This is a genomic window from Mesorhizobium sp. USDA 4413 (genome assembly GCF_056280365.1).
On the sequence record NZ_JBVPRP010000001.1, the window covers coordinates 4823397 to 5052790 of the forward strand.

General features: G+C 64.2%; 202 protein-coding genes, 6 tRNA genes, 8 pseudogenes and 1 riboswitch (2 of these 217 cut by a window edge). Of the genes and pseudogenes, 110 read left to right on the top strand and 106 right to left on the bottom strand.

Annotated elements, in window-relative coordinates; all coding sequences use genetic code 11:
- Positions 1-1324: the 5' portion of a PleD family two-component system response regulator gene (locus tag ACVMIM_RS23755; protein WP_476114898.1), read on the bottom strand. It extends 50 nt beyond the left edge of the window; 1324 of the gene's 1374 nt are visible here — the first part of the coding sequence; it begins with the start codon at positions 1322-1324; its stop codon lies off the left edge, out of view.
- 31 nt (positions 1325-1355) lie between these two features.
- On the bottom strand, positions 1356-1727 hold the full coding sequence (locus tag ACVMIM_RS23760) for a response regulator (RefSeq protein ID WP_040995610.1): 372 nt from the start codon (positions 1725-1727) through the stop codon (positions 1356-1358).
- Positions 1728-1966: 239 nt separating this feature from the next.
- On the opposite strand from ACVMIM_RS23760, the gene ACVMIM_RS23765 reads away from it, so the two are divergent.
- Entirely contained in the window at positions 1967-2266 is a 300-nt protein-coding gene (locus tag ACVMIM_RS23765) for a DUF3572 domain-containing protein (protein ID WP_476114899.1), read from the top strand.
- The gene (locus tag ACVMIM_RS23770; protein WP_278048999.1) at positions 2263-2916 is read left to right on the top strand and encodes a hypothetical protein; all 654 of its coding nucleotides are present in this window, start codon (positions 2263-2265) and stop codon (positions 2914-2916) included. Before ACVMIM_RS23765 ends, ACVMIM_RS23770 begins: the two co-directional genes overlap by 4 nt.
- A 9-nt stretch (positions 2917-2925) precedes the next feature.
- On the opposite strand, the gene ACVMIM_RS23775 is transcribed toward ACVMIM_RS23770, so the two are convergent.
- Both ACVMIM_RS23775 and ACVMIM_RS23780 read right to left on the bottom strand, forming a co-directional pair.
- On the bottom strand, positions 2926-4500 hold the full coding sequence (locus ACVMIM_RS23775; protein ID WP_476114900.1) for a YdgA family protein: 1575 nt from the start codon (positions 4498-4500) through the stop codon (positions 2926-2928).
- 92 nt (positions 4501-4592) lie between these two features.
- Complete coding sequence (locus ACVMIM_RS23780; RefSeq protein ID WP_476114901.1) at positions 4593-5168, bottom strand: N-acetyltransferase family protein; 576 nt, start codon at positions 5166-5168, stop codon at positions 4593-4595.
- A 65-nt stretch (positions 5169-5233) separates the two neighbouring features.
- On the opposite strand from ACVMIM_RS23780, the gene ACVMIM_RS23785 reads away from it, so the two are divergent.
- Complete coding sequence (locus tag ACVMIM_RS23785) at positions 5234-6562, top strand: DNA polymerase IV (RefSeq protein WP_476114903.1); 1329 nt, start codon at positions 5234-5236, stop codon at positions 6560-6562.
- A 4-nt stretch (positions 6563-6566) separates the two neighbouring features.
- On the opposite strand, the gene ACVMIM_RS23790 is transcribed toward ACVMIM_RS23785, so the two are convergent.
- Positions 6567-7070: a hypothetical protein gene (locus ACVMIM_RS23790; protein ID WP_476114904.1), complete on the bottom strand. Its 504-nt coding sequence runs from the start codon at positions 7068-7070 to the stop codon at positions 6567-6569.
- Positions 7071-7168: 98 nt separating this feature from the next.
- Between ACVMIM_RS23790 and ACVMIM_RS23795 the strand changes: the two genes are divergently transcribed.
- The gene (locus tag ACVMIM_RS23795; RefSeq protein ID WP_476114905.1) at positions 7169-8056 is read left to right on the top strand and encodes a DMT family transporter; all 888 of its coding nucleotides are present in this window, start codon (positions 7169-7171) and stop codon (positions 8054-8056) included.
- Positions 8057-8158: 102 nt separating this feature from the next.
- Here the strand turns inward: ACVMIM_RS23795 and dnaE are convergent.
- Positions 8159-11687: pseudogene (gene dnaE / locus ACVMIM_RS23800) on the bottom strand (DNA polymerase III subunit alpha).
- 120 nt (positions 11688-11807) lie between these two features.
- The gene (locus ACVMIM_RS23805; protein ID WP_476114907.1) at positions 11808-13820 is read right to left on the bottom strand and encodes an acetyl-CoA carboxylase biotin carboxylase subunit; all 2013 of its coding nucleotides are present in this window, start codon (positions 13818-13820) and stop codon (positions 11808-11810) included.
- Positions 13821-14069: 249 nt separating this feature from the next.
- On the opposite strand from ACVMIM_RS23805, the gene ACVMIM_RS23810 reads away from it, so the two are divergent.
- The gene (locus ACVMIM_RS23810) at positions 14070-15197 is read left to right on the top strand and encodes an S-(hydroxymethyl)glutathione dehydrogenase/class III alcohol dehydrogenase (protein WP_476114908.1); all 1128 of its coding nucleotides are present in this window, start codon (positions 14070-14072) and stop codon (positions 15195-15197) included.
- On the opposite strand, the gene ACVMIM_RS23815 is transcribed toward ACVMIM_RS23810, so the two are convergent.
- On the bottom strand, positions 15194-15361 hold the full coding sequence (locus ACVMIM_RS23815) for a hypothetical protein (RefSeq protein ID WP_476114910.1): 168 nt from the start codon (positions 15359-15361) through the stop codon (positions 15194-15196). The two genes, ACVMIM_RS23810 and ACVMIM_RS23815, sit on opposite strands and share 4 nt — an antisense overlap.
- Before the next feature lie 119 nt (positions 15362-15480).
- Between ACVMIM_RS23815 and gfa the strand changes: the two genes are divergently transcribed.
- The 6 genes from gfa (at position 15481) to ACVMIM_RS23845 (ending at position 19469) form a co-directional block, all read left to right on the top strand.
- Positions 15481-16050, top strand: a complete 570-nt coding sequence (gfa, locus tag ACVMIM_RS23820; RefSeq protein WP_278047804.1) for an S-(hydroxymethyl)glutathione synthase — start codon at positions 15481-15483, stop codon at positions 16048-16050.
- Between the two features lie 66 nt (positions 16051-16116).
- The gene (locus tag ACVMIM_RS23825; RefSeq protein ID WP_476114912.1) at positions 16117-16584 is read left to right on the top strand and encodes a YaiI/YqxD family protein; all 468 of its coding nucleotides are present in this window, start codon (positions 16117-16119) and stop codon (positions 16582-16584) included.
- 26 nt (positions 16585-16610) lie between these two features.
- A complete protein-coding gene (locus ACVMIM_RS23830; RefSeq protein ID WP_476114913.1) occupies positions 16611-17282 on the top strand; it encodes a DUF1345 domain-containing protein in 672 nt (223 codons plus the stop codon).
- A 96-nt stretch (positions 17283-17378) separates the two neighbouring features.
- Entirely contained in the window at positions 17379-18251 is an 873-nt protein-coding gene (locus ACVMIM_RS23835) for a cytochrome b/b6 domain-containing protein (protein WP_476114914.1), read from the top strand.
- Position 18252: 1 nt separating this feature from the next.
- The gene (locus ACVMIM_RS23840; RefSeq protein WP_476114915.1) at positions 18253-19044 is read left to right on the top strand and encodes a molybdopterin-binding protein; all 792 of its coding nucleotides are present in this window, start codon (positions 18253-18255) and stop codon (positions 19042-19044) included.
- Positions 19044-19469 carry a GNAT family N-acetyltransferase gene (locus tag ACVMIM_RS23845; RefSeq protein ID WP_476114917.1) on the top strand — a complete coding sequence of 142 codons (426 nt, stop codon included), beginning with the start codon at positions 19044-19046 and terminating at the stop codon, positions 19467-19469. The genes ACVMIM_RS23840 and ACVMIM_RS23845 overlap by 1 nt, the downstream gene beginning before the upstream one ends.
- Here ACVMIM_RS23845 and ACVMIM_RS23850 read toward each other — a convergent pair.
- Positions 19466-19621, bottom strand: a complete 156-nt coding sequence (locus ACVMIM_RS23850; RefSeq protein WP_476114918.1) for a hypothetical protein — start codon at positions 19619-19621, stop codon at positions 19466-19468. The two genes, ACVMIM_RS23845 and ACVMIM_RS23850, sit on opposite strands and share 4 nt — an antisense overlap.
- Before the next feature lie 88 nt (positions 19622-19709).
- A riboswitch (glycine riboswitch) is annotated at positions 19710-19796 on the top strand.
- 149 nt (positions 19797-19945) lie between these two features.
- Here ACVMIM_RS23850 and gcvT point away from each other — a divergent pair.
- The 3 genes from gcvT to gcvP are packed head-to-tail and all read left to right on the top strand — an operon-like array spanning position 19946 to position 24247.
- Positions 19946-21046, top strand: a complete 1101-nt coding sequence (gene gcvT / locus ACVMIM_RS23855) for a glycine cleavage system aminomethyltransferase GcvT (RefSeq protein WP_476114919.1) — start codon at positions 19946-19948, stop codon at positions 21044-21046.
- A 7-nt stretch (positions 21047-21053) separates the two neighbouring features.
- Positions 21054-21422, top strand: coding sequence for a glycine cleavage system protein GcvH (gene gcvH, locus ACVMIM_RS23860; RefSeq protein ID WP_041004292.1), 369 nt, complete (start codon positions 21054-21056; stop codon positions 21420-21422).
- Positions 21423-21439: 17 nt separating this feature from the next.
- Positions 21440-24247: an aminomethyl-transferring glycine dehydrogenase gene (gcvP, locus tag ACVMIM_RS23865; RefSeq protein ID WP_476114921.1), complete on the top strand. Its 2808-nt coding sequence runs from the start codon at positions 21440-21442 to the stop codon at positions 24245-24247.
- Positions 24248-24254: 7 nt separating this feature from the next.
- Here the strand turns inward: gcvP and ACVMIM_RS23870 are convergent, their stop codons facing one another.
- The 9 genes from ACVMIM_RS23870 to cpaB form a co-directional block, all read right to left on the bottom strand.
- On the bottom strand, positions 24255-25427 hold the full coding sequence (locus ACVMIM_RS23870) for a GGDEF domain-containing protein (protein WP_476114922.1): 1173 nt from the start codon (positions 25425-25427) through the stop codon (positions 24255-24257).
- Between the two features lie 176 nt (positions 25428-25603).
- Positions 25604-26077, bottom strand: coding sequence for a tetratricopeptide repeat protein (locus ACVMIM_RS23875; protein ID WP_476114924.1), 474 nt, complete (start codon positions 26075-26077; stop codon positions 25604-25606).
- 266 nt (positions 26078-26343) lie between these two features.
- A complete protein-coding gene (locus tag ACVMIM_RS23880) occupies positions 26344-27309 on the bottom strand; it encodes a type II secretion system F family protein (protein ID WP_476114925.1) in 966 nt (321 codons plus the stop codon).
- A gap of 1 nt (position 27310) precedes the next feature.
- Complete coding sequence (locus ACVMIM_RS23885) at positions 27311-28276, bottom strand: type II secretion system F family protein (protein WP_476114926.1); 966 nt, start codon at positions 28274-28276, stop codon at positions 27311-27313.
- A gap of 4 nt (positions 28277-28280) precedes the next feature.
- Positions 28281-29702, bottom strand: coding sequence for a TadA family conjugal transfer-associated ATPase (locus tag ACVMIM_RS23890; protein ID WP_278047817.1), 1422 nt, complete (start codon positions 29700-29702; stop codon positions 28281-28283).
- On the bottom strand, positions 29699-30913 hold the full coding sequence (locus ACVMIM_RS23895) for a CpaE/TadZ family protein (RefSeq protein ID WP_476114927.1): 1215 nt from the start codon (positions 30911-30913) through the stop codon (positions 29699-29701). The genes ACVMIM_RS23890 and ACVMIM_RS23895 overlap by 4 nt, the downstream gene beginning before the upstream one ends.
- A 13-nt stretch (positions 30914-30926) precedes the next feature.
- On the bottom strand, positions 30927-31202 hold the full coding sequence (locus ACVMIM_RS23900) for a hypothetical protein (protein WP_041004276.1): 276 nt from the start codon (positions 31200-31202) through the stop codon (positions 30927-30929).
- Between the two features lie 4 nt (positions 31203-31206).
- Complete coding sequence (locus tag ACVMIM_RS23905) at positions 31207-32646, bottom strand: type II and III secretion system protein family protein (protein WP_476114928.1); 1440 nt, start codon at positions 32644-32646, stop codon at positions 31207-31209.
- 30 nt (positions 32647-32676) lie between these two features.
- The gene (gene cpaB / locus ACVMIM_RS23910; RefSeq protein ID WP_041004272.1) at positions 32677-33597 is read right to left on the bottom strand and encodes a Flp pilus assembly protein CpaB; all 921 of its coding nucleotides are present in this window, start codon (positions 33595-33597) and stop codon (positions 32677-32679) included.
- A 255-nt stretch (positions 33598-33852) separates the two neighbouring features.
- On the opposite strand from cpaB, the gene parE reads away from it, so the two are divergent.
- The 3 genes from parE to ACVMIM_RS23925 all read left to right on the top strand — a co-directional run bounded on the left by parE (position 33853) and on the right by ACVMIM_RS23925 (position 38569).
- Entirely contained in the window at positions 33853-35907 is a 2055-nt protein-coding gene (parE, locus tag ACVMIM_RS23915; protein WP_278047820.1) for a DNA topoisomerase IV subunit B, read from the top strand.
- A 43-nt stretch (positions 35908-35950) separates the two neighbouring features.
- Positions 35951-38044, top strand: coding sequence for an FUSC family protein (locus ACVMIM_RS23920; protein WP_476114929.1), 2094 nt, complete (start codon positions 35951-35953; stop codon positions 38042-38044).
- 87 nt (positions 38045-38131) lie between these two features.
- Complete coding sequence (locus tag ACVMIM_RS23925) at positions 38132-38569, top strand: VOC family protein (RefSeq protein WP_476114931.1); 438 nt, start codon at positions 38132-38134, stop codon at positions 38567-38569.
- A gap of 16 nt (positions 38570-38585) precedes the next feature.
- On the opposite strand, the gene ACVMIM_RS23930 is transcribed toward ACVMIM_RS23925, so the two are convergent.
- A complete protein-coding gene (locus ACVMIM_RS23930; RefSeq protein WP_278047823.1) occupies positions 38586-39707 on the bottom strand; it encodes a DUF2336 domain-containing protein in 1122 nt (373 codons plus the stop codon).
- A 152-nt stretch (positions 39708-39859) separates the two neighbouring features.
- Between ACVMIM_RS23930 and ACVMIM_RS23935 the strand changes: the two genes are divergently transcribed.
- Positions 39860-40312 carry a MaoC family dehydratase gene (locus ACVMIM_RS23935; protein WP_476114932.1) on the top strand — a complete coding sequence of 151 codons (453 nt, stop codon included), beginning with the start codon at positions 39860-39862 and terminating at the stop codon, positions 40310-40312.
- Positions 40312-41193, top strand: coding sequence for an HpcH/HpaI aldolase/citrate lyase family protein (locus ACVMIM_RS23940; RefSeq protein WP_476114933.1), 882 nt, complete (start codon positions 40312-40314; stop codon positions 41191-41193). The genes ACVMIM_RS23935 and ACVMIM_RS23940 overlap by 1 nt, the downstream gene beginning before the upstream one ends.
- Positions 41194-41298: 105 nt before the next feature.
- On the opposite strand, the gene ACVMIM_RS23945 is transcribed toward ACVMIM_RS23940, so the two are convergent.
- Complete coding sequence (locus ACVMIM_RS23945; protein WP_476114935.1) at positions 41299-41973, bottom strand: methyltransferase family protein; 675 nt, start codon at positions 41971-41973, stop codon at positions 41299-41301.
- A 139-nt stretch (positions 41974-42112) separates the two neighbouring features.
- Here ACVMIM_RS23945 and ACVMIM_RS23950 point away from each other — a divergent pair, with 139 nt between their 5' ends.
- The gene (locus tag ACVMIM_RS23950; RefSeq protein ID WP_476114936.1) at positions 42113-42853 is read left to right on the top strand and encodes a TetR/AcrR family transcriptional regulator; all 741 of its coding nucleotides are present in this window, start codon (positions 42113-42115) and stop codon (positions 42851-42853) included.
- On the opposite strand, the gene ACVMIM_RS23955 is transcribed toward ACVMIM_RS23950, so the two are convergent.
- A complete protein-coding gene (locus ACVMIM_RS23955) occupies positions 42850-43434 on the bottom strand; it encodes a nitroreductase family protein (protein ID WP_476114937.1) in 585 nt (194 codons plus the stop codon). The genes ACVMIM_RS23950 and ACVMIM_RS23955 overlap by 4 nt on opposite strands.
- A 163-nt stretch (positions 43435-43597) precedes the next feature.
- On the opposite strand from ACVMIM_RS23955, the gene ACVMIM_RS23960 reads away from it, so the two are divergent.
- Positions 43598-44563, top strand: a complete 966-nt coding sequence (locus ACVMIM_RS23960) for a hypothetical protein (protein WP_476114938.1) — start codon at positions 43598-43600, stop codon at positions 44561-44563.
- 10 nt (positions 44564-44573) lie between these two features.
- Here ACVMIM_RS23960 and ACVMIM_RS23965 read toward each other — a convergent pair whose 3' ends face one another.
- The 4 genes from ACVMIM_RS23965 to yidD form a co-directional block, all read right to left on the bottom strand.
- The gene (locus ACVMIM_RS23965; protein WP_476114939.1) at positions 44574-45515 is read right to left on the bottom strand and encodes a lysophospholipid acyltransferase family protein; all 942 of its coding nucleotides are present in this window, start codon (positions 45513-45515) and stop codon (positions 44574-44576) included.
- Positions 45516-45599: 84 nt separating this feature from the next.
- Positions 45600-47573, bottom strand: a complete 1974-nt coding sequence (gene thrS / locus ACVMIM_RS23970; RefSeq protein ID WP_476114940.1) for a threonine--tRNA ligase — start codon at positions 47571-47573, stop codon at positions 45600-45602.
- A gap of 149 nt (positions 47574-47722) precedes the next feature.
- On the bottom strand, positions 47723-48535 hold the full coding sequence (blaOXA, locus tag ACVMIM_RS23975; protein WP_476114941.1) for a class D beta-lactamase: 813 nt from the start codon (positions 48533-48535) through the stop codon (positions 47723-47725).
- Between the two features lie 144 nt (positions 48536-48679).
- Positions 48680-49054: a membrane protein insertion efficiency factor YidD gene (gene yidD, locus ACVMIM_RS23980; RefSeq protein WP_476114942.1), complete on the bottom strand. Its 375-nt coding sequence runs from the start codon at positions 49052-49054 to the stop codon at positions 48680-48682.
- Positions 49055-49375: 321 nt separating this feature from the next.
- On the opposite strand from yidD, the gene ACVMIM_RS23985 reads away from it, so the two are divergent.
- Positions 49376-50080 carry a LysR substrate-binding domain-containing protein gene (locus ACVMIM_RS23985; RefSeq protein WP_476114943.1) on the top strand — a complete coding sequence of 235 codons (705 nt, stop codon included), beginning with the start codon at positions 49376-49378 and terminating at the stop codon, positions 50078-50080.
- 8 nt (positions 50081-50088) lie between these two features.
- On the opposite strand, the gene ACVMIM_RS23990 is transcribed toward ACVMIM_RS23985, so the two are convergent.
- A complete protein-coding gene (locus ACVMIM_RS23990) occupies positions 50089-50535 on the bottom strand; it encodes an iron-sulfur cluster assembly scaffold protein (RefSeq protein WP_278047832.1) in 447 nt (148 codons plus the stop codon).
- A 236-nt stretch (positions 50536-50771) separates the two neighbouring features.
- Between ACVMIM_RS23990 and folE the strand changes: the two genes are divergently transcribed.
- The 3 genes from folE to ACVMIM_RS24005 all read left to right on the top strand — a co-directional run bounded on the left by folE (position 50772) and on the right by ACVMIM_RS24005 (position 52952).
- Positions 50772-51404, top strand: coding sequence for a GTP cyclohydrolase I FolE (gene folE, locus ACVMIM_RS23995; protein WP_476114944.1), 633 nt, complete (start codon positions 50772-50774; stop codon positions 51402-51404).
- A gap of 38 nt (positions 51405-51442) precedes the next feature.
- Positions 51443-51901, top strand: a complete 459-nt coding sequence (hisI, locus tag ACVMIM_RS24000) for a phosphoribosyl-AMP cyclohydrolase (RefSeq protein WP_476114945.1) — start codon at positions 51443-51445, stop codon at positions 51899-51901.
- Positions 51902-51986: 85 nt separating this feature from the next.
- Positions 51987-52952 carry a patatin family protein gene (locus ACVMIM_RS24005; RefSeq protein WP_476114947.1) on the top strand — a complete coding sequence of 322 codons (966 nt, stop codon included), beginning with the start codon at positions 51987-51989 and terminating at the stop codon, positions 52950-52952.
- A 162-nt stretch (positions 52953-53114) separates the two neighbouring features.
- On the opposite strand, the gene recJ is transcribed toward ACVMIM_RS24005, so the two are convergent.
- From recJ to ACVMIM_RS24030, 5 genes are all read right to left on the bottom strand, one after another.
- A complete protein-coding gene (recJ, locus tag ACVMIM_RS24010; RefSeq protein WP_476114948.1) occupies positions 53115-54899 on the bottom strand; it encodes a single-stranded-DNA-specific exonuclease RecJ in 1785 nt (594 codons plus the stop codon).
- A gap of 137 nt (positions 54900-55036) precedes the next feature.
- Positions 55037-56020 (bottom strand): class II fructose-bisphosphatase, encoded by a 984-nt coding sequence (gene glpX, locus ACVMIM_RS24015; protein ID WP_476114949.1) that lies wholly within the window; start codon positions 56018-56020, stop codon positions 55037-55039.
- A gap of 186 nt (positions 56021-56206) precedes the next feature.
- A complete protein-coding gene (locus tag ACVMIM_RS24020; RefSeq protein WP_476114951.1) occupies positions 56207-57520 on the bottom strand; it encodes a homoserine dehydrogenase in 1314 nt (437 codons plus the stop codon).
- Between the two features lie 40 nt (positions 57521-57560).
- On the bottom strand, positions 57561-58778 hold the full coding sequence (locus tag ACVMIM_RS24025; protein WP_041004237.1) for an LL-diaminopimelate aminotransferase: 1218 nt from the start codon (positions 58776-58778) through the stop codon (positions 57561-57563).
- 47 nt (positions 58779-58825) lie between these two features.
- Positions 58826-59233, bottom strand: a complete 408-nt coding sequence (locus ACVMIM_RS24030; RefSeq protein ID WP_278047835.1) for a hypothetical protein — start codon at positions 59231-59233, stop codon at positions 58826-58828.
- 97 nt (positions 59234-59330) lie between these two features.
- Between ACVMIM_RS24030 and phaC the strand changes: the two are divergent.
- From phaC to ACVMIM_RS24050, 4 genes and pseudogenes are all read left to right on the top strand, one after another.
- Positions 59331-61167 (top strand): annotated as a pseudogene (phaC, locus tag ACVMIM_RS24035) (class I poly(R)-hydroxyalkanoic acid synthase).
- A 326-nt stretch (positions 61168-61493) separates the two neighbouring features.
- Positions 61494-62660, top strand: coding sequence for a YcbK family protein (locus ACVMIM_RS24040; RefSeq protein WP_476117343.1), 1167 nt, complete (start codon positions 61494-61496; stop codon positions 62658-62660).
- Between the two features lie 150 nt (positions 62661-62810).
- A tRNA-Glu gene (locus ACVMIM_RS24045) sits at positions 62811-62885 on the top strand.
- 1095 nt (positions 62886-63980) lie between these two features.
- Positions 63981-64232 carry a hypothetical protein gene (locus ACVMIM_RS24050; RefSeq protein ID WP_476114952.1) on the top strand — a complete coding sequence of 84 codons (252 nt, stop codon included), beginning with the start codon at positions 63981-63983 and terminating at the stop codon, positions 64230-64232.
- A gap of 99 nt (positions 64233-64331) precedes the next feature.
- On the opposite strand, the gene ACVMIM_RS24055 is transcribed toward ACVMIM_RS24050, so the two are convergent.
- From ACVMIM_RS24055 to ACVMIM_RS24065, 3 genes are all read right to left on the bottom strand, one after another.
- Positions 64332-64625 carry a hypothetical protein gene (locus tag ACVMIM_RS24055; RefSeq protein ID WP_278047838.1) on the bottom strand — a complete coding sequence of 98 codons (294 nt, stop codon included), beginning with the start codon at positions 64623-64625 and terminating at the stop codon, positions 64332-64334.
- 155 nt (positions 64626-64780) lie between these two features.
- Complete coding sequence (locus ACVMIM_RS24060; RefSeq protein ID WP_476114954.1) at positions 64781-66025, bottom strand: ATP-binding protein; 1245 nt, start codon at positions 66023-66025, stop codon at positions 64781-64783.
- Complete coding sequence (locus ACVMIM_RS24065; RefSeq protein ID WP_476114955.1) at positions 66022-66747, bottom strand: response regulator; 726 nt, start codon at positions 66745-66747, stop codon at positions 66022-66024. The genes ACVMIM_RS24060 and ACVMIM_RS24065 overlap by 4 nt, the downstream gene beginning before the upstream one ends.
- A gap of 212 nt (positions 66748-66959) precedes the next feature.
- On the opposite strand from ACVMIM_RS24065, the gene ACVMIM_RS24070 reads away from it, so the two are divergent.
- The 8 genes and pseudogenes from ACVMIM_RS24070 to ACVMIM_RS24105 all read left to right on the top strand — a co-directional run bounded on the left by ACVMIM_RS24070 (position 66960) and on the right by ACVMIM_RS24105 (position 78949).
- Positions 66960-67640 carry a hypothetical protein gene (locus ACVMIM_RS24070; protein ID WP_476114956.1) on the top strand — a complete coding sequence of 227 codons (681 nt, stop codon included), beginning with the start codon at positions 66960-66962 and terminating at the stop codon, positions 67638-67640.
- A 115-nt stretch (positions 67641-67755) separates the two neighbouring features.
- Positions 67756-67950 carry a hypothetical protein gene (locus ACVMIM_RS24075; RefSeq protein WP_476114958.1) on the top strand — a complete coding sequence of 65 codons (195 nt, stop codon included), beginning with the start codon at positions 67756-67758 and terminating at the stop codon, positions 67948-67950.
- A complete protein-coding gene (locus ACVMIM_RS24080) occupies positions 67943-69082 on the top strand; it encodes an efflux RND transporter periplasmic adaptor subunit (protein WP_476114959.1) in 1140 nt (379 codons plus the stop codon). Before ACVMIM_RS24075 ends, ACVMIM_RS24080 begins: the two co-directional genes overlap by 8 nt.
- Positions 69079-72224: pseudogene (locus tag ACVMIM_RS24085) on the top strand (efflux RND transporter permease subunit). Before ACVMIM_RS24080 ends, ACVMIM_RS24085 begins: the two are co-directional and overlap by 4 nt.
- Positions 72208-73500, top strand: coding sequence for an efflux RND transporter periplasmic adaptor subunit (locus tag ACVMIM_RS24090; protein ID WP_476114960.1), 1293 nt, complete (start codon positions 72208-72210; stop codon positions 73498-73500). The pseudogene ACVMIM_RS24085 and the gene ACVMIM_RS24090 overlap by 17 nt, the downstream one beginning before the upstream one ends.
- A complete protein-coding gene (locus tag ACVMIM_RS24095) occupies positions 73451-76648 on the top strand; it encodes an efflux RND transporter permease subunit (protein ID WP_476114962.1) in 3198 nt (1065 codons plus the stop codon). Before ACVMIM_RS24090 ends, ACVMIM_RS24095 begins: the two co-directional genes overlap by 50 nt.
- A gap of 13 nt (positions 76649-76661) precedes the next feature.
- On the top strand, positions 76662-78155 hold the full coding sequence (locus ACVMIM_RS24100; protein WP_476114963.1) for an efflux transporter outer membrane subunit: 1494 nt from the start codon (positions 76662-76664) through the stop codon (positions 78153-78155).
- 107 nt (positions 78156-78262) lie between these two features.
- Entirely contained in the window at positions 78263-78949 is a 687-nt protein-coding gene (locus tag ACVMIM_RS24105; protein ID WP_476114964.1) for an aspartyl/asparaginyl beta-hydroxylase domain-containing protein, read from the top strand.
- A 15-nt stretch (positions 78950-78964) separates the two neighbouring features.
- On the opposite strand, the gene ACVMIM_RS24110 is transcribed toward ACVMIM_RS24105, so the two are convergent.
- Positions 78965-79267 carry a DUF982 domain-containing protein gene (locus ACVMIM_RS24110; protein WP_041004215.1) on the bottom strand — a complete coding sequence of 101 codons (303 nt, stop codon included), beginning with the start codon at positions 79265-79267 and terminating at the stop codon, positions 78965-78967.
- A 215-nt stretch (positions 79268-79482) separates the two neighbouring features.
- Between ACVMIM_RS24110 and ACVMIM_RS24115 the strand changes: the two genes are divergently transcribed.
- A complete protein-coding gene (locus ACVMIM_RS24115) occupies positions 79483-80526 on the top strand; it encodes an ABC transporter ATP-binding protein (RefSeq protein ID WP_476114966.1) in 1044 nt (347 codons plus the stop codon).
- Between the two features lie 100 nt (positions 80527-80626).
- Here ACVMIM_RS24115 and ACVMIM_RS24120 read toward each other — a convergent pair whose 3' ends face one another.
- From ACVMIM_RS24120 to ACVMIM_RS24135, 4 genes are all read right to left on the bottom strand, one after another.
- Positions 80627-82228, bottom strand: a complete 1602-nt coding sequence (locus ACVMIM_RS24120; protein ID WP_476117344.1) for an ABC transporter permease — start codon at positions 82226-82228, stop codon at positions 80627-80629.
- A 161-nt stretch (positions 82229-82389) separates the two neighbouring features.
- Entirely contained in the window at positions 82390-83361 is a 972-nt protein-coding gene (locus tag ACVMIM_RS24125; RefSeq protein WP_476114967.1) for an ABC transporter substrate-binding protein, read from the bottom strand.
- A gap of 145 nt (positions 83362-83506) precedes the next feature.
- Entirely contained in the window at positions 83507-83743 is a 237-nt protein-coding gene (locus ACVMIM_RS24130; RefSeq protein ID WP_041004209.1) for a hypothetical protein, read from the bottom strand.
- Between the two features lie 112 nt (positions 83744-83855).
- Positions 83856-84251, bottom strand: a complete 396-nt coding sequence (locus ACVMIM_RS24135; protein ID WP_476114969.1) for a hypothetical protein — start codon at positions 84249-84251, stop codon at positions 83856-83858.
- Positions 84252-84421: 170 nt separating this feature from the next.
- On the opposite strand from ACVMIM_RS24135, the gene map reads away from it, so the two are divergent.
- The 8 genes from map (at position 84422) to ACVMIM_RS24175 (ending at position 91318) form a co-directional block, all read left to right on the top strand.
- Positions 84422-85249, top strand: coding sequence for a type I methionyl aminopeptidase (gene map, locus ACVMIM_RS24140; protein WP_041004380.1), 828 nt, complete (start codon positions 84422-84424; stop codon positions 85247-85249).
- 34 nt (positions 85250-85283) lie between these two features.
- Complete coding sequence (gene radC, locus ACVMIM_RS24145; RefSeq protein ID WP_476114971.1) at positions 85284-86045, top strand: RadC family protein; 762 nt, start codon at positions 85284-85286, stop codon at positions 86043-86045.
- 147 nt (positions 86046-86192) lie between these two features.
- The gene (locus ACVMIM_RS24150) at positions 86193-87077 is read left to right on the top strand and encodes a cytochrome c oxidase subunit II (protein ID WP_476114972.1); all 885 of its coding nucleotides are present in this window, start codon (positions 86193-86195) and stop codon (positions 87075-87077) included.
- Positions 87078-87098: 21 nt separating this feature from the next.
- A complete protein-coding gene (gene ctaD, locus ACVMIM_RS24155) occupies positions 87099-88868 on the top strand; it encodes a cytochrome c oxidase subunit I (protein WP_476114973.1) in 1770 nt (589 codons plus the stop codon).
- Positions 88865-89569: a cytochrome c oxidase subunit 3 gene (locus tag ACVMIM_RS24160; RefSeq protein WP_476114975.1), complete on the top strand. Its 705-nt coding sequence runs from the start codon at positions 88865-88867 to the stop codon at positions 89567-89569. The genes ctaD and ACVMIM_RS24160 overlap by 4 nt, the downstream gene beginning before the upstream one ends.
- A gap of 10 nt (positions 89570-89579) precedes the next feature.
- Positions 89580-90299 (top strand): heme-copper oxidase subunit III family protein, encoded by a 720-nt coding sequence (locus ACVMIM_RS24165; RefSeq protein ID WP_476114976.1) that lies wholly within the window; start codon positions 89580-89582, stop codon positions 90297-90299.
- A gap of 27 nt (positions 90300-90326) precedes the next feature.
- Positions 90327-90716 carry a cytochrome C oxidase subunit IV family protein gene (locus ACVMIM_RS24170; RefSeq protein ID WP_476114977.1) on the top strand — a complete coding sequence of 130 codons (390 nt, stop codon included), beginning with the start codon at positions 90327-90329 and terminating at the stop codon, positions 90714-90716.
- Between the two features lie 128 nt (positions 90717-90844).
- On the top strand, positions 90845-91318 hold the full coding sequence (locus ACVMIM_RS24175) for an aminoacyl-tRNA deacylase (protein ID WP_476114978.1): 474 nt from the start codon (positions 90845-90847) through the stop codon (positions 91316-91318).
- Between the two features lie 40 nt (positions 91319-91358).
- Here the strand turns inward: ACVMIM_RS24175 and ACVMIM_RS24180 are convergent, their stop codons facing one another.
- The 4 genes from ACVMIM_RS24180 to tig all read right to left on the bottom strand — a co-directional run bounded on the left by ACVMIM_RS24180 (position 91359) and on the right by tig (position 95461).
- Complete coding sequence (locus ACVMIM_RS24180) at positions 91359-92177, bottom strand: DUF2189 domain-containing protein (RefSeq protein WP_476117346.1); 819 nt, start codon at positions 92175-92177, stop codon at positions 91359-91361.
- A 468-nt stretch (positions 92178-92645) separates the two neighbouring features.
- Positions 92646-93026, bottom strand: coding sequence for a c-type cytochrome (locus ACVMIM_RS24185; protein WP_476117348.1), 381 nt, complete (start codon positions 93024-93026; stop codon positions 92646-92648).
- A 231-nt stretch (positions 93027-93257) separates the two neighbouring features.
- Entirely contained in the window at positions 93258-93785 is a 528-nt protein-coding gene (locus ACVMIM_RS24190) for a hypothetical protein (protein ID WP_476114979.1), read from the bottom strand.
- Between the two features lie 176 nt (positions 93786-93961).
- Positions 93962-95461 carry a trigger factor gene (tig, locus tag ACVMIM_RS24195; RefSeq protein WP_476114980.1) on the bottom strand — a complete coding sequence of 500 codons (1500 nt, stop codon included), beginning with the start codon at positions 95459-95461 and terminating at the stop codon, positions 93962-93964.
- A 341-nt stretch (positions 95462-95802) separates the two neighbouring features.
- Between tig and ACVMIM_RS24200 the strand changes: the two genes are divergently transcribed.
- A tRNA-Leu gene (locus tag ACVMIM_RS24200) sits at positions 95803-95887 on the top strand.
- Positions 95888-96212: 325 nt separating this feature from the next.
- The gene (locus tag ACVMIM_RS24205) at positions 96213-97139 is read left to right on the top strand and encodes a COG3904 family protein (protein WP_476114981.1); all 927 of its coding nucleotides are present in this window, start codon (positions 96213-96215) and stop codon (positions 97137-97139) included.
- A 53-nt stretch (positions 97140-97192) separates the two neighbouring features.
- On the opposite strand, the gene ACVMIM_RS24210 is transcribed toward ACVMIM_RS24205, so the two are convergent.
- The gene (locus tag ACVMIM_RS24210; RefSeq protein ID WP_476114982.1) at positions 97193-97774 is read right to left on the bottom strand and encodes a GDYXXLXY domain-containing protein; all 582 of its coding nucleotides are present in this window, start codon (positions 97772-97774) and stop codon (positions 97193-97195) included.
- Complete coding sequence (locus ACVMIM_RS24215) at positions 97771-98889, bottom strand: DUF2157 domain-containing protein (RefSeq protein WP_476114983.1); 1119 nt, start codon at positions 98887-98889, stop codon at positions 97771-97773. Before ACVMIM_RS24215 ends, ACVMIM_RS24210 begins: the two co-directional genes overlap by 4 nt.
- Positions 98890-99124: 235 nt before the next feature.
- On the opposite strand from ACVMIM_RS24215, the gene ACVMIM_RS24220 reads away from it, so the two are divergent.
- The 5 genes from ACVMIM_RS24220 to ACVMIM_RS24240 all read left to right on the top strand — a co-directional run bounded on the left by ACVMIM_RS24220 (position 99125) and on the right by ACVMIM_RS24240 (position 102128).
- On the top strand, positions 99125-99265 hold the full coding sequence (locus tag ACVMIM_RS24220; RefSeq protein WP_071031999.1) for a DUF1127 domain-containing protein: 141 nt from the start codon (positions 99125-99127) through the stop codon (positions 99263-99265).
- Positions 99266-99315: 50 nt separating this feature from the next.
- Entirely contained in the window at positions 99316-99456 is a 141-nt protein-coding gene (locus tag ACVMIM_RS24225; RefSeq protein WP_071031998.1) for a DUF1127 domain-containing protein, read from the top strand.
- A 400-nt stretch (positions 99457-99856) separates the two neighbouring features.
- On the top strand, positions 99857-101266 hold the full coding sequence (trmFO, locus tag ACVMIM_RS24230) for a methylenetetrahydrofolate--tRNA-(uracil(54)-C(5))-methyltransferase (FADH(2)-oxidizing) TrmFO (RefSeq protein ID WP_476114984.1): 1410 nt from the start codon (positions 99857-99859) through the stop codon (positions 101264-101266).
- A 2-nt stretch (positions 101267-101268) separates the two neighbouring features.
- Positions 101269-101778: a hypothetical protein gene (locus ACVMIM_RS24235; protein ID WP_476114985.1), complete on the top strand. Its 510-nt coding sequence runs from the start codon at positions 101269-101271 to the stop codon at positions 101776-101778.
- A 65-nt stretch (positions 101779-101843) separates the two neighbouring features.
- Entirely contained in the window at positions 101844-102128 is a 285-nt protein-coding gene (locus tag ACVMIM_RS24240; RefSeq protein WP_476114986.1) for a type II toxin-antitoxin system ParD family antitoxin, read from the top strand.
- 33 nt (positions 102129-102161) lie between these two features.
- On the opposite strand, the pseudogene ACVMIM_RS24245 reads toward ACVMIM_RS24240, so the two are convergent.
- The 4 genes and pseudogenes from ACVMIM_RS24245 to ACVMIM_RS24260 all read right to left on the bottom strand — a co-directional run bounded on the left by ACVMIM_RS24245 (position 102162) and on the right by ACVMIM_RS24260 (position 104873).
- A pseudogene (locus tag ACVMIM_RS24245) lies at positions 102162-103113 on the bottom strand (sterol desaturase family protein).
- Entirely contained in the window at positions 103113-103538 is a 426-nt protein-coding gene (locus ACVMIM_RS24250) for a hypothetical protein (RefSeq protein WP_476114987.1), read from the bottom strand. Before ACVMIM_RS24250 ends, ACVMIM_RS24245 begins: the two are co-directional and overlap by 1 nt.
- Before the next feature lie 81 nt (positions 103539-103619).
- Positions 103620-104483: a phytoene/squalene synthase family protein gene (locus tag ACVMIM_RS24255; protein ID WP_476114988.1), complete on the bottom strand. Its 864-nt coding sequence runs from the start codon at positions 104481-104483 to the stop codon at positions 103620-103622.
- The gene (locus ACVMIM_RS24260; protein WP_041004173.1) at positions 104484-104873 is read right to left on the bottom strand and encodes an Mth938-like domain-containing protein; all 390 of its coding nucleotides are present in this window, start codon (positions 104871-104873) and stop codon (positions 104484-104486) included. It abuts the gene before it with no gap.
- Between the two features lie 10 nt (positions 104874-104883).
- Between ACVMIM_RS24260 and ACVMIM_RS24265 the strand changes: the two genes are divergently transcribed.
- Positions 104884-105036, top strand: coding sequence for a hypothetical protein (locus tag ACVMIM_RS24265; protein WP_476114990.1), 153 nt, complete (start codon positions 104884-104886; stop codon positions 105034-105036).
- A gap of 61 nt (positions 105037-105097) precedes the next feature.
- On the opposite strand, the gene secDF is transcribed toward ACVMIM_RS24265, so the two are convergent.
- On the bottom strand, positions 105098-107647 hold the full coding sequence (gene secDF / locus ACVMIM_RS24270) for a protein translocase subunit SecDF (RefSeq protein ID WP_476114991.1): 2550 nt from the start codon (positions 107645-107647) through the stop codon (positions 105098-105100).
- Positions 107648-107699: 52 nt separating this feature from the next.
- A complete protein-coding gene (gene yajC, locus ACVMIM_RS24275; RefSeq protein ID WP_041004168.1) occupies positions 107700-108038 on the bottom strand; it encodes a preprotein translocase subunit YajC in 339 nt (112 codons plus the stop codon).
- 267 nt (positions 108039-108305) lie between these two features.
- Between yajC and ACVMIM_RS24280 the strand changes: the two genes are divergently transcribed.
- Positions 108306-109178, top strand: a complete 873-nt coding sequence (locus tag ACVMIM_RS24280; protein ID WP_041004166.1) for an ATP-binding protein — start codon at positions 108306-108308, stop codon at positions 109176-109178.
- A 3-nt stretch (positions 109179-109181) separates the two neighbouring features.
- Here the strand turns inward: ACVMIM_RS24280 and ACVMIM_RS24285 are convergent, their stop codons facing one another.
- Positions 109182-110003, bottom strand: a complete 822-nt coding sequence (locus tag ACVMIM_RS24285) for a helix-turn-helix domain-containing protein (RefSeq protein WP_476114993.1) — start codon at positions 110001-110003, stop codon at positions 109182-109184.
- On the opposite strand from ACVMIM_RS24285, the gene ACVMIM_RS24290 reads away from it, so the two are divergent.
- Complete coding sequence (locus ACVMIM_RS24290) at positions 109887-111005, top strand: NAD-dependent epimerase/dehydratase family protein (protein WP_476114994.1); 1119 nt, start codon at positions 109887-109889, stop codon at positions 111003-111005. The two genes, ACVMIM_RS24285 and ACVMIM_RS24290, sit on opposite strands and share 117 nt — an antisense overlap.
- A gap of 107 nt (positions 111006-111112) precedes the next feature.
- Here ACVMIM_RS24290 and ACVMIM_RS24295 read toward each other — a convergent pair whose 3' ends face one another.
- The 13 genes from ACVMIM_RS24295 to ACVMIM_RS24355 form a co-directional block, all read right to left on the bottom strand.
- The gene (locus tag ACVMIM_RS24295) at positions 111113-112636 is read right to left on the bottom strand and encodes a peptidoglycan DD-metalloendopeptidase family protein (protein WP_476114996.1); all 1524 of its coding nucleotides are present in this window, start codon (positions 112634-112636) and stop codon (positions 111113-111115) included.
- A gap of 138 nt (positions 112637-112774) precedes the next feature.
- Positions 112775-113428 (bottom strand): protein-L-isoaspartate(D-aspartate) O-methyltransferase, encoded by a 654-nt coding sequence (locus tag ACVMIM_RS24300; RefSeq protein WP_278047869.1) that lies wholly within the window; start codon positions 113426-113428, stop codon positions 112775-112777.
- Positions 113429-113441: 13 nt separating this feature from the next.
- Positions 113442-114200: a 5'/3'-nucleotidase SurE gene (gene surE, locus ACVMIM_RS24305; protein ID WP_476114998.1), complete on the bottom strand. Its 759-nt coding sequence runs from the start codon at positions 114198-114200 to the stop codon at positions 113442-113444.
- Positions 114201-114204: 4 nt separating this feature from the next.
- On the bottom strand, positions 114205-115509 hold the full coding sequence (serS, locus tag ACVMIM_RS24310; protein WP_476115000.1) for a serine--tRNA ligase: 1305 nt from the start codon (positions 115507-115509) through the stop codon (positions 114205-114207).
- Between the two features lie 104 nt (positions 115510-115613).
- Positions 115614-116477 (bottom strand): twin-arginine translocase subunit TatC, encoded by an 864-nt coding sequence (tatC, locus tag ACVMIM_RS24315; RefSeq protein ID WP_476115001.1) that lies wholly within the window; start codon positions 116475-116477, stop codon positions 115614-115616.
- A complete protein-coding gene (gene tatB / locus ACVMIM_RS24320; RefSeq protein ID WP_476115003.1) occupies positions 116474-117187 on the bottom strand; it encodes a Sec-independent protein translocase protein TatB in 714 nt (237 codons plus the stop codon). The genes tatC and tatB overlap by 4 nt, the downstream gene beginning before the upstream one ends.
- An 84-nt stretch (positions 117188-117271) precedes the next feature.
- Positions 117272-117490 carry a twin-arginine translocase TatA/TatE family subunit gene (locus tag ACVMIM_RS24325; protein ID WP_041004153.1) on the bottom strand — a complete coding sequence of 73 codons (219 nt, stop codon included), beginning with the start codon at positions 117488-117490 and terminating at the stop codon, positions 117272-117274.
- Positions 117491-117670: 180 nt separating this feature from the next.
- Complete coding sequence (gene scpB, locus ACVMIM_RS24330) at positions 117671-118426, bottom strand: SMC-Scp complex subunit ScpB (protein WP_278047873.1); 756 nt, start codon at positions 118424-118426, stop codon at positions 117671-117673.
- Positions 118423-119223 carry a segregation and condensation protein A gene (locus tag ACVMIM_RS24335; protein ID WP_052459006.1) on the bottom strand — a complete coding sequence of 267 codons (801 nt, stop codon included), beginning with the start codon at positions 119221-119223 and terminating at the stop codon, positions 118423-118425. The genes scpB and ACVMIM_RS24335 overlap by 4 nt, the downstream gene beginning before the upstream one ends.
- 63 nt (positions 119224-119286) lie before the next feature.
- Positions 119287-120306 (bottom strand): beta-N-acetylhexosaminidase, encoded by a 1020-nt coding sequence (gene nagZ / locus ACVMIM_RS24340; RefSeq protein WP_476115004.1) that lies wholly within the window; start codon positions 120304-120306, stop codon positions 119287-119289.
- 188 nt (positions 120307-120494) lie between these two features.
- Entirely contained in the window at positions 120495-123953 is a 3459-nt protein-coding gene (locus ACVMIM_RS24345) for an SPOR domain-containing protein (protein ID WP_476115005.1), read from the bottom strand.
- A 103-nt stretch (positions 123954-124056) separates the two neighbouring features.
- Positions 124057-125814 (bottom strand): arginine--tRNA ligase, encoded by a 1758-nt coding sequence (gene argS, locus ACVMIM_RS24350; RefSeq protein WP_476115007.1) that lies wholly within the window; start codon positions 125812-125814, stop codon positions 124057-124059.
- A gap of 61 nt (positions 125815-125875) precedes the next feature.
- Complete coding sequence (locus tag ACVMIM_RS24355) at positions 125876-127105, bottom strand: deoxyguanosinetriphosphate triphosphohydrolase (protein WP_476115009.1); 1230 nt, start codon at positions 127103-127105, stop codon at positions 125876-125878.
- Positions 127106-127175: 70 nt separating this feature from the next.
- Here ACVMIM_RS24355 and erpA point away from each other — a divergent pair, with 70 nt between their 5' ends.
- From erpA to ACVMIM_RS24370, 3 genes are all read left to right on the top strand, one after another.
- Positions 127176-127523: an iron-sulfur cluster insertion protein ErpA gene (gene erpA / locus ACVMIM_RS24360; protein WP_041004139.1), complete on the top strand. Its 348-nt coding sequence runs from the start codon at positions 127176-127178 to the stop codon at positions 127521-127523.
- Between the two features lie 163 nt (positions 127524-127686).
- Positions 127687-128481, top strand: a complete 795-nt coding sequence (gene xth / locus ACVMIM_RS24365) for an exodeoxyribonuclease III (RefSeq protein ID WP_041004133.1) — start codon at positions 127687-127689, stop codon at positions 128479-128481.
- A 172-nt stretch (positions 128482-128653) separates the two neighbouring features.
- Positions 128654-128947: a hypothetical protein gene (locus ACVMIM_RS24370; protein WP_476115011.1), complete on the top strand. Its 294-nt coding sequence runs from the start codon at positions 128654-128656 to the stop codon at positions 128945-128947.
- A 268-nt stretch (positions 128948-129215) separates the two neighbouring features.
- Here ACVMIM_RS24370 and ACVMIM_RS24375 read toward each other — a convergent pair whose 3' ends face one another.
- The 9 genes and pseudogenes from ACVMIM_RS24375 to ACVMIM_RS24415 form a co-directional block, all read right to left on the bottom strand.
- Entirely contained in the window at positions 129216-130043 is an 828-nt protein-coding gene (locus tag ACVMIM_RS24375) for a tetratricopeptide repeat protein (RefSeq protein WP_041004130.1), read from the bottom strand.
- Positions 130030-131754 carry a dihydroxy-acid dehydratase gene (gene ilvD / locus ACVMIM_RS24380; RefSeq protein WP_476115012.1) on the bottom strand — a complete coding sequence of 575 codons (1725 nt, stop codon included), beginning with the start codon at positions 131752-131754 and terminating at the stop codon, positions 130030-130032. Before ilvD ends, ACVMIM_RS24375 begins: the two co-directional genes overlap by 14 nt.
- A gap of 289 nt (positions 131755-132043) precedes the next feature.
- On the bottom strand, positions 132044-133273 hold the full coding sequence (locus ACVMIM_RS24385; RefSeq protein ID WP_476115014.1) for an OmpP1/FadL family transporter: 1230 nt from the start codon (positions 133271-133273) through the stop codon (positions 132044-132046).
- Between the two features lie 359 nt (positions 133274-133632).
- Positions 133633-136416 (bottom strand): valine--tRNA ligase, encoded by a 2784-nt coding sequence (locus ACVMIM_RS24390; RefSeq protein WP_476115015.1) that lies wholly within the window; start codon positions 136414-136416, stop codon positions 133633-133635.
- A gap of 214 nt (positions 136417-136630) precedes the next feature.
- Positions 136631-137459 (bottom strand): annotated as a pseudogene (locus ACVMIM_RS24395) (DUF2497 domain-containing protein).
- Positions 137460-137686: 227 nt separating this feature from the next.
- The gene (locus tag ACVMIM_RS24400; RefSeq protein ID WP_278047886.1) at positions 137687-139066 is read right to left on the bottom strand and encodes a TolC family outer membrane protein; all 1380 of its coding nucleotides are present in this window, start codon (positions 139064-139066) and stop codon (positions 137687-137689) included.
- Positions 139067-139253: 187 nt separating this feature from the next.
- Positions 139254-139928 carry a protein-L-isoaspartate O-methyltransferase family protein gene (locus ACVMIM_RS24405; protein WP_278047887.1) on the bottom strand — a complete coding sequence of 225 codons (675 nt, stop codon included), beginning with the start codon at positions 139926-139928 and terminating at the stop codon, positions 139254-139256.
- Between the two features lie 85 nt (positions 139929-140013).
- Positions 140014-140087: transfer RNA gene (locus ACVMIM_RS24410), tRNA-Cys, on the bottom strand.
- Between the two features lie 164 nt (positions 140088-140251).
- On the bottom strand, positions 140252-140512 hold the full coding sequence (locus ACVMIM_RS24415; protein WP_041004115.1) for a hypothetical protein: 261 nt from the start codon (positions 140510-140512) through the stop codon (positions 140252-140254).
- 208 nt (positions 140513-140720) lie between these two features.
- Between ACVMIM_RS24415 and ACVMIM_RS24420 the strand changes: the two genes are divergently transcribed.
- From ACVMIM_RS24420 to ACVMIM_RS24430, 3 genes are all read left to right on the top strand, one after another.
- Positions 140721-140795: transfer RNA gene (locus ACVMIM_RS24420), tRNA-Asn, on the top strand.
- Positions 140796-142123: 1328 nt separating this feature from the next.
- Entirely contained in the window at positions 142124-143200 is a 1077-nt protein-coding gene (locus tag ACVMIM_RS24425) for a pyridoxal phosphate-dependent aminotransferase (protein WP_476115017.1), read from the top strand.
- A 22-nt stretch (positions 143201-143222) separates the two neighbouring features.
- Positions 143223-144140: an allantoinase PuuE gene (locus ACVMIM_RS24430; protein WP_476115019.1), complete on the top strand. Its 918-nt coding sequence runs from the start codon at positions 143223-143225 to the stop codon at positions 144138-144140.
- A 39-nt stretch (positions 144141-144179) separates the two neighbouring features.
- On the opposite strand, the pseudogene ACVMIM_RS24435 reads toward ACVMIM_RS24430, so the two are convergent.
- From ACVMIM_RS24435 to ACVMIM_RS24445, 3 genes and pseudogenes are all read right to left on the bottom strand, one after another.
- Positions 144180-146598, bottom strand: a pseudogene (locus ACVMIM_RS24435) (GcvT family protein).
- A 147-nt stretch (positions 146599-146745) separates the two neighbouring features.
- Positions 146746-148401, bottom strand: a complete 1656-nt coding sequence (locus ACVMIM_RS24440; RefSeq protein ID WP_476115020.1) for an ABC transporter substrate-binding protein — start codon at positions 148399-148401, stop codon at positions 146746-146748.
- 177 nt (positions 148402-148578) lie between these two features.
- Complete coding sequence (locus ACVMIM_RS24445; RefSeq protein WP_278047895.1) at positions 148579-149472, bottom strand: LysR substrate-binding domain-containing protein; 894 nt, start codon at positions 149470-149472, stop codon at positions 148579-148581.
- A 171-nt stretch (positions 149473-149643) separates the two neighbouring features.
- Between ACVMIM_RS24445 and ACVMIM_RS24450 the strand changes: the two genes are divergently transcribed.
- The 9 genes from ACVMIM_RS24450 to ACVMIM_RS24490 all read left to right on the top strand — a co-directional run bounded on the left by ACVMIM_RS24450 (position 149644) and on the right by ACVMIM_RS24490 (position 161055).
- Positions 149644-151041, top strand: coding sequence for an MmgE/PrpD family protein (locus ACVMIM_RS24450; RefSeq protein ID WP_476115021.1), 1398 nt, complete (start codon positions 149644-149646; stop codon positions 151039-151041).
- A gap of 7 nt (positions 151042-151048) precedes the next feature.
- Positions 151049-152290, top strand: a complete 1242-nt coding sequence (locus ACVMIM_RS24455) for an FAD-dependent oxidoreductase (RefSeq protein ID WP_476115023.1) — start codon at positions 151049-151051, stop codon at positions 152288-152290.
- Between the two features lie 2 nt (positions 152291-152292).
- Positions 152293-152559: a sarcosine oxidase subunit delta gene (locus tag ACVMIM_RS24460; RefSeq protein ID WP_476115025.1), complete on the top strand. Its 267-nt coding sequence runs from the start codon at positions 152293-152295 to the stop codon at positions 152557-152559.
- Positions 152556-155411: a 2Fe-2S iron-sulfur cluster-binding protein gene (locus ACVMIM_RS24465; RefSeq protein WP_476115027.1), complete on the top strand. Its 2856-nt coding sequence runs from the start codon at positions 152556-152558 to the stop codon at positions 155409-155411. The genes ACVMIM_RS24460 and ACVMIM_RS24465 overlap by 4 nt, the downstream gene beginning before the upstream one ends.
- Positions 155412-155993 carry a hypothetical protein gene (locus ACVMIM_RS24470; protein WP_476115028.1) on the top strand — a complete coding sequence of 194 codons (582 nt, stop codon included), beginning with the start codon at positions 155412-155414 and terminating at the stop codon, positions 155991-155993. It abuts the gene before it with no gap.
- On the top strand, positions 155990-156898 hold the full coding sequence (locus tag ACVMIM_RS24475) for a dihydrodipicolinate synthase family protein (protein ID WP_476115029.1): 909 nt from the start codon (positions 155990-155992) through the stop codon (positions 156896-156898). Before ACVMIM_RS24470 ends, ACVMIM_RS24475 begins: the two co-directional genes overlap by 4 nt.
- A 7-nt stretch (positions 156899-156905) precedes the next feature.
- Positions 156906-157874, top strand: coding sequence for a D-2-hydroxyacid dehydrogenase (locus tag ACVMIM_RS24480; RefSeq protein ID WP_476115030.1), 969 nt, complete (start codon positions 156906-156908; stop codon positions 157872-157874).
- 74 nt (positions 157875-157948) lie between these two features.
- Entirely contained in the window at positions 157949-159490 is a 1542-nt protein-coding gene (locus ACVMIM_RS24485; RefSeq protein WP_476115031.1) for a trimethylamine methyltransferase family protein, read from the top strand.
- 74 nt (positions 159491-159564) lie between these two features.
- Positions 159565-161055 (top strand): N-acyl-D-amino-acid deacylase family protein, encoded by a 1491-nt coding sequence (locus ACVMIM_RS24490; RefSeq protein ID WP_476115033.1) that lies wholly within the window; start codon positions 159565-159567, stop codon positions 161053-161055.
- Here ACVMIM_RS24490 and ACVMIM_RS24495 read toward each other — a convergent pair.
- Genes ACVMIM_RS24495 through ACVMIM_RS24525 form a run of 7 tightly spaced genes read right to left on the bottom strand, consistent with a single transcriptional unit; the run spans position 161040 to position 168187 of the window.
- Entirely contained in the window at positions 161040-161705 is a 666-nt protein-coding gene (locus ACVMIM_RS24495) for a cysteine hydrolase family protein (protein WP_476115034.1), read from the bottom strand. The genes ACVMIM_RS24490 and ACVMIM_RS24495 overlap by 16 nt on opposite strands.
- A complete protein-coding gene (locus ACVMIM_RS24500; RefSeq protein WP_476115035.1) occupies positions 161702-162982 on the bottom strand; it encodes a Zn-dependent hydrolase in 1281 nt (426 codons plus the stop codon). Before ACVMIM_RS24500 ends, ACVMIM_RS24495 begins: the two co-directional genes overlap by 4 nt.
- Positions 162979-164139, bottom strand: coding sequence for an NAD(P)/FAD-dependent oxidoreductase (locus ACVMIM_RS24505; protein WP_476115036.1), 1161 nt, complete (start codon positions 164137-164139; stop codon positions 162979-162981). The genes ACVMIM_RS24500 and ACVMIM_RS24505 overlap by 4 nt, the downstream gene beginning before the upstream one ends.
- On the bottom strand, positions 164136-165425 hold the full coding sequence (locus ACVMIM_RS24510; RefSeq protein ID WP_476115038.1) for a Coenzyme F420 hydrogenase/dehydrogenase, beta subunit C-terminal domain: 1290 nt from the start codon (positions 165423-165425) through the stop codon (positions 164136-164138). Before ACVMIM_RS24510 ends, ACVMIM_RS24505 begins: the two co-directional genes overlap by 4 nt.
- A 43-nt stretch (positions 165426-165468) precedes the next feature.
- The gene (locus tag ACVMIM_RS24515; RefSeq protein ID WP_476115040.1) at positions 165469-166383 is read right to left on the bottom strand and encodes a nitrilase-related carbon-nitrogen hydrolase; all 915 of its coding nucleotides are present in this window, start codon (positions 166381-166383) and stop codon (positions 165469-165471) included.
- Entirely contained in the window at positions 166368-167798 is a 1431-nt protein-coding gene (gene hydA, locus ACVMIM_RS24520; RefSeq protein ID WP_476115042.1) for a dihydropyrimidinase, read from the bottom strand. Before hydA ends, ACVMIM_RS24515 begins: the two co-directional genes overlap by 16 nt.
- Positions 167799-167836: 38 nt before the next feature.
- On the bottom strand, positions 167837-168187 hold the full coding sequence (locus ACVMIM_RS24525) for a RidA family protein (protein WP_476115043.1): 351 nt from the start codon (positions 168185-168187) through the stop codon (positions 167837-167839).
- A gap of 233 nt (positions 168188-168420) precedes the next feature.
- Here ACVMIM_RS24525 and ACVMIM_RS24530 point away from each other — a divergent pair, with 233 nt between their 5' ends.
- From ACVMIM_RS24530 to ACVMIM_RS24570, 9 genes are all read left to right on the top strand, one after another.
- Positions 168421-169668 carry an MFS transporter gene (locus tag ACVMIM_RS24530; RefSeq protein WP_476115045.1) on the top strand — a complete coding sequence of 416 codons (1248 nt, stop codon included), beginning with the start codon at positions 168421-168423 and terminating at the stop codon, positions 169666-169668.
- Positions 169668-170432: an SDR family NAD(P)-dependent oxidoreductase gene (locus tag ACVMIM_RS24535; RefSeq protein ID WP_476115046.1), complete on the top strand. Its 765-nt coding sequence runs from the start codon at positions 169668-169670 to the stop codon at positions 170430-170432. Before ACVMIM_RS24530 ends, ACVMIM_RS24535 begins: the two co-directional genes overlap by 1 nt.
- Before the next feature lie 27 nt (positions 170433-170459).
- The gene (locus ACVMIM_RS24540; RefSeq protein ID WP_476115048.1) at positions 170460-171482 is read left to right on the top strand and encodes an NAD-dependent epimerase/dehydratase family protein; all 1023 of its coding nucleotides are present in this window, start codon (positions 170460-170462) and stop codon (positions 171480-171482) included.
- A gap of 27 nt (positions 171483-171509) precedes the next feature.
- Positions 171510-172442, top strand: a complete 933-nt coding sequence (locus tag ACVMIM_RS24545; RefSeq protein ID WP_476115049.1) for a polysaccharide deacetylase family protein — start codon at positions 171510-171512, stop codon at positions 172440-172442.
- 3 nt (positions 172443-172445) lie between these two features.
- Entirely contained in the window at positions 172446-173780 is a 1335-nt protein-coding gene (locus ACVMIM_RS24550; RefSeq protein ID WP_476115051.1) for a dihydroorotase, read from the top strand.
- A gap of 5 nt (positions 173781-173785) precedes the next feature.
- Positions 173786-174559 carry an SDR family NAD(P)-dependent oxidoreductase gene (locus ACVMIM_RS24555; RefSeq protein WP_476115052.1) on the top strand — a complete coding sequence of 258 codons (774 nt, stop codon included), beginning with the start codon at positions 173786-173788 and terminating at the stop codon, positions 174557-174559.
- A 214-nt stretch (positions 174560-174773) separates the two neighbouring features.
- Positions 174774-175871, top strand: a complete 1098-nt coding sequence (locus ACVMIM_RS24560) for an HlyD family secretion protein (RefSeq protein WP_476115054.1) — start codon at positions 174774-174776, stop codon at positions 175869-175871.
- Positions 175868-177466 carry a DHA2 family efflux MFS transporter permease subunit gene (locus tag ACVMIM_RS24565; RefSeq protein ID WP_476115055.1) on the top strand — a complete coding sequence of 533 codons (1599 nt, stop codon included), beginning with the start codon at positions 175868-175870 and terminating at the stop codon, positions 177464-177466. The genes ACVMIM_RS24560 and ACVMIM_RS24565 overlap by 4 nt, the downstream gene beginning before the upstream one ends.
- A 69-nt stretch (positions 177467-177535) precedes the next feature.
- The gene (locus ACVMIM_RS24570; RefSeq protein WP_476115057.1) at positions 177536-177967 is read left to right on the top strand and encodes a cupin domain-containing protein; all 432 of its coding nucleotides are present in this window, start codon (positions 177536-177538) and stop codon (positions 177965-177967) included.
- 33 nt (positions 177968-178000) lie between these two features.
- Here the strand turns inward: ACVMIM_RS24570 and ACVMIM_RS24575 are convergent, their stop codons facing one another.
- Positions 178001-178456, bottom strand: coding sequence for a carboxymuconolactone decarboxylase family protein (locus ACVMIM_RS24575; protein WP_476115059.1), 456 nt, complete (start codon positions 178454-178456; stop codon positions 178001-178003).
- A 176-nt stretch (positions 178457-178632) separates the two neighbouring features.
- Here ACVMIM_RS24575 and ACVMIM_RS24580 point away from each other — a divergent pair, with 176 nt between their 5' ends.
- The 3 genes from ACVMIM_RS24580 (at position 178633) to ACVMIM_RS24590 (ending at position 180449) form a co-directional block, all read left to right on the top strand.
- Positions 178633-179388 carry a copper homeostasis protein CutC gene (locus ACVMIM_RS24580; protein WP_476115060.1) on the top strand — a complete coding sequence of 252 codons (756 nt, stop codon included), beginning with the start codon at positions 178633-178635 and terminating at the stop codon, positions 179386-179388.
- Positions 179389-179399: 11 nt separating this feature from the next.
- Entirely contained in the window at positions 179400-179897 is a 498-nt protein-coding gene (locus tag ACVMIM_RS24585; protein ID WP_476115062.1) for a GNAT family N-acetyltransferase, read from the top strand.
- Positions 179898-180041: 144 nt separating this feature from the next.
- Positions 180042-180449 (top strand): SRPBCC family protein, encoded by a 408-nt coding sequence (locus tag ACVMIM_RS24590; protein WP_476115063.1) that lies wholly within the window; start codon positions 180042-180044, stop codon positions 180447-180449.
- On the opposite strand, the gene ACVMIM_RS24595 is transcribed toward ACVMIM_RS24590, so the two are convergent.
- The 4 genes from ACVMIM_RS24595 to ACVMIM_RS24610 form a co-directional block, all read right to left on the bottom strand.
- The gene (locus ACVMIM_RS24595; RefSeq protein ID WP_476115065.1) at positions 180450-181472 is read right to left on the bottom strand and encodes an acyltransferase family protein; all 1023 of its coding nucleotides are present in this window, start codon (positions 181470-181472) and stop codon (positions 180450-180452) included. It abuts the gene before it with no gap.
- A gap of 204 nt (positions 181473-181676) precedes the next feature.
- Positions 181677-182474, bottom strand: coding sequence for an FAD binding domain-containing protein (locus tag ACVMIM_RS24600; protein ID WP_278047923.1), 798 nt, complete (start codon positions 182472-182474; stop codon positions 181677-181679).
- Positions 182475-182582: 108 nt separating this feature from the next.
- Positions 182583-184928 (bottom strand): xanthine dehydrogenase family protein molybdopterin-binding subunit, encoded by a 2346-nt coding sequence (locus ACVMIM_RS24605; RefSeq protein ID WP_476115066.1) that lies wholly within the window; start codon positions 184926-184928, stop codon positions 182583-182585.
- A 108-nt stretch (positions 184929-185036) separates the two neighbouring features.
- Entirely contained in the window at positions 185037-185537 is a 501-nt protein-coding gene (locus ACVMIM_RS24610; RefSeq protein WP_476115068.1) for a (2Fe-2S)-binding protein, read from the bottom strand.
- Positions 185538-185785: 248 nt separating this feature from the next.
- Between ACVMIM_RS24610 and ACVMIM_RS24615 the strand changes: the two genes are divergently transcribed.
- Complete coding sequence (locus tag ACVMIM_RS24615; RefSeq protein ID WP_476115069.1) at positions 185786-186970, top strand: FIST N-terminal domain-containing protein; 1185 nt, start codon at positions 185786-185788, stop codon at positions 186968-186970.
- Positions 186971-186975: 5 nt separating this feature from the next.
- Positions 186976-188310: an ATP-binding response regulator gene (locus tag ACVMIM_RS24620; RefSeq protein WP_476115071.1), complete on the top strand. Its 1335-nt coding sequence runs from the start codon at positions 186976-186978 to the stop codon at positions 188308-188310.
- 10 nt (positions 188311-188320) lie between these two features.
- Here ACVMIM_RS24620 and ACVMIM_RS24625 read toward each other — a convergent pair whose 3' ends face one another.
- Positions 188321-189004: a response regulator gene (locus ACVMIM_RS24625; protein ID WP_476115072.1), complete on the bottom strand. Its 684-nt coding sequence runs from the start codon at positions 189002-189004 to the stop codon at positions 188321-188323.
- 203 nt (positions 189005-189207) lie between these two features.
- Here ACVMIM_RS24625 and ACVMIM_RS24630 point away from each other — a divergent pair, with 203 nt between their 5' ends.
- The 5 genes from ACVMIM_RS24630 (at position 189208) to ACVMIM_RS24650 (ending at position 193285) form a co-directional block, all read left to right on the top strand.
- A complete protein-coding gene (locus ACVMIM_RS24630) occupies positions 189208-189906 on the top strand; it encodes a fumarylacetoacetate hydrolase family protein (protein ID WP_476115073.1) in 699 nt (232 codons plus the stop codon).
- Positions 189903-190553, top strand: coding sequence for a maleylacetoacetate isomerase (maiA, locus tag ACVMIM_RS24635; RefSeq protein ID WP_476115075.1), 651 nt, complete (start codon positions 189903-189905; stop codon positions 190551-190553). The genes ACVMIM_RS24630 and maiA overlap by 4 nt, the downstream gene beginning before the upstream one ends.
- Entirely contained in the window at positions 190543-191022 is a 480-nt protein-coding gene (locus ACVMIM_RS24640) for a DUF4262 domain-containing protein (RefSeq protein WP_476115076.1), read from the top strand. The genes maiA and ACVMIM_RS24640 overlap by 11 nt, the downstream gene beginning before the upstream one ends.
- Positions 191023-191065: 43 nt before the next feature.
- A complete protein-coding gene (locus tag ACVMIM_RS24645; protein ID WP_476115077.1) occupies positions 191066-192106 on the top strand; it encodes a zinc-dependent alcohol dehydrogenase family protein in 1041 nt (346 codons plus the stop codon).
- A 93-nt stretch (positions 192107-192199) separates the two neighbouring features.
- On the top strand, positions 192200-193285 hold the full coding sequence (locus ACVMIM_RS24650) for a hypothetical protein (protein ID WP_476115079.1): 1086 nt from the start codon (positions 192200-192202) through the stop codon (positions 193283-193285).
- 36 nt (positions 193286-193321) lie between these two features.
- Here ACVMIM_RS24650 and ACVMIM_RS24655 read toward each other — a convergent pair whose 3' ends face one another.
- A complete protein-coding gene (locus ACVMIM_RS24655) occupies positions 193322-194185 on the bottom strand; it encodes a DMT family transporter (RefSeq protein ID WP_278047933.1) in 864 nt (287 codons plus the stop codon).
- Between the two features lie 102 nt (positions 194186-194287).
- Between ACVMIM_RS24655 and ACVMIM_RS24660 the strand changes: the two genes are divergently transcribed.
- The gene (locus ACVMIM_RS24660) at positions 194288-195727 is read left to right on the top strand and encodes an aminotransferase-like domain-containing protein (RefSeq protein WP_476115080.1); all 1440 of its coding nucleotides are present in this window, start codon (positions 194288-194290) and stop codon (positions 195725-195727) included.
- Here the strand turns inward: ACVMIM_RS24660 and ACVMIM_RS24665 are convergent.
- From ACVMIM_RS24665 to ACVMIM_RS24675, 3 genes are all read right to left on the bottom strand, one after another.
- Positions 195724-196221: a MaoC family dehydratase gene (locus tag ACVMIM_RS24665; RefSeq protein WP_041004068.1), complete on the bottom strand. Its 498-nt coding sequence runs from the start codon at positions 196219-196221 to the stop codon at positions 195724-195726. The two genes, ACVMIM_RS24660 and ACVMIM_RS24665, sit on opposite strands and share 4 nt — an antisense overlap.
- A 175-nt stretch (positions 196222-196396) precedes the next feature.
- Positions 196397-196825 carry a phasin family protein gene (locus tag ACVMIM_RS24670; RefSeq protein ID WP_278047935.1) on the bottom strand — a complete coding sequence of 143 codons (429 nt, stop codon included), beginning with the start codon at positions 196823-196825 and terminating at the stop codon, positions 196397-196399.
- A 54-nt stretch (positions 196826-196879) separates the two neighbouring features.
- Positions 196880-198175: a DUF445 domain-containing protein gene (locus ACVMIM_RS24675; protein WP_476115081.1), complete on the bottom strand. Its 1296-nt coding sequence runs from the start codon at positions 198173-198175 to the stop codon at positions 196880-196882.
- 210 nt (positions 198176-198385) lie between these two features.
- Here ACVMIM_RS24675 and rirA point away from each other — a divergent pair, with 210 nt between their 5' ends.
- Positions 198386-198847 (top strand): iron-responsive transcriptional regulator RirA, encoded by a 462-nt coding sequence (gene rirA, locus ACVMIM_RS24680; RefSeq protein ID WP_041004061.1) that lies wholly within the window; start codon positions 198386-198388, stop codon positions 198845-198847.
- On the opposite strand, the gene ACVMIM_RS24685 is transcribed toward rirA, so the two are convergent.
- The 5 genes from ACVMIM_RS24685 to hemP are packed head-to-tail and all read right to left on the bottom strand — an operon-like array spanning position 198844 to position 202967.
- A complete protein-coding gene (locus tag ACVMIM_RS24685) occupies positions 198844-199632 on the bottom strand; it encodes a heme ABC transporter ATP-binding protein (protein ID WP_476115083.1) in 789 nt (262 codons plus the stop codon). The genes rirA and ACVMIM_RS24685 overlap by 4 nt on opposite strands.
- A 7-nt stretch (positions 199633-199639) precedes the next feature.
- Positions 199640-200740 (bottom strand): FecCD family ABC transporter permease, encoded by a 1101-nt coding sequence (locus ACVMIM_RS24690; RefSeq protein WP_476115084.1) that lies wholly within the window; start codon positions 200738-200740, stop codon positions 199640-199642.
- 6 nt (positions 200741-200746) lie between these two features.
- A complete protein-coding gene (locus tag ACVMIM_RS24695; protein ID WP_476115086.1) occupies positions 200747-201640 on the bottom strand; it encodes a heme/hemin ABC transporter substrate-binding protein in 894 nt (297 codons plus the stop codon).
- A gap of 11 nt (positions 201641-201651) precedes the next feature.
- Positions 201652-202713: a hemin-degrading factor gene (locus ACVMIM_RS24700; protein WP_476115087.1), complete on the bottom strand. Its 1062-nt coding sequence runs from the start codon at positions 202711-202713 to the stop codon at positions 201652-201654.
- 47 nt (positions 202714-202760) lie between these two features.
- Positions 202761-202967 (bottom strand): hemin uptake protein HemP, encoded by a 207-nt coding sequence (gene hemP, locus ACVMIM_RS24705; protein WP_040981784.1) that lies wholly within the window; start codon positions 202965-202967, stop codon positions 202761-202763.
- A 200-nt stretch (positions 202968-203167) separates the two neighbouring features.
- On the opposite strand from hemP, the gene ACVMIM_RS24710 reads away from it, so the two are divergent.
- The 4 genes and pseudogenes from ACVMIM_RS24710 to hmuQ all read left to right on the top strand — a co-directional run bounded on the left by ACVMIM_RS24710 (position 203168) and on the right by hmuQ (position 207284).
- Positions 203168-205387, top strand: a complete 2220-nt coding sequence (locus tag ACVMIM_RS24710) for a TonB-dependent hemoglobin/transferrin/lactoferrin family receptor (protein WP_476115089.1) — start codon at positions 203168-203170, stop codon at positions 205385-205387.
- A gap of 7 nt (positions 205388-205394) precedes the next feature.
- Positions 205395-205837, top strand: a pseudogene (locus ACVMIM_RS24715) (hypothetical protein).
- 139 nt (positions 205838-205976) lie between these two features.
- A complete protein-coding gene (locus ACVMIM_RS24720) occupies positions 205977-206918 on the top strand; it encodes an energy transducer TonB family protein (protein WP_476115090.1) in 942 nt (313 codons plus the stop codon).
- A 51-nt stretch (positions 206919-206969) separates the two neighbouring features.
- On the top strand, positions 206970-207284 hold the full coding sequence (gene hmuQ / locus ACVMIM_RS24725; protein WP_125001846.1) for a heme-degrading protein HmuQ: 315 nt from the start codon (positions 206970-206972) through the stop codon (positions 207282-207284).
- 35 nt (positions 207285-207319) lie between these two features.
- On the opposite strand, the gene putA is transcribed toward hmuQ, so the two are convergent.
- Positions 207320-210928, bottom strand: coding sequence for a bifunctional proline dehydrogenase/L-glutamate gamma-semialdehyde dehydrogenase PutA (putA, locus tag ACVMIM_RS24730; RefSeq protein WP_476115092.1), 3609 nt, complete (start codon positions 210926-210928; stop codon positions 207320-207322).
- 164 nt (positions 210929-211092) lie between these two features.
- On the opposite strand from putA, the gene ACVMIM_RS24735 reads away from it, so the two are divergent.
- Positions 211093-211545 carry an Lrp/AsnC family transcriptional regulator gene (locus ACVMIM_RS24735; RefSeq protein WP_041004043.1) on the top strand — a complete coding sequence of 151 codons (453 nt, stop codon included), beginning with the start codon at positions 211093-211095 and terminating at the stop codon, positions 211543-211545.
- Here ACVMIM_RS24735 and ACVMIM_RS24740 read toward each other — a convergent pair.
- Both ACVMIM_RS24740 and ACVMIM_RS24745 read right to left on the bottom strand, forming a co-directional pair.
- Positions 211542-212750 (bottom strand): cytochrome-c peroxidase, encoded by a 1209-nt coding sequence (locus tag ACVMIM_RS24740; RefSeq protein ID WP_476115094.1) that lies wholly within the window; start codon positions 212748-212750, stop codon positions 211542-211544. The genes ACVMIM_RS24735 and ACVMIM_RS24740 overlap by 4 nt on opposite strands.
- Before the next feature lie 7 nt (positions 212751-212757).
- A complete protein-coding gene (locus ACVMIM_RS24745; RefSeq protein ID WP_278047947.1) occupies positions 212758-213201 on the bottom strand; it encodes a FixH family protein in 444 nt (147 codons plus the stop codon).
- 157 nt (positions 213202-213358) lie between these two features.
- Here ACVMIM_RS24745 and ACVMIM_RS24750 point away from each other — a divergent pair, with 157 nt between their 5' ends.
- Entirely contained in the window at positions 213359-214276 is a 918-nt protein-coding gene (locus tag ACVMIM_RS24750) for a sugar kinase (RefSeq protein WP_476115095.1), read from the top strand.
- A 45-nt stretch (positions 214277-214321) separates the two neighbouring features.
- Here the strand turns inward: ACVMIM_RS24750 and ACVMIM_RS24755 are convergent, their stop codons facing one another.
- From ACVMIM_RS24755 to ACVMIM_RS24765, 3 genes and pseudogenes are all read right to left on the bottom strand, one after another.
- Entirely contained in the window at positions 214322-215347 is a 1026-nt protein-coding gene (locus ACVMIM_RS24755) for an aldose epimerase family protein (protein ID WP_476115097.1), read from the bottom strand.
- A 94-nt stretch (positions 215348-215441) separates the two neighbouring features.
- Positions 215442-216899, bottom strand: coding sequence for an NAD-dependent succinate-semialdehyde dehydrogenase (locus ACVMIM_RS24760; RefSeq protein WP_476115098.1), 1458 nt, complete (start codon positions 216897-216899; stop codon positions 215442-215444).
- Positions 216900-217069: 170 nt separating this feature from the next.
- Positions 217070-218019: pseudogene (locus ACVMIM_RS24765) on the bottom strand (AEC family transporter).
- Between the two features lie 153 nt (positions 218020-218172).
- Here ACVMIM_RS24765 and ACVMIM_RS24770 point away from each other — a divergent pair.
- From ACVMIM_RS24770 to ACVMIM_RS24810, 9 genes are all read left to right on the top strand, one after another.
- Positions 218173-218721: a histidine phosphatase family protein gene (locus ACVMIM_RS24770; RefSeq protein WP_041004347.1), complete on the top strand. Its 549-nt coding sequence runs from the start codon at positions 218173-218175 to the stop codon at positions 218719-218721.
- Between the two features lie 212 nt (positions 218722-218933).
- Positions 218934-219007, top strand: a tRNA-OTHER gene (locus ACVMIM_RS24775).
- Between the two features lie 2 nt (positions 219008-219009).
- A tRNA-Lys gene (locus ACVMIM_RS24780) sits at positions 219010-219078 on the top strand.
- 342 nt (positions 219079-219420) lie between these two features.
- Complete coding sequence (locus ACVMIM_RS24785) at positions 219421-220563, top strand: slipin family protein (RefSeq protein WP_476115100.1); 1143 nt, start codon at positions 219421-219423, stop codon at positions 220561-220563.
- A 182-nt stretch (positions 220564-220745) separates the two neighbouring features.
- Entirely contained in the window at positions 220746-221027 is a 282-nt protein-coding gene (locus ACVMIM_RS24790; protein ID WP_040981809.1) for an acyl carrier protein, read from the top strand.
- 33 nt (positions 221028-221060) lie between these two features.
- Positions 221061-222251, top strand: a complete 1191-nt coding sequence (locus ACVMIM_RS24795; protein WP_041004027.1) for a beta-ketoacyl-ACP synthase — start codon at positions 221061-221063, stop codon at positions 222249-222251.
- A gap of 74 nt (positions 222252-222325) precedes the next feature.
- Positions 222326-223597 carry a beta-ketoacyl-ACP synthase gene (locus ACVMIM_RS24800; RefSeq protein WP_476115103.1) on the top strand — a complete coding sequence of 424 codons (1272 nt, stop codon included), beginning with the start codon at positions 222326-222328 and terminating at the stop codon, positions 223595-223597.
- A gap of 37 nt (positions 223598-223634) precedes the next feature.
- Positions 223635-224663 (top strand): zinc-binding dehydrogenase, encoded by a 1029-nt coding sequence (locus ACVMIM_RS24805; protein ID WP_476115105.1) that lies wholly within the window; start codon positions 223635-223637, stop codon positions 224661-224663.
- 20 nt (positions 224664-224683) lie between these two features.
- Entirely contained in the window at positions 224684-225676 is a 993-nt protein-coding gene (locus tag ACVMIM_RS24810) for a lipid A biosynthesis lauroyl acyltransferase (protein WP_278047957.1), read from the top strand.
- Positions 225677-225700: 24 nt separating this feature from the next.
- Here ACVMIM_RS24810 and ACVMIM_RS24815 read toward each other — a convergent pair whose 3' ends face one another.
- Positions 225701-226132, bottom strand: coding sequence for a L,D-transpeptidase (locus tag ACVMIM_RS24815; protein WP_476115107.1), 432 nt, complete (start codon positions 226130-226132; stop codon positions 225701-225703).
- Between the two features lie 259 nt (positions 226133-226391).
- Between ACVMIM_RS24815 and ACVMIM_RS24820 the strand changes: the two genes are divergently transcribed.
- From ACVMIM_RS24820 to ACVMIM_RS24830, 3 genes are all read left to right on the top strand, one after another.
- Complete coding sequence (locus ACVMIM_RS24820; RefSeq protein ID WP_476115108.1) at positions 226392-227669, top strand: acetylornithine deacetylase/succinyl-diaminopimelate desuccinylase family protein; 1278 nt, start codon at positions 226392-226394, stop codon at positions 227667-227669.
- 115 nt (positions 227670-227784) lie between these two features.
- Positions 227785-229266, top strand: coding sequence for an ABC transporter substrate-binding protein (locus ACVMIM_RS24825; RefSeq protein ID WP_476115110.1), 1482 nt, complete (start codon positions 227785-227787; stop codon positions 229264-229266).
- A gap of 28 nt (positions 229267-229294) precedes the next feature.
- Positions 229295-229394, top strand: partial view of an ABC transporter permease gene (locus ACVMIM_RS24830; RefSeq protein WP_476115111.1) — the beginning only. The gene runs 848 nt beyond the window's last position; the window shows 100 of its 948 coding nt (coding positions 1-100); it begins with the start codon at positions 229295-229297; its stop codon lies beyond the right edge, outside the window.

Sequence of the window (229394 nt, forward strand, 5' to 3'; positions counted from 1 at the left end):
AGAGCGCAAGATCGGCGCGCTTCATCAGCGCCGCGACGCTGTCGGTCCCTTTCAGCAGCGAGGACACGCCTACGCTGACCGTGACCTCGATCGTCTTGCCGTCATTGCCGACCGCAAACGGCGCCTGCGCGATCTCGGCGCGGATGCGCTCGGCTACCTTCTCGGCGACCGCGCCATCGGTATCCGGCATCACCACGACGAACTCCTCGCCGCCGAACCGGCAGGCGAGATCGATGCCGCGCACATTCTTGCGCAACCGCCTGGCGAATTCGCGCAGCACATCGTCGCCGCCGTCATGGCCATGGGTGTCGTTGATCGACTTGAAGCGATCGAGATCGGTGATCATCACCGACAGCGGCCGCCGCCGCGCCACGGCGCGATCGAACAGCGTCTGCAGATGGCTGTCGAGGTAACGCCGGTTATGCAGCCCGGTCAGCCCGTCGATCACCGCCATCTCGATGGTCTGGGCGACACTGGCGCGCAACTGGTCGTTATAGCGTTTGCGCCGCACTTGCGTGCGCAGGCGCGCCGTCAGCTCGTGCTGATCGATCGGCCGGATCAGGTAATCGTTGATGCCGAGCTCCAGGCCGCGCAGGATGCGGCCCTCTTCGCCCTCGTCGGCGAGCAGCATGATCGGCAGGAAGCGGGTGCGGTCGAGCGAACGCAGCTGCGAACAGAGCCTCAGCGCATCGAAGTCGGAGAAGGCGGTCGAGATCAGCACGCATTCATACGGCGTCTCGGCCGCCTGGAAGAAGCCTGCATTCGGATCGGTTGCGACATCGAGTTCAGCGCTGTTGCGCAGCATCTTCTGGATGCGTTCGACGGAAGATTTGCGCTCGTCGATGAGGAGCACTCGAGGCTTGGCGTCTTCGGTCGCGAAATCGCGGCTCAGCAGTTCTTCGATACCAATATTGCGCGTGGTCGATGCACGCAGCCGGAGCTCGTCCGTCAACGATTTCAGCCTGACGAGGCTCTTCACGCGTGTCATCAGTTGCAGGTCGTTGACCGGCTTGGTGAGGAAATCGTCCGCGCCCGCCTCGAGGCCGCGCACCCGGTCCGAAACCTGGTCGAGCGCGGTGATCATGACGACGGGGATATGCGAGGTCGCCGGGTCGCTCTTCAGGCGTCTGCAGACCTCGAACCCGTCCATGTCGGGCATCATCACGTCGAGCAGCACGACGTCGACCTTGCCGTTCTCGCAGGTCTCGATCGCATCCGGACCATTATTGGCCGTCAGCACCTCGAAATACTCGGCAAGCAGCCGAACCTCCAGCAGCCGCACATTGGCGGGGATATCGTCGACGACGAGGATCCGCGCGGTCATTTAAAAACTCCGGTTCTGCTGGTCGCGGGCATCAGGCGTCGCCCAGATAGGATTTGATCGTCTCGATGAAGCGCGGTACCGAGATCGGCTTGGAGATATAGGCCTCGCAGCCGCCCTGGCGGATGCGCTCCTCATCGCCCTTCATGGCGAAGGCGGTGACGGCGATGACGGGTATCGAATGCAACTCGTCGTCTTCCTTCAGCCATTTCGTCACCTCCAGGCCGGAGACTTCGGGCAGTTGGATGTCCATGAGGATGAGATCCGGCCGGTGCTGGCGCGCCAGATCCAGCGCCTCCAGCCCATTGCGTGTGCGAACCGTGTCGTAACCGCTGGCTTCGATGAGGTCCCGAAAGAGCTTCATGTTGAGCTCGTTGTCCTCGACGATCATCACCTTCTTAGCCATCAGTTTCCCGTCCCGACCGCCCCCGAAGCCGAAGGCGGTCGCAATGCGTCCCCTTCGGACCGCACCCAACCCTTTCCACTCTAGCCCAATATGATTGACGAAACGGAAACCGGAGGTTGGAAAGCTGCACGGATTCCACCTTCGGACGTTGTACGTGGGAGAGCGGAGGCTTGCCGCAAGCGACGCTTGCCGTTACTGCGGAAGGAGACTCAAAAAATTCCACCAGTCCAAAGGTAATGATGGCGAACGCAGCGTCAATGCGCGAAGAAGCGGAAACCATTGCCGTCAAGGCGCTGGGCTTCATCGCCGCCGACCCGGAACTTCTGCCCCGCTTCCTGGCGATCACCGGCATCGAGGCGAACTCGATCCGCAGGGCCGCCGCGGAGCCCGGCTTCCTTGCCGGCGTCCTGCAATTCGTGCTTGCCCACGAGCCGACGCTGCTGCGCTTCGCCGAGGAGACCGGCACACCGCCGGCCGCCGTCGGCAAGGCGTTGCGCGCGCTCCCGCTCGGCAACGACGACCACGAGCGTTCGACATGAGCGACGATCCCGAGACGGCGCGGCAGATCGAAGAACTTGCCGCTGACGACCGGCCGCTGCTGGTGCTGGACGTCGACGATGTCGTGCTCGAATTCGTCCGGCCCTTCCCGCATTTCCTGAAAACGCGCGGCTTCGGCCTGACGCTGGCTTCCTTCCGCCTTACTGGCAACATCGCCGAAACCGCGACCGGACGGCTGATCGAACAGCCGGAAGTGACGGCGCTGCTCGGCGATTTCTTCGACACTCAGGCGGATTGGCAAAGCATCACCGAGGGCGCTGCGGACGCGCTGGCAATGCTTGGACAAGGCGCCGAGATCGTCATGCTGACCGCCATGCCGCACAAGCATCGTGCCGTGCGCCGCGCGCATCTCGATGCGCTGGGGCTCAACTACCCGCTGCTGACGACGGAGATGGCCAAGGGGCCGGCTATTGCCAAACTGCGCGGCCTGAAAGCTCGGCCGGTCGCCTTCGTCGACGACCAGCCTTCCAACCTGGTCTCGGCGCGCAACTCCGTGGCGGACGCCCACCTTTTCCATTTGATGGCTGACAACTCGCTGCGTGCCTTCCTGCCGCCCACGCCCGACGATATCATCTCGGTCGAGGACTGGCGCGAGGCGGCGCCCAAGATCGCGGCCGCGCTCGGGCTATAGCTCAAACGCTCAGGGTTGCAGCTTCGCCCCTGCCCCGCCATTGTCGCCGTCCGAACCATCGCCTCCGGTCGAATTGTCGGTTCCATTCGCGCCGTCATCACCCGAATTGCCATCCTGGCCTGAATTGTCGTCCTGGACTTCATCCGGCCCCTTCAGCATGGCGCCGTTGACCGTGACGGACCCATCGGCCTTGGTGTTGATCACCCATTCCAGCCGACCGTCCGCCAGTGTTTTGCCAAATCCTTTGACCGCCAACGCAAATGGGAAAGCCTGCGCCATTTGCTGATCGCTCTTGGCTCCTTCCTTCAGGGCATCGACGATCTTGTCATAGCCTGCGACATCGACAGTCAAGGTCGCATCCGGTTTCTCGCCGGGAAACGTCATCTCGCCTTCCATCGCGAGCTCGATATTGCCGTTCTTCACCGTGCTGTGCCCGATCACGACCTTCGGATTCTTGGCCTTGAAATCGGCGACCAGAGCCTTGCCGAATTCATCCGAGAGCGGTGGATTCTTATTGAGGTCAAAGGCTTCGATCGCTTTTTTCGCCATCGTATCGAGGTCGATATTGGCGCCGCCAAAGTTCAGGTCGATGTCGGTGGGCAGCAGCGGAACGGTCCAGTCGGGCAGGGTCTGCCGTGGGATTGTCAGACCGGTAGCCTTGATCGTGTAATCCACCTTGCCGTTCTGGGAGACGCCGTCCATGCCAAATGCGGTGCTGAATTGCGCGGCCCCGAACTTGCCGACTGGGCTGTCCACCTCGAAATCCTTGAAGCCGTAATTGCCGTCGAGCCTTTCCCAGATGGGCAGCGCAGCCAGCATCAGCGATTTGAGCTCGGCCTGGTTCGCCTTGAGCTTGGCTTCGTCTTCATTCGCCACGGCAAAGGCGAGCAGGTCCAACAGCGGTTTGGTGCGTACGCCTTTGCCGTTCGCGTCGACGCAAAGCTCCGGCGTTTTCAAAGTGAGCGGAAAATTCATCCCGTTGTCGGGATCGTTTACCTTGATCATCTCGACGAAGTTCGAGACTTTTTGCTTGGCCGAGAAGTCGACACCGCCATTGGCGGATTTGGTCGCGGTAACGGTGGCGGTGCCGGCGCCGGTCGAGACATCGGCCTGCTGCTTGGCTTCCCGCGACGTCATGGTCATCCCGGCCAGTGAGCTCGTCGCGTTGGTGAAGGCCGCAAGGGCCGGATCGTAGACGCTGGTCAATTTGCCGTCCTTGATCGTGAGCTCCATGCTCTGACGGCCTTCCGGCCCATCGAATTCGAAGGATGCGCCCTGCGAGAAATTCGACGAGACATCCCATGAACCGTCGCTGCGCGGCTTCACCATCAGTGCGTATGGCGCCATGTCGAATTTCAGGAGCTTCTGCTCCGGCAGCGCATTGACGAGCGCCTTGATGTCGAGTGCGATCTTGTAGGCGTCGCCCTCGACCGAAACCTTGAGCACACCCTTGTCGAAGGCCTGCTTGCCGAAATAGCGCGCCAGATTGTCGGACAGCTCCTTGGCGCCTTGATTGTCGACGGTCTGGGCAAAGGCGGGCGCGCAGAGCACCAGGGCAAAGGCAAGTGGCAAAATACGCTTCACGTTGGTTCTCCGTGGTCCCGGAAGAATGATTTGCGCTTCTGGTAGGCAAGAAGCGTTACAGCCGCAAGACTGTAGGCCAAAAGCGCATCCGGCTAAAGCACCAGCCGCATCAGCGGTCCGCCGGGCTTGCGCTCCACCAGCCTCTCGAAGCCGGCCTTTTCGAACACCCGCGACGAGCCGACGAAAAGCCCGATCGAACGCGAATCGCGCGACAGGTCGATCGGGCAGGCTTCGAGCAGCCTCGCGCCGTTCTCGCGGGCGAAGGCGATGCCGCCCTCGACCAGGCGATGCGTGATGCCGCGTCCCCTCGCCTTGACGCGAATAAAGAAGCAGGAGATCGCCCAGACATTCGGGTCGCCGGCATCGGCAGGATCGACCGGGGCCGAGCCCCTGCCCTGATTGTTCCACTCGGGCACGTCGGCGCGCGGGCCGACCTGCATCCAGCCGACAGCCTTGCCCTCCTCGAAGGCGAGAAGTCCCGGCGGCGGACCAGCCTCTATGCGCGCCTTGATGAGATCCTTGTTGCGCTCCTTGTCGCTGGCGCGGCGCTCCGCCGGCGTCAGCCGGAAATGCGTGCACCAGCAGCCGTAGCAGGCGCCCTGCTTGCCGAACAGGTCCTCGAAATCGGGCCAGCGCTCAGGGGTCAGCGGTGCTATGGTCGTGCTCATGCGTTCTCCCCAGGCCAAGCTTGTTGCCGGCCCTGCGCTATCGTACCATTGCGTTTGTTCTCTTTATGTTCGCAGCGATGGCGGCTCCTGTCAACAATCCCGAACACGGTTTTTGCCGTGACTGCCTGGCGCTCCAGCGCTCGGAGACGCGCCGCTGCGACCGCTGCGGCAGCCCGCGCCTTGTCCGCCATTCCGAACTCTACCGGCTCAAGATCGCCCATATCGATTGCGACGCCTTCTACGCGGCGATCGAAAAGCGCGACAACCCGGCGCTGAAGGACAGGCCGGTCATTGTCGGCGGCGGCCGGCGCGGCGTCGTCTCCACCGCCTGCTACATCGCCCGCATCCAGGGCGTTCGCTCGGCCATGCCGATGTTCAAGGCGCTGGAACTCTGCCCGGAGGCGGTGGTGATCCCGCCCGACATGGAAAAATATGTCGGCGTCGGGCGCCAGGTCCGCGCCTTGATGCAGGCGCTGACGCCGCAGGTCGAACCGCTGTCGATCGACGAGGCGTTTCTCGACCTCGCCGGCACCGAGCGGCTGCACGGCATGCCGCCTGCGCTGGTGCTGGCGCGCTTCGCGCAGACGGTGGAAAGGGAACTCGGCATCACCGTTTCGGCCGGCCTCTCCTACTGCAAGTTCCTGGCCAAGATCGCCTCGGATTTCCGCAAGCCGCGCGGCTTTTCGGTGATCGGAGAAGCCGAGGCGCCAAGCTTCCTCGCCGCGCAGCCGGTGACGATGATCTGGGGCGTGGGCAAGGCGCTGGCCGCAACGCTGGAACGTGACGGCATCCGCATGATCGCGCAATTGCAGCGCATGGAGCGGGGCGACCTGATGCGCCGCTATGGCGTGATGGGCGACCGGCTCTATCGCCTGTCGCGCGGCGAGGACGACCGCCCGGTCGATCCCGACGGCGATGCCAAGAGCGTGTCGGCCGAGACCACCTTCGACACCGACATCGCCGCTTTGGCGGATCTGGTGCCGGTGCTGCGCGGCCTGTCGGAAAAGGTCTCGGCGCGGCTGAAGAAATCCGGCATCGCCGGGCGCACCGTGGTGCTCAAGCTCAAGACGCAGGATTTCAGGATCCGCACCCGCAACCGTCAGCTCGGCGATCCGACCCGGCTGGCCGACCGCATCTTCCAGACCGGGCTCGACCTTTTGCGCCGCGAGGCAGACGGCACCAAATTCCGCCTGCTCGGCATCGGCGTCAGCGACCTCTCCGATGACGAAAAGGCCGATCCGCCGGATCTGGTCGACCTCCAATCGCGCAAGCGCGCGCTGGCGGAAGGCGCGATGGACACGTTGCGCGACAAGTTCGGCAGGAAGGCCGTCGAGACCGGCTACACGTTCGGCAAAGGCCGCGCCGCCAATCCGCCCGAGCCGCTTGAAGAGTAAAGCGTCAGCTGCGCTGCAGGTCGATCCGGCTCGTCACCACCATCTTGCCGGTCGCCGGATCCATGTCGGTCACCGTCATGCGCATATTGTCAGGCCCGACCTTCTCGACCGTCAGCTCCGCGTCGCGGTCGCCATTGACGATTTTCGCCCAGTGGATGTCGAGGTTTATCGCGTCGCCCTTGCGGCTTCCGCTGAGCCCGGCGGGTCCGCTGCGCGATCCGATATAGGTGCCGGTATAGCTCCCACCGCTGACCTTCAGGTCGGCGCGTATTTCGCGCGACATGATCAGCAAGGCGCGGCAGGTGCCGTCAAGAGACAGGGAGTTCGCCGTCGCGTCCGAGGTGAAGGTGCAGTTGATGTTCATCACCGGCGTATTCGTCCTGATCCTGACCGTCCCCTTGCCGGAGAACTTTCCCTGCAGCGAGCGCAGAAAAGCCGCCTCGTCGGCATGCGCGCCTGTCGAGCAGAAAAGGCAGGCGGCGGCCAGCAAGGCGGCAGTCGATTTCATCAAAGGCGTTCCCCTCTGGCATCCCTTTTGGCTGGCCCAGTGGAATGACGCCACTAACGGTTGCGGCCCAGGTCCAGACTTGCGACATAGGCGCCCAAATGGCGCCCGCTCCCTCGATCCCAAAGGCCGCATTCTGGATGGCTCTGTCAATCGCCTCGATGCTGGCGATGTCGGTTGCCGGCCGCGAGACGACGGCCGAGCTCAACGTCTTCCAGGTGCTGGAACTGCGCTCGGTGATCGGTTTCTTCATCCTTTTGCCGCTGGTGATGATGAATGGCGGTTTTGCCGCAATGCGCACCGGGCGCCCTTTCGCCCATATCGCCCGCAATGTCATCCACTACACCGGCCAGGCGGCATGGCTCTATGCGCTGACGCTCATTCCGCTCGCGGTGCTGATCTCGATTGAGTTCACGACGCCGATCTGGACGGCGATTCTTGCGGTCAGCTTTCTGGGGGAAAGACTGTCCCGGTCCAAACTGACGGCGATTGTGCTTGGCCTGATCGGCGTAGTCATCATCGTGCGCCCCAGCGCCGGCTCGATGGATCCCGGACACCTCGTCGTGCTCGGCGCCGCGGTCTGTTTCGGGATCTCGATGGTGCTGGTGAAGTCGATGACCAGGACTGAAAGCGTGGTGCGCATCATCTTCTGGATGCTGATCATTCAGTCTGTGGTTGGCTTGATCCCGGCTCTCCATAGCTGGCGCAACCCTTCGCCAGGACTCTGGCCATGGATCTTCGTCATCGCCTTCACCGGCATGTCGTCGCATTTTTGCCTGGCCCGCGCGCTGGTCCACGCCGATGCCACGATCATCTCGCCGATGGATTTCCTGCGCGTGCCGCTGACGGCGCTGGTCGGCTGGCTGCTTTATCACGAGCAGATCGATGTCTTCACCGCCGGCGGCGCAGCGCTGATTCTGGCCGGCAATTTGCTCAATTTGCAGAAGAAGACGCCGCGGGTAGCCGAAGCGGAAGCGGCAACCCCTTAGAGCGTCTCACCGTTTCACGGAAACGGCGAACCGCTCTATCTCTTTGTTTTAACGCAATTCCGGACGGAAAACCGCTCACACTTTTCCTGGAATTGCTCTGGGCTAAACCAGCTCGACCTCGACCACGCCAGGCACCGCGCGCATGGCCGAGGCGACTTGCGGGGAGATACGGTAGCGGTTGGGCAATTCGATCTCGACCTCGCCCTGTCCTGCGTCCTTGATCAGCACGAAGCTCACTTGCCCTTCGCCCTTGACCGAAAGCTGATTAGCCAGCGTGCCGAGCGGTGCGGCATCGCGAACGAAGATGCGCAGCGCCTTCTGGATGCGGCTCGCCTCATCCTCCAGCGACTGCACGGTCTGGATGCGCAGATTGACGCCCTCCGGCCGGTCTTCGGCCGAAACAGTGATCACCACCGAGCGGCCGGGTTCCAGCATGTCGCGATACTGCGCCAGCCACTTCGGAGAACAGCACCGCCTCATACTGGCCGGTCGTGTCGGAAAACTGCACCACGCCCATCTTGTTGCCGGTGCGGGTCTTGCGCTCCTGCTTGGTGGTGACGGTGCCGGCGAGCCGCCCGGCGGCGGCGCCGCGTTTCACCGCCGCCGAAAACTCCGCCCAGTTCTGCACCCGCATCTTCTGAAGGGCGGCCTTGTACTCATCCAGCGGATGTGCCGAGAGATAGAAGCCCACCACCTGGAACTCGCGGTGCAGCCGGTCCGCGGCAAGCCACGGATCGGTCGCCGGCAGGTTGAGTGCCTGCGATTGGCTGCCAAGCGAGGCGCCGAAAATGTCGGCCTGGCCGGAAATGGCGTTTTGCTGCGCCAGCGAGGCCAGGCCCATCATGCGCTCGACGCCGGCCATCATCTGGGCGCGGTCGTGACCGAAGCAATCCAGCGCGCCGGCCATGATCAGGCTTTCGAAGACCCGCTTTCCGACGATCTTCGGATCGACCCGCTCGCAGAAATCGGCGAGGCTCTTGAACGGCCCTTCGGCTCGCTTCTCGACGATATGCTCGACCGCCGCGTCGCCCACGCCCTTCAGCGCCGCCAGCGAATAGAAGATCTTGTTCTCGCCCACTTCGAACGGCCGGAAACTGGTCATCACCGACGGCGCCACCACCTCGATGCCGAGACGCATGGCGTCCTGCCGGAAATCGGCCAGTTTGTCGGTGTTGCTCATGTCGAGCGTCATAGACGCCGCCAGGAACTCGACCGGGTAATGCGCCTTGAGATAGGCGGTCTGATAGGAAACGACCGCATAAGCGGCGGCGTGCGACTTGTTGAAGCCGTAGTCGGCGAACTTGGCCAACAGATCGAAGATGAAGTCGGCCTGCGGCTTGGAGACGCCGCGCTCGACCGCGCCGGAGACGAAGCGCTCGCGCTGCTTGTCCATCTCGGCGCGGATCTTCTTGCCCATGGCGCGGCGCAGGAGATCGGCTTCGCCGAGCGAATAGCCGGCAAGCTCCTGCGCGATCTGCATCACCTGTTCCTGGTAGACGATGACGCCTTGCGTCTCCTTCACCAGATGGTCGATCTTGGGATGGATCGAAGCCAACTCCTCCTCGCCATGCTTTCTGGCGTTGTAGGTCGGGATGTTCTCCATCGGTCCGGGCCGGTAGAGCGCCACCAGCGCGATGATGTCCTCGATGCAGTCCGGCCGCATGCCAATCAGCGCCTTGCGCATGCCGGCACTTTCAACCTGGAACACGCCGACCACCTCGCCGCGCGACAGCATGGCGTAGGTGTCCTTGTCATCGAGCGGTATCCTCGCGAGATCGATGTCGACGCCGCGCCGGCGGATGAGCTTCACCGCCGTCTCCAGCACGGTCAGCGTCTTCAGGCCGAGGAAGTCGAACTTCACCAGTCCAGCCTGCTCGACATATTTCATGTTGAACTGTGTGACCGGCATGTCGGAGCGCGGATCGCGGTACATCGGCACCAGTTCCGACAGCGGCCGGTCGCCGATGACGATACCGGCGGCGTGCGTCGAGGCATGGCGATAGAGGCCTTCGAGCTTCTGCGCCGTGTCAAGCAGCGTCTGGACGATCGGCTCCTTCTCCGCCTCCTCGGCGAAGCGAGGCTCGTTGGCAATGGCGTCGGCCAGCTTGACCGGATTGGCAGGGTTCTGCGGCACCATCTTGGAAAGCTTGTCGACCTGGCCGTAGGGCATCTGCAGCACGCGGCCGACGTCGCGCAGCACGGCGCGGGCCTGCAGCGTTCCGAAGGTGATGATCTGGCCGACCTGGTCGCGCCCGTATTTCTGCTGGACGTAGCGGATGACCTCCTCGCGCCGGTCCTGGCAAAAGTCGATGTCGAAGTCGGGCATCGAAACGCGATCCGGGTTGAGGAAGCGCTCGAACAGCAGCGAGAAACGCAATGGGTCGATATCGGTGATGGTGGTCGAATAGGCGACCAGCGAGCCGGCGCCCGAACCGCGCCCGGGCCCGACGGGAATGCCTTGCGACTTGGCCCATTTGATGAAGTCGGCAACGATCAGGAAGTAGCCGGGGAACTTCATTCGCTCGATGATGCCGAGCTCGAATTCGAGCCGTTCGCGATATTGCTCGACCGTGTAGCCTGGCGTCGGCCCGTGCGCTGCAAGGCGCTTCTCCAGACCCTCCCGCGCCTGGCGGGCAAGCTCCGCGGCTTCCGCCTTCTCGGCCGCGTCCTTGTCGGCGGCGTCGGCGCCGGTGAAACGCGGCAGGATCGGGCTGCGGTTCTTCGGGTAATAGGAACAGCGCATGGCGATCTCGACCGTGTTGTCGATCGCTTCGGGCAGGTCGGAGAAGAGCCGCGCCATCTCGGCCTGGCTGCGCAGAAAATTATCCGGTGAAAGCCGCCGGCGATTGTCCGCAGCGACCACCGAGCCTTCGGCAATCGCAATCAGCGCGTCATGCGCCTCATAATCCTCGCGCTTGGAGAAGAACGCCTCGTTGGTGGCGACCAGCGGCAGGTCGTGCGTGTAGGCCAGGTCGACCGTCGATTTTTCGACCATACGGTCATAGCCCTGGACGCGCTCCAATTCGACATAAAGCCTGTCGCCGAACAGGCCCTTGAGGAGCAGCAGCCGCTGTTCGGCGAGGTCGCGCCGGTCCGCTTTGAGCGCGCTGCCGATCGGACCGCGCGGGCCTCCGGTCAGGCAGATCAGCCCGTCGCACCGGCCTTCCAGCGTAGCGCTGGTCAGGTGCACCGGCTCGCCAGGCGGCGTTTCCAGATAGACCTTGCTGATCAGCCGCACGAGATTGGCATAACCCGCCTCGCTGGCGGCGATCAGCAGGACCGGCGACATTTCCGGCCCGTGCCGGCGGCGATCGCGCTGGCCGTCGCTCGCCTCGCCGGAAACGACGAGATCGATCTGGCAGCCGATGATCGGCTGAATGCCGTCCTTGACTGCCTTTTGGGCGAATTCGAGCGCGCCGAACAGATTGTTGGTGTCGGTGACGGCTATCGCCGGCGCCTCGTCCTTGACCGCATGGCCGACGATCGCGCCGAGCTGAAGCGCGCCTTCGAGCAGCGAATAGGCCGAATGCACGCGCAGATGGATGAATGTCCGCGCCGGCGCATCCGGCCGCGCGGCCCTCACGGCTGCTTCGCGCTGCAACGGGTCGCGTGAAAGTCGTTCATCCGCCATGTTTTTTCGCGCTATCCCAAAGACTCAAAATCCATGCAGATATATTGTCCCGGACGGGGCCATGCCAGTCCAGCACAAATGACCCCAGGGCACAGGCTTGCGACCCGGTAGCGCCTCTTCTCAGGCGAACTCCATGATCACCGCGTCGACCGCGAGGCTGTCCCCCGGTTTGGCATTGAGTTTTGCCACGGTGAGGTCGCGTTCGGCGCGCAGCACGTTCTCCATCTTCATCGCCTCGACCACGGCCAGCGTCTCGCCGGCCTTGACTTCTTGGCCCTCGGCGACCGCGATCGAGACGACGAGACCTGGCATCGGGCAGAGCAGCATCTTCGAGGTGTCCGGCGGCAGCTTCTCCGGCATCAGCCTTTCAAGCTCGGCCGTCCGCGGCAGCATGGCGCGCGCGGTCACAGACATGCCTTTCCAGGCAATCCGCAGCCCGTTCAGCGCGGGGCGGATCTGGGCTGCGATGCTGTTGCCGCCGACCGTGCCTTGCCAGATCGCGTCGCCCGGCCGCCAGTCGGAGGCCACCGTCAGCGGCTTGCCGCCGTCGATCGACAGATCGACCTCCATCGGGATGGAGACCATGCCGTCAACGATCTCGACCGGAAGATAGTCGGCGCCGATCTTCACCACCCAGTCGCGCTTGAGATGGCCGGAATGCGGCGCCAGCCTGCCGCTCAGACGGTCGAGCCGGTCGCGGCGCAAAAGTTCGATCGCCGTTGCGACGGCGGCGAACACCGCCCTCTCCTCGCCATCCGGCGCGACCGGCGAAAAACCGTCCGGATATTCCTCGGCGATGAAGCCCGTCGACAGCCGCCCCTCGCGCCAGCGTGGATGCTGCATCAGCGCCGAAAGAAACGGGATGTTGTGCTCGATGCCGTCGACGACGAACATATCCAGGGCCTCAGACATGGCGTCGATCGCCGCCAGCCGCGTCGGCGCCCAGGTGCACAGCTTCGCCACCATCGGGTCATAGAACATCGAGATTTCCGAGCCCTCAGTGACGCCGGTGTCGTTGCGGACCACAATGTCGCCGAACCTGCCCTCTTCCGGCGGTCTGTAACGGGTCAGCCGGCCGATCGACGGCAGGAAATTGCGGAAAGGGTCCTCGGCATAGAGGCGGCTCTCCACCGCCCAGCCGTTGAGCTTCACGTCGCTCTGCTTGATGGCGAGCTTCTCGCCGGCTGCGACGCGGATCATCTGCTCGACCAGGTCGATGCCGGTCACCAGCTCGGTCACCGGATGCTCGACCTGCAATCGCGTATTCATTTCAAGGAAATAGAAGTTCTTGTCCTTGTCGACGATGAACTCGACAGTGCCGGCGCTCTGGTAGTCGACGGCCTTGGCCAAGGCCACCGCCTGCTCGCCCATCGCCTTTCTGGTCTTGGCATCGAGGAATGGCGACGGCGCCTCCTCGACCACCTTCTGGTTGCGGCGCTGGATCGAGCATTCCCGCTCGCCAAGATAAAGGGCGGTGCCATGTGCGTCGGCCAGTACCTGGATTTCGATGTGGCGGGGATCGACGACGAACTTCTCGATGAAGACGCGGTCGTCGCCGAAGGAGCTTTTCGCTTCCGAACGCGCCCGCTCGAAACCATCGCGCACCTCCGCCTTATTCCAGGCGATGCGCATGCCCTTGCCGCCGCCGCCAGCCGAGGCCTTGATCATGACCGGATAGCCGACCTCGCCGGCGATCCGTTCGGCATGGTCGGCATCTTCGATGACGCCTAGCCATCCGGGCACGGTCGAGACCTTGGCTTGGCTGGCGAATTTCTTCGATTCGATCTTGTCGCCCATCGCCTTGATGGCTTTGGGCTTCGGCCCGATGAAGACGATACCTTCCTTCTCCAGCGCCTCGCAGAAGGAGGCACGCTCAGACAGGAAGCCGTAGCCCGGATGCACGGCTTCCGCGCCGGTTTCCTTGCAGGTGGCGATGATCTTCTCCGGCAGCAGATAGCTCTGCGCCGCCGGCGAAGGCCCGATATGCACCGCTTCGTCGGCCATTTCGACATGCACGGCATCGCGGTCGGCATCCGAATAGACGGCGACGGTGGCAATTCCCATCTTGCGCGCCGTCTTGATCACGCGGCAGGCGATCTCGCCGCGATTGGCGATCAGGATCTTCTTGAACATTCGGATGTCGTTCCTCCGGCGAAGCGGTCCAGTTCTATGGACAATTCCAGCGCGCCTCAAGTGCTCGCGAGCTGGCTCCCACGGCCAGTGCCAATTACAGAAACAGCGCCGAAAAACGTCGCAAGAGACGTTGGCCGCCGGCGCGGAACCCGCTAAAGTTATGCGCAACACCGCAGGGATGGCAGGCTGGCATTCACCAGGGGTAGCTTGCCGTTAGCTAAAACTACAGATCGTTGGGAGGAGTGCCTCATGAAAACGCGTGCCGCCGTAGCCGTTGCCGCCGGAAAGCCGCTGGAGATCATGGAGGTCGACCTCGAAGGTCCCCGCGAGGGCGAGGTGCTGGTCGAGGTCAAGGCGACCGGCATCTGCCACACCGACGAGTTCACGCTCTCGGGCGCCGATCCGGAAGGCATCTTTCCGGCAATCCTCGGCCATGAGGGCGCCGGCATCGTCGTCGATATCGGCAAGGGCGTGACCTCGGTCAAGAAGGGCGACCATGTCATCCCGCTCTACACGCCCGAATGCCGGCAGTGCCCGTCATGCCTGTCGAGGAAGACCAATCTGTGCACCGCCATCCGCGCCACGCAGGGGCAAGGCCTGATGCCTGACGGCACCTCGCGCTTCTCGATCAATGGCGAGAAGCTCTTTCATTACATGGGCTGCTCGACCTTCTCCAACTTCACCGTGCTGCCCGAGATCGCGGTGGCCAAGGTCAATCCGGACGCCCCCTTCGACAAGATCTGCTACATCGGCTGCGGGGTGACCACCGGCATCGGTGCCGTCATCAACACCGCCAAGGTCGAGCAAGGAGCGACCGCTGTCGTCTTCGGCCTCGGCGGCATTGGCCTCAACGTCATCCAGGGTCTTCGCCTGGCCGGCGCCGACATGATCATCGGCGTCGATATCAACAACGACAAGAAGGCCTGGGGCGAGAATTTCGGCATGACGCATTTCGTCAATCCGAAGGAGATCGACGGCGACATCGTGCCTTACCTGGTCAACATGACCAAGCGCGGCGCCGACCAGATCGGTGGCGCCGACTACACCTTCGACTGCACCGGCAACACCAAGGTGATGCGCCAGGCGCTCGAAGCCTCGCATCGCGGCTGGGGCAAGTCGGTCATCATCGGCGTGGCCGGCGCCGGCCAGGAGATTGCGACGCGGCCCTTCCAGCTGGTCACCGGCCGCACCTGGATGGGCACCGCCTTCGGCGGCGCGCGCGGCCGCACCGATGTGCCGCGGATCGTCGACTGGTACATGGACAAAAAGATCGAGATCGACCCGATGATCACCCACACGCTGAAGCTGGAGGACATCAACAAGGGTTTCGACCTCATGCATGAGGGCAAATCGATCAGGAGTGTCGTGGTTTACTAGATGAGGAGGTCCCAATTCGCCTCATCGACCCCGAGAAGTCGGCGATCCATCGGATACGCAACTTCGGCGAGGATCTGTGGCGGCGTTTTCGGTACAACACGCGCGTCGAAATCGACCTGGAGGAGATCGACCGCGCGAAGGACGAAATCACCTATCTCGTGCATGGCAGGTTCTTGAGGAGGAGCTTGAGCGAAGTGCACCAATTGCTGAACGTGCACTTCATGGAAAGTGAGGAGGTCATCGACACTGGGTCGACCTGACCGAAAAACATGGGAGGAATGGAATGGCAGAAAAACTGCATCACTCGATCGACAACGGCTTGCCGAAGGAGAGCGCGAGCTTCTCCGGCGGCACGCTGGTTTGCCTGTGCACCAGCAATCCGGTGAAGGTGAAGGTCAAGGGCCAGATCGCCCACAACCATGCCTGCGGCTGCACCAAGTGCTGGAAACCGGAAGGCGCCATCTTCTCGGTCGTGGCCGTCGCCGGCACCGGCGACGTCACCGTCACCGAGAATGGCGACAAGCTCAAGGTGGTCGATCCCTCGGCGCTGATCCAGCGCCATGCCTGCACGAGCTGCGGCGTCCACATGTACGGCCCGGTCGAGCGCGACCATCCCTTCAAAGGCCTGTCCTTCATCCATCCCGAGCGTTTCGAGGAGGATGGCTGGTCGCCGCCGGGCTTTGCCGCCTTCGTCTCCTCGATCATCGAATCCGGCGTCGACCCGAGCCGCATGGACGGCATACGCGGCCAGCTGAAGTCGATCGGGCTTGAGCCCTATGACTGCCTCAGCCCCGGCCTGATGGACTATATCGCCACCTGGACCGCCAAGAAGTCGGGAGCGCTTCCGGCCTGACAAATCCCGCGATTTCTGCCATGGGGCTGGCTGACACGCCGGCCCCATATTCATTTGGAAGCAACGATGCCCGCACCCGTTATCTACGTCGACGCCGATGCCTGTCCGGTCAAGGCCGAGGTAGAGAAGGTCGCGGAACGCCACGGCGTCATGGTCACGTTTGTCTCCAATGGCGGACTGCGTCCGTCGCGCGATCCGATGATCCGCAACGTCGTCGTCTCCAAGGGCGCGGATGCAGCGGACGACTGGATCGTCGAGAACGCAAGATGCAACGACATCGTGGTGACGGCCGACATCCCGCTGGCGGCGCGCACGGTGGCGCTTGGCGCGCATGTGCTGGGACCCACAGGCCGTCCCTTCACGCCGGAGACCATCGGCATGGCGGTGGCGATGCGCGATTTGAAGCAGCATCTGCGCGAGACCGGCGAAAGCCGGGGCTTCAACGCCTCCTTCACGCAGAAGGACAGGTCGCAGTTTCTCGGCGAGCTCGACCGCATCTTGCGGCGTGCGCTCAAATCCGTCACACCGGACTGATCCAAAGTCTTCAGGGGCCTCGGGCCATGGGTGACGATCTCAAGACGCCGATGCGTCGGCACATGCAGTTCGCCCTCGCCGCGGCCATCGGCATCGTCGCGCTGCTCGCTGCCTTGCTGCTGCGCTGGCCTCTGCCCTATTCTATCGGCGCCAACGTGTTCTTCGCCAGCTACATCGCCCTGGTGCTGGCCCGGATGCCGAGCCTTACCGGCCGCTATCTCAGCAAGAATGCGCGCGCGACCGACCTGCCTGTCCTGGCGATCTTTGCCGTCACGCTCTTTGTCGTCGGTGCGGCCATCGTCTCGCTGTTTCTGCTCATCAACCGGAAGGATGCCGCGCATCCGATGCAGCTTGTCTTCGCGATGCTGTCGATCCCACTCGGCTGGTTCACCATCCACGCCATGGCGTCGCTTCACTATGCGCACGTCTATTGGCAAGATGGCGACGAGATCGACACGAAAACCCAGAAGAAGATGCCGATCGGCGGGCTCGATTTTCCCGGAGGCAAAAGGCCGGAAGGCTGGGACTTCCTCTATTTCGCGACGGTGGTTGGCATGACGGCCCAGACCGCCGACACCGCGATCACGACCTCCCACATGCGCATGGTCGTGCTCGTTCATTCGATCCTGACCTTTTTCTTCAACGCGGTGATCGTCGCGGCGGCGGTCAATCTCGCGGTCAGCCTGGGCTCTCCGTAATAAATCCGTGATCGCGTGAAACATTGGCTTGTGCGGCGACGTATTGAGGGGGAGACAATGACCTGAGGAGCCGCTCCCGATGCGGCCGGAGGCAAGATGGACACTGTTGCCAACCAGGAATCCGCCGCCGAGGCGGACGGCAAGGACACGACCCTCATCTATCGGCAATCGCGCTGGACGCGGTTGACGCACTGGATCTGGGCTTTCTCGCTGTTCTTCATGCTGCTTTCCGGCCTGCAGATCTTCAACGCACGGCCGCAGCTCTATATCGGCAAGCAATCCGGCTTCGAATTCAACAACACGATCCTCCAGATCGGCGCCGAAAACACCGCCAACGGTCGGCGCGGCTTCACTGAAATCTTCGGTCATCGCTTCGACACCACCGGCGTGCTCGGCTGGTCGGGTCCGCCGGGACGAGAAACGGCCCGCGCCTTTCCATCCTGGGCGACGATCCCGTCCTATTACGATCTCGGCACGGCCCGCGTCGTGCACTTCTTCTTCGCCTGGATCCTGACCACGACGCTGCTCGTCTGGCTGATCGCCGGCCTGGTCAACGGCCATATCCGCCGCGATCTCGCCCCTCGCGTGTCGGACTTGCGCAAGCTGCCGCGTGACATCGTCGACCACGCGAAGCTGAAATTCCATCACACGAGGGAATACAACACGCTGCAGAAAATGGCTTATGGCGGCGTGCTCTTCGTGCTGCTGCCGCTAATGATCATCACCGGCCTCGCAATGTCGCCGAGCATGAATTCGGTGCTGCCCTGGCTGAACGAAATCCTCGGCGGCAGGCAGACGGCGCGTACAATTCACTTCAGCGTCATGGTGCTGCTCGTTCTTTTCTTCATCGTCCACATCCTGATGATCCTTGCCGCCGGCCCGATCAACGAGCTGCGCTCGATCATCACCGGCTGGTACCGCACCGACCCGCCCGCAAGACACAACCAGCCGACCGAGAGGAGCGTCTGACATGGCAAAATTCCAGATCAGTCGGCGAAAATTCCTCACCTCCGCCAGCCTTGGCCTGTCAGGCATCATGTTGTCGGGCTGCGACGCCTTCGACAGCGGTCTGGGCGTCGGCGATGGGCTGCGCAGCTTTCTCGAAAATGCCAACGGCCTGACCTGGCGCGCGCAGCGCCTGCTCGCCGGCCGGGACGCGCTGGCGCCGGAGTTCACCGAGGTGGACATCCGCCAGCCGCAGCGGCCAAACGGTGTGACCGCGCCTGACGACGACACCTACAAGGGTCTTCTGGCGAACAATTTCGCCGACTGGCGCCTGGAGGTCACCGGCCTTGTTGAGAAGCCGCTGTCGCTGACCCGCGAGCAGCTCCAGAACATGCCGAGCCGCACGCAGATCACCCGCCACGACTGCGTCGAAGGTTGGAGCTGCATTGCGAAATGGACCGGCACGCCGCTGTCGCTGGTGCTCGACCAGGCGGTGGTGAAGCCTGAGGCCCGCTACGTCATGTTCCATTGCCTCGACACGATCGAGCAAAGCCTGTCGGGCGACATCAAATATTATGGCTCCATCGACCTGATCGATGCACGCCATCCCCAGACGATCCTGGCCTATGGCCTCAACGGCAAGCCGCTGCCAGTGGAGAACGGCGCGCCGCTGCGCGTCAGGGTCGAGCGCCAGCTTGGCTACAAGATGCCGAAATACCTCTACAAGATCGAGCTGGTCGACAGTTTCGCCAATGTCGGCGGCGGCCGCGGCGGCTATTGGGAAGACAATGGCTACGACTGGTATGGCGGGATTTGATGGCCCCTCGCCTGCAGGCAGAGCACGATTTGTCGTCAGCCGAGCTTGATGCCATCGAGGAGTGCCTCGACAACGACAACCGGCGTCTGACCGGCCGCGACGACGACCGTGCCCTCGTCGTTTCCCTGCGGGATGAGCAAGGGCACGCCGTCGGGATTGCCTCCGGTTATTCCTGGGCAGGCATTGCCGAGCTCACGCTGATGTGGGTCCACGAGGCCTATCGCGGCTTTGGCCACGGCAGAAAGCTGCTCGACGCCTTCGTCGCGGAGGCCACCGCGCGCGGCTCGCTGCGGATATGGGTTTCGACCCACGACTTCCAGGCGCCGGGCTTGTACGAAAAGGCCGGCTTCGAGCGTATGGCCGAGTTGACCGGATGGCCCGAAGGCCATTCCAACATCATTCTCTGCAGGACTGTCGCTGCCTAAGCAACCTTCTCCAGCAGAGGTTTCAGCGCCGGATGGATTTCCGGCGAAGCCTGCCTGATCAGCGTCAGCAGCGCGCGCTCGTTATCGCGCAACGACCGCAGCCCGCCGCCCACGCGCTCGGCCAGCCATTCGGTCTCGTTGTCGTCGATCAACTCCGCGCGCTTTAGATGTCGCTGGGAGGTGACAAGGTGTCGCCGACGGGCTATGGATGGCGCGTCGGGGGCTCAGGCGACTGAGTCCCACCTGTTTGCGGGAGAGAGCAGCGCACGCTGTCGCCGAAGGGGAAATCGCCCGAAATCTCTCAGGCAAAAGAACCGTGGACGGGAAAGACAACTCTGGAAAGTCGGGAATCTTCCCGCGCCGAAGGTGTAAGCGCTGCCGACAGAGCTACGGGGCGCGAGTCTCTCAGGCTTCAGACAGAGGGGCACGACTAGGCCGCCCGTGGCGGTCGATTGCCGTGCGTCTCTGGAGAAGACATGACAGGCGAAGACACCAAGCATCTACCCCTTGAGGATTTGCACCAGGCCGCCGGCGCGCGTTTCGGCGCCTTCGCCGGGTGGTCGATGCCGCTGACCTACCCGCCCGGCGTGATGAAGGAGCATCTTCACACGCGCGAGCACGCCGGCCTGTTCGACATCTCGCATATGAAGCTGTTCGAGGTCGCCGGTCCGGGAACCACCACATTGTTGAACCGCGCCTGCCCGCTGGATGCCGGCGCGCTGGACATCTCGCAGTCCAAATACACCTTCTTCCTGAACGAGGCGGCAGGCATCATCGACGACCTGATCGTGACGCGCCTCGGCGATGAGCGGTTCATGGTGGTGGCCAATGCCGGCAATGCGGTGGAGGACGAGAAGCATCTGCGCGCGCTCTCCGCCGATTTCGATGCCAAGGTCGAGCCGCTCGACCGCGTCTTCTTCGCGATCCAGGGACCGGACGCCTGGGCAGCTCTGGCGCGGGCCGGCATCGAGACCGGTTCGCTGCTCTTCATGCACGGCATCGAGCCGCGGCAAAATTGGTTCATGAGCCGCTCCGGCTACACCGGCGAGGACGGTTTCGAGATCGGCCTGCCGGAGAAGGACGCGCGTGATCTTGTTGCCAAACTCCTGGAAGACGAGCGCGTGCAGTGGATCGGCCTTGCCGCCCGCGACAGCCTGCGGCTTGAGGCCGGTCTTTGCCTGCACGGCCAGGACCTGACGCCGGAAATCGACCCGGCAAGCGCCGGATTGATGTGGGCGATTCCCAAGGAGGTTCGTGCCGCGGGCGGTTTCATCGGCGCCGATGCCCTGCGTTCGATCCTGGAGCGCGGCCCGTCGCAGAAACGCGTCGGCCTGAAGCCCGACGGCCGCCAGCCGGTTCGCGCCGGTGCGGCGCTGGTCGACGCCGACGGCAATCCGGCCGGCCATGTCACCTCCGGCGGCTTCGGCCCTTCGACGGGACACCCGGTCGCCATGGGTTACGTCAACGCCATGCTGGCCAAGGCCGGCACGAAACTCTTCGCCGATGTCCGCGGGACAAAAATCCCGATCGACATCACGCCCCTGCCCTTCACTCCACACCGCTACCGCAAAGGATGATTTTCAGATGGCAAAGACCTATTTCACTGAAGACCATGAATGGCTCCGCGTCGACGGCGGCGTCGCCACAGTCGGTATCACCGACTACGCGCAGGAACAGCTCGGCGACCTCGTTTTCGTCGAGCTGCCGGAGATCGGCCGCAAGCTCGCCAAGGGCGATACGGCTGTGGTCGTCGAATCCGTCAAGGCGGCGTCGGACGTCTACGCGCCGGTCGACGGCGAGATCACCGAGGCCAACGCTTCGCTGTCGGCAGACCCCTCGCTGGTCAATTCGGCCGCGACCGGTGACGGTTGGCTCTGGAAGATGAAGCTTTCCGACGAAAGCCAGCTCGACAGCCTCATGGATGAGGCCGCCTACAAAGCCCATATCGGCTGATATCAGGACATAAAGACATGACCGCAGCGCTTACTCCCTTCTCGGCCCGCCATATCGGCCCAGACGTCAACGATGTCAGAGCCATGCTCGCCGTGCTCGGCGTTCCGTCCGTCGAAACGCTGATCAGCCAGGCCGTGCCGAGATCGATCCGCCTCGACCAACCGCTCAACCTGCCCGCTCCGGCGAGCGAAGCGGAGGCGCTGGCCGAACTGTCTGCGATCATGGCGAACAATACGGTGCTGAAGAGCTTCATCGGCGCCGGCTATCACGGCGTCTTCGTGCCCCCGGTCATCCAACGCAACATGTTCGAGAACCCGGCCTGGTACACGGCCTACACGCCCTACCAGGCCGAGATCAGCCAGGGCCGGCTGGAAATGCTGTTCAACTTCCAGACCCTGGTCACCGAGCTCACCGGCCTGCCGGTGGCGTCCGCCTCGCTCCTCGATGAAGCCACAGCCGTCGCCGAAGCCGTCGGCATTGCGCTGCGCCACCATCGCGACAAGCGCACCAAGGTGGCGCTTGCGGGTGTGCCGCATCGGCAGACACTGGATGTCGTACGCACCCGCGCCGAGCCTCTTGGCACCGAGGTCGACGGCGAGACCATCGACGACAACACCGCCGCCCTGCTCGTCTCCTGGCCGGACACCTTCGGTGTCTATGGCGATCACAAGGCGGCGATCGAGAAGGCCCGCGCCGCCGGCGCGCTGGTCGTTTTCATCGCCGATCCGCTGGCGCTCACGCTGACGGACGCCCCGGCGAAGCTCGGCGCTGACATCGCCGTCGGTTCGATGCAGCGCTTCGGCGTGCCGATGGGCTTTGGCGGCCCGCATGCCGCCTATTGCGCCGTGTCCGACAGGCTGACCCGTCTCATGCCCGGCCGTCTCGTCGGCCAGTCGACCGACACCAAGGGCCGCCCCGGCTACCGGCTGGCGCTGCAGACGCGCGAGCAGCACATCCGCCGCGACAAGGCCACCTCCAACATCTGCACGGCGCAGGCGCTGCTCGCCAACATGGCGACGGCTTACGCGATCTGGCACGGTCCGACCGGCCTGCAGGCGATTGCCCGGCAGATCCATGGGTTGGCCGACCGCCTCGCCTCGGGTTTGAAGGCCGTCGACGTATCGGTGCTCGGCACGAGCCGCTTCGACACTGTGACGGCCGAAGTGAAGGGCAAGGCCGCGGCAATAGCCGCCGCCGCCGAGAAGACCGGCAGGCTCTTGCGCGTCATAGATGCCGACCGCGTCAGCATCGCCTTCGACGAGACCTCGACGGAAGCCGATCTCGCGGCGATCGCCGGCCTCTTCGGCGCCAAGCCCGGCGCGGAACGCGGCTCGATGCCCGGCAAGCCGCGCGGCAAGGAATTCCTCACTCAGCCGGTCTTCCACGACAACCATTCCGAAACCGAGATGATGCGCTTCCTGCGCCGGCTGGCCGACAAGGATCTGGCGCTCGACCGCGCCATGATCCCGCTCGGCTCCTGCACCATGAAGCTCAATGCCGCCGCCGAGATGATGCCGGTGAGCTGGCCGAGCGTCGCGAACCTGCATCCCTTCGCGCCGGCCGGCCATTCGGCGGGCTATCGCAAGATGGCCGCCGATCTGGAGGCCTGGCTGTCGGAGATCACAGGGTTCGACGCCGTCAGCCTGCAGCCCAACGCCGGCAGCCAGGGCGAATATGCCGGCCTGCTCGCCATCCGCGCCTATCACCGCGCGCGCGGCGAAGGTCACCGCACGGTCTGCCTGATCCCGTCTTCCGCGCACGGCACCAATCCGGCAAGCGCGGCGATGGCGGGAATGAGCGCCGTCGTCGTGCGCTGCACCGAGGACGGCAGCATCGACATGGACGACCTGCGCGCCAAGGCCAACGAGCATTCCAAGAACCTTGCGGCGCTGATGTTCACCTATCCTTCGACGCACGGCGTCTACGAGGAAGGCGCCAGGCATCTCTGCGCCCTGATCCACGAGCATGGCGGTCAGGTCTATTTCGACGGCGCCAACCTGAACGCCCTGGTCGGCCTCGCCCGCCCCGGCGACATCGGCGCCGACGTCTGCCATATGAACCTGCATAAGACCTTCTGCATTCCGCATGGCGGCGGCGGCCCGGGCGTCGGCCCGATCGGCGTCAGGGCGCATCTGAAACCCTATCTGCCGGGCCACGTCACCGAGGGTTCGGCGCATGCCGTGGCCGCCGCGCCTTTCGGCAGCGCTTCCATACTGCCGATCACCTGGATGTATATCCGCATGATGGGCGGCTCAGGCCTGAAGCAGGCGACCGAGACGGCGATCGTTTCGGCCAACTATGTGGCGACGCGGCTCGCACCGTATTACCCGCTGCTTTACAAGGGCCGGAGCGACCGCATCGCGCATGAGTGCATCCTCGACACCCGTGTGCTCAAGGAGAGCGCCGGCATCAGCGTCGACGATATCGCCAAGCGCCTGATCGACTACGGCTTCCATGCGCCGACCATGTCGTTCCCGGTCGCCGGCACGCTGATGGTCGAGCCGACCGAGTCCGAGCCCAAGCGTGAGCTCGACCGTTTTTGCGAGGCGATGATCGCTATCGCCGGCGAGGCGGCGAAAGTGGCGAAGGGCGAGTGGCCGTCCAACGACAACCCGTTGGTCAACGCCCCCCACACCGCGGCGGAAGCGCTTGCCGGAGAGTGGAAGCATCCCTATTCGCGGTTGGAGGCGGCCTATCCGGCGGGCGACGCCGATCTGGCCGCGAAATACTGGCCGCCGGTGTCGCGCATCGACAATGTCGCCGGCGACCGCAACCTGGTCTGCTCCTGCCCACCGCTGTCGGAATATCTCGGCGCCGCGGAGTAGCGTTTGCTCACGCAGTCTTCAGGGCCGGCCCTGCATCTGGCTGGTCAGCTGCGACCTGGGCAATGACGCGGTTGCGCCCGGCACGCTTGGCCGCGTAAAGCGCAGCGTCCGCTTGCGCCAGGACCTCGCCCAGGGGGAGACCCTCGGCGGCGCCGAAACCCATGCCTCCGCTGACACTGCTGCGCAGCGGGCCGCGATGGGTCGCAACGATTTCGGTGCCGAAAGCGACGCCGATCCGGCTTGCCATGTCATGCGCCTTTTCCGGTGTTACGCGCGACATGACGAGCGCGAATTCCTCGCCGCCCAGCCGGAAGGCGTCGACGCCGGTCCTGCCGTATTTCCTGATCACCGCCGCGAAACGGCACAGCACCTGGTCGCCCACGGGATGGCCGAAGACGTCGTTGGTCGTCTTGAAATGGTCGAGATCGAACATCGCGATCGCCATGAACGGACCGAAGCTGCGGTCGCCGTAAAGCGCGCCCAGCGCCCTGCGGTTCATCAGGCCGGTCAAGGGATCGGTCATCGTCTCGGCCTTGAGCTCGATCTGCGCCTGCAGATGGTGCAGCGAAAGCGTGAGGGCGCCGAGGCCGGTCATGCAGGCGACCGCGACGACGGAGTTCAGCCGCTCGGCCCAGTTGTCGGGCGCGGCGCCAAGGGCCCATTGCCCATGGGCGAGCAGTATCAGGCCGCACAGCGCGAAGGACAGGCCGCAGGCGCCGCTCAGGAACGAGACGACAAGCAGGATCCGCCGGTCGTGATCGCCCTTCACCCAGAACATCGCACCGATCGCGGCGAGCAGCGCCGTCACCACCGCGTAGGTGATCTGGAAGCCTACACCGTCGAAACCGAAATATGTGAAAGCGGCGCAGACGGCCATGGCCGCAAGTGTCGGCAGGACGGCGCGGCGGTAGGCGCGAAAGCCGAGATACTGCATGGCCGACAGGCAGATGAGGAGGAAGCCGAAGCTGAGCAGCGCAAGCACGATCTGGCAAAGCCAGGGGCTGGCGTCCTTGGTGTAGCGCCAGAAGAGGACGACATGCGCAACCAGCACGAGTATGCCGCAAGCGACCGTGGGCATGAAACGGGCCTTGGGCGCGGTGAACCAGATCGCAAACAGGGTGATGCTGAGGCATGCGCCCGACAGCGCCGCCGCGAGCAGGAGCGAGCTGAAATCCAACATCGATGAAGAACTGCCTCTCGAGGAGTCTCGTCGCTTCTCAATGTAGATTGCCGGCGGCCTGCGCAAACCGTTTTCGGCCGGCGCCCGCCGCTACCTCGGCACAGGGTTTACAAAGCGTCGACATGCCGGGCAAAATGGCGGCGCCGGCCCTTGGAGGCGGCAGGAGTGAAGACGGATCAGCTCCTGTCGAGCAGCGCAAGATTGGCATCGACCACGGTCTGGTCGGCCATGCCGGCCTTGGCTTCGAGCAGCAGCGCGCGCGCCTTTTTCTTGTTGCCGCGCAGAAGCTGCGAATAGCCCATATTGTTGACGATCTGCGGCTTGCGCCCGGCGACCTTCAAGAGCTGCGCGTAAGCGCGATCGGCGAAGTCGAAGCGGCCGAGCTCGTCATAGGATGCGGCGAGCCCCATCCATGCCTCGGCATTGTCGGATTTGAGTTCGACCGCCTTGCGGAAATGCTGTTCGGCAAGGCCGAAATTCGCCTCACGGAATTGCGCCTTGCCCTCGACAAGGTCGTTGGCGCTGACATCCTTGGCCACCGGCTGGATCGCCGTGGTCTTGGTCGCGTCGACATTGTTGTTCGTCGTGCAGCCGGTGATCATCAAGACGGCTGCCAACGCCGCCGCTGCCCTGGGAAGTCTCTGACGCATGCCCCTGCCCCATCGCCCGATTTGCCGGGTCGTTCTTCAGGAAAAAACCATAAAGGACAGCGATTAAGCTTCGGTGCCGAAATGCAGCTAAATTTCGGTTGCTCGCAAAGGATGCGTTAACCAGCGCCCAGCGACCATTGAGGTGGCTGAGGTGCGTTGAGATTCAGGTCAGGCCGAGCCGAGAATGGTGGGTTCCGAGAACCAGAGCGGAGCGCACTTGAAGTACGTGCCATTCGCAGGCCGGCCTCACCTGATCTCAACGCACCTCAGTGGTGGGCGGTCAGCTTTACGATAATCGGTATGATGGCGACCATCAGCACCACCGGCAGGATGCAGACCGTCACCGGAACCGACATCTTGGCCGGCAAGGCGTGCGCCTTCTCCTCGGCCATGGACATGCGCTTGTGCCGCATTTCGTCGGAAAAGACGCGCAGCGAACCCGAAAGACTGGTGCCGAGTTCCTTGGACTGCTGCAAGAGCGTGGCGAAGGAGCGCACCTCGTCGAGGCTGAGGCGGTCCGCAAGCGCCTTAAGCGCGTCGTCGAGGCTGCGCCCGGCCCGCAATTCCAGCGACACCAGAATCAGGTTCTGGCTGAGCGATGGATAGGTCCTGGCAAGCTCCTTGGAGACGCGCTCGATGCCGGCCTCCATGCTCATGCCGGCATCGGAGCAGACGATCATCAGGTCCATGAAATCGGGAAAGCCGTTGCGGTATTCGCGCATCTTCTCCCGAACCTTCTGCGTCAGCACCAGGCCCGGCAGGAAATAGCCGCCCGCTCCCGACAGGATGATGAAGGTCCAGCGGCTAGTCATGGTCGACTCGGCGCTCGCGGCCCAGTGATGGATCAGGAACGCGCCGAGCGCCGCCCCAACCAGGGTGGCGAACCGGACGAGGAAGAACGTGCCGACTGCGCGCGGCTCCATATAGCCGGCCTGGATCAGCTTCATGCGCAGCCGGGCGACATTTTCCGGATCGCTCTTGGCATAGAACTCCTGCGCCCGTTTCACCGCCTTCTCGCGTACGGCACTGGCGTTCTTCTTTGGCGCGGGCTCGGCCTGCTCGGCCGGCTGCGTTACCTCTACCTTCAGCCGACGCTTGACCTCGCCGCGGTCGCTCTTGGCAAGCACCAGCGGCCAGGCGACGGCGCCGCCGCCCAGCACAAGCAGAAGCACGGCGACCGGCACCAACGAGGTCGGCGCGAGCGAGGCGAGGAAGCGGATGACGTCTTCCATCTCAGAACCTGAAATTCGACATCTTGAACATGATGGCGTTGCCGAGCAGCAGCCAGATGATGGAGCCGCCCAGCATGTACCAGGTCTTCGACTCGCCCCAGACGTCCCGGTAGAACTGCGGCATCAGCGCCATGATGGCAGCGAACAGAAGCGCCGGAATCGCGGTCAGGATGTAAGCCGACATGCGCCCTTCCGTCGAAATGGCGCGCACCTTGCGGCGCAGCTTGCCGCGGTCGCGGATCGTCAATGAAAGGCCGTCGAGGATCTCGCGCAGATTGCCGCCCGAACTGCTCTGGATCGACACCGCCGTGACGAACAGCGGCAGATCCTCATGGCCCACCCGGTCGAAAAGATTGTTCAGCGCCGAGACCAGGTCGGATCCGTAGGTCACCTCGTCGGCGACGACGCCGAACTCGGTGCCGATCGGATCGGCCATTTCGCGTGCCACCATGGCAATCGCCACCGGCACCGGATGGCCGGCTTTCAGGCCGCGCGTGATGAGCTCCAGCGCCTCGGGCAATTGCATGCCGAACCGCTTGTGCCGTCGCTTGCGCATGAAGCGCATGGCCATCACCGGGAGCACCGGCGTCAGCACGACAAACAGGATGAGGCCGAACAAGGGCGGCAGGCCCTTCCAGATGCCTAAAAGTGCCAGCGCCAAGGCGATCCCCGATGTGATCATCAGGAACTTCGGCAGCGGCGTGGTCATGCCGGACTGCGTGCGCAGGGCATGGAAGCGGTCGAGGGAAAAGATGGAGCTGCCGCCATCGATCCCGCGCTCCTTGCGCAGTTGGATCAGCACCTGCTCCTGGCTGATCTTGTTCTCCGCGAGCTTCATGCGGCGGTTGATGGCCGTGCGTTTGTCGCTGCGCCCGGCATAAAGCAGATAAAGGCCCTCGGCGATCATGATGCCGGTGAGCGCCGCCGCGGCGTAAACGACGTAGACCGGACTGAATCCCTCGAACACCGGCCTAGTCCTGCGGCCGGCCGGGTTCGAAATACTTGCCCGGGAATTCGATGCCCATGTTGCGCAGGTCCTCGAGGAAGCGTGGGCGGATGCCGGTGGCTTCGAAGTGGCCGAGGATCTTTCCGTCCGCTTCCATGCCGGTGCGCACGAAGCGGAAAATCTCCTGCATCTGGATGACGTCGCCTTCCATGCCGGTCACTTCGGCGACGCTGGTCACCTTGCGCTTGCCGTCGGAAAGGCGCGTCAGCTGGACGATGATGTCGATGGCGCTGGCGATCTGGCTGCGGATCGACTGCACCGTCATCGGCATGCCGGTCATGCCGAGCATCTGTTCCAGGCGCGAGATGGCGTCGCGCGGTGTGTTGGCATGGATGGTGGCCATCGAGCCTTCATGGCCGGTGTTCATCGCCTGCAGCATGTCGAAGGCTTCCTCGCCGCGGCATTCGCCGAGGATGACGCGGTCGGGGCGCATGCGCAGCGCGTTCTTGACCAGGTCGCGCTGCTTCAATTCGCCGTGGCCCTCGATATTGGCGGGGCGCGTTTCCATGCGCGCGACATGCGGCTGCTGCAATTGCAGCTCGGCCGCGTCTTCGATGGTGATCAGGCGCTCGTCTTCCGGAATGAAGGCCGACAAGGCGTTGAGCATCGTCGTCTTGCCGGTGCCGGTGCCGCCGGAGATGATCGTGGTCTTGCGGGCATGCACCGCCGCCGCCAGCACCTCGGCCATGTTCTGGGTGATGGCGCCGAATTCGACCAGCTTGTGCAGGCCGAGCTTGTTCTTGGAAAACTTGCGGATCGACACCAGCGGTCCGTCGACGCCGACCGGGCGGATCGCCGCATTGAAGCGCGAACCGTCCAGCATGCGGGCGTCGACCATCGGCTGTGATTCATCGACGCGACGGCCAACCGCCGCGACGATTTTGTTAATGATTCGAAGCAGATGCGCCTCATCCTTGAACGGGATATGGACCTGCTGCAGCTTGCCGCGCCTTTCGACGAAGCAGTTCTGGTGGCCGTTGATCAGGATATCGTTGATCTCGGGATCCTTGAGCAGCGGCTCCAGCGGGCCGAGGCCGACCATTTCGTCGACGATGTCGTCGACAAGCGAGTCGAGCTCGGCGATGTTGATCGCCATCCGCTCCTCGCGCGTCTTTTCCGAGACGAATTCATGCACCTGCCGACGCATTTCATCCCGGGGCAGCCGCTCCAGCGCCACGAGGTTGATCTCTTCGAGCAGCATGCGATGGATGCGCACGCGTGCGTCCAGCACCTTGTTGGCGCTCTTTGCGGGTGCGGCTTCAGGCCTCGGCGGCGCCGGCTTGCGGGTCGTCGGGATGACGACCGCATTGTGCGTGACGGGCGCGGGTTCCGGCGCCCGCTGCGGACGGACGTCGCGGCTCTGCAGGTTGGAAAAGCGGCTGGTCATCCTGCCTTCCTCTTCAGCAAACCCTTGCCCAGGCCGAACAGAGACTTCGACTTGACCGAGGTCTGGATGGCCTCCTCCGGCAGGATGATCTTCTTCAGGTCGTTGACGACATTGGCGTTGGGGTCGATGGCGTGCAGCGGCACGCCGCGGTCGACCGCCTCGCGCACCAGCCGGTAATTGTTGGAGATGCCGCCGACGAAATGCTCGCCCAGTATCTCCTGAACGTCGGCCTGCTTGATGCCGCTGTCGAACATCTTCTGCTCGAAGCGGTTGACGATGACATTGGGTTTCACTTCCTTGCCGGCCGTCTCATAGACGGCCTGGATGAGACGCTGCGTATGGCGCAGGCACGGCACCGTCATCTCGGCGACGATATAAAGCTTGTTCGACCCGAGCAGCACCGTCTCGGTCCAGGGGAACCAGGTGCGCGGCATGTCGATGACAACATTGTCGAAATAAGCCGCCACGAGGTCGAGCATGCGCACCACGACATCGGTCTTGAACGAGCGCATGTCCGACGGGCGCGTGGGAGCGGCAAGCACGCATAGCCCGCTCGCATGTTTGGACAGCATCACGTCAAGCAGCTGCCGGTCGAGGCGCTCCGGCTGGTTCTCGATTTCCGTGATGTCGAAGCGCGGTTCGAGGTCGAGATATTCGGCGCAGGCGCCTTGCTGGAAATTGAGGTCGACGACGCATGTCGAGGCGCCGCGCGTCACCGAATGATGCAGCTGAAAGGCCGTCTGCAGGGCGAGCGTGGTGGTGCCGACGCCGCCGGCGGCAGGCATGAAAGTATAGACGTGCGATTCGGTGTTCTCTTCCCGCCCCGGCCCTTGCAGCGCGCGGATGACGGAACGCACGAGGTCCGCCGTGGTGATCGGCTTGACCAGGAAATCGGCGACCTTGAGCTGCACCAGGATGCGCACCGCTGCCGCGTTGAATTCCTGGGTGACGACGACCACCGGAACCCTGCCTTCCAGCCGCCGCATGACCCGCTGCAGCGACTCGATCTCCTCGAGCTTGGCCGCGTCCATATCGACGATGACCGTGCCGTAGTCCGCTTCGAGGATCTCGCCGCGCAGCTCGTTGACGCTCTTTTCCAGCGTCAGAAGCTCGATGATCTCGGAGGCCGCGAAAGCGGTCCGCGTGTCCTGCAAAAACGTCCTGTCCGTCGAGACGAGCAGGATCTTCTTTGTCTTGGTGCCAGATGCCATCGGCGTCAGCCCATCAATTCGATGTGGTCGATGATGATGTGGTCGATGACGACCCGGAGCCGGCTTTCGCGCCGACGGCGGCGCTCTCCGAACCCGGACGCTGGGCCGGCACCAGAAGCCTGGTGTTCTGAACGCCGTATTTCCATGGGTCGACCATCTGCATGGCGGTGTTGGACGCCTGCGCGTTGCCGACTCCCGGCGTTACGCCTTCGGTGCGCACATAGTCGTCGCTGGTGCAGCCGCTCACGAACCCGGCCAGAAACAGAGCAATCCAAAGGGCGCTGCGCATGGCCTTAGTCCTTCGGCAGATCGAGGAAGTGGCCGGACGTCGTGGCAGCCACCGGGCGGGCGGCGCTGCCGTCCGCCAGCGCCACCGGGCGCTTCGGCGCCGAGGCGTCCACTTCCTCGGTGTTGTTGAGGAAATAATCGGCGGGACTTGCCGGCTGGGTGCCGTCGGTCGGCTCGACCATCTTCCTCGACGGATCGACCGGCTTGACCAGGTAAGGCGTCACGATGATCACGAGATCGGTCTCGCGCCGCTGATAGGACTTCGACGAGAACAGCGGACCGAGCACCGGCAGCTTGCCGATCCCCGGCACCCGCGACGTCGTAATGTCGTTCTGCGACTGCAGGAGACCGGCGATCATGAAGCTCTGGCCGTTCTTGAGGTCCACGGATGTCCTGGCGCGGCGCACGATGAAGGCCGGAATGGAAATGCCGTTGCTGACCTGGATGGAAGCGGACGGGTCGATCGAGGACACTTCCGGCGCGATGTCGAGGCTCACCAGCCCGTCTTTCAGCACCGTCGGCGTGAAATCCAGGCCGACGCCGTACTTCTTGTAGGTGACGCTGATCTTGCCATTGTCTTCGGAAACCGGGATCGGGAACTCGCCACCGGCAAGGAAGCTCGCCGTTTGGCCCGAACGCGCAATCAGGTTCGGCTCCGCCAGCCGCCGCGCCAATCCGCGCTCCTCCAGCGCCTTGATGGCGATGTCGATCGAAACGCCGTTTGACAGCAGGCTGCCGATGATCTCGCCGGTTCCGGCCCCCGTCACCGTCCCCCCGTCCGGGTTCAGCACCACTTTGCGGTTGCCGAAGCCATAGGCGAAATTGGCGGCGTATTTGGCGCCGAGGTCCTGACCGGCCTGGCGATTTATCTCGACGAAGCGGACATTGAGCTGCACCTGCTGCGAGGACGAGATATTGACCGAGTTGATGACTTCCTCGTTGCCGGAAAAGCGCGACGCGATCTTGCTGGCCTTTTCGGCGGCGACCGCATCGTCGGCCTCGCCCGACAGCACGACACGGCCGTTCGCCGAACCGACCTTGATCTTGGCGTCGGGCACGCTGGCGCGGATGGTGCTGGCCAGTTGGTCGGTATCCAGCGTCACCTCGATGTCGATGGTGCCGACAAGCTGCTTGTTCTGGTCGAACAGGGCGATGCCCGTGGTCCCCAGATTGTTGCCGAGCACATAGAAGGACTTGTCGGTCAGCGGATTGACATTCGCGATCTCCGGATCGCCGATGACGATCTGGTAGAAGGCGGCGCTCGTCATGATCGTCTTCGGCTTGCCCTTGGCGACTTTGATCGAGGCGTTCCTGTTCGCCGAGACATAGACGACGTCATTGCCGGCCCTTGCCGGCGCGGCGGCGCCAAGCATTGCCGCCGCCAGCGCGATCGCGCCGAGAAGACGCCATCCCCCGATCGTCCGAAATGCATCAAACCCGAACATCTTGCCCCGTTCCCCGCCGGTCCCCACCGGCTATTGCTGCAGTTCCTGCGGCGGTTCCCGTGAAGGAACCTTATATTCCTCGACCTTCTCGCCCCGCGTCACGATCACCGTCTTGAATTTCGGCTCGTCGGATTCCTTCGTCACCGCGCTGACGAGCGAGGCGGCGCTTGCCTGCGCCTTTGCGGCTACCGAACCGCCGAAGGACGAGATGGTGGTAAGCCCGCCATTGCTGGCGCTGGCATCGGCCGCGGACCGCAACGACAGCGACAAGGTGCCGACGGTGCGGGCCAGCGCCACTTTCTGCGCCCCCTCATTGGTCACCTCGATGGTCACCGAATTGGCGACCTGCGGCTCGGTCTTGCGCTCGTCCGCGCCCTGCCCGACCGAAAGCACCTTGGCGTCCGCGACGACGACTTCGGACGTCACCGTCGAGCCGGCTGCGCCCTGCGCGTTTTTGGATACTTCCTGGATGTCTCCCGCGTCACGTGTCAGCACGACGTCGACGCGGTCTCCGGGCGTGATGAAACCGCCGACGCCGGCGATCTCGTCGGTGCGGATGGTCACGGCCCGCATCCCCGGCGACAGTATGTTGGAAAGGGTGGCGCGCCCGTTCGGTCCCGACAGCTTGGTGAGCAGCACCGGTTCGTTGACCTCGATCGGCGACAGCACGACCCGGCTGCCGTCGGCGAGCAGCTTGTCGATCGTCGGAAAAGCGCCTTGCGGCAGGGAATCCTGCGGCCACGGGATCTCGGCGAGCTGCGGCCGTGCCAGCTCCATGCCGTAGCGCAACGGCGCTTGAGCCACCACGATGGTCTTGAACTCGACCTTGGGCTGCTGCGGAGCTTCAACCGTGACGACCTTGACCTCGGACTGAGCCTTTGCCTGGCTCTTGACCCAGAAATCCGCTGCAAAGATCGAGATCGCGCCGAAAACGGCGGCGATGCCGATCATGGTTATGGCCCTGCCCCTCACAACGAAACCCCTGACGCCCGTGGTCTTTTGTTGGTTGGGCCTCACGCTAGGCGTTAATGTTAAAGAATCGGGAATCCCGCGACCCCCCGGCCGCCCTATTTCGGCCGGCTTGGTTATCGAATGGTTTTGGAATAAGAGACAGTTTGATCCCTGAACGGAACAGGAACCTCGTTCGCCCGCCAAAAGCGTGGCAGTATCGAGTAGTGATTCGCAGTACCGGACTTAATGGCTAGCATGGACGACACCAGCGATCTTTTTGGCAACCCGGAAAAGCAGCCGCAGCAAGTGCGCGCGCCCTCGCGCCCCGCCGATCCGCTGGTGCAGGCCGCGAAGCGTTCGACCGCCGCCCGCGATGGCAGCGAAAGCTACAGCGCCGCCGATATCGAGGTGCTGGAAGGGCTGGAGCCGGTTCGCCGCCGTCCGGGCATGTATATCGGCGGCACCGACGACAAGGCGATGCATCACCTGTTCGCCGAGGTCATCGACAATTCGATGGACGAAGCGGTTGCCGGCCACGCCACCTTCATCGACGTCGAGCTTTCCGCCGACGGCTTCGTGACCGTCACCGACAATGGCCGCGGCATTCCGGTCGACCCGCATCCGAAGTTCAAGAAGCCGGCGCTCGAAGTCATCATGACGACGCTGCATTCGGGCGGCAAGTTCGACTCCAAGGTCTACGAGACCTCGGGCGGCTTGCACGGTGTCGGCGTTTCGGTCGTCAACGCGCTGTCCGACCACCTCGAGGTCGAAGTCGCGCGCGGTCGCCAACTTTACCGGCAAAGATTCTCCCGCGGCGTTCCGGTCAGCGGTCTGGAGCATCTCGGCGAGGTCCACAACCGTCGCGGCACCAGGACCCGCTTCCATCCGGACGAGCAGATTTTCGGCAAGGGCGCCGCCTTCGAACCGGCGCGGCTTTACCGCATGACTCGCTCGAAGGCCTATCTGTTCGGCGGTGTCGAGATCCGCTGGACCTGCGATCCGTCGCTGATCAAGGACAAGGACCAGACCCCGGCCAAGGCCGAGTTCCATTTCCCCGGAGGCCTGAAAGACTATCTCAAGGCGACGCTCGGTGACGAATTCCAGGTCACGCGCGAGGTTTTCGCCGGCAAGAGCGACAAGCAGGGCGGCCACGGTTCGCTGGAATGGGCTGTCACCTGGTTCGGCGGCGACGGTTTCCTCAACTCCTACTGCAACACCATTCCGACCCCCGAGGGCGGCACGCATGAGGCCGGCTTCCGCAACGTACTGACGCGCGGACTGCGCGCCTACGCCGACCTTATCGGCAACAAGCGCGCCTCGATCATCACCACCGACGACGTGATGATCTCGGCCGCGGGCATGCTGTCGGTGTTCATCCGCGAGCCGGAATTCGTCGGCCAGACCAAGGACAGGCTGGCGACGATCGAGGCGATGCGCATCGTCGAAAACGCTATCCGCGACCCGTTCGACCATTGGCTGGCCGACAATCCGCAGGAAGCCTCGAAGCTTCTCGATTGGGTGATCGCGCGCGCCGACGAGCGCGTACGGCGCCGCCAGGAGAAGGAAGTCTCGCGCAAGAGCGCCGTGCGCAAGCTCCGCCTTCCGGGCAAGCTCGCCGATTGCACGCAGAATGCCGCCGCCGGCGCCGAGATCTTCATCGTCGAGGGCGACTCGGCCGGCGGCTCGGCCAAGCAGGCGCGCGACCGCGCCAGCCAGGCGGTACTGCCGCTGCGCGGCAAGATTCTCAATGTCGCCAGCGCCGGCAACGACAAACTTGCCGCCAACCAGCAGATTTCCGACCTGATCCAGGCGCTCGGCTGCGGCACGCGCTCGAAATACCGCGACGAGGATCTGCGCTACGACCGCGTGATCATCATGACCGACGCCGATGTCGACGGCGCGCATATCGCCTCGCTGCTGATCACCTTCTTTTACCAGGAAATGCCGAACCTGATCCGCGGCGGCCATCTCTACATGGCCGTGCCGCCGCTTTATTCGATCCGGCAGGGCGGCAAGGTCGCCTATGCCCGCGACGACGCGCACAAGGACGAGTTGCTGCGCACCGAATTCACCGGACGCGGCAAGGTCGAGATCGGCCGCTTCAAGGGCCTGGGCGAGATGATGGCCTCGCAGCTCAAGGAGACGACGATGGATCCGAAGAAGCGCACGCTTCTGAGGGTCGATGTGATCGATGCCGAGCAGGCCACCAAGGATGCCGTCGACGCGCTGATGGGCACCAAGCCCGAAGCGCGTTTCCGCTTCATCCAGGAGCGCGCCGAATTCGCCGAGACAGACGTGCTGGATATCTGAGCGCCGTCCGGTCCATAACAGGCTCCGATATGGAGACGGGCATGTGACCTGGACGCGGCTGAAGGAGCTTGCCGAGACGCCGTTCAGCGGCCTGACACAGCCGACCCGTTCGGATTGGATTTTCGCCCTGCGCACGGTTTCGGCGGGGCTGATCGCGCTCCTTGCCGCCTATGCGCTGAAGCTCGACCATCCGCAATGGGCGATGATGACGGTGTTCATCGTCGCGCAGCCGGTCGCCGGCATGGTGCTGGCGAAGGGCTTCTACCGGCTGCTCGGCACGCTGGCCGGCGGCCTGGCGGCCATCGGCATCACATCGCTGTTCGGCGCCAATCCCTGGCTCCTGGTCACCGTGCTGGCACTGTGGATCGGCGTCTGTACGCTCGTCTCGTCGCTGCTGCGCAACCCGGAAGCCTATGGCGCAGCCCTTGCCGGCTATACGGCCATGATCATCGGCCTGCCGGCGCTTGGACAGCCGCATGTCGTCGTTGACCTCGCCATCGCACGATGCGCCGAGATCGTGCTTGGCATCGTCTGCGCCGGCGTCACTAGCCGGCTGATCCTGCCGAAGCTCGCGGCCGACGCCATCATCTCCAGGCTGAAGCGCAGCATTCTCGACCTCGCGGAATATGCGTCCGGCGCCTTTTCCGACGGCGATCCGGCAAGCCTTGCCGCGCTCCAGCGCAAGCTGATCGCCGATGCCCAGACGCTCGCCGAAATGCGTACCTATGCGCGGCTGGAGGCGCCGAGCTTCGCCACCCGCGCCCACCCGGTCCGGCGCACGATCGGTCAGCTTCTATGGGCGCTTTCGGCGGCGCGTGCGCTGCACAGCCACCGCAGGCCGAAGAACGCCGCGCTCATTCCGATGCGCAGCGAACTGAAGACCTTCGTCGGCGAACTGGCGGCAACGCCCGGCGCGCTCGACGACACCGCCCCCTGGGTGGCGCGGCTCGAGGCGATAGCGGGCAAGGCCAGGGAGATGCCCGAACTTCCCAAATATACCGGCCCCAAAGATGACGGCCCCAAAGATGACGGCGACGACAAGGTCGGCACCATCACCCGCCTGACCATCGCCGGTGATTTCGCCGAGGCGCTGAAGCAGGTGATGCGCGGGCTGGAGGCGCTTCGCTCGCCCGTCTCCCGCAAATCGAATGAGCGAGGTCAGCCGGCGCTGGTCGTCCACCGCGATTACCGGGCTGCCTGGCGCAACGCTGCGCGCGCCGCGCTAGCGACCTTGCTCGTGGCGATCTTCTGGCTGACGACCAAATGGTCGGAAGCGGCCGGCACCGTCATCCTCGTCGCCGTCGTCTCCAGCCTGTTCGCATCGCGCCCCGATCCCGTGCAGTCCGCCTGGGGCTTCTTCACCGGAACGCTGATCGCGTTGCCTTTTGCCTTTCTAGTGGGCCAGGTCGCGCTGCCGGCGCTACCGGGCTTCGGCTGGTTCACGCTCTTCGTCGTGCCGATCCTGGTGCCCGCGGCGCTCGGCATGGCAAATCCCCGCCATGTCGGCGTCGCCACCGCTTTCGCCATCAACTTCCTCGCATTCCTCAGCCCGCATCAGCAGATGATCTACGATCCCGGGCAGTTCTTCGCCGGCTCGGCCTCGATCCTGGTCGGCATCCTGATTGCCATCGGCGTCTTCATCGTCGTGCTGCCGGCCGATCCCTGGGTGACCGTGGAGCGCATCTCGCAGGCGATGCGCGAGGACCTGGCGCGGCTTTGCCTGCATGAGCGCATTCCCCGGCGCTCGGCCTTCGAAAGCCTCGCCTATGACCGGATCAACCAGTTGATGCCGCAGGTGCAGCAGACGGGCCGCAAGGGCGACCCTATTCTTGGCGGCAGCATCGCCGCGGTCACTGTTGGGCTGGAGGTGTTACGGCTGCGTCAGGCCCAACTGAACTCCGCCGTCCCGCACGAAACAGTCGAGTCCATCGGCAATTTCCTGCGCGGCTTGGCGCGAGAATTGCTGTTTCGGCGGCCGGGCGAGCCGACCGCCACCGTCGCGGTGGCACGGCAATATGCGGCCAGCATCGCCCAACGCAGCGATCGGTTCGAAATGCTGCAGATCGCCGCCTCGCTGCGCATCATTGCCGCGGCAATGGAAGATTATCCGGACTTCTTTGCGAAGGGTCGTACTTGAATAATTCGGGGCCTGTCGCATTTCCCGGTCCGACAGTTTCAGGAATAGTTCCTTGCCGGACCGGTCGCTGCCTTCTAGGTTGGACGCATGGCGCTCAAAGGAATGGACAACGTCGGAATCGTCGTCGACGACCTCGACGCGACGGTCGATTTCTTTCGCGAGCTCGGCCTCGAGCTCGAAGGGCGTGCCACGATCGAAGGAGAATGGGCCGGGCGTGTCACCGGGCTGGGCGATCAGCATGTCGAGATTGCCATGATGCGCACGCCGGACGGCCACGGCCGGCTCGAGCTGTCCCGCTTCTTCAGGCCACGCGTCGTGGCGGATCACCGCAGTGCCCCGGTGAACGCCCTGGGCTATCTCCGCGTCATGTTCGCCGTGGACGACATCGACGAGACACTGGAGAGGCTCCGCAAGCGCGGCGCCGAGCTCGTCGGTGAAGTGATCCGGTATAAGGACGCGTATCGGCTCTGTTACATACGCGGGCCTGAGGGGCTTCTGATCGGCCTCGCCCAGGAACTCAGCTGAGACCTGATATGTGTCCCTAAGCCGCGGCGATGGCCAGTGCATGGCCCCGCGCGTTTTCGCGCAGCGCGTCGAGATGGATCGACTTCACCAGCCCGGCAAGATCGCCCTCGGCCGATTGGCCGCCCAGCTCCTTCAGCATCAGCCAGCTCACTTCCTGAACGCCGGCGACACGCCGGCCATTGGCCACCTCGCGCCAGATTTTGAGCGCGCGCAAGATGATGCCGTGCGTGGCCGGCGCAAGCCCGGCGCTGCGGAACAGCGCCTGCAGCGCCAGGTCATGGCCGCCGGCGAGAAGCGCGGTCACCCGCTGCTCGGATTGTCGGGCAAGCGCCACCAGCGTCGACCCGAAGAAATCCACCTTGCCATGCGCGACCGTGCGGATGATGAAGCTTGCGGTCAGGTCGCCGCGCAGCCGCAGATGCTCGATCAGCGCCGCATGTTCTTCCATGCGCGTTCGCTCGATCAGCGTCACCGAGGCCTTCACGCAGGCATCGCGCATGACGCGATCGGCACGCGCCGCCCCCATCATCGCCAGCACCAGCGGCGATCCTTTCAGGGTCTCGCCGAGCTTGACCAGCAGCATGTGCCGGCAGTCGGCCGGCAGGCGCCGATCGGCGATCAGCGCCTCGCGCACCAGCGGCAGGTGGCCGTGCCGCTCGGCCATGCGGCGGAAGCTGAGCGAAGCAATCTCGGCGCCGCTGTTGCCGATCAGCACGGCGCAGGCTTCCGGTTCGCCGATCTCGGCGATTGCCGCCGCGAGCGACATCGAGACGACCGGACGGTTAGCGATCAGCTTCTGCGTCGCCTTCTGACCGCTGGCGACGCGCTCGACCAGGTCGGCATCGGTAAGCAGCGGCGAACGCGCCAGCACCAGCGCCGCCACTTCCGGCTGGTCGGCGGCCAGAGCGCTGATCACCTGCGGCGGCGCGTGATGGCTCATCGACAGCGCCTCGGCGAGCGCCAGGCGCACCTTGGAGGAAGCGTCGTCCAGAAGCAGCGTGAGCGCCGCCTCGGCGGCGCAGCGATCCTCGAATGGCAGATCGGAATTGATATAGGCGCGCGCCAGCGCGCTCGCGGCGGCCGCGCGCTCGGAAACCCTTGCCGTATCAATCCATTTTAGAAAGTGCGAAACAACCATACCGACCAGCTGCGCCCCTGCCGGAAAGATCCCGGCCCTGTCGCGAACGGTAGGCTGGAAATGGTTTACGAACGGTTCACCATGTTTCTTAACCGGCTTGATGGAGGCCCAGCCAGCGCCTATCAAGCAAGGACATTGGAGGAGATCGAACCATGGCCGGGCTTTATCTGGAAGAGTTTGTCGTCGGCCATGTCTTCCGCCACACGCTGCGCAAGACCGTGACCGAGAGCGACAACATGCTGTTTTCGGTGATGACGCTCAACCCGCAGCCTCTGCACATCGATTTCGACTTCGCCGCCAAAACCGAATGGGGCAAGCCGCTGGTGAATTCGCTGTTCACTCTCGGCCTGATGATCGGCATTTCGGTGAACGACATCACCGTCGGCACTACGGTCGCCAATCTCGGCATGAAGGAAACGGTGTTTCCGCACCCCGTCTTTCACGGCGACACCATCCGGGTCGAGACGACGGTCATCTCCGTACGCGACTCCAAGTCGAAGCCCGATCGCGGCATCGTCGAGTTCGAGCACCGCGCCTACAATCAGAACGACGTTCTTGTCGCCAAATGCACCAGGCAGGCGATGATGCTGAGGAAAGCGGCCTGATGCGCTCGCTGCTGTTCGTGCCCGGCGATTCCGAGCGCAAGCTGGAAAAGGGTTTCGAGGCCGGCGCCGACGTGATCATCGTCGACCTTGAGGATTCCGTTGCCGCCGCCAACAAGGCGGCGGCGCGCGCGACCGCGGCCGGTTTCATCTCCAGCCAAAAGCACCGCACGGATTCGGCCATCTATGTGCGGGTCAACGACCTCTCTACCGGCCTGACGGACGAGGACCTTGCGGCTCTTGTCCCGGCGAAGCCCCACGGCATCATGCTGCCGAAGTCCAACAGCGGGCAGGACGTTCAGCAACTTGCGGCGAAGCTGCGCGTGCAGGAGGCCGAAAACGGACTGCCGGACGGCGCCATAAGAATCCTGCCGATCATCACCGAGACGGCGGCAGGCGTGCTGGCGGCGGCAAGCTATGCCGGCGCGAGCGCGCGGCTTGCCGGCCTGACCTGGGGCGCGGAGGACTTGTCCGCGGCGATCGGCGCGCGCTCGGCCCGCGACGAGAGCGGCCGTTACACCGACGTGTTTCGCCTGGCGCGCACCATGACCATTCTGGCGGCGGGCGCTGCCGAAGTCGCCGCTATCGACACCGTCTTTCCCGACTTCCGTGACATGGCCGCCTTCGAGGCTGAATGCCGAGAGGCCGAGCGCGACGGCTTCACCGGCAAGATGGCGATCCATCCGGCGCAGGTGCCGGCCATCAACGCCGCCTTCACGCCGTCGGCCGAAGCGGTCGCGCGATCGCGGGTGATCGTCGATGCCTTCGCGGCGGCGGGAAATCCCGGCGTCGTCGGCATCGACGGCAAGATGTACGACAGGCCGCATTTGCGCCTGGCCGAGCGTTTGCTGGCTCGCGCCAGAGCAACTCCAGGAAAAGTGTGAAGCGGTCTTCCGTCCGGAATTGCGTACAAACAAGAAGATGGAGCATTTCACCGTTTCCGTGGAACGGTGAAACGCTCGAGAGCGGCGAGCAGTCTTGCCTGAGGTTTACCAGACCATCGGGATCAGCTTGTAGCGGACGCGCGCGGCATAATCGTCATAGCCCTGCAGGCCGGCCCGCAACGTTTTTTCCTCGATGAAGGTGCGGATGGCGAGCAGGAGGATGAAGGCGAGGACCGCTGCCAGTCCCCACCAGGAGCCGAGCAGCAACGCCGTGCCCGCGAAATAGAGTATGGCGCCCGCATACATAGGGTGGCGGACATAGCTATACGGACCGGTGGTGATCACCTTCTGTCCACGCTCGTCCTGGATCTTCACGACAGGCGCCGCGAAACTGTTTTCCAGCATCGTGAGATAACAGATCCAGATGCCGGCGAGCAGGACCAGCACGCCGACCACTTGCACCCAGACGGGAGCTGCCGACCAGCCGAAACGGATATCGAGCCCCATCAGGACCAGCCAGGCGAAAATGCCGAGCAGCAATATTCTGAGCACTATCTTGTCGGCCGCGGTCTGGGTCTTCTGGATCGGCGGGCGGAGGCGCTCATTCATCAGGCCTGGATCGCGCCGGGCGAGCGCCACGCCCATGGTAAGGCTCAGTCCGACCATCACGACTATGTACAGCCAGGCTCCGGTCCAGTGCAGCGTACCTGCCGACAGAAACAGCAGCACGCCCATGATGCCGAACCATGCGAATGTCTGGACAACCAATCTCGAGACCATGAACAACCTTCCGTGACGCCGCTGCCACGGTTGTCGAATCAGACCGGTGGTCTATTATACCGACCGACGGTCTATTCTCAAGCGCAATCGGCGTCAGGCATCTGGACGGGAACGGCCGCCGCGTGCAGAAGGTTTCGTCATGCCTCGCATCATCAAGCACCCGGAACTCAGGCGCGAAGAGCTGCTGGACCATGCCCAGGCGCTGTTCCTGATGCATGGCTACGACAAAGCGAGCCTCAACGACGTCATCGCCGCCGCCGGCATCTCGAAGGGCGCCTTCTATCACTACTTCGCCTCCAAGGAGGCCCTGCTGGAGGCATTGGCGGAGCGTTTCGCCAGACAGGCGCTGGCCGGCGTCCAGGATGTACTCGCCGATCCGGCGCTCGATCCGCTTGGACGTCTCAACGCCCTGCTCGCGAAATCACGGCAGGCCAAGGTGGAAACCGCGGCGGAGGCCTGGGCGCTGTTCGAGACAATGTTCCGGCCGGAAAACCTGGTGCTGTTCCACCGCATCAACCTGGCGGCCAGCGCGGCCTTTTCGCCCTTGCTGGTCGAAATCATCAAGCAAGGCGTGGCGGACGGTACCTTCCGCACCTTCGATCCTGAAGGCGTCGCGGACATCGTCATGCAGTTCGGCATGGCCACCCATGACGTTGTCGCCAAAGCCATTGTCGATGGCAGCGATGCGGACATGGATGTGGCCATAGAAGCGCTGGAGAACCGCGTGAGGCTCTACGAGATCGCGCTCGACCGTATTCTCGGGCTCCCCGACGGCAGCATACGCATCGGCGAGCCGGGCTATGTGCGCGCCGTCATGACCGCCCGCCGCGCCGGCCCTGCCGCTTCCGCGGCCGTTTCGAAAATCCGCAAAAGGTCCTAACCGGCCCAGGGACCGGTGTAATCGGCATAGAGCTTCGCCGGGTCGGGCCGTGGCCGCTCCGGCGCCGGCCCTTGATAGGAACCAATATGGACGAAGCCGATGACGCGCTCCTGCGGCGAAAGGCCGAGGATCGCCCTGCCCTCCGGGACATCGGAGTACCAGTTGCTGATCATGTTGGTACCATAGCCCAGCGCGTTGGCCGCGATCATCAGGTTCATCGCCGCCATGCCGCCCGACAGGAACATCTCCCATTGCGGGATCTTCGGGTTCTCCTTAGGTACCGAGATGACGCCGATCACCAGCGGCGCGCGCGAGAAGCGCGCCAATTCCTGGTTGCGCCGGCCTTCCGGCAGCGGCCCCTCCCGCCGCTCGGCGAGTGCTGCCAGTTTCTTGCCGATCTCGATGCGCGCCTCGCCGCGATAAAGAATGAAGCGCCAGGGCTCGAGCCGACCGTGGTCGGGAACGCGGGAAGCCGCCGCGATCATCGTCGCGATCTCGGCATCGCTTGGCGCCGGCTCCTTCAGGTCCGGGATCGGCGCGGAATTGCGGGTGAGCAGGAAGTCGATGATCGGCGACGCCATGGGCGCAAGTCTCCTGAAGACATTCGATTTTGAGCTGAAGCACGCCATCGGGAGGTCGGGCGGCTTGGGCGGTGGCGTTTTGCGCCGGATAAGAAGCCGCTGAGGGAAGGCAGCGCACTCCTAGGCCTTGAAATTGCCACCGCCTTGGGCTTCAACGCAAGGCATGTTTGAGGGAACCCTGCGCCTTTTCGTGATCGTACTCGTCGCTGCGTTGTTCGCGGTGCCGGTTTCTTTCGCGCTGGCCCAGAACGCCAACGATGTCAGCGACATCAAGCTTCCAGGCATTTCGAGCTACGCGACACCGAAGACGGAGGGACCGCTGGCGCTCGGCAGCGGCGGCGCCATCACGCTGTCGGCGCAGTTGACCGACAAGGGCGCCGACATCACCCGCGGCATCGTCTGGCGGGTCTTCAAGCCGCAGCCCGCCAGCGACGGCAAGCTGCCGATGGTGGCATCCGCCCATGGCGGCACGGCCGTGTTCCAGCTCGACCCCGGCAGCTATCTTGTCCATGCCTCCTACGGACGCGCCGGCGCCACCAAGCGCATCACCGTCGGCAAGGAGGCCAGGCGCGAAAGCCTCGTGCTCGACGCCGGCGGCCTGAAGCTCGACGCCGTGACGTCGGGCGGCGCGCCCATCGCGCCGAAGAAACTGCGCTTCTCTATCTATGAAGGCCAGGCCGCGGCCAATGGCGACCGGCCGCTGATCGCTCCCGACGTCGCGCCGAACACCGTGGTGCGGCTGAACGCCGGCACCTACCATGTCGTCTCCACCTATGGCGCGGTCAACGCGGTGATCCGCTCCGACATCCGCGTCGAGGCCGGCAAGCTGACGGAGGCGACCGTGGAGCACCGCGCTGCCGAGATGACGATGAAGCTGGTGCGCGAGCCCGGCGGCGAAGCCATCGCCGACACGTCCTGGTCGCTGCTCAACGAGAGCGGCGATCCGATCAAGGAGGCGGTCGGCGCCTTCGCTTCGATGGTGCTGGCCGAGGGCCAGTACACCATCATCGCCAAGAACCGTGATCGCATCTATCAGAAGGATTTCACGGTGGTCGCTGGCCAGAACCAGGAAATCGAGGTGGTGGCCAACGAACAGTCCGCCATCGACCCCGAGGAAGGCGCGGACTAATCGCTTTTATTCAGGCGGCCTTACGCATCCGCTTCGCCAGGAACGGCACGCGGCCACGCTGCGCAGAAGGCGCCGCGAGGTCGAAGACAGCGCGATGGAGGCGATCGAGCAGCGCCTTGCGATCGCGCAGCGGCTCAAGGTCGCTCCATCTCAGCACATCGCCGATGCGCACCTCGATCGTCTTGCCCGACAGGCGGGCGAACTCGCGGATGAGCAAGGAGGTGCGCAATGTCAGCGATGCCTTGCCGATGAACTTCGCCACGCGATTGTCGCGCTCGGCCATGTTCATCGGACTGCTGACGAGATGGAACAGACGGCCGTTCTGGCCGGAGAAATGCATCGGGATGACCGACGCCTTGGCATCCTGAATGAGCTTGGCCGGGAACATCTTCCACGGCAGGTCGATGGCGCGGCCAAAACCCTTGGGCGCCGTCGCGACGCCGCCGGCGGGAAAGACGACGATGGTGACGCCTTCCTTCAACAGCCGCACCGCTTCGTGGCGCACCGCCATGTTGTTCTTCAGCGCTTCCTTGGTCTCGGAAAAATCGATCGGCAGCGAATAGGGCTCCATCTCGCGGATCCTGAGCAGGTCCTTGTGGATCATCACCCGGAACGGCCGGCCGAGCTGCTCGGCAAGCGACAGCACCGCGATGCCGTCGCCGATGCCGAAGGGATGGTTGGCGACGATGACCAGCGGCGTGTCCGGCAGCGCCGCCGGCGGCCATCGCACGGCGTTGCGGACCTTGACGTCGATCAATTCCAGCATGCGGCTGAACACGCGGTCGCCGGTCGGCACCACTTGGCGGCGCCAGAAATCATAAAGCACGGCGAAACGGTCGCGGCCGGACAGGCCCTCGACGGAATGGATGAACCAGCGCGTCAGCACCGGTTGATGCGCATTGGCATAGGAGAGCTCGGGAAAACGTCTTTCCCGCAGTTTCAATTTGAGCATGGCGGCTCGTTACAGGGCTGGCGTGACAGGCATATGAAAATGGCGGTGGACCGGCCACCGCCATTTCAGGGAGTGCTGGTATGCTCAGGCGGCGCGGCGTTTGCGGTCGGGCGAGACCGCCTCGTCGGCGAGAGCCTTCACCGCGTCCTCGAGCTTCAGCGATTCCTGGTCGCGGGAGCCCAGCCGGCGGACATTGACCGTCTCCTCTTCCGCTTCGCGCTTGCCGCAGACGAGGATGACCGGCACTTTGGCGAGCGAATGTTCGCGCACCTTGTAATTGATCTTCTCGTTGCGCAGGTCCGTTTCGGCAAGCAACCCGGCCGCCTTCAGCCGCTCGACCACCTTGATGGCGTATTCATCCGCATCCGAGGTGATCGTCGCCACCACCACCTGCAGCGGCGCGAACCACAGCGGGAAATGGCCGGAATAGTTCTCGATCAGGATGCCGAGGAACCGCTCCATCGAGCCGCAAACGGCGCGATGCACCATGACCGGCTGCTTCTTCTCCGAATCCGAGCCGATATAGAAGGCGCCGAAGCGTTCCGGCAGGTTGAAGTCGACCTGCGTAGTGCCGCATTGCCATTCGCGGCCGATGGCGTCCTTCAGCACATACTCGAATTTCGGCCCGTAGAAAGCGCCCTCGCCCGGATTGATCGAGGTCTTGATGCGGTTGCCGGAGCGCGTGCGGATCGTCTCCAGCACATTGCTCATGATCGCTTCGGCATGGTCCCAGGCCTCGTCGGTGCCGACGCGATTGTCCGGCCGGGTCGACAGCTTCACGCTGACCTCGTCGAAGCCGAAATCGGCATAGGTCGACAGGATCAGGTCGTTGATGCGCAGGCACTCGGCTGCCAGTTGCTCCTCGGTGCAGAAGATATGCGCGTCGTCCTGCGTGAAGCCGCGCACGCGCATCAGCCCGTGCAGCGCGCCCGAGGGCTCGTAGCGATGCACATTGCCGAACTCCGCAAGCTTGACGGGCAGTTCGCGGTAAGACTTCAGCCCATGCTTGAAGATCTGCACATGGCCGGGACAGTTCATCGGCTTCAGCGCGAAGACGCGGTCGTCGTCGGTGTCGTCGCCGGCGACGGTGACCTTGAACATCGCGTCGCGATACCAGCCCCAGTGTCCCGACGTCTCCCACAGGCTCTTGTCCAGCACCTGCGGCGCGTTGACTTCCTGATAGCCGTGCTCGTCGAGGCGGCGGCGCATATAGTTGATCAGGTTCTGCACCATCTTCCAGCCCTTGGCGTGCCAGAAGACGACGCCCGGCCCCTCTTCCTGGAAATGGAACAGGTCCATCTCGCGGCCGACCTTGCGGTGATCGCGCTTCTCGGCCTCCTCCAGCAGCCTCTGATAGGCATCGAGCTGCGCCTGGTCGGCCCAGGCGGTGCCGTAGATGCGCGTCAGCATCGGATTGTTCGAGTCACCGCGCCAATAGGCGCCGGCCACCTTCATCAGCTTGAAGGCATTGCCGATCTGCCCGGTCGAAGCCATGTGCGGACCTCGGCAGAGATCGAACCAGTCGCCCTGCGCGTAGATCTTGATGTCCTGATTCTCGGGGATGGCGTCGATCAGCTCGACCTTGTAGCGCTCGCCCTTCTCGGCGAACACCTTCTTCGCCTTCTCGCGCGACCAGACTTCCTTGGTGAACGGCTTGTTGCGCTGGATGATCTCGCGCATCTTCTTTTCGATCACCGGGAAATCGTCCGGCGTGAACGGCTCGTTGCGCGCAAAGTCGTAATAGAACCCGTTCTCGATCACCGGCCCGATGGTCACCTGCGTTCCCGGCCACAATTCCTGCACGGCCTCGGCCAGCACATGCGCCGTATCGTGGCGGATGAGCTCAAGCGCGCGCGGATCCTCGCGGGTGATGATCTCGACCTTGCCGGACGCGCCGAGCGGATCGGAAAGATCGCGCACGGTGCCGTCGAGGCTGTAGGCTACGGCCTTCTTCGCCAGCGACTTGGAGATCGATTCGGCAAGGGCAGCACCAGTCAGCGCCGCGTCGTACTCTCGGACGGAACCATCGGGAAATGTCAGGGAAACGGAATTCGGCATCAGGGTTCTCCTATCCAGTCCCGCAAACGAGCGCGGGTGGTGAAACGCAGCCGCAGGATGCGTTGCGGCTGCGGAGGGTTAGCCGGAGGCGTCCGGCAGCGGCGCGGTTTTAGAGGCAGATTCCGCCGCCGTAAAGTCGCGAGGCCTTTCTATTTGATGAAGCCAGGTAAGTCGTTCAGGAAAGCCGCCCGCGTCGCGAGGCCCTTCGGCTTGTCGGTACGCTTTGCATCGACGACCAACCTGGCAAAGACGATGCGGCGGCCACCCTTGTCCGCCCAGCCGATGAACCAGCCGAGCGAACGCTTGCCGTCCTGGCCGAGCCTGGTGCTGCCCGTTTTGCCTTGCACCGTCCAGTCTCCTGCCGTGAAGGTGGGCAGGATCGCCTGGGTCATCTCATGCGCCTTCGCCGACACTGGCATCTTGCCCGCGACCAGCTTTCGCAGGAAAGCCGTCTGCTCAACCGGCGATATTTCGAGCGAGGAATTGATCCAGGATTGCGTGAGCCCATTGTCCTTGCCGGCATCGCCCGAGACGTCCTTGTTGCCATAGCCGAATTTCGACACGTAGCCGGCGAACTTCTCAGCGCCGAGGCGCCGCGTGATCTCGCGCGAATACCAGACGATGGAATCGCGCTCCCAGATCGTCGGATCGACGGTCTTCTGATCGCGCTTCGCCGCCTTGAATTCCGGCTTGTAGTCCCAACTTGGCGTGTGCTGATCGCTCAGGATGCCGGCATCGTAGCCGATCAGCGCGAGCGGCACCTTGAACGTCGAAGCCGGGCTGACGCGCTGGTCGCAGACGCCGTCCTGGTGGAGCGTGACCCCGCTTTGCGCATCCTGGATCAGCGTGCAGTGGATGTCGCTGAGCGGCGCCGATTGCGCCCGCACCGGCAAGCCCAGCATCCAGGCCAGAAGGAAAAGGACGATGGCGAAAATGAAGGGATAGCGGTCCATCTGGCGCATGACCAAGTCACTCCGGTATGAGATTGCGGGAGCGGCTTAGCGGGGCGACTTGTCTCGATTTTGTCTCAAATTCGCAGTGTTTGTGCAGCTTCGCGTTAACCCTACCGGATCGTTAAAATCCGGGTCGCGCCAACGCCGAAGCAGTCAGATTTCGGGTTCGTTGCGCCTTTTGCCGATCCCCCAATAGCGCCAGGGCATGAACCAGACATAGCGGGCCGCAAGCGTCTCCGGCACGCGGTCGATGCCATGCGTTCCGAACGGTCCGCAGCGCAACACCCGGAACAGCCCCATCCAGCCGCCGGCCCAGAGGCCATGGCGGGCGATCGCCTCATGCGCATATTCGGAGCAGGTCGGCAGGTGTCGGCAGCTATTGCCGACGAAGCCTGAGAGCGTCAGCTGATAGAGGCGCACGACCGATGTGCCGAGCACGCGCCCGGGCGTCTTGCGCCAAGGCCCCGGCCAGTTGCGCCCGCGCTGCACCGGCCGGACGCCATGCATGTGACTGTGATGGTCGCCCATCGCTCCGCAGCCTGTTTCACTGCGCGATAGATGTGGGCTTCGGCGTTGAAACGCAATGCTTTTGCCCTCAAGGCCCGGAGCGCCGGACGGGATGGCTGCCGGTCCATGGGCGATGGTGATGGAAAAGATCGCGACAGTCATGGTGACGTCGCCTGCGCGCGACTTCGCCGTGCCATTGAAAGGTCGCTATCCGTATCATGTCGCTGAAAATGGCCAGGAACTCGATCATGGCAGGTCTCCTTTGAGACGGATTAGACCGCCGCTGGCCTCCCCTCTCAAACGAGTATAATTTCCGCTTCGAATAACTTGGGGTTATGCGACATGAAGCGTGGCCGGCTGCCGCTGACGGCGCTCAGGAGTTTCGAGACGGCCGGCCGGCATTTGAGCTCGCCGGCGCAAGCCGTGGTCCGCGTCAGCGTCGAGCCATCGCTTGCCGCCGTGTGGCTGGTGCCGCGGCTCAATCGCTTTCGCCAATTGCGGCCCGACATCGATGTGTCACTCGAAGTCGATCCGCGGCCGATCGAGTTCCGCAGCGATCAGCCCGAGCTCGCCTTGCGTTTCAGCGCGCACGCCACCTCCTGGCCGCGCAGCGAGGCCGAGCGCTTGGCCTCGACCGTCGATTCACCGGTTCTGTCGCCGGCGCTGCTCGCCTCCGGCCCTCCCCTGGAAAAGCCGGTCGACCTTCGCCATTACACGCTGCTGCATGAAGAAAACCGCCAGGGCTGGGCGCGCTGGTTCCAGGCAGCCGGCGTGCCCGCTGATGCGGTTCCCGCCCGTGGCCCGATGCTGGCCGATGTCTCCCTTTCGAAACAGGCTCCGCTGCTTGGACATGGCGTGGCGCTCGGCGACCTCCTGCAGGTCGGCGAAGAGCTCGCGTCGGGCACTTTGATCAAGCCGTTCGATATCGATGTCGCTTCGGGCGCCTACTGGCTGGTGGCCAGGAGCTTGTCAGATCTGCCGGAACCGGCCAAAGCATTCGCCGACTGGATCCGAAGCGAATTCGCCGTGACCAGGGGAGCGGCCTAAGCCCTATCTCAGGCTGCTTGATCGGCGCGCTTCTTCTCGATCTGGCCGATCGCATCGACCACCGCATCGAAGGTCAGCATCGTCGAGGCATGGCGAGCTTTATAGTCGCGCACCGGTTCCAGATATTTGAGGTCGGCGAAGCGGCCTTCAGGCGGCGCGCCGTTCTCCTTCAGCATCTTCAGCATGGTTTCGCGCACGGCGCGCAATTCGTCGGCGCTGGCGCCGACCACGTGCCGGGCCATGATCGAGGATGAGGCTTGGCCGAGCGCGCAGGCCTTCACGTCATGGGCGAAATCGGTCACCACATCGCCATCCATCTTGAGGTCGACGGTGACGGTCGAGCCGCACAATTTGGAATGCGCCCTGGCGGTCGCGTCGGGGTGATCAAGACGGCCGATACGTCCGATGTTTCCGGCGAAGCCGAGAATTTTCGCATTGTAGACGTCGTCGATCATATTTTTCCAATCCGTCGCCGCCCAGCGAACAGGCTTTGCCGCTCTCGCGTCTTCCTTTCGCTTTGCCGTAACCATATATAATGGTGGCAGTCGGGCATCGACAAGGCGATGAGAAGCCGTTGTCCTTGCTCATCTGTTCACGCCGCTTTCGGGATGGAAATGGGCGATTTTCACCCAAAAGGTCGTGGTCCGTTCAACTCGTCCCACCTTTGAGTGGGACTACGGGAGACGCCTTTATGGATGCCGTCATCAAGAAAATCATGCCCCCCTCCGAATATCTGGAGAAGCCCGTCACTGACCGCCCGAGCGAAGCCGAGGTCGAGGCCGCCGTGCGAACACTGTTGCGCTGGACCGGCGACAATCCGGACCGCGAAGGCCTGGTCGATACGCCTAAGCGTGTCACCAAGGCCTTCCGCGAAATGTTCAACGGCTACGACATGTGCCCGGCCGACGAGCTTGGCCGCACCTTCGAGGAAGTGGCCGGCTATGACGACCTCGTCATCGTCAAGGACATAAAGTTCCATTCGCATTGCGAGCACCATATGGTGCCGATCATCGGCAAGGCGCATGTCGGCTATCTGCCGGACGGCAAGGTCGTCGGCCTGTCGAAGATCGCCCGTGTCGTCGATATCTTCGCGCATCGCCTGCAGACGCAGGAAGCAATGACCGCGCAGATCGCCGGCGTCATCCAGGAAGTGCTCAACCCGCGCGGCGTCGCCGTCATGCTCGAGGCCGAGCATATGTGCATGGCCATGCGCGGCATCCGTAAGCAGGGCTCGAACACGCTGACCTCGACCTTCACCGGCGTCTTCAAGGACACGCCCGAGGAGCAGGTCCGTTTCGTCACCATGGTGCGCTCTGGCGGCTGATTTGCCGGCCCTCGCCGGTCAAACACATAAGGACGGCGATGTCGGCAGTCGGATTTCCAAAAGCTCCGTCAGACAAGAAAGCGTTGGAGGAAGGCTCGCTCCTTTCTCCGCGCTTCGATGCCGCGGGTCTCGTCACCGTCGTCGTGACGGACGCTGCCGACGGCATGCTGTTGATGGTCGCGCATATGAATGCCGAAGCGCTGGCGCTGACGCTGGAGACCGGCATCGCCCATTACTGGTCGCGCTCGCGCAACGCATTGTGGAAGAAGGGCGAAACCTCGGGCAACTTCCAGCAGGTCGTCGAGATGCGCACGGATTGTGACCAAGACGCGATATGGTTGCGCGTCAAAGTGTTGGGCCACGACGCAACCTGCCACACCGGACGGCGTTCTTGTTTTTATCGGACGGTGGGGCTGAACGACGGCAAGGCGACGCTTGCCGACGACGGCAGCAGGCCGCTGTTCGATGCGGATAAGACGTATCGGAAGCCGGTGTGAACCATTCAATATTCACAAACCACTCAGATTCACTATTCTCAAATATCCTTGCGGTAGAAGGGATATGGGACAAGGGGAGATCGTGATGCTCGAATGGGCGTCATTGCGCAGCAAACCTGACGTTCGGGAGGCCAACGGCCCCGCATCGTCCGGCGGCGTGCCCGATCCGAAGCAAGGCAGGAAAGCAGGCATCTCGCTGGCGCTTGGCGGCGGCTGCGCCCGCGGCTGGGCCCATATCGGCGTGCTGCGCGCGCTTGACGAGGCCGGCATCGAAGTATCGATGATCGCCGGCACCTCGGTTGGGGCCCTGGTGGGCGGCTGCTACCTGGCCGGCAAGCTGGATGAGTTGGAGGAATTCGCCAGGAGTCTGACCAAGCGGCGCATCTTCGGCCTTCTCGACCTCAATCTGCGCGGCAGCGGCCTGTTCGGCGGCATGAAGCTCGACCAGCGCCTGCGCGAGCACCTCGACGGCGCCCGCTTCGAGGACCTGTCGAAACCCTTCGTCGCCGTCGCGTCCGAAATCCGCACCGGCCATGAAATCTGGCTGTCGAGCGGCTTGCTCGTCACCGCCATGCGCGCCTCCTATGCGCTGCCGGGCGTCTTCGAGCCGGTGGCGTGCAACGGCCGCGTGCTGGTCGACGGCGCGCTGGTCAATCCGGTGCCGGTCTCCGTCTGCCGCGCCTATGAGCAGCCGCTCGTCGTGGCGGTCAACCTGCATTACGACCTGTTCGGGCGTGCGGCTGTCATCAAGCACAGCGCCGGCGAGCTGCTCGTCGAGAACGACGCGCCTCGCCCCGGCCAGGTCAATACCCAGTCACATCAGACACGCCTGGGCATCACCGGCGTCATGGTCGAGGCCTTCAACATCATTCAGGACCGGATCTCGCGCGCCAGGCTGGCCGGCGATCCGCCGGATATGTCGCTGCAGCCGAAGCTTAGCCATATCGGCCTGACGGAATTCCACCGCGCCGACGAGGCGATCAGCATCGGCTACCAGGCGACGAAGGCGCAGATCAGCGAACTGACCCGGCTGCAATCCGTCCTCGTGTGACCCCGGTACGGCACCGCTTTAAGGTGTGTTGAGATTCAGGTCAGGCCGAGTCGAAAATGGCGGGTTCCGAGAACCGGAGCGGAGCGTACTTTTCGTACGTGAGCACCGGAAGCGCAGGAAGCCGCCATTTGCAGGCCGGGCTCACCTGAATATCAACATACCTTAAGCGAGCGCCGCATCGCTGATGCGAAACTGCACCGTGCGGTTGCCGTTCCAGTAATTGCCCGACAGCGAACCGGCGACATGCACGGTTCTGCCCCTGTTTTTGAAAAGGAATTCGCCGAGCGTGGTATCGACGGCACGAAAAGCGATCGCTTGGATATTGCCGCCGCTTTGCGACTGCAGGTCCGCCCGAATGTGATTGGTGCCGATCGCGCGCGCATCGGTCAACCGGTGCCGCGGCAACACGAACACCGGCGCGATATGCCCGGCGCCGAACGGTCCGGCTTTCTCCAGCGCGTCGAGCAGCGCAATCGTGGCGCCTTCGGCGGCTAGAGCGCCGTCGATCGCCAGGCTCTCCTCGTTCTGCAGCCGGAATACGTCGGCCGCGGCGCGCTCCTCGAAGAAGGCGCGCAACTCGCCGAGCTTGGCGCGCTCGACGGTGACGCCGGCGGCCATCGCGTGGCCGCCGCCCTTGACGATCAGTCCCGCAGCCGCCGCCTCGCGCACCAGCCGGCCGAGATCGAAGCCAGTCACCGAACGGCCGGAGCCGGTGCCGATGCCGGTCGAATTGAAGGCGATGGCAAAGGCCGGCCGGCGGGCGTAATCCTTGAGCCGCGAAGCGATCAGCCCGACAATGCCCGGATGCCAGCTGTTGCTGGCCGTGACGATGATGGCGGGACCGTTGCCGCCGGCAAGCTCGGCATCGGCCTCGGCGCGCGCCTGCGCCAGCATCTCCTGCTCCATCTGCTGCCGTTCCTGGTTCAGCCGGTCCAGCGTCTCGGCGATGCTTGCCGCCTCGACGGGATCGTCGGTGGCCAAAAGCCGGCTCCCCAGCGCTGCATCGCCGATGCGGCCGCCGGCATTGATGCGCGGCCCGATCAGGAAGGAAAGATGGAAGGTGTTGATCGGCTCGCCGATGCGCGAGACACGTGCCAGCGCCGCCAGCCCCTCGTTCTTCTGCTGGCGCAGCACCTGCAGTCCCTTGACGACGAAGGCGCGGTTGACACCGGTGAGCGGGACCACGTCGCAGACCGTCGCCAGCGCGACGAGATCGAGCAGCGAAAGCAGGTCGACCGGCGCGGCATTCGGCAGCCGCTCACGCAGCACCTTGGCTGTCTGCACCAGGCACAGGAAGACGACGCCGGCGGCGCACAAATGTCCCTGCCCCGACAGGTCGTCCTCTCGATTGGGATTGACCACGGCCTCTGCCGGCGGCAGCGGGCCGCCGACCTGGTGATGGTCGAGCACCACGACGTCGGCGCCGGCTTCCCTGGCCGCCTGGATCGAGGTCGCGCTGTTGGTGCCGCAGTCGACGGTGACGATCAGCTTCGCGCCGCGCGAGATCAGCTCCCGCATCGCTTCCGGATTGGGCCCGTAGCCTTCGAAGATGCGGTCCGGGATATAGATTTCGGACGGTACGGAAAAATGCGTGAGAAAGCGTTTCAGGAGCGCCGACGAGGCGGCGCCGTCGACGTCATAGTCGCCGAAGATCGCGACTTTCTCACGCGCGACGATCGCCTCGGCCAGCCTCGCCGCCGCTTTCTCCATATCGGTCAGCGATGCCGGATTCGGCAGAAGCTCGCGGATGGTCGGATCGAGGAAGCGCCCGGTCTGCTCCACGCTGACGCCGCGCCCGGCAAGCACCCGCGCCACGATATCAGGCACGCCGTGGCCTTGCGCGATCGCGAGCGCGGCCATGTCCTGCCGCTCGGTCAGCCGGTGTTCCCAGGAAACACCCGTCGCCGACTGCCTGACATCGAGGAAGAACCGTTTCTCGCCCGTCATGCGACGCGCCGTCTGCACATCATCCTTGCGCAGATATCAACATGCGACGGCCGGAGCAATTGCGGGGCGGCGAGCAATCCGGGGAAAGGTGTGGAACGTTCTTCCTCGGATTGCGGCAAAGCGCCCGGGCAGGCGAATCAGAACTTGTCCAGATCCTGGTGACGGGCCTTGATCTCGCGCACCGTGCGCGAGGACGACCGCAGCACGATTGTGTGAGTGGTGACGAAGGTGCGGCCAAACTTCACGCCGTCGAGCAAATTGCCGTCGGTGACGCCGGTCGCCGCGAAGAGCACGTCGCCGCGCGCCATGTCCTGGGCGCGGTAGATCCGCTTCGGATCGGAAATGCCCATCTTCTCCGCCCGCGCTGCCTTCTCCGGCGTGTCGAGGATCAGCCGGCCCTGCATCTGCCCGCCGGTGCAGCGCAGCGCAGCCGCCGCCAGCACGCCCTCCGGCGCGCCGCCGGTGCCGAGATAGATGTCGATGCCGGTCTCGTCCGGATCGGTGGTGTGGATGACGCCGGCGACATCGCCGTCGCCGATCAGCCGGATCGCGGCGCCCGTGGCGCGCACGGCGTCGATCAGCTTGGCATGACGCGGCCGGTCGAGGATGCAGGCTGTGATGTCGGTAACCGCCGCGCCCTTGGCCTTGGCCAGATTGGCGAGGTTTTCCGCCGGCGAGGCGTCGATATCGATCAGGCCTTCCGGGTAGCCGGGACCGATGGCTATCTTGTCCATATAGACGTCGGGCGCGAACAGCAGGCTGCCCTTTTCCGCAATCGCGATGACGGCAAGCGCGTTGGGCAGATTCTTGGCGCAGATCGTCGTGCCCTCGAGCGGATCGAGCGCGATGTCGACGGCCGGACCTTTGCCGGTGCCGACCTCCTCGCCGATATAGAGCATCGGCGCCTCGTCGCGCTCGCCCTCGCCGATCACCACCGTGCCCTTGATGGCCAGCCGGTTGAGTTCCTGGCGCATGGCATCCACCGCCACCTGGTCGGCGGCCTTCTCATCGCCGCGCCCGCGCAGCCTTGCGGCTGCGACGGCGGCCCGTTCGGTCACGCGCACGACTTCCATCGTAAGGATCCGGTCGAGACCGGCGGCGATGTTCTGGGCGATGTTCATGGATGGGCGTTCCTCGTTGTCTGTTTGCGTCGAGCAATCCCAGAACGGTTGAGCACCGGAATTGCTCCGCCTCCCGCCAGAGGCGGGCTTCTTCTGGCAAAGCTCCATGACAACGGCAAGACTTGGCCCAGTCATTTTTCGAAATGACAGCGAAATCAATCGATTGAAGGCGGAATTGGACTGGACTTATTCCGCCCGCTCGATGCGGATCACCTGCGGCTTGTCGGTCAGATGACCGTCCTTGGTGATGCCTTCCACAGCCTTGCGCACCGCCGCTTCCGTCGTCTCGTGCGTGACGAGGATCACTGTCTTCTGTTCCTGGGTTTCCGCGCTGGTGGCTTGCTGAACGATCGATTCCAGCGAGATGTCGTTGTCGGCCATGCGCTTGGCGATGGCCGCGAACACGCCGGTCCGGTCATGCACCGTCAGCCGTATGAAATAGCCGCCGGCATGGCTGCGCATCCCCGCCTTCTTATAGGGTTTCAGTTCCTTCGCCGGCCAGCCGAACACCGGCGCGTGCTGGAAGCCGGGCCGGCTCTTGGCGATATCGGCAATGTCGCCGATCACCGCCGACGCGGTGGCGTTGCCGCCGGCGCCAGGGCCGGAAAGCAGGAGCTCGCCCAGAATATCGGTCTCGATCGCCACCGCATTGGTGACGCCATGCACCTGCGCGATGACCGATGCCGTCGGCACCATGGTCGGGTGCACGCGCTGCTCGATGCCGCTCTCGGTGCGCTGGGCGACGCCGAGCAGCTTGATGCGGTAGCCGAGATCGGCCGCCGCGCGGATGTCGGCCTGCGTGATGTTGGAGATGCCTTCCATATAAATGTCGTTGGCGGCGATCCTGGTGCCGAAGGCAAGGCTGGTCAGGATTGACAGTTTGTGCGCCGTGTCGTGGCCTTCGATGTCGAAGGTCGGATCGGCCTCGGCGTAACCCAGCCGCTGCGCGTCCTTCAGGCAGGCGTCGAAGGAAATGCCCTCGGCCTCCATGCGCGTCAGGATGTAGTTGCAGGTGCCGTTGAGAATGCCGAAGACACGGGTCACCGCGTTGCCGGCCATTGCCTCGCGCATCGTCTTGATGACAGGAATGCCGCCGGCCACCGCCGCCTCGTAATTGAGCAGCACGCCCTTCTTCTCGGCGATCTCGGCAAGCGCCACGCCATGCTTGGCAAGCAGCGCCTTGTTGGCGGTCACGACATGGCGGCCCGCCTCGAGCGCCGCCTTCACCGACTGTCGCGCCGGCCCCTCGTCGCCGCCGATCAGCTCGACGAAGACATCGATGTCCGCTTTTTCGGCGAGCTTGACCGGATCGTCGAACCATTTCGCGACGCTGAGATCGACGCCGCGGTCGCGCTTCGGGTCACGCGCCGAAACGGCCGTCACGACGATATCGCGGCCGCACTGGCGGGCGAGCTCGGCCGCCTTATCGCGCAGCACGCGCGCCACCGAGGCGCCGACCGTGCCGAGGCCGGCAATTCCAACACGCAACGCTTCAGCCATGTCCGGCGACGCCCCTCAAATTCAATAAATGTCCGGCTGTTCAGCGACGGGCGGCTAGCGGCACCACATTGTTGGGCTGCTTGGCGGTGGTCGCGAGGAATTTCTTGATGTTGCGCGCCGCCTGGCGAATCCGGTGCTCGTTCTCGACCAAGGCGACGCGCACATAGTCGTCGCCATGCTCGCCGAAGCCGATGCCCGGCGCCACCGCGACATCGGCATGCTCGATGAGCAGCTTGGAGAATTCGAGCGAGCCGAGGTGGCGGAACTGCTCGGGGATCGGCGCCCAGGCGAACATGGAGGCGGCGGGCGCCGGAATGACCCAGCCGGCGCGGCTGAAGGAATCGACCATTACGTCGCGCCGCTTGTGGTAGACCTCGCGCACCTCCTCGATGTCGGCGCCGTCGCCGTTCAGCGCATGCGCCGCCGCCACCTGGATCGGCGTGAAGGCGCCGTAGTCGAGGTAGGATTTCACGCGCGTCAGCGCCGAAATCAGCCGCTCGTTGCCGACCGCGAAGCCCATGCGCCATCCGGGCATGGAAAAGGTCTTCGACATCGAGGTGAACTCGACGCAGACATCAATCGCGCCTGGAACCTGCAGCACCGAAGGCGGCGGATTGCCGTCAAAATAGATTTCCGAATAGGCGAGATCCGACAGGATGATGATGTCGTTCTTCTTCGCGAAGGCGACCACGTCCTTGTAGAAATCGAGCGAGGCGACCAGCGCCGTCGGGTTCGACGGATAGTTGAGGATCAGCGCCAGCGGCTTCGGGATCGAATGGCGGATGCCGCGCTCCACCGCCGGGATGAAGCCGTCATCGGGCTCGACCTGCAGCGAGCGGATGACGCCGCCCGACATGATGAAGCCGAAGGCATGGATCGGATAGGTCGGATTGGGGCACAGGATCACGTCGCCGGGCGCGGTGATCGCCTGCGCCATATTGGCGAAGCCTTCCTTCGAGCCGAGGGTAGCGACCACTTGCGTGTCGGGATTGAGCTTCACGCCGAAGCGGCGCTGGTAGTAATTCGCCTGGGCGCGGCGCAGGCCCGGAATGCCGCGCGACGCGGAATAGCGATGCGTGCGCGGGTCGCGCACCACTTCGCATAATTTGTCGACGATGGCCTTCGGCGTCGGCAGGTCCGGATTGCCCATGCCAAGGTCGATGATGTCGGCGCCGCGCGAGCGGGCGCTGGCCTTCAGCCGGTTGACCTGCTCGAACACGTAAGGCGGAAGCCGGCGGACCTTGTGAAATTCTTCCATTTCAGTTCCAGACGATCGAAGGGGCGCTTTCGGCGCGCGATATAAACCTAATTGCAGTTAGGGTCGAGGGTCGGGTCGCATTTGCCCTCGATCTGCTTCAGCGTGTCGTCGCCGTGTGTTTTGGCAAGCGCCTTGAGCGCCGCGGAATTCGTCGGCGCCTTGACGCTGCCGCCCTTGGCGCGCTGCGCCTGCTGCTCGGCCTTGAGCTGGGCGAGCTTCGCCGCGGTCTCCTCCTTGGTGAGCTGCTTGGCGGCCACCGGCGGCGGGATGTTGAGGTTGGGATAGGAGCCGGTGTCCTTCGGGCCTTCGGTCAGGGCCGTCGGCGCCGCATTATTGTGGCTGGTGCTCGTGCAGCCGCCGGCGGGCAGCAACACGCCAACCAGCCCCGCCACAACCGTCACGCGGCACAGCGAACCCGGCCTGAGAAAAAAAGTCCCGCCAACACCAATCGTCATATTGTTTTCCTGGCAGCCGGGTTAGAGCGAATTGGACCCGGTCAGATGTCCCATGGTAATATGTCAAGAAAACGCTCCGGGAGGAACCCCGCGAACCATGTCCAAAGCTCCCGATTCGGACAAAGCGGAAAATGGCGGACCTTCGGCCATCGAGCAATATCTGGTGAAGGATCCCGAGCGTTTCGCCCTGAACATGGCCCGCATGATCGAGCAGGCCGGCAAGGCGGCTTCCGCCTGGACCGAGCCGCGCGAAAAGGGCGAGGTGCGTGATCATGTCGCCGAACCGGTGGTCGACATGGTCAAGACCTTCTCCAAGCTCTCGGAATATTGGCTGGGCGATCCGCAGCGCGCGCTCGAAGCGCAGACGCGGCTCTTCGCCGGCTATATGACGGTCTGGGCGAACGCCATCCAGAAGGTCAATCCCAACGCCGAGGCGCCTCCGGACGCGGTTCAGCCCGAGCGCGGCGACAAGCGCTTCCAGGATCCGGAATGGGGCCGCAACGCCTTCTTCGACTTCCTCAAGCAGGCCTATCTCGTCACCTCGCGCTGGGCGAGCGAGCTCGTCGAGCATGCCGAGGGCCTGGACGAGCACACCCGCCACAAGGCGAGTTTCTACGTCAAGCAGGTGTCGAACGCGATCGCGCCGTCGAACTTCATCCTGACCAATCCGGAGCTGTTCCGCGAAACGGTCGCCTCGAACGGCGAGAACCTGGTGCGCGGCATGAAGATGCTGGCCGAGGACATCGCCGCCGGCCGCGGCGACCTGAAGCTGCGCCAGGGCCGACTACACGCCCTTCGAAATCGGCAAGAACATCGCCACCACGCCCGGCAAAGTCATCGGCCGCAGCGACGTCGCCGAGATCATCCAATATGATCCGGTGACGGAGACGGTGCTGAAGCGGCCGCTGCTGATCTGCCCGCCATGGATCAATAAATTCTATATCCTCGACCTCAACCCGCAGAAATCCTTCATCCGCTGGGCGATCGAGCAGGGCCACACCGTCTTCGTCATCTCCTGGATCAATCCGGACGAGCGCCACGGCGCCAAGGGCTGGGAGGCCTATATCCGCGAAGGCCTGCAATTCGGCCTCGACATGGTGGAGAAGGCGACCGGCGAGAAAGAGGTCAACGCCATCGGCTATTGCGTCGGCGGCACGCTGCTGGCGGCAGCACTGGCGCTGTTGGCGCAGGAAGGCGACCACCGCATCAAATCGGCCACCTTCTTCGCGACGCAGGTCGACTTCACCTATGCCGGCGACCTCAAGGTCTTCGTCGACGAGGACCAGGTCGCCGCCGTCGAGCGCTCGATGAGCGAAAAGGGCTATCTCGAAGGCACCAAAATGGCGACCGCCTTCAACATGCTACGCTCGGGCGACCTGATCTGGCCCTATGTCATCAACAACTACATGCGCGGCAAGGAGCCCCTGCCCTTCGACCTGCTCTACTGGAATTCCGATTCCACGCGCATGGCGGCGGCCAACCACTCCTTCTACCTGCGCAACTGCTATCTCGAGAACAATCTCTCGCGCGGCACGATGGAGCTCGCCGGACGCACCGTTTCGCTGGCCGACATCACCATCCCCGTCTACAACCTGGCCACGAAAGAGGACCACATCGCGCCGGCGCTTTCGGTGTTCCTGGGATCGCGTTTTTTCGGCGGCGACGTCGAATATGTGATGGCGGGTTCGGGCCACATCGCCGGCGTCGTCAACCCGCCTGCCGCCAAGAAATACCAGTACTGGACCGGCGGCAAGCCGGTGGGCGACTTCAACGCGTGGCTTGCCGCCGCGCACGAGCATCAAGGATCCTGGTGGACCCACTGGCAGCACTGGATCGAGAACCAGGACAACATCCGCGTACCCGCCCGCAAACCCGGCAAGCGTATGAAAACCTTGGGAGATGCGCCGGGCACCTATGTCAAGGTGCGTGTGTAACGGACTGTAATGTCTGGTGAGTTGACGGACCGCCAAAACAGGGCGAAATGGTGGCGTCAATCGTTCGGCGGCCTCAAATCACCTTCCGACGAAGTTTAATTCCGAGGCTTGCAGATTCGACACAGATCCCGTTTCCGGTTGGGAACAGGAGGGTTATCGCGGCGCGGTGCTGGAGTGGCGCGGCGATGACGAACCGACCGGATACCGAGGGGGAATTTATTTTGAAATCAGCAGATTGGCGTCTCGCACGAGGGGAAAGCCGCAGCATCGCGGCAGCGCTTTTCTCCGTGGTTCTGGCCTCCTGCACCTCGACCGGCGACCCGACGATGTCGGTCGTTTCGCCCGCTTTCAATTCAACCGCCACCGAAATGAGCGCGACGTCCGGCGCCAAGACCGTGACCGCGGCCGATTCGTCGCTCCAGGCCGCGGCGCCCGCCGCAGCCGGATCGAGCGTGATGAGCGAGGGCGATACGCCTTTGCCCGAGAAGGTCGCTTATGTGCCGGAGACACGGCCGCAAGCCGCCGCCTTCCCGGCCGTCGCCGTGCCGGCCGGTTCCACTGCGATTGCCGGCAGCACGCCGCAACCGCTGGTTCAACAGGCGCAAACGGCGGAACAGACGCAAACGGTCGCCGAGCAGGTCGCCGCCGGCGATGCCGCAGCAATTGCCTCAAAAGCGCAGGCGACCACGCAGGCCATGAGCAACGGCGTCTATGTAACCGCGAGCGAGCCGGCGCAGCCGCAGATCGCCGCGCCGAAGAAGAGCCTGTTCGCCTCGCTGTTCAGCACCACGCCGGCCTCGGCTGCGCCGGCGCCGCTCATCAACAACGGACGCTCCGGCGACCAATCCGCAGCGCAGGCCAAGACCACAACCGCCGCGCCGGCTCCCGCCAAGCCGATCGTGACGCTGGCCTCCGCGACGCCGGCCGCAAAGCCAGTGCAGCTCGCCTCGCTGGACGACCCGAGCTATCACATCACCGGCCCCGATGCCCTTCCCGGCGTGCGCCAGACCGCGCTGTTCGAGATCAAGCGCAAGTCCGGCATCGACGACGAGAGCGACGTCGACCTCAACGAGGATGAAGGCGGCGGCTATCAGGTGGCATCGGCCGCCGGCATGGCAAGGCTCGCGCCCAACGGCCTTTTGAAGCAGAATGAAAGCGTCGACGTCGCCTGCCTCAAGCCGTCGCTGGTGCGGGTGCTGAAGACGATCGAGGGCCATTTCGGCCGCAAGATGGTCGTCACCTCCGGTTACCGCGATCCCTCGCGCAACCGCCGCGCCAACGGCGCCAAGAACTCGCTCCATATGTACTGCGCCGCCGCCGACATCCAGGTGCCCGGCGTGTCGAAGTGGGAACTGGCGAACTATGTCCGCTCGATGCCCGGCCGCGGCGGCGTCGGCACCTACTGCCACACCGAATCGGTCCATGTCGACGTCGGCCCCGAGCGCGACTGGAACTGGCGGTGCCGCCGGCGCGGCGGCGGCGAGGACGGCTGATCCCGCCTGCCCTTCGGCTACATTCGCGCGCGCGATGCATTTTTCATCTGAAGCCACGCGTTTCACGGCGCCGTGAAAAAAGTTGTCGCATGTGGCTGGGGATGGGTTGCCGGTTGCCAACAACGCAATTATAAGCCGCTTCGTCTGAGCGCGCCCATCGTCTAGCGGTTAGGACACCGCCCTTTCACGGCGGTAACAGGGGTTCGATTCCCCTTGGGCGTACCAGACTTGACCGAAGCGGCTCCAGGGCCAGCCTTGTTTCTTCCAAAATGCGTACAGCGTGGCTGAACGGGCGCGCAGGTTGGCGTCGCTCAGCTTCGGGAAGTCTCTTACCTGAGCCGGTTCTGTGGGCTCCAGCGCAATCCGCACGTCTAGTCTAATCCGCCACAGCGCCCGAGCGGTGGTTTAGATAGCGCCAGTGACCGCGTCGTCCCTGATCCGGTGATTGCTGAGAGGGCAGACGCCGCAGGCTCCGGCGCAAAATGCCGGAGCCCGTAATGGCCGGTCAGATTTAGCCCCCGTTAGCAGGCGCCGGGGCGGGTTTGGCCGGAGCAGCGGGCTTGGAGATGGACGGTGTGGCCGGCGCCTCAACCTTGGGGGTATTGACGCTCACGTTCACATCCTTCCCTCCGCTACCATTTATATTTATCACTCCCGTCAAGAACAACAGAACAACAATTGCGATTATGCCAAGGATTACCGCAACGACTGTTCCGCCACCGCCGGAGTTTACGACTGTAGGTCCGTCGGACATGACTTTCTCTCCTTCTCGAGTTCTCACTCGATAGAAAAGAGAACTTTTGAGTATTTGTTCCACTCCCGGCCCACGGTCCCATAATACCTACGACCGAAGTCCCCTGACTGCGAAAATCGTCAAGGGTCCCGCAAGAAAAAGGCTGACCGCGGCTACCGACAAAAAAGCCCGCTGGCCGGGGCCAGCGGGCTAGAAGGTGGTGATCTCGGACCCGCCAGGACCGAGAGCTTGATCATATGTGCATATGACACGGCGCGCCGATGCCACATATGTTAAACACGGCGCGACAATCAGGAAAGTCGGCGCGAGTGTGAGCGCTCCGCCAGCAGCCTCTTCACCAGTTTTAGCAGGCCATCGAGCCGATCCCCGATGCTTCGGTGTTCTTGTCGGGAGAGGATATCGCCGATCTGCTTCACTCCCTGGGGCGTATCAAACTTGCCCCAGAACAGTCCCCAATCCGGCCCTCGCGCTCCCCGGGCCGAAACCCGTCATTAACGGCGTTGTTGGGTGACGATGTTCGCAGCGATCAGAGGGTGTAGAGTTTTGTCTCGGCCATGGAGGCTCGAATGGACCTGTTTCGGACGGCTCTCTTATGCGCGGTAATGACCGGCCTGGCCGGGCTGCAGCCCGTCCTCGCCGAGGATCAGCCCGTCCAGTCGAACGGCGACACGACGCAACAACTGCCGCCCATCCACTGTGAGGGACAGAACTGCCTGCCGCCGAGGAACGACCCCGCCCTCGAGTGCAAGGGGCAGGATTGCACGCCGGCACCAGCGACCGACCAGCCGACGGGCCCGGAGATTAAAAAGGTCAAGTGAGAAGCAGCGCGCCTCCGCGGCGAACGGCATACCGTTGCTTGAGCCAGCGCGGATTGACGATTAGAAAGGCAACGCCTCCCCCAGAACGCCGAGCGCCGATCAATCCGGAACCATCGGCGCCGGCTCTTCGCACCGATAGACCATGCACCGGCCGTCACTGGCCGGGACATAGTCGACCATCGGCACGTAGGGAGCGTCGCACTCATTGCCGAACTGGCGGACATAGCGCTCATATGTGTTCGCCCCCGTGGTCAGCACCACCGCATGCCGGCTCTGAATCAGCGCCTGGGTCTGCGCGCAGGTCATCTTGCGTGTGTCGGGCCGCGCATCGGCGAAATTTGTGGCGGCAACGATCATCGCTGCCGTGCAAAACGCAATCTTGCCTATGGGCATGGTGGCATCCTCGCAAAACATCCTATCGCCAAACTCGCATCTGGCGACGCCGCTCCGCAACGGCGGTACGGTCACGATGCAGCGAGCGAAGCCTTGAAAAGCAGTTGAAGGCTATCGCCAAACGCCCGGTGCCCGAGGACGAACATCGTGCGACGTCAGGCCGTTGCAAACACCACCGTCTGCAGCAGCCCTCCCCCGGGCCGATTCTCCAGCGTGATCGTCCCGCCGTAGCGTTCGATGATCTCCTTTGCGATCGCAAGCCCAAGCCCCGCGCCCGGAATGAACTGCGTGCGCGCCGGATCGACCCGGAAGAACGGCTCGAAGGCCTTGTTCAGGAGGTCCGGCGGGATGCCGGGGCCGCGATCGGCGATGGTGAGGATCGCCCGGCCGCGCCGCCCCGCAAGCGCGACGGTGCAGCTCTTGCCATGCGTCGCGGCGTTGACGATCAGGTTGCGCAGCGCCCGGCGCAAGCCAAGCGCGCCGGCTTTGATCGACACATGATCGAGATGGTCGATGGTCACCGCATGGCCGAGCGAGACCATCTCGACCTCGATATCGCGAACCAGCCTGTCCAGTTCCACCGGCTCGACCGCGTCCTGGTTGACCTCCTCGCGCACCAGGCGGATGGCGCTGTCGGCGATACGGTCGAGCTCGTCGAGGTCGCTCAGCCATTTCTCGCGATCCTCCTCGAGGAACTCGGCACGGAGCCGCATCCTGGTCATCGGGGTCCTGAGATCGTGGCCGGCGGCGGCGACCAGCCGCATGCGGCTTTCCATCGCCGTCCTCAATCTTGCCGACAGCTCGTTGAGCGCATGGGCGGTGGCCCTCACCTCGGCCGAGCCTTTTTCCGGCAAGGTAGCCAGCACGCCGTCCGATCCGATCTTGCTGGCGGCGGCCTCGAGCATTTCGAGCGGCCGCACCAGCACGCCGGTGAAGTAGATCGACACCGGGGTGGCGCCGAGCACGATCAGCACCATCCAGCCCGCCAGCCCGTACCAGACGTCGCGCGGCGGGCCGAAATCGGGCACGTCGACGATCATCCAGCGACGGTCGGGCAGCTCGACGGAAGCGACCATTCCCGGCCTGCCGGCATTGCGGCTGACCACGGCCGAAACATTCAGCCCGTCATGGTGCAGGATCTCGTTCAGCACCTTTGTGTGCTTGCGGTCCTCGAAGCCGTCGGCCGGGCGATCCTTCACGGTGACGGGCGCATCGCCTGAATTCGGCACGTGGCCGGGAGCCAGTTGCACCATGTACTGAATCTGATGGGCGAGCGGCCCCATGATGAGTTCCGGCGACGGACCGCCGAGCACCTTGACCGCGACGAAAGTGGCGAGCCCGACGACGCCGAGGATCGATACGACCAGCAGGACGATCAGCCGCCGGCGCAGCGAGGTCATGTCCCGGTCTCCGCCGTCTCCACGCGCGCGGTCAGTTGATAGCCGCCATTGCGCACGGTTTTGAACAGGTTCTCCTCGCCCGCCTCGGCGAATTTCCGCCGCAGCCGGCTCATCAGCACGTCGACGGAGCGGTCGAGCGGCTCGCGCTCGCGCCCTTGCGTCAGATCGAGGAGCTGGTCGCGCGACAAAAGCCGCCCCGGCCGGTCGAGAAAGACCTGCAGCAGGTCGAACTCGGCGCCGGTAAGGTCGATCAGGGCGCCGTCGGCGTCCATCACCTTGCGTGTGTCAGGCTCCAGCCGGTAACCGGCGAAATGATAGACGCGAACCTTGGGCGGCGCGGCTTCGTTCGGCGCCGAGCGCCTGAGCACCGCCCGGATGCGGGCCGAAAGCTCTCGCGGATTGAACGGCTTGCCGAGATAGTCGTCGGCGCCGAGCTCCAGCCCGATGATGCGGTCGACATCCTCTTTCAGCGCCGTCAGTAGGATGACGGGGATATGCGGCTTGCGGTCCCGCAGGCTCCGGCAGATGTCGAGACCGGAGCCGTCGGGCAGCATGACGTCGAGCACGATGAGGTCGAACTGGCCTGAGCCGAGCTTCTGCTCGCATTCGCTCCGGTCGGCGGCCACCGACACGCGAAATCCCTGCCCGTCGAGATAGCGCCCGAGCAGCGTCCTGATCTCGCGGTCGTCGTCGACGACAAGGATGTGGGATTGTGCCTGCATACTTAGCCCGCTTGCCTGTTTGTTCGTGATTATAGGGAGCGGCGCAGCCGAGCGGCACGGAAAATTGCAACGGAACGTTTCCGCAAAGCCGCTGGAAACATTCGGAAACAAATCTCCCTTTTCCGGAAACCTACGGCAACGCGCCGAAGCAATACGGCAAAAGACGCTTCCTATCCTCCCGGCATCCGAAGCATGCAGGAAAGGATCATGTCATGCGAAGCAGACTTCTGGCGCTTGGCCTCTTCTCGGTCGCGGCCATCCACCCCGTGCTCGCCGCGCAACCAGAACCTGGCGCAGCACCCGGGGACGAGCCGCCGGCAATCGGCCGACAGGACGACCCCGGCCCCGACACCGGCCCCGGTCCGATGCCGTGGCATGGCCAGCGCTGGGCGATGCGGCACGGCCCCGAGGGCTTCGGTCCGCGCCGCGTGGGTCCGCCGCCGGAATTTCTTGCCGCCCGGCTCGCCGCGCTCGAAACCCGGATCGGCATCCGCTCCGAACAGCTCGACGCCTGGCGCGACTACACCAGCGCGCTGCAGGCGGTGCTGGCGCCGCCGTCGCGGCCCGATTTCGGCCAGCCCGGCCGCGGGCCGGACGATGCCGCCGGCGGCAAGCCGGATCAGGCAAAGCGCGATCCCTTCGCCTTCCAGGAAAAGCTGGCCGACGAGGTGACCAAGCGCGCCGCCTCGGCCGCCAAGCTCAAGGACGCCATCACCGTGCTGCGGGCCAAGCTGACGCCCGAGCAGCTCGAAATACTCGCTTCGGCGGATCGGCCGCACGGCCCGCCCCCCGGTCCATGGGGTGATCCGCCGGATGCAGCCGGCCCCGGAAGTTTGCCTGATCACGGCGGACAGCTCCCTCCACCCCCATCGCGGAGTGGCGAGCAACTCTGACCGGCTGCGCCGGCCGGCTCCCCTGACCCACCCGTTCAAGGGCCGGCCGGCTCTTCTTGCAACCGAAAGACGCGTCGTGCTGCCGCCGGCAGCACGACGCGAGATGGAGAGCACCATGTGGGAAGCGCTGATGATGCTGCGCCTCATCGTGTCTGTGGCTCCGGGCTTGCCGGTCGGCCGGCGCACTCCTGAGCCGGCTATTGCGCCCATCCCAACCGGAGCCGCGATCCAATTGAACTTCGCAGCCTATCGGCTGTCGCTCCCGATCGCCTCGCCCAATGTCAAAAACGATGGCCGCAAAATTGCGTAAGCGACTTTTTCTTCTGCTGGCTTTGCTTGTCGTGTTGGCCGCCGTCGCCGCGCTCAAGGCCTATGGCCGTGCCTCGACCGAACCCGCCACACACATCCCTGCGTCGGCGGCGACACTTACGGTTTCCGTAGAGAAGGTCGCCTCCGAAACGGTCACGTCGTCGATCAGCGCGACCGGTACCGTCGCCGCCTGGCAGGAAGCGACGCTCGGCGCGGAAGAAAGTGGCCTGCGCCTGACCGAGGTCCTGGTGGCCGAGGGCGATCATGTGAAAGCCGGTGATGTCGTCGCGCGGTTGGACGACTCGCTCCTCAAGGCCCAGCTCGCCGAGCAGAAGGCAGCCGTCGCCCAGGCGCAGGCGACGCTCGACTCCGCGCTGTCGGCCGCCGCGCGCGCCGACAAGCTGCTGGCCAGCAATGCCGTCAGCGCGGAGACCGCCGAGGAAAAAGCGACCGCGGTGAAAACCGGCAAGGCCGGCGTCGATCAGGCCGAAGCCGCGGCCGAACGGCTGCAGGCCCAACTCGACAGGACGATCATCCGCGCGCCATTCGACGGCATCGTCTCCAGCAAGCCGGCCGTGACGGGTTCCATCGTCCAGGCCGGCACCGAGCTGATGAAGATCGTCCGCGACGGCAGGCTGGAGGTCGCCGTGCTTGTCCCTGAAAAAGACCTGGCGGCAATCTCGGCCGGTCAGGCGGCCAACATCGTCGATGCGTCCGGCCACGCCTTCTCTGGCAGCGTTTCCCAGGTAGCCGAGACGGTCAACGCGACCACCCGGCTCGCCACCGTCTATGTCGCCGTTGGCGAGGGCTCGGGCCTGAAGCCTGGCATGTTCGCTCGCGTCACGATCGACACGGCGGCGTCCCGGCAGCTCACCGTCGCCGAGATGGCCCTGGTCTGGCATGACGGCAAGCCGGCCGTGTTCGTCGTCGACGGTCAAGGCAAGGTCAGCGCGCATCCTGTTGCGACCGGCGCGCGCCAGAACGGCCGGGTGGCCATCGAAAGCGGCTTGTCGGAAGGCGACCACGTCGTCGTCGTCGGCGCCGGCTTCCTCAACGACGGCAACCTCGTGCGTGTCGCCGCCGACGAGACGAAGGCTGCCGACGCTGCGAGCACGGCGGAGCCGGCGCAATGAACGCCATCTCCTCCTGGTCGATCCGCAATCCGGTTCCGACCATCGTGCTGTTCCTGTCGCTTGCGATCGCCGGCGTCTATGGGTTCATGCAGCTGCGCACCAACAACATGCCCGACATCGACCTGCCGACCGTCACCGTCACGGTGGCGCAGCCGGGCGCGGCGCCGAGCGAAATGGAAGTCCAGGTGGCGCGCGTCATCGAGAACGCCGTCGCGACCCTTGAAGGCGTCGACGACGTCTCGACCTCGATCAGCGAAGGCTCGTCCGTCACCACTGTCGAATTCACCCTCGGCACCGATCCGGAGACCGCCACCAACGATGTCCGCAACGCGGTGTCCGGCGTGCAGTCCAGCCTGCCGGCCGCTGCCCAGACGCCGGTCGTGGCGAAGGTCAACGCAACCGGCAATTCGGTGCTGACCTTCGTCGTCGAGGCGCCGACCATGTCGCCCGACGCACTGAGCTGGTACATCGACAATGACGTCGCCAAGGTCCTGCTCGGCGTCGACGGCGTCTCCAAGATCACCCGTTCCGGCGGCGTCGACCGCGTCATCCGCGTCGAGCTCGACCCCGACCGGCTCGCCGCTCTCGGCATCAGCGCCGGCGATGTCAGCCAGACGCTGGCCTCCAACAACGTCAACCAGCCCGGCGGCCGCGCCAATATCGGCGGCCAGGAGCAGTCGGTGCGCACGCTCGCCAGCGCCCCGACCGTCGAGGCACTGGCCGATACCCGCATCGCGCTGGGCGGTGCCGGCGACGTCAAGCTCTCCGACCTCGGCACCGTCGTCGACAGCTGGGAAAAGCCCCGCCAGGCCGCCTATCTCGACGGCAGGCAGGTCGTCGCCTTCAATGTCTACAGATCGGTAGGCTCGAGCGAGATCGACGTGGTCAAGACCGCCCGCGCCGCGATCGCCGATATGGGCGCCAAGACCACGAGGGCGAAATTCACCGAAGTCACCTCCTCATCCGGCTTCGTCCAGGAAAGCTATGACGCCGCCCTCGAAGCTCTATGGCTGGGCGCGCTGCTCGCCGTCGGCGTGGTCTGGCTGTTCCTGCGCGACATCAGGGCAACGCTGGTGTCGGCGGTGGCGATGCCGCTGTCGCTGATCCCGACCTTCGCGGTGATGGCGGCCTTCGACATCTCGCTCAACAACATCACCCTGCTGGCGCTGTCGCTGGTCGTCGGCATCCTCGTAGACGACGCCATCGTCGAAATCGAGAACATTGTGCGCCACATGCGCCAGACCGGCGTCAGCGCCTACCGGGCGGCGATCGAAGCCGCGGATGAGATCGGCTTGGCGGTAGTGGCGACGACCGCCACCATCGTCGCCGTTTTCCTTCCGGTGGCTTTCATGTCCGGCATTCCCGGCAAGTTCTTCTTCTCCTTCGCCGTCGCCGTCTGCGTGTCGGTGCTGTTCTCGCTGCTGGTGGCACGCATGCTCACCCCGCTGATGGGCGCCTATCTGGTGCGTGCCGGCGGCCAGGACGAGGATGACACTCCTGCCTGGGTGCCGACCTATCTCTGGCTGCTGCGCAAGGCGCTCGACCACCGCTGGATCACGCTTGCTGCCGGCATCGCCTTCTTCGCCGGCTCGATGATGCTGGCGACACACTTGCCGACTGAGTTCATGGCGGCGGCGGATCGCGGCCGCTCGATGATCTCGGTCGAGCTGCAGCCCGGCTCGACTATCGAGCAGACCACCGCGGTGGTGCAGGATATCACCAAAAGGCTGGGGAATGAGCCGGCCGTCGACAGCGTGTTTGCCACGATCGGCACAGCCGCCTCGTCGGGCGGAGGGCCGAACCAAAGTTCGAGCTCGGCTGAAGTGCGGACCGCGACCATCACGGTCAACCTGAAGCCGCGCGCCGAGCGGACGATGAGCCAGCAGCAATTCGAGGCCGAGGCTTCGCCAAAGCTCAACGACATCCCAGGCGCCCGCATCCAGTTCGGCGCGGACGGCTTCTCCGGCGCCAAGGTGTCGATCACGCTGGTCGGCGACGATGGCGAAGCCCTCGAAAAGGCAAGCGATGCGCTGATCGACGGGATGAAATCGGTTCCCGGGCTGATCAATCCGACGTCGACCGCGGCCACCACCAAACCCGAGCTTATCGTGCGGCCCGACAGCGCCAAGCGGCCGAGCTCGGCGTCACGCCGACCGAGATCGCCGCGACTGTCAAGATCGCCACCATCGGCGACACCGACACCAGCCTGGCGAAATTCAATCTTGGCGACCGTCAGGTCTCGATCATCGTCACCGTGCCCGACGGTGCCATCGATGATCCGGCAAAGCTCGCCATGCTGCCGCTGACGGGCACCAAGGGCGTGGTTCCGCTCGGCGCCGTCGCCGATATCGGCTTCAACGCCGGCCCGAACAGCATCACGCTTGTCGACAGAAGCCGCAGCGCCACGGTCGAAGCCGATCTTTCCGGTCTGACGCTCGGCCAGGCGACCGAAGCCATCCGCGCCCTGCCCGCGATGCGCAACCTTCCGGCCGGCGTGCATGAGCTGGCACGCGGCGATGCCCAGCGCATGCAGGAGCTGTTTTCCGGTTTCGCGACCGCAATAGCCGCGGGCATCATCCTGATGTACCTGACGCTGGTGCTGCTCTTCCGCAGCTTCGTGCAGCCGGTGACCATCCTGGTCGCATTGCCGCTCTCGGTCGGCGGCGCGCTTGGTTTCCTGCTCATTACCGGCAAGGCGCTTGGCATCTCGCCGTTGATCGGCATACTGATGCTGATGGGCATCGCGGCCAAGAACCCGATCCTGCTTGTCGAATATGCTCTGGTCGCCGAGAAGGGGCATGGCGTGAGCCGCTTCGAGGCACTGCTCGACGCTGCCCGCAAGCGGGCCAGGCCCATCGTCATGACGTCGATCGCCATGGGCGCCGGCATGCTGCCGATTGCGCTTGGCATCGGCGCCGACGCAGAGACGCGTGCGCCGATGGCGATCGCCGTGATCGGCGGGCTCATCTCCTCGACCGTGCTCAGCCTCGTCTACGTGCCGGTTGTTTACACTTTCATGGACGACATCCAGCGGGTCCTTGCCCGACATCTGGGCAAGCTATTGGTCGACGGACCTCGCGCCGATAGCCGCGCCGTAACTGCAATTCCGGGGAAAGTTTCAGACAATGCCCATGCAATCTAATCAATCCTTTCTGCGTTCAAGGCCGCGCCAGCTTTCCTCCTGGGCCGGAATGTTGTGCGCTGCCCTGCTCCTGGCGGCCTGCTCGCAGGAAAAGAGCCAGGTGCCGCCCGGCATGGGTGGCGTTGGGCGGCCCGAGGTCGGCGTCGTCACGCTGCACCCGCAGTCGGTTGCGATCACCGCCGAGCTGCCCGGCCGCACCGCCGCCTCGCTCGTCGCAGAGGTGCGCCCGCAGGTCGATGGCATCATCCAGCAGCGCCTGTTCCAGGAAGGCGCCGAGGTGGTGGCGGGACAGCCGCTCTACCTCATCGATCCGGCGAGCTATCAGGCCGCCTATGACAGCGCCGTTGCCGCGCAGCAGAAGGCGGAAGCCGCGGTGCCCACCGCGCAGGCGAAGTTCGACCGCTATTCCGGGCTGCTGAAGCAGAACGTGGTCTCGAAGCAGGATTACGACGATGCCGCCGCGACGCTGGCGCAGGCCCAGGCCGATGTCGCATCGGCCAAGGCCAGCGTCGAGACCGCGAAGATCAGCCTCGACCGCACCTCGATCACCGCGCCGATCGCTGGCCGGATCGACAAATCGACATTGACGCCGGGCGCGCTGGTCACGGCCAACCAGGAAACGGTGCTGACCACCATTCGCTCGCTCGACCCGATCAATGTCGACGTCACGCAGTCCAGCACCAACCTGCTCAACCTGCGCCAGGCGATCAACGAAGGCCGGCTGAAATTCAGCGGGACCAATGTCAGCGTCAAGCTGAAGCTCGACAACGGCACCATCTACGCGCAGAACGGCAAGCTGGAATTCGCCGGCGCCAATGTCGACCAGTCGACCGGCACCTTCGCGCTCAGAGCCCAGTTCCCCAATCCCGACCGCCTGCTCCTGCCCGGCATGTATGTACGCGCCATAGTCGAGGAAGGCGTTGCGCAAAACAGCTTCCTCGTGCCGCAGCGCGGCGTCACTCGCGACCCCAAGGGCCAGGCGACGGCCATGGTGGTCAATGCCCAGGGCAAGGTCGAGCAGCGAACGCTGAGCGTGCGCAACAGTGTCGGCAACAACTGGCTGGTGGATTCCGGCGTCGGCGACGGCGACCGCGTGATCGTCGAGGGCCTGCAGTTGGTGCGCGCCGGCGGCGACGCGACAGCGGTCGAAGTGACGATCGACGAAACGACCGGCGAGATCAAGGATCGCGAGCAGAGCTCGGCCTCGGCAACGCCAGCCGGCGGCAATGCCGCCAACGCCGCAAAACAGCCCGCCTCTGGCGCAACCGGGAACTGAGCAATGTCGGCTTTTCTTCATCAACCGGCCGATCTTCGCCTGGGTGATCGCCATCGTGATCATGCTGGGCGGACTGCTGGCGCTGCAAACGCTGCCGATCTCGCAATATCCCCAGATCGCTCCCACGACAGTCAACATCAGCGCCACCTATCCCGGCGCCGACGCGCAGACCGTCGAGAACTCGGTGACCAAGGTCATCGAGCAGGGCATGACCGGCATCGACAATCTCGACTACATGACCGCGACCTCGACCTCGACCGGCCAGGCCTCGATCACGCTGACCTTCACCAGCGCCGCCAATCCCGACGCCGCGCAGGTGCAGACGCAGAACAAACTGCAATTGGTTCAGTCGCAGCTGCCGCAGGTCGTCCAGAGCAACGGCATCACCGTCTCCAAATCCTCGACCGGCTTCCTGATGGTCATCGGCTTCGTCTCCACCGACGGGAAGATGAACTCGACCGACCTCGCCGACTATGTCGACTCCACCATCAACGACACGCTGAAGCGCGTCGAAGGCGTAGGTTCCACGCAGCTCTTCGGCTCCGGCTACGCCATGCGCATCTGGCTCGATCCCGACAAACTGGCGCAATACGCGCTGATGCCGAGCGATGTCGCCACCGCGATCGAGGCGCAGAACACGCAGGTTTCGGCCGGCCAGCTCGGCGGCCTGCCGGCACGCAAGGGCCAGCAGCTCAACGCCACGGTGACGGCCAAGAGCCGGCTGCAGACCGCCGAGCAGTTCCGCAACATCATCCTCAAGAGCAACACCGACGGCTCGCTGGTACGCCTCAACGATGTCGCCAAGGTCGAGATCGGCGCCGAAAGCTACACCACCCAAGCCCATTACAACGGCAAGCCGGCCGCCGGCGTCGCCGTCAACCTGGCCACCGGCGCCAACGCCATCAGCACCGCCGAGGCGGTGCGCGCGACCATCAATCGCCTGAGCTCGACCTTCCCGCAAGGCGTCGAGGTCGTCTACCCGTACGACACCTCGCCCTTCGTGCGCCTGTCGATCGAGGAAGTGGTGAAGACGCTGGAGAAAGCGATCGTGCTGGTGTTCCTGGTGATGCTGCTTTTCCTGCAGAACCTGCGCGCCACCATTATCCCGACGATCGCGGTGCCGGTGGTGCTGCTCGGCACGTTCGGCGTGCTGTCCTTCTTCGGCTATTCGATCAACACGCTCACCATGTTCGCCATGGTTTTGGCCATCGGCCTGCTCGTCGACGACGCCATCGTCGTGGTCGAGAATGTCGAACGCGTCATGCATGAGGAAGGCCTGCCGCCGAAAGAGGCGACGCGCAAATCGATGAACGAGATCACCGGCGCGCTGATCGGCATCGCCACCGTGCTGTCGGCCGTGTTCGTGCCGATGGCTTTCTTCGGCGGCTCCACCGGCATCATCTACCGGCAATTCTCGGTCACCATCGTCTCGGCCATGGTGCTCTCGGTGCTGGTCGCGCTTGTGCTGACGCCGGCGCTCTGCGCCACCATTCTGCGCGCGCCAAAGGACCATGCGGCGCAGAAGGGGCCGTTCGGCTGGTTCAACCGCCTCTTCGACCGCGGCACGATCGCCTATCGCGACGGCTCGCATGGCATCATCAACCGGTCGTGGCGCTTCCTCGCCGTGTTTCTGGCCATCGTCATCGCCATGGGCTGGATGTTCGCCCGGCTGCCGAGCTCGTTCCTGCCGGATGAGGATCAGGGCATCCTGATCACCAGCGCCTCGCTGCCTGTCGGCGCGACGCAGGATCGCACCGAGCGCGTGCTCGCCAAGGTGACCGACCACTATCTCAACGAAGAGAAGGATGCTGTCGAAGGCGTGTTCACCGCTTCCGGCTTCGGCTTCGGCGGCGCCGGACAGAATGTCGGCATCGCTTTCGTGCGGCTGAAGGAGTTCGACCAGCGCAAGACGCCGGCACTCGCCGCGTCGGCGGTGGCCGGCCGCGCCATGGGCGCCTTCTCCAGGATCAGGGACGCGCAGGTCTTCGCGCTCGCCCCGCCGGCCATCCAGGGTTTCGGCAACACCAACGGCTTCGATTTCTACCTGCAGGACGTCAACGGCGCCGGCCATGAGGCGCTGATCCAGACGCGCAACCAGCTTCTGGGCTTGGCCGCGAAAAGCCCGCTGCTCGCCAACACCCGCCCCAATGGCCAGGAGGACCAGCCGCAATTCTCGGTCGATATCGACCAGGAAAAGGCCAGCGCGCTCGGCATCAGCCTCGCCGACATCAACAACACGCTGTCGACCGCCTGGGGCAGCGACTACGTCAACGACTTCATCGATCGCGGCCGGGTGAAACCGGTCTATCTGCAGTCGGACCCGGATTTCCGCATGCAGCCGGAAGATCTCGACAAGTGGCAGGTCCGCAACTCTGGCGGCGCCATGGTGCCGTTCTCGGCCTTCGCCTCCAGCCACTGGACCTATGGATCGCCCCGCCTCGAACGCTACAACGGCTCGGCCGCGGTCGAGATCCAGGGCGCTGCGGCCGCCGGCCAAAGCTCGGGCGCGGCGATGGACGAGATCGACAAATTGGTCGCGCAACTGCCCGCCGGATATTCGCATGAATGGACGGGGCTGTCGCACCAGGAGAAGCTTTCCGGCAACCAGGCCATGTCGCTCTACGCGATTTCGGCGCTGGTTGTGTTCCTCTGCCTTGCGGCGCTCTATGAAAGCTGGTCGATCCCGTTCGCCGTCATGCTGTCGGTGCCGATCGGCATATTCGGCGCGCTGGCGGCGGCCACTCTCTTCGGCCAGACCAACGACGTCTATTTCAAGGTCGGTCTGCTCACCACGATCGGTCTCGCGGCCAAGAACGCCATCCTCATCGTCGAGTTTGCCATTGAGCGCCAGTCTGCCGGGATGGGGCTGGTCGAGGCGACGCTGGAAGCGGCGCGGCAACGCCTGCGGCCGATCCTGATGACGTCGCTGGCCTTCATCCTCGGCGTCACGCCTCTGGCGATCGCCAGCGGCGCGGGCTCCGGCGCGCAGAACTCGGTCGGCATCGGCGTCATGGGCGGCATGATCGCGGCGACCGCGATCGGCGTCTTTCTGGTGCCGCTGTTGTTCGTCACGGTGCGCCGCATCTTCAAAGGCAGGGCGGCCAAGCAGGATACGGGCGGGACACAAGCCACAGCCACTCCGGAATAAAGGTTTCTCTCAAATGACAGGTTTTGAACGCGGTCTCGCGACCGCGAAGGGGCTCTTTTTGCCCGCTTTTGCCGCTGCCCTGCTCTCGGGATGCGTCGTCGGTCCGGATTACCAGAAGCCTCTGCTGGCGATGCCGGCGAGTTGGGGCGGGCAAAAGGCGGCGAAACCGGCGAGACCGGCGCAATTGTCCAAATGGTGGCAGCGTCTGCGCGATCCCGAGCTCAACGCGCTCGTCGAGGAAGCGGTTGCCGGCAATCTCGATGTGGCAAGCGCCAAGGCTAAGATCCGCGAGGCGCGGGCGAGCTATCGCCAATCGGTGGGCGCGTTGCTTCCCTCCGCCGACGGTTCTGCCTCGGCCACCCGCAACAGGGTTTCCGCCACTTCCGCGGGCACGACGGCCAGCGAGACCTACAGCCAGTATCAGGCGGGCTTCGATTCCAGCTGGGAACTCGACCTCTTCGGCGCCAACCGCAGGGGCGTCGAGGCGGCGAGCTATGGGCTGGACGCTTCCGAAGAGGAACTGCGTTCGACCCTTCTCACGCTGGTTGGCGATGTGACCTCGAACTACGTCCAGGCGCGCGGCTACCAGGCCCGCATAGCGCTCGCCCGGCGCTCCGCCGCATCGCAGCGGCAGACCGCCCAACTCACCCGCACGATGGCTCTGGCCGGCTCGGCGACCGCGGCGGATGTTGCCAAGGCGGAAGGACAGGCCAGCGGTACGGAAGCCGGCCTCCCGAGCCTGGAAGCAAGCTATGCCGAAGCCGTGCATCGCCTTTCCGTGCTGACCGGGCGGCCGCCGGCGGCACTCAACGAACGCTTGAGGCGCGTGAAGCCGATCCCGGCGCCGCGCCTGCCGATCCCGACCGGTATCCCGGCCGACATTCTGCTCACCCGCCCGGACGTGCGCATGGCCGAGCGGCAATATGCACAGTCCACCGCCAAGATCGGCCAGGCCGAGGCGGCGCGCTATCCGAGCGTCAGCCTGACCGGCGACATCAGCACCACCGCCCTCAAGCTCGGCGATCTCGGCAAGAACTCCACCATCGGTTGGTCCTTTGGTCCGACGCTCAGCGTGCCATTGTTCAATGGCGGCCGGTTGCAGGCGGCCGTCGACGTCGCCAAGGCTCAGCGCGACCAGTATTTCGTCGCCTACAAGGCCGCCGTGCTCACGGCGCTGGAAGACGTGGAGAACGCCACGGTTTCGCTGTCGCAGGAGCGCATCAGAAACGGTAAGCTCGCCTCCTCGGCCAAGTCCTATGGCGATGCCGCGCGGCTAGAAAGAACGCTCTACAAGGCTGGCGAGACCAGCCTTCTCGACGTGCTCGATGCCGAACGGTCAGCCTATTCCGCCGATGATTCCGTCCTGCAAAGCCGCGTCTCGATCGCCACCGACTACATTGCCCTCAACAAGGCGCTTGGCGGCGGCTGGGACGGCGCGATCTACACCGCCAGGCCCGAAATCATCGATGTCGGCACCGGGCCGCGACTGGCATCGAGGGCCCAATGAGACAATGTGCACGATGTTTATCCGTCTGTTGACGGCCCGTACAAATCTCCGTGAGCCATGGCCGCAAACAATATCCCACTATATAACAGCCTCGTTGAGGTAATGAGATGTCAGGCGCCTACGATCTCGGAACCAATCTGGTTCGCCGTATCTATGAAAAGCGCATAGATGCACCGGCCATTCTTGATGCCGGCACGCATTTTCCCAATGCCGCAAAGTTCAGCGCCGCCTGGCAAGATATCCGCGACGAGGCGCTGGCGGCGAAGCTGAACAGCGCGCCACGCTTCCACGACATCATGCCGGAGCAGGCCGATATATCGGCCAATGACGGCCTCGACTGGCGCATGTTCGTGCTCAAGGCCTATGACATGACGGTGCCGGAGAATCTCGCGCGCATGCCGGTGCTGAGCCGGCTGCTCACGGAGTGCCCCGAGGTCAAATCGGCGGCCGTCTCGTTCCTCGCCCCGCGCAAGCACATCCCGCCGCACCGCGGACCCTTTCGCGGCATCATGCGGTTCCATCTCGGCCTGGTCATCCCGAAGCAGGCGGACGGCCGTCCGGCGACGATCATGATGATCAACCACGAGGAAAGGCGCATCGCCGACGGCGAGTGCATGCTCTGGGACGACACGTTCGAGCACGAAGTCATGAACAACTCGGATCAACCCCGCGTCGCTCTCCTGCTCGACGTGTGGCGTCCGCAAATGCCGCTGGACATGGAAATCCTGTCGCGTGTGATCGTGCGCGGCGTCCAGGTGGGAATGCGCTATCGCGGCGTGTCGTTCGGCGGCTGAGGCTGCGGTCGTGCTCTAAGCTCGCGCGTCGCGATATGCTCCTGCCCTGCTGCCGAGCTTGCCGGGGAACATCGCATCCTTCGCCAGCAATCCGCTGACACGGCAGAAGGCGGCGAAGGCGCGGCAGGCTTCCTCTGCGCTGACCACGTCGACCGTAGCGCCGAAACAGGCGTTGAACGCGGCTTCGTAGACCTTGCCTTGGCGCTTCGGCCAGTCCTGCAGGAAATCGAGCGCCTGCTCGACGCTGTAGATTTCCTCGACCGGCAGACCGGGCGCGGGCGTGATGCGCACCGGCACCTCGAATTGCAGTCTGTCCATTCCCTGTCTCCCGAACTGGCGTGGCCGGAGCAACGCCGCTCGTTCTGAAAAGTTTCTTTTGCGGCCTTCTGACTCGCAAATGTGACCTCAGTGCGATGAAGAATCGGTTCGCCGGTACGGCAGATCGGTCTCAGACCGCGTCGATAACCGGCTGCATTGCCAATGCCGGGTTTCCACCTTATTGCCGGCCATCACAGCTGCCGTGGGCGAAAAAGATGAGCGAAATCCGGGTTGAGTCTCTCACCAAGCGGTATGGCGGCACAACGGCGCTGGACGGTGTCTCGCTGGCCTTTCCGAAGGGTTCCTTCACCGCGCTGCTCGGCCCCTCCGGCTGCGGCAAGACGACAATGCTGCGCCTGATCGCCGGCTTCGAGGCGCCGAGCGAAGGCCGCGTGTTCCTTGGCGACGCGCTAGTCGCCGATCCGCAGCGGCAGGTGCCGCCGGAAGCGCGCAATGTCGGCGTCGTTTTCCAGTCCTACGCGCTGTGGCCGCATATGGATGTCGCCGAAAACGTCGCTTACCCGTTGAAAGCCAGGCATGTGCCTTCCGCCGGCATCCCGGCCCGCGTCGCGGCGGTGCTCGATATTGTCGGGCTCGGCGGCTTCGCCAAGCGTCGCATCGACGAATTGTCGGGTGGCCAGAGGCAGCGCGTGGCGCTCGCCCGCTGTCTCGTCGCCGAAACCGGCATCATCCTGTTCGATGAGCCGCTCGCCAATCTCGACATGCATCTGCGCGCCGCGATGGTCGATGCTTTCCGCGACATCCATCGCCGCACCGGCGCGACGATCGTCTATGTCACGCATGACCAGGCCGAGGCGCTGGCGCTTGCCGACCGTGTCGCCGTGATGAGCAAAGGCAGGCTGCTGCAGGCAGCGCCCCCGCAGGAGATCTATCGTTCTCCCGCCGACGCCGCGGTTGCCGGTTTCGTCGGCCGCGGCAGCCTGATTTCGGGCAACACCGTCGGCCATTCGGATCAGGCCTCGATCATCGATATCGCCGGCCACCGGCTCGCGGCGCGCAGCCACGACAAGCCGGCCGGCGCGGTCAAGGTCCTGCTGCGCCCGGAAGCCCTGCGCATCGCAGCCGAGGGCCTGCCGGCAACAGTGCTGGACAGCGTTTATCGCGGCCCCGTGCACGAGGTGCGGCTGGCGCTCGCCGAGCCCGGACAGCATCTGCTGGTCGACAGCGCCGAGGCGCTGGCGGCGGGGCAGCTTGTGCATGTCGCGGTGTCCGATGCCTGGGTGGTGCCGGGCACTTGATTAAAAGCAATTCCAGGAAAGTGTGAGCGGTTTTCCGTCCGGAATTGCGTACGAACAAGAGATCGGGCGGTTCGCCGTTTCCGTGAAACGGTGGAACGCCCTATCGCCAGGGCAATACGCCGGCGGGCAGACGGCGGCCGAACCGGTCTAACGCCAAAAGCAGCACGACCACGACGACGATCGTGGACACCGCGATGGCCGCCGCCTGTGTGCCGAGCCCCGCCTCTTCCAGGCTGAACAGCACGACGCCGAGCGTCTCCTTGCCGCTCGACCACAGCAGCGCCGAGACCGTCAATTCGTTGAAGGCGCTCATGAACACCAAGAGCCCGCCCGCGACGGCCGCGGGCGCAGCAAGCGGCGCCGTGATCGTCCAGAGCCGCCCGAACGGACCCGCGCCGGACACCGCCGCCGCTTCATCGAGATCGCGGGGAATTTGCCCGACCGCCGTCGTCACCGGTTTCATCGCCAGCGTCAGGAAGCGCATCGCATAGGCGACCAGGATGATCGACGCGGTCGCATAGAGGCTGCCGACCAGCGGCAGCGGCCGCAGGAAAAGTAGGATGCAGGCGATTGCCAGCACCACGCCGGGGATCGTGTAAGGCAGGTCGACGATGCCGCCGAGCACGCGCCGCAAGTGCTTGTCGAAACGCTCGAGCCGTGCGGCCATTGGGATGACGGCAAGGGCAAGCATCAGCGCCGCGCCGCCGGCAAAGAGCAGCGAATTGCGGAAGGCCCGCACCGTGGATGCCTGCCGAACCAGAACTTCCGTATAGTTGGCGATCGTTGCCGTCCGCGGGCCAAGCGGCACGCCGAAGGACGGCACCAGCGATGTCGCCAGCAGCGCGCAGGCCGGAAGAATGAGGATCAGGCCGATGACCAGCCAACCAGCGCAAGCAAGTGGAAGTCGGAAGCGGCCGAGCTCGAACCGCGCGGGCGTGCCGGCGACAACGCGATGCCCGGCGCCCCGCAAGGCCAGCGACTGGAAGACCATGCCGACAAGCGCCAGGGCGCCGACCAGCACCGATAGAGCCGCAATCTGCGGCAAGACGCTCGGCCCAAAACTCGACAGGTCCTGGTAGATCAAGGTCGGCAGCGTGAGATGGTTGGCCGGCATGCCGAGCAGAGCCGGTATGCCGAAATTGCCGACACCCGAGACGAAGGCAAGGGCGGCCGCGGCCACCGCATAGGGCCGCACGACCGGCAGCACGACGGTCCGCAGCACGCCGAGCGGCCGTGCGCCGCAGGACCGCGCCGCCTCGACCAGATCGCGCGGCACGCGTGACAGCCCTGCCCGCATGGTGATGAAGACGATCGGCGCGTGCTGGACGCCATAGAGGAGGATGATGCCGCCACGGCCAAGCATCGGATTGCCGCTGCCAGGCGCAGGCGCCAGCCCAAGCATGCCGAGCAGCGTGCTCGACGGGCCGAAGAGATGCAGCCAGGCGAGCGCCGTCACCTGCGGCGCGATCATCAGCGGCAGAAGCAGCAGGAAGCCGAGGATCTTTCGCCCTGGCAGATCGGTCATCGTCACCGCGATCGCGAATGGAATGCCGAGGCAAAGCGCCAGCAGCGCGCCGAAGAAGGCCGTATCCAGCGTGTGCCAGGTCCCCTTGAGCGCGGCGGGGCTGGCAAGCCGCCCTGCGAAGGCGGCGAAATCGACCTCTCCGCCGGGCGCGATCGCCGCAAGGACGAGACGCACCATGGGCAGCAGGCTGAGCACCGCGATGACGGAGAGCACGGCCAGCGCCGACAGACGCTGGCGGGACACCAGGGACGACAGCGCCAAGCCGCCTGCCCGCGGCAACGCCGGGTTCGACCCGGCGACGCGATGTTCCGCGGAGGCCAAACTTGCCTTCCGCGCGCTTACTGGCTCATCACCGCGCTGAATTTTTCCTTGTTCTGCGCATCGTTGGTGAGCGCGGCGGCCGCATCATAGTCCAGCACCTTGATCGAGGCTCGGTCAGGATAGCCGGCCGGCAGCGCGACGTCGGTGCGGGCCGGGATGTAGCCCATCTTGGCCGCCACTTCCTGCCCGTCCTTCGACAAGAGGAAGTCGACAAACGCTTTGGCGGCGTCCTTGTTCTTGGCGGTGGAGAGGATCGCGACGGGCTCGGTGACGGCGGACACACCTTCCTTCGGGAACACGAACTCGACGGGCGCGCCCTTGGCCTTCTCACGGATCGGCATATAGTCGACGATCATGCCGAACAGCTTGTCGCCGCCGCTGACGGCCTTGAGCACGTCGCCGTTGCCGCCGCTGGCCTGGGCGCCGTTCTTGGCGAGCGCGCCGTAATAGTCCCAGCCTTCCGGCAAATTGCCCGTCAGCGTCACCGTGTGGATCATCGCGGCGCCCGAGGTCAGGGGGCTCGGCATCGCTATCAGGCCCTTGGCCTCGGGCTTCTTCAGGTCTTCCCAGCTCGTCGGCACGAAAGGCGCCTTGGTGTTGTAGACGATGCCGGTGGTAATCAGCTTGGTCGAGAAATAGGTCTTGTCCTTGTCGTACAGCGCGGCGTCGAGGCCGTCGACCTTGGCCTCCGGATAGGCAAGCAGCCGCCCTTCCTTCTTCAGGCCTTCCATCGTCACGACATCGGCGATCAGAAGCACGTCGGCCTGAGGCTGGCCGGCCTCGATCTCGGCATGAAGCTTCGCCAGGATCTTCGGCGTGCCGTCGCGCACCCAGTCGACCTTGATGCCCGGGTTCTTGGCCATGAAGGCGTCGACAGTCTGCTTGGCGTCGGTATTCGGCTGGCTGGTATAGAGCACCAGCCTGCTGTCGGCGGCGGCGCCCGCCACGGTGGATGCCAGCAATAGGGCGGCGAGGACGATCTGGCGCATGGAAATACCTGTTCTTGATCAAGCTGAGGAAAGTCCGGCGAGCGCCGGGGTTGGAGAACCTGACTAAGGCCGCAGGATAACCATTATGTGACAGGACGACGCAACCCGCGCCGCCCTGCCCTGCTCTTGTTCGATATCGTCGGCGCTACTGGTTGGCCGGGTCAGTCTCGGCGTCATAGGCCATGCGGACAACCACCATCAGCAGATAGGCGGACGGCAGCGCAAAGATAGCCCCGAGCACGATCGCCGCCGTTCCTTCCATGCGAAGGGTAGCGGCGACGGCCCAGTAGACGGTGCCGATGCAGATTACCGCCTGAACCGCCAGAAACGCGGCCGCGGCAGCCGCGCGGGTGAGTGTCTTGAACGTCTTGATGCGTTGCATTGAAGAAAATCCAAACTGAAGCGCACGCGACCGGCGGACGGCCAGCGGCCGTCGCCGGGTCGCGACGCGAAGAGATATTTTGATTTGGATGCCGCGCCTTGCGGCTAAGGCCTTATGTGGCGGGCGGAGCGCGTGGCTGGTTGGTGCGCGAAGGCGTCGCGATTCCCGCCGCGGGCGTGACGCCGATCTCGGCCGGCAACGCTCGGCCGATAACCAGGAAATCGGCCGGGGGCTCGAGCGCGCCGGGATTGTCGCCGACGAGCTTTATCGGCAGCGGCCGGTTGGCCCTGACCTCAAGCGCCTGCGCCTTGCCGGTCGTCCTGAGCAGCGCGATCGTGTCGCCCTGGCGGGCGGCGCTGATGCTGGAGGGGCCCTGGAGCGAGACGGCTGATGCGGAGATTTCTGCCTGGGCGAAGCTGAGCAGCGCGAGCATCAGCAGCGCTATCAGGCCCGCAAAAGCGGTCCTGACCGGCAGCAGCTTCGATCTTTCGCGTTCAGGCGCCGTCAAGACTATCTCCGGATACCACAACCCGACCTAACCGATGGAATGGGCGAAGGAAAGCCGCAATGGAGACCGCAATCGCACTTCGTCCTTGAACCTTGCGGCTTCCGGTGCCAAATCTGGAGCAGATTTTCGCATTCGGCTCCGTTGGAGCCCTCGCTGGCAAACGGACAAGAATGGTTACCTATCTCGACGCCTCCACCGCGCCCCTTCGAAACACGGGCCAGATCCGCCTTTATGGCGAGGAAGGCTTTGCCGGCATGCGCAGGGCCTGCGATCTCACAGCGCGCTGCCTCGACGAGCTCGTGCCGATGGTGAAGCCCGGCGTGACGACGGAAGCGATCGACCGCTTCGTCTTCGAGTTCGGCATGGACCACGGCGCTCTGCCGGCGACGCTCAACTATCGCGGCTACACCAAGTCGTCCTGCACCTCTATCAACCATGTCGTCTGCCACGGCATTCCCGACAACAAGCCGCTGAAGGAAGGCGACATCGTCAACATCGACGTCACCTATATCCTCGACGGCTGGCACGGCGATTCCTCGCGCATGTATCCGGTGGGCACGATCAAGCGGGCCGCCGAGCGCTTGCTCGAAGTGACTTACGAATGCCTCATGCGGGGCATCGCCGCAATCAAGCCCGGCGCCCGCACCGGCGCTATCGGCGCCGCGATCCAGACCTATGCCGAGGCCGAGCGCTGCTCGGTGGTGCGCGATTTCTGCGGCCACGGTGTCGGCCAGCTTTTCCACGACGCGCCGAACATCCTGCATTACGGCACCGTCAATGAAGGCGTCGAGATGCGTCCCGGCATGATCTTCACCGTCGAGCCGATGATCAATCTCGGCCGGCCGCATGTGAAGGTTCTGTCGGACGGCTGGACGGCGGTCACGCGCGACCGCTCGCTGTCGGCGCAGTACGAGCACACGATCGGCGTCACCGACAGCGGCTGCGAGATATTCACGCTGTCGCCGAAAAAGCTCGACCGCCCCGGCCTGCCAGCCTAGAACTTCGACCAAGCCTGAGGGGGAGCGGGCGAACATGGGCAAAGTCGAGGACGAGCGGGCATTCTTTTCCGAAGGCTGGGTCGAGCCGCCCAAGACGGCGCCGAAAAAAGCCGCAGCAGCGGAAAAGCCACATTATCACGGCCATCGCGACCGCCTGCGCGAACGTTTCGTCGCCGGCGGACCGGACGCCCTGCCCGACTATGAATTGCTCGAGCTGCTGCTCTTCCGGCTGATCCCGCGCGTCGACACCAAGCCGATCGCCAAAGCGCTGATTGCCCGCTTCGGCTCGCTGGCCGAGGTGCTGGGCGCGCCGGCATCCCTGCTTGAGGAAGTCAAAGGCATCGGGCCGACGGTCGCGACCGATCTCAAGGTCATCGCAGCGACAGCCCAACGCATGGCGCGCGGCGAGGTGCGCGGCCGCGAGGTCCTGTCCAACTGGACGCAACTGCTCGACTATTGCCGCTCGGCCATGGCCTTCGAGAACCGCGAGCAGTTTCGCATCCTGTTCCTCGACAAGAAGAATGGACTCATTGCCGACGAGGTGCAGCAGACCGGCACTGTCGACCACACGCCGGTCTATCCGCGCGAGGTGGTGAAGCGCGCGCTGGAACTTTCCGCCAGCGCCGTCATCCTGGTGCACAACCACCCTTCGGGCGATCCGACGCCGTCGCGCGCGGATATCGAGATGACCAAGCAGATCATCGACACGGCCAAGCCGCTCGGCATTGCCGTGCACGACCACATCATCATCGGCCGCAAGGGCAATGCTTCGATGAAGGGACTGCTGCTGATTTGAGGCGTTTGCCCGACATTTCGGAATTGCCGGGACATCGTCGCCTCATCAGATAGTCGGCTCTGGAATTTCAGCAGGAAATCAAGCATGATGGGCTTGGTATTTCCCCGAGGATGCTTCGCGCTTCCATGAAATACCGGAGGACGGGACATGGCCATCGCGCTTGTACTCGTTTTGATCGTCGTGGGCTCGGTGTTGTTCCACTTCCTGAGCCCATGGTGGTGGACGCCGATTGCGTCGAACTGGGACTATATCGACAACACCATCATCATCAGCTTCTGGATCACCGGCGTCGTCTTCGCCGCCGTTGTACTTTTCATGGCCTATTGCGTGTTCCGCTTCCGCCATCGCGAAGGCAACCGCGCCGCCTACGAACCCGAGAACAAGCGGCTCGAATCGTGGCTGACCGCGGGCACCGCGCTCGGCGTCACCGCCTTGCTGGTCCCTGGCCTGTTCGTCTGGAACCACTTCGTCAACGTCCCGCGCGAGGCGGCCGATATCGAGGTTGTCGCCCAGCAATGGCAATGGAGCTTCCGCCTGCCCGGCAAGGACGGCAAGCTCGGCACATCCGACACTCGCGACGTATCGGCTGAAAACCCGCTTGGCATCGCACCCGGCGACCCCAACGGCCAGGACGATATCGTGGTCGAGGCCGCAGACCTGCACTTGCCGGTAGGCAAGCCGGTCAAGGTCCTGTTGCGCTCCATCGACGTGCTGCACGATTTCTACATCCCGGAATTCCGGGCCAAGATGGACATGATCCCGGGTTCGGTCACCTATTTCTGGTTCACCCCGACCAGGACCGGAACCTTCCAGGTTCTGTGCGCTGAGCTGTGCGGCCAGGGACATCCGCTCATGCATGGCGTCGTCATGGTCGACACCGAGCAAGACTATCTGGCCTGGCTCGGCCAGCAACAGACCTTTGCGCAATTGTCCGCGCCCAAGCAAACAGGCTCGGCGAACCAACCGTCAGAAAAGACGATGGCGTCCGGTTTGGACGTCGCGGCAAAACTCGAAATGCTCGAGGCCCGCTGAACAGGGCACGGAGGTGCTCCCATGGTCGACGTCACACCCGCAGATGCCGTTCCGCCCGCCGAAGTCGGGGAGATGGAACTCTATCATCCGCACAGCTGGTGGACGAAATACGTCTTCTCGCAGGACGCCAAGGTCATAGCGGTCCAGTACTCGGCGACGGCAACCGCGATCGGGCTTGTGGCCCTGGTGCTGTCGTGGCTGATGCGCCTGCAGCTCGGCTTTCCCGGTACGTTCGACTTCATCACTCCGGAGGCTTACTACCAGTTCATCACCATGCACGGCATGATCATGGTGATCTACCTGCTCACCGCGCTCTTCCTCGGCGGCTTCGGCAACTATCTCATCCCGCTGATGGTCGGCGCCCGCGACATGGTGTTCCCCTATGTCAACATGCTGAGCTACTGGGTCTATCTGCTCGCCGTGCTGGTCCTGGTCTCGAGCTTCTTTGCCCCGGGTGGGCCGACGGGCGCGGGCTGGACGCTCTACCCGCCGCAGGCGATCACGAGCGGCACGCCGGGGGGCCAGGACTGGGGCATCATCCTGATGCTCTCCTCACTCATTCTGTTTATCATCGGCTTCACCATGGGTGGCCTGAATTATGTGGTGACGGTGCTGCAGGGCCGCACGCGCGGCATGACCTTGATGCGCCTGCCGCTCACCGTCTGGGGCATCTTCACCGCCACCGTCATGGCGCTTCTCGCCTTCCCGGCACTGTTCGTTGCTTGTGTGATGATGCTGCTCGACCGTCTGCTCGGCACCTCGTTCTTCATGCCTGCAATCGTCGAGATGGGTGAGCAGTCGCAGCACAATGGCGGGAGCCCGATCCTTTTTCAGCATCTGTTCTGGTTTTTCGGCCACCCGGAAGTTTACATCGTGGCGCTGCCGGCTTTCGGCATCGTGTCCGACCTGATCAGCACACATGCGCGCAAGAACATCTTCGGCTACCGCATGATGGTGTGGGCGATCATCGCCATCGGCGCACTGAGCTTCGTCGTCTGGGCGCATCACATGTATGTCAGCGGCATGAATCCCTATTTCGGATTTTTCTTTGCCACCACGACCTTGATCATTGCCGTGCCGACCGCGATCAAGGTCTATAATTGGGTGCTGACGTTGTGGCGCGGCGACATCCACCTCACCGTCCCCATGCTGTTCGCGCTCGCCTTCATCGTCACCTTCGTCAATGGCGGGCTGACAGGGCTGTTCCTCGGCAATGTCGTCGTCGACGTGCCGCTATCGGATACGATGTTCGTCGTCGCACATTTCCACATGGTCATGGGCGTCGCACCGATCCTGGTGATCTTCGGCGCGATCTATCACTGGTATCCGAAGGTCACCGGACGGATGCTGGATGAGACGCTCGGCCGCTTCCATTTCTGGGTGACCTTCCTCGGCGCCTATCTGATTTTCTTCCCCATGCACTATCTCGGCTTGATGGGCATTCCGCGCCGTTACGCCGAACTGACCGACATGACCATCATGACGGAATCGGCCCACCATCTGAACTCGTTCATTTCCATCATGGCCTTCATCGTCGGCTTCGCCCAGATGGTGTTCCTGTTCAACCTGATCTGGAGCATCCGCCATGGCCGCGAGGCCGGCGGCAATCCGTGGCGGGCAACGACGCTCGAATGGCAGACGCCTGAGACGCCGCCGGCACACGGCAATTTCGGCAAGGAACTGCCGATCGTCTATCGGTGGGCCTACGACTACAGCGTGCCGGGCGCCAAGGAAGACTTCATCCCGCAGAACGTGCCGGGCACCTTCGGGCCCTCCAGGGAGCCGGCATGAGCGTCATCCTGGTCTTCTTGTTGGTGATAGCCGGCTTTGCCGCTTGGTGGCTTTCGCATCAGCGGCTGACAGCAAAGCCGTGGCTGGAGCAAGGCGTGGCCGGGGACTTTGCCGGCTTCGACCGGTCGGCCCTGCCCACCGCCAAGATCGGTCTCGGCGTCTTCCTCGCCGTCGTCGGCTGCCTGTTCTCGCTATTCACCAGCGCCTACCTCATGCGCATGGGCCTGTCTGACTGGCGGCCGCTGCCGCTGCCGCGCCTGCTCTGGCTCAACACCGGCGTGCTGGTACTGAGCAGCGTCGCGCTGCAATGCGCCGTCGTCGCCGCGCGGCGGGGCCAGGTGGATATGGTCAGGCTTGGACTTGCGACGGCGGGACTGACCGCCCTCGCCTTCCTCGCCGGCCAGTTGATGGCCTGGCGGCAACTGACCGAAGACGGCTACCTGCTGGCCTCCAACCCGGCCAACAGCTTCTTCTATCTGATCACGGCGATGCATGGCCTGCACATACTGGGCGGGCTGGTCGGCCTTGGCAGGACGAGCGCCGGTGCCTGGGACGGAAAGCGGCTGGAGCGGCTGCGCCTCAGCGTCGAGCTCTGCGCCATGTATTGGCATTTCCTGCTTTTCGTCTGGCTGTGCATCTTCGCCGTCCTGGCTGGTTGGGCGGCGACGTTCGTGAGCATTTGCCAACGGCTGCTGACCTAGGAGACTGGCGATGGCCGAAACGACACTGACGCAGACCGGCCAGTTGAGCCGCCCGGACGGCTGGCGGGGAATTGCCGCCGACTGGGCTTCGGATCAGCGCGCGTTCAAGAACGTGTCCTGGGGCAAGGCCATGATGTGGATCTTCCTGCTCAGCGACACATTCATTTTCGGTTGTTTCCTGCTTTCATACATGACGGCGCGGATGTCCACGCGCGTGCCCTGGCCGAATCCGAGCGAGGTCTTCGCCTTGCGCATCGGCGGCTCGGAGATCCCGCTGATCCTGATCGCCATCATGACTTTCGTTCTGATCTCGAGCAGCGGAACCATGGCCATGGCCGTCAATTTCGGCTACCGCCGCGATCGCCGCAAGACCGCGATCCTGATGCTTTTGACCGCCGCGCTCGGCGCGACCTTCGTCGGCATGCAGGCCTTCGAATGGACCAAGCTGATTACCGAAGGGGTCCGGCCGTGGGGCAATCCCTGGGGAGCCGCGCAATTCGGCTCCTGCTTTTTCATGATCACCGGCTTCCACGGCACTCACGTGACCATCGGCGTGATCTTCCTGATCATCGTGGCGCGAAAAGTCTGGCGCGGCGATTTCGACATCGGACGACCCGGGTTTTTCACCAGTCGCCGCGGCCGCTACGAGAATGTCGAGATCATGGGACTCTACTGGCACTTCGTCGACCTGGTCTGGGTGTTCATTTTCGCCTTCTTCTATCTTTGGTGAGAAGGCGGCCTTTGTTGAGAGGCAGACATGGCTGAAGCAACCGCAAACGGTCTCGGACAACACGCACTGCATCCCCATGACGCAGCGATCGCCGGCAAGGCGGAGACGCATCAGGAGCACCCGATCAAGCTTTATCTGGTGGTCTGGGCGTGGCTGTTCGTTCTCAGCACCTGCTCCTATCTGGTCGACTATTTCGGTCTCCACGGCTATCTCAGGTGGTCGCTGATCCTGATCTTCATGATGCTCAAGGCAGGACTGATCGTCGCCGTCTTCATGCACATGGCCTGGGAGCGGCTGGCGATGATGTATGCAATCATCCTGCCGCCGATATTGGTGCTGGTTTTCGTGACGATGATGGTCTTCGAGGCTGACTATACGCTGCTGACCCGTATCGCCTTTTTCGGGCCTGGCCCCTGACACTCGATGCGGGGGCCAGCCGCAGTATGAGCAGCCGGGACGGCCGGCTCCGATGCCTTGAATAACAGGCCGCCGGCCCATTTTTGGTTTGGCGTACGCGCCGTCAACTCAAGCAAAGGACGCGGACAATGACGATAGCAAACAGACTGAGAGAGTTTATCGACGGCAAGGGCATCCCCTACGATACCGTCGGGCATCATCGAACTGCCACCAGCAGGCAGGCCGCCATTGCCGCGCACGTGCCCGGCAGCATCATGGCGAAATCCGTGGTCGTTCATCACGAACTCGGTTATGCACTGGCCGTGGTGCCAAGCACCCACAGGATCGAACTCGGCAAGCTGCAGGACGTCATGGACAAGCGCCTCGGCCTCGCTTCCGAAGACGAAGTTGTATCGCTCTTCGACGATTGCGACATCGGCGCCATACCGCCGATCGGTGCGGCGTATGATGTGCCGGTCATTCTGGACGAAAGCCTGCGCGATGCCGCCGATATCTATTTCGAGGGCGGCGACCACAAGACGCTTGTGCATGTCAGCGGCAAAGATTTCCGCAACCTGACGATGGACGCCCGCCAGGCGCGCTTCAGCCATCCGGCCTTCTGACGCACCGACACTTTCGCCGGTGCGTCACGTCAGGGCCTGCTTACGTCGACGGTCTTGGGACGGCTGCCGGTTCTACGACCTTGCGGTAAACATGCCAGGTGGAGTGGCCGAGGATCGGTAGCACGACGGCCAGCCCTGCAAAAATGGGCAAAGAGCCGATAATGAGCCCAACAGCGACGATAAGTCCCCAGAGAGCCATCACAATCGGGTTCGCCAGGACCACGCGTACCGAAGTGTGGATGGCCTCATAGGCGCCGACATCGCGATCGAGCAGCAGCGGGAAAGCGACCACGGTGGTGCACAACACGACCACGGCGAATACGAACCCTATGACGTGACCCAGCACGATCAAAGTCCAGCCGCGTCCGGTGGCGAATATTTCCGCTATGAAGCTGGACAGCGACGCCGGCGGCTCGGGACCGAACAGGTACTCGTAGAAGAGCTTGGCGGTCAAAAGCCACGCGACGAAGATCGCAAACAGCATGATCCCGACCGCGGCGATGGCCGGCAGCGCCGGGGAATTCCTGACCTCGAAAGCATGGCTCCAGGATGCATCGAGCCCGGCTTCCCGTCTGCGGCTGATCTCGTACAGGCCGATCGCCGCGAACGGACCGATCAGTGCAAAGCCGGACACCAGCGGAAACAGCAGCGGCAGCGCGTTTGCTCCCGATGTCCAAGTGGCAAGCACCACGCCGACCAGCGGATAGATCATGCATAAAAACACAATGTGCGAGGGTTTGACCATGAAGTCGTCGACACCGCGCCTGAGCGCATCGAAAAGATCGGAAATGCCGATCTTTCTGACTCTGGTATGCTCCAGCGTTTCGCTGGCGCCTGCAATCACGTGAAAGCTTGCCATGACCATTCCTCCAGACCAGGTCCGGCAAGGTCGCGGATTCGCGGTGCCACCGCTTTGCATGGCCGGCCACGCAAACCGCGACCTGCACCCGCAGCCAACATACTCCTTCGCGCCCGATTTGTCGTCTTTTCATTTAAACGGGTGCGGCGGCCGGCCAGGGCTCGATGCTGGTTCCAGAGGTTTTTTTGCGGTATTCTTGTACAGCGCTGCGCGCCCTCTGGAGCGCGCAAGGGACGCTGGATCACTTTGATTGGCGCTTGATCCTTTCCCGATTTTCGGGGTCATGCGCCCGGTCGAAGGCGAACGTCATGGACACGCGGACGCTACTCATACTCGGCTTTGGCATAGTCATTCTGCTGGTGTTGGGATTCTTTGCGCTGCCAGCGTGACGGCGCGGACGCGACATTCGGCAGCGCAACTGCCGGCGGTTTCGGTCGGCGAGCCGGCGACCGGGCTGGAACGGGCGGCTTACTTGGAGAACTGTTTCAGGTAAGCGATGACATTGGCTATGTCCTGATCGTTCTTGAGGCCGGGAAACGCCATTTTCGTCCCTTTGACCATCGCCTTGGGGTCGTGAAGATATTTTGTCAGCGTAGGCTCGTCCCATTTGATGCCGGATTTTCCGGCCTCGATCATTGCCGTGGAATAGGTGAAACCGGGATGCGTGCCCGCGGTGCGCCCGATGACGCCGTGCAGAGACGGGCCGACCTTATTCTGGTCCTGGTCGGCAACGTGGCAAACCTTGCACTTTGTGAACACCTTCTCGCCTGCGGCGGCGTCCTGCGCCTGCGATGGGCTTGCAAAGAGGGTCGTAGCCGACAAGACGATGAAAAGCGCAGTTGCGCGCATGGCACTTCCTCCCGATCGTCGTTTACGCCGGACGATCCGCGCCACGCCAGTCCGCTGGCGTACCCTGCATGGCAGGCGTCCGCGTCTCTTCAGTGGAATTGCGGCACCTGTATACCACAGAATTGACCCAATGGGTACAAAAAGCCAGTTTTTGCGAAGGGTTAGGCCGTGCGCTGAGGAGTAGCTGCCCAAAGGGCAAAAGCGGTGAAAGCCTGTTCTGAACGGCAGCGATCAGGGCGGATCGGTTTTGCAGCTCGCCGCGATCTGCCCGATCGCCTCCGGAAGACCGGCGAGCTCGAAATCGGCTTCGCCGCGGCCTGACAGCAGGCCGAAGCGCCATGACAGCGTCAGCCGGCTCGCCGAAACCAGACGCCTGATGCCGTCGTCTCCATCCCTGAACAGCCTTCTGCCCTGCGGGCCGACCGACCAGCTTTCATCGGTTTTCCCGCCGCCGTCGACAATGACGGAGATGGTGATCTTTCGGCTGGCGGAGACGGCGTCGTTGAGCTGGAGCCATTCGCTCCAACGCGGTTCGCCGTCGGGCCGGCAAGCCAAGGTGAGCACCGGGCTGTAGCCCAGGGCTCCGCCCCCGGTGATCAGCTTGTTGCTGGCGTGCAGCGATGCCGTGATCTGACCATTGTCGCCGGCGCCCACGCTCCAATTGCCGAGATTCGGCTCGGCCGGCGCGGTGCCGGTTGCTGCGGCAAACAAGAGCGCCGCGGCGGCGACCACGTCTCTCATCATGAACGCCAGCCTCACCAATGCCTCCAAACACCCGCGAATGCGATGAAACGCAGATAATGTTCAACGGCTGGTATCGCCAGCAGCGGACCATCAAGACAGATTGCTTGTGTTGCCGCGCCGCCACAATGAAGCAGATCCTAATGAAAAGGCCGCCCGAAGGCGGCCTCTCTAAATCGCGATATCGAAACTCGTTACTCGGCTTCCTTGGCAGCCTTCTTCTTCGGCGCGGCCTTCTTCTTCGGCTCCTCGGCCTCGCCGGCGGCTTCGTCCGCCTTTGCCTCACTTGCCTTGGGTTCGGCCTTCTTCGAGGAGGCCTTCTTGGCCGGCTTCGCCTTGGTCGCGGTTTCGGCCTCTTCGTCGTCAGCCATCAGCTCGTCCTTGCCGACCTTGACGTCAGTGACCGAAATCTGGCCGAGCAGATAGTCGACGACCTTCTCCTCGAACATCGGCGCCCGCAGCGCGCTGATGGCTTCCGGATTGCTGCGATAGAACTCGAAGGCTTCCTGCTGCTGGTTGGCCGGGAAACGGCGCACCTGTTCGAACAGGCCGCGCTGCAGTTCCTCGTCCGACACGGTGACGCCGGCCTTCTCGCCGATCTCGGCCAGAACCAGGCCAAGGCGCACGCGGCGTTCGGCAAGGCGCATATATTCGGCGCGCGCCTCTTCTTCCGTCGTCTCTTCGTCGGCGAAGGTACGGCCGGCGGCCTCGAGATCGCGGTTGACCTGAGCCCAGATGTTGTTGAACTCGGCCTCGACGAGCTTCGATGGCGCCTCGAAGGAGTAGGATGCGTCGAGCTGGTCGAGAAGCTGGCGCTTCACCTTCTGGCGAGTCATCGAGCCAAACTGATTCTCGAGCTGGCCGCGCACGATCTCGCGCAGGCGCTCGAGCGATTCCAGACCGAGATTCTTGGCTGTCTCGTCATTGATTTCGAGCGCGCCGGGTGCCGACACTTCCTTGACGGTGACGTCGAACGTGGCTTCCTTGCCGGCCAGGTGCGCCGCCTGGTAGTTTTCGGGGAATGTGACGGTGATCTGCTTCTCGTCGCCGGCCTTCGTGCCGATCAGCTGATCCTCGAAGCCCGGGATGAACTCCTTGGAGCCGAGCACCAGCGGCTGGTCGGTGCCAGCGCCGCCGGCGAAGGCTTCGCCGCCGATCTTGCCGACATAGTCGATGCTCACGCGGTCGCCCTCGGCGGCCTTGCCGGCCTTCGGCTCGTAGCTGCGCGCCGATTCGGCAACGCGCTTGACCTGATCGTCGACTTCCTGCTCCGGCACGTCATAGACCTGACGCGTCACCTTGATGTCGGAGAAATCCTTGACCTCGATCGCCGGGATGACCTCGTAGTTGAGGCTGAATTCGAAGTCGGCGCCGCCGGCCAGGATCTTCTCGGCCTCCTTCTCGTCCTCGGTCATGATCACTTCGGGCTGCATGGCGGCCTTTTCGCCGCGCCCCGAGATGATCGACCGGGTCGAGTCGTTGAGGATCTCGTTGACGACCTCGGCCATGAACGACTTGCCATACATCTTGCGCAGATGCTGCACCGGCACCTTGCCCGGGCGGAAGCCGTTGATGCGCACCTTGCCGCGGGCATCGTTCAGCCGCGCCATCAGCTTGGCTTCCATGTCACCGGCCGGCACGGTGATCTTGATCTCGCGCTTGAGACCGGAGTTGAGCGTTTCGGTGACCTGCATCCTAGAACCTTTGTTTTCACCAATGAGACTGCCAAACGGTTTCAGCCGTTTACAGCCTGCCGGTATGATCTTGCCGGAAATGGCTTTTGGTACGGAACCCGGCGATTTGACCGCCGATGCGGTTCAAATTCCCCTGAATTAAGCTTGCAAAATGCGAATAAACTCTTGTTTTTCCTGCAACTTTTCACATTTTGCCGAAGCGGAAATTCACGTTCCGTCACATTCGACACGCCTTTTGTCACAGGCTAGGCTAATTTTCAACTATCTTCGCTTCCAGCCCATAAGCATGGATTGAGACCCGACATTGACAGAATGATGGCTACATGGGATTGCCGGGGAAAGCGGATGTGGCGGAATTGGTAGACGCCCTGGATTTAGGTTCCAGTGCCGAAAGGCGTGGGGGTTCGAGTCCCTTCATCCGCACCACCTTTCGCTCTGACGAGCTTCGGGTGGCAGGCCACCTGGAGATCAGTCACAGGCAAGGACCTTTCCGAAGCCTTGGCTAAAAGGACCGGAGCCATTTGGCGGCGCGAGCAAGGCCTTCATGCTCGGCTAGCTACGACCTTTTGCGCATCAAATGCCCTTGAAAGAGCCCGTTAAGAGGTTCTTAGTTGCGACAGGCAGGTTGGGGCTCTGTCAGGTTGTGCGCATAGTTTCTCTGTTTCTGGGGGTCGGATCCGTTGTCGCGGCAGCGACGTCTCAGGTCAAGGCTTTGGAGTACACTCCGGCTTCTCCTCCGGGTCAGCGGCCAATGCTCGTTGTCTCCGGTGAGTTCGACGCCAATCAATCCTTGAATGAATTTAACCGCGCGGTTGTGAGCAGCGGAGCCAGGGTGATTGTATTTAACTCCCCTGGCGGCAACGTCGGGAGTGCCATTCGGTTGGGGCGTATGATCCGCGCAGCGGGATTGGATACGCTTCAGGTTCACCAACTGCAGTGCGCTTCAGCCTGCTCACTGGCTTTCCTGGGTGGCATCCACCGTTTCGCCGAACCACGTTCTATCGGCATTCACCGGGCATTTCTCAAACCGGCTGACGGGATGTCCACCCAGGAAGCCGAGGCCCGTGTCCAGTTCGGAACGGCCGCAATCATATCCTATGTCATCGAGATGGGAGTGGACCCCAAGCTGATCGAATTGGCTTCGACCTACGGCAAGCGCGACCTAAGATATCTATCGGCCGGCGAAATGGCTGAATTGCGTGTGACCAATGTTGCGGCGAACCAACCACCCACAGATACGTCGCAAGTGCCAACCGTGCCAAATCCGGTCCCGGAATCTGCTCCTGCACCCGAGGCCAGGCAGGAGCCGGAGGGCATTGCGGTCGCCTTCGTCAGGGATCTCATTGAGCATCACGGCGACAACGACGATTTCGCGATTGCCCAAGCCCAGGCGTCCTATGCTCCCAAAGTCGATTATTATGGCAAGCCGACGAGCTTGAGGTCGATCATTCAGAACAAGAGGAACTATTACAAGCAGTGGCCCGACCGCGTGTCTAACGTCCGCGATGAAAGCATTGCGGTGACCTGCGCCAACGATCGCTGCATGGTCTCCGGCATCTACGACTGGGTTGTGCGCAGCCCTTCGAAGCAGGAAAAAGGCTCTGCCAACTTCAGCTATACGATATCGATCGGTCCCTATCCCAAAATCATCGCGGAGACCGGCACCATTCAACGTTAACCGGGACCATCATCAATACGGACTGCCGCTGACGACCACAGCCCTTGAACGCTCTAATAAAGCGGCTCCTCGAACAGCGTCTTGTCGCCGTCCATCAGCGCCTTGATCTGCGCCGTGCCGTCGGGCGCGAGCGCGAGCTTGATGCCGAATGGCCGCACGCGAATGTCGTCCTGGATCGCCACGCCTTCGCCTTCCGGCAGGTAGAAGCGGTCGATCCCGTAGTCGGGCGCGATCGTCGCTTCCGGATCACGAAGGCCCCAGCCCTCCGCGACATGGCCGGCAATGTCCGCTTCGCCCTCGCCTGCCGGTGACGGCGCCTTGCCGAACCATGCCGCGGTCGGCTGCCAATAGCGGTCGGCGCCCTTCTTCAGCCGCACCACGATCGATGTGTCATCGCTGGTGAACTTGCCTTGCGGGATGTTCGCGATGAGCTTCACAGGGATGCGCGAAATGTTGTTGTTGAGCGAGATATAGTCGCCGCGCAGAAGATCGCGCGGATCGACCGGCTCGACTTTCAGGAGCACTTCCCTGCCGTTGCGCAGGATCGCGGCCCGGCCGGCGATGATCCAGCTAAGGAAGCCGATCTGGACAAGCGCCAGCATCAGCGCCGAGATGATGAGTTTCTTGCCGGTCATGCCGCTGCTCCTGTCTCGGCAGGCGCTTTCATGCGCTTCTCGATGCGGATGATGATGAGCGCCAGGATACCGAGCAGCACGGCCGCCGCCAGGAAGAAGCCGGCGGTATCCAGCATCGACCGCAAGGTTACGCCATAGATAATGGCGAGTTCGAAGGCGAAGCCGGCATAGGCCAGCCAGCGCAGCCCCCTGCTCTCACGGCCCGCCAGCATGATCGCCGCGACGATGCCGGCGAGAGCCACCACGGAGGCGACGGCGAAACCGCTGTTGTAGGTGCTTTCATCCGCCAGATCGAACTGGATGATTGCCATGCCGGTGAGGAAGCCGAGCAAGGCGTGCAAGGGCAGCCGGCCACCCAGCCGAAGGATCCTGTCGATCGGGTCGCCGGCAAAGACCGAAGCGGCAAAGAGTAGTCCTGAGGCGATGGCCAGCGAAATCGCTACCGGCAGCGTGTCGTGATCGGTCGCCAACAAAACCAGATAGAGGATGACCGACAAAATGATGAGGTGGCGCGCGGCCCGGCTGCGCGTCCAGAACGAGATGGCGAACAGGACGACCGCCATGACGGTGAAGAGATGCGGAATTTCCGCGCGCCAGTAGAAGCCGAACCCCTTGAGCATCAGCCAGGCATCCGCAATGCCGATCGCAGCCACCGTCAGCGGGTTGGAACGCAGCGCCACCGCCGCCAGTGCCGTGCCCGCGCACCATGTCACCAGCGCCGAGGTCTCGTCGCCCGAGAGGTGATACATCTGGCCGATCAGCGCGATCGATCCGCCGAAAGCGGCGGCCGCGATAATCCACAGCGCCTCGCCGATCGCGGCATGATCGCGTGTCTTCAGCACCGCGCCGCCGACATAGCCGGCGAGGATGAACGCAAACAGCGCCGCCACGCGAGCGAGACGCGGGATGGCCTCCCAATTCGCGGCGACGAAGATCAGGATCGCGGCGCCGAACAGAAGTGCTGCCATCATCGCCAGGATGGAGCCGAAAGTCAGCGACGCGCGCTCGTTGGCGGAGACGTCGCGCGTCAACGCCTCCGCCGTGGCGGGATCGATCAGCCCGGCCTCCCGCCAGCGCGCGATATCCGCCCTCACCCGTGTCGCATAGCCCGCCATGCTTTCCCCCCGGCCCCGGTCATGTCCTTAGCCGGAACAGCCAAGCCGTTGACGCTGCGCCATTTTCCGATTCGGCCTTCTTTGTGACGCAGGCGTGAATGGCCGTTAATGTTGCATTGCACAATTTGCATTGCTGCCATGCGCCAACGGCACTTTTAAACCGATACGATCCCACCTATTTTCCGTTCGTACACAAACGGAATGACCCGAACTAAAGACGAAAACGAGAACTACCATGAACCTGATCCGCAACTACCGCAACTGGCGCCGCTACCGGGAAACCGTTTCCGAGCTGAGCCGCCTGTCGAACCGTGAACTGACCGACCTCGGCATCAGCCGCAGCGACATCCACTACGTCGCCCGCAAGGCGGTCTAATCCGCTTCGGACCGCAAATGGTCCGAACCAGTTTTGAAGAGAGCAAGACAATGAACCTGATCCGCAGCTATCGCAACTGGCGCGTCTACCGCGACACCGTTGCTGAGCTGGGTCGGCTTTCGAACCGCCAGCTCCATGATCTCGGCATCGTTCGCGACGAGATCAAGATGGTCGCCCGCAAGGCGATCTAAGTAGGGAATTTCGCCAGGGTCGACCTCCTCCCCGACCCTGACGGATACGGCCAACCCTTACCTCCTCCCAAGGGTTGACCACCGAAACGGCGCCCGCCGGACCTCCTCCCCCGGCGGGCGTTGTTCAGAAGCGAACGAAGTTCGTCTTCCAAGCGAACATAGTTCGTCTTCGAAGGTTTCGCCCTTCTAAAAAGGCGAAAGAGATTTCGTCAAAGCCGACCTCCTCCCCGGCGATGGCGAATATGGTCGATCTTCTCCTCCTCCCGAGGGTCGACCCCCAAAACGACACCCGCCGGACCTCCTCCCCCGGCGGGTGTTGTTGTTTTTGGCGCAGGCACCGGCCTGGTGCGTTTTCCGCCGGCAATTGCAATCGCGTCCTCAAGCGATTATTTCGGCGCTCATGAGCAAAAATCCCGTACACGTCATCGGCGGCGGCCTCGCCGGCTCCGAGGCCGCATGGCAGATCGCGCAAGCCGGCGTCCCGGTCGTGCTGCATGAAATGCGCCCGGTGCGCGGCACCGACGCGCATAAGACCGACGGCCTGGCCGAGCTCGTCTGCTCGAACTCCTTCCGCTCGGACGACGCCGAAAACAACGCCGTCGGCCTGCTCCATGCCGAAATGCGGCTCGCCGGCTCGCTGATCATGAGCGCCGGCGATGCCAACCAGGTGCCGGCGGGTGGCGCGCTTGCTGTCGACCGCGACGGCTTTTCCGACGCGGTCACCGCGAAGATCGAAGCGCATCCGCTGATCACCATCCAGCGCGAGGAAGTGCCGGGCCTGCCGCCCAAGGATTGGGATCAGGCGATCATCGCCACCGGCCCGCTGACGGCGCCTTCGCTGGCGCAGTCGATCGCGGAGGCCACCGGCGCAGATGCGCTGGCCTTCTTCGACGCAATCGCGCCGATCGTGCATTTCGACACGATCGACATGAATACGGCCTGGTTCCAGTCGCGCTACGACAAGGTCGGGCCCGGCGGCACCGGCAAGGACTATATCAACTGCCCAATGGACAAGGACCAGTATCTCGCCTTCGTGGCGGCGCTGCTGGAAGGGCAAAAAACCGAGTTCAAGGAGTGGGAAGGCACGCCCTATTTCGACGGCTGCCTGCCGATCGAAGTGATGGCCGAGCGCGGCGTCGAGACGCTGCGCTACGGGCCGATGAAGCCGATGGGGCTGACCAACGTCCATAATCCCTCGGTCAAGGCCTATGCGGTGGTGCAGCTTCGCCAGGACAATGCGCTGGGCACGCTCTACAACATGGTCGGCTTCCAGACCAAGCTGAAGCATGCCGAGCAGGTGCGCATCTTCCGCACCATTCCGGGGCTGGAAAACGCCGACTTTGCACGGCTCGGCGGCCTGCACCGCAACACCTACATCAACTCGCCGACGCTGCTCGATCCTTCGCTGCAGCTCAAATCGCGCCCCGGCCTGCGCTTCGCCGGCCAGATCACCGGCTGCGAAGGCTATGTCGAAAGCGCGGCAATAGGCCTGCTTGCTGGCCGCTTCGCCGCCGCAGAACGGCTCGGCCAGGCGCCGTCACTGCCGCCCGCGACCACCGCCTTCGGCGCGCTGCTCAATCACATCACCGGCGGCCACATCGTTTCGGACGACGAGCCCGGCAAACGCTCCTTCCAGCCGATGAACGTCAATTTCGGCCTATTCCCGCCCGTCGAACCGCCGAAGGCCGAAGGCAAGCGCCTGCGCGGCAAGGACAAGACCGTCGCCAAAAGGCACGCGATCACCTCGCGCGCGCTGGCCGATTGCAGGGCATGGCTGGGGTTGCCGATGCAAGCTCAGGCGGCGGAGTAGTCGTGGCCAAGCTCTCCGGTATGCCGCAGCTTCTGCCGCCGGGTTATCAGACAACCGGTGAACCTTTCACCGGCAACTACGAGATCATGTGGAGCATCTACATCAGATGCAACAACCTGCAGAAATTTCGCAAGGTCCACATACCCGCGCTAGAGGCGCTTATCGGCCAGCCGCACGGAGGTAAGGGCTGGACAATCGAGAAAGAGGAAGACAGCGACCCGAACTTGCAGAGGATCGTTGCGTTGCAGCGACTAGGTGGGCCCTATACCGATCGGTTCTTTCTCGATTTCATGAAGACACTTTATCGCCTGGCACCGTTCTGGAGCATCCAGGCCCGCCTCGACCCGTCACACCCGCATGGCGCCTATGTCATGGCCCGATTTTCGCGAGATACACCTGGTTCCGAGGCGCCGGCTGTTGTCGACGCTCTGGTAGAACTAGAGGCCAATTTCACCGACGAAATGGGCGGTGAATCAGGACGCTACCTCGGCTCCGGTCAGCGCATCAGCTAAATAGCGCGGGTGTTTTGACCTAGAAGGAGTAGGATAGTATCCTACTCCCATCCAGGAGTGCTGCCATGGAAACAGCCGAAAAACTGTCCGTCACCGTCACACCGGCTATGGCACGGATGATCCGCGAAAAGGTCGAGGACGGCTCCTTCGGCTCGGCGAGCGAGGTTATCCGCGCGGCCTTGCGCGCCTTCCAGCGCGAGGAGGAAGAGCATGCCGAGCGCATGGCCTCGATCCGCGCGCGGGTGAAGGCTTCGCTTGAGGACCCCAGGCCAAGGGTCCCGGTGGAAGAAGTCGACGCCGGCTGCGAGAGCTCTTCGCCCAGCGGACAAGAGGCGCAGACGGCTCTCTGACTGATGATTCGAACGGACAAGCCTGACGGCTAACTACTCCGCCGGCGCGGCACCCGCCGCCGGCAATCCCGGCTTCCCCGCCTCTCCCGGATTCCTCCGCACATAGGCCGCTTTCAGCGTCTCCGACGTATCTCTTGAGCCGTCATGGCTCCAGCCCGGCGGCTGAATCAGGTAGTTCAGCCGCTGACGGAACGTCAGCTCGGGCGCCAGCGCATCCTTGAACATGCCGATCCATTCGTGGAACGCCACCTTTAGCGGGTTGAAGGTGCCGATATTCTTGACGATGCCGTAGCGCGGCCGATCTTCTTCCAGCTCCTCGACGAAGGTGCCGAACATGCGGTCCCAGATGATCAGCGTGCCGGCGTAATTGGCGTCGAGATAGCGCGGGTTGGTGGCGTGGTGGACGCGGTGGTGCGAGGGCGTGTTGAAGATGAACTCGAACCAGCCCCACATCTTGCCGATCGTCTCGGTGTGGATCCAGAACTGCCAGACCAGGTTGAAGCCGAAGACGAAGGCGATCACCGCCGGATGAAAGCCGAGCAGCACCAGCGGCGCCTGCAGGATGAAGGTGAAGGTGAACAGGCCGGTCCAGCTCTGCCTCAATGCCGTCGAGAGATTGTAATGCTGGCTGGAGTGATGGTTGACATGCTCGGCCCACGCCCAGCGCACCCGGTGCGCGATGCGGTGATAGACGTAGTAGCGCAAGTCATCGAGCAGAAAAGCGGCGACGAACACCCAGATCGACAGGCCGAGATTGAAGAAGCGGAACTGCCAGAGCCACAGCAGCGCCCAGTAGGACACCACGCCGAGCAGCAGGCCGGCGACGACATTGCCCGTTCCCAGCATCAGGCTCGTCAGCGTATCGCGCGTCTCGAACGATCCCTCTGGCGCGGCCGGTGCGCACCAGCCACAGCTCGATCAGAATCGCCGCGACGAAGAAGGGGATCGCAAGCTGGGTGACCTGCGGGAAATCATACTGATCCATCACGCCGCCTCCCGGATCCGATCATCGTTCTGCAGCGCCGCCGCTACGGCTCGCGCATCGGCTTCGTTGGCAAAAGCAAACCGCCCACCTTTCCAGGTGAAGTCCTTCAGCCGCAGCGACACCGCATCCCCTTCCCTGGCCAGCGCTAGAAGGTCTTGCGGCGTGACGATACGCGTCAGAAAACAATCGCCTATGCTCTGGACAATGCCGCAACGCTGCGCGCCGAGATCGAGAAAGGCGGTATGGTTGTCGGCTGTCAGCCGCACGGCTCCCGGCCTTTCGTCGGGAAAGTCCTCGGTAAAGCGTGCGAGCGCCTGATCCGCGCCGGCAAGCGTCGCGGTTGTCGTGCCGCCGGTGAAATGCACGGCCGCGACCGACAACGCGATGCCGACCACGACAAGAACGACCAGGACTGGCAGGCTCATGGAAAGGCGGTTCCTCCGGCGGCCCGCATTTCTTTGACGCGAGTCCACTCAAGAGAACCCCTAGCACGATTGACGTTTACGTCAAAGGGGCGTCCAGCCCCGCATCGCGTGACGCAGGAGCAGCCAGTGCCGGTGCAGGGTGGAGAGCGCTATCGTCCTGCTGGGCGCCGAACTGCCCGCCCTTTCCATCTTGTCGAGATAGGCGCGCGTCAGCGCCAGCGGCAGGAATGCAGGGCGCAGCGAAACCGGAAGCGCCGGCGCACTCTTCTCGAAGGCGTTGAGATGCTCCCGCGCCAGCGCGACCATCGCCGCCACCGCGCGCTCCGCGGCAGTCTCGCCCTCTCCTTTGACGAACTCTTCCGGCGTCGTGCCGGCCGCCGCCAGTATGTCGCCGGGCACAAAGCACTGGCCGCGTCCACGATGCAGCGGCAACAGAAGCAGCAGGCCGGTAATGGCCTGCGCACAACCGGCTCGTCCCGCCAGCTCGGCGAAGCCCGGCGCCGCGACCGGATCGAGCACCATCGCCGCAAGCTGGATCAGCGCCGCGGCCGTTTCGCCGCAATAGCCCTCAAGGTCGGTCCGCGACGGCATTGGATCGTCATAGAGATCGAAGATCCGCGCCTCGAGCGTGTTCCCGAAGGCAGTCTTCGGCAGATGATTGGCGGCGATCGTCGCGCGTAGGGCATCGGCAATCGGATGGCCCGTCTCGGCATCCCCTTCGGCCGAAATGACGTCGCGCCACCATTGCAGCCTGACCTCACCCGGCAGCGGCTCGTGGATGCGGTCGCGCACGCTCGCGACCTCGGCGTTGAAGGCGTAAAGCGCGAGCAGCGCGTTGCGCTTGTCGGCGGGCGCATAGAGCGCCGACAGATAGCGGTCATGGTCGGCGGCGCGGACCGCATCCATGACGATGTCGCCCGTCACGATGTTGGAAGCGCCGGCCATTCAGTCGACGGCGATCAGCGCCGCTGCCACGGCGCGGTCTTCGGCGAGCAGCACATTGTAGGTCCGCACCGCCGCTCCGGTCGACATCGGGTCGGCGGCGATGCCGGCCTCCTTGAGTGCGGCGCGTAGCGCCGCCGGCAGCGGCCGCAAATCCTTGCCCATGCCGACCAGCAGGATCTCCACCTTGCCGGCCTCGGCGAACAGCTTGTCGAAATCGGCGGCCTTCAGCGCCAGCGGATCGGCGGGCTCCCAGCCATGGATGCCCGACGGCAGGACGAGCAGCGATCCGCGATGCGACATGTCGGCAAAGCGGAAGCCGCCATTGCCATAGGCTTCGATCGGCGCCTTGCCTGGGAAATGCGCCTCGCGGATGATAATTCCTTTGGCCATGGTCTAGAGCATGATGCCGAAAAATGTGAAGCGGTTTCCGGACGACATCATGCTCTATCTCTTTGATTGGGCGCAATTCCCGGAAAAGTACATAGCGGTTTTCCGCCCAGAATTGCGCGCGAACAAATACTTAGAGCGGTTCGGCTATTCCGTGAAACGCTGAACCGCGCTAGAGCCGGATGATTTCAGGTCGATTCGAACTGAATCATCCGGCGTTGACCGCGTCAGGTCGCCACGGGCTTGCCGTTCACCGGCTTCTTTTCCTCTTCGGTGGTGGCCTGCGGCCGCAACCGGAACAGGATCAGCAGCGGTGCCGCGATGAAGATCGACGAATAGGTACCGAACACCACGCCGAACAGCATCGCCAGCGTGAAGGAGCGGATCACCTCGCCGCCGAACAGCACCAGCGCCAACAGCGCCAGGATGGTGGTGACCGATGTCAGCGTGGTTCGAGACAGCGTCTCGTTGATGGCGTTGTTCAAGAGCTGCGGCAACGGCATCTTCTTGTATTTTCGCAGATCCTCGCGGACGCGGTCATAGACCACGATCGTGTCATTCAGCGAATAGCCGATAATGGTCAGGATCGCCGCCAGCGACGACTGGTTGAACTCCAGCCCGGTCAGGACGAAGAAGCCGATCGTCATCACCACATCGTGCACCGTGGCAATGATGGCGCCGACCGCGAACTGCCATTCGAAGCGGAACCAGACATAGAGCAGGATGCCGACCAGCGCGATCAGCATGGCGATCGTGCCCTGCTTGGCAAGTTCGCCGGACACTGTCGGGCCGACCACTTCGACGCGGCGGAAATCATATTGATCCTGCAGCTCGCCCCGCACCTTGTCGATGACGGTCTGCTCGGCATTCTCGCCGGCGTCCTGCGTGCCGACACGGATCAAGACGTCGTTCGGCGCGCCGAACTGCTGCACCTGGATCTCGCCGATGTTGAGCTCGGACAGCCTGTTGCGGATGTCGCCGAGATCGGCGTTGCCCTGCTTCGCCTGCACCTCGATCATCGAGCCGCCCTTGAAGTCGATGCCGTAATTGATGTCGATGGTCAGGAATCCGATCACCGACAGGACCGACAACAGGCTGGACAAAGCGAAGGTCCAGCGGCGGATGCCCATGAACGGGATCTTCGTGCCCGGCGGAATAAAGGTGACCGGGGCGCGCGGCAGTTCCTTCGGCCGAGCGCGGCGCAGCCAGATCGACACCAGCATGCGGGTGAAGGTGAAGGCGGTGAAGACCGTGGTCAGAATGCCGATCGCATAGGTGATGGCGAAGCCCTTGACCGGGCCGGTGCCCAGCCAGAACAGCACCACCGTGGCGATCAGCGAGGTGACGTTGGAATCGACGATCGTCGCCAGCGCCTTGGAGAAGCCGGTATCGATCGACTGGATCACCGAGCGGCCAAGTCGTCGCTCCTCGCGGATGCGCTCATAGATCAGAACGTTGGAGTCCACCGCCATGCCGATGGTGAGCACGATACCCGCGATGCCAGGCAAGGTCAGCGTCGCGCCGAGCAGCGACAGCACGGCCACGATCATCGCCACGTGGACGGCCAAAGCGACGTTGGCCAGGAAGCCGAGGAAGCCGTAGGCGACGAACATGAAGGCGACGACGAGGATCGAGCCGATCACGCCGGCGATTTTACCTGCATGGATCGAGTCCTGGCCAAGGCCCGGCCCGACCGTGCGCTCCTCTATGATGGTCAGCTTTGCCGGCAGTGCGCCCGCACGCAACAGCACGGCAAGGTCGTTGGCGCTTTCGGCCGTGAAATTGCCGGAGATCTGACCGCTGCCGCCAAGGATAGGTTCGCGGATAACCGGCGCCGAGATCACCTGGTTGTCGAGCACGATGGCAAATGGCTTGCCAACATTCTGCTGGGTCGCCTGGCCGAACCGCGTCGCGCCGCGGGAATTGAAGGTGAACGAAACGACCGGCTCGTTTGTCTGCGAATTATAGGTCGGCGTCGCCTGCGACAGGTCTTCACCCGACACGATGACGCGGTTTTCGACCAGATAAGGAACGGGAGGATCGTCCTGCGAATAGAGGACGGAATCGCCAGGCGGCGGGCGGTTCTTGATCGCGTCCTGGACCGGCACCGACGTATCGACCATCTGGAACGTCAGCTTGGCGGTCTGGCCGATGATGTCCTTGAGCCTTTGCGGATTCTGCAGTCCGGGCACCTGAACCAGAATGCGATCGTCGCCCTGCCGCTGCACGATCGGTTCCGTCGTGCCGAGCGCATTGACACGCCGCTCCACCACCTCGATCGCCTGCGACAACGCCGTCGACGTGCGGTATTTGATGCCTGCATCCGTGACGGTGAACTTCAGCAATCCGGGCTCGGAATCGTCGAGGGTCATCGACTGGACGGAGCCGCCGGTAAAGAGGCCAGCCGTGACCGGATTGGTTATCGGCTTCAACGCCGTTTTTGCGGCTTCGACCTGGCTCGGATCGTTGATGCGCACCTGCACGGTGCGGCCCGTTCCACCAAGTCCGGTATATTGGATCTTGGCATCGCGCAGCAGCGTCCTGATCTCGTCGCGTGTCGTCTCCAGTTGATCCTTGATCAGATCGTTCTGATCCATCTGGAGCAGGATGTGGGACCCGCCCTGAAGATCGAGGCCGAGCGTCATCTGCCGCTTCGGCACCCAGCTTGGCAATTGCGCCAGCATGCTTGCCGGGAAAAGGTTGGGCGCGGCAAGGATCACTGTGATGGCCACGGCGAGCCAGATCAGGATCATCTTCAGGCGCGAAAAATAAAGCATTCGTTCTTATCCGTTCAGGCGTACAAGCGGCAGCGTTCCGCCATCGAGAGGATTACTTCTTGGCGTTCTGGTTCGCCACGGGCTCGCCCTTGACGCGCACATCCGAGATCGTCGAGCGCAGCGCCGTCACCTTGGTTCCCCCCCCAAGGTCGATTTCCAGTTCATTGTCGTCGATCACCTTGGTCACCTTGCCGACGAAACCGCCGCCGGTCACCACCGTATCGCCGCGGCGCACCGCCGAGAGCATCTCCTGGCGCTTCTTCAGTTGCGCGCGCTGCGGCCGGATAATCAGAAAATACATGATCACGAAAATCAGGACAAACGGCAAAATCGAGATGAACATGTCTGGCGAAGCGCCGACGCCCTGGGCGTATGCCGGTGTAACGAACATCAAGAAACTCCTGGATGGTGAAATTCCGCCGCGGCCGCCCCGCGAAAATTTGGCCGGAATATAGTCGGTAAACTTGCCAATGCAACTGCGCTGCGAGCCCAATCCGTTGCTTTTCCAGCCGTTTGCGGCGTGCTAGAGCGTCGCAGCGGAAGCCGCTTCAAGGCCACCGAAAAGATCATGCTCCAACAAAAGCTTGGAGCTGGTTCTTGCAGCGATGTCATGGAAGCTGCTCCCACACGCTGAAAGACCCCGACAAAAAGGCGCAAAATGACCGACAGCCTGGACGCCTTGAACAAGAAACTCGACCGCCTGATCGAGGCGGTTTCCCGCCTCGCCCCGCCGCCCGTGCCGGAAACCGATCTCGGCGTGGCGGATTGCTTCGTCTGGCAGGCGGAGCCCGGCTATCTGGAACCGGTTCGCAAGGTCAACCGCGTCGACATCGGCCTGATCCGCGGCGTCGACCGCGTGCGCGACATCCTGCTCGACAACACCGAGCGCTTCGCGTCCGGCTATGCGGCCAACAACGTGCTGTTGTGGGGCGCGCGCGGGATGGGCAAATCCTCCCTGGTCAAGGCCGTGCATGCCACCGTCAACGCCTCCGACAAGCTCGACCGGCCGCTGAAGCTGATCGAGATCCATCGCGAGGATATCGACACGCTGCCCAAGCTGATGGGTCTCCTGAAGGCGGCTCCATACCGCTTCATCCTGTTTTGCGACGACCTCTCCTTCGACCATGACGACACCTCCTACAAATCGCTCAAGGCGGCGCTCGAAGGCGGCGTCGAGGGTCGGCCCGCCAACGTCATCTTCTACGCCACATCCAACCGGCGCCATCTGTTGCCGCGCGACATGATCGACAATGAGCGCTCGACCGCGATCAACCCGTCGGAGGCGGTGGAGGAAAAAGTCTCGCTATCCGATCGTTTCGGTCTCTGGCTCGGCTTCCACAAATGCTCGCAGGACGAATATCTCGACATGATCGACGGCTATGTCCGCTATCACGGCCTGACGATTGATCCCGAGCAATTGCGCGCCGAGGCGCTCGAATGGGCCACGACGCGCGGCAGCCGTTCCGGCCGCGTCGCCTGGCAGTTCACGCAGGACCTCGCCGGCCGGCTCGGCAAGCCGCTGAAGGATTGAATGTCACTTGGGCGGCTGCACCCGTCGCACGTCGCGCGGCGTCTGGCCGGTTTCGCGGCGCATCCAGTGTGCCAGATGAGACTGGTGCGCGAAGCCCGTCAATGCGGCGACTTCGCTCGTGGTGAGATCGCCTCGCCGCAGCAGGACGCATGCCCTTTCCACGCGCCGTCGCAACACGTAGCGATGCAAGGTGACGCCCATCGCCGCCTTGAACCATGTGCGCAGATGCGAGCTGCTCGCGCCGGCTACCCGGCTCAGGCGATCGATCGAAAGCGGCTCGTGGAGAGCGGCCTCGATGTGTTCGAGGACACGGTTGAGCTGCGCGTCCGACAACCGGTTCACTCGAACCGCGTCTGGGCCATCTAGGCCGAGCAGCCTCACCGCAAGCGCGGCGCCGATGCTCTCGGCAAACAAAGGGCCGCTCGGTGCGCCTGCACCGAGATCGCTCTGCAATGCGCGGGCGAGATGCTCGATCCGCTGATCACGAAGCAGATGACGGGTGTCGAGCCGCGATGCTCTCGCCTTTCCACCGAGTTCCGCGGCGACCCTTTCCATCAAGGCCGGCTGCAAGACGATCTCCATCGTGTCGAACGGGGTTTCGGCCTCGAAACCGCCCTCCTCGCCGGCCGGCACTAGGTCGATATCGCCGGCGCGCCTGACGAAATATCGCCCGACCTGATTGCAGTAGGAGCGGGTCGCAGCGCTTGCATGAACCATGATGCGATGATGTGGCGCCCGGGGCAGCCGATGCACGCCTGCCTCGACATGCCGGGAAACCATCGTGACGTCGGATGTCGATCGGGCCGGAGCGAATTGCGCAGGCATGCTCTCTCGATTCATGGCGAAACCTGCTCAAGATTTGGCAATTCCCGCGCGATTTTCAACGCCACGAACCTGTACTCCCGCCTCTCCTCCAAACATGAAAGAGAGGTTGCCATGAGTTCGTATGTTGTTGTCGGCGCGGGCCCGGTTGGACGCGAGACGGCTCGCCTTCTTGGCGAAGAAGGCCATGATGTCATCCTTACCAGCCGAAGCGTCGGTTCGAACGTGTTGCGGAATGTACGGTCGATACAGGCTGACGCCACGGATGCCTCGGCGCTGTCGCATGTCTGCCGGGACGCCGATGCCATCTTCATGTGTGCCATGGCCACATATCATCGCTGGCCAACCGACTTCTTCCCTATAATCGACGGCACCGTGCGCGCGGCTGAAGCAGTAGGCGCAAAGCTCATCGTGCTTGGAAACCTCTATGGCTACGGCAAGAATGGCGAAAACCCACTTCGCTCCGACATGCCGCTGGAGCCGACCTCAAAGAAGGGAACCGCCCGGACGATCATGTGGCAGCGGGCGGCCCGTGCCAGCGTGCCGGCGATCGAGATACGATCCAGCGACTATCTTGGGCACGGCGCGATCAGCTACTTCTCGCTGGTCGCGCTGCCCTCCGTCGTCGAGGGCAAGCCCGTCGCCTTCATCGGAGACCTTGACGCCACTCATGCCTGGAGCTTCACCAAGGACGTCGCAAAGACGCTCGTCGCGGCCTCCCGCTACACAGGCGAATGGGGACGGGCGTTTCATGTTCCTTCGCAACACGCCTCGCCCAACGAGCTCATCCGCAAAACCGCGGCGATGCTGGGCCGGGAGGTTTCCGAGACATGCTCCTATTCCGTCCCCGAGATGGAAGCGCTGGGCATGCAGGAGCTTATCGAGATGAAATACCTTTTCGAGACACCCTTGCTGGTCGATTCCTCCGACGCGGAGACGCTTCTGGGCGTGAAGGCCAGCAGCCTTGAAGAGATGATCGCCGACACGCTCCGGGATCATCTTTAAGCCCGAGCGTCAGGCATCTTCCGGAATTGAAAAAGCCCGCTCCTCGCGGAGCGGGCTGAAGACGGCGGGCCGGACTGGAGGTCAGGCGGCCCGCAATTGTTCTTGTTCTATTCGAGATAGCCCGACGGATCGACCGGGGCCGAGTTCTTTCGCACTTCGAAGTGCAGCTTGGGCGAGTCGGTGGTGCCGCTCATGCCGGACAGCGCGATCTCCTGGCCGCGCTTGACCTTCTGGCCGCGCTGCACCTCGATCGAGCTTGCGTGGCCATAGACGGTGACCAGGCCGTTCTCGTGCCGCACCAGCACGGTGTTGCCGAATTCCTTGAGGCCGTCGCCGGCATAGATGACGACGCCGTTCTCGGCCGCCTTGATCGGCGTTCCTTCGGGCACCGCGATGTCGACGCCGTCCTTGCCGGAGCCGAAGCTGGAGATCACGCGGCCGCGCACCGGCCAGCGCATCTTGCCGATGCCGGTCGCGTCGGGCGCCACCGCGTCGTCGTCCTCGGCCTGCTGGATGACCTTGGCGTCCTTCTTCGGCGGCGTGTAGGAGGCAAGCGTCTGCGACGGCGTGGTCTTGGCCGGCGGCTGCGTCGTCGCCGTCGTCACGGGATCGACAGCGGGCTCGGCTGCTGCAGGCTTGGCGGCCGCCACGACTGCGCCGCCGGCCGGGACCTTGAGCGTCTGGCCGATCTTGAGCAAGCCGTCCTGCATGCCGTTGGCCTGCTTCAGCGCCGTGACGCTGACCCCGGTCTTTCTGGCGATCGAGGACAGCGAGTCGCCTTGCTGCACAGTGTAGGAGCCGCCGGCGCCGGTCGGCTTGGCCTCGGCCATCTGCGGCGCGGGCTTCGGGTTCTTGGAACCCGCGGCCGCGGCCGAGGCATCAACCTGCGCGGCGGATTTGCCGTCCTTGACCTTGGGCTGCTGCGGCAGCACCGCGACCTTCTCCGGGGCGGGCTGCTTCGGCGCGTTCGTCGGCTTGCCTTCCGCAACCTTCGGCTCCGCCTTGCTCGAATAGGCATAGGCGGGGATGACGATCTTCTGGCCGCTACGGAGGCCTTTCTTCGGATCTATCCCGTTGACCTTGGCGATGGCATCGGCCGGCACATGGTAGTGCGCTGCCAGGCCTGAAAGCGTCTCGCCGTCACGCACCACGATCTCGGTCGCATGCGGCGCAGCGCTGGCATTGCGCACGGCATCGGGCTCGGCGGTCTTGAACGGCTTCGCCTGGGCAACCGTCCCGGTGGCCGTCCTGTCGAGATGCGGCGCGGGAGCAAGCGCCGGAGCGGGCGCAAGGGCGGGTGCCGAAGCGGTTCGCATCGGCTTTGCCGGAGCGGGCGCCGACGGAGGCGGCAACTGCTGCGCCGTGACCGGCTCGAGGCTGGAACGGCTTATGGACTGGGTATGGGTGCCGTCGACCGGCGCAGGCGCGACCGTGTCGCCCGGATAGGGTTGGTCGACGTTCTGCTTGTTGATGATGGCACGCTGATTGTTGGTCGAGGATGTGAAGACATCATCGACACCGTTGAAGCGCATCGACTGGGAACTGCACCCGGCCGCCGCGCCGGCAATCATCAGGACAGCGCAACCGCGCGCCAGATTGCGTCTGTTTGCCTTCAAGTGATTGAATTGCATCGCACTAACCCGCACAGACCCGGTACAAACTGGTCATGATTAAAGCGCGTTAATGTTACCGGCCGGTTAACCCATTAGAATCCGGCGAAAATTTTCTTAAAACATTGGCGGAAATTTTGGCGAAGCCGGCAAGGCCCGCTAGATCACCGCTGCGACGCTACGCAGGATCGGCTGCAGCCTGACCATGCCGATATCCTCGCGCTCGAAACGGCTGCCGACCTTGGTGAGCTTGGCCAGCACCTGCTCGCCCTCCTCCGGGCCGATCGGCGCGATGACGACGCCGCCGCTCGACAACTGGTCGAGCAGGAAGCGCGGCAGGCTGTCGAAGGCCGCCCAGGCGACGATACGGTCGAACGGCCCTTCATTGGGCAGGCCATTCGAGCCATCAGCCTGGCGGACGATGACGTTGCTGATGGCGAGCGCCTCGAAACGCTGTTTTGCCTGCTCGGTCAGCGTCTTATAGCGGTCGACGGTGATAACGCGCGCCGCGAGCCTCGACATGACGGCTGCCGTGTAGCCCGAGCCCGTGCCGATCTCGAGCACGCGGTTGCCCGGCTCGATGTGAAGTGCCGCGATCACCGCCGCCTGCAGATCGGCGCCCTCGATCGCCTCGCCGCATTCGATCGGCAGCATGCCGTCCGACCAGGCGAGCGCGTGGAACTGGGCCGACAGGAAACCGCGCCGCGGCGTCGCCTCGAAGGCCGCGACCAGCGCCTTCGGCGCCGTGCCCCTGCCCCGCAGCCTGAGCAGGAAAGCGGCAAATCCTTCGCGGTCGTCGATGGCCATGCTCATGCCGAAACCCTGTTCATGACAACGCCTTGGTCAGTTGGTCGTGAAGTTCATGAGCGGTGAGGTCGAGCTGCAGCGGCGTCACCGACACCAGCCGGTTGCGCAGCGCGTAAAGGTCCGTGCCCTTTTTGCCTTCGACGGGCTCGCGGCCGAAGCGGAGCCAGTAGTAAGGCAGGCCGCGCCCGTCGCGCCGCTCGTCGACCCAGAGACTATGCACCAGCTTGCCCTGCGAGGTGACGACGGTGCCTTCCACCTCGCCGGGCGCGCAGTTCGGAAAATTGACGTTGAGCAGCACGCCTTCCGGCAGCGGCGTTTCCACAAGGCGCTTGAGCAGCGCCGGCGCCAGCGCCTCGGTCGTCTCATAAGGAACGACGCGGTCCTCGCCGACATAGGAATAGGCCTGGCTGACCGCGATCGAGCGCACGCCGAGCAGCGCGCCTTCCATGGCGCCCGCCACGGTGCCGGAATAGGTGACGTCGTCGGCGATGTTGGCGCCGGAATTGACGCCGGACAGGATCAGGTCCGGCGGTCCGGGCAGGATTTTCTTCGTGCCCATGATGACACAGTCGGTCGGGGTGCCGCGCACGGCATAATGCTTCTCGCCGATCTTGCGCAGCCTGAGCGGCTCCGAGATCGACAGCGAATGCGCATAGCCGGACTGGTCCTGCTCGGGCGCCACCACCCAGACATCGTCCGACAGCGTGCGCGCGATGCGTTCGAGCGACGCCAGCCCCTCGGCGTGGATGCCGTCGTCATTGGTCAGAAGAATGCGCATCAAGTCACTTCGCTTCGATCTTGGCGAGACCACCCATGTAAGGCCGCAGCACTTCAGGAATGGTTACGCTGCCATCCTCATTCTGGTAGTTTTCGATGACAGCTATGAGCGCGCGGCCGACCGCGGTGCCCGAGCCGTTCAGCGTGTGGACGAAGCGATTGCCCTTGCCGTCCTTGTCCTTGTAGCGGGCATCCATGCGCCTGGCCTGGAAATCGCCGCAGACCGAGCAGGACGAGATTTCGCGATAGGCGTTCTGCCCCGGCAGCCAGACCTCGATATCGTAGGTCTTGCGCGCGCCGAAACCCATGTCGCCGGTGCAGAGCGTTACCGTGCGGAACGGCAGGCCGAGCCGCTTCAGCACTTCCTCGGCGCATTGCGTCATGCGCTCGTGCTCGGCGATCGAGCTTTCCTGGTCGGTGATCGAGACCAGTTCGACCTTGTAGAACTGGTGCTGGCGCAGCATGCCGCGCGTGTCGCGGCCGGCCGAGCCCGCTTCCGAACGGAAGCACGGCGTCAGCGCCGTGTAGCGCAGCGGCAGCTTTTCATGCGCGGTGATTTCCTCGCGCACGAGGTTGGTCAGCGACACTTCGGCCGTCGGGATCAGGCCGAGGCGGCCATCGCCATGCGGCGTGAAGAAAAGGTCCTCCTCGAATTTCGGCAGCTGTCCGGTACCGAACAGCACCTCGTCGCGCACCATCAGCGGCGTCTGGATTTCCTCATAGCCGTGCTCGGTGGTGTGCAGGTCGAGCATGAACTGGCCAAGCGCCCGCTCCAGGCGCGCAAGCTGGCTCTTCAGCACGGTGAAGCGCGCGCCGGACAGTTTCGCGGCACGCTCGAAATCCATCATGCCGAGCGCTTCGCCGATCTCGAAATGCTCCTTTACCCAGTTCGGCCGCGTCGGCACCTCGCCGACGATGCGCTTGACGACGTTGTCGTGCTCGTCCTTGCCGACCGGCACGTCCTCCAGCGGCACATTGGGCAGCACCGCGAGCGCGTTGTTCAGCGCCTTGTCGAGCTCGCGCTCGCGCGCCTCGCCGTTCTGGATGAACGCCTTGATCTCGCTGACTTCGCCCTTGAGCTTTTCGGCAAGGGCCGCATCGCCCGAACGCATGGCGTTGCCGATCTCCTTCGAGGCGGCGTTGCGGCGCTCCTGCTTGACCTGCAATTCGCTGAGATGCGAACGCCGCGCTTCGTCCTTCGCGACCAGATCGTCGACCGTGGACTGCGCCTCGCCCGCCGACCAGGAGCGCTTCACCAGCGCCTCGACAAGGGCCTTCGGGTTTTCGCGAATCCATTTGATGTCAAGCATGGTCGATCCTCAAAAGTAAGGATCGAGGGCGTAAACCGCATCCGCCATCGATGCAAGACGGCGGATAAGCGCGCCGCCGCGATTTCCCGACTGGGAAGCCCCGTTTAGGTCGACGGGGCGTCCGGCGTGTTGCTGGCGACGGAGTTCCCCTCCTCCGCCTGCTCGCGCGCCAGGCGGTCGCGTGCCTGGCTGCGCTCGATCATGCGAGAGGACCAGATGGCGACCTCATAGAGGATGATGGTCGGAATGGCGAGGCCGCACTGGCTCATCGGATCGGGCGGCGTCAGGACCGCGGCGACCACGAAGGAAAGCACGATCGCCCATTTGCGCTTTTCGGCCAGCGCCTGCGACGACAGCAGCCCGACGCGCGTCAAAAGGCTGGTCACCACCGGCAGCTGGAATACCAGGCCGAAGGAGAAGATCAGCGTCATGATCAGGCTGAGATATTCCGAAACCTTCGGCAGCAGCGAAATCTGCACCTGGTCGTTGGTGCCGACCTGCTGCATCGCCAGGAAGAACCACATCACCATCGGCGTGAAGAAGAAATAGACCAGCGAAGCGCCCAACAGGAACAGGATGGGCGACGCGATCAGGAACGGCAGGAAGGCGCTGCGCTCGTTCTTGTAGAGGCCGGGCGCAATGAATTTGTAGATCTGCGTGGCGATCAGCGGGAAGGCGATCACCATGCCGCCGAACATGGCGAGCTTCACCTGGGTGAAGAAGAACTCCTGCGGTGCGGTATAGATCAGCTCGACCTTATGCGGATCGAGCCCCGCCCATTGCGTCGCCCATTTGAAGGGGATGACCAGCAGGTTGAACAGGCGCTTGGCGAAGAAGAAGCAGACGAGAAAGGCGACGAAGAAGCCGCCCAGAGACCAGATCAGGCGGCGGCGCAGCTCGATGAGATGCTCGATCAGCGGCGCCGACGATTTCTCGATTTCTTCCCTCTCCTTGTCGGTTACGCTCACTTGGCGGCTCCCGCCGTCTTCTTGGGGTCAGTTGTCTTCTTGGCGGCCGGCTTCTTTGCCGCGGCAAGCTTTGCCTCCGCCTTGGGCGCGGCCTTCCGGGCAGGCGCGGCGGCTTTAACCGCAGCCGGCGCGGCTTTGGCCGGCGCCTTTACCGCCGGTGTTTTCGCCACGGTGCCGGCCGTCCTTCCCTTGGCGGCGGTCGCCTTTCTCGCCGGCTGGGCCGGAACTGCGACGGTCTCCGAAGCTGGTGCGGTAACCAAAGTGTCGGTCATGACCGGAAGGGTCGGTGTGGCCGGAGCAGGCTCGGTTCCGGTGATGCCGGGCATGTCCGTCGCGCCGTTCTTGAGCGGCTCGGCGGCTTGCGGCGTTGCTGCTGCCGGCGCCGCCGGATCGGCGGCAGGCTTCGGCTTCATCATCGTATCGACGCCGGCCCGCACATCGGCTGCGGCCTGCTCGAACGGATTGAGCTGCTTGCGCACCTCATTCATCGGATTGAGGCCGCGAAGACTGTCGATCGAGCTCTTCACGTCGTCGAGCTCGGCTTCCTTCAGCGCTTCGTTGAACTGCTTCTGGAAGTCGCCGGCCATGGCGCGCAATTTCGCCGCGGTGCGGCCGAAAGTGCGAAGCATGTTGGGCAAATCCTTAGGCCCGACGACCACGATCATGACGACCGCGATCACCAGCAGTTCGCTCCAACCGACTTCGAACATGACGATCTATTCCGACGCGTGCATGCCGCCCGCACATGCGAAGCGGTTTTGGGACAACGGCATGCTCAAAGCAACAACCCGAGATCAGCCCTTGCTGACCTTTTCCTTGGCCGGCGAAACGGTCTCATCGGCGCGGTGCTCGACGGTGCGCTTGTCGTCGACGTCGTCGTCAGCCATGCCCTTCTTGAAGCTCTTGATGCCCTTGGCCATGTCGCCCATCAGCTCGGGGATCTTGCCGCGGCCGAACACCAGAAGCACGATGACCAGCACGATCATCCAGTGCCAAATCGAAAATGAACCCATTGCTACTCTCTCTCGAATGTTTTCCCTGGCGATGATCTATGCGTTTTCGCCCGGGGATTCAAACACAACCGCAATGAAGTTGATAAAATGGCTAGCGGATGTCACGCACTTTCAGCGTGAGCGCCTTGCTACGAATCCGCGCAGGCCTTGCTAATAGACCATCCGTGCCGGTTTTCGCTCTCACTCTTCCGTGACGCGCGGCGTCAGCAGCCCAAGTTCCTCGAGGTCGATATCGGTCAGCGCGTCCTCGTCCTCGGCGAGCGCGTCCGGGTCGGCAGGCGGCACCGGCATCGAGAAATTCGCCGGCATGCGCGTCGAGAGCAGGCCGGCACCCTTCAACTCTTCCATGCCGGGCAGATCGCGGATTTCCTCCAGCGCGAAATGATCGAGGAAAGCGTCGGTCGTCCCGTAGGTCACCGGCCGTCCGGGCGTGCGGCGGCGGCCGCGCATCCTGACCCATTCCGTTTCGAGCAGCGTGTCGAGCGTGCCCTTGGAGGTCTCCACGCCTCTGATGTCTTCGATTTCGGCGCGCGTGACCGGCTGGTGGTAGGCGATGATCGCCAGCACTTCGAGCGCCGCGCGCGATAGCTTCCTCTGCTGGACGGAGTCCCGGCTCATCAGGAAAGCCAGGTCGCCCGCCGTGCGGAAGGCCCAGGCGTCGCCGACCCGCACGAGGTTGACGCCGCGCTTGGCATAGATTTCCTGCAAATCCGCCATCGCGGCGGCGATGTTGACGCCTTCCGGCAGGCGCGCGGCAAGCTGCTTTTCGCTGACCGGCTCGGCGCTGGCAAAAACGATCGCCTCCGCCATGCGCACGGCTTCCGACAATTGCAGCCGCTCGGCGGGGTTTTCGAGGGAACCCTGTTCGGCCATCTCGTCTTCCGGCTCGTCCTCGACCTTGAACGGGATGACCGAAGCGTTGGCGCGTTCGCTCATGATACCACCTCGACTGCCCTGACCCCTTGCGCGCGGCCGCGCAGATAGATCGGCGCGAACACCTGTTCCTGCCGCACTTCCAATTTGCCCTCGCGCACCATTTCGAGCGTCGCCGCGAAGGAGCTGGCGATTGCCGTGCGTTTTTCTTCCGGCGCGGCAAGATATTCGATCAGGAAGCTGTCGAGCGCAGTCCAGTCGCCGACCGAGCCGACCAGCCTTGCCAGCACCTCGCGTGCATCCTTCAGCGACCACACGGCGCGCCGGGCGATCGTCACATTGTTGATCGCCTGCCGCTGGCGCTGCTGCGCGTAGGCGGTGAGCAGATCGTAGAGCGAGGCCGAAAAGCTGTTGCGCTTCTCGACGATGACCATTTCCGGCATGCCGCGCGCAAAGACGTCGCGGCCGAGCCGGTTGCGGTTGACCAGCCGCGCCGCGGCGTCGCGCATGGCTTCCAGCCGCTTCAGCCGGAATTGCAGCACCGCCGCCAGTTCCTCGCCGCTTTCGCCCTCCTCCCCCGGCTGTTTCGGGATCAAGAGCTTCGACTTCAGGAAGGCGAGCCAGGCCGCCATCACCAGATAATCGGCGGCAAGCTCGAGCCTCAGCGCCCGCACCTTCTCGATGAAAGCCAGATACTGCTCGGCAAGCGCCAGGATCGAAATGCGCGCCAGATCGACCTTCTGGTTGCGGGCAAGATGCAGGAGAAGGTCGAGCGGGCCTTCGAAACCGGCCACATCGACCACCAGCGACGGGTCACCCGTCAGGCGTGAATCGTCGTTCTCGGCCCACAGACGGTCCATCGGTGCGGCCTTCGCGGCCTTGCCTTCCAATGTCTCCGCCACGTGCCTTTTCGTCCCTTCGGTTCAGGCCACCGCTTCGAAATAGGTGGCAAATTCCGCGCGTATCGCCGTTTCGTCGGCGACATCGCGATCCTTTATATAGGTCAACGCCCGCTCCGCGCGTTGCAAGGACTTGCCCGACAGCGCCGTCGTGCGCGACGCGATCCCGGACATTTCCTCGAAAACGCCGTTGCAGTGAAGGACGAGATCGCAGCCGGCCGCAAGGATCGAGGCCGCCTTTGTCGGGAAATCCCCAGAAAGTGCCTTCATCGAGGTGTCGTCGCTCATCAACAACCCGTCGAAGCCGATCTCGCCGCGGATCACCTGACCGACGACCTTAGCGGACGTCGTCGCCGGGTTGTCGGGATCGACGGCGCTGTAGACGACATGCGCGGTCATCGCCATCGGCAGCTCGTTCAACGCCTTGAACGGGGCAAAATCATGCCGGCTGAGCTCCTCGAGCGGCGTATCGACGGTCGGCAGCGCGAAATGCGTGTCGGCAAAGGCGCGGCCATGGCCGGGAATATGCTTCATCACCGGCAGCACGCCGCCCGACATCAATCCCTCGGCCGAAGCGCGGCCGAGCTCGATCACCGCGTTGGGCTCCTTGCCATAGGCGCGCGCGCCGATGACGTCGCTGGCGCCTTCGACCGGAACGTCGAGCACCGGCAGGCAGTCGGCCGTTATACCCAGGCGGGAGAGATCGAAGGCATGCAGCCGCGCCAGCAGCCAGGCAGCGCGGCGGCCGGCTTCCTCGTCCTCGCGCCACAGCGCACCAAGCGCCCCGCCCGCCGGATAGTTCGGCGCCAGCGGCGGCCGCAGGCGCTGCACCCTGCCGCCTTCTTGGTCGATGAAGACCGGAGCGTCCGGGCGGCCGACGCAGTCGCGCATCGAGGCGACAAGGTCGCGGATCTGCGCGGCTTCGCCGATGTTGCGTGCAAACAGGATGAAGCCCCAGGGACGTTCGTCCCGATAGAAGCGGACTTCGTCTTCGGTGAGGGATTGCCCGGCGCAGCCGAGGATCATGGATTTTGATTCGCTCATGCACGGAAGCTTAAGGCTTTGAGCGGGCAAAGGGAATCACCCCTGCCCTCGGACCAGCCAAAGCCCACAACCGTCCACAACGAAAAGCCGGCGCGGCCTTTCGGCGGCGCCGGCTTTGGAAGCTGAAGCAATTCCAGGAAAAGTGTGAGCGGTTTTCCGTCCGGAATTGCGTCAAAACAAGAGATCTATCAGCGAGATACGAAACAGTTGCCGCCGGCCGCCTTGTAGCTGGTGCAAAGGTTGATCGCATCGTTGCGCGACTGGGCCGGCACGCGAACGCGGTAGAAGGTGCCCTTGCCCGCGACCTCGGCCTTCACGATGTTGGCGGTGCGCCCGGAGAGCACGCTGCCATAGCGGCGCTGCAGATCCTGATAGGTCGACTGCGCGCTCTCGACCGTCGGCTGCGAAGCGATCTGCATCGACCACGAGCCGCCGCCGGCGGCTGCCGCCGGATCGATGGAGGCGACCTGGTCCGGCTTGACCTCGCCGACAATATCGACCGGCTGGTCGGACGGGCGGGCCGGCGCCACCGGCACCGTCGCCGGGGTGTTGGTCGACTGCGCCTTGGCTTCGGCCTTCTTCGCGGGCTTTGCCGGCTTGACGGCAGGCGCATCCGCCTGGTCCGCATCCGAAGCCACGGTTCCCGTCTGCTGGCCGTCGGAGGCCGGCGCGACATGCTGCGGCGCCGGATCGGTCGGCTCGGCCGCCGCGACCTTCGGCGCGGCCGGGGCTGGATCCTCGCGCGGCACCAGCGAGCCGTCGGGCTTGACCATCATGGTCTTCACCTTGCGCGGTGCGACGGCCACCACGTCGTTGTTGGCAGTGTTTTCGGCATCCTGCTGCAACACCTGGGCGATGCGGTCTTCCGACTTCGGCGCCGGCGCTGCCGGCTGCGCGCTTGCCGGTGCGGCAGGCTGCGCGCTTTCGGGCACAGCGGCTTGTGCGACGCCGGGCAACGCGGAGCCTGCATTGTCGGCGGCATCGGTGCCGGCCGCGGCGTCGTTGTCATTGGGCGCAAGATCGACCACGCGGCTCTGCGGCGGTTCTTTCGAGGCCAGGTCCACGGGTTGCTCGGTGGTGTTCACCAGCTTCTGCTGTACCGGCTCGGCGGGTTTGGCCGCGCCGGCGCCCTTGGTCACCGCGTCGTAAACCTTGTTGTCCTGGTTCGGCACCACCGTGCCGCCCGGATTTTCAGGCTTCACCTTGATCGGCGAATTGTCGGCCTTGACGATCACCGGAGCCTCGCTGCCGCCTTTGCCGCCGAAGGAGAAGGCCAGAGCGCCAAGGCTGCCGAGAACCACGACGGCACCGACGAGCGCCGCGACCATCATGCCGCGCCGGCGCGGCTGCGCCGCCTCGCGCTCGGCAAGCCCGGGAATCGCCATCGCTTCCTCGAGCTCGGGGTCGTAATCGAGCTCTTCGCTGGCGAAGTCGTCCTGCTGCGAACCCGGCCGGCTGCCGGGCAGGTTGTCGGCGTCGTAATCGTCGGCGACGGCGAACGAAGCCGGGGCAACCGGCGCCGCCGGTGTCTCGGCGCGCAGGTCGCGACGGTCGTAGCCGTTGAAACCGGCATTGTAGGATTCATCGTCATAGCCGCGGTTCTGCACGGGTGCCGATGCGATCTCCGTCGCGTTCATATCGGTGAGCAGGCTGGCGAATTCCGCGTCGAGATCGTCGTAAGCGGGGGCCGCAGGCTGGTCCTCTTCGAAGCTCAACTCCGGAATGTCGAGGTCGTCCACAAGCGCGACCACGCGCTCTGGAACATCGACGGTCTCCACATCCGGCACGTCCTCATGCCGAGGAGCCTGCGACGATGGCGTGGGCTTGGCGTAGGCGGAATAATCCACCGCCGGTTCGTTGCGGTAGGCAGGCGCTGCCATCTGAACAGGCACCGAAGGCGCTGCCTGCACCGGCGCCGAGGGCGCCGGCTGCGCTGGCGCGGGCTGAGCGGCAAAGGAAACCTGCACCGGCGGAGCTGAGGTCGGGGTCGAACGGCTCCACGACCTGGCTGGTTCCGTGGGCGTCGAATGCACCCAATTGGAAGAATTTGCCGGAGGCCTCGTCGTAGCGGCTGCCTCCTGCTCGGCCTCAATACTCCGGGCGAAGGCAGCGCCAAAATCGTCATCGAAATCGTCGGCCTCGGTCCTGGCCGGGGCCGCAAAATCCTGGCGATCGAGCTCGCTGGCGAGCAAGTCATCCAGGTCGCTTTCGACCGGCTGAGCGGCCTGCCCGTTCTGCGCCGGCTGATGCTCGTCGAGATCCCAGTCGAGATCGTCGGCTATCGCCTTCCCGCTCGCATGGCTCTCGGGTTCCGCAACCAGCCGTGGGGCGGGAGCAGGCTCCTTGATCGCCGGCATCGGCCGCGCGGTCATGGCGCCGAGCAGCGCATTGAGCTCGTCCTCCAGGCTACGCTCGCTGGCGGCCGGCTTCACGGGCTCAACGGCGGCGGGCGGTGCCGGAGCAGCGACGACGGGAGCCGGCTCAACCGCAGCCGGTTGCGGCGCGGCAGCTGGTTGGACGGCCGGATGTTGCGGCTCCTCGTTCAGCGCATTGCGGAAGCTCAGCTCGAAATCGTCCTCGAGGGTCAGCGCGGCGGAAGGTTCGCGCGCGACAGGTTCGGGCGCGACAGGTTCGGGCTCAGCGACAAACTGGGCCGTCTCGACCGGCGCCTCGACCGTCGGCGCCGGCTCGTCGCCAAGCGATAGCTCCGGGTCCTGAATATCTTGAGCCTGGCCGAAATCCATATCGGCATCGGCCATCGCCTGCTCGAAATGACCGTCGAGATCATCCTCGGAAATCAACGGGGCGGCTGCATGAGCTTCGACCGGCTCAGCGGCCTGCGCGTGCTGCTCCGGCTCGTGGCTCCCAAACGACAGCTCGTCTTCGAGCGACATCTGGACCGCATTGTCGAAATCGGCGTCGAACGCCTCCTCGCTCGCGGCCTGCACGGCTTCGATGGCGTCCTGACGGGCGTCGGCCGCCCGGTGATAATCGAGGTTGGCCGGCTCGTGATGGTCGGACTGGAAATCCTGGTCCAGCGAAGCCGCCATTTCTTGATCGATCGGAAGCTCGTCTTCGAGCGGCGAGATCTCCGGCGAACTGGCGACCGCCCTGTCGAAATCATCGTCGAAAGCCACTTCCGGCTCGCGAGCTGCCTGTGGCTCCGGCGCGAAATGCGGCTCAGACGCGAAATGCGCCTCTGGCGTGGCGTCCAGTTCCGGAGCGACGTGCGGCTCAGATGCGAAATCCGGCTCCAGCGCACGGGCCACGGCGAAGTCGGCGTGATCCGCCGCGTCGTCGAACACGAAATCCTGCTCGAAGGAAGCGGTAAGCTCGTCGTCATTCGCGGCAGCGCTGGCAGCCTCGAAGGCCGGCTCATTTCGGATCTGATGCGGTGCGGCCTGCTGGGTGGCCGGCGCGCTTGCCTCGACGGAATCGAACTCGCCCATCAACTCCTTCTCGAGGTCGATGTCGAAATCGTCAGCCTCCACAGCCTGATTGGAGGGCATGGCTTTCTCGACCGCAGCGGCCGGCTGCCTCACCGGCTGGCGTGGGTCGAAACCCATGATCCGGGTCAGTTCCGCGAACGGATCATCGTCGGCGATGTCGTTGTGGTCGGCTACTTTCAGCGGGGTTCTGTCTGCCATTATTGTTCCCGAACTCGCACACAGTCGGACGCCATGGACGTCGCGCAGGGTTGGCCCTTACCAGCGCAATGTGGGCAAAAGGTGACAGGTTTTTTAGTCAAACCTAACGCATTTCAGTGGGCGCGTCTGCCCCGATCAGCGTCAGGCCGGAGGTCAAAACATCCGAAACAGCCTGCACCAGCCCTAGTCTGGCATAGGTTGATTCTCGGTCGTTAACCTTAACAAAACGTAAGTCCTGATTATCGTTGCCGCGATTCCATTGCGCATGGAAGCTGGAAGCCAGATCGTAAAGGTAGAATGCGAGCCGGTGCGGCTCCAGCGAAAGCGCCGCTGACTCGATCAGCCGCGGGTATTCAGCCAGCTTCCGGATCAGCGCGATTTCGCCCTCGTCGACCAGCGCAGCCACCGAGGCCGCGAGCCGGTTGCGGTCGAAATTCGCCTCGCCGAGCTGCTCGCTCGCCTGCCTGAAGACGGAATGGCAGCGCGCCGAGGCGTACTGCACGTAGAACACCGGATTGTCCTTCGACTGCTCCGTGACCTTGGCGAAGTCGAAATCGAGCGGCGCGTCGTTCTTGCGGTAAAGCATCATGAAGCGGATCGGGTCGCGGCCGACCTCCTCCACCACGTCGCGCAAGGTGACAAAATCGCCGGACCGCTTCGACATCCGGACCGGCTCGCCGTCGCGGAACAATTTGACGAGCTGGCAGAGCAGCACGGTGAGCTTGACCGTGTCGCCGGCAACCGCCCGCGCCAGCGCCTCCAGCCGCTTCACATAGCCGCCATGGTCGGCGCCGAGCACATAGATCAGGTCGACGAAGCCGCGCTCGACCTTGTCCTTGAGATAGGCGACGTCGGCGGCGAAATAGGTGAACGAGCCGTCGGACTTGACCAGCGCCCGGTCCATGTCGTCGCCGACCGCGGTCGAGCGGAACAGCGTCTGCTCGCGGTCTTCCCAGTCGTCCGGCTTCTCGCCCTTCGGCGGCGGCAGCGTGCCCTTGTAGATATGCCCCTTGAGCGTCAGGTCGGCGATCGCCGCCCGGATCTTCCTGGCGTTGTCGGCATGCAGCGTGCGCTCGGAGAAAAACACGTCGTGATGCACGTTGAGCAACGCCAGATCCTCGCGGATCATCGCCATCATCGCATCGACCGTGCGGTCCTTGACGATCGCCAGCGCTTCCTCTTCCGGCATTTGCAGCAGGCCACGGCCAAATTCCTTGGCCAGCGCCTGGCCGACAGGGACCAGATAGTCGCCGGGGTAGAGACCGGACGGGATCTCGCCGATGTCGTCGCCAAGCGCCTCGCGATAGCGCAGGAACGCAGAGCGGCCGAGCACGTCGATCTGCGAGCCGGCATCGTTGATGACATATTCCTTGGTCACGTCGTAGCCGGCGAAGGCCATCAGATTGGCAAGCGTGTCGCCGACGACGGCGCCGCGGCAATGGCCGACATGCATCGGGCCCGTCGGGTTGGCCGAGACATATTCGACATTGGCCTTGCGACCGCCGCCGATGGTCGAGCGGCCATAATTGCGCCCCTCGCCGAGCAGCGCAGCCAGATGCCCGTGCCAGAACGCGTTCTTGAGCCGGAGATTGACGAAGCCAGGGCCGGCAATCTCGGCCGAGGCGATATCGGCGTCGGCTCGCAGCGCTTCGGCGAGTTTCTCGGCAAGCGCGCGCGGGTTCTGGCCGGTGGGCTTGGCCAGCACCATCGCCGCGTTGGTAGCGAGGTCGCCATGGCTGGCGTCGCGCGGCGGCTCGACCGCGATACGCGACAGGTCGAGTGCGGCCCCCTCCTTGTCCTTGAGATCAAGGGTTTCGACGGCCTTTACGATCCGCGCGTTGAAATCGGCGAAGATATTCATTGGAAGTGCTCTGGGCTTTGAGAGGCGACCGGCCCAAGGGCCGGCAAAATCGAGGCTCGCCCTAGCTCAAATCCGGCGTATGGTCAAACAGACGCCGGTGTTCTTTCAAGGCATAGGTGTCGGTCATGCCGGCCAGGAAGTCAGCGACGCTGCGCGCCTTGATGCGATCCTCGGCCTTGTCGAGCCCTTCGCGCCAGCCATCGGGCATGGCGCGCGGATCGGCGAAATAGACGTCGAACAGCTCGCACACGATGCGCTCGGCGTCCGCCCGCACCCGCATCACTTCCGGGTGCCGGTAAAGATGCTTGTAGAGGAAAGCCTTCAATTCCTTCTCGGCCGCGGCCATGCCTGCCGAAAACGTCACCAGGGTCTCGCCGGCTGTCCGCACCGCATCGGCGCTGTCCGGCTTGAGGCGCTCGATATTGGCGGTGGTTGATGCGATCACATCCTCGACCATCAAGGTGATCTGCCGGCGCATCAGCTCATGGCCTGTGCGGACATCGTCAAGCTGAGGATATCTGGCGCGCACGCCGTCCAGAATCGAGCAAGGCAGGCCGACCCCTTGCAGCATGTCCAGCGTCAGCAGGCCGGCGCGCAGGCCGTCATCTATGTCATGGGTATTGTAGGCGATGTCGTCGGCGATCGCGGCGCACTGCGCCTCGATGCCGGCGAAACGGTCGAGCTCGAGGTCGTGCAGTTCCGAATAATCGCGGATCGCCTGCGGCACCGGCCCCTTGAGCCCCTTCCCGCTCGCGTCGGTCAACGGGCCGTTATGCTTGACCAGCCCCTCCAGCGTTTCCCAGGCGAGGTTCAGCCCGTCGAATTCGGCATAGCGCCGCTCGAGCCGCGTCACCACGCGCAGCGACTGCGCGTTGTGATCGAAGCCGCCCCAGGCTGCCATCTTCTCGTTGAGCGCGTCCTCGCCTGTATGGCCGAAGGGCGTGTGGCCGAAATCGTGGACAAGCGCCACGGCCTCGGCGAGGTCCTCGTCGCCGCGCAACGCCCGCGCCAGAGCGCGGGCGATCTGCGCCACCTCGATCGAGTGCGTCAGCCGGGTGCGATAATGGTCGCCCTCATGCGCGACGAAGACCTGGGTCTTGTGCTTCAGCCGGCGAAAGGCGGTGGAATGGATGATGCGGTCGCGGTCGCGCTGGAAGGGCGTGCGCGTCGGGCTTTCCGGCTCCTCGAATAGGCGGCCGCGCGAGCGCGCCGGGTCGCTCGCATAGGCCGCGCGCGGCCGGTAGCCGAACCCGATCTCGCCGAGAGCATCCTTGCCCTGCCGCTCGTCCATTGACCCACCAGTTGACTCAGGCCTGCCCGCTTCATACCTATCATGGGAAACCGAAAGCAAGGTGACGCCGATGGGCGCGGATGCCAAGACTGCCATGAAGGTCGAAATGACCGACGCCGCGGCCAAGCGGATTGCCAGGATCGTCGCCGGCGAGCCGGGCAAGACGGCCCTGCGCGTTTCCGTCGAAGGCGGCGGTTGCTCCGGCTTTTCCTATAAATTCGACCTTGTCGGCGACCGCAATGATGACGACGTCGCTATCGAGAAAGACGGCGCGACCATCCTGATCGACGACCTGTCGCTGGTCTATATGGGTGGCTCGGTGATCGATTTCGTCGACGACCTGATGGGCCAGTCCTTCCAGATCCGGAACCCGAACGCGGTCGCCTCCTGCGGCTGCGGCACCAGCTTCTCCATCTGATCGACCGATACTTCTCATGCCTATGACCGGTGCGAACCGGATAGTGCATGGCTGTCCCCGGCTATTGGCAGGAAAGCGAATGGATGGCCTTTCTAAAAGACCCGGCAGGCAATACGATTGGGCTTGTCGAACGCCTTCCGTCCGAACCGCATTGGGGCCGCCCATGAAGATCGTCACCTGGAACATCAACGGCGTTCGCGCCCGCATCGGCAACCTCACCCACTGGCTGACCGAGAGCGCGCCGGACATCGTGTGCCTGCAGGAGATCAAGACGGTCGACGACCAGTTCCCGCGCGCCGAGATCGAGGCGCTGGGCTACAATGTCGAGACCAACGGCCAGAAGAGCTTCAACGGCGTTGCGATCCTGTCGAAGCTGCCTTTCGACGAGGTTAACCGCAGTTTGCCGGGCGACGATGCAGACGACCATGCCCGTTTCATCGAAGGCGTCTTTTCCACCGACCAGGGCGCCCTGCGCGTCGCCTCGCTTTATCTGCCCAACGGCAATCCGATCGACGATGAACGGAAGTTTTCCTATAAGCTCGCCTGGATGGCGCGGCTGGAGCGCTGGGCGGAAGAGCGGCTGCGTCTCGAGGAAGCGCTGGTGCTGGCCGGCGACTACAACGTCATTCCGGAGCCCGCCGATGCCCGGTTTCCCGAAAACTGGCTGCGCGACGCGCTGTTCCAGCCGCAAACGAGGCAGGCCTTCCGCCGGCTGAAGAATCTCGGCTTCACCGAAGCGGTGCGCTCCGTGACCGACTCGGCCGGCGTCTACACTTTTTGGGATTATCAGGCTGGCGCCTGGCAGAAGAACAACGGCATCCGCATCGACCACCTGCTGCTCTCGCCGGAAGCCGCCAACCGCTTCTCGTCGGCTTCGGTGGAAAAGCACGTCCGCGCCTGGGAAAAGCCGTCCGACCACGTGCCGGTCGCGATCGAACTCAGCCTGCAGCCCGCCTGAGAATTTCCAGCCCTTAGAGCATGTCTCCCGAAGTGGAACCGGTTTCGGGGCAAAGACATTGCTAAAATCAGGATCTCAAGCGCAGGGAGCGAACCTGAAAGATCGCGGCCCGCTTTAGGACCCAGATATCGCCACAAATCCCATCTTTGATGCGAATTGCTGTGGGGGTTGAATGGCGATCCGAATTCTTTTCAGGCTGGTCGGCCTTGCTTTTGCGCTTGCCGCGCCAACGCCGTCGCTGGCGGCGCCGACCTGTTTAGCAAACGGCAAATCGTTCAATCTCGGCGAGACGGCGTGCCTGACGCTGAACGGCGAAAGTCACCTCGCCCGCTGCGACATGGTCCTCAACAACACGTCCTGGACGAAGATCAAGGATGAATGCCCGGGAGACGCGCCGAAACCGCACCCGACATCGATCTCGACTCCGGCGCCCGACCCGACGCCGACGGAGCCCAGCGAGAACTGAGGCTCCGCTGATCTCCCCGCACCTTCGGCTACGCTATGCGCACATCTTCTGCGGCTGGCGTAACTGATCAGGCTGAGGCTTGATTGCCACGTGGTTCCCCCAATGCGTCGCTGCTTCGCAGCGCCACCTTTTCCCTCCGGAGGGAAAGGAAGGGAGCCTTGCTGGACGAGGTGGCTCGGCGAAGCCGAGACGGAGTGGGGGGTCGACCAGCGCTACATTGGACAATGCACGCGCCAAGCCGCCATGCACGCTACCGCCAAACCTGCGCTTACTGGTCGCCGTTGTTGCCCTTGGTCAGGATATCGTCGGCGAGCGAGATCGCGGTCCGGCGATCGGCCTCACCGGCCGCGGCGAAAGCCTCCTCCTGCATGCTGCGGATCCAGGGCTGGTCGGCGGCCGGAGCCCGCTCAAGCGCGGCCGTCATCATCGCCAGGCCGCGCACGATCTTGCCGCTCTGGAACAGGAGATTACCGAGCGTCGCCTGCGCGCCGGCATGGCCCTTCTCGGCCGCCAATTGCAGCCAGCGGCCGGCCTGCTTGACGCTGGCCTTCACGCCGCCCTCGCCCTTCAGGAACATGCGGCCGATCTCGAACTGCGCATTCGGGTTGCGGTAGTTGGCGGCGGCGCGCATGTAATACTCCTGCGCCGCGACGTCGTTCTCCTCGACCGGCGTGCCGGGAATGCCCTTGCGCAGATAGTCGCCGAGCGCCACCAGCGCGTCCGACACATAGCTTTCTTCCGGCGAGCCGGGCTCGACATCCTGGTCGACGATCTCCGAGAAGAACTTGAAGGCGGCATAGTCGTCGCGCGTCACGCCGTCGCCCTCGGCATACATGCGCGCAAGCTTCCAGGTGGCGCCGATCTGGCCGTTTTCGGCGGCGTATTTATAGGCCTCGACCGCCTGGTCCTTGTGGCCGCTCTTGTAAGCGGAGAAGCCGAACTGGAACACCGCCCAAGGGCTCGACTGCGGCTTCACGCCGGTCTTGTCGTCGAACACCTTGTCGTCGAAGGCCATGGCCTGCCCGACGGCGCCCAAGGTCGCAAGCGCGACCAGTGCCGAAAAGACAGACGACCTCAACACCTCAGATGTCCGCATAGCAGTGCGTTTCTTCCGCCGCACCCGGATGGGTCACCGCACCATCGCGGGCCGACCCTACGGTCTGCGCATATTTCCAGATCGCGCCGGACTGATAATCGGTCTTGCGCGGCTTCCATTTCTTTGCCCGGGCCGCCAGTTCTGCGTCCGACAGGGCCACTTCAATCGTGCCGTTCACGGCGTCGATCGAGATCACGTCGCCATCCTTGATCAGGCCGATCGGCCCGCCGACCGCCGCCTCCGGCCCGACATGGCCGATGCAGAAGCCGCGCGTGGCGCCGGAGAAGCGCCCGTCGGTGATCAGCGCCACCTTGCCGCCCATGCCCTGACCGTAGAGCGCCGCCGTCGTCGACAGCATCTCGCGCATGCCAGGACCGCCGCGCGGCCCCTCGTAGCGGATGACGAGAACCTCGCCTTCCCGATAGTTGCGCTGTGTGACCGCTTCGAAGCACTCCTCTTCCGAATCGAAGCAGCGCGCCGGGCCTGAGAATTTCAGTTCCGACATGCCCGCGACCTTCACGATCGCGCCTTCGGGGGCAAGGTTGCCCTTCAAGCCCACAACGCCGCCTGTCTTAGTGATTGGCCGATTGGCGGGACGCACAACATCCTGGCTCTCATTCCAGGAAACGTGCTCCATATTTTCGGCCAAAGTGCGGCCGGTGACCGTCATGCAGTCGCCATGCAGATAGCCGTGGTCGAGCAGCGTCTTCATCAGCAGCGGAATGCCGCCGGCCTCGAACATGTCCTTGGCGACATATTTGCCGCCGGGCTTGAGGTCGGCGATATAGGGTGTCTTCTCGAAGATCGCCGCAACGTCGAACAGATCGAACTTGATGCCGGCCTCATGTGCGATCGCCGGCAAGTGCAGTGCTGCATTGGTCGAGCCGCCGGTGGCCGACACCACGGTCGCGGCGTTTTCCAGCGCCTTGCGCGTGACGATGTCGCGCGGCCGGATGTTTTTGGCGATCAGCTCCATGACCTTTTCGCCCGAGGCGAAATTGAAGCGGTCGCGCATCTCGTAGGGCGCCGGCGCGCCACAGGAATAGGGCAGAGCCAGGCCGATCGCCTCGGCGACGGTGGCCATGGTGTTGGCCGTGAACTGGGCGCCGCAGGAGCCGGCCGAAGGACAGGCCGCCTGCTCGATCTCGAGCAGCTCGGCGTCGCTGATCGATCCTACCGAATGCTGGCCGACCGCCTCGAACACGTCCTGCACGGTGATCTGCCGGCCGCGATAGCTGCCGGGCAGGATCGAGCCGCCATAGATGAAGATCGACGGCACGTTGAGGCGCACCATCGCCATCATCATGCCGGGCAGCGACTTGTCGCAGCCGGCGAGGCCGACCAGGGCATCGTAGCAATGGCCGCGCATCGTGAGCTCGACCGAATCGGCGATGACCTCGCGCGACACCAGCGAGGACTTCATGCCCTGGTGGCCCATGGCGATGCCGTCGGTGACGGTGATGGTGCAGAACTCGCGCGGCGTGCCGTTGGCGGCCGCAACGCCCTTCTTGACCACTTGTGCCTGGCGCATCAGCGAGATGTTGCAGGGCGCCGCCTCGTTCCAGCAACTGGCGACGCCGACCAAGGGCTGCGCGATCTCGGCCGCCGAAAGACCCATGGCATAGAGGTAGGAACGATGCGGCGCGCGCGCCGGACCTTCGGTCACGTAGCGGCTGGGCAGCTTGGCCTTGGAGATTACCTTGGCGTTCATATTCGTCCTTGCCGCACACCCCGCGGCCGGTCCCATCGCCGCGCCAACTTGGCACGCATCCCGAGACCTATATCGGGTGCTCCGGGTTTATGGCGGGAAATGGGCAGTTCCCTCCGCCTGACTTCTACAGCAGGGGTTGTTCAGAAAGTGTTGCCGAAACGTCACAATTGCCCAGGGCGGCGGCGCTGCAGCGAATCTGCAACAGTGGGCGGAAAGGCGAAGCCAAGGCATCAGCTTTGCAACAAAAAAGGCCGGGAAAGCCCGGCCTTTTCGGTGAATTTTCAGAAGCTTAGAACTTGATCTTAATTCCACCGTTGATAGCGGTGACGAGGTCGTTGCCGAAATCATAACTGGCGTCGTCGCCAATTATCTTGCCGTTCGGGCCGATCACTGTACCGGAATGACCGCTGGTCATCACGCCGATTGCACCGGCCAAACGAACCTCGATGTTGGGCTGGGGGGTATAAGCGACGCCGCCGCCGACAGTCCACGTGTCGGTCTGCGCGCCGTAACCATGCGAGGTGCCACGATCCCAGGAGAGCTGACCCGCAGCGCTCCACTGGTCGTTGAACTTGTGCCCGACGCCGCCCGAAACAGTCCAGCCATCACGATACATCAAGTCGAGCGAAGTCACCTCTGCCGGTGAGTTGCTGAAACAAAGCGAGGACGGAACGCCAACCGGGCAGATCGGCACGCTTTGCAGCGTGCTCCAATTGGTCCACTTGATCGACCCGAAGGCCAGCCAACCGGGCGCGACGCCGGACTGGAGTTTCAATTCCACCACATCCGGCATGTACTGCGTCGACCCGTAGATCGGGATCGTACCCAAGCCGACGTTGGTCAGGTCCAGTGTGCCTTCGATATTGTCGAGTTTGACCTTGGAATTGTAGACAAGGCTAGCGCGCAGCGCGATATCCGGGATTTCATAGGCGATACCGGCACGCCAGCCCCAGCCACTGCTCGTCAGATCGACGCGGCCAGTTCCCCCGAAGTCGGGCACGAACGGCGACACGAGGTCTTCCTTGAAACCGTAGACCTTCTGATAAAAGACACCGCCGATAAAGCGGAGCTGACCCTTCCCCGCGTCAAACTTGTACGAGCAGGTCGCGGCGTAGTTGTCGCTCTTGATGTCGGTTTCCATATTGGAAAACGCACCGTTCCACACACCGGGCGCCGTATGCGCGCCCCAAGGCTGCGAGTAGTCGACCATGCAGTCCACGCCCTGGACAACCTGGGCTTTGACGCCGATGCGCGGCACCCAGTAATCCTCGGATCCCTTGGCCGAGGAACCAAAACCGAGGTCGGCTCCTCCCGGCCCCCTCGCATTCTTGTACTTGCGATCCGGCATCACATAGGTCGCTTCGGCTTCCGTCGCGACCGGCGACGGATCGAAAAGCAGATCGATGTCGTAGCCGCCTCGCTCCAGGCCGCCGGCATGCGCGGGATGCATTGCGGCCCCGATCAAAGCGATCGAAAAGCAGCCTGCCCCCGCCAGAGCTTTGAGCCGCAAAATGTTCATGGAAATCCCTCCCCGAATACAAGCGGCTCAAGCTAGAACCAATTCGGGTTAATGACGCAACAACGATTTCGGGGGCTGTACACGTACGTCTTGACAGCACGTATTTTTGCCATGGTCATCGCCGCCGCAATTGGCGCCTAAATTATGCCAACCGGCGCCGAGTGGTCGAAAAATCCGCAAAAACCACCCAAAACATGGCAAAAACGGCCAATTTCCGGGCTGTCGGGCCCCATTGTTACATTATGGCAACAATGGGGCGCAAACTTTCCGTTTACGTCAAAATTAACGCAGCGGCACGCTCCTTTCGAGGCAGCTAACGTACCGGAAAGCACCTCCGGAGCGACAGCGAATCTTGCCCCTCAGCCGGCGTCGCGGACCCTCGCCAAAGCCACCGAAAGCTTCTCCTGCGCCTCGCGATATTCGTCGAGTTTCTCGCGCTCGGCCTCGACCACTTCTTCCGGTGCGTTGGCGACGAATTTTTCGTTCGAGAGCTTCTTGTGCAGGCGCGCGATCTCCTCGGTCACCTTGGCCAATTCCTTCTGCAGCCGCGTGGCCTCGGCCTGGAGGTCGATCAGGCTGCCGAGCGGCAGGCTCACCGTCGCCTCGTTGAGCACGATCTGGGCCGAGCCCTTCGGCGGCGCGTCGGCGAGCGCGATATCGCCGACGCGCGCCAGCCGCTTAATCGCCTGGGCGTGACGCTCCAGCCGCTCTTGGGTCAGCGTGTTGGCGCCGATCACCATCAGCGGCGCAATCGCCGCCGGCGGCACATTCATTTCCGAACGCACCGAGCGGATGCCCGAGACAAGCTCGACCAGCCAGTTGATATCGGCGGCTGCCTCCTCGTCCTCGAAGTCGGGCGACGGCCAGGCGGCATGGCAAAGCAGCGAGGAGCGTTCCTTGCCCTCGCCCGCGGTCTGCGCCCAAAGCTCCTCGGTTAGGAACGGCATCATCGGATGGAGCAGCTTGTAGATCTCGTCCAGCACGAAGGCGACGCAGGCCCGGCTTTCGGCCTTGGCGGCTTCGTCGGCGCCCATGAACACCGGCTTCAACAGTTCCAGATACCAGTCGCAGAACAGGTTCCAGACGAAGCGGTAGGCAGCAGTCGCCGCCTCGTTGAACCTGTAGCTGGTGATGCCTTCGGTGACGGCGCGCGCCGCCCGCGTCAGCTCGGTCAGAATCCAACGGTTGACCGGCAGCTTGGCATCGTTCAGCCAGAAAGCGTCGTCGCGCGCCACTTCATTCATCTCGGCGAAGCGCGTCGCGTTCCACAGCTTGGTGCCGAAATTGCGGTAGCCGGCGATGCGGGCCGGATCGAGCTTCACGTCGCGCCCCTGAGCCGCCATAACGGTCAGCGTGAAGCGCAGCGCATCGGCACCATATTCGTCGATCAGGTCGAGCGGATCGATGACGTTGCCTTTCGACTTCGACATCTTGGCGCCGTTCTTGTCGCGCACCAGCGCATGCACATAGACGGTATGGAACGGCTCCTCGTCCATGAAGTGCAGGCCCATCATCATCATGCGGGCGACCCAGAAGAAGATGATGTCGAAGCCGGTCACCAGCACGTCGGTCTGGTAATAGGTCTTGAGCTCCGGCGTCTGGTCGGGCCAGCCGAGCGTCGAGAACGGCCACAGCGCCGAGGAGAACCAGGTGTCGAGCACGTCCTCGTCGCGGGTCAGGATCTCGCCCGGCTGGAAGTTTTCGAGCTTGTCCTCGACCCAGGCCTTCCACGGCCCTTCGAGCGCCAGATAGTATTCGATTGCGACGGCTAAAGCCTCTTCCTCGGTCTTCTCGACGAAGACATGCCCGTCCGGTCCATACCACGCCGGGATCTGGTGGCCCCACCAGAGCTGGCGCGAAATGCACCAGGGCTGGATGTTCTCCATCCAGTCGAAATAGGTCTTTTCCCAGTTCTTCGGCACGAAGTTGGTACGTCCCTCGCGCACCGAGGCGATCGCCGGCTTGGCGAGCTCGGCAGCGTTGACGTACCACTGGTCGGTCAGGAACGGCTCGATCGGCACGCCGCCGCGATCGCCATGCGGCACGGTGTGCCGGTGCGGCTCGACCTTCTCCAGAAAGCCGCCGGCTTCCATCAGTTCGACGATCTTCTTGCGGGCAGTGAAGCGGTCGAGCCCGTCCAACTCGTCCCACACCGCCTGGCGCTCGGGTGTCACCTCGAGACCGGCGAGGAAGTCCTCATTGTCCTTGAGCTTGATGGCCGCTTCGACCGTCAGGATGTTGATCGCCGGCAATTTATGGCGCTTGCCGACCTCGAAGTCGTTGAAATCATGCGCCGGCGTGATCTTGACCGCGCCGGAGCCTTTTTCCGGATCGGAATACTCGTCGGCGACGATCGGTATCTTGCGGCCGACGATCGGCAGCACGACGTTGCGGCCGACCAGATCGGTGAAGCGCTCGTCGTCGGGATGCACGGCAACAGCCGTGTCGCCGAGCATCGTCTCGGGACGCGTCGTCGCGACCGTGATGAAGGTCTTCGGATTCTCGGGGTCGAACGCCTCGCCTTCGATCGGATAGCGGAAGTGCCAGAGATTGCCGTTCACCTCGTGCTGCTCGACCTCGAGGTCGGAGATGGCGGTGAGCAGCTTCGGGTCCCAGTTCACAAGGCGCTTGTCCTTGTAGATCAGGCCTTCCTTGTAGAGCGTGACGAAGACTTCCAGCACCGCCTTGGACAGGCCCTCGTCCATGGTGAAGCGTTCGCGCGACCAGTCGGCCGAGGCGCCGAGCCGCTTCAGCTGGTTGAAGATCGCGCCTCCGGATTCGGCCTTCCACTCCCAGACTTTCTCGATGAATTGCTCGCGCGTCAGGTCACGGCGGTGGATCTGCTTTTCCATGAGCTGGCGCTCGACCACCATCTGCGTGGCGATGCCGGCGTGATCCATGCCGGGCTGCCAAAGCACGTTCTTGCCGCGCATGCGCTCGAAGCGCACGAGAATGTCCTGCAGCGTGTTGTTGAGCGCATGGCCCATATGCAACGAGCCGGTAACGTTGGGCGGCGGGATGACGATAGTGAAGGCTTCGGCCCCTTCCTCCGCGCCGGCGCCGGCCCGGAAGGCGTCGGCCTCTTCCCAGATTTTTGCGATCTTCGGCTCGACGGCTTTGGCGTCGTATGTCTTTTCAAGCATGGAGGAAGTCCGGACTGTCGGGAACAAGCGTCCGGTGTAAATCGGAAGGGCTTGGCCGAGTCAACCGCGAGAAGCTGCGATCGCTCCTACAGATAGGATTACCGCAGCCAGCGGCAATCCCGCCTGAGCCGGGACAACGGCACACCCAGCCAAGCCCGTTAAACAAAAGCGCCGCCCCGAAGGCGACGCTTTCAGCCTGCCCAGTCCGGCGGCTTTACTGCGCCCCGCGCGCCACGCGCTCGATCTCCTCGCGCACCAGCCTTTCGACCAGCGTCGGCAAATTGTTGTCGAGCCAATCCTGCAGCATCGGCCGCAGCATCTCCTCGGCCATCTCGTCGAAACCCTTCTTGCCGCGGCTGGCGAAAGCGTCGGAAAGCTCGCCGAAGGCGGCGGCGACCTGCCGGCCCGTATGTTCCGAAAGGATCGCAGGCCGAGCCGGCTGCGCCTCCGGTTCGGATGCCCGGGAGACGCCGGCTTGCGCGGATGCCGTCGCCGGTCGAAGCTCTTCCTTCTCGATCTCGACCTTCTCGATCTCGACCCGCGGCGCGGCTTCCGGCGCACGGGCGGTCGGCTTCGCGGTGACCGTGCTGCCGCCCGCCCGCCGCGATTTCCCGCCGCCAATCGGTCACGATGGTCTCGGCGCTCTGCGTTGCGTTTGCCGCCACGGGCTTGCTCGCGGCCGGTGACGCGCTCGATTGAGCAACGCTCCTGGCTCCGACCTCCGACAAGGTGGTCGGCGAGGGCGACGCCTTGGCAGGCTCGTGGCGAGCCTCGGCGCGCGCCGGAGCAGGATCGGTCGCGGCAAGCTGAGCCTGCACCTCCGCCAGCCTCACCGGCTTGCGGGCGTCGGCATGCAATTCGGAGCGGAAGGCGTCAACCTCGACATTCGGCACGGCAGCGGTGGCCGGCTCCAGGTCCTGGCGCAGTTCACCCGCCTCGGCCGGCTGCTTGCGCCCGGTGTCGCTGTCTTCGATGATCCTCCGGATGGAAGCCAATATCTCTTCCATGGAAGGTTCGCGCTGCGCGCTGCTTGCCGTCGCCATCGTCACATCCGCCGCCCTAGTGACCTGTTGAATTCCGTTCCTGCCCGGTCCGGAATTCGAATCAATGCCGACAGCGTAACCGACCGATCGTCATCCGAGAATCCCCAATCTGGGGACTGCTTGGATTTCAACAGATTAGGCGACGCGCAACCCCGACGAACCACCCACAAAGACAAACGCCGCGCATCCATCGGACACGCGGCGTTGATGAAAGCATGGATCGGAAATCAGCGCCCGTCAGGCGTGCGCAGTCCGTACCATTTGTCCTTGACGGCGTTGTAATGCTCTTCCGGCCTGTATTTGGTGACCGGCAGGCCAAGACGATCGACCGACAGCCGGCCCATCGCCGACAGGATGGCGTAGCTTGCCACGACCACGTCGCGCTCGGAGCTGGCCTGATTGATCTTGGCGGTGATGACGGCATTCTGCGCGTTCAACACATCCAGCGTCGTTCGCTGGCCGACATTGCGCTCTTCGATAACGCCGTTGAGCGCCAGCTGCGCTGCATCGATGACCTGCCTGTTCGCATCCACGCTTTCGCGCGCGGCGACATATTGCGTCCAGGCCGAGACCACCGCCTGGCGCACCTGGTCGCGGCTGACATCGACCTGGATGCGCGCTTGGCTGAGCGATTCCTTGTTTTGCCGCACCAGCGCCGAGGTTCGCCCGCCCGAATAGATCGGAATGGTGAGCGTGGCGCCGATATTGGCCGATGTCGAGGTGCCGTTGGTTCCGGTGAGATCGGGAACGGAGTGGCTGTAATTGTCAGAAATGCCCGCGGACGCCGTCACCTGCGGCAGCAGCGCCCCCTCCGAAGATTTCACCGAGAACGCCGCCGCATCAACGAGATGCTGGGTGGCAAGGATGGCCGGATGTTCGGCGGAAGCGACGGCCAAGGCCGAATCGAGGTTGCCCGGCAACAGCTTGCCAAGCGGCGAGGCCGCCTTGAGCTTGCCCGGCTCGTCGCCGACGATCTGGTGGTAGGTGGCGGCGCTCGCCAGCGCCGTCGCGCGGGCGGCGCTGAGCTGCGCCACGGCCGTGGCGCGCGAGGCATCGGCCTGGGCGACATCGGTGCGGGTGCCCTCGCCGACCTCAAAGCGCGAGCGGGCGGCGCGCGCCTGCTCGGTCAGGAACTGCAGGTTCTGTTCGGTCAGCGCCGCGATCTGGCGGTCGCGAATCACGTCCATATAGGCGCTCGCCGCGTTGAACAGGATGTTCTCTTCGGTGTTGCGCAGGCTTTCGACCGAAGCCTTCACCTGCGATTCGGCGGCGGCGACATTGTTCTTGGTCTGAAACCCGTCGAACAGCGTCTGGTTGATCTGCACGCCGAAACTGCCAGTCGTTATGTTCCGGGTGATGCCTTGCCCGTGGGTGCTGGTATAGTCGATGCTGCCCGAACCGGTGACGGTCGGGCGCCAGCCCGACTTGGCGATGGCAACGCCCTCATCGGTGACGCGTACGCCGGCGCGGGCGGCGTTGAGCTGGGAATTGTATTGGTAGGCTTTGGCGAGGGCGCCCGTGATGGTCTCGGCGGAGGCGGCCAGCGGCGAAAGCGCTGTGGCCGAAACAAGGATAGCTACTAAAACACTCTTGCGTAGAGGCGGCACGTCATTTCCCTCATTCGTTTTGCATGGGAACCACGCCGCGTCAGCCTATCCTTAGTGGATCGACCGCCGCCGCGTTGTTTATCGTTCCCCCGCTGACAGTCTCCCGATAACGCCTGGTTAACCAAATCAGCAACGATTGTCAGACGCAAGCGATCATGACAGCGGCTTCGCTGCAAGGTAAAAACGCTCAGAATTCAAACGCGTGAGCACGTTCGAAGCCCGGTAGTGGCTTAATTGCCGCATTAAAGGCCCGTCTTCCGGTTACAACCCCCCCTGCTTTGAAAAACAGCCGGGCCACGCCAGAGTTGCCCTGTCCTTCGACTGCAACCAGGCGTCCATCTTCCGCAAGCTGGTCGAGCAATGCCTGCGGCACTTCCTCGACGCTGCCGCCGATGAAGATGACGTCGTAAGGTCCCTTGGCGGCGTGCCCCTGCGGCAACGGCCCGGTGACCACCGTGACATTCTGGCAGCCAAGGCTGGAAAGCGTGGATTTGGCGGCCTCCGCCAGCGCGGGATCGCTCTCCAGCGCCACGACGGACCGCGCCAGCCTGGACAGCAATGCGGCGGAATAGCCGGTGCCGCAACCGACATCGAGCACCGAGTCGCTCGCGTCGATCTCGGCCAGTTGCAAAAGCTTGGCGAGCGGCGACGGCTCCATCAGGTAGCGCGCGCCGCTGCCATTCGCGCCATCGGAGATGCGGATATCTTCGTCGATATAGGCCAGATCCTGCTGTCCGGTGCCGACAAAAGCCTCACGCGGAACGGTCAGCATCGCTTCGATGAGCGGTGCGCTGGTTACATCGGTGGTGCGGATCTGGCCGTCGACCATCTTCACGCGGCGTTCGGAGAAATCAGCGCTCATGTCCCAACAATCCGCTCCCCGCGCCCAACACGCGGCTAAAACTTCGACTGGAACCCCGGCGCGGTGGCTGGAGCCCGCAAGCATCTGGAGGCCTCGCCCGGAATCGAACCGGGGTGCAAGGATTTGCAGTCCTCTGCGTAACCACTCCGCCACGAGGCCTCGCAATGCTCCCGGCGTTCCGAGCGCACTCATTATGTTGGCGCTCAAAGGTCGTCAAGCGCTCGCGCGCCATTCCCGACGCTTTCGCATGGAGCGGCCAAAGTGGTGATTACCAATCGGTTGTCAGGGATGCGGGATCGCCGCGGCACAGCCGCCGCAGCCTCTCAGTCGGGCCGGCGCCGGCGTTCCCACCAGACGACGAAACGCCGCCGGTGGCGCCGGATCATGGCGAATTCATAGGACAGGACCAGCAGACCGAGCGGAATCATCCAGAAGCCGAGAATCGGTAGAAAGCCCAGAAGCCCGCCCAGGGTAAGCAGCATGCCGATCGCGATTCGCCAGCCGCGCGAGCGCGGCATGGTGAACTCGCGGCCGAAGATCGAAATCTTCCGTGCCGGGGCGCCGTCATCGTCCGCTGCGGTCATTCAAGCCAAATCCCATCTGCTGCCTAAGCCATCTCAAGGCGACGACCGGCCGCTTTGTTCCGTGCCGGTGTGAGGCCCCTCATATGTGGGGTCGCCGAACGATGGCACAAATAGCCGCATTAAAAAGTGCAGAAAAATTGCGAATTGCTTCTTTGCAAAGCCGAAAGGTGTTTGCTATAGGCTGCGCCACTCACGTCAGAGCCTCCGTTCCCCGGTAGCTCAGTGGTAGAGCAACCGGCTGTTAACCGGTTGGTCGCTGGTTCGAATCCGGCCCGGGGAGCCAAGTTTCCAAAGCATATGGATTTTCAGGAACAGCCCTCGCGACTTATTGGCAAGCGGGTCTTGGCTCGCGGCGGATGGGCTGAGCGTCCTCCGTTTGTATGGCGAGAACCCCTGATCGGGCTGATAAGCTCGATTCAGCCGGAACGTTGCGAGCCTTCTGGTCAGGCCCGGCGTGACTGGTTCTACCCCGCCAGCCTTGCCGGGCCGCTTGTCTTCGAGGTGACGGCCCTGTCGTCGCCGGCTATAGCAATCCCAGAACAAGTGTAAGCAATCAGGCTCGGCGACCTCCCCGTAGCTTCCGTCCGGCACTGCGTAACAAGAAAGAGATGGAGGGCTGCGCCGTTCCGTGGAACGGTAAACGCCCTATGCCTTATCTTCTTCGATCCCGATGCTGTCCCCGTCTCCATGGACCTCGTTCCGGTCCCAGTCGTTGGTCTTGTCGGGGGTTTCGGCAGCAGCATTTCGGGTTTCGCGTCGCTTGTCCTTGCGGGGCTTGGGACCGGGCAGATCGCGCGATGATTTAGGTTCCATTGAGCTTGTCTCTACGGTCGAACAGAACTGCCAACGATAATCGGGCCTGAATGTTCCTGTTGCGAAATGGCCTCATCCAATCGCAAGCGTTCACCGCTGCTTGTCAGGCGTAACGGCCGGCGGCGCCGGCGCGAGGCTCGGGAGACATGCTGCTAGGGAGCGGCAGCTCGCCTCCATCGCTCGCCGTCACCTTCATTCGACCATTCCAGCAGCGCGGTACAATCGATCATTTCGTGAAACTGGGCGCTTGGGTCGAACCGAAGGCACGAGCCGTAAGATCGCAGGCAGCGCAGCCCTTTCATTTTTTGGAGCCTCGCCCGACGTTCCGCTTCGCCCGGCAACGGCCGAGCTGGGTTTTTGTTCTTTTCTATCGGAGACTGCATGAGCAGCCCCTCCGCGAGGTTTTGGTCGTAACCTAACGATCCTATAGCTCGCCCCGCGACGGGCCATCATCCATTTGCAGGCCATGCCTCGAGCAGGGCTGATAGGCAAACCTTACGAATCGGTAAGGAAGGATGCTGCATTCGGATGACGGACTGCCTTGGCTGGCATGGATATAAATCCGGCGTTGCCAGTGCGGGCGTATGTTTTAGTGCAACGCCCCGCCAACCGGCCCGGCAGCCTTTCCTGAGCTGGCTTGCCGGGCCGCTCGCCTTACGGGCACAGGTCCATTTTTTTCCTGCATGGGCCAGATTCCCCTAGCCATTGCACCGGCGAATTTTGCTTTGCGGCTTGGTCGCCCTGCCTTAGCCTCACTGCGCGACACCTTGCCGACAGCCGAAGCCGGACCTTTATACCGTGCCCTTGAAAGCCGCCGCCCATATCGAGGCCATGTCCGCTTTCGCGCTGGCGAATTTCGGCGGTTACGACCGGCCGACGCTGGCGCAGAACGAGAGCGCCTTTCCACCCAGTCCCAAGGCGATCGAGGCCGGCCGGGACGCCGCGGCGCGCAGTCACCTTTATCCTGACCCGGACTGGACCTTGCTGCGCGATGCGATCGCCCGGGCCTATGGGGTCGAGCGCGACCTTATCCTGTGCGGCGCGGGCTCGATGGAGCTGATCGCCTGCACCATCGCGGCCTTCGCCGGTCCCGGCACGGACGTGCTTGCCACGGACCACGCCTATAATTTTGCCGCCTCGGCAGCCGCGCGCGTCGGGGCGACCTATGTCAAGGCGCGGGAGCACGGCTTTGAGGTCTCGATCGACGCCGTCCTGGCGGCGGTCACCCCGGCGACGCGCATCGTCTTCGTCTGCAATCCGGGCAACCCGACCGGCACATGCATCAAGAATACGGAGCTGCTGCGCCTGCGCGCGGCCCTTCCCGGCGACGTTCTCCTGATGATCGATCAGGCCTATGGCGAATTCGACGACCAGGATCCGCACGCCGTCTTTGCGCTGGCCGGGCGGGGCGACACCGTCGTCCTGCGCAGTCTGTCCAAGGCATACGGGCTGGCCGGCGCACGCATCGGCTGGGGTTTGTTCGCGCCCCAAATCGCCGCCGAACTGCGCAAGATGCAGAACTCCAACCAGGTCTCGACGGTGAGCCTTGCCATGGCCGTCGCGGCCATCGAGGACCAGGCCTATATGCGCGCAGCGGTGGCGCGCACATCGGACATTCGCGACCGCTTCGCGCAAGGATTGCGCGCGGCCGGATACGAGGTTCCCGAGAGCCGGACGAATTTCGTGCTGGTGCGCTTTGCCGAGGCGGCGGCAGCGGCGGCCGCCGCCAACGCTTTGCGCGGCGGCGGCATCGTCGTGCGCGGCCTCGCCGGTTACGGCCTCACCGATTGCCTGCGCATCACGATCGGGCCGCAGGACGTCATGGACCGCGCGCTGCGCATCCTGACCGCCCTGCGCGGCCGGCTATGCTGGTAAGGGTTCCATCAGAGGGAATTTCATGACGTCAGACGCGCCGTATCTGCCCGCCCGCGATTTCATCGGCTATGGCGAGCGGCCGCCGCAGGCCGAGTGGCCCGGCGGCGCGAAGCTGGCGCTCAACGTCGTCGTCAATTACGAGGAAGGTGCCGAATACTCGATCGGCGAAGGCGACGGCGTCTCCGAAACGATCCTGTCCGACCTTGCCGTGGCGCCCGCCATGCCGGGCTTGCGCAACCGCAACATGGAATCGCTTTACGAGTACGGTTCGCGCGTCGGTGTCTGGCGGCTCGTCTCGCTGTTCCGGGACAAGGGCGTCGTCCCGACCTTCTATATTGTCGGGCGCGCGCTGGAGCTCAATCCGGCCGCCGGCAAGGCGATCGCAGCACTCGGCAGCGACATCGTCTGCCATGGCTGGCGCTGGATCGACTATGCGCCGCTCAGCGACGAGGAAGAGCGCCAGCATATTGCCATGACGGTGGACACGGTCCGCAAGATCACTGGCACCGATCCAGCGGGCTGGTACACCGGCCGGCCAAGCCTCAACACAAGAAGGCTGGTGGTCGAGCATGGCGGCTTTCTGTTCGACTGCGACGACTACAATGACGACCTACCCTATTTCGTCGAGGTCGGCGCCAAGCGGCACCTCGTCGTGCCGCACAGCTTCGACAACAACGACAGCCGTTATTCGCGCGGCTCCGGTCTCGAGACCGGCAGCCAGTTCTTCGAATATGTCAGCGACGGCGTCGACTGGCTTTTGAAGGAAGGCCAAAATATCCCGCGCATGATGACGGTGTCGCTGCATTGCCGGCTGGCCGCCCGGCCCGGCCGCATGATCGGACTCGAGCGCTTCCTCGACAAGATCACGGCCAATCCCGACATCTGGGTCTGCCGCCGTTCCGACATCGCCCGTCATTGGCTGGACCGGTTCGGCGGCTGAGGCTGGCGGCCGGCGCCGCCAGTTCTCTCCACGATGCCTTTACGACCGCAGCCGCTTGCCTTCCGGGTCGAAGGGTGGATGCGCCAGCAGCACCGCATCATGCGGCCTGCCCAGAATGGCGACGGTCACCTTGTCCCCGGCCTTGGCGGTTCCGGCCTTCACGTAGCCCATAGCCAGCGACTGCTCGACGAAATAGCCATAGGCGCCCGACGACACCTGGCCGATCGGCGTGCCGTCCGGCAGGAAGATCGGCTCGCCGCCGGTGGCGTCCGCGTCCTTGGCCGAGACGGAAAGCATGATGAGCTCGTCGCGCGCGGGCTTCTCGGCGACGGCGAGATAGGCGTCGCGATTGAGGAAGTCCTTGTCCGTCTTGACCAGTCGGTCGAGCTTGACCTCCTGCGGCCAGTATTCCGGCGAATATTCGCGGCTCCAACTGCCATAGCCCTTTTCGACGCGCAGCGACATCAGCGCCCGCGAGCCGACCGGCCCGGCGCCGACTTCCGCGCCGGCCTTGAGCAGCGCGCGGTAGAGCTCGATCTGATCGGCCGCCTTGCAGTGCAGCTCCCAGCCGAGATCGCCGGTGAAGGAGACCCTGAGCGCCACCACATCCACACCGGCGACGGTGATCTGGCGCGAGCGCATGAACGGGAAGGCCTCGTTCGACAGGTCGTCATTGGTCAGCCGCTGCAGCAATTCGCGCGACTTTGGCCCGGCGACGTTGAAGCCGCCGAGTTCCTCGGTGCGCGAGCGGAAGGTCGTACCTTCCGGCAGTGGCACGGATTTGAAGAAGCGCTGGTGGAAGCGCTCGGCCATACCCGAGCCGATCACCATGAACTCGTCCTCCGCCAGCCTGGTCACGGTGAAGTCGCCGGCGATGCCGCCGCGCTTGCCGATCAGCGGCGTGAGACAAGAGTTGCCGACTTTGGTCGGCATGCGGTTGGCGAAGACCGCGTTCAGCCAAGCTTCGGCGCCAGGGCCCTTCACCTCGTATTTGGCGAAGTTGGAGATGTCGATAATGCCGGCATTCTCGCGCAGCATGCGCGCTTCGCGGCCGACCGGTCCCCACCAGTTCTGGCGCGTGAAACCGACCGTCTCCTCGCGCGGTTCGCCTTCCGCGGCGAACCACAGCGGGTGCTCCCAGCCGAAATTGAGACCGAACACGGCGCCCATTTCCTTCTGCATGTCATAGACCGGCCGGGTCCGCACCGGACGGCCGGCGGCGCGCTCCTCGTTCGGGAAATGGATCTTGAAACGGTGGCTGTACTGGTCCTGCACGCGGGCCTTGGTGAAGGCCTTGCCGGCCCAGTGGCCGAAGCGCGCCATGTCCCAGCCGAACATGTCGAGCGAAGGCTCGCCCTCGATCATCCATTCGGCGGCGAGCTTGCCCATGCCGCCCGACTGCGAGAAGCCCGGGATGATGCCGTTGCAGCAGAAATAATTGCTGAGCTCCGGCGCCGGCCCGAACAGCACGGCGCTGTCGGGCGACCAGATCATCGGCCCGTTGATCACCTTCTTGACGCCGGCGGTAGCCGCTGCGGGGACACGCTGAACGGCGCGCATCATGTTCTCTTCGATGCGGTCGAGATCATCGGGAAACAGCTCGTGGCCGAAATCCATCGGCGTGCCGTCCTCGGCCCAGAACTTCATATTGCGCTCATAGGCGCCGATCAGCAGCCCGAGGCCTTCCTGGCGCAGGTAATATTCCCCGTCGCGATCGGCAACCGACGGCAGGCGGCGCCCCATGGAAGCGATCTCGGGGATGGTCTCGGTGACGAAATACTGGTGCTCGGTCGGGATCAGCGGCAGCTGCAGCCCGGCCATGGCGGCGACCTCCCTGCCCCACAGTCCGGCGGCGTTGACCACCCATTGCGTGCGGGATGTCGCCTTTCGGCGTGCGCACGATCCAGCTGCCGTCCGCTTGCGCCTCCGTCGCCGTGACCGGGGTGAAGCGATGGATCTCGGCGCCACGCTGGCGGGCGCCCGCGGCATAGGCCGCCGTTACGCCCGACGGATCGACATTGCCGCCCTCCGGCTCATACATGATGCAGCGTATGCCGTCGAAATCGACCAGCGGATGCAGCCGTTCGGCTTCATCCCGGCCGACTTCGTAGAAATTCATCTTGTAGCGTCGCGCCTTGGCTTCCTGCAGCCTCAGCTGATGCTCGCGCGCCTCGGTCTGGGCGAGATAGAGCGAGCCCGGCTGGAAGATGCCGCAGCCCTGGCCAGTCTCGGCCTCCAGCTCCTTATAAAGCGCCATCGTGTAATGCTGCAGCCGGCTGATATTGGTGGAATCATGCAGGCCGTGGATGTTGGCCGCCGCGTGCCATGTCGAACCGGAGGTCAGCTCGTTGCGTTCCAAGAGCACGACATCGGTCCAGCCGAACTTTGCGAGATGATAGAGGATCGAGCAGCCGATCAGACCGCCGCCAATAACAACGGCTTGTGCATGAGTACGCATATTTGAGCTTTCTTCCCTTTGTTCGGCGACTTGCTTCGCGCTCTTTGGCAGCGCTTTGGGATTTCATTTAGCTGACTGATCGATCGCAGTCGCCGGCGAATTCAGGGGCGCAAGCCGCGCCCCTGAATTGATGCTTGAGCTGCCGGTCTAGGCCTTGTCCAGCCAGACCTTGTCCAGTTGCAGTTCGAATGTCTGGTGCATGCCGAGGTTCTTCACATAGGGGGCATGGTGACGATAGAGCGAGCGCCAGAACGCCTGGACGAGAATGCCGGAGTCCTGCAGGATGAACTCCACGTCCTTCATCAACTCTTTGCGCTTGGCCGGGTCGGCGACGGCCATCGCCTCGTTGAGCTTCTTGTCGAACTCCGGATTGGCATAGCCGGACTCGTTCCACGCCTCACCGCTGCGATAGGCGATCGCCAGCACCTGGACCCCCAGCGGCCGCATGCCCCAGTCGGTGGTCGACCATGGATATTTCGTCCAGTCGTTCCAGAACGAGGAACCCGGGATGATGGTGCGCTTGACCTTGAAGCCGGCATCGCGCATCTGCGCCGCGACGACATCGGCCGGATCCTTCACATAGTCGGCATCGTAGGAGATGAGCTCGAACTCGTGATCCGTCTGGCCGGCCTCGGCCATCAGCGCCTTTGCCTTGGCCAGGTCGCGCGGAACCTTCGGCAGCTCGTAATATTCCGGGTGGATCGGGCAGACGTGGTGGTTTTCGGCGACTTGGCCCAAGCCGCTGTAACCGAGTTTCAGCACAGTTTCGTTGTCGACCGCGAGTTGTATGGCGTTGCGCACGCGTTTGTCGTCGTAGGGCTTGTTGGTTACGTTGGTGCGCAGCACGATAGTGCCGGCGGTGACCACCTGCTCCTTGACCAACCCCATGCTGTCATAGAGATCGACCGTGCCGCCGACCGTCTGGTAGTTGCAGTCGATCTCACCGGCTTCGAAGGCGCTGCCGATGGCGGGGTTGGACGCATCCGATCCGTAGTCGATCCAGTCGACGCCATCGAGATAGGGCGCGCCGCCGAACCAGGTGAAGTCCTTGCGCCGCCGCACCGAAGCCGACTCGCCGACCTTATACGAGATCAGCTCATACGGGCCGGTGCCGGGCGTCTTCAGCATATTGGCGCCATTCTTGTCGAAGTCGCGATGGACGATGACCGCCGGATAGTCGGAAAAGCCTGGGATGATGGTCACGTCGGATTGGTTGCATTTAAGCTTCACCGTATGGTCATCGACCTTGGTGATGGCGCCTTTGGCGGCCTTTTTCGTGGCGGCATCGATCAGCGAACCCATGCGGCCGGCCATCGAATTGCCCTCGGCCGCCTTATCGCACCAGCGCTCGATGTTGTAGACGACGTCATCGGCGTTGAAGTCGTCGCCGTTCGACCATTTCACGCCTTTGCGCAGATGCAGCGTGTATTCGGTGGCATCGTCGCTCACCTCCCAGCTCTCGACCAGATGGCCCTCGAAGGTGAAGTCGGTGGTGTAGCGGATCATGTAGTCGTTGCACTGACGCATGACGTTGGCGATTTCCGACCAGTCCCAAGCGCGCGGATCCTTCATGTCCTTGATGATCATTTGCATCTTCAGGATGCCGCCCTTCTTGCCGGGCACGGGCGCGGCGGCCTTGGCCGGCTCCATCCCTGCCATCGAATAGGCGAGCGCCGTGGAAGCGCCCATCACGCTCGCCATGGCCAGGAATTCGCGGCGGTCCATCCGGCCGCCTTTGACTTCGGCTGCGTAGCTTTCGATGACCGCCGGGACGCGATCACCGTTGCTCTTGAACATTGTCATCGTTGTTCTCCGGTTCAGGGCTTTCCGCCCGTTACATTCCCCTTGCGGCTGCGCATGTTAGGGGCGATGCAAAAATCCCGGAAGGGCTCGACCCTTCACAAACCGCAGAAAACCGGCCTTTGAGGCCTAAAAAAACGATGCCATTGTCCTGTCAAATTTTTGAGGCTGAACCGAACACTATGGTCGCGCGGCGTCTTCCCTGGCCCTGGAAAGTATCCATTCCCTGACCGTGCGGGCGATGTTTCCTTTCGAAAGCTGGCTCTCGGTGAGATAGTAATTCCAGGGACTTGGCGGCCGCACCGGAAACGGCTCGACGAGCAGCCCGCGGCGCATATAGGCATGCGCGAGCGACCGCTGCGTGGCGACCAGGCCGGCTCCCATCGCGGCGAGCTCGAGCGCGATGTTGGAGGCGTTGGTCGACAGGCCCTTGTCGTGGTCCTCCAGGTCGACGCCAAGCGCCTCGGTCACCACCTGCCAGTATTCCTGGCGGCCATGCACGAAGATCCAGTCCACCTTGAGCATGTCGTGCGGCGTCTTCAGCGCATGTTCGCCGTCAAGCATGCCGGGGGCGCAGAGCAGCACCAATTCGTCGTTCCAGAGCGGGGTCGCCGCAGGCGGCCGGTCGTCGAAACGCCGCGTCGAGATGGTGATATCGGCGATCTGCTCGCTCAAGTCCTCCCAGATCGTGCCGTGCAGCACGATCTCTATCTCGGGGTGCTTCTTGCGGAAGGCCGCCATGCAGCCCGCCAGCCAGTTCTCCGCAAGGCTCATCGGGCAGGATACGACCACCGTCCGGTTGCGCGAGGAAGCCACGATCGCCTCGGTCGCCTGGTCGATCTGGTCGAGCGCCTGGCGCAAGGTCGGCAGGAATGCCTCTCCCATCTCGGTCAGCTTCAGGCTGCGCGGATAGCGGATGAACAGCTGCCGGCCGATATAATGCTCGAGCGCGCGCACATGCGTGCTGACCGCGGCTTGCGTGTAGCCCAACTCCTTGGCCGCCGTGGTGAAGCTTAAATGGCGGGCCGAGCTCTCGAACGAGCGGATATAGTTCAAGGGGGGCGGCGGCTTCATCCCGGTCTCCTGCTGCGCGTTTCCTACAGCTATCGCACGCACAAACCGGCCATTCAATCGCAGACAAGCGACATGGCATCAATATTTTTGGTCAAAGCCGCCAAACTAATCGCGTGCCTGCGCGATGAACCCAATTTATTGATGTTGTGAAGAGACAGGGGAGAGAAGCGCGTGGCTGTGCCGTCATACCGGCGTGAGGGGCCTGTCGTCCGTTCTGATACGTTCACGCGCCTGGCCGATTTCGTGCTGCGGCGTCCCGCTTCCGTCTTCCCCCAACCGGTGCTGGAACAGGCCCGTTACCTTCTGCTCGATACGCTCGGCATCGCTATCGCGGCCGGACCGATGGAAGCGGGCCGCATCGCCCGCGACGCCGCGATCCTGCTCTATGGTTCCAGCGATCCGCAATATTCGGCCCGCATGCTGTTCGATGGGCGCCGCGCCAGCATTGCCGGTGCGGCCTACGCCGTCGCCACGCAGACCGACAACCTCGACGGCCACGACGGCTACAGTCCCACCAAAGGCCATATCGGCGTCGCGGTCGTGCCGGCGCTTGCCGCGCTCGCCGAGGCGAGGCCTGACCTCACCGGACCGGAGGCGCTAGCGTCCCTGGTCGTTGGCTACGAAGTCGCCGGCCGTGCCGGCATCGCCTTGCATGCGACGGTGAGCGACTATCACACCTCGGGCGCCTGGAACGCGTTGGGCGTGGCCGCCGTCGCGGCACGACTGCGGCGGCTCGACGGAACCCAATTGCGCGAGGCACTCGGCATTGCCGAGTATCACGGCCCGCGCAGCCAGATGATGCGCGAGATCGCCACGCCGACCATGCTGCATGACGGCTCCGGCCTCGGCGCTCTTGTCGGCCTCTCGGCGGCGGTGCTCGCCGAACGCGGCTTCACCGGAGCGCCGGCGATCACCGTCGAGGCGCCGGACGTCGCGACGCACTGGCAGGATCTCGGCGTGTTCTGGCAATCATTGCATCAATATGTGAAGCCTTATCCGATCTGCCGCTGGGCGCATGCGGCGATCGACGCGGTGCGCCAGCTCAGCCTGGCGCACAATCTCGCCCCGTCCGACATCGCGCATGTCCAGGTGAACAGCTTCCACTATGCCGCCACACTGTTCGACGGCATGCCGGACACGACTTCGAAGGCGCAATACAGCCTGCGCTTTGCCGTCGCGACCTTCATCCTTCATGACCGCATTGGGCTGGAGCATATTTCCGGCTCCGGGCTCGCCGACGCCGCGGTCGCCGACATGCTGACCCGCATTACGGTGACTGAGAGCGAGCGCCACAGCGCCCGCTTCCCGGCCGGTCGCTGGGCCGACGTCGTCATCACGACCAACGATGGACGCGTGCTGATGTCGGGCGACGTGCATGCGCGCGGCGGTCCCGAAGCGCCGATGACCAAGCAGGAAGTCGAGGCCAAATATATGGAGTTCGCAGCGCCCGTGCTCGGATCCGGCCGCGCCGCGGCGATCCGCGATGTGGTGCTCTCGCTCGATGATCGCGACAGCCGCTTCTCCGATCTCTCCGCGTTGCTCTACGATCCTCCCAAGACTTTGAGCTGAGCGCGCAATGCCCCTCAGACTTCTGAAATACGGTCTCAGCAGGGACTATCCGGTCAGCGGCGACATCCCGGCCACGCCCGAGTTGAAGCCGGCCTACGACGTCGTCATCATCGGCGGCGGCGGGCATGGATTGTCCTGCGCGCACCATCTTGCCAAATATCACGGCATAAAGAGCGTGGCGGTGCTGGAGAAAGGCTACCTTGCCGGCGGCAACACGGCGCGCAACACCACCACCATTCGCTCCAACTACGTCACGCCGGAAGGTATCGCCTTCTACAAGGAAGGCGTCGAGCTGTTCGACCGGCTCTCGCAAGAGCTCGACTTCAACGTCATGTTCTCGCAGCGCGGCCAGCTCACGCTGGCGCACACAGAGGCGACGATGCGCAGTTTTCACATGCGCGCCGAGATGGGCAAGCACATGGGCACGCGCACCGAGGTCGTCGACCAGAAGGGCGTCGAGGAGCTTTGCCCGCTTCTGAACATGGACTATGGCGGCGCGCTCGAAATCCTCGGCGGGCTCTGGCATGCCGACGGCGGAACGGCGCGCCACGACGCCGTCGCCTGGGGCTACGCCGCCCAGGCGTCGCGGCGCGGCGTCGAAATCCACCAGCGCACCGAGGTGCAGGGCTTCGAGGTCGTCGGCGACCGCGTCCAGGCCGTCAAGACGAACCGGGGTCGCGTCGCCTGCGGCCAGGTGCTGATCGCCACCGGCGGCATGAACTATGACGTGGCGCTGATGGCCGGGGTCGAGCTTCCGATCCGCTGCTACCCGCTGCAGGCGATGGTGACCCAGCCTTTGAAGCCCTGGCTGCACACGCTGGTCTCGTCGGTGTCGCTGCACACCTATCTCGTGCAGTCCTCGCGCGGCGAGGTCGTCATCGGCGGCGGTTCCGATCCATACCAGCTCTATTCGACGCGCTCGACGCTCGACATGAAGGAGCATCTCGCCGAAGGCGCCGTCCACCTCTTCCCCTTCCTGCAGGGCGTGCGGCTGCTGAGGCAATGGGCCGGCATCACCGACATGACGCCGGATTATAGCCCGATCATGGGCGCGAGCCCGCTCGCCAATCTGTGGCTCGACTGCGGCTGGGGCACGTGGGGCTTCAAGGCGACGCCGGTCGCGGGAAAGCGCATGGCGCAAACAATCGCCGAAGGGCGCGTGCCCGATATCCTGAAACCATTTGCATTGGAGCGGTTCGAGACCTTCCGGCTGCTCAACGAAATGGGCGCGACCGCCGCGAGCCATTGACGATGAAGCTTTTGACCTGCCCCATGAACGGCCCGCGCAACATCGACGAGTTCCAGTCTTTCGGCCCGGTGCGTGCGCGGCCCGATCCGGAAGCAACCGCCGACAGGGAATGGTCGCGCCATCTGTTCCGAGCCGAGAACCGCAAGGGCATTGTGGTCGAGTGGTGGCGGCACGTGCCGAGCAATTATTTCTTCCTGGCCGAGCGCGATCTCGTCAGCAACGAGATCATCCGCACCTTCGACGCTTCGCAACTGCGGGAACGCGCATGAACCGGCTGCCCGCCCCTCTCGGAAGCCGGATCGACCGAAGCCGCCCTATCCGCTTCAGCTTCGAAGGCAAATCCTTCGAAGGCTATGAGGGCGACAGCATCGCCAGCGCGCTCGCCGCCTCCGGCCAGTGGGTGCTCTCGCGTTCGTTCAAACATCATCGCCCGCGCGGCATCCTGTCGATGACCGGAGCCGACGCCAACGCGCTGGTGCAGCTGCCGTCCGAGCCGAACGCAGCCGCCGAGCGCACGCCGATCAGCGAAGGGCTGCGGGTCTGCGCGCAGAACGTCAACGGCTCGCTCGAGCGCGACCGCGACGCGGTCATGGACAGGTTCGGCCGCTTCCTGCCGGTCGGCTTCTACTATCGCACTTTCATGGGTCCGCGCCGCGACAGCTGGCTGAAATTATGGGAGCCGATGATCCGCCGCAAAGCGGGCCTGGGCGTGGTCGACACCAAGGCGCCGCACCGGCATTTCGACAAGACGCATCTGCATTGCGACCTGCTCGTCGTCGGCGCCGGTCCGGCGGGGTTGAGCGCCGCGATCGCCGCCGCCGAGGCCGGCGCCGATGTGATGCTGTGCGACGAGAATCCCGAGATCGGCGGCTCGCTGAGCTACGGCCGCTACGATCCGGCGGTGCTCTCCGGCCTGGCGTCGCGGCTAGAGGCGCTGCCCAATCTCCGGCTGCTGACCGGCACCGTCTGCAATGGCTGGTACGAAGACAACTGGCTGCCGCTGATCGAGGGCGACTGCCTCCACCGGACACGCGCCCGTGAGGTGATCCTGGCGACCGGCGCCATCGAGCAGCCGGCCGTTTTCCGCAACAACGATCTGCCGGGGATCATGCTCGGTGGTGCTGCGCAACGGCTGATCCGGCACTATGGCGTGCGGCCTGGCCAGAGTGCGGTGGTGCTGGCCGCCAACGACGACGGCTACCGGACGGCGCTCGACCTGCTCGACGCGGGCGTATCGGTCGTCGAACTTGTCGATCCGAGATCGGCCGGCGAGGCCGGTCCGCTGGAAGCCGAGCTCCGCGGCAGGAGCGTTACCATCCGCAAGGACGCAACCATCGAGGTGGCGGAGGGCACGGCTGGAAATCGTCACCTTGCCCGCGTCCGTATCGGCGGAAGCTGGATCGCCTGCGACCTGCTGACCGTTTCGATCGGCCAGACGCCGGCATGGCAGTTGCCCTGCCAGGCCGGAGGCAAAGTCGGCTACGATGCCGGGACGCAGATGATGACGATCACGCTTCCGCAAGGTCCCGTCCATCTCGCCGGAGCCGCCGCTGGAACGGACGAGCTGCAGGACGCCATCGCCAGCGGCCGGCGCGCGGCTGCTACCGCGCTTTCGCGACTTGGCCACGCAGCGACGGTGGAACCTCCGGTCACACCAAAGGCCGCCCGGCCACGCTATGTGCAGAAGATCGTAGCGGACCCCAAGGGACGCGACTTCGTCGACTTCGACGAGGATCTGCAGGTCAAGGACCTGCAGAACGCGACCAAGGACGGCTATCGCGAGATCGAGCTGGTCAAGCGCTTCACCACCGTCGGCATGGGTCCGAGCCAGGGGCGCCATTCGGCCCTGGCGACCGCCCGGATCGTCGCCGAGGCAACCGGCCGGACCGTCGGCGAAATCGGCATCACCACGGCGCGTCCTCCGGTGGGGCCGGAAACGCTCGGCGTGCTCGCCGGCCACCACGAAGCGCTGGAGCGCCGCACGGCGCTGCATGCGCGGCACATCGCGCTGAATGCCGCGATGAAACCGGTCGGCGCATGGTGGCGACCCTATTATTACGGCGATGCAAACAGCGCGCAGGAGGCTATCCGCGAGGAAATCCTCGCCGTGCGCCAAGGCGTCGGCCTGCTCGACGTCTCGACGCTCGGCAAGCTGGAGATCCGCGGGCCGGACGCCGGCGAATTTCTCGACCGCCTCTACACCATGGCGCATGCCAACCAACCCGTCGGTCGTGTCCGCTATTGCCTGATGCTCAATGAGATGGGCTCGGTGATCGATGACGGCGTCGCTTACCGGATTGCCGAGGACCAGTTCTACGTCACGGCGACCACCGGCGCCGTCGCGCGCGTCTATGCCGACATGCTGTTCTGGAACGCCGAGTGGCGTCTGAAGGTAGACGTGCTCAACCTCACCGGCGCGTTCTCAGGCCTCAACGTCACCGGACCCAAGGCGCGCCTGGTGCTTCAGGCGCTGGACAGCGACATCGATTTCAGCCGCGACGCCTTCCCTTATCTCAGCGGCCGCGACGGCATGGTCGCCGGTGTTCCGGTCCGCGTGATGCGCATCGGCTTCACCGGCGAGCTCAGCTACGAATTGCACTGCCCTTCGAGCCTGGCACCCAGTCTCTGGGACGCGGTGATGGCGGCCGGACGGCCGCACGGTCTGCGCCCCTACGGACTGGAGGCATCGCGCATCTTGCGCCTGGAGAAAGGCCACATCCTGATCGGCCAGGACACGGATGCGATCACCACGCCGGACGAACTGGGCTTCGGCTGGGCGGTCTCGAAGAAGAAGCCGTTCTTCGTCGGCAAGCGCTCCATCGAGATGCGCGCAAGGCTCGGCCAGACCCGCAAGCTGGTCGGGCTACAATTCCCCGCAGGCGCCCGCAACATTCCCGGCGAAAGCTGCCTTGTGCTGCGCGGAGGCGCACCTGTCGGCCAGATCACCTCGATCGGATATTCGCCGTCGCTCGAGGCACACATTGCGCTCGCCTATGTTCATGTCGACGACCAAGCCGAAGGCAGCCGCGTGACGGTGAAGTGCCGCGATGGCGAACTGGTCGAGGCGCCGGTGGTCGCCCACGCCTTCTTCGATCCCACCAACGCGCGGCAGGAGATGTAGATGACCGCCGGCGCAGCGACTCACATCTACCCCTTCATGCCCGGCGGCGCGGCCGACGGCACGAAGCTGATTTCCGGCGCGGTCGTGCTGAGCGATCTTACCGGCAAGCCATGCTTCGGTCTGAAAGGCGGCGGCAGCGCCGCCTGGCTCGCGGCGCAAGGCGTTCCCCTCCCCGCCGTCAACCGCATCGGCGACCATCGCGGCATGCGGGTCCTGCGCCTCGGTAACGAGGACATCCTGTTTCTCGCCGAGAATGCCGGCGAGACACTCGCCCAGATCAAAGCCGCCTGGCTGACCGCGGTGGCGCCGAAAGGCTACTCATCATGGCGCGAGGAAGGCTGGGCGTGGATGCGGCTTTCCGGTCCCCGCCTCGCCGAAGCGATGAGCGGCCTTTGCGCGCTGGACTTGAGACCGCAAAAATTCGGCGCCGATGATATCGCGCAGACGCGCGTCGGCCATATCGAAGCCGTGACGTTCCGTTCGCCGGCAGGTTTCGACATACTCTTCGACATCACCGCTTCGGCCTACTTCGCCCGCGCCGTCGCGGCGGTGGCCGGCCACCAGCATAGAGGACATCCATGACCCGCCCGCAAGGAACCATCGCTCCCATCCTGACGCCGTTCGAAGACGACGGCCGCATCGCGCGCGATCTCTGGACCTCCCATGCCAAATGGGTGCTCGGCCAAGGCGCGCATTTCCTCTCGCCCTTCGGCACGACGGGCGAAGCGCTGTCGGTGTCGCTGCGCGAGCGCATGCAGGCGCTGGAATGGCTGGTCGAGGCCGGCATCGCACCGGACCGGCTGATGCCCGGCACCGGCGTCACCGCGCTTCCCGAAACGGTCGAATTGTCGGCGCATGCTGTGGCCCTCGGCTGCGCCGCGGTCATGGTGCTGCCCTCCTTCTTCTACACCGGGGCCGGCGACAATGGTCAGGCGCGCTATTACAGCGAGCTGATCGAGAAGGTGGCAAAACCTTCGATGCGCGTGATCCTCTACCATATCCCGCAGAATTCCGGTGTGCCGGTCAGCCCGGCGCTGACGGCAAGGCTGAGCAAGGCTTTCCCGGACACGGTCGTGGCCTATAAGGACAGCGCCGGCGACTGGAACAACACGGCTTCCGTCATCGCCGCCGCGCCCGATATATCGGTCTTTCCGAGCTCCGAGGCGCAGCTCACCAAGGGTCTGGCAAACGGCGCGGCCGGCTGCATTTCGGCCACCGTCAATCTGAACGCCGCCGCCATCCGCCGCCTCTACGACGCAGATCGGAAGGGCGAGGACGTGACCGAGGCGGATGCCGCCGTCAAGGCGTTCCGGAAAGTGATCCAGGATGCCGGGCTGATCCCGGCGATGAAGGCGGTGCTTGCGGTCAAGTCCGGCGACCGGCGCTGGCTGAATCTGCGCGCACCGCATGAGAACGCGACGCTGGAAAGCGGCCAGGCGCTGCTTGCCGCCCTCGGCAGCGCAGCCGACCATATCGGCCGCGATTGAGGCAGCGATGTCGGCGCGCCCAACAATCATCCTGCACACCGACAAGCCGGCCGGCGCGCTTGCCGTGCTCGCCGAGACGCACCCGGATCTCGATGTCCATGCCTGCGACACCTATGCCGGCCTTCCCGCGCTGATCGAGCGGATTGCCGCGGAAGTGGTTTATTCAATCCGCTTTGACGGCACGCCGCGCTATCCGCGCCAGGCCCTCGTCGAGAGCCCGACAGTCAAATGGGTATCGATCGGCGGCTCCGGCACCGATCATCTCGGCCGCTGGGATCCCGCGCATGTGACGGTGACGAATTCGGCCGGTGTCGCCGCCGGCATGCTGGCCGAATATGCGCTCGGCACCATGCTCTCCTTCTCGCTCGACCTGCGTGGCTTCGAGCGTCGGCAGCAGGCCCGCCATTGGGGCGGCGGCCGCGTCGAGCCGATCGAGGGCAAGACCGTCTTAATCGTCGGCCTCGGCAAGACCGGCGAGGCCGTCGCGCGCCGCGCGCAGGCGATGGGCATGAGCACGCTGGGCATCCGCGCCCGACCGAAGCCGATGCCGTCGCTCGACGAGGTGCATGGCCCCGATGCACTGCTGGCACTGATCGGCCGCGCCGATTTCATCGTCTGCTGCGTGCCTCTGCTGCCGACCACGCGCGGCCTGCTTGGAGAGGCTGCCTTCGCCGCGATGAAGCCGTCCGCTGTCCTCATCGACATTTCGCGCGGCGGCGTCGTCGAGGAAGCCGCACTGCTCAGCGCGCTCGACAGCAAGCGGATCAAGGGCGCGGCGCTCGACGTCTTCGCGACCGAGCCGCTGCCGGCCGAGCACCCGCTCTGGGGCTACGACAACGTCGCCGTCACGCCCCATTGCGCGGCGGTCTATGACGGCTGGGACATCAAGTCGGTGCGCATGTTCGCCGACAATCTGGCGCGCTACCGCAAAGGCGAGCCGCTGGAGAACGTGGTCAATCCGGAACGCGGCTATTGAAAGCAGTTCCAGGAAAAGTGCGCAGCGGTTTTCCGCCGGAATTGCGAGAACAAGAATCGAGGGGGAGTGATCCGATGTCACAGGACAGGCGCGGCGGTGGCCGCAGATCGAAGCTCGGACGCGGCGGTGGCGGCATCGCGCAACTGCCGTGGCAGAGCGTGAAAAACCCCTACCCGCCCATGCAGTTGCTCGACGAGGAGCGCATGGAGCAACTGCACAAGACCTCGATGCGCATCCTGTCGGAACTCGGCATCCGGGTCATGAGCGAGAAGGTGATGGACCTGTTCGCTAAAGCCGGCGCCATCGTCGATCGCACGGAGCGGACCATCCGCATCGACGAGAGCATCGTCACCGAGGCGCTGCGCAACGTCCCCTCCTCCTTCACGCTGACCAGCCGCAATCCGGACAAGCAGGTCCATTTCGGCGGCACTTCGCTGGTCTTCGGGCTGGTCGCCGGTCCGCCCAACGTGCATGACCGCATCAACGGCCGCCGCCCAGGAAACCTGCCCGACTACCAGAATTTCATCCGGCTGGCGCACCACTTCAACGCCATCCATATCATCGGCAACCAGGTGGTGGCGCCGATCGAGCTGCCGGCGAATTCCCGCCATCTTGACACCTATTACGCCAATCTGACGCTGAGCGATCTCTCCTTCCATTGCACGGCGATCGGCCGCGCCAGGGCGATGGACGGCATCAACATGATGGCGATCGCGCGCGGCATCTCGGTCGAGGAGATGCGCGCTTCGCCAGGTGTTACGACAATCATCTCGATCAACTCGCCGCGCCTGTTCGACGACGCGATGGCCGAAGGCCTGATCGCCATGGCCGAGCATGGCCAACCGGTGACCGTGACGCCCTTCACGCTGATGGGCGCGATGACGCCGGTGACGCTTGCCGCGGCGCTCTGCCAGCAGAATGCCGAAGCGCTGTTCGGCGTGACGCTGACGCAGCTCGTCAATCCCGGCACGCCGGTGATGTATGGCGCCTTCACCTCCAATGTCGACATGAAGTCGGGTGCGCCGGCCTTCGGCACGCCGGAAAACGCCAAGGCCAATATCATCGCCGGGCAATTGGCGCGCCGCTACAACCTGCCCTACCGCACCTCGAATGCCAACGCCTCCAACGTCGTCGACCTGCAAGCGGCCTACGAAACCGAGATGGCGACATGGGGCGCGGTGCTGGGCGGCGCCAATCTGATCTATCACGCGGCCGGCTGGCTGGAGGGCGGGCTGACCGCGTCCTACGAGAAGCTGGTGCTGGACGTCGAGATCCTGCAGAACATGATGGAGTTCCTGCGGCCCTTGCCGTTCCAGGAGGACGACCTCGGCTTCGAAGCGATCAAGTCGGTGCCGGCCGGCGGCCATTTTTTCGGCGCCGAGCACACCATGTCGCGCTACACAACGGCCTTCTATCAGCCGATGCTGTCCAACTGGCAGAACTACGGTGCCTGGCAGGAGGCCGGCGGCAAGGACGCGCTAGAGCGGGCGACCGAGCTCTGGCAGCAGGCGCTGCACGACTACGAAGAGCCGGTCATCGATCCCGCGATCCGCGAGGAGCTCGACGCCTATGTTGCGCGCCGCCGCGAGGAGATCGCGGCCAATCCGGAAGCTTAGAGCATGATTCCGAAAAGTGGGAGCCGGGTTTTCGGAAAAGATCATGCTCGAACAAAAGAGTTGAAAGCAGCTCGATGCCTTATGATCTCGTCATCCGCCACGCGGCGCTGATCGCAGGTGACGGCTCGAAGCCGTTCGAGGCCGATATCGCAGTCACCGGCGACCGCATCGCCGCCATCGGCCGGCTGGGTGACGCGCAGGCAACCGAGGAGATCGATGCAAAGGGCAAGGTGGTGGCTCCCGGCTTCATCGACGTGCATACCCATGACGACGGCGCGCTGCTTGCTCCGCGCGGCATGGACCCGAAGATCAGTCAGGGCGTGACGACGGTGATCGCCGGCAATTGCGGCGTCAGCCTCGCGCCGCTGCTGCTCGACAAGACCCCGCCGCCGCCCTTCACCCTGGTCGGCGGCCGCGAGAATTTCCGCTTCGACCGTTTTGCCGATTATGTCGCGGAACTGAAGCGCCGCGGCATCGCCACCAACGCTGCCCTGCTTGTCGGCCACACTACTCTGCGCCAACGCTGCATGCCGGTGACCGACCGTCCAGCCAAAGAAGCCGAAACGGCGGCGATGCAGGAAGCGGTCGCCGAGGCCATGGCCGAGGGCGCGTTCGGCCTCAGCACCGGGCTCGACTACCCGCCGGCCGTCAACTCCTCGACCGACGAGGTCAAGGCTTTAGCGGCCACCGCCGCGCAGCTCGGCGGTCCCTATGTCACCCACACCCGCAACTATTTCGAGACGATGGACGAGGCGATCGAGGAAGCGATCGACATCGCCGATCATGCCGGCGGCAAGCTCTTCATCTCGCACCACCAGTGCACGGGCCGCGCCAATTGCGGCAAGAGCCGGCCCTCGCTGGAGAGGATCGACCGGGCGCGCGAGACGATGGACATCGGCATGGACGTCTACCCCTATGCCGCAAGCTCGACGGTGCTGCGGCTGGAGCGCTGCGACACCGGGCTGAAGATCCTCATCACCTGGTCCGATCCGCATCCGGAGATGGCGAGGCGCGAGATCGCCGATATCGCCCGCGAATGGGACTGCACCGAGCGCGAGGCCGGCGAGCGGCTGCTGCCGGCGGGCGCGGTCTACTTCCAGCTCGATGAGGACGACGTCCGCAACATCATTGCCCATCCGCGCACCATGATCGGCTCGGACGGCCTGCCGCACGACATCCACCCGCATCCGCGTTTGTGGGGCACATTTCCGCGCGTGCTTGGGCACTATGCGCGTGACATCGGGTTACTCACCCTGGAAGAGGCCGTGTTCCGCATGACCGGGCTGCCTGCGCGCGAATTCGGCATCGAGCAGCGCGGCATTCTGGCGGAAGGCAATTTCGCCGACCTCGTCATCTTCGATCCCGAGACGATCATCGACACCGCCACTTTCGAGGAGCCGCGCCGCCCGGCCGCCGGTATCGAGCATGTCTTCGTGAACGGCGTATCGGTCTGGCGCAAGGGCCGAGCCACCGGAGCGCTGCCGGGCGCGGTTCTCAAGCCCTCGGCTTCAAAGGCGATCGTCAGAGGCCCATGCGGCTGCGGCGCCGATCACAGCGCCTCGTAAATGCGGTCGACGCTTTCCAGCGTGTAGGCGAACTCCACCGGCCGGGTGCAGCGCCAGCCGTCGAAGGACTGGCCGGCCAGCGCCTTCAAGGCTTCGGGCAGGCGCAATATGCCGCCACCATAGAGCCGGTTCGCCATGTCCAGCATGCCGGTGCGATGCATGGCTTCCGTCATGCTGCCGCAGGCTTCTTTGACCAGCCAGACGCGAAAGCCCTGATAGACGGCATCGAACACGCTTGCGGTCACGCAGCTGTCGGTCAGCACGCCGGCCACCATAAGGTTTTCGATACCAAGCGTGGCGAGCCTTTGCGAAAGATCGGTCCGCCGAAAGGCGCTCGGCCAGTGCTTGTGGATGACAATGTCGCCGGATGCCGCCGCCACCTCGGCGCAGATCGCAGCGCCTTCGCTGCCGGCCACCGCGGAGCGGAATTCCTCGGTGAGTATCTCCTCCTGCCGCGCATAGCCGGCGCGTTCCTCCGGCCTCACCCAGGCCTGTGCATGGATGACCGGCACGGCCGCCTTGCGGGCGGCTTCGATCAGCGCAGCGGTGTTGGCAAGCACCGTGTCATAGCCGACAACCGGCCATGCCGCGCCGGGACGATATTCGTTCTGCAGGTCGATGATGAGCAAGGCAGTCTTGGCGAGGTTCATGGCTGATCCGGGTTATCGAAGTCGGTGACGAAACGCAAAAACAGCCGGATCGCCTGATCGAGGTCGGCGATCTCCATGCTCTCATGCGGGTTATGGCTGCCGTTCTCGTTGCGAACGAAGAGCATCGCGGTCGGAATGCCTGCGCCGGCGAAGGTCGCCGCATCGTGCCCTGCCCCACTCGGCACATGCGGCGCCCGCATCTGCAGTTCGGTGGCGGCGTGGTCGAGCCTACTGAGCAGATCCCGGGACATCGTCGCCGGCTCCCAGGTGAAGCGCGGCCCGGACTCGAAAGTGACGCCGCGTTTGGCGCCCACCTCTGCGAAAATCGCCTGAAGCCGCGCCTCGACCCGCTCAAGAACGGCCGCCTCGGCGCTGCGCACATCGAGCGTGAAGCCGAGCTCGCCCAGAACCCGGCTGCCGCCATGCTGCGTGGGATCGGACTGCACGCGGCCGAAGGTGATGGTGGCCTCATGCCCTTCGCGCTCGAGCGCGTCCCACTCCACTTCGAGACCCGCAACCAGATCGGCAAAGCCGAGCACACTGTCATGCCGGGCGAAACGCGGCTCGGCGCCCGAATGGGCGTAGGCGCCGAGGCATTTGGCGTCGACATAGCGGAAACCGCCGGCAATCCCGGTGACGATGCCGACCGCCGCTTCGGCGGCGACCAGGCGCGGTCCCTGCTCGATATGCACTTCGACGAAGGCCGCGATCCGGCCAGCATCGATGCCGGGAACGCCACGCCGCACGGCATCCGGGTCGAATCCCTCCTCACGCATATGATCGGCGAGCGTGCGGCCGCTATCGGAACGCCTGGCTTCGAGCGCCTGCGGATCGAGCAGGCCAAGCACCGCCTGGCTGCCGGGATAGGAGAGCGGAAACCAGACCGCTTCCTCGGCGCGAGTCGCCAACACGATGAGATCGCGCTGCAATCGTATGCCCTGTCGGACGAGCTCAGCCATCACAGCCAGGCCGGCGGCGACACCGGCGGCGCCATCGAAATTGCCGCCATGCGGCACGCTGTCGAGATGCGAACCGATGACGATCGCCGGCAGGTCAGGGTCGCGGCCGCCGAGCGTCAGATAGAGATTGCCGGCCGCGTCGGTGCGCGCGACCGCGCCGAGCTTCTGTGCCTCCTCACGTACGAGATCGTGGGCGAAGCGCTCACCCAGTCCGTAAGCGACGCGCGTGATTCCAGGCGGGTCGGTCGTGGCTTGCGCGAGTGTCTCCAGGAGACGCCCGGCCAGCCTGCCGCCGGCCGTCAGTGCGGCATTGCTCATGAAGCGACCTGTCGAGCTTCCCCCTCGGCACCGCGCAGCCGGTGCGGTGTCAGATCGTTCAAGGAAACGCCCTGCCTTGCGACATCGTCCGGCAGGCCGCCACCCGCGATCAGGCTGGCGCAGACGCGCGACAGCGCCGGCGAGGTCTTGATGCCGTAGCCGCCCTGCCCGACCAGCCAGACGAAATCGTGAAACTCGTCATCCGGCCCGACCACCGGCGACCCGTCGGCGACGAACGTCCTGAGGCCTGCCCAGGAGCGCGACACGCGCTGCACCTCGATCGTCGTTGCCCGTTCGAGACGCTCGGCGCCGATCGCGACATCAATCTCCTCCGCAAAGGCGTCCATCGGCACCGACGGCGTTGCATCGGCGGGAGAAACGAACAGCTGCCCGGCATCCGGCTTGAAATAGAACTCCGCGCCGACATCGTTGACCAGCGGCCAATCGGTGATATCGACACCTGGAGGTGCGGGAATATTGAAGGCGGTGCGGCGCTTCGGCTGCAAGCCGACCGGACCCACGCCCGCCATCAGCGCGATCTCGTCGCCCCAGGCGCCGGCCGCATTGACGATCAGCGGTGCAAGGAATGTGCCCGCTTCCGTCTCGACCCGCCATTGGCCAGCCTGCCTGCCGATGCCTCTCACGCCGGCTTTAGTAACAATGCGCGCGCCGCGCGCCCGCGCGCCGCGCAAGAAACCCTGGTGCAGGCCGTTGACGTCGATATCCATCGAATGCGGTTCGATATAAGCACCGGCCAGGTAATCCCGGCGCAGCACAGGCACGCGCGCGATCGCCTTGGCCGGCGTCATCGCGACGATCGAGGGAACGAGCGCCTGCGCGGCTGCAAGGTCCTCGCGCAACAGCTCGAGCTGATCGGCGCGTGCCACCGTGATCATGCCGCGCCTGCTCAGCAGCGGATAATCGCAAAAACCAGTCGGCGGCTCGGTCAGGAAGGCCCGGCTTGCGAGCACGATGCGGCGGATGACGCCATTGCCGTAATTCTCGGTGAAGCTTGCCGCCGAGCGGCCGGTGGTGTGATAGCCGCAATGGCTCTCCCGCTCGAGCAGCACGACCTTCCTGTCGCGCGAAATCTCAAAAGCAGCGCCGGCGCCGGCCATGCCGCCGCCGATGATGATCACGTCGGTTTGTTCGCTCATGGACACCCATCCGCCAATACGGTTCCCCCCACGCTGCGCGGCACGGCGGGCGGCTCGCCCAGCCGGCCGCGGCGCGCACGATCGCGGGCGCCCCGCCCTTCAGCCAGATTGTCGGCCAGCGAATTCTGCGAGGCACAGTCCCGCAATGCGAGGTCGCCGACAAAAGGCACCGGCTTGCCGGCGATGGCCATGCCCGTCAGCCGCGCCCAGACGGCGCGCCGTTTGCGCACCTGATGCGATTGCAATTCGCTGATCTCGGCGATCCCGCTCTCCCGCTTGATCTCTAAGGCGCCCGCCTCGACGGCCGCGTCGAACAGCTCCAACCCACGCTTCGTTCGCACGATGATACCGTTGAGCGGCTCGTCTTCGACCGCCGGTCCGCCATTCAGCCAGGAATCCGATACCGCGATATCCGCCACCTGGCCGATGGCATCAGGACAGATCTTACAGCGCGGCTGGATCATCCATTTGTCCTCGTCTTCCCAGAGCTGCCGATAGCTGATCTCGAAGGCGCGGCCGTCTTTGGTTTCGATCCGGTTGAGGCCCGGATTGCCGTGTCCTCGGTAGCGGAAGAGAGACAACTCATCCTCGCTGAGGCCAAAACGCTGCAGCACCTGCTCCGACTTCGTCAGGTCCGAAGCACCGCCGCAGACGAAGGCGAGCGCATAGCGCATATGCTCGTCGACGCGGCGGTCGAGCCGCGCCAGGTTGCGCACCGCCGTGATATCGCAGGGCTTGGCGATTAGCGCGAACGGCTCGCCGCGATCGAGGATGTCGCTGAAATCGACCAGCGTCGCCGCCGGGCCATAGCGCGAGCCGGCGCCTTCGAGCACCGAAGCGGCGTCGAAGCTCAGCTTGCGTTCCGTCCGCATCGGCATGGAGCGCGAGGCCGCGACATGCAGCACGAATTTGACCCGGCCAGTGTCGAGCAGGAATTGCCCGAGCGCCGTCAGCGTCCCGCCGCCGGAACCGACGAACCGCACCCTGGGATCTCCGGCGGAACCGAGCACCAGCCGTTCGACCGGTCCCCAGACCGCGTCCGCCAACGCGGCCGCATTCATCTGCGCGGGTGGCGGACCGGCGATCCGCGTTCCCGGGCAGACGGCGTTGATCTTTGCCAGTATCGGCTTGTCCAAGGCGTGCCTCGCCACCGGCCGCTCGCGCCCTTCCGGCGTCATCACCATGTCGACGTCGTCGGCACCAGCGATCGAACGGCAGAGGCCGCAACCGATGCAGAGGCCGTTCTCGACGATCTCACTCAGCGTCAGCAGATCGGTCCAGGGCATCGTGTTTTGGCTTCGGCTTGTTTCGATCAGGCCCATCGCGATCTCAGACCGGTTCCGAAATGCGCCGGTACTGATCGGGACGGCGGTAAAGCGCGAAGTTGAAATTCACCTTGCGACAAGTCTCGATCAGGTCGAGATCGGCGCGATGGACGATGACCTCGTCGTCGAGCGACATCGCCTGCGCGGCGATCTCGCCGGTCGGCGCGATGATGCAGGAGCCGCCGATCAGCGCCTGGCCGTCCTCCAGCCCGGCCTTGGCAGCGGCGCCGACCCAGAGCGTGTTCTGGTAGGCCCCGGCCTGCATCGGCAAATGGTTGTGGAACATTCGGAGATGCGCCAGCGCGGGCGCCTCGTCGAGCAGCAGAGGCGTGTTGTAGCCGAGCAGTGCCACCTCGGCGCCGTTGAGGCAGAGCATCCGATAGGTTTCCGGCCAGCGGCGGTCGTTGCAGATGGCAAGGCCGACACGCACGCCACGATAGTCGAACACCGGAAAGCCGAGATTGCCCGGTTCGAAGTAACGGCGTTCGAGATGCGTGGTCGTGCCCGCTTCCGGCTCGCTCGACCCCGGCACATGCATCTTGCGGTAGCGGCCGATGAAGGCGCCGTCCGGCCCGACCAGATCCATCGTGTTGAAATGCCGCGTGCGCCCCTCTTCCTGCGTTAGTTCGCAATAACCAAGCGCGAAGCCGACTTTCAGGCGCGCGGCGGCATCATAGAGCCGCTGCGTCTCCGGGCCAGGCATCGAGGTTTCGAAGAAGGCGTCGATCTCGGCCTGGTCGTCGATGCACCAGCGCGGGAAGAACGTGGTGAGCGCCATTTCCGGAAACACCGCGATCTCGGCGCCGGTGGCTGCGGCTTTCTCAAGCAGATGCACCAGCCGCCCCACCGTCTCGGCGCGCGTGGCGCTCCGCTGGATCGGTCCGGTCTGGCAAACGGCGATGGTCAGGCATCGAGCCATGGCGTCCAATCCTCGACTGGTTTTCTGAGATGCGCCGGATCGGCGGCGGTCCGCGCCACGAAGCGCCCGAAGCCCGGCTCCGCCTGCAGCTTGCCGTCGGCGACCACCGGCACACCACGCACCAGGACGGTGGTCGGCTTGCCGGTGACAACCCTGCCCTCATAGGGCGTGAAATCGACGCGCGAATGCAGCGCCTGGTGTCCGAGCGTCCAGCGCGCCGTCGGATCCCACAGCGCCAAATCCGCGTCGAGCCCGACGGCGATGCTGCCCTTGCGATCGGCGAAGCCATAGATCGCGGCAGCATTGCGCGCGGTGAGATCGAGATAGCGCTCGAGCGTCAGCCGGCCGGTGACCAGCCCTTCCGAAAACAGCAGCGGCAGGCGTGTCTCGATGCCGGGAATGCCGCTCAGCGTCGTGGTGAAGCCGGGCGCTTCGGAACGGCCGATCTTGTCGGCGAAATAGTACGGCGAATGGTCGGACGACCAGAGGTCGATGCCGCCACCGATCAGCTCTCGCCACAGATGCTCATGGCTGCGCGGCGAGCGCGGCGGCGGCGAGAACACGAAGCGCGCCGCATCGATTGCCGGCCGGTCGAGATCGGCAGCGCCGAGAAAGAGATATTGCGGACAGGTCTCGGCAATGGCATCGACGCCCCGTGCCTTCGCCCGCGCCACCTCCTCGGCCGACTGCCAGGACGAGACGTGGACGATGGTCATCCGCGCGCCGGTCATCTCGGCAAACGCCAGCGCGCGATGCGTCGCCTCGCGCTCCATCGTCTCGCTATGGGCGACCACATGGTAGCGAATGTCGGTGCGGCCGAGATCGATGAGCCGCTGGCGCGTGCGGCGGATCGCGGCGTCGTTCTCGGCATGTACCATGACGATCCAGCCGAGGCGCCTTGCCGTATCGAGAACCCTGAAGAACAAATCGTCGTCGACGGCAAAACCCTGATAGGTCATGAACAGCTTGACCGAGGCGATGCCACGCTGGGCAAGCTGGTCGAGTTGGGCCTCGACATCCGCGCCGGTGCCCGTGGTGACCACGGCATGCAGCCCGTAGTCGATTACGGCGCGTCCCGCCGCGCGCTCCAGCGCGCGGTCGATGGCGCCGATTGTCGTCATGTCCTGTCCGGGCATGCCGAACGGCACGATGCAGGTGGTGCCGCCGAAAGCCGCGGAGATCGTGCCGGAAGAGAAGTCGTCGGCATTGCCCGCCCCACCCCAGACCGGCTGGTCGAGATGGCAATGCGCGTCGATGCCGCCGGGCATCACCCAGCGGCCGCCGGCGTCGATCGACTTTTCGCCGGAGAGGCCCTTGCCGATGGCGGCGATGCGGCCGTCGTCGATACCGACGTCGCATTCGGCCCAGCCGTCATCGAGCGCCACGCGCCCGCCTCTGATCACCAGCTCATGCATTGGCCAGCTCTTCTATCAAATTGGCCTCGCCGGCCGGCTCAGCCGACTGCCGCCGTGACCATGATTTCGACGCGGTATTGGTCGCCGGCAAGCCGCGCTTCCACCGTGGCGCGCACCGGCATGGCGCTCTTGTCGATCCAGGCGTCCCAGGCAGCATTCATCATCTCGAAATCGGCGATATCGCGGAGCCATATCTGCGCGCTGAGCAGCTTCGACTTGTCGGTGCCGGCCTTGGCGAGAAGCGCATCGATCTTGGCCAAAATCTGCTTGGTCTGGCTGGTGGTGTCGCCGGAAAGATCATCCGCCGTCAGGCCGGCCACGTAGACGGTGCCGTTGTAGCGGAGCACCCGGCAGAAGCGTTGTCCGTTTTCCACGCGTTCGATCGTCATGCTGTTCCCTTCCGCTGGTTTCCATATCTGGTTTTTGCCTATGGTAAGGAGGGCGCAAAACGGCTGTAAAGCCCGCGCCGGGCCGAGACGCCGCTTTCCTTTGCCGGCATGGCCAAAAAAATTTAAGCCATAGCCGCGTCAATCTTCGTTTGTGGCAATCGCCGCAAAGTGTAGCTTCTGCTCGGGCTGCCGTCGGTCAACGGTGCCGCCAGGGAGCCGCCGCAGCCGCATTCATGAGGTCGATCGCTCAATCCGCGATGAGGCTTTGGCACAATGCAGAGCGCTCCCGCGCCATGCTGCCGATCATGGTCGGCATCTGCCTTGCTTGTATCGGCAGCGCCATGCTGACCACAGCCGTGTCGCTGCATCTCGGCAAGCCCGGCATTTCTCCCCAGGTCGTGCAGATCGTGCTGACCGCCTATCCTGTGGGATTCCTCATCGGATGCCTAGTCACGCGCCCGGCCGTTGCCCAATACGGCCACGAGCGCACTTTCGTGGCGATCCTGGTGCTGGCGCTGCTCGCGGCGTCCGGCTTCGTCTTCACCGATTTCCTGCCGAGCTGGATCTGCTTCCGCCTGCTCGGCGGCCTCGCGATGGCGTCGCTGTTCGTCGTCTGCGAAAGCTGGATCAACCTCTATGCCGAGCATCACAATCGCGGCGCGCTGTTTTCGATCTATATGCTGACGACGGCGATCGCCGTGCTGCTCGGTCAGGTGCTGGTCGCAATGGTCGGTCCGCAATCGCCGCATCTGTTCCTGGTCGCGGCGGCAACGGTCTTGTTGGCGCTGGCCTCCAAATTCGTCGGGGGACGCTGGCCGGCGCTGCCGGCCACCGATTCGGAGCATGCAGGCTCGGCAAGGCCCGTCAGGCGGCTCGGTCCGCTGGCGCTGTTCCGGCTGGCCCCGGTGACGGTCGTCGCCATCTTCCAGGGCGGCATCACCAATATGAACATCTTCGTGCTGACGCCGATCTACGGCACGCAGATCGGGCTGTCGGCGGCAACGACGGTCGGGCTGGTCACCACCATCAGCATCGCCGGCATGCTGGCGCAGACGCCCGTCGGATGGCTGTCGGACCGGTTTGAACGGCGCATCATACTGCTTGTCCAGGGCATCCTGTCGGTCACGCTCTGCGCCGCGATCGCCTGGCTCGGCAATTCTTCGGTGCCGCTGCTCTTCGTGCTGTTCTTCATCTACGGCGGCACGGCGCTCACCGTCTATCCCGTGGCAATGGCGTTCGGCGCCTCGCAATTGCACAGCCGGCATATGGTCGGCGCTTCCGGCACGCTGCTCCTGCTCTATTCGATCGGCAATGTCGCGACGCCTGGCATATCCGCTAGCTTGATGGAGCACATGGGCGCGCCGGCCATGTTCCTGCTTCTGGGCGGCGGCGCCGTGCTGGTGACGATTGCTGCCTGCTACAATCTCTTGCGCCGGCCGGTCGTCGCGCCGGCGATGCAGGCAATCGAGGAGCGCGCCTGATGACGGATGCAGCAACGAACCGCCTCGAGGGCAATGTCATCCTGATCGCAGGCGCGGCCAGCGGCATCGGCGCGGCAATCGCCCGCCGCTGTATTGCCGAAGGCGCAAGAGTAGTCTGCGCGGATTACGATCTCGGGCCGGCGACCGAGCTTGCCGAAGCGCTCGACCCTGCCGCCGCGGCCTGCCAGTGCGATGTGACGAGGGCTCCCTCCGCCGAAGCGGCCGTCGCGTTCGCCCGGCATAAATTCGGCCGCCTCGATGGACTGGTGCACAATGCCGCGGCGCCCTCAACCAGCGCCACCGTCGTCGATCTCGACGAAAGCGCCTGGCGGCACGAGGTCGATGTCGGCCTGACCGGCGCTTTCCTGATGAGCAAGTTCGCCGTGCCGCTGATTGCGGCGAGCGGCGGCGGCTCTGTCGTCTTCATCGGCTCGCAATTTGGACGCGTCGCGACCACCAAGGCCGTGGCGTATTGCGCCGCCAAGGCCGGGCTGATTCACCTCGCCAAGGCGATGGCCGTCGATCACGCGCCGGACAAGATCCGCGTCAACAGCCTGTCGCCGGGCGCCGTGGCGACGACGCGGCTGCTGCGCCGGTTCGCCGATTTCGAAGCGGCCAATGCCGGCCTTGGGCCTGCCCACCTGCTCGGCCGCATCGCCGATCCCGACGAGATCGCTGCGGCGGCGGCCTTCCTGCTTTCCTCGGACGCATCCTTCGTCACCGGATCCGACATGCTTGTGGACGGCGGCTATGCGACGCGCTGAACCCGAAACCCTTTCAGAGGAGTTCCCATGACCCTGCTCGTCACCGGCGGCACCGGCTTTGTCATGAGCGTGGTTGCGCGCGCATGGCTGGACCGCGATCCGCAAGCCCGCGCCGTGATCCTCGACCGCTCAGGCCTCGACGCGGCCGCCGAAAGACATTTCGCGCCGGTGCGCGACCGGCTGACGGTGATTTCCGCCGATATCCTTGACCCGAAAGCCTGGTCCGCGAGGCTCGACGAGCAAGGCATCACGGCGATCGTCCATGGCGCGACGATCACGCCGATCTCGCGCGGCAGCGCCACGGAGGCAAAGCGCCAGCCGGAGGCCGAAGACCCGGCCCGCATCGTCGACGTCAATCTGATGGGCACCGTGCGCATGCTGGATTGGGCGCGCGCGAGACCAGGCCTCCAGCGCTTCATCTATGTCAGTTCCGGTTCCGTCTACCGCCACAACGGGCCCGACTGGAGCGGTGAGCCGCTGCCGGAAGACGGTTATGTCGCGCCGCTGACGCTCTACGGCATCTCGAAATTCGCCTCCGAGATGGTCACCAACCGCTATGCCGACCTGTTCGGCCTGTCGGCGGTTTCGGTGCGGCTTGCTTCCGTCTACGGCCCGATGGACCGCGCCACCGAGAGCCGCAATTTTCGTCATGTTCCCAACCGAGTCGCGCATATGGCTTTGGCCGGCGAGACGATCAGGCCGAACAGCCTGGAGCCCGTCGGCGACTATGTCGCCTCGACCGACGTTGCCGCCGCGATCCTCGCGCTGATCGATGCGCCGCGCCTCAACTACCGCCACTACAATATCGGCTCCGGGTCGAGCCAGACCATCGGCGAGATCATCGGCTGGGCAGCCGAACGCGTCCCGGAACTGAAGGTGGAGGTGACGCCGGGCGAAGACGCCAATATCGTCCAGGATGTGGCGCTGAAAGGCGGCATGTGGGGCGCCTATGACATCGCCCGCATCATGCGCGACACCGCGTGGCGGCCGCGCCCCGGCAAGGAAGCCTTCCACGCCTACATGGACTGGATTGCCGCCAACGAAAGCTGAGCCAACGAGATCAGAGGAGACCGGCCGATGCCGACCGATCCGCAGCAAGCGCAGCAGCCGCGCGACTTTGTCGGCTATGGCCCGCATCCGCCCTTCGTCACCTGGCCGGGCGGCGTCAAGCTCGCTGTCAACCTCGTGCTGAACTACGAAGAGGGGTCGGAGTACAACTGGCTGGAAGACGGCCGCAACGACAATTGGGGCGAGTATAATCTCGCCTCGAGCCCGCCTGTACGCGACCTCGGCACCGAGACGCATTTCGAATATGGCAGTCGCGCCGGTGTCTGGCGCCTGGCCAGGCTGTTCGACGGCTACGACGTCCCCGTCACCATCTCCGCCTGCGCCGTGGCGCTGGAGCGCAACCCGCCCTTCGTCGAATGGATCAAGAGTCGCCGCCACGACCTGCTCGGACACGGCCTGCGCTGGATCGACTACACGACGATGGAGCGCAGCGAGGAGGAACGGCACCTGCACGAGGCGATCGCGCTCTACGAGAAGCTGCTGGGGAAGCGTCCGCTAGGCTGGAACTGCCGCTCGCTGCCCAGCGTCAACACGCGCGACCTTCTGGTCGAGGAGGGCGGCTTCCTCTACCACTCCGATCCCTGCAACGACGACCTGCCCTATTTCCTCGACCACAGGGGCACCGAGATCATGGTCGTCCCCTATTCCAAGACACTCAACGACAGCCGCTACCTCGTCGCGCCGGGCTACGGCAATCCGCGCGACTTCGCCGAGGACTGCCGCTCGGCCATCGACTATATGCTCTCAGAAGCCGACGAGACTGGCGGCCGCATGCTGACCATCGGCATTCACGCCCGCTGGACGGGCCAACCCAACCGGGCATCGGGCCTGCGCGAGGTGATCGAGCATGTCCAAAAGAGCGACGGCGCCGCCTTCATACGCCGCGAGGACATAGCCCGCTTCTGGCACGCGAATCATGCCCGCTTCGAGCAGCGCGGCTGAGAGATGTTCGACACGCTGATCCGCGATGGAACGGTGGTGAATGCCGACAGCCTCGGCCGCGGCGATATCGGCATTGCCGCGGGCAAGGTCGCGGCAATCATCGCGCCCGGCGAAGCCGCCGAAGCCAGGACGGTCGTCGACGCCTCCGGCTGCTTCGTGCTGCCCGGCCTGGTCGATGCGCACGCGCATCTGCGCGACCCTGGCCTGACCCATAAGGAGGACTTCTCTTCCGGCACCCATGCGGCGGCGCTCGGCGGCGTGACGACGGTGCTCGACATGCCGACCGACGAGCCTTGGACCGCGACGGCCGAGCAACTCGCGGACAAGATGGCGATGACCGAGAGCCGCATCCATGTCGATGTCGGCCTGCAGGCCGTGGTCAGCCGCGACCTGTCGCTCATTCCTCGCCTGCTCGACCTTGCGCCGGTGTCGTTCGAGCTATTCACCGCCGACGTGCCGGATGCTTTCCTGTTCGCAACGCTCGACGCGGTTGCCGAGGCGGTGAAAGCGTTTGCCGGCGCCAACACGCTGATCGGCGTCTCCCCCGGCGACCAGTCGATCCTGACAGGTAGCTCCGAGCGTGATCGCTCCGGCACCATCACCGCCTTCCTGGACAGCCGGCCGTCGCTGGCTGAAGCCAACGGCATCGCCCGCGCGCTGGTCGCCGCGGCCTCGATCGAGGCAAGAATCCATGTTCGTCAGATCAATTCCGAACTGGGTGTCGAGACCTGGACCCGGCTTCGCGGCATAGCTGACGCCAGCGTCGAGACCACGCCGCAGAATCTGTTCTTCACCGCTGGCGATTACGAAACACAGGGCGCCAATCTCAAGGCTTCACCGCCGTTGCGCTCGCCGCAGGATGTCGACGCGCTGCGCGCCGCGCTGGGCGCGGGCTTGATCGACATTGTCGCTACCGATCACGCCCCGCACGCGCCGAACGAAAAAGCGGCGGCTTATGCTACTTTCGCCGACATCCCGGGCGGCATGCCGGGATTGCAGACGCTGCTTCCAACGATGTTGAGACTGGTCGACGACGGGCTCATCGCGCTGCCCGATCTGGTGCGTATGTGCTCCCGCAATCCGGCCGAGCGCTTCGGCCTCGGCCGGCGCAAGGGACGCATTGCGGCCGGCTACGATGCCGATCTGCTGATCCTCGACCCGCGCCGATCCGGCATCATCGCCAACGCCGAGCAGGTCTCGCGGGCCGGCTACACGCCGTTCGACGGCTGGACCGTGAAAGCGCGGCTGGCCGGTGTTTTCCTGCGCGGCCGCGAGATCGTGCGCGAAGGGCGGCTGGTCGGCCCGGCGCAAGGGAAGATCGTCACCCGGGAAAGGTGAACACCATGGCCTTGCTCGCAGACAAAACCGCCATCGTCACCGGAGCGAGCTCCGGCATCGGCCGCGCCATCGCGCTCAAATTCGCAGCCGAAGGCGCACGCGTCGTCACCGCCGACACAGTGGAACAGCCAATCGAAGGTGGCGAGAGTACTGTGGATATGATCCGCTCCGCCGGCGGCAATGCGGTCTACATGAAAACCGACATCTCGGACTGGAGCGCCGTCGACGCCCTTGTCGGCGCAGCCATCGATCGCTTCGGTCGGCTCGACGTGATGGTGAACAATGCCGCGATCTACACCAGCACCAACCTGATCGAGACCACGCCGGAACAGTGGAACCGCGTCATCGGTGTCAATCTGACGGGCTTCTTCTACTGCAACAAACGCGCCGTCATGCAGATGCTGACCCAGGCACCGGTCAACGAGGTGCGCGGCCGCATCGTCAACATCTCCTCGCAGCACGGTATGGTCGCCTGCCCCGGCGATTTTCCCTACTCCGTCAGTAAGGGCGGCATCGTGCAGATGACGCGGCAGATCGCGGTCGACCACGCCGACGACCTGATCGTCTGCAACGCCATCGCTCCGGGCAAGATCATCACCGGCAAGCCCGGTGTCGCCAACGACCCCGACGCGCTCGACTATTCGCGCCGCCGCACGCCGTGGCCGCGGCTCGGACATCCGAACGACGTGGCGGGCGCGGCGCTGTTTCTCGCCAGCGACATGGCGAGCTACGTCACCGGCATAAACCTGATGGTGGACGGCGGCTGGATGGCGGGCTGACGGCTGCCAGCGGGGCCGCCGCCCGGCATTCGGCGAACAGGAACCTTTGCGGAAACCACCCGTTGACCCTGCTGCGAGGGGGTCAACGATTCTGGGTTCCGTTGCCTTGGACGCGAAAACCGAAAGAAAAGAGCGCGAAACCGCTCCCGCCGAAGAAGCGCGGGCTCAGCCCCGGTCCGACCAGCAGCAATGGCCGCCGAGCGACGAAAAACGCGTGGAAAACGAGCGCGCGGACGATAAGCGTGCGCAAGACACGCAGGCGAATGACAGTCCATCCGACGGCAATAAACCCGGCCTCATCAGACGCCATCCCTACATAGCGGCGATCGTGGCCATCCTCATCCTGTTGGTCATCGCGGCCGTGGTCATCTGGTGGATCAACGCACGGCAGTATGCATGGACCGACGACGCCTTCATCGACGCCCGCACGGTGACGGTCGGCGCGGAAATTGCCGGGCGCATCACCGATATCGCCGTCACCGACAACCAACCGGTCGAGGCCGGCACGGTGCTTCTGCGCATCGACGACAGCGATTATCAGGCCTCGCTCAAACAGGCGGAAGCAGGCGTGGTTGCGGCGCGGGCCGATATTGCCAATGTGCAGGCCCAGACCGAGGCGCAGAACGCCAAGATCGATGCCGCCGAAAAGCAGGTGGCGCAGGCCCAGGCGGCGCTCGAATTCGCCAAATCCGAGGACCAGCGAAACCGTGAGCTCCTGGCCAAAGGCACCGCGACGCAACAGCAGGCGCAGCAGGCTGCTTCGACCCTGCGCCAGGACCAGGCGGCGCTGGACACGGCCAATGCCAATGTCGAGGCGGCGAAAAGCCAGTTGGCTGTTCTGCAGGCTCAAGGCAAGAGTGCCGAAGCCAAGCTTCGGCAGGCTGAGGCCACCGAAAACCAGGCCAAGATCACCCTCACCCGCACCACCATCACGGCGCCGGTCGCAGGCCACGCCACCAACATCACGGCGGCAAAAGGCACCTATGCGCAGCCTGGCCAGGTGCTGATGATGTTCGTACCCAACGAGGTCTGGGTGAAAGCCAATTTCAAGGAGACGCAGCTCGCCCTGATGCGACCGGGCCAACCAGTCGACATCGCCATCGACGCCTATCCGGAAAAGACCTTCCATGGCCATGTCGACAGCGTCCAGGCCGGCAGCGGCACGGCGTTCAGCCTGCTGCCCGCCGAAAACGCCACCGGCAATTTCGTCAAGGTGGTGCAGCGCGTGCCGGTCAAGATCGTGTTCGACCAGCCGCCCGGCGTCTATCTCGGTCCCGGCATGTCGGTGGTGCCGACGGTCAAGGTGCGATGAGCGATGCCGCGACAGCCCAGGGAAACGAAAGCCGTTCCGCCGCCGGCGGGCGCAATCCCTGGCTGATCGCGATCGTCGTCTCGATCGCGACCTTCATGCTGGTGCTCGACACCTCGATCGCCAATGTCGCACTGCGCAACATCGCCGGCAGCCTGGCCGCCGGCATGGACGAGAGCACATGGGTGATCACCACCTATCTCGTCGCCAACTCCGTCATCATTCCGGTCAGCGGCTGGCTGACCAGCGTCATCGGCCGCAAGCGCTATTACATGATCTGCGTGGCGACCTTCACGCTGTCGTCGCTGCTGTGCGGGCTGGCGCCCAATTTACCAACGCTGATCGCCTTTCGCATCCTGCAGGGGCTCGGCGGCGGCGGCATGGCGCCGAGCGAGCAGTCGATCCTCGCCGACACGTTCCCGCCTGAGAAACGCTCTCAGGCCTTTGCGCTTTACGGCATTGCGGTAATCGTCGCGCCGACGGTCGGGCCGACCATCGGCGGCTGGCTGACCGACAATTTCTCATGGCACTGGATCTTCTTCATCAACGTGCCGTTCGGCATCATGTCGCTGACGCTCGTGCAATGGCTGGTCATCGAGCCCGACATTCTCGAACGCGAGCGCCGCGAGCGGTTGAGCAAGGGGCTGAAGGTCGACTGGATCGGCTTCATCCTGGTGGCGATGGCACTCGGCTGCCTTGAAGTCTTTCTCGACGAAGGCCAACGCAACGACTGGTTCGCCTCGACCTTCATCACCACTTTCGCCGTGATCTCGGCGGTGTCGTTCCTGCTGCTTGTTCCGTGGGAGTGGACGAGGCGCGATCCGATCGTCGACATCCGTCTGCTTTTCAGCCGGCAGTTCGGTATGTCGTTCCTCGTCATGATGGCGGTGGGCGCCGCGCTCTTCAGCACCACGCAGCTTTTGCCGCAGTTGCAGCAGACGACCTTCGACTACACCGCCACCCTTTCCGGTCTGTCGATGATGCCGGGCGGCATCGTCATGCTCATGCTGATGCCGGTCTCGGGCTTTGCCGCCGGGATGGTTCAGCCGCGCTATCTCATCATGTTGGGCATGGCGGTGGTCGCGGTCGCGCTCTGGCACATGACCTCGCTGACGCCGGACGCCAGCTTCGGGTTCTTCGCCTATGCGCGCATCTATATGATGATCGGCCTGCCGTTCCTGTTCATCCCGATCTCCACCGCCGCCTATGTCGGCCTGCCGCCGCAGAAGACCGACCAGGCGTCCTCGCTGATCAATGTCGCCCGCAACATCGGCGGCAGCATCGGCGTGTCGCTATCCAACACGGTGATTGCCCAGAACACCCAGTTCCACCAGTCGGTGCTGGTCGGCCACACCGCGCAATCGAGCGAGACCTATCAGCAGACGCTTCGCCAGGTGACGGACCATTTCGTCGCCGAGGGTTCGCCGCTGGTCGAAGCCAGGCAGCAGGCCGTCGGCTGGATCGGACAGGAGATCGGCCGCCAGGCTTCGCTGCTCGCCTATGTCGATGTCTTCTTCTATTGCGCGATCGTCACCGCGCTGCTGGTGCCGTTTGCACTGTTGCTGCGGCCGCCCAACCATGCGCCAGCGAAGCGTTAGCTATTCCATTGTCCGGAGCTTGCGCCTTAGCGTCCTCCGCGCCAAGCTGGCGATCTCTGGAGGAATCTCATGCGCAACATTGCGACATCGGCGCTGCTTTTGGCGGCGGCATTTTTCACGACCAGCGCGAACGCACTGGACAGCTCGAACACGCCGGTCGTGGTGACGCCGCTGGCGTCCAGGACCACGACCGCGTCCGGCCAGCCGATCACGCTGCCGCAGAAGAACGTCGAGGTTCAGGTCTCATCCTATCAGATCGCGCCGGGCGCGACGCTGCCGGTGCACAAGCACCCCTTCCCGCGCTACGCCTATGTCGAGCAGGGAACGCTCAAGGTCACAAATGTCGAGAGCGGCGCCAGCAACACCTACAAGCCCGGCGACTTCATCATTGAAATGATCGGCCAGTGGCATCAGGCCACCAACATCGGCACCGATCCGGTGAAGCTTCTGGTGATCGACCAGGTCGAACAGGGCGCCAAGAACACGATCCTTAAGCAGTAGCCGGCAAGACACGCCCGAAGCGGGCCTCTCACCTCATCCCCAGGCGCCCACCGGTTGCCGCGTGGTGGCGTTCAGGCGGTTGAAGGCGTTGATCAGCGCGATCTGGATCACCAGGGCGGCGAGCGCCTTGTCGTCGTAATGGCGCGCGGCCTCTCCCCAGACGTCGTCCGGCACCGCGTCGGAACGGTCGGCTAGGCGCGTCGCGGCCTCCGTCAGCGCAAGCGCTGCGCGTTCGGCGTCGGTGAAATATGGCGTCTCCCGCCATGCCGAGACGGCGAAGATCCGCTCGTCCTTCTCGCCGGCCTTCTTCAGCTCGCGCGCGTGCATGTCGACGCAGACGGCGCAGGCATTGATCTGGCTGGCGCGCAGGTGAATGAGCTTGCGCGTCACGTAAGGCACGTCGCCCGCTTCGGTCGACTTGTCGAGCGCCAGAAGCGCCTGCAGCGCGCCGGGAATGAGCATCACCGGGTTCTTCAATCTCGCTTCCATCGTCGGTCTCCTTGGTTCGTCCGCATCAATCAATAACTTTTCAGTTATGAGTTATCCATAACTTCGCGGTTATGCATTGTCAAGCGTCTTCCAAGCTGGACCGATCGTTGCGGCTTTCGCGGCGACGCGCCCGGTGCTAGGGCTGCCCCATCTCCTCGAACCATGGATGGGAACCGGTGGCGGACACGCAAAAACCCCTGATCGAAATCTGCGTCGAAGGCATCGACGGGTTGCTCGCCGCGCAGGCCGCTGGCGCCGATCGGGTAGAGCTCTGCGCCAGCCTGATCGAAGGCGGCATCACGCCGAGCCTGGGCACGGTGCGCGCCGCGCTCGAAAGCGCCACCATCCCCTTCCACGTCATCGTGCGCCCGCGCGGCGGAGACTTCCTCTACAGCGAGGCCGAATACCGCTCGATGCTCGCCGATGTCGCAGCGCTTCGGGAGCTCGGCGTCGCCGGCGTCGTCGTCGGCTGCCTGACCGCCGACGGCGCCATCGACGAGGCGCGCATGAGCGCGTTGGTCGAGGCCGCCGGCCCGCTCAACGTCACCTGCCACCGCGCCTTCGACATGACGCGCGATCCGGCCGAGGCGCTCGAAGCCCTGATCCGCTGCAAGGTCGGCCGCGTGCTGACCAGCGGCCAGCGCGACACGGCGGTCGAAGGCGTCGAGCTACTGGCGGAGCTCGTCCGCCAGGCGGGCGAACGCATCATCGTTCTCGGCTGCGGCGCCCTGGCGCCCGATACGATCGGTGAGGTACGCAGGCGAACGGGACTGACCGAGATGCATTTTGCGGCACTTGCTGACGTGCCCAGCGCCATGCGCTACCGCAATCCCAATGTTGGAATGGGTGGCACCGACCTCGATCGCGAATACCGCAACACGGTGACCGACAAGGCCAAGGTCGCGGCAACGATAAAGGCCGCGAGATCTTGACGGTGAGGACAATGACCAGGGAATTGCTGCCGATCGAACAGGTCTCGCCCGCCGACGAGGCCATTATACTCGCGCTCAACAACGAGCATGCGGCGGAACTGTCCTGGCTCGAGCCGGAACGACTTTCATTCCTGCTCGCCGAGGCTTTCTACACCCGCCGCATCGGCGCGCTTGAAGCCTTCATCCTGTGTTTCGACCAAGACGCAAGCTACGACAGCCCGAACTTCCTCTGGTTTCACCAGCGCTATCCGCGCTTCGTCTATGTCGACCGCGTGGTGGTCGCAGCCGCGGCGCGCGGCCGCGGCCATGCCCGCCGCCTTTATGAGGATCTGTTCGAGCAAGCCCGGCGTGCCGGCCATACGATCGTCACCTGCGAGGTCAATGCCGATCCGCCCAACCCGGCATCCGATGCCTTCCACGCCGCGCTCGGCTTCACCGAAGTCGGCGATGCGGTGATCCATGGCGGCAAGAAATCGGTGCGCTATTGGGCAAAGCCAATCGCCGCCTGAGCGGCGCCGCGACGCTGGCCAGGAAAACAAGCGGAAGCTAATGTGGCTGCTCCGCTGGTTGGGGCGACATCATGGCAAGCAATGTCTTCCGCTTCGACGAAAGCTGGGACATCCCCGAGGGGCACGCCGCAGGAAGTCTGGGACGTGCTGTCGGACGCCGAGCTCCTGCCGCTCTGGTGGGGCGATGCCTATAAGGAGGTCGAGCCGCTCGACAAGAAGGGCAAGGGCGTCGTCGGCGCCCGTGCCAGGGCCAGGGCGCGCGGCGCCCTGCCCTATGAGCTGAATTTCATCATCGAGGCCGCCGAGCTCGAGCCCGGACGGTTGGTGGTCGTGAAGACCTTCGGCGATTTCGACGGGCTGTGGCGGGCCGAACTGTCGCCGTCCGGAGGCGGCGACCTGATTTGGCAGGTCACCGTCGAAAGACCGATTCTCAAACTTCTGGCGCCGCTGCTCAGACCCGCCTTCGCCTGGAATCACCGCTGGACGACCCCGCGCGGCGAAGCCGGACTTCGCCGCTATCTCGCCGCGCGACGAGCGGCGAAACCTGCTTGATCACCAATTGCGGTTGAGCCAGCTGCGGGCGGGCTTTTCGACGATGTAGTAGCTCGCGAGGGCGCAGGCGAACACCGCCGCCAGCATCGGGATCGGCGCGCTGCCGCGTTCATCGACGAATTTGTAGAAAGGCTGCTGCCAGAGATAAAGCGAATAGGACCACAGCCCGAGCATCACCATCGGCCGCGATGACAACGGCCCTTTCAGAATGCCGCCGGCGAAGTCGAGCGTGTTGACTGCCAGCGCCAGAAGCGGCACGGCGAGGGTGTAATGCAGGGGCGTCGGGATTGGATTGCTGAACAGCAGAACGCCGGCGGCCGCGGCCGCGAGAGCCACATGCCGGCTGTTCAGCAAAGCCGGCAGGCGCCCGTCTGCCTTGAGCAGGCAGATCGCCGCGGACAACAGAATCGAGGCGATATGCACGTCGGTGCGCCAGTAGGTGGTCTCGTAGCCCATGCCGAGAATCCCGTACGAAATCGCGCCGTTGGCCATTGCCAGCAGCGCCAGCACGACCAGCAGCCGCACGACGTTCGCCCTTCCGGTCACCACCACGCTGATCAATGCGAGCAGGATATAGGAATGCTCCTCGACACAGAGCGACCAGATATGGTCGAGCGCGCCGGCGCGGTTGATGAAGATGCCGGCATAATTATAGGTGAAGGTCAGCGCTGTCAGCGCCGCCTTCCATTTGAAGGCGATAAAGGTGCCGGCAAGCCCGGTCATGGCGGCGATCACGAACACCAGCAGCGCGGGATAGATGCGCGAGAAACGGCGCTTGAAGAATTTCTTCAGCGGAAAGCGCTCGATGAACAGGATCTCGCCCATCAGCCGGCCGCTCAGCACGAAGAAGAACTCGACGCCGAGGACGCCGAGATTGATTCCCGGTACCGGAAAGAAATGGCCGATCAGCACGAGCGCGATCGACAGGCCTCGCCAGCCGTCGAGATAGGCAAGTCTCGCCCTGGCTTCCCTGTCGGCTGCGGCCCGCGGCAGGACGACGGATGCTGCGGAGATGTCGGTCATACCGTGCCTTCGCGACTCGACGTCCGTATGCGCAGCGTCGCCCGCGTCCGGACCATTTGGTATTCCCGCCGCATTTATTTTGCAGTGCGGGATAAATTTGTGCAAGTGCGAAGCCGCGGTCTGACCGGCGTTTTCGGTCAAACCTTTGTTATGGCAAAGAAAAGGGGCCGAGGCGGCCCCTTCTTTGATCCACGGCACCGCCGCTCAAGCGTTGGCCGCGGCCACGGCGCGCTTGGCCATCACCGCGATCAGATTGGCGCGATAGTCGGCGGAGGCATGGATATCGCTCATAAGCCCCTTTGCCGGCACTTTGAGGCCGCCGAGCGCAGCGGCATCGAAATTCTTCGCCAGCGCCGCCTCTATTTCCCTGGAGCGGAAAACGCCGTCCTCGCCTGCGCCGGTCACCGCCGCCCTCACCCCGTCCTTGCCCTTGGTCACGAACACGCCGACGATGGCGTAACGCGAAGCCGGGTTGCGGAATTTCTGGTAGGCCGCCTTGGCCGGAGCGGTGAAGCTCACCGCGGTGACGATCTCGCCTTCCTTCAGCGCCGTCTCGAACAGGCCCTTGAAGAATTTATCCGCCGCGATCTCGCGCTTGTTCGTGATGATCGTCGCGCCCAGCGCCAGCAGCGCAGCCGGATAGTCGGCCGCCGGATCGTTGTTGGCGATGGAGCCGCCGATCGTGCCCTTGTGGCGCACGGCCGGATCGCCGATCAGCGATGCCATATGCGCAAGCGCCGGGCAGGCCTTCTTCAGCTTCTCGTCGGTGGAGACGTCGTAATGCGTCGTCGCGGCGCCGATGGTGACCGTCTTGCCGGACACCTTGACACCTTGCAACTCCTTCAGCCGCGAGACATCGACGAGGTCCGAAGGCGCAGCAAGCCGCGTCTTCATCGCCGGGATCAGCGTCATGCCGCCGGAGAGCAGCTTGGCGTCGCCGTTCTTCAGCAGCTTGGCGGCGTCGGCGACGGAGGTGGCGCGGTGATAGTTGACTGAGTACATGGGATCCTCCCCTAAAGTGGTTAGGCAGTAGTGAGTAGCCAGTAGTCAGTAGATCCGCTGCCGGAGGTGGCGCGGTTCCCTATTCACTACTCACTACCCCCTATTCACTCATTTCGTCGCACGGATAGTTGCCCACACCGTCGCGGGCGACGCCGGCATGGGAATATCGACGACGCCGAGCGCATCGGTGATGGCGTTGATGACCGCCGGCGGCGAACCGATGGCGCCGGCCTCGCCGCAGCCTTTGACGCCGAGCGGATTGCCGGGGCATGGCGTGTTCGAGGTCGAGACCTTGAAGGACGGCAGATCGCCCGCGCGCGGCATGGTGTAATCCATGTAGCTCGCCGTCAGCAGTTGTCCGTTGCTGTCGTAATGCGCGCCTTCCAGCAGCGCCTGGCCGACGCCTTGGGCGATGCCGCCATGCACCTGCCCTTCGACGATCATCGGATTGATGATGTTGCCGAAATCGTCGGCCGCGACGAACTGGATGATTTCCGTCAGCCCAGTCTCCGGGTCGATCTCGACCTCGCAGATGTAGCAGCCGGCCGGGAAGGTGAAGTTGGACGGATCGTAGAAGGCGGTTTCCTTCAGCCCGGGCTCCATGCCGGCCGGCAAATTGTGGGCGGTATAGGAGGCAAGCGCGACCTGGAACCAGGGCAGGCTCTTGTCGGTGCCCGCGACCTTGACCTCGCCGTTCTCTATGACGATATCGCCCTCGTCTGCTTCGAGCAGGTGCGCGGCGATCTTCTTGGCCTTGGCTTCGACCTTGTCGAGCGCCTTGACAATGGCCGACATGCCGACGGCGCCGGAACGCGAGCCGTAGGTGCCCATGCCCATCTGCACCTTGTCGGTGTCGCCATGCACGATCGAGACGGAGTCGATCGGCACGCCGAAGCGCTGGGTAACCAGTTGCGCAAAGGTCGTCTCATGGCCCTGGCCATGGCTGTGCGAGCCGGTAAGCACCTCGATCGTGCCGACGGCATTGACGCGCACCTCCGCCGATTCCCAAAGACCAACCCCGGCGCCGAGCGAGCCGACCGCCGATGACGGCGCCAGGCCGCAGGCCTCGATGTAGCAGCTCATGCCGATGCCGCGCAGCTTGCCCTGCTTGGCGGCCTCGGCCTTGCGCCTGGCGAAACCTGCATAGTCGGCCGCCTTCATCGCCGCGTCGAGCGATGCGTTATAGTCGCCCGCGTCATAGGTCATAATCACCGGCGTCTGATGCGGGAAGGACGTGATGAAGTTGCGGCGTCTGAGTTCCGCTGGCGACACGCCGAGTTCGCGCGCCGCGGTTTCCATCATCCGCTCGAGCACGTAGGTGGCCTCCGGCCGCCCTGCGCCGCGATAGGCATCGACGGGCGCGGTGTTGGTGTAGACGGCGCGCACATTGGCGTGGATCGCCGGGATGTCGTACTGGCCCGACAGGAGCGTCGCGTAGAGATAGGTCGGCACGCAGGACGAGAACAGCGACATATAGGCGCCGAGATTGGCTATTGTGTCGACCTTGAGGCCGGTGATGCGGTTGTCCTTGTCGAAGGCCATCTCCACCGTCGAGACATGGTCGCGGCCATGTGCATCCGACAGGAAGCTTTCGGTGCGGTCGGCGACCCATTTGACCGGCACGCCGATCTTCTTCGAGGCCCACAGGCAGACGATCTCTTCCGGATAGATGTAGATCTTGGAGCCGAAGCCGCCGCCGACATCCGGCGCGATGACGCGCAGCTTGTTTTCCGGGGCGACATTGTAGAAGGCGCTCATCACCAGCCGCGCGACATGCGGGTTCTGCGACGTCGTCCAGCAGGTATAGTGATCCTCGGCCTTGTCGTAATGGCCGAGAGCCGCGCGCGGCTCCATCGCATTCGGGACCAGCCGGTTGTTGACGATCTTCATGCGCGTGACATGGGCCGCCGACTTGATCGCCGCATCGGTCGCCTTGGCGTCGCCGAGCTCCCAATCGAAGATCAGATTGTTCTCTGCCTCTGCATGGATCTGCGGCGCGCCGGGTTGGATCGCCTTCGTGGCATCGACCACGGCTTTCAGTTCCTTGTAGGTGATCTCGACCGCTTCCGCCGCGTCGCGGGCCTGGCCCTTGGTGTCGGCGACCACGATGACGACCGCGTCGCCGACATAGCGCACCTTATCGACGGCCAAAGGCGACCACGCGCCCATCTTCATCGGCGTTCCGTCCTTGGAGTGGATCATCCAGCCGCAGATCAGATTGCCGATGCCGTCGGCCTTGAGTTCCTTGCCCGTGAGCACGCCGACGACGCCTGGCATCGCTTCAGCCTTCTTCACATCGATCTTCTTGATCTGCGCATGCGCGTGCGGACTGCGCACGAACACGGCGTGCTTCATGCCGGGAACCACCATGTCGTCGACATAGCGGCCGCCGCCGGTGATGAACCTCTTGTCTTCCTTGCGCGCCACGCGGGCGCCGACGCCTTCGATACCCATGGGAAATTCCTCCGGAATTTTAGGGGAGTAGGGCAGTAGGGGAGTAAGGCAGTAGGGAAATCGGTGTGTCCTTCACCTACTCCCTTACTGCCTTACTCCCCTATTCCCTTAAGCTGCCCGCTTCGCCTTACCCTTGGCGCCCTTCGCCATCGTCTCCGATGCGGCGAGGATCGCCTTCACGATGTTGTGGTAGCCCGTGCAGCGGCAGATGTTGCCTTCGAGCTCGGCGCGCACCATTGCCTCGTCCAGGCCCTCCGGATGGCGCGCGATCATGTCGGTCGCCGTCATGATCATACCCGGCGTGCAGAAGCCGCATTGCAGCCCGTGATGCTCCTTGAACGAGGCCTGTACCGGATGCAGCTCTGCACCGTCCGCCAGTCCCTCGATGGTGACGATGGTCGAGCCGGAGGCCTGCGCGGCGAGCATCGTGCAGGACTTCACCGCCTTGCCGTCGACATGCACGACACAGGCGCCGCATTGCGACGTATCGCAACCCACATGCGTTCCGGTGAGACCAAGGTGCTCCCGCAGGAAATGCACCAGAAGCGTTCGGTCCTCGGCGCTCCCGCTGACTCGCCTCCCATTCACAGTGAACGACACGTCCGACATGCAACCTCCCTGGGTATCAACCTTGGTCATTGCCGAATGCCGCGCTTGTGCTTCGGCAGTGGGTTCGCGCACCGTACAATGCGCAAAACAGCGCTGCCAGCGGCGGTTGCATTGTACTTTCGGTCATAGCAACGGCATCACGCGCCCCAGCGACCGGCCCATTGCCAAAACCGGGATTGAAGGCAAAGATACTTTCGACGCGCTCGTGCCCGATATAAAACACACGCATAAGCCAGCGTTGGAGGAAATTGCGGAGGAGGCAGCTGGCCAGTTCGAGCACACGCTATGCATCGGGCCTTTCGGCGCTCACCACGGATGAGCCCGACCCAAATGCCTTTGCCCGGGCCATCGCGGCCGAAGCGGCGATCGTCGATGCCGGCTTCGCGCTTCTGTTCTTCTCCCAAAGCCTTGTCGACGCGGCGGCGCTCGCACAGGCGCTGAAGATCCACGCGCCATCGCTCGCCTATGCCGGCTGCTCGACCGCCGGCGAAATCACGCCGCAGGGATTGGAGGAAGGGCATGCTATTGCCCTGCTTTTGCCGTCGGCGTCGTTTTCGACCGTCAGCACCATGGTCGAGAACCTCTCCTCCTCCGGCATGGACGGGATTACCGGCGAGGTCCTGGAGCTCAGGCGCCTGCTGCAATCCCGCGCCGGCCGGGAGCGGGCGAAGAGCGTCTTTGCCCTCTGCTTTATCGACGGGCTTTCCTATGCCGAGGAAGCGGTGACATCGGCCATCCACTGGGGGCTGGATGACATCCCGCTGATCGGCGGCTCGGCGGGCGACGACCTGAAATTCGAGACGACCAGCCTGATCTCGAACGGCAAGGTCACGTCCGACAGCGCCATCATCGTGCTGGTCGCGACCGAGATCCCTTTCCACGTCTTCAAGACGGACAATTTCATTCCGACCGACGAGAAGCTGGTGGTGACGGCGTCAGACCCGGACCATCGCATCGTGCGCGAATTCAACGCCACCAATGCGGCCGAGGAGTATGCAGCTTCCGTTGGCATCCTGCCGCAGACGTTGACGCCGCTGAGTTTTGCCTCGCACCCCGTCGTGGTGAAGGTCGGCGGCGAATATTATTGCCGCTCGATCCAGCGCATGCACGCCGACGGCTCACTGTCCTTCTTCTGCGCCATCGACGACGGCGTGGTGCTTTCCATCGCCCAGCCGAAGAACATGGTGGAGGCGACGCGTACCGCGCTCCAAGATGTCGAGCACAAGCTCGGCGGCATCGACATGATCCTCGGCTTCGACTGCGTGCTGCGCCGTCTCGACGCGCGCAACCGCCAAGTTTTTCGCGACATCTCCGAGCTCTACCGGACCAACAAGATCATCGGCTTCGGCACCTATGGCGAACAGTATCGCTCGATGCATCTCAACCAGACTTTCACCGGCATCGCCTTCGGCGATCGCCAGGCGGCCGAGTGACGCGGATGCCGCTTCGCGCCATCAACGACCTCGAAAGGCTGAAGAAGATCAACGCGGCCCTGGTCAGCCGCGTCGAGCGCTCGATGGACCAGCAGGGCAATGCCTTCTCGCTGTTCCAGACCGCCATTTCGCTGGAAAACCGGGTGCGCAACCGCACCGAGGAATTGCACGCCACACTGCGTCGGCTCGAACAATCGAACATCGACCTCGTCGCCGCCAAGGAAACGGCCGAGCTGGCGAACCTTTCCAAGACCAGGTTCCTCGCCGCCGCCAGCCACGACGTGCTGCAGCCGCTCAACGCCGCGCATCTGTCGGTCTCGGCGCTGGCCGAGGTTCAGACCAGCGAGGAAGGCCGCAAGCTGGTGCGCCAGGTCGAGCGCTCGCTGGAGACGATGGAAGACCTCTTGCGCACCCTGCTCGACATCTCCAAGCTCGACGCCGGCGTGGTGCAGCCTGAAATCGGCGACGTCAGCCTGGAGACGCTGTTTTCCTCGCTGCGCTCGGACTTTTTGCCCGAGGCGGAAAAGAAAGGCCTGTCGCTGAAATTCCGCCCGGTCAATGTCGTCGTGCGGACCGACCGCACGCTGCTCAGACGCATCCTGCAGAACATCCTCTCCAACGCCCTGCGCTATACCCGTTCCGGCGGCGTGCTGGTCGGCACCAGACACCGCGGCGATACCATCCGCATCGACGTCGCAGACACCGGCTGCGGTATTGCCGAGGACCAGCGCGAGGCGGTGTTCGAGGAGTTCCACCGCGGCACCGCGACGCTTGCCGATGCAGGGCTCGCCGGCGGCCTTGGCCTCGGCCTTGCTATCGTGCGCCGCATGGCCGCCGCGCTCGGCCACCCGGTGACCTTTTCCTCGAAGGTCGGGCGCGGCACCATCTTCCACATCGACGTGCCGGTCGGCATGGCAGCCGAACCGGTGGCGACCGTCACCGATATGGACCGCCCGCGCGGCTACGGCCTGTTCGGCACCAAGGTGCTTTTGGTCGAAAACGACCTCGACGTGCTCTCCGCCATGACCTCGCTGCTCGAGCGCTGGCAGTGCCAGGTGCGCGCCGCCACCTCCACCGACGATGCGCTCGACCTGCTCGGCGACACCGACTGGGTTCCCGACATCGTCATCGCCGACCAGCATCTCGACGGCGGCGACCTCGGCACCTCGACGATCGCCGAAGTGCGCGACTATCTCGGCCGCCCCGTGCCGGCGCTGATCGTCACCGCCGACGGCTCCGAGCTCGTCGCCAAGGCCGCCCGCGCCGCCGGTATAGAGCTGATGCGCAAACCGCTGAAACCGGCGCAGCTACGCGCGTTGCTGGCGCATTTGTTGGCTTAGAAATACTGCCTCAAAACCCCGCCTGATCCCTGAACAGCTCCGCATTGTCGAGCTTCGACACCTCGATCACCGCCTGCGTGCGGCTATACACGTTGAGCTTGCGCAGGATCTCCGAAACATGCGCTTTCACCGTGGTCTCGCCCACCTGCAGCTCGTAGGCGATCTGCTTGTTCAGCATGCCCTGGCGCAGCATCTGCAGGACCCTTAGCTGCTGCGGCGTGAGCCTCGCCAGGCGCTGCACCATGTCGGCGCGGTCGGTGCTGTCGGGGTCGGGCGGCTGGCCCTCGTAATTTTCCGGCACATAGACGGCGCCGTCCATCACCGAGCGGATGGCTGCCGCGAGATCGCTCTTGCGCGCCGATTTCGGGATAAAGCCGGCCGCGCCATAGGACAGCGCTTCGGAGATGATCTTCGGTTCCTCATAGCCCGAAACGATCACCACCGGCAGCCGCGGATAGCGGGTCCTGAGCTGCAACAGCCCCTCGAAGCCATGCACGTCGGGCATGCTCAAGTCGAGCAGCGCGAGGTCGAACGGCTTGGCGTCGGCAAGAAGCTCGATCGCTTCCGTGATCGAGCGCGCCTCGACTGTGTCGACGTCCGGATAGGCCATCTGCACCGCGCTGTGCAGCGCCTCGCGAAACAGCGGGTGGTCGTCGATGATCAGGAAGCGGGCGCGATCGCTGGTGGAGCTCATTGCATGGGTTCAGGCATCGGTTCGGTTTCGGCCGCCACAGGATAGTCCCGTGACGATGGCCAGATTATTGGCAAATAGTATACGCCCAAAGGCCAGCGCATTGTCACTGAAAAGACAGGCCGAGGTATGGGAACCTCGAGTCTTGCCCGCCCGGCAAAATCGGCGGAAGGTGGGCACGATTCACGCCAACACAGAGAAAAACCATGCCAGAATTCGTCCTTCCGCTGCCGCCGGTCGCCTCGGTTGCCGTCGCAGGCTCGGCGGAGCGGTTTGCCGTGCGCCGCATCTTCTGCGTCGGCCGCAACTATGCGGCGCATGCGCGCGAGCTCGGCAATGACGAGCGCGACCCGCCCTTTTTCTTCACCAAGCCCGCCGATGCGGTGGTCGACAGCGGCGCCGAGATCCCCTACCCGCCGCTGACCTCGAACCTGCATCACGAGATCGAGCTGGTCGTCGCCATCGGCAAGGGAGGCCTTCATGTGCCCCGCGCGGATGCGCTCGCCCATGTCTGGGGTTATGGCGTCGGCGTCGACCTGACCCGCCGCGACCTGCAGGATCAGGCGAAGAAGGCGGCACGTCCCTGGGATTGGTCTAAAGCGTTCGACCAGTCCGCGCCCTGCGGCCCGCTGGTCCCGGCCGCGAAATCAGGACATCCGGAGAAAGGCCGCATCTGGCTTGCCGTCAACGGCGCGGTGAAACAGGACGGCGACCTTGCCGAGCTGATCTGGCCGGTCGCCGACATCGTCTCGATCTGCAGCGAGGCGGTCGAGCTTCGGCCCGGCGACCTGATCTTCACCGGCACGCCGGCCGGCGTCGGTGCGGTCCAGGCCGGCGACAGGATCACCGGTGGCGTCGACGGCATCGGCGAAATCGAGGTGACCGTCGGGCAGCCGAGGCGATGAGCGAACTCGTCCTCCACAACTACTACCGCTCCTCCACCTCCTACCGGGTGCGGATCGCTCTGGCGATGAAGGGGCTGGACTACACCTATGTGCCGCATCATCTGCGCCACGGCGAGCATCTGGAGCCCGCCTATCTCGCGGTCAATCCGCAAGGTCTGGTGCCCGCGTTGGTGCTGGACGACGGCAGGCTTTTGACGCAGTCGCTGGCGATCATCGAATATCTCGACGAGATTGAGCCCGAGCCACCGCTGCTGCCGAAGGACGCGCTGGGCCGGGCTCGCGTCAGGATGCTGGCGCAGATGATTGCCTGCGACATCCACCCCGTGAACAATCTGCGCGTGCTGACGTCGCTGCGCACCTTGTTCGGCGCCGGCGACCAGGACGTCGTCAACTGGTTCCGGCATTGGGTGAACGAAGGTTTCCAGCCGCTTGAAAAGATTCTCGCCTCCTCGCCCGAGACCGGAACCTTCTGCCACGGCGAAGCACCTGGCCTCGCCGATATCTGCCTCGCCGCGCAGGTCACCAACAACGCTCGCTTCGGCGTCGACATGGCGCCCTATCCGGTGATTGCGCGCATCAACGCCGCCTGCATGGCGCTGCCGGCGTTCCAAAAAGCTGCGCCGCAGAACCAGATCGATGCCGAGTAGGGAAGCCAAAGACGCCGAGGAGGCCAAGGCACTCGCCGACATCGAAGAGTACGGGTGCCACATTCTCTATGTGCTGGAGGAAGACGAGCATCCGCCATTCGCATACTCGGTCGGGATAGAGCACAATTTTGGCGTCCCCGAGTTGGTCGTCATCGGGCTCAAGCCGGAGCTTTCGATGACCATCATCAACGAGTATTGCCGACGGGTGCGCAGCGGCGAAAGGTTCAGCATCGGCGAGCGGGCGTCGGGTTTCCTGGGAGGAGGCTTCGACTGTCAGTTCGGTGCAGTCCATCCCGATCACTACCGGGACTATTTCGGTTGGGACATATGGTTTTACGGCGGGCCGGATTTCCGGATTGTGCAGCTTATCTTTCCGACAACGTCCGGGATTTGGCCATGGGATCCCGAAGCCGATGAATGGTTTTGCAAACGGCAGCCGCTGCTTGACCAATCACCGTCGCCGACATAACCCGAACCGCACTGCCCTTTTGAACTGGAAAAGAAAGCACCCCATGAAAGCCGTCGTCTTCGAGAAATTCGGCGAGACGCCGACCATCCAGACCGTACCCGATCCGAAGCCGGCCGCCGATGGTGTCGTCATCAAGGTCGAGGCTACAGGACTTTGCCGCAGCGACTGGCACGGCTGGATGGGCCATGACGACGGCATCACACTGCCACACGTCCCCGGACATGAGCTGGCCGGCATCGTCGTCGCCGCCGGCAAGCAGGTCAGCCGCTGGAAGGCCGGCGACCGTGTCACGGTGCCCTTCGCCGTCGGCTGCGGCCGCTGCTTCGAATGCACCTCCGGCAACCACCAGGTCTGCGAGCACCAGTCCCAGCCGGGCTTCACGGGCTGGGGCTCGTTCGCCGAATATGTCGGCATCGAACATGCCGACACCAATCTCGTGCGCCTGCCTGAACAGATGGAATTCGCCACCGCCGCCAGCCTCGGCTGCCGCTTCGTCACCTCCTTCCGCGCCATCGTCGACCAGGGCCGGGTGACGCCCGGCGAATGGGTGGCGGTGCATGGCTGCGGCGGCGTCGGCCTGTCGGCGATCATGATCGCCAGCGCCATGGGCGCCAATGTGATTGCCATCGACCTCACGGACGAGAAGCTGGAATTCGCCAAAAAGATCGGCGCGGTGGCGACGATCAACGCCTCGACGACGCCGAACGTGGTCAAGGCGGTCAAGCAGATCACCAATGGCGGCGCGCATATGTCGATGGACGCGCTCGGACATCCGACCACGTCCTTCAACTCGATCTCGAACCTGCGCCGGCGCGGCCGCCATGTTCAGGTCGGGCTGATGCTGGGGGAGCATGCCCGCCCGCAAGTGCCGATGGACAAGGTGATCGCCTTCGAGCTCGAAATCCTCGGCAGCCACGGCATGCAGGCCTACCGCTATTCGGCAATGATGGAGATGATCCGCACCGGCAAGCTGAAGCCGGAATTGCTTGTCGGCAAAAGGATCAGCCTCGAGGAGGCGCCCGCCGCCCTGATGGCGATGGGCGGCTTCGAGGGGATCGGCATCGGGGTCGTGACGAAGTTTTAGCAGGTGCCAGGCCAAGGCGGCGAGCGCCCGCGTTTATCTTGCTTGCATATTTTTCTAAGGAACATAAAGTGAACACGACATTGGAATAAACCAATGAACGTTGGGTTGAGGGCGATGAGGCTTGCTTCGAATCTATTGTTGTTTGCGTTGCTGGTTTCTATGGCTGATGCCGCTGCTGCGGAGCAGACAAGTCAGAAGACCGCTCCAGATTGGCCACCCACTCCTGCGGCAGCATCGCCAGGATGGGATGCTCCGCGCTTTGAGAATTACCCTGCAAAGTCCACCCCTGAGGGCCGTCGAGCAATGCCTCGCTTCAACGGACCAAACTGGACGGCGGAAACCAAGGCTAGAATTAGGGAAGCGGTGAAATCCGGCTACAATTTCGCTGGACACTATACGATCGTCGAAATGGGATGCGGCCCTGAATGTAAATCTGCTTGGGTTGTCGACGGACGAAGCGGCGCGATCCACGCCTTCCCGTTGGGTGGCGAAGGCACAAGCAGCTTGAAATTGATCTATAATGTGAAAAGCCGATTGATAAAGTCGGCATGGCTTAACAGCGAAAAGGTTTTATGCACGCAGCAAGATTTTGATTGGGACGGCAAGAATTTCAATAACATTGTTGGCATGGATCATACCGACAAAGGCACCTTCTTTCGATGTGACGTTCTCGATTCGAACGTATCGATGGAGTGGCCCTCTGATGAGGCGAAGACATCGCCAGGCGATGAATTGAGCTTCGAAACCTTTCCGGCGAGGGTGTTTCAAAACGGGCCTGTTAAGCTGCCTCAGTTCGATGGCAGAGACCGCGGGGCGCGAGAGTATCGCACAAGAATATCCGACGCGATGAAAACCGGTGCGAATTTTGCCGGGCACTACACGATTGTCGAAATCGGGTGCGGTACAGGGTATTTGTGCGTTTATCTCGCAGATACAAAAAGTGGAAAAATTTGGGATTTCCCGCTTGGTGGCATGGACTACTTGAACTTGGAACTGAAGTACTCGTTGGATAGTCGACTGATAAAGGCCCGGTGGATAGACGGATTGAATGGCGATCAGGCAGACTGTGCGGAGTCGGTCGCTGAATGGGATGGTCGCAGCTTCAACAGCTTCGGCAAGACGCATCGTGGGGTAGCCGACGAAACCTATTGTTCGTTTGACCAACCCCAAAACGAATAGGACCGAGCAAAACAGAATCCTGCTGAGCCTGCCGCTTCACCGCGCGAACTTCTTCGCACCGAACACGCAGGCTACCACGCCCAGTGTGACAACCACCATCATCGGGCTGACCTTTTCGTGCAGCAGGCTCGCCGCCAGCGCCAGGCCGAAGAAGGGCTGCAGCAGCTGCAACTGACCGACGGCGGCGATGCCGCCTTGCGCGAGGCCGCGATACCAGAACACGAAGCCGATCAGCATGCTGAACAGCGAGACATAGGCAAGGCCGATCCAGGCGCTGGAACCGATGGCCGCGAAGGATGGCGGCAGCGTCGCAAAGCTCAACGCCAGCATGACCGGCAGCGACAGCGCCAGGGCCCAGCAGATCACCTGCCAGCCGCCGAGCTTGCGCGACAGCTTGGCGCCTTCGGCGTAGCCCAGCCCGCAGACGATGATGGCGCCAAGCATCAGGCCGTCGCCGACCGGCGAGGCGGTCACGCCTTGCGCCAGGGCAAAGCCGGCGACCAGAGCGCTTCCCAGGCACGAGAACAACCAGAAGGCCGGACGGGGACGGTCGCCGCCGCGCAGCACGCCGAAGATAGCGGTCGCCAGCGGCAGCAGGCCGACGAAGATGATGGAATGCGCCGAGGTGACATGCTTCAGCGCCAGCGCCGTCAGCAACGGGAAGCCGACCACGACCCCCAGCGCAACGACGACGAGCGAGATCAGGTCGCTGCGCTCCGGACGCTTTTCGCGGAACAGCAGCAGCATCGCAATCCCGAGCAGACCGGCGATCGCCGCCCTGGCCGCCGTCAGGAAGGTCGGGTCGAAATCCATCACCGCCACCCGCGTCGCCGGCAGCGACCCGCTGAAGATCAGCACCCCGATGAAGCCGCTGAGCCAGCCGTCGAAACTCTTTTCCATGATCTGCTCCGTTTACGCTTCCGTACCGGCGCAAGCCATGGTGTTGCCAGATACAATGGGGTACAATTCTACAAAACTGTAATGGTCCGCAGGGAAGTACAGATGGACATATCGGGCCCAAATGCCGGTGGTGGCGCCACCCTCGTCGAAACCGTCATGGCGGCAATCCGCCAGCGCATCGCCGCGCGCACGCTGACGCCTGGAGCCCGCCTGCTGTCGATACGGGCCATGGCCAAATCCATGCAGGTTTCGAAATCGACCGTGGTCGAGGCCTATGAGCGCCTCGCGGCGGAAGGCACGATCCGTTCGCGCCCGGGCTCGGGTTTCTACGCCGCCGGCCAGCTTGCGCCATTGTCGCTGGCCGAGATCGGCCCTCGGCTCGACCGCGCCGTCGACCCGCTCTGGGTGTCGCGGCAATCGCTGGAAGCGGGCGAGGAGATGCTGAAGCCCGGCTGCGGTTGGCTGCCGGCGTCCTGGATGCCGCAGGCCGCCTTGCGCCGTGCGCTGCGCACCGCGGCCCGCGCCGACGATGTCGCGCTTGCCGATTACGGCACGCCGCTCGGCCTGCCCCCGCTGCGCCAATTGCTGGCGCGGCGCATGGCCGAGCATGGCGTCGAGGTCTCGCCGGACCAGATCATGCTGACCGATTGCGGCACCCAGGCCATCGACCTTCTGTGCCGTTTCCTGATCGAGCCCGGAGATGCGGTGCTGGTCGACGATCCCTGCTATTTCAACTTCCATGCGCTGTTGCGCGCCCATCAGGCCAAGGTGGTCGGCGTGCCTTACACGCCTTCGGGGCCGGACATCGAGCGCTTCGCCGAGGCGCTCGCCGAGCACCGGCCGCGCCTCTACATCACCAATTCCGGCATCCACAACCCGACCGGCGCGATCCTGTCGCCGGTCACTGCGCACCGGCTGCTCAAGCTCGCCGACCAGGCGGACCTTACCATCGTGGAGGACGATATCTTCGCCGACTTCGAACACAGCCCTGCCCCGAGGCTCGCGGCCTTTGACGGGCTGCAGCGCGTCGTCCAGATCGGCTCCTTCTCGAAGACGCTGTCGGCCTCGGTACGCTGCGGCTTCATCGCGGCACCAGCCGACTGGATGGAAGGCCTGACCGACCTCAAGATCGCCACGACATTCGGCGGCGCGCGGCTGTCCGCCGAACTGGTGCTGACCCTGTTGAAGGACGGCAGCTACCGCAAGCATGTCGAGCAGTTGCGCACTCGCCTGTCGCGCACCATGGCCGAGACCGCCGGCAGGCTGAAGGCGATGGGCATCACGCCCTGGATCGATCAGGCTGCCGGCATGTTCCTCTGGTGCCGCCTGCCCGACGGTATCGACGCCGCCGATGTCGCGCGCCATGCGCTGTCGGACAATGTCGTGCTGGCGCCCGGCAATGCGTTCAGCCTGTCGCATACCGCCGGCCGCTTCATGCGCTTCAACGTGGCTCAGTGCGCCGACGAACGTATTTTCACGGTGCTTGAGAGTGCAGTGGCGGCATCGCGCCGGAAAGGTGCATCGCAGGCCGGCAGACCTTAAGCCCCTGCCCGCTTGCGGCGCTCGTACATCATCACCAGCGTTTCGGCTGTCAGCGCCGGCTTCTGCTCGCCTTCGATCTCGACCGTGTTGGCCGCCTTCATCAGATACTGGCCGGGGCCGAGATCCTCCATGGAAAGCAGCGTGGTGCGCAGCCTTATGCGCGCGCCGGCCTTGACCGGCGCCAGGAAGCGCACCTTGTCGAAGCCGTAATTGAAGGCGGCCTGCGTGTTTTCCGGCACGATGCCCATCTCCAGCGCAAGAGCGCCGATGATCGACAAGGTCAGGTAGCCATGCGCGATCGTGGTGCGGAACGGGCTCTGCCGTTTCGCCCTTTCGGGATCGACATGGATCCACTGATGGTCGCCGGTGCACTCGGCGAATTGGTCGATGCGGTGCTGGTCGACGGTCGTCCAGTCGGACACGCCGAGTTCCTGGCCGGACATCGTGCGCAGCTGTTCGAAGGTCGGCGGCATTCTCGGCCGTGTTTCCGTCATTCCGGCTTTCCCATCAGTTTGCCTGTCTCCCGACCATGAAGCCGCGGCCTCTGTCAATTCGCCGCCCCGCGATTTTCGCCGGTAGAGTTGATGCTTTTTTGGGCAGGCCGAAAACGCTCAGGCGCCCGCGCCGGTTGCATTGGGTCGATGATGGGCTCGAAACCGCCAGGTAAGCCTATTTCTTTTCGTAGCCGGCGCGGATTTCCGCCATCGCGTCCCTGATCCGGTCACGCAGGATCTCAATCGATTCGGTGCTGGATTTGCGCACAAGGTCAGCGACTTCGCTGGCATTCTTCAGCGTCGTCTCGAACGATCTGCGGGCAAATTCCGCCTGCTTGCTCATCAGCTCCTGCGGATTGCCGGGCGTCTGGTAGTTCTGCGCCATCCGCGTGATCTCATGCAGGGCATTCTGCACCATCTCATGCTGCCTCGCCAGCACCGAGGAGGCGCCGGCCGCGCTTGCCCTCGCTGACTTTTCCAGCGCTTCGAGGTTCTTGCGATGGTGATCCAAGATCGCCTGGACGTCGACATTCGGCAGCTTGAGGTCGCGGCCGAACCTGCTGAACATGTCGAGGAACGAGTCCGATTCCGGTTGTCTTGCCATGCCCTGCCTCCCGGTTGCTGCGCTCCAGGGAGAATAGTGTGCGCTAGGCCAGCGTCAATTGACGAGAAACAGCCGCTCCGCCGTATAAAGCGCCAGGCCGGCGAGCCCGCCGATGATCATGCCGTTGAAACGGATATATTGCAGGTCCCTGCCGATATTCGTCTCGATGAGCCGCGTCAGCTGCGCCAGGTCCCAGCGCTTGACCTGGTCGGCGATGAATGTCGACACGCCGCTCTTCTGGCTTTCCACGAACGAGGACAGCGCCACGACAAAGCCCTGGTTCATGTCGGCCCTGATCTGGACGTCGTCGGCCAGATGCCGGCCGACCTCGACGAACATGTTGGCGAGATGCTCGCGGATCGTCGAATTCTGCGCATTGGCGTCCTGCTCGATGAACAGGCGCAGGCTCGTCCAGGCATCGCCGGCCAGCGCTTTGACCTCCGGACGACCGAGGAAATCGCGCTTCAGCTTCTCGGCGCGCCTTGCATATTGCTTCGAGGTCCTGAGCCGCTCGATGAAAGCGAGCGCGAAATGGTCGAACTCGGCGCGCATCGGATGATCGGGATCGGCCCGCACCTCATCGAGCAGCGAACCTGCGGAAGCGACGATCTTCTTCAGGAGATAGGCATCGGCCCGAAACAGGTTGAACAGCGACGGCAATTCCTCGCGGATCTTTTCCCGCATCGTCGACAGCGCCTGCTCGTCGTTGAGGAAACGTCCCACGACCCTGGTGAACTCGTCGAACAGCTTCTGGTGCCGGCGGTCGTCGGTCAGCGCCGACAAAAGATCCGCCGCAACCGGAGCCAGCGGCACTTTGTCGATCTGCTCCAGCATGCGGCTGGTGACGAAGTCGCGCAGGCCGGATTGCTCCACCGCGGTCAGTGTCTGCGGCACCAGCCGGGCGACGAATCGCGACAGGTCGGCGGCGCGCTCGGCATCGGCCAGCCACTCGGCGACCAGAGCGGCGAAGTCGACCTCGGCGAGCTTTGCGCGCACCGGCTCCGGCGCCAGGAAATTGGCCTCGATGAAGCGGCCGAGATTGTCGGCGATGCGGTGCTGATTCTCCGGAATGATCGCGGTATGCGGGATCGGCAGTCCGAGCGGCCGCCTGAACAGCGCCACCACGGCATACCAGTCGGCGATGCCGCCGATGGTCGCCGCCTCGGCGAAGGCGGCGACGAAGCCGAGCCACGGGTAGCTGCCCTCGAAGGATTTGGCGAGCGCGAAGACCAGGACGCACAGCGCAAGCGCCGCGGCGGCGATGAATTTGGTCCGCCGCAATGCCGCGAGCTTCGCCTGCGCGTCGGCGTCGAATCGAACCGGCGCGAGGGCCGGGGCTGATTGTGACATGGAAAAGCCGTTTCCTGTTTGCACCCGCCTCTATCTAGTGGCTGCGCCGCCAAAACGCTTGCTTGAAGCTTGGGAGGCATCCCGGGCCGCCATACGCACCGGCACGCACAAAAAGTTGACACGATTGTTCAGCTATATACCGCTCCAGTCTGGAATTGTTCCAAACTATGGGCCATATTCGGCTCAAGCTAATATTTCCATGAGGATACCATGCGGCTCACGCGCCAGACCAATTATGCGATGCGCATCCTGATGTATTGCGCCGCAAATACCGACAGGCTGAGCCGCATCCCCGAGATCGCCGCCGCTTATTCGGTATCCGAACTGTTCCTGTTCAAGATCCTGCAGCCGCTGGTCGAGGCCGGCCTTGTCGAGACCGTGCGCGGCAGGAATGGCGGCGTCAGGCTTGGCCGTCCGGCCGAGCAGATCAGCCTCTTCGATGTCGTGCGCGTCACCGAAGAGAGCTTCGCCATGGCGGAGTGCTTCGAAAATGATGCCGCCGAATGCCCGCTGGTTGACAGCTGCGCCCTGAATTCGGCGCTGCGCGAAGCGCTCAACGCCTTCTTCGCCGTGCTTTCCCGCTACACGATCGCCGATCTGATCGCGGCGCGGCCGAATGTGCGCAGCCTGCTCGGCATCGACCTGTTGGAACAGCGCGCTCCGGCGGCCTAGGCGGCCGATTGCGGCAGCACGAACGGCACGCTGCCCGCAGGCAGCGCGCCGACCTTGAGCCGGCAGTCGAACACCTTTTCGATCAGCTCGTCCTTGAGCACGTCCGCCGGCGCGCCGGCTGCGGCCAGTTGGCCACGTGAAAGCACGAAAAGCCGGTCGGCATACATGGCCGTCAAGTTGAGGTCGTGCAGGATCGCCACCACGCCGCCGCCGCGCCGGGCGAAATCGCGCGCGATGTCCATGATGATGAGCTGGTGTTTCACATCAAGGCTGGAGACCGGCTCGTCGAGGAAGAGATAGCGCGGCCGCCCTTCGAGTACCGGCGCCCACACCTGGCAGAGCACGCGGGCAAGCTGCACGCGCTGCTGCTCACCGCCGGAAAGTTCCTGGTAGAAGCGACCGGCAAAGCCGTCGAGGTCGACACGCGCCAGCGCCCGCTCGGGCAGACGCGCATCTTCGCCCGGCAGCACACCGGAGCGCCCACCGATCAGGCCGAGCCGCACGATCTCGCGCACTGTGAACGGGAAGGACAGCGCCGTCGCCTGGGGCAGCACCGCGCGCAGCGTGGCTGCCTCCACCGGCGTCATCGCCGACAGGTCGCGGCCGTTGAGCGTGACGGTGCCGGTATAGGCAAGCTCGCCGGTCAACGCCTTGAGCAGCGTCGTCTTGCCGGACCCGTTCGGTCCGACGATGGCCGAAACCTCACCCGGCCGCGCCGCGAAATCGACATGCGACACGATGCGCTTGCCGCCGATCGCCACCGAGATGTCGTGCGCTTCGATCATCGCGACCTCACAAATCGACGACGCCGCGCTTGCGCAGCAGGATCCACAGGAAGAGCGGCGCTCCGGCGACCGCCGTGACGATGCCGATCGGCAACTCGGCCGGCGCGACGATGGTGCGAGCGACCGCATCGGCGATGAGAAGCAGCGAGGCGCCGAGCAGGGCCGAGGCCGGCAGCAAATAGCGGTTGTCCGGTCCGATCGCGAGCCGCAGGACATGCGGCACGACGATGCCGATGAAGCCGATGCCGCCGCTGACAGCGACCGAAGCGCCGACCGCCGCCGACACGCCGACGATAGCCGTGTATTTCAGCCGCTGCACAGGTATGCCCAGATGACCGGCGGTCGCTTCGCCCAGCGCCAGCGCGTTGAGGCCGCGCGACAGGAACGGCATCGCCGACAGCGCCGCCACGATCACCGGCCCCACGGTGCCGATCTTCGGCCATGTCGCGCCGGCAAGCGAGCCGAGCTGCCAGAATGTCAGGTCGCGCAGTTGCCGGTCGTCGGCCATGAAGATGAGGACGCCGGTGAGCGCCATGGCAAGCGCGCTGATGGCAATGCCTGCAAGCAGCAACGTGGCGACCGACGTCCGCCCCTGGCGCGTGGCGATGGCGTAGAGCAGCAACGTCACTGCCAGCCCGCCGGAGAATGCCGCGAGCGGCAGCGCGAGCGTGCCGAGCGCCAGCGTGAGGGGCGCAAGCCATGTGGCGCCGAGCACGATGATCGCCACCGCGCCGAGGCTGGAGCCGGCCGAGACGCCGATCAGGCCGGGATCGGCAAGCGGGTTGCGGAACAGGCCCTGCATCACCGCACCGCAAACGGCGAGCGCCGCACCGATCAGCACGCCGAGCAGCACGCGCGGCATGCGAATGTCATAGACGATCAGCTGGTCGCGCGCCGCAAGCGCCGCGTCGGCCGGCAGCGCGCCCACGAACCAGTCGCGGATGACGCGAACGGCTGACGCATCGGAAGCGCCCGAAGTCAGCGACAGGAACACGGAAAGGACCAGCGCCAGGCACAAAAGCGCGATGACGAATCTTGCGCGCGCCGAGCGGTCGCCATCGGCTGCCATCGCCCGGCTCGGCGCGCCTGCTATCGACTGTTCGGCCATCGCCGCTCAGTCCGCGACCTGGCTGCCATAGAGCTCGACCGCAAGATCGTGGATGGTTTCGGCGGTGCGCGGGCCGAAGCCGAGCAGATAGCCGCCCCACATGCTGATCATCTTGCGGTTCGCGCCCGCCGGCGTCGAAGCGACGGCAGGGTTGGCGAACAGCTCCTCTTCCGAGATCGGCGGTCCGCCGCCCTTCATCGTCAGGACGACATCCGGTTTGGCGCTGACGATCGCCTCGTCTGTCATCGACTTGTAGCCGGAGAAGCCTTCGACCGCGTTGACCGCACCGGCAAGCTTGATGATGCCGTCGGCCGCCGTGTCGCTGCCCGCGGCAAGGATCTTGCCGCCTTGCGTCGACAGCACGAACAGCATGCGCTTGCGATCCTTGATCGAGGCCGTCTTTTTTTCGGCCGCCGTCAGCTTCGCGTCCGTCTCCGCCGCCAGCTTCTCCGCCTTGGCCTCGACCCCCAGCGCCTTGCCGACGATTCGGATCTTTTCGAGGATGCCTTCGTGATTATAGTGGTCCGGCACCTCGATGAAAGCCACGCTCGACTTCTTCAGCACGTCGACCGCCTCTTTCGGGCCACTGTCATGCAGCGCCAGGATTCCGGTCGGATTGACCGACAGGACACCCTCCGGCGACAGCGCGCGCATATAACCGACATCCGGCAACTTCTGCGCTTCTTCCGGATAGGAGCTCGTCGAATCGCGGGCGACGAGATGCCCCTCCTCGCCGAGCGCATAGACGATCTCGGTGATCGAGCCGCCAATCGAGACAATTCGCGAAGCGTCCGAAAAGACGGCTTTCCCTTCCTCGGCGCCGGCGGGCGGCGCCGCGAAAGCCAGCAAGACACCGAACATCGGCGCGAGCGCCGCGCGGAAACTGGGAATAAAGCGCATTGGGTCTTACCTTATGCAGCGGACGGGCTGGGAATGCGGGGCAGGTTCTCGGCGAGAAAACGCCAGTCCTCGCGCTCGCTCTCACCTTCATGACGCTTGCCGAAGAACTGGATGATCATGCCGCCATTGGCGTCATAGGCCTCCAGCGAGGTGACATGGCCGTCCTTGGTGGGCTTGCGCACCGCCCAGACCTCATGGGTGTGGTCGGTCCTCAGATGCAGATGGAAAGTCTCGTCGAGCACGTTGATCCACGGACCCACCGGCTTGACGGACTTGATCGGGCCGGAATGGATCTGGATGCAGCCGCGGTTGCCCACGAAGCACATGATCGGCATTTCGCCTGCCGCCGCGTGGTGGAACATGGCGCTCACCGCGTCATTGTCGAGCAGCCACGCATAGTCCTGGCCGACCATGCGCACCGCCTCGCGGCGGCTGAGCTTCAGCGTTTTCAGCATGCCGAAGAACTGATGCACGTCGGTGAGCCGGCTCCAGCGGTCACGCAGATCGTCGATCGAGGCGACCGAACCCGGTGCCTCGCTCTCCCCTCCCGCCGCGCTTGGGAGGATCGCGACGGTCGGTTCCTGGTTCGACGATTCGAGACTGGCCACCAGTTTCTGGTAGGCATAGAGGTTGGATGCGGGCTTTAGATGCACCTTGTGCACCGCCTCGCCCGCCGCATCGAAGAACTGCAGGCTGCGGCGGATCTCGCCGCCGTCGCGTTTCTCGACGGCAAAGCCATGCGCCCAGACTTTCGGGAAGATGCGCAGATCGATGTTTTCGCCAAGCACCATGGCATTATGGTTGCCGGTCACGACCTTGTCGTAGACGCCGATCTTCTCGTGCACGGCGCTTTCGTTGCGCGTCAGCGCCATCACTTCGCCAACCGCCTCGAGGCCGGTCAAAAGATCGTTGACGCGCGGCTCGACGCGGACAGCGCCGAAACCGCAATGCGCGGCGACCAGTTCCGCTTCCGAGATGCCCAATTGCGCCGAGAGATCGCGCTCCCGCATTTTCGGATTTTCTTCCCGCGCCCGCCGGACTTCCTCCGGCGACGGCTTAACGCGCTGGTCCATGTCGCTCACCTCTAGCCTGATATTCGTCTGTCCCCCGCCGATCGCGGTCACTTGTTGAGGATCAGCTTGCCCTGGCGGGTGATCTTCAGGCGGTAAAGCGCGCCATGATGCTCGATGCCGATCTCGTGCTCGCCCTGGAACAGGGTGTTGCTGGAGAGCGTCCTCACCGCCAACGGCACCCGTTCGTAACGCATCTGCGTGTCTTCCGGACGGCGGACGCGATAGCGGAAATCATTGGGATTGTGCGTGTTCATCGGGTCGGTCCCTTTCCTCTGACGGCCACCTTGGCCGCAGCCTCATAAAATGCCGATTCAATTCTTGACTAGAATAATCATGTTTACTAGTCAGTGCATTACCGGACTAAATGAGTCAACATTTAAACGCCGGACGTGATCAAAAATGCGAGCGAGCCACCGGCCAGCCAGCTACAAGCCTGAAAATCTGGAGTTGGGGCATGGGGTTGGTGACTTGGGGACGGACAGGCCTGGCTGACGATGGCGCGGGTCTGGGCTTCCGATCGATCGCAAAGGCGATCGCCGCCTTGATGGCCGGAGCGGCGGCGATCGCGCTCAGCGCGCCCGCCGCGCAAGCGCAGCAAGCCGCGCAGCCGGCGGCCAACCAGCAGCAGGCCGATCAGAAAGAGCAGGCTGACGAGAAGGCCGCGGCCGAAGGAACCCTGCTCGACAAGATCCTCGTCATCAGCCGCACCGGCGAGACGGCGATCCAGTCGCTGGCCTCGGCCAGCCATGTCGATCAGGAGCAGCTCGAGCGCCGCATGGCGACCACGCCGAACGAAATGCTGCTCGGCGTGCCCGGCGTCACCGTCCAGGCCGACGCGCGGCGCGTTTCTTCGAGCATCAACATTCGCGGCCTGCAGGATTTCGGCCGCGTCGCGGTCATTGTCGACGGCGCAAGGCAGGACTTCCAGCGCTCCGACCACGGCACGCAATCGACCTTCTATGTCGATCCCGAGCTCATCAAGTCGGTCGACGTCATCCGTGGCCCGACCGCCAACACCTACGGTTCCGGCGCCATCGGCGGCGTCGTCTTCTTCGACACCAAGGACGCCGCCGATTTCCTCAAGCCGGAGGAGACATGGGCCGGCTCGCTGACCGGACGCTATGAGAGCAACGGCAAGGGCTGGACCACCAGCGCCACCGGCGCCTACAAGATCAACGACAACTGGGATGTTCTCGGCAACATCGTCTATCGCGACTATGGCGACTACAAGAATGGCGGCGGCGACACCGTTGCCGGCACCGGCTTCGACGTGCTGAGCGGCCTACTCAAGACCACCATACGCCCGACCGAGAACAGCGAATTGAAATTAGGTTGGGTCGGTTCCAGTGATGGATGGACGGAGACCAGCGGCGCCGTGCCGGCCAACGACGTCGATTTGAAATCGAACACTTTTACGGCCCGCTACAACATCTCCGACGACGCCAAGAGCTGGCTCGACCTCCACATCAACGCGTCGTACAACAGAACCAATCTCGACCTGACGACGCTTACCGCGCAAAACCGCTTCGATCCGACCACCGGCCTGCCCGTGGTGCTGCCGCCCGGCTCGCTGTCGACCTTCGATGTCGGCACCACCGGCATCGACATCTGGAACACGTCGCGCTTCGAGACGGCGAGCGTTGCGCATGAACTGACCTATGGCGGCGACTGGGTCGGCGACGATGTCGATACCGGCGGCAGCGCCGGCGGCGACAGCTTCTACACGCCGTCGGGCAAGCGCAACGTCTCCGGCGCCTACATCCAGGACAAGCTGACCTGGGAATGGTTGGAGATCATTGGCGGCCTGCGCTACGACAATTACAGCCTGAAGGACGACACGAACGAGACCTCCGGCGACAGGGTTTCGCCGCGCATCACCGTCGGCGTCTCGCCCTTTGAAAGCGCCGGTCTGGCCGGCCTGCAATTCTACGGCACCTATGCGGAAGGCTACCGCTCGCCCTCGCTGACCGAGACGCTGATCAGCGGCAACCATCCGGCCGGCGTTACCTTCCCCTTCCTGCCCAATCCGAACCTCAAGCCCGAGACCGGCAAGACCGTCGAGTTCGGCGTCAATTACAAGCAGAACGACATCATTGAGGGCGGCGACGCGCTGCGGCTCAAGGCCGCCTACTTCCATAACAATGTCGACGACTATATCGACGGCGTGACGCTCTCGCCCTTCGACCCGACCAGTGGCTGCCCGTTCGGTCCAGGCATTCCGATCTGCTTCCAGTACCAGAACTTCGCCAAGGCCAAGATCAACGGCTTCGAGCTGGAAAGCGTTTACGACGCCGGTTGGGGCTATGCCGGGTTGTCGGCCTCCATCATCAACGGCCACACCATCTCCTATGAAGGCGAGCGCGCAGACCTCGCCACCATGCCCTCCTCGCAGGTGACGGCCCAGCTCGGCCTGCGCTTCCTCGAGGACAAGCTGACCGTCGGCGGCGAGGTACAATATAACGGCAAGCCCAAGGGCAATCCGGTGGCCAAGGATTTCACGCTGGTCAACGCCTTCGCCAGCTACCAGGCGACGGACAATCTCAAGCTCGACTTCCGCGCGGACAATCTGTTCGACGTCAAATACACCAACCCGCTCAACGGAAGCACGACCGCCGTCCTCTACGAACCCGGCGTCACGCTGAAGCTCGCGGCAACCATGCGCTTTGGAGGCTGAGCGAGACATGAAACGCTTGATGGGATCCTTTCGTCTGCTGAGCTCGACATTCGCGATGTCGCTTGCAGCGGTGCCGGCGTGGGCCCAGTCCGCGCCGGCTCCGGCCCTCAGCCTTGAGCTCAACGCCGCGCAGCCTTCGGAAAAAGGCTGCCGGCTGACCTTCATCGTCAGCAACGCACTCGGCGTCGACCTGTCCAGGGCGGCTTTCGAGATCGCGCTGTTCAACGAGGCCGGCGTCGTCGATCGCCTCACCGTGCTTGATTTCAAGGACCTGCCGGCCGGCAAGACCAAGGTCACGCGCTTCGACCTCGCCGGCGCCGACTGCGGCAAGCTCAGCCGCGTGCTGATCAACAGCGCGACCGAATGCACCGGCACCGGCGTAGAACCGGCGGCCTGCATGCACGCGCGTTGAAGACCGCGACCAGGACCAGCGTCGCTTTCGGCGTCTGAAACGGCCATGGGGATGGAGCCGGCACTCGCGCGCGACGCCGTATTCCGGCCCTTGCCTGATATTGGTTCGGCGCCGCTCGCGGCAAGCGATCTTGATTTGACAATTTCCCGCTTGTCGCGGCAGCTTCCGGCCCGCGCCATGCAAGACACCAGCGACATTCCCGACACCGACTGCGTTTTGGCGGCCGCTCCCGGCGAGGGGTTGGCCGGACCACGCCCGCGTGGCGAACATGGCAAGTGGACCATTGCGATCGCCGCCTCATGCCTGGTTCACGGCGCGGTGGCGGCAGCCTTGCTTGTGTCGCCGTCGGCAAAGTCGGATCCGCAGGATCCGACGCAGGCGCAAGGCAGCGAGCGATCCGGCGCCAATGTCGCCGGCAGCGCGCTGAATCCTGAACAGCAGTCGATCAACGTCGCCTTGGTGCCGCCTCCTCGGCCACCGGCGAAAGCGGCGCCGCCAACCGAAACGGCGCCGCCGGTCGAAAAGACGCCGCCGGTCGAAGCCGCGAAAACACGAGCCGAGCCCAGCAAGCCTCCGGTCGATCCGGAGATACTCGTCGCCGACGCGCCTCGGAACGACTCCGACAGCGTAGCGCCGGACACGAAACCGCCCGAGCCTACCCCCGCTCAACCGCAGGAAAGCGTCAGCCATCCACCGACGCCGGCACCGCCGCCGGCCCCCGCCGCCAGGCCGGCGACCGCCAACCCGCTAACGGCTGAAAAGAGCGGCTCTGCGGACGGTCAAACCCGGTCCGAGCCAGCGGTCAGCAAAGGCAAGAGACAGAACGAAGCGGGCACTAGGGCGGAAGACAATTACCGCAGCAATGTGATCCGCAAGCTCGGCCGCGTCTATCGGGCCGTCCCGCCTTCGCTGCAGGCGGCGGCGCGCAGCAACACCGTCGTCACCTTCGTCATCGGCAGGCAGGGCACCATCGACGAGCTGCGTGTCGTTGAAAGCTCGGGCTCGGACACTTTCGACCAGATCGTCCTTGGCTTCGTGCGCAAGGCGGCACCCTTCCCTCCCATCCCGGCGAAGGTCGGAAACCGCCTGGAATTCACCGGCGCGATCGGCCCGTTTTGAAAACCTCCGCCTTCAAACCATCAATCCCCGGCTCTCCATGAAAGGAAACCAATGTATATCGCCATGAACCGCTTCAAGGTCCAGAACGGCTCGGAAGAAGCCTTCGAGGATGTCTGGAAGAACCGCGATTCCAGCCTCTCCGAAATGAAAGGGTTCAGGGAGTTCCACCTGCTGCGCGGCCCGGTCAACGAGACCGAGGGCTATACGCTGTTTGCCTCGCATACGGTCTGGGCAAGCCAGGAGGATTTCGTCGCCTGGACGAAGTCGGAAAATTTCCGCGCCGCCCATCGCAACGCCGGCACCTCGAAGGTGCACTATCTCGGCCACCCGCAATTCGAAGGCTTTTCGGTCGTCGAAGGCGCTTGAAACTCGCCTCCGACAAACTGCGCCTCTCGCGCTAATTAGGCCGCGGCCAGCAGGCTGGCGTTTCCGCCTGCGGCCGTCGTGTCGACGCAGACCGCGCGCTCGTGCGCGTAAGCCGCGGGGTTCAGCACTTCGCTGACCAGTGGCACGATCGGCCCGGCGCGTTCGGCGATCACCTTGCGCACGATTCGCGCCGCCTCCGGCGTGCCGGAGAAGGCGACGACGTCGATCCGGAGCGAGCGCGCCTCCACGGGGTCGGGCCGGCCGTCGATCGCTGCCAGCGGCAGGCCCTTGCCGGTCAGCGCCGACAACGCTGCCAGCGCGCCTGGCGCCACCGCCAGCACCGCATTGCCGGCCGCGAGCGCCTGGATCGTCTGGGCAAGCAGCGTCTCGGCATCCGGTCCGAGGCAGAGCACCCGGCCGCGCGGCGCCAGCGACAGCGTGTTGGCTTCGCCGGTCGGCCCGGGCAGGTCGACCTGACCGAAATCGAGGCTTGCCGCCGCAGCAATTGCCGCCGCGCCCTTGCCGCGCAGATGCTTCCTCAGGATCGCGACGCGGTCCGGCCGCGTCGACCAGCCGCCGAGCGTCGGATCCGGCAGATTGTCGGCAAGCTCGGTCGCCGTCACCTTATGGCCCTCGCCGACCTCGGTGCCTGCCTCCGGCCCCTTGCGGAAGCGCCGCAGGTAATGCGGTCCGCCGGCCTTCGGCCCGGTGCCCGAAAGCCCCTCGCCACCGAAGGGCTGCGAGCCGACGACGGCGCCGATCTGGTTGCGGTTGACATAGATGTTGCCGGCATGGATTCCGTCGACGAAATGCTGGACGCGGCCCTCGATGCGGGTGTGCAGGCCGAATGTCAGGCCGTAGCCCTTGCGGTTGATGGCGGCGATCACCTGGTCGATGTCGTCGGCGTCGAAGGTTGCGACATGCAGCACCGGGCCGAACACCTCGCGCTCCATCTCCTCGATCCCCTTGACGCGGAAGACATGCGGGGCGACGAAGCGGCCGGAGACCGGCGCTTCCAGCTTGGCGATCAGCCGGCCTTCCAGCCCCTTCTTCTTGCAATAGTCGCTGATCGCACTTTGAGCCTCGTCGTCGATGACCGGACCGACATCGGTCGAGATGGCCCAAGGATCGCCGACGGTGAGCGCTTCCATCGCCCCCTTGAGCATTTCCAGCATCTTCTTCTCGACATCCTTCTGGACGTAGAGCACGCGCAGCGCCGAGCAGCGCTGGCCGGCGCTCTGGAAGGCTGAAGCGAGGATGTCGCGCACCGCCTGCTCCGGCAGCGCGGTGGAATCGACGATCATCGCATTCAAGCCGCCGGTCTCGGCGATCAGCATCGCATCGGGCGCCGCGGTCTCGGCCAGTTGCTTCTCAATCAGCTTGGCGACCTCGGTCGAGCCCGTGAAGCACACACCCGCAATGCGGGGATCGGCGGTAAGCGGCGCGCCGACCGACGGGCCATCGCCCGGCAGAAGCTGAATGACATCTTCCGGCACGCCGGCCTCGCGCAGCACCTCGACGGCGCGGAAGGCGATCAGCGGCGTCTGTTCCGCCGGCTTGGCGATGACCGAATTGCCGGTGACCAAGGCCGCAGCGATCTGGCCGGTGAAGATCGCCAGCGGGAAATTCCAGGGCGAAATGCAGACGATCGCGCCACGCGCCTCGGTGCCGGCCTCGGCATTCGCGGCCTCGGCCGCGTAGTAGCGCAGGAAGTCGACCGCCTCGCGCAGCTCGGCGACGCCGTCGGCCAGCGACTTGCCGGCTTCGCGAGTGGCCAAAGCGAAGAACTCGGCGGCATTGGCCTCGTAGAGGTCGGCCGCGCGGTTCAGGATCGCGGCGCGCTCGGCAACCGGACGCTTCGCCCAGGCAGGCTGCGCGTCGACGGCGATGCGCACGGCGGTCGCCACCCGCTTGGCCGCCGCCTCATGCACGGTGCCGACGATCTCATCGGGCTTGGCCGGATTGACGATCTGGCGCTGCCTGCCGTAGCCGGCAGCGCGCGTGACCGGCTTGGCGTGCCAGCGGTCTGTTCCGGCAAATTCCGCCCTTGCCTTGTCGATGGCCGCGAGCGTCACCGGATCGGTGATATCGAAGCCTTTCGAATTGCGGCGCCCAGCGCCGAAGATCGCGGCGGGGGGCGCGATCGCCGGATTGGCGGCAGGCCCCTGTTTCTCGACAACCGTGAGCGGGTCGCGCGCGATCTCCTCCGGTTCGACCTCCTCGTCGGTCAACTGGTGGACGAATGACGAGTTGGCGCCGTTTTCCAGCAGACGCCGTACCAGATAGGCAAGCAGGTCGGAATGCGCGCCGACCGGCGCGTAGATGCGGCAACGCGTGCCTTCGGCCTTGCGCACCGTCTCGTGTAGGGATTCGCCCATTCCGTGCAGGCGCTGGAACTCGAAGCTGTCACGGTCCTTTGCCATCGACAGGATGGCGGCAACCGTATGCGCGTTATGCGTGGCGAACTGCGGATAGATGCGGTCGGTCATCGACAAAAGCTTCTTCGCGCAGGCCAGATACGAAACGTCGGTGTTGGCCTTGCGGGTGAAGACCGGATAGCCGGACAGGCCGAGCGTCTGCGCCCGCTTGATCTCCGTGTCCCAATAGGCGCCCTTCACCAACCGCACCATGATCCGGCGGTCATATTTCTTGGCGAGCGCATAGAGCCAGTCGATGACGAGGGCCGCGCGCGGGCCATAGGCCTGGACGACGACGCCGAAACCGTCCCAGCCGGCAAGTTCCGGCTCGGCCAGCACGCGTTCGATGACGTCGAGCGAGAGATCGAGCCGGTCGGCCTCCTCGGCATCGATGTTGAGGCCCATGCGCGAATGCCGGGCGGCAAGCGCCAGCGACAGAAGCCGTTCGGCCATCACCGGCAGCATGGTCTCCTTTTGCGCCACCTCGTAGCGCGGATGCAGCGCCGAGAGCTTGACCGAAATGCCGTTATTGTGGCGGATGTCGGGGCCGTTCGAGCCGGCATCCAGCGACGAGATCGCGTCCGCATAGGCGCGGTGGTAGCGCAGGGCGTCGGCTTCGGTGCGGGCCGCCTCGCCCAACATATCGAAGGAATAGAGATAGCCCTTCTGCGTCATCGGCCGGCCGCGCTTGACGGCCTCGGCGATGGTGCGGCCGAGCACGAACTGCTCGCCCATCTCGCGCATCGCCGCGGCGACTGCCTTGCGGATCACCGGCTCGCCCAGCCTGCGCACCATGGCGCGCAGCGTGCCTTCGATGCCGCCCTCGCCTTCGTCGAGCACACGGCCGGTCAGCATCAGGGCCCAGGTCGAGGCGTTGACGAAGATCGAGCTCGAGCTGCCCGAATGCGCCGACCAGTCATGCGGCGCAATCTTGTCGGCGATGAGATCGTCCATCGTCTCGGCGTCCGGCACTCGCAGCAACGCTTCGGCCAGGCACATCAGCGCCACGCCTTCCTTCGTCGACAGGCCATAGGCCGAGAGGAAAACCTCCATCAGCCTGGGGTCGGTCGAGCCGCGCACCGCCCGCACCAGATCGGCCGCGCGCGCCGAGATCGCCTTGCGCTCCTCCGCCGAAAGTCCCGCCGCCGCCGACAGGCGCTTCACCGCCTCGTCTTCGTCGGGCAAATAATTGGCGCGGATCTGCTGGCGGATGGCGTCGAGCGGCATGTCGGGTCCATGAAAGCGAGCGTGAGCGAACGGTCTGGCGGCTGCCGGACCGAATGGCGCAAGCTAGCACAGCTGCGAATTTCAGTCGGTCCAAAGAAATCGACAGGATAGGCCATTCGATCTATCATATAGGCATCGTTTCCAATTTTTTGACTGCCATTTCGATGATCGAAGACCAATTGGACCGCATCGACCGCAACATCCTGTCCGCGCTCGGGCGCGACGGCCGGCTTTCGATGTCTGAACTGGCTTTGAAGGTCGGCCTGTCAAAGACGCCGGTGCAGGCTCGGGTGAAGCGGCTGGAGAAGGATGGCTACATCAGGGGTTACCGCGCGGTCATCGACCGCGAACGCATGGGCGAGGGCCATGTCGCCTTCGTCCAGGTAAAACTGTCGGACACGCGCTCAGCGGCGCTCGACGCCTTCAATCGCGCTGTGCAGGGCGTTCCGGAGATAGAGCAATGCCACATGATGGCGTCCAGCTTCGACTATCTGCTGAAGGTGCGCACCACCGACATTGCCGCCTATCGCCGCGTGCTCGGCGAGCGCATCTCATCCCTGCCCCACGTCGCCCAGACCTCGACCTTCGTGGCGATGGAGACGGTCAAGGATCGTTAGTCCGAGAGCGTCTTCAGGAACGCCACTAGCGCCGCGCGCTCGCGGTCGGATAGATCGAGCGGGTGGACTTCGGAAACGCCCTCAACGGCAATCGGCGCCTTCGAATAATGCGCCACCACCTCGTCGAGCGTCGCGAACTGCCCGGCATGCATGTAGGGCGGCCTGCTTGCGGCACCCCTGAGCGACGGCGCTTTGTAAGCACGTACGATCTGCGGATCGTCCTTGACCATGAAGCGCAGCTCGCGGCAGGCGCTTTCGTCGCCGTCGCGGAACTTGCCGAAGCAGTTGAACGGATCGGCCTCGACCTGCGCCACGCCATCGACGCGCCCGCGGTCCGGCGGCAGGCCGTCGATCGGCGGTACGCCAGTGTTGTGGAAGGAGTTGTCGGTGAAGCGCGGGCCATTGTGGCAGGTCACGCAATTGGCCTTGCCTATGAACAGCTTTAGCCCGAGGATTTCCTCCGGCGAGAATGCCGCATCCCCTTCCGGCTTGGCGCCGGTCGCCAGATCGATGGCGAAGCGGTCGAAGCGCGTCTGCTCAGGCTCGATCGAGCGCTCGAAGGCGGCGATCGCCTTGCCGATATTGGCGAAGACGCGGTTGACGTCCTCTTGCTGGCCGGAGGGCATGGCGTTCCACGCCGCCTTCTCGACATCTGTGCCGAGCGGGCCGGCATTGGCCGGCACGGTGGAAAGGTCAGGCAGCGGTCCGAAGATGCGCTCATAGCGCTCGCCGAACCGCTTCTTGATGTAATGCGCGAAAGCCGCCCGGTTGCCGGCCTGCTCCAGCGGGTTTTCAAGCGGCGTCAGCGCTTGCGCCCACAGGCTGTCGCGCCGTCCGTCCCAGAAGAACCACGGATTGCGTGCCACACCGGCCAGCGGCATCGTGCGCCGGTTGGTGTGGCCGACGCCAACCGCCTGCGGCAGGTCGTCCTGGAACTGGCGGTCGATCTTGTGGCAGGTGGAGCAGGACACCGTGCCGTCTCGGCTCATGCCGACATCGAAGAACAGCGTCGAGCCGAGCGCCGCGGCTGCCGGCACATCCGCATACCGGTTCGTGGTGTCGGGTTTCAAGGACGGCAGCGTGTTCAGCGCCAAAGACGCGATGATCTTCTTCTCGGCGTCGCTGAATTGCGGCTCGCCGCAGCCGCCCACCAAGGCGAGAGCGGCCAAGGCCAGCAGACCTGCAATGCCGACAATATGCCTCATCGCCCACTCACAACACGACGTTGAAGACGACGGAATCGGATCCGGCCGCCGCCGAGATACCAAAGTGCAGCTGCCACCAGCCGCTCATGGTGAACTTCACGCCGTCGATGCGGTAGCGTCCCTCCCCCAGGTAATCGGTCGCCTGCGGACTGGTCGGCAGGCCGTGATCGTGCTGAGGCATACCGCCCGAAACGGTGATGGCGGCCCCCTCCACCGGCGCGCCGGCGGCAGTTTTCAGCGTCAGCAGCCAGGACTGCAGCTCGCCCTGTCGGACCACGCCGCGCTCCGGCTCGAAGCTCGCGAGGAACAGGCCGTTCGCCGTCTTCTTCGAGCGCGACAGGTCCGGACCAGGCGCCGATTGCGGCAACGTCAGATAGACGGCGGCCACGATGCCGACCAGCAGCGCGGCCAGACCGAGACCCGCAAGGATGTAACGCCATATCGATGCCAAACCCGTTCCTCTTCGGCTGCTAACGTCGCGGGCCGCTTGTCGCGTCCCGCACTGCCTGTGGGAAATCGCTTCTGGCGCAAAATTCGCCGCCAACCAAGCATGGCGCTGCCGGCCGCAAAAAGCTACAGCAACAACATCTTAGGAAGGAATAGCTCGCATGGCCAAGGGTATCGCGTCGATCGGCGAATGCATGCTGGAACTGTCGGGCCGGAGCGGTTCGGACTGGCGCATGGGCTTTGCCGGCGACACCTTCAACACGCTCTGGGCATTGCACGCCTTGAGCCCGGATCGGCCCGCGACCTATGTGACGGCCTTCGGCGACGATCCCTTCTCGCGCGACCAGATCGCCTTTTTCGGCCAGAACGGCATCGGCGTCGGCAACAGTCCGGTCATTGCCGGCGCGCGCCCCGGCCTTTACGCCATAACGCTCACTGGGGCCGAGCGCGCCTTTACCTATTGGCGAAGCGACGCTGCCGCGCGCCAGCTCGCCTCCGACCCGAGAGCCTTGGCGAAGAGCCTTGAAAACCAGGCACTTGTCTATTTTTCCGGAATCACCTTGGCAATTCTGGACGAGGCCGCGCGGAAAACTTTGCTGACGGCCATAGTTGCGGCACGCAAGGCCGGCTCGGTCGTCGCCTTCGACCCGAACTATCGGCCGCGCCTGTGGCCGACCCGCGAGACCGCAGAGGCCGCGATCCTGGAAGCGCTTGCCGTAACCGACATCGCGCTGCCGACTTTTCCGGACGAGCAGATGCTGTTCGGCGACGCGACGCCGCAGACAACGGCGGAGCGCCTTGGCAAGCTGACCGGCGAGGTCGTGGTCAAGAATGGCGAGCAGCCGGCCTTGATTGCGCTGAACGGCGCTTCGCAGATCGTCGACGCGCTTCATGTGGCCGCCCCTGTCGACACCACCGGCGCCGGCGATTCCTTCAATGGCGGCTATCTCGCAGCGCGGCTTGCCGGCCATGCGCCCGGCGACGCGGCGCGCCGCGCGCACAAAGTCGCCGCCGCGGTTGTGCAGGTTCGCGGCGCGCTGGCTCCATTCGAGACGTTGAGGGCTGCCTTCGATAGTTAAGCGATATCGAAGCTTAGGCACGCCTCACTTCAATACCGCCAAACTTTAAGGCAGACGGAACCGGTATTCCGTAACCTGACGATAGATCTGGCCAGGCCACAGCGTTGCCTGCGGGAAATATGGCCGGTTCGGTGCGTCCGGCCAGGTCTGCGCTTCAAGGCAGAGGCCCGAAAACGCCTTGTAGCGGCGACCATCGAGCCCCGGCGATGTCGGCGCCACATACTGGCCGATATAGAGCTGCAGTCCGGGCTCGGTGGTCCAGACCTCCATCTCGACGCCCGAATTGGCGCCTTGCACCCAGGCCGCCTGATGCAGCGGTCCACGGCTGGAGGCAAGACAGAAATTCTGGTCGTAGCGAAGCTGCTCGCCTTCCATTTCCATGCGCAGCGGCCGCGCCTGCCGGAAGTCGTAAGGCGTGCCGTCGACGGGCTTCACGACACCGGTCGGGATCATCTCGTCATCGACGGGCGTGTAGGCGCCGGCGTTGAGCATGAGCCGGTGGTCGAGGATATCGCCGGCCCCGCCATCGTCGAGATTGAAGTAGGAATGCTGCGCGAGATTGCAGAGCGTCGGCTCCTCGCAAGTCGCGGTCAGCTCCATGCTGAGCGTGCCGGGGATCTTCAGCCGATAGGTGCAGGTGACGTCGAGCGCGCCGGGAAAGCCCATGGCGCCGTCCGGGTCGTGCAACGTCAGCGTCACGAAATCGCGGCCATGCAGCGAGACCGTCCATGGCCGGTGGAAAAAGCCTTCCGAGCCGCCATGCAGCGTATGCTTGCCGAGAAAATTGCGCTCGGTCTGGTAGCGCTTGCCGGCAATGGTGAAACGGCCGCCGCCGATGCGGTTGGCGAAGCGGCCGACGACGGCGCCGAAGAAGGCGCGGTCGGTCTCGTAAGGTTCGAAACGGTCGTAGCCCAGCACCAGCGGCGCGTCGTGGCCGGCAAGACGCAAATCCTGAACGATGGCGCCCAGCCCGATGATGTTGGCGGTGAGGCCACCCCCCCGGATCGTGAAGCGGCGCACGGCCTCGCCCGCCTGCGTCGTGCCGAAGACCTCGCCGTCCTTCATTGCCATGCCCGAAATGTCATTTCCGATCCGTGCATTTAGGCCGGCCGCGTATCATCCGGCAAGGGCAGGCTCAAAGCCTGCCCTCTGCCATGAATTGACGTCAGAGTCCGAGGCCGCCGAGGCAGGCATATTTGGTATCGAGATAGTCCTCGATGCCCTGGTGCCCGCCTTCGCGGCCGAGGCCGGATTCCTTGACGCCGCCGAACGGCGCCTCCGGCGTGGTGATCAGGCCTTCATTGACGCCGACCATGCCGTATTTCAGGCCTTCCATCACCCGGAACGCGCGGCCGAGATCGCCGGTGTAGAAATAGGCGGCGAGGCCGAACTCGGTATCGTTGGCCAAGGCGACCGCCTCTTCCTCGGTCTCGAACTTGAATACGGGCGCGATCGGCCCAAAAATCTCTTCCTTCATGAAGCGCATGTTCGGCGTGGCGCCGGAGATGACCGTCGGCTGGAAGAACGAGCCGCCCAGCACATGACGCTTGCCGCCGGCGACGACCTTGCCGCCCTTCGACGTCGCGTCGGCGATGAATTCCTCGACCTTCTCGACCGCCTTCTCGTCGATCAGCGGTCCCTGCTGCACGCCTTCCTCCAGGCCCGAGCCGACCTTCAGATTGTTGCTGGCCTCGGCTAGCTTCTCGACGAACTTGTCGTAGATGCCGGCCTGCACGAGGAAGCGGTTGGTGCACACGCAGGTCTGGCCGGAATTGCGGTATTTGGCGGTGATGGCGCCGGCCACCGCGCGGTCGACATCGGCGTCGTCGAAGACCAGGAACGGCGCGTTGCCGCCAAGCTCCATCGACACTTTCTTGACTGTCGAGGCCGACTTCTGGATCAGGATCTTGCCGACCTCGGTCGAGCCGGTGAAGGTGATCTTCTTGACCAGCGGATTGGTGCAGAGCTCGTCGCCGATCTCGCCGGCCGAACCGGTGACGACGTTGACGACGCCCTTCGGGAAGCCGACTTCCTCGACCAGCGCGCCCCAGGCGAGGCCGGAATAAGGCGTTTGCGAAGCCGGCTTGACCACCGCGGTGCAGCCGGCGGCCAAAGCCGGGCCGATCTTGCGGGCAAGCATGGAGGACGGGAAGTTCCACGGCGTGATGGCCGCGATCACGCCGACCGGCTCCTTGGTGACCAGGATGCGGCGGTCGCCCCATGGCGACGGCACGATGTCGCCATAGACGCGGCGGCCTTCCTCGGCGAACCACAGGATGTAGCCCGCGGCCGAGCCGATCTCGCCCTTGGATTCGGTGAGCGACTTGCCCTGCTCGATGGTGAGCAGCTCGGCCAGAACGTCCTGATTGTCCATCATCGCGTCATGCAGCTTGCGAAGGAGCTTCGAGCGCTCGAGCGCGGTGGTCTTGCGCCAGCTCTTGAAGGCTTCCTCGGCCGCTTCGATGGCGCGGCGGGTCTCGGCCTTGCCGGCCTTCGGCACGGTACCGATCTTGAGGCCGGTCGCCGGGTTGTTGACGTCGATGGTCTGGCCGCTGTCGGCCTGCACCCATTCACCATTGATGAGATTGGCCTGGCGCATGAAATGGCTGGTTTTCTGAAGCATGGTCTGGCCTCCGTTCGGCGCGCTGATCGGGCCGTTTTTCTGGATATCCGTTGAAGCGTGCTTCAAGAGCCGCACGCCGGCGCATTGCTCTTACCTAGGGAAAGGCGGGCAAGCAATCACAAGATGGCATATAGGGGTTGGGCCAGCAAAAGCGAGCGCGCTCAGCGCCTCTATCCGAAGACGTGGATGACCACGGTCAGCCAGAACGACGTGGTCACCACCGCGCTTGCGGTGGCAAGCGTCATCTGGTTCGAGGCCAACGCCTGGCCGGTGTTGAACTGGACGGCGATCAGATAGGAATTGATGCCGGAAGGGAGCGCTGCAACCACCACCGCGACCTTGGCCGTCAGCGGCGGTAGGCCGAGCAGCCATACGAAGGCGAGAACCAGCGCCGGCATCAGGAACAGCTTCAGCGCCGACAGCGCCAGCGCCGGCCCGATGTTGCCGGAAATGCCGAAGCGGCGCAGGCTGAGCCCCATCGCGAACAGTGCCACCGGGCCGGCGGTATCGGCAAGGGTGTCGACCAGCCGCTCGGCGAGGTCCGGCATCGGCGCGCCGGTGAGGCGCCAGGCGAGCCCCGCCAGGATGCCGATGATCAGCGGGTTGATGAACAGCCGTCTGAGAAAGCTTTTGACCACGCGCAGCGGATGCACCGCCTCGTCGCTGCCGCGCCCGAACATCTCGAACAGCACGATCGAGGCCATCATCATGACCGGCAGGTGAATCGAGACCAGCAGCGACAGCACCTCGAAGCCGTTGGCGCCGAAAATGCCCAGGATGAACGGCGCGCCGAGCAGCACGATGTTGGAATAGGCTGAGGAAACGCCCCCGACGACGCCGGCGCGGGCGTCCCGGCCGAAGATGCGGGTTATCACCAGATGCCTGCGGCCCAGGTGATGGCGACGGCCGCAAAGTAGGCGCCCCACAGCGACCAAGGCGTGACGCCGTGGAAATCCGACTTGACCATGGTCTGGAACAAAAGCAGCGGCATCGCCACGTTGACGGCGAATTCGGAAATGCCCTCCCCGCTCGCCGGCTTCAGATAGAAGGTGAGCCCGGCCAGATAGCCGAGCGCCACAAGGCTGAAGACGAAGAGGACGGTTTCTGTGAGCGGAGTCATTTTGCGGGCGGAGACATCTTCCCGTGATAGGCGAGGCCCGACCGCGGTGCAATCGGCGGCGCGCCGGCGCCTCCGCTTGTTTTCCGGACGGCTTTGCGGTCCCTATATGCCAATCACGGCCTTGGTCTCGCCCGGGCCGCCATGGGACTTCCGATGCTGCGACTTGTTCTGGCGCTTTTTCTCCTGGCTGTTCCGAGCCTTGCCCATGCGACCGATGCCGGCTGGGCACTGCTGCGCGACGGCGGCCATGTCGTGCTGCTTCGCCACGCCTTCGTCACTGGGGCGACGGACCCGGCGAATTTCGACATCGGCAATTGCGCCACCCAGCTCAATCTGTCCGAGCGCGGCAAGCAGCAGGCAAGCCGCATCGGCGCGCTGTTCGCGGCGCGCGCGGCGCCGATCGATCATGTGCTGTCCAGCCGCTATTGCCGCTGCCTCGACACCGCTCGCATCGCTTTCGAATCCGAGCCGCAGCCCTTCGCGCCGCTCGACTTGCTCAAGACCGACCCAGCGGCAAAGGCCGCGCAAATGGAAGCGGTGATGAAGGAGATCCGTGGTTATTCCGGCTCCGACAACCTGGTGCTGGTCACGCATCTGGAAAATATCGAGGCGCTCACCGGCGTGGCGCCGCGCGAGGGCGAGGCCGTGGTCGTGGCGCCGGACGGCGACGGCCTCAAGGTGTTGGGGCGCGTAACTTTCTAACGCATCGCGCCGGCCAGTGTTGCTGAAATACCACTCCCGGAAGAAGCCGCAAATTCGCCGCGACAATGCCGCTTGCGACAACCCGTCGCAGGGTCTATAGGCGCGCTCCCGGTCACGAAAACCGAAGCGAGCACAACGGTTGGAGCTTACGCCTCCGCCCGCGCAGCCGGCTTTGCCGCGCTGTGTACGGTGCCGTTTCGGGGGGTGGGATCGCCGATGTAGCTCAGAGGTAGAGCGCCGGATTTGGGTCCGGAGGTCAGGGGTTCGAGTCCCTTCATCAGCACCACGGATAGCTCAGTTGGGTAGAGCATCAGACTTTTAATCTGACGGTCGAAGGTTCGAATCCTTCTCCACTGGCCTGTTAAGCCATCCAAAAACGGTCCGGGGACCGGAATGCGAGGACTTCACGGATGGCGGGCTCCGGCCTCGCCGGACGGCGATGTCCTGCGCCATCGGCTCGCGGCCAGGCCCGCGATGACGATCAAGGCGCGGCAGTGCCGGCAAGGAAGGCTTCGGCCTTCGGCGCCCGCTTTGCCGCCCCGCGATCCGCTCCCGAAGGCCCGCCGTGGTGGATGCCACCGGTCCCCGGATCATTCGTGCCCGGAACTGTGAAGAGACGACGTGAACCGAGAAACGAAAAGGATGATCGACGCATGACGTGACGCCTCGCATGGGGCCATGCCCGACAGGAGTAAGACAATGAAGACCATTCTCGAAAAGCTTCTTGGACGCCAGCGCGTCCTCGTGAAGGAAAATGAACGTGCCGTCGCCCTCTACAAGGGCGAGATCCAGGCGGTCCTGATGCCGGGCGAACATTGGCTCGCCAACCGGCGCGGGAACCTGGAAATCTCCAGGCACGACCTGAAGAACCCGGAATTCGTTTCGGCTTACGAGAAGGCGTTGTTCGACAAGCTCCCGGATGTGGCCGCGCGTCATTTCACCGTCGTCCGCACCGGGCGTACCGACGTCGCCGTCGTCGAGCGCGACGGCGCCTTGCATGCCGTGCTCACCCCGGATCGCAAGCTTGTGCTGTGGACGGATGCCGGCCCGTGGAAGGTGACGTCCGTCGACACGGCGGCCGATCTCGCCGTCGATCCGGCCTTGATGCGCCGGATCGGCCAGGCTCGCAAGACGGAGCACGTGTTCCTCTATCCGGTCGTGGAGGGCCAGGTCGGGTTGCTGTTCGTGGATGGCGTCTACACCCGCACGCTTGCCGCGGGTGTGCACGCCTTCTGGAATGTCGGCCGCATGGTCCAGGTGAAGGTCGTCGACATCAAGCGCCAGTCGCTTGATGTCGCCGGGCAGGAGGTGCTGACCAAGGATCGCGTGACGATCCGCGTCAACATCGCCGCCGAGTACCGGGTCGTCGATCCGGTGACGGCGGTGAGCGCGGTGAAGGACTTCCCGGAAGCCCTCTACCGTGCCCTGCAGTACGCCTTCCGCAAGACGCTTGGCGCGCTCACGCTCGACCAGATCCTCGACAAGAAGGTCACGGTCGACGAGGACGCGGCGGCCAAGGTGCGCGACGACATGGCCGCGATTGGCGTCGAAGTCAGCGATATTGCTCTCAAGGATGTGATCCTGCCGGGCGATATGCGCGAGATTCTCAACCAGGTGGTTTCGGCCGAGAAGCAGGCCGAGGCCAACGTCATCCGCCGCCGCGAGGAGACGAACGCCACGCGTTCGCTGCTCAACACGGCCAAGGTGATGGCCGAGAACCCGGTGATGCTGCGGCTGAAGGAGCTCGAGGCTCTCGAAGCCATCGCCGGCAAGGTCGAGCGGCTCACCGTCCACAACGGGACGGGCGGGCTGCTCAACGATCTGGTCAAGCTCCGCGAATAGCAGACTTGACGCGGCGTAAAATGGGAAGGGCCGCCGGTTCGACCGGCGGCCCTTCTTGCCTTTCCGCAACCCTCTACCCATCTCCCCCCGGCGCATCAGGCCTTTTCCTGCCGGGAAAAACCGATTAGACAGCGCCCAAACAAGATGCGGACAGATTCCGCCCGCAACCGAAGGAAGAGCCCTTGTCCACCACGTTCGAGAAAGTCGCCAAGATCATTGCCGACACCAGCGAGATCGACATCGACACCATCACGCCCGAGAGCCACACGATCGACGATCTCGGCATCGACAGCCTCGATTTCCTCGACATCGTCTTCGCCATCGACAAGGAATTCGGCATCAAGGTGCCGCTCGAGAAGTGGACGCAGGAAGTCAACGACGGCAAGGCTTCGACCGACGATTATTTCGTCATGAAGAACCTGTGCGCCAAGATCGACGCGCTCGTCGCGGCCAAGAACGCCTGATGTGGCGCTCGCCTGCTTGATCCACGGCCGTCCATGAGCAGCCCGCACGATGTCGTCATCACCGGCATAGGCCTTGTCTCTTCATTGGGAGAAGGCCCCGACGCGCACTGGCAAAAGCTGACGCAGCCTGGTTTCCAGCCGGTGCTCGATGCGGCGCGCTTCGCGCCCTATACAATCCATCCCCTGCCCGAGATCGACTGGAACCTGCAGATCGCCAAGCGCGGCGACCAGCGCCAGATGGAAACCTGGCAGCGGCTCGGCACCTACGCGGCCGGACTGGCGCTGGACGACGCCGGCATCAAGGGCAATGACGAGCTTTGCACCACCATGGACATGGTGGTGGCGGCCGGCGGCGGCGAGCGCGACGAAGCCGTCGATGCCGCGATCCTTGCGGCCTCCGAGAGCCGCAACGACCGCGACGTGCTGCTCAACGAGAAGCTGACCACCGAACTGCGGCCGACTTTGTTCCTTGCCCAGCTCTCGAACCTGCTCGCCGGAAACATCTCGATCGTCCACAAGGTCACCGGTTCCTCCCGCACCTTCATGGGTGAGGAAGGCGCCGGCGTCGCGGCCGTCGAGACTGCGGCCGCGCGCATCCGCTCCGGGCAGTCGACCCATGTTCTGGTCGGCGGCGCGTTCCAGACAGAACATTCCGACATGCTGCTCGGCTATGAGCTTGCCGGCTACCTGCATCGCGGCCCGTGGAAGCCGGTCTGGCAACGCCAGGGGGCGGAAGGCGGCGGTGTGGTGACGGGCTCCGGCGGCGCCTTCCTGGTGCTGGAACAGCGCGAGCACGCAAAAAACCGCGGCCGCAAGATCTACGCCGAACTTGGCCCCGTCGTCTCCGGCCGCGCCAGGCGCCGGCAAGGCGAGTTGAATTCAGAGATCGCTGCGCTGCTGAAGCAGGCCCAACTTCCCGATGGCGACCTGCTGACGATTTCCGCCGCCTCCGGCGCCCACGCCGCCACTGCGGCCGAAAAAGCGGTGCTCGACGCCAACCCGGCCTTGGCCGCGCGTGCCTTTTCGACGCTGACCGGCCATATGAAGGAAGCGCAGTTCCCGTTCGCCGTGGCGCTCGCGGCGCTCGCCGTCGACCGCAAGGCTCCCTACCCTGTCTTCGATGCAACAGTGGAACGCCCATTCGAAGGCGCCCCCAATTCCGTTCTTGCAACCGCGATCGGCTATCACCAATTCGAGGGCCTGGGGCTGGTCAAAGCCGCTTAGATCGGTTTTCCGCAATTCCGGATGGAAAACCGCTACACACTTCCTGGAATTGCTCGATAAGAGGCAGACAAAGCATGGCCAATCTTCGCGATCACATGGGAAGGCCGATCGTCGCCGTTACCGGCATCGGCGTGGTGACCTCACTCGGCGTCGGCAAGGCCGATAATTGGGCGGCGCTGACCTCGGGCAAATCCGGGATCCATCCGATCACCCGCTTTCCCGTCGATCACCTCAACACCCGTATTTCGGGCATGGTCGACTTCCTGCCCTCGAGCTCGAAGGGCGCCAGCCACCTCACTTACGAGCTGGCCGAGACCGCTGCCCAGGAGGCCGTCTCGGAAGCCGGCCTCGATTCCGGCGATTTCGGCGGCCCGCTGTTCCTCGCCTCGCCGCCGGTCGAGCTCGACTGGGCCGACCGCTTCTCGCTCTATAATTCCGACAAGCAGGAGACAGGCGCCGAAAGGCTGCTGAGAGTGGCGCGCGGGCTGAAGGAGCTCGACGTTTTCGAGACCACCCAGTTCGGCTCGATCGCCGACCGCCTGGCTGACCGCTTCGGCACGCGCGGCCTGCCGATCACGCTCTCGACCGCCTGTGCCTCGGGCGCGACCGCCATCCAGCTCGGCGTCGAGGCGATCCGCCGCGGCGAGTGCGACAAGGCGCTATCGATCGGCGCTGACGGCTCGGCGACTGCCGAGGCCCTGATCCGCTTCTCGCTGCTTTCGGCGCTGTCCACCCACAACGACATTCCCGAGAAGGCCTCAAAGCCCTTCTCAAAGGACCGCGACGGCTTCGTGCTGGCCGAGGGTTCGGGCGCGCTGGTACTGGAATCGCTTGAGGCGGCCCTTGCGCGCGGCGCGACGATCCTGGGCATCATGCGCGGCTGCGGCGAGAAAGCCGACGACTTCCACCGCACCCGCTCCAAGCCCGACGGCTCGCCGGCGATCGCGGCCGTGCGCGCCGCCCTTGCCGATGCTGGTTTGAGCGAAGACGAGATCGACTACGTCAATGCCCACGGCACCTCGACGCCCGAAAACGACAAGATGGAGCACCTGTCTTTGTCCACCGTCTTCGGCGAGCGCATCGGATCGATGCCGATCTCGTCGAACAAGTCGATGATCGGTCACACATTGTCCGCCGCCGGCGCGGTGGAAGCCGCCTTCTCGCTGATGACCATGCGCGAAAGCGTCATTCCGCCGACCATCAATTACGACAATCCCGATCCGGCTATTGTCCTCGACGTGGTGCCGAACAAGAAGCGCAACGCCGAGGTCGGCACGGTTTTGTCGAACTCCTTCGGCTTTGGCGGCCAGAACACCTGCCTTGTCATGGCGCGGGAACCGGTCTAAGCGGACGTTTTTCCGCGTCCACAATACCGACAGGCCCATGCGCGCATTGCAACTTATCGAGGACCGCCGTCTCGAAACGGTGGACCTGCCGCCTCCCCCGCCGCCTTCGCTCGGCGAAGTGACGCTGCGCATCAAGGCAGTGGCGCTCAACCATATCGACGTCTGGGGTTGGCGCGGCATGGCCTTCGCCAAACGCAAGCTGCCGCTGGTCGTCGGCGCCGAAGCCGCCGGCGAGGTCGAGGCGGTCGGCCCCGGCGTGTCCAACCTGCAACCCGGACAGTTGGTCTCGATCTACGGCGCGCGCACCTGCGGACTGTGCCGCGCCTGCCGCGAAGGCCGCGACAATCTCTGCGAGCATGTCTCCGGCGTCCACGGTTTCCACCTCGACGGCTTCGCCCAGGAAAAGATCAACCTGCCGGCGCGCCTCCTGGTGCCCGCTCCCCCCGGCGTGACCGAGATCGGCGCCGCGGTCGCGCCAGTCACCTTCGGCACGGTCGAGCACATGCTGTTCGACAACGCCAGGCTGGAGCCCGGCGAAACCATCCTCGTCCATGCCGGCGGCTCCGGCATCGGCACGGCAGCGATCCAACTCGCCAAGAAGATGGGCTGCACGGTGATCACCACGGTCGGCTCCAACGACAAGATCGACAAGGCCAAGGCGCTCGGCGCCGACCACGTCATCAACTACCGCGAGGATCGGTTCGAAGGCGTCGTGCGCAAGCTGACGAAGAAGAAGGGCGTCGACGTCGTCTTCGAGCATGTCGGCGCCGACACCTTCGCGGGCTCGATGCTGTCGCTCAAGCGCGGTGGCCGTCTCGTCACCTGCGGCTCGACCTCCGGCGTGTCGACGCAGGTCAATTTGATGCAGCTCTTCCAGCAGCAGCTGAAGCTGCTCGGTTCCTTCGGCTGCCGCATGGAGAACATGGCCAATGCCATGCAGAAGATGGCCGCCGGTCTTGTCGCCCCCGTCATCGATACCGAAGTGGGTTTCGACGACATCGATGCCGCGCTGAAGCGCATGGAAGGCCGCGACGTCTTCGGCAAGATCATCCTGCGCGTTTCCTAAAGCAGTTCCGGGAAAGGCGGATGGTCGGCAACGCGCTCAGGAAAGCCCGCCGGGACTTCATGTTCCGCTACGGCCGGCGGCTGCGCCAGATGGAGCACTGGCTGGTCGCCAAGCTCGCCATCGTATTGCTTTCGCTGCTGCGCCTGTTGCCGCCCGACAGTGCGCTCAACTTCGCCGATCGCACCGCCCGCCGGGTCGGTCCGCTGGTCGGGCGCCACCGCGTGGCGGTCAACAATCTGCGCTTTGCCTATCCGCAAAAGAGCGATGCCGAGATCGAAGCCATCGCGCGCGACATGTGGGGCAATATGGCCCGCCTCGCGGCCGAATATATTTTCCTCGACGCGCTCTTCGACTTCGATCCGGATGCTTCGAAGCCGGGACGGATCGAGGTGCGGGGCATCGAGCATTTCGTCGAGATCGCCGGCGAGAAGAAGCCGCATATCCTGTTCACCGGCCATCTCGGCAATTTCGAGCTGCTGCCGGTGGCCGCCGCCACATTCGGCATGAACATCACCGCGCTGTTCCGCCCGCCGAACAACCCTTATCTCGCCGACTACATCCACTCGACGCGCCGCTCCTCTATGGGCGCGCTGTTGCCCTCCGCCGCCGGAGCGTCTTTCGCCCTTGCCGCCATCCTGGAGAAAGGCGGCAATATCGGCGTTTTGGTCGATCAGAAATTCTCCGGTGGCGTGGAGACGACTTTCTTCGGCCGTCCATGCCAGACCAATCCGATGCTCGGCATGCTTGCCCGCCACTATGACTGCGATGTCTACCCCGCCCGCTGCATCAGGCTGCCGGGCAATCGCTTCCGGCTGGAAATCGAGGACAAGCTGGCCCTGCCGCGCACCGGCGACGGCAGCGTCGACGTCGATGCCGCCACCCAGCTTCTCACCGACGTGGTCGAGCGCTGGGTGCGCGAGGATCCTGGACAGTGGATGTGGTTCCACAAGCGCTGGGAAATCAGCGGCCGCCGCCGCAAGCGCGCAAAGGCAAAGGCGGCAGCCGGCCAGTAAAGGGCCTTTTTGCCGCCCAGGAACTCAGTTGGCCACGACGATCCGCGTGTTGCCAAAGCCGGCTTCCTTGACCATCGCGTAGAAGGTCGCGGCATTGGCCGGATGCAGACGCACGCAGCCATGCGAGGCCGGACGGCCGAGATTTCTTACCGCCCCGGTGCCGTGAATGGCGTAACCGCCGTGGAAGAACACCGAATAGGGCATCGGCGAGTTGTCGTATTTGCGCGAATACCACATCCGGGTTGCCCATTGCGGCCGGTAGCTGCCACGCGGCGTGAAATAGCCCTTGCGCGCGGTCGACACGCTCCAGCGATAGACGACCTGGCCGTATTTGCTGACGGTCATGGTCTGTGTCGAGACGTCGATATTGGCGACCAGCGTGGCCGGCCGGCTTGCGACGGACATGCCGAACAACGCGGTTGCCAGCACGGTTGCCATGAGAACGAACTTTTTCATGCGATCAAACCCCTTTGATTGCCCCTGCCATCCACGCGGTTTTCCATCTTTTTGCCGGCAGGTGCGTTAAGTACCACACACTCGTTGACGAATCCGCCAATCCGACGCGGTCAATTTGAACGATTTCCCGGTATAGGTGCCGACGTGAAACGCACCCTCTGAAGTTTAACCGGAGGCGTTGGGCCATGCCTGGATCGTCCTGTGGCAATGAGCGACTGCTTGCTTGCAAAAGTGCTGCGTTCCTTCTTCAATCCGCCGCATGAATGAACAACTTCTCAAGGCGGTCGAGGACCGGGCCGACGACCTCGTCGCGCTCACCGCGGACCTGATCCGCTTCCCGACCGTCAATCCGCCAGGCGAGGCCTACCGGCCCTGCGCCGAGTTTCTTGGCGCGCGCCTGAAGAAACGCGGCTTCGAAACCGAATTCATCCGTGCCGAGGGCGCGCCCGGCGACAGCAACCGTTATCCGCGCGTCAACGTCGTCGCCCGCTTCGATGGCCGCTCGCCCGGTCCCTGCGTGCATTTCAACTCGCATATCGACGTGGTCGAGGCCGGCGACGGCTGGACCGTCGATCCCTTTGCCGGCGTGGTGAAGGACGGCAGGGTCTATGGCCGCGGCGCCTGCGACATGAAAGGTGGTCTGGCCGCGTCGGTCATCGCCGTGGAAGCCTTCATGCACACCTATCCCGACTTTCCCGGCGCCATCGAGATATCGGGCACGGCGGACGAGGAATCGGGCGGCTTCGGCGGCGTCGCGCATCTGGCCAGGCTCGGCTATTTCTCCAGGCCGAAGGTCGACCACGTCATCATCCCCGAGCCGTTGAACAAGGACCGCATCTGCCTTGGCCATCGCGGCGTCTGGTGGGCCGAGATCGAGACCAAGGGCGAGATCGCGCATGGCTCGATGCCGTTCCTCGGCGACAATGCGGTGCGTCATATGGGCGCCGTGCTGCAGGCCTTTGAGGACGAGCTGTTCCCGGCGCTCGACCGCAAGATCACGCGCATGCCGGTGGTGCCGGAAGGCGCAAGGCGCTCGACCATGAACATCAATTCCATCCATGGCGGCCAGACCGAGGACTTCCGACCGGGCCTCCCCTCGCCCAACGTGCCGGATTCCTGCCGGCTCACCATAGACCGGCGGTTCCTGCTGGAAGAGGACATCGCCACCGTGAAGGGCGAAGTCACCGGCATCCTCGAGCGGCTGAAACGCGAGCGCAAAAAGTTCGATTACGAGATCCGCGACCTGATGGAGGTGCTGCCGCTGATGACCGAGCGCGACGCGCCGGTGGTGAAAGCCGTTGCCAAAGGTATCATGGAGGTGTTCGAGCGCGAGCCCGATTATGTGATCTCACCCGGCACCTACGACCAGAAGCATGTCGCGCGCATCGGCCATCTCTATGACTGCATTGCGTACGGTCCGGGCATTCTCGACCTCGCCCATCGGCCCGACGAATGGGTCGGCATCGCCGACATGGTGGAATCGGCCAAGGTGATGGCGATCGGCCTCAATGTGCTCTTGCGCGGCACGATCGACTAATGGGTAAAAACATTCCGCCTGGCCCCGCCGGGCAGCACGAAACGCAATTTACTCGCGCGCGAAATCACGCTTCTATCCGCCGGCTTGAGCAGGTTTGAGCAATGGGAGTTCTGCGATGAAACTGTGGAAGACCATCCTGGCCGCGGCTGTGCTGTCGCTTGCCGCCGCCACGTCGGCCTTTGCCGCACGCACCGATCTCACGCTCGGCATCGTGCTCGAGCCGCCGCATCTCGATCCGACCGCCGGCGCGGCCGCAGCTATCGGCGAGGTCACCTATGCCAATGTCTTTGAAGGGCTGACCCGCATCGACGATAACGGCCAGGTTCAGCCCGGTCTCGCCGAAAACTGGACCGTGTCTGACGACGGCAAAGTCTACACGTTCAAGCTGCATTCCGGCGTGAAGTTCCACGATGGCTCGGCCTTCAGCGCCGACGACGTGAAATTCTCGCTGGACCGAGCGCGTGCCAAAGATTCGCTCAATCCGCAAAAGCAGCTCTTTGCGCACATCACCGATGTCACTGCGGTCGATCCGGCGACCGTCAAGGTCACTCTCGACGGGCCGCAGGGCAGTTTCCTATACGACATGGGCCAGGTTGCGGCGGTGATCGTGGCGAAGGGGTCGGCCGACGGCAATAAGGACAAGCCGATCGGCACCGGTCCATTCAAGCTCGATCACTGGGCCAAAGGTTCCGAGATCACGCTCGTCAAGAACCCGGATTACTGGGGTACACCCGCCGCGCTCGACAAGGCGACATTCCGCATCGTGCCCGACGCCGCCGCGGCTGTTCCGGCATTGCTCTCGGGCGACATCCAGGCTTTCGCCAACATGCCCGCACAAGACGCGCTCGCGCAGCTCCAGTCCGATCCTCGCTTCAGTGTCGTGATCGGCTCGACCGAGGGCGAGACCATCCTGTCGATCAACAACAGGAAGCCGCCCTTCGACAAGCTCGCGGTGCGGCAGGCGCTCGCCTCGGCGATCGATCGCAGTGCCATCATCGCGGCCGCTTCGAACGGCCTTGGAAAGCCGATCGGCTCTCATTTCTCGCCAGGCGATGCGGGCTATGTCGATCTCACGGGCGTCTATCCGCACGACATCGCCAAGGCTAAGGAATATCTGAAGGAAGCGGGGCTTGAGAACGGCTTCTCGGCCACGATCAAGCTGCCGCCCGTACCCTATGCACGCGACGGCGGCCAGGTGATTCAGTCCGAACTGAAGGACATCGGGGTCAATCTGCAGATCGTCCCGGTCGAATGGGCGGAGTGGCTGAGCCAGGTCTTCACCAACAAGGACTACGACCTGACGATCGTTTCCCATGTCGAGCCCAACGACATCGATATCTATTCGCGGCCCGGCTACTATTTCCAGTATGACAATCCGAAGTTCAACGATGTCATCAAGGAGCTCGGCACCACGGTCGACAAGGACAAGAGGCTGAAGCTGCTGGGCGAGGCGCAGAAGATTCTCGCGCATGACGTGCCCGCCGTCTACCTGTTCGAGCTGCCCAAGATTGGCGTCTGGGACGCCAAGCTGCAGGGTATGTGGACGAACTGGCCGATCGAGGCTGACGATCTGACCAAGGTGGAGTGGACGGATTGAGACCGGCGCGATCGACCGATCGCTTCCCATGACCGCCTATCTCCTGAAACGCATCATCATCGCGGCCCTCACCCTGGTGCTGGCCTCGATGGTCGTCTTCGCGGTCATGGAGATCCTGCCGGGAGACC

Bases quoted from the DNA above. Each gene is read 5' to 3' on its own strand.
- ACVMIM_RS24515 (WP_476115040.1), bottom strand. From the start codon at position 166,383: ATGGCTCGATGCCTGACCATCGCCGTTTGCCAGACCGGACCGATCCAG.
- parE (WP_278047820.1), top strand. From the start codon at position 33,853: ATGGACGACACCAGCGATCTTTTTGGCAACCCGGAAAAGCAGCCGCAG.
- ACVMIM_RS24625 (WP_476115072.1), bottom strand. From the start codon at position 189,004: ATGAGCTCCACCAGCGATCGCGCCCGCTTCCTGATCATCGACGACCAC.
- ACVMIM_RS24505 (WP_476115036.1), bottom strand. From the start codon at position 164,139: ATGAGCGAACAAACCGACGTGATCATCATCGGCGGCGGCATGGCCGGC.
- ACVMIM_RS24675 (WP_476115081.1), bottom strand. From the start codon at position 198,175: ATGTCACAATCAGCCCCGGCCCTCGCGCCGGTTCGATTCGACGCCGAC.
- ACVMIM_RS24770 (WP_041004347.1), top strand. From the start codon at position 218,173: ATGCTGCGACTTGTTCTGGCGCTTTTTCTCCTGGCTGTTCCGAGCCTT.
- ACVMIM_RS23880 (WP_476114925.1), bottom strand. From the start codon at position 27,309: ATGGAAGACGTCATCCGCTTCCTCGCCTCGCTCGCGCCGACCTCGTTG.
- ACVMIM_RS24355 (WP_476115009.1), bottom strand. From the start codon at position 127,105: ATGGACGAGCGGCAGGGCAAGGATGCTCTCGGCGAGATCGGGTTCGGC.
- ACVMIM_RS24685 (WP_476115083.1), bottom strand. From the start codon at position 199,632: ATGATCGAAGCGCACGACATCTCGGTGGCGATCGGCGGCAAGCGCATC.
- ACVMIM_RS23835 (WP_476114914.1), top strand. From the start codon at position 17,379: ATGGACACTGTTGCCAACCAGGAATCCGCCGCCGAGGCGGACGGCAAG.
- ACVMIM_RS24385 (WP_476115014.1), bottom strand. From the start codon at position 133,273: ATGAACATTTTGCGGCTCAAAGCTCTGGCGGGGGCAGGCTGCTTTTCG.
- ACVMIM_RS24370 (WP_476115011.1), top strand. From the start codon at position 128,654: ATGGCGATCCGAATTCTTTTCAGGCTGGTCGGCCTTGCTTTTGCGCTT.
- ACVMIM_RS24710 (WP_476115089.1), top strand. From the start codon at position 203,168: ATGGGGTTGGTGACTTGGGGACGGACAGGCCTGGCTGACGATGGCGCG.
- ACVMIM_RS23895 (WP_476114927.1), bottom strand. From the start codon at position 30,913: ATGGCATCTGGCACCAAGACAAAGAAGATCCTGCTCGTCTCGACGGAC.
- ACVMIM_RS23955 (WP_476114937.1), bottom strand. From the start codon at position 43,434: ATGGCGTCGCCGATCATCGACTTCCTGCTCACCCGCAATTCCGCGCCG.
- argS (WP_476115007.1), bottom strand. From the start codon at position 125,814: ATGAATATCTTCGCCGATTTCAACGCGCGGATCGTAAAGGCCGTCGAA.
- ACVMIM_RS24075 (WP_476114958.1), top strand. From the start codon at position 67,756: ATGTGGGAAGCGCTGATGATGCTGCGCCTCATCGTGTCTGTGGCTCCG.
- ACVMIM_RS24240 (WP_476114986.1), top strand. From the start codon at position 101,844: ATGGAAACAGCCGAAAAACTGTCCGTCACCGTCACACCGGCTATGGCA.
- ACVMIM_RS23945 (WP_476114935.1), bottom strand. From the start codon at position 41,973: ATGGTCTCGAGATTGGTTGTCCAGACATTCGCATGGTTCGGCATCATG.
- gcvT (WP_476114919.1), top strand. From the start codon at position 19,946: ATGACAGGCGAAGACACCAAGCATCTACCCCTTGAGGATTTGCACCAG.
- folE (WP_476114944.1), top strand. From the start codon at position 50,772: ATGGATGCCGTCATCAAGAAAATCATGCCCCCCTCCGAATATCTGGAG.
- ACVMIM_RS24535 (WP_476115046.1), top strand. From the start codon at position 169,668: ATGACGGATGCAGCAACGAACCGCCTCGAGGGCAATGTCATCCTGATC.
- secDF (WP_476114991.1), bottom strand. From the start codon at position 107,647: ATGCTTTATTTTTCGCGCCTGAAGATGATCCTGATCTGGCTCGCCGTG.
- ACVMIM_RS24025 (WP_041004237.1), bottom strand. From the start codon at position 58,778: ATGGAAGAATTTCACAAGGTCCGCCGGCTTCCGCCTTACGTGTTCGAG.
- ACVMIM_RS24585 (WP_476115062.1), top strand. From the start codon at position 179,400: ATGACCAGGGAATTGCTGCCGATCGAACAGGTCTCGCCCGCCGACGAG.
- ACVMIM_RS24070 (WP_476114956.1), top strand. From the start codon at position 66,960: ATGCGAAGCAGACTTCTGGCGCTTGGCCTCTTCTCGGTCGCGGCCATC.
- ACVMIM_RS24720 (WP_476115090.1), top strand. From the start codon at position 205,977: ATGCAAGACACCAGCGACATTCCCGACACCGACTGCGTTTTGGCGGCC.
- ACVMIM_RS24375 (WP_041004130.1), bottom strand. From the start codon at position 130,043: ATGCGGACATCTGAGGTGTTGAGGTCGTCTGTCTTTTCGGCACTGGTC.
- ACVMIM_RS23770 (WP_278048999.1), top strand. From the start codon at position 2,263: ATGAGCGACGATCCCGAGACGGCGCGGCAGATCGAAGAACTTGCCGCT.
- ACVMIM_RS23805 (WP_476114907.1), bottom strand. From the start codon at position 13,820: ATGTTCAAGAAGATCCTGATCGCCAATCGCGGCGAGATCGCCTGCCGC.
- ACVMIM_RS23760 (WP_040995610.1), bottom strand. From the start codon at position 1,727: ATGGCTAAGAAGGTGATGATCGTCGAGGACAACGAGCTCAACATGAAG.
- ACVMIM_RS24180 (WP_476117346.1), bottom strand. From the start codon at position 92,177: ATGGCAAGCTTTCACGTGATTGCAGGCGCCAGCGAAACGCTGGAGCAT.
- ACVMIM_RS24500 (WP_476115035.1), bottom strand. From the start codon at position 162,982: ATGAGCAATGCCGCACTGACGGCCGGCGGCAGGCTGGCCGGGCGTCTC.
- trmFO (WP_476114984.1), top strand. From the start codon at position 99,857: ATGAGCAAAAATCCCGTACACGTCATCGGCGGCGGCCTCGCCGGCTCC.
- ACVMIM_RS23900 (WP_041004276.1), bottom strand. From the start codon at position 31,202: ATGCGCAGCGCCCTTTGGATTGCTCTGTTTCTGGCCGGGTTCGTGAGC.
- ACVMIM_RS24750 (WP_476115095.1), top strand. From the start codon at position 213,359: ATGGCCAAGGGTATCGCGTCGATCGGCGAATGCATGCTGGAACTGTCG.
- serS (WP_476115000.1), bottom strand. From the start codon at position 115,509: ATGCTTGACATCAAATGGATTCGCGAAAACCCGAAGGCCCTTGTCGAG.
- ACVMIM_RS24110 (WP_041004215.1), bottom strand. From the start codon at position 79,267: ATGGACAGACTGCAATTCGAGGTGCCGGTGCGCATCACGCCCGCGCCC.
- ACVMIM_RS24100 (WP_476114963.1), top strand. From the start codon at position 76,662: ATGACAGGTTTTGAACGCGGTCTCGCGACCGCGAAGGGGCTCTTTTTG.
- yidD (WP_476114942.1), bottom strand. From the start codon at position 49,054: ATGGGCGACCATCACAGTCACATGCATGGCGTCCGGCCGGTGCAGCGC.
- cpaB (WP_041004272.1), bottom strand. From the start codon at position 33,597: ATGATCGGCATCGCCGCCGTTTTCGGCGCGATCTCGATCTTTGCAGCG.
- ACVMIM_RS24570 (WP_476115057.1), top strand. From the start codon at position 177,536: ATGCGCAACATTGCGACATCGGCGCTGCTTTTGGCGGCGGCATTTTTC.
- ACVMIM_RS24175 (WP_476114978.1), top strand. From the start codon at position 90,845: ATGACGATAGCAAACAGACTGAGAGAGTTTATCGACGGCAAGGGCATC.
- blaOXA (WP_476114941.1), bottom strand. From the start codon at position 48,535: ATGCGCCAGATGGACCGCTATCCCTTCATTTTCGCCATCGTCCTTTTC.
- tatB (WP_476115003.1), bottom strand. From the start codon at position 117,187: ATGTTCGAAGTCGGTTGGAGCGAACTGCTGGTGATCGCGGTCGTCATG.
- ACVMIM_RS23830 (WP_476114913.1), top strand. From the start codon at position 16,611: ATGGGTGACGATCTCAAGACGCCGATGCGTCGGCACATGCAGTTCGCC.
- ACVMIM_RS24650 (WP_476115079.1), top strand. From the start codon at position 192,200: ATGAACGTTGGGTTGAGGGCGATGAGGCTTGCTTCGAATCTATTGTTG.
- ACVMIM_RS23965 (WP_476114939.1), bottom strand. From the start codon at position 45,515: ATGCTCAAATTGAAACTGCGGGAAAGACGTTTTCCCGAGCTCTCCTAT.
- ACVMIM_RS23960 (WP_476114938.1), top strand. From the start codon at position 43,598: ATGTTTGAGGGAACCCTGCGCCTTTTCGTGATCGTACTCGTCGCTGCG.
- ACVMIM_RS23890 (WP_278047817.1), bottom strand. From the start codon at position 29,702: ATGACCAGCCGCTTTTCCAACCTGCAGAGCCGCGACGTCCGTCCGCAG.
- recJ (WP_476114948.1), bottom strand. From the start codon at position 54,899: ATGACGGGCGAGAAACGGTTCTTCCTCGATGTCAGGCAGTCGGCGACG.
- ACVMIM_RS24280 (WP_041004166.1), top strand. From the start codon at position 108,306: ATGACCGACAGCCTGGACGCCTTGAACAAGAAACTCGACCGCCTGATC.
- ACVMIM_RS24290 (WP_476114994.1), top strand. From the start codon at position 109,887: ATGAACCATGATGCGATGATGTGGCGCCCGGGGCAGCCGATGCACGCC.
- ACVMIM_RS24160 (WP_476114975.1), top strand. From the start codon at position 88,865: ATGAGCGTCATCCTGGTCTTCTTGTTGGTGATAGCCGGCTTTGCCGCT.
- ACVMIM_RS24815 (WP_476115107.1), bottom strand. From the start codon at position 226,132: ATGAAAAAGTTCGTTCTCATGGCAACCGTGCTGGCAACCGCGTTGTTC.
- ACVMIM_RS23935 (WP_476114932.1), top strand. From the start codon at position 39,860: ATGGCCGGGCTTTATCTGGAAGAGTTTGTCGTCGGCCATGTCTTCCGC.
- ACVMIM_RS24260 (WP_041004173.1), bottom strand. From the start codon at position 104,873: ATGGCCAAAGGAATTATCATCCGCGAGGCGCATTTCCCAGGCAAGGCG.
- ACVMIM_RS23825 (WP_476114912.1), top strand. From the start codon at position 16,117: ATGCCCGCACCCGTTATCTACGTCGACGCCGATGCCTGTCCGGTCAAG.
- ACVMIM_RS23940 (WP_476114933.1), top strand. From the start codon at position 40,312: ATGCGCTCGCTGCTGTTCGTGCCCGGCGATTCCGAGCGCAAGCTGGAA.
- ACVMIM_RS24700 (WP_476115087.1), bottom strand. From the start codon at position 202,713: ATGGACCAGCGCGTTAAGCCGTCGCCGGAGGAAGTCCGGCGGGCGCGG.
- ACVMIM_RS24390 (WP_476115015.1), bottom strand. From the start codon at position 136,416: ATGCTTGAAAAGACATACGACGCCAAAGCCGTCGAGCCGAAGATCGCA.
- ACVMIM_RS23875 (WP_476114924.1), bottom strand. From the start codon at position 26,077: ATGCGTCAGAGACTTCCCAGGGCAGCGGCGGCGTTGGCAGCCGTCTTG.
- ACVMIM_RS24470 (WP_476115028.1), top strand. From the start codon at position 155,412: ATGACCGCCGGCGCAGCGACTCACATCTACCCCTTCATGCCCGGCGGC.
- ACVMIM_RS24130 (WP_041004209.1), bottom strand. From the start codon at position 83,743: ATGCAACGCATCAAGACGTTCAAGACACTCACCCGCGCGGCTGCCGCG.
- ACVMIM_RS23990 (WP_278047832.1), bottom strand. From the start codon at position 50,535: ATGATCGACGACGTCTACAATGCGAAAATTCTCGGCTTCGCCGGAAAC.
- ACVMIM_RS23790 (WP_476114904.1), bottom strand. From the start codon at position 7,070: ATGAAATCGACTGCCGCCTTGCTGGCCGCCGCCTGCCTTTTCTGCTCG.
- ACVMIM_RS23845 (WP_476114917.1), top strand. From the start codon at position 19,044: ATGGCCCCTCGCCTGCAGGCAGAGCACGATTTGTCGTCAGCCGAGCTT.
- ACVMIM_RS24640 (WP_476115076.1), top strand. From the start codon at position 190,543: ATGCCGAGTAGGGAAGCCAAAGACGCCGAGGAGGCCAAGGCACTCGCC.
- ACVMIM_RS24555 (WP_476115052.1), top strand. From the start codon at position 173,786: ATGGCCTTGCTCGCAGACAAAACCGCCATCGTCACCGGAGCGAGCTCC.
- ACVMIM_RS24005 (WP_476114947.1), top strand. From the start codon at position 51,987: ATGCTCGAATGGGCGTCATTGCGCAGCAAACCTGACGTTCGGGAGGCC.
- ACVMIM_RS23785 (WP_476114903.1), top strand. From the start codon at position 5,234: ATGTTCGCAGCGATGGCGGCTCCTGTCAACAATCCCGAACACGGTTTT.
- ACVMIM_RS23870 (WP_476114922.1), bottom strand. From the start codon at position 25,427: ATGTTGGATTTCAGCTCGCTCCTGCTCGCGGCGGCGCTGTCGGGCGCA.
- ACVMIM_RS24645 (WP_476115077.1), top strand. From the start codon at position 191,066: ATGAAAGCCGTCGTCTTCGAGAAATTCGGCGAGACGCCGACCATCCAG.
- ACVMIM_RS24605 (WP_476115066.1), bottom strand. From the start codon at position 184,928: ATGGGTATCGAAGGCGTCGGCGCCCGCGTGGCGCGCAAGGAAGACAAG.
- ACVMIM_RS24670 (WP_278047935.1), bottom strand. From the start codon at position 196,825: ATGGCAAGACAACCGGAATCGGACTCGTTCCTCGACATGTTCAGCAGG.
- ACVMIM_RS24265 (WP_476114990.1), top strand. From the start codon at position 104,884: ATGATGCCGAAAAATGTGAAGCGGTTTCCGGACGACATCATGCTCTAT.
- ACVMIM_RS24465 (WP_476115027.1), top strand. From the start codon at position 152,556: ATGAACCGGCTGCCCGCCCCTCTCGGAAGCCGGATCGACCGAAGCCGC.
- ACVMIM_RS24440 (WP_476115020.1), bottom strand. From the start codon at position 148,401: ATGACAATGTTCAAGAGCAACGGTGATCGCGTCCCGGCGGTCATCGAA.
- ACVMIM_RS24480 (WP_476115030.1), top strand. From the start codon at position 156,906: ATGTCGGCGCGCCCAACAATCATCCTGCACACCGACAAGCCGGCCGGC.
- gcvH (WP_041004292.1), top strand. From the start codon at position 21,054: ATGGCAAAGACCTATTTCACTGAAGACCATGAATGGCTCCGCGTCGAC.
- nagZ (WP_476115004.1), bottom strand. From the start codon at position 120,306: ATGAGCGAATCAAAATCCATGATCCTCGGCTGCGCCGGGCAATCCCTC.
- ilvD (WP_476115012.1), bottom strand. From the start codon at position 131,754: ATGAACGCCAAGGTAATCTCCAAGGCCAAGCTGCCCAGCCGCTACGTG.
- ACVMIM_RS24810 (WP_278047957.1), top strand. From the start codon at position 224,684: ATGGTCGGCAACGCGCTCAGGAAAGCCCGCCGGGACTTCATGTTCCGC.
- ACVMIM_RS24285 (WP_476114993.1), bottom strand. From the start codon at position 110,003: ATGCCTGCGCAATTCGCTCCGGCCCGATCGACATCCGACGTCACGATG.
- ACVMIM_RS24105 (WP_476114964.1), top strand. From the start codon at position 78,263: ATGTCAGGCGCCTACGATCTCGGAACCAATCTGGTTCGCCGTATCTAT.
- ctaD (WP_476114973.1), top strand. From the start codon at position 87,099: ATGGTCGACGTCACACCCGCAGATGCCGTTCCGCCCGCCGAAGTCGGG.
- erpA (WP_041004139.1), top strand. From the start codon at position 127,176: ATGGGCGCGGATGCCAAGACTGCCATGAAGGTCGAAATGACCGACGCC.
- ACVMIM_RS24125 (WP_476114967.1), bottom strand. From the start codon at position 83,361: ATGCGCCAGATCGTCCTCGCCGCCCTATTGCTGGCATCCACCGTGGCG.
- ACVMIM_RS23840 (WP_476114915.1), top strand. From the start codon at position 18,253: ATGGCAAAATTCCAGATCAGTCGGCGAAAATTCCTCACCTCCGCCAGC.
- ACVMIM_RS24255 (WP_476114988.1), bottom strand. From the start codon at position 104,483: ATGGCCGGCGCTTCCAACATCGTGACGGGCGACATCGTCATGGATGCG.
- ACVMIM_RS24185 (WP_476117348.1), bottom strand. From the start codon at position 93,026: ATGCGCGCAACTGCGCTTTTCATCGTCTTGTCGGCTACGACCCTCTTT.
- ACVMIM_RS24415 (WP_041004115.1), bottom strand. From the start codon at position 140,512: ATGACCGCAGCGGACGATGACGGCGCCCCGGCACGGAAGATTTCGATC.
- ACVMIM_RS23930 (WP_278047823.1), bottom strand. From the start codon at position 39,707: ATGGTTGTTTCGCACTTTCTAAAATGGATTGATACGGCAAGGGTTTCC.
- ACVMIM_RS24610 (WP_476115068.1), bottom strand. From the start codon at position 185,537: ATGTCGGACGTGTCGTTCACTGTGAATGGGAGGCGAGTCAGCGGGAGC.
- ACVMIM_RS24345 (WP_476115005.1), bottom strand. From the start codon at position 123,953: ATGGCAGACAGAACCCCGCTGAAAGTAGCCGACCACAACGACATCGCC.
- ACVMIM_RS24065 (WP_476114955.1), bottom strand. From the start codon at position 66,747: ATGCAGGCACAATCCCACATCCTTGTCGTCGACGACGACCGCGAGATC.
- scpB (WP_278047873.1), bottom strand. From the start codon at position 118,426: ATGAGCGAACGCGCCAACGCTTCGGTCATCCCGTTCAAGGTCGAGGAC.
- ACVMIM_RS23905 (WP_476114928.1), bottom strand. From the start codon at position 32,646: ATGTTCGGGTTTGATGCATTTCGGACGATCGGGGGATGGCGTCTTCTC.
- hmuQ (WP_125001846.1), top strand. From the start codon at position 206,970: ATGTATATCGCCATGAACCGCTTCAAGGTCCAGAACGGCTCGGAAGAA.
- tig (WP_476114980.1), bottom strand. From the start codon at position 95,461: ATGCAGGTCACCGAAACGCTCAACTCCGGTCTCAAGCGCGAGATCAAG.
- ACVMIM_RS24825 (WP_476115110.1), top strand. From the start codon at position 227,785: ATGAAACTGTGGAAGACCATCCTGGCCGCGGCTGTGCTGTCGCTTGCC.
- ACVMIM_RS24525 (WP_476115043.1), bottom strand. From the start codon at position 168,187: ATGACGATCGAACGCGTGGAAAACGGACAACGCTTCTGCCGGGTGCTC.
- ACVMIM_RS24335 (WP_052459006.1), bottom strand. From the start codon at position 119,223: ATGGACCGTCTGTGGGCCGAGAACGACGATTCACGCCTGACGGGTGAC.
- ACVMIM_RS24565 (WP_476115055.1), top strand. From the start codon at position 175,868: ATGAGCGATGCCGCGACAGCCCAGGGAAACGAAAGCCGTTCCGCCGCC.
- ACVMIM_RS24250 (WP_476114987.1), bottom strand. From the start codon at position 103,538: ATGAGCCTGCCAGTCCTGGTCGTTCTTGTCGTGGTCGGCATCGCGTTG.
- ACVMIM_RS23795 (WP_476114905.1), top strand. From the start codon at position 7,169: ATGGCGCCCGCTCCCTCGATCCCAAAGGCCGCATTCTGGATGGCTCTG.
- ACVMIM_RS24740 (WP_476115094.1), bottom strand. From the start codon at position 212,750: ATGAGGCATATTGTCGGCATTGCAGGTCTGCTGGCCTTGGCCGCTCTC.
- ACVMIM_RS24530 (WP_476115045.1), top strand. From the start codon at position 168,421: ATGAGGTCGATCGCTCAATCCGCGATGAGGCTTTGGCACAATGCAGAG.
- ACVMIM_RS24735 (WP_041004043.1), top strand. From the start codon at position 211,093: ATGATCGAAGACCAATTGGACCGCATCGACCGCAACATCCTGTCCGCG.
- ACVMIM_RS24120 (WP_476117344.1), bottom strand. From the start codon at position 82,228: ATGGTGCGTCTCGTCCTTGCGGCGATCGCGCCCGGCGGAGAGGTCGAT.
- ACVMIM_RS24205 (WP_476114981.1), top strand. From the start codon at position 96,213: ATGCTCGTTGTCTCCGGTGAGTTCGACGCCAATCAATCCTTGAATGAA.
- ACVMIM_RS24540 (WP_476115048.1), top strand. From the start codon at position 170,460: ATGACCCTGCTCGTCACCGGCGGCACCGGCTTTGTCATGAGCGTGGTT.
- ACVMIM_RS24690 (WP_476115084.1), bottom strand. From the start codon at position 200,740: ATGGCCGAACAGTCGATAGCAGGCGCGCCGAGCCGGGCGATGGCAGCC.
- yajC (WP_041004168.1), bottom strand. From the start codon at position 108,038: ATGTTCGTTACACCGGCATACGCCCAGGGCGTCGGCGCTTCGCCAGAC.
- ACVMIM_RS24055 (WP_278047838.1), bottom strand. From the start codon at position 64,625: ATGCCCATAGGCAAGATTGCGTTTTGCACGGCAGCGATGATCGTTGCC.
- ACVMIM_RS24785 (WP_476115100.1), top strand. From the start codon at position 219,421: ATGAAGACCATTCTCGAAAAGCTTCTTGGACGCCAGCGCGTCCTCGTG.
- ACVMIM_RS24325 (WP_041004153.1), bottom strand. From the start codon at position 117,490: ATGGGTTCATTTTCGATTTGGCACTGGATGATCGTGCTGGTCATCGTG.
- ACVMIM_RS24595 (WP_476115065.1), bottom strand. From the start codon at position 181,472: ATGACCGACATCTCCGCAGCATCCGTCGTCCTGCCGCGGGCCGCAGCC.
- ACVMIM_RS24060 (WP_476114954.1), bottom strand. From the start codon at position 66,025: ATGACCTCGCTGCGCCGGCGGCTGATCGTCCTGCTGGTCGTATCGATC.
- rirA (WP_041004061.1), top strand. From the start codon at position 198,386: ATGCGGCTCACGCGCCAGACCAATTATGCGATGCGCATCCTGATGTAT.
- maiA (WP_476115075.1), top strand. From the start codon at position 189,903: ATGAGCGAACTCGTCCTCCACAACTACTACCGCTCCTCCACCTCCTAC.
- ACVMIM_RS24620 (WP_476115071.1), top strand. From the start codon at position 186,976: ATGCCGCTTCGCGCCATCAACGACCTCGAAAGGCTGAAGAAGATCAAC.
- ACVMIM_RS24455 (WP_476115023.1), top strand. From the start codon at position 151,049: ATGCCCCTCAGACTTCTGAAATACGGTCTCAGCAGGGACTATCCGGTC.
- surE (WP_476114998.1), bottom strand. From the start codon at position 114,200: ATGCGCATTCTTCTGACCAATGACGACGGCATCCACGCCGAGGGGCTG.
- ACVMIM_RS24475 (WP_476115029.1), top strand. From the start codon at position 155,990: ATGACCCGCCCGCAAGGAACCATCGCTCCCATCCTGACGCCGTTCGAA.
- ACVMIM_RS24300 (WP_278047869.1), bottom strand. From the start codon at position 113,428: ATGAGCATGGCCATCGACGACCGCGAAGGATTTGCCGCTTTCCTGCTC.
- ACVMIM_RS23950 (WP_476114936.1), top strand. From the start codon at position 42,113: ATGCCTCGCATCATCAAGCACCCGGAACTCAGGCGCGAAGAGCTGCTG.
- ACVMIM_RS24460 (WP_476115025.1), top strand. From the start codon at position 152,293: ATGAAGCTTTTGACCTGCCCCATGAACGGCCCGCGCAACATCGACGAG.
- ACVMIM_RS24550 (WP_476115051.1), top strand. From the start codon at position 172,446: ATGTTCGACACGCTGATCCGCGATGGAACGGTGGTGAATGCCGACAGC.
- ACVMIM_RS24115 (WP_476114966.1), top strand. From the start codon at position 79,483: ATGAGCGAAATCCGGGTTGAGTCTCTCACCAAGCGGTATGGCGGCACA.
- map (WP_041004380.1), top strand. From the start codon at position 84,422: ATGGTTACCTATCTCGACGCCTCCACCGCGCCCCTTCGAAACACGGGC.
- ACVMIM_RS24800 (WP_476115103.1), top strand. From the start codon at position 222,326: ATGGCCAATCTTCGCGATCACATGGGAAGGCCGATCGTCGCCGTTACC.
- ACVMIM_RS24485 (WP_476115031.1), top strand. From the start codon at position 157,949: ATGTCACAGGACAGGCGCGGCGGTGGCCGCAGATCGAAGCTCGGACGC.
- ACVMIM_RS24820 (WP_476115108.1), top strand. From the start codon at position 226,392: ATGAATGAACAACTTCTCAAGGCGGTCGAGGACCGGGCCGACGACCTC.
- ACVMIM_RS24665 (WP_041004068.1), bottom strand. From the start codon at position 196,221: ATGACGGAAACACGGCCGAGAATGCCGCCGACCTTCGAACAGCTGCGC.
- ACVMIM_RS24020 (WP_476114951.1), bottom strand. From the start codon at position 57,520: ATGGCTGAAGCGTTGCGTGTTGGAATTGCCGGCCTCGGCACGGTCGGC.
- ACVMIM_RS23765 (WP_476114899.1), top strand. From the start codon at position 1,967: ATGGCGAACGCAGCGTCAATGCGCGAAGAAGCGGAAACCATTGCCGTC.
- ACVMIM_RS23780 (WP_476114901.1), bottom strand. From the start codon at position 5,168: ATGAGCACGACCATAGCACCGCTGACCCCTGAGCGCTGGCCCGATTTC.
- ACVMIM_RS24545 (WP_476115049.1), top strand. From the start codon at position 171,510: ATGCCGACCGATCCGCAGCAAGCGCAGCAGCCGCGCGACTTTGTCGGC.
- ACVMIM_RS24165 (WP_476114976.1), top strand. From the start codon at position 89,580: ATGGCCGAAACGACACTGACGCAGACCGGCCAGTTGAGCCGCCCGGAC.
- ACVMIM_RS24600 (WP_278047923.1), bottom strand. From the start codon at position 182,474: ATGTACTCAGTCAACTATCACCGCGCCACCTCCGTCGCCGACGCCGCC.
- hemP (WP_040981784.1), bottom strand. From the start codon at position 202,967: ATGAACACGCACAATCCCAATGATTTCCGCTATCGCGTCCGCCGTCCG.
- gcvP (WP_476114921.1), top strand. From the start codon at position 21,440: ATGACCGCAGCGCTTACTCCCTTCTCGGCCCGCCATATCGGCCCAGAC.
- ACVMIM_RS24090 (WP_476114960.1), top strand. From the start codon at position 72,208: ATGCCCATGCAATCTAATCAATCCTTTCTGCGTTCAAGGCCGCGCCAG.
- ACVMIM_RS24210 (WP_476114982.1), bottom strand. From the start codon at position 97,774: ATGACCGGCAAGAAACTCATCATCTCGGCGCTGATGCTGGCGCTTGTC.
- ACVMIM_RS24030 (WP_278047835.1), bottom strand. From the start codon at position 59,233: ATGACGATTGGTGTTGGCGGGACTTTTTTTCTCAGGCCGGGTTCGCTG.
- gfa (WP_278047804.1), top strand. From the start codon at position 15,481: ATGGCAGAAAAACTGCATCACTCGATCGACAACGGCTTGCCGAAGGAG.
- ACVMIM_RS24040 (WP_476117343.1), top strand. From the start codon at position 61,494: ATGTCGGTCGTTTCGCCCGCTTTCAATTCAACCGCCACCGAAATGAGC.
- ACVMIM_RS23925 (WP_476114931.1), top strand. From the start codon at position 38,132: ATGGCGCTCAAAGGAATGGACAACGTCGGAATCGTCGTCGACGACCTC.
- ACVMIM_RS24495 (WP_476115034.1), bottom strand. From the start codon at position 161,705: ATGAACCTCGCCAAGACTGCCTTGCTCATCATCGACCTGCAGAACGAA.
- glpX (WP_476114949.1), bottom strand. From the start codon at position 56,020: ATGAACATCGCCCAGAACATCGCCGCCGGTCTCGACCGGATCCTTACG.
- ACVMIM_RS24755 (WP_476115097.1), bottom strand. From the start codon at position 215,347: ATGGCAATGAAGGACGGCGAGGTCTTCGGCACGACGCAGGCGGGCGAG.
- ACVMIM_RS24795 (WP_041004027.1), top strand. From the start codon at position 221,061: ATGAGCAGCCCGCACGATGTCGTCATCACCGGCATAGGCCTTGTCTCT.
- ACVMIM_RS23985 (WP_476114943.1), top strand. From the start codon at position 49,376: ATGAAGCGTGGCCGGCTGCCGCTGACGGCGCTCAGGAGTTTCGAGACG.
- ACVMIM_RS24660 (WP_476115080.1), top strand. From the start codon at position 194,288: ATGGACATATCGGGCCCAAATGCCGGTGGTGGCGCCACCCTCGTCGAA.
- ACVMIM_RS24630 (WP_476115073.1), top strand. From the start codon at position 189,208: ATGCCAGAATTCGTCCTTCCGCTGCCGCCGGTCGCCTCGGTTGCCGTC.
- radC (WP_476114971.1), top strand. From the start codon at position 85,284: ATGGGCAAAGTCGAGGACGAGCGGGCATTCTTTTCCGAAGGCTGGGTC.
- ACVMIM_RS24760 (WP_476115098.1), bottom strand. From the start codon at position 216,899: ATGCTTCAGAAAACCAGCCATTTCATGCGCCAGGCCAATCTCATCAAT.
- ACVMIM_RS24405 (WP_278047887.1), bottom strand. From the start codon at position 139,928: ATGAGCGCTGATTTCTCCGAACGCCGCGTGAAGATGGTCGACGGCCAG.
- ACVMIM_RS24170 (WP_476114977.1), top strand. From the start codon at position 90,327: ATGGCTGAAGCAACCGCAAACGGTCTCGGACAACACGCACTGCATCCC.
- ACVMIM_RS24225 (WP_071031998.1), top strand. From the start codon at position 99,316: ATGAACCTGATCCGCAGCTATCGCAACTGGCGCGTCTACCGCGACACC.
- ACVMIM_RS24655 (WP_278047933.1), bottom strand. From the start codon at position 194,185: ATGGAAAAGAGTTTCGACGGCTGGCTCAGCGGCTTCATCGGGGTGCTG.
- hydA (WP_476115042.1), bottom strand. From the start codon at position 167,798: ATGCATGAGCTGGTGATCAGAGGCGGGCGCGTGGCGCTCGATGACGGC.
- ACVMIM_RS24445 (WP_278047895.1), bottom strand. From the start codon at position 149,472: ATGAAGCCGCCGCCCCCCTTGAACTATATCCGCTCGTTCGAGAGCTCG.
- ACVMIM_RS24575 (WP_476115059.1), bottom strand. From the start codon at position 178,456: ATGGAAGCGAGATTGAAGAACCCGGTGATGCTCATTCCCGGCGCGCTG.
- ACVMIM_RS24150 (WP_476114972.1), top strand. From the start codon at position 86,193: ATGGCCATCGCGCTTGTACTCGTTTTGATCGTCGTGGGCTCGGTGTTG.
- hisI (WP_476114945.1), top strand. From the start codon at position 51,443: ATGTCGGCAGTCGGATTTCCAAAAGCTCCGTCAGACAAGAAAGCGTTG.
- ACVMIM_RS24095 (WP_476114962.1), top strand. From the start codon at position 73,451: ATGCCGCCAACGCCGCAAAACAGCCCGCCTCTGGCGCAACCGGGAACT.
- ACVMIM_RS23815 (WP_476114910.1), bottom strand. From the start codon at position 15,361: ATGCACGAGATAGGTGATTTCGTCCTTCGCGCGGTCGATCTCCTCCAG.
- ACVMIM_RS24490 (WP_476115033.1), top strand. From the start codon at position 159,565: ATGCCTTATGATCTCGTCATCCGCCACGCGGCGCTGATCGCAGGTGAC.
- ACVMIM_RS23810 (WP_476114908.1), top strand. From the start codon at position 14,070: ATGAAAACGCGTGCCGCCGTAGCCGTTGCCGCCGGAAAGCCGCTGGAG.
- ACVMIM_RS24220 (WP_071031999.1), top strand. From the start codon at position 99,125: ATGAACCTGATCCGCAACTACCGCAACTGGCGCCGCTACCGGGAAACC.
- ACVMIM_RS24295 (WP_476114996.1), bottom strand. From the start codon at position 112,636: ATGCAATTCAATCACTTGAAGGCAAACAGACGCAATCTGGCGCGCGGT.
- ACVMIM_RS24430 (WP_476115019.1), top strand. From the start codon at position 143,223: ATGACGTCAGACGCGCCGTATCTGCCCGCCCGCGATTTCATCGGCTAT.
- ACVMIM_RS24510 (WP_476115038.1), bottom strand. From the start codon at position 165,425: ATGCCCTGGACCGATCTGCTGACGCTGAGTGAGATCGTCGAGAACGGC.
- ACVMIM_RS24050 (WP_476114952.1), top strand. From the start codon at position 63,981: ATGGACCTGTTTCGGACGGCTCTCTTATGCGCGGTAATGACCGGCCTG.
- ACVMIM_RS24695 (WP_476115086.1), bottom strand. From the start codon at position 201,640: ATGCGCTTTATTCCCAGTTTCCGCGCGGCGCTCGCGCCGATGTTCGGT.
- xth (WP_041004133.1), top strand. From the start codon at position 127,687: ATGAAGATCGTCACCTGGAACATCAACGGCGTTCGCGCCCGCATCGGC.
- ACVMIM_RS24215 (WP_476114983.1), bottom strand. From the start codon at position 98,889: ATGGCGGGCTATGCGACACGGGTGAGGGCGGATATCGCGCGCTGGCGG.
- ACVMIM_RS24805 (WP_476115105.1), top strand. From the start codon at position 223,635: ATGCGCGCATTGCAACTTATCGAGGACCGCCGTCTCGAAACGGTGGAC.
- putA (WP_476115092.1), bottom strand. From the start codon at position 210,928: ATGCCGCTCGACGCCATCCGCCAGCAGATCCGCGCCAATTATTTGCCC.
- thrS (WP_476114940.1), bottom strand. From the start codon at position 47,573: ATGCCGAATTCCGTTTCCCTGACATTTCCCGATGGTTCCGTCCGAGAG.